This window comes from Bradyrhizobium sp. HKCCYLS20291 (genome assembly GCF_051167715.1).
Taxonomy (GTDB): Bacteria; Pseudomonadota; Alphaproteobacteria; order Rhizobiales; family Xanthobacteraceae; genus Bradyrhizobium.
Map to the genome: position 1 here is coordinate 675017 of NZ_JBNPTO010000001.1, position 202039 is coordinate 877055.

A 202039-nucleotide genomic window follows, 5' to 3' on the forward strand; every position below is an offset into this window, starting at 1 on the left:
GCGGGCCGTTCTCCAGCCTGGAAAACCGCTGGAGCTTCGAGCCGCGCAACGAAGGCGCCTGCGAGGTGACGTTCTTCATCGCCTATGAGTTCAAGAGCCGCATGCTGGCGATGCTGATGGGCTCGATGTTCGACACGGTGTTCGCACGGATGTCGGCGGCGTTCGAAAAGCGCGCGGACGCGATCTACGGGCGGAAGCCGGTGGTGTCGTCGACGTAGGCCGGTAGCTTCTGCCGATGATGGACCGCAGTCGGTGCCCAGACCTCAGCTGTCGTCCCGGCGAACGCCGGGACCCATAACCACAGGGTGCCGTGTGGCGGCACGTCCGTAGTTCCGATCTCGTCTCACCACGTCTGCCGCGGAGTATGGGTCCCGGGTCGGCGCCTCCACGGCGCGTTGCGCCGCTCCGGCTTGCCCGGGACGACGGCGGTGGGTGGAGCAGGCCGTGTGCCAACTCACAGCGAGCAAGAAACCTCGAGGCCGCAGCAACCCGGCGGTGTCGTCGACGTAAGGCTTGTTGTTCGCTGCCAGCGATCGACCTCCGGCGGCGCCCCACCCTCCGTCGTCATCCCCGCGAAAGCGGGGATCCATAACCACAGGGTGCCATGTGGCGGCACGCCTGCAACTCCGATCTCGTCTCACCACGTCCGCCGCGGAGTAGGGATCCCGGGTCGGCGCCTCCGCGGCGCTTTGCGCCGCTCCGGCTTGCCCGGGAAGACAGCGGTGGGTGGAGCAGGCCGTGTGCCAACTCACAGCAAGCGGGCACCTCATAAGCGTGCCGCTCCAAAATTCCTATCCACGTCTCAAACAGCTGCTCCGCGACGATGTCGCGGAGCCGGTCTGATCGCGGACATGTTCGCCTGCGATCGTTCCCTACGCCGCCTGCACGGCGGTCAAAAAGTCTCTCACCTTGCCGCGCAGCTCGTCGGCGTGCCTGGCGAGCTGCCCGGCTGCGCCGAGCATCTGCCGGGCGGCGCCGCCGGCCGACTCCACCGTCTGGCTGACCGAGCCGATGTTGGTCGCGACCTCGCGGGTGCCGCTGGCGGCCTGGCTGACGGAGCGGGCGATCTCCTGCGTCGCGTGGCCCTGCTGGTCGACGGCGGTGGCGATCGTCTTGGCGATCTCGCTGATCTGGCCGATGGTGCCGCCGATGCCCTGGATCGCGGCGACCGTGTCGCTGGTGGCGCGCTGCATGGCGCTGATGTGGGCCGAGATCTCGTCGGTCGCCTTGGCGGTCTGGCTCGACAGGCTCTTCACCTCCGAGGCGACGACGGCAAAGCCGCGGCCGGCATCGCCGGCACGCGCCGCCTCGATGGTCGCGTTCAGCGCCAGCAGGTTGGTCTGGCTCGCGATCGCGTTGATCATGTCGGTCACGGCGCCGATCTTGGCGGCGGCGTCGGCCAGGCTGTTGACGAGATCGTTGGTGCGCGAGGACGCCTCGACGGCTTCGGCCGCGATCGTCGAGGAGGTCGCGACCTGGCGGTTGATCTCGCTGACCGAGCTCGACAGCTCCTCGGTCGCGCCGGCCACCGACTGCACGTTGGACGAGGCCGAGCTCGACGCCGAGGCGACCAGCGCCACGCGCTGCGCTGCCTGGTCCGCGGTGGTCGTCAACGAGGCCGCTGTCGTCTCGACATCGCGCGAGGCGCCGGAGATCGCATTGGCAATGGCGCCGACGGAGGTCTCGAAATCCTTGGCGATCTTGTCGAGCGCGCGCTTCTTCTCCTCGCGGGCGGCAATGAGGTCGGCGAGATCGCGGCGGAAGCTGATGACGTAGGTCTGTCCCTCGACCTGGGTCGGGACCAGGGTGATCTGCACCAGCGCCGGGCTGCCGTCGGCGCGCTTGGTGGTCCACTCGAAGCTGGCGTGCCCCTCGCGCCTGGCCTTGGCGTCCATCTCCTTGACCATGTCGGCGGAGCGCTTGCCGTTGGGCTGGATCTCCGGCGCCATCGTTGCCGGCGAGCGCGACAGCAGGTCCTGCTTGCTGCGGAAGCCGCCGAACCGGACCGCGGTCTCGTTGCAGGCGATGATCTTGCCTTCGGACATCACCAGGATGGCGTCGCGATGGCGCTCGAACAGCTCGGCCATCAGGAGGTTGTGCGTGCGATCAGCCGACTTGCCGGAGAAAAAGGCCATGGGGTCCCGAATCCACTGTCAGAGAGGAATGCACCAGAGCTAGCAGGACAAAATTAACCAAAACCTTTCGGGGAGAGCGGCGCGGACGATAATCGTCGGGGAGCGATCCGGACGGGTGACGGCAGGCGTGCAGCCGCGGCTTCCGCGACGCAATCGCGTCCGGGCTATGCCTATCGTTCGACCCTCTGACATCACGAGGGCGCAGGGAATGCCGGGTGCTGGCCGCAACCCATGGCCCGCCTGCAAACAAAAAGCAGGCGGCAGTCACCACAGGTCCAGCCGACAACCGGCATTCCCTGCGCGATGGTCTTCACGCTTATACGCAGTCTCCCCGGGGACCGGCTGTCTTGCCCCCGTGACCGGCGGATCATCATCACCACCGGCGTGACACCAGCTTCGGGGTGTCAGGACGCTGCGACTTCACGTCCGCCAGGAGCCGTCCGTCCGCACGTCCAAGACGCGCTACGGCTCCTCGGCGGCCATCGCCTCCCCACCTCACGTCTCGTGACGATCGCGATGCGTCCCTCGTGTCGAGGTGGGATGACGGGAGGGAACCATTGATTTCGGGAAAATGGAAGAAGGATATTTTTACGGAAAGGACTGGACAGTGAGTCGGGCGTTGAAAGGGCTGACGAAATTCGTGTTTCGGCGCAGGCGGCGGATTGGACCTGATGGCAACGCCGGTGCCACGATCGACGGTCCTGTCAAAGTCATCTTCGTGAACCTGATTTGCCCGGCGGGCGCGCCGGCCGGCGCCGCGGCCTGCGGCGGCTAATGCGGCATGACGCCAAGCCATAGCTTGGATCTCGGCAAGATGCGGATCATGGATCGAGGCTCGAGCCGAGCTCGCGGACGCAATGCAGGCAGAACGCCTCCCGGCCCTCCAGGCGATCACAGGCGGCTTCGTACAACTGCCAACGCTCATCATCGATCGCCTTCTCGACAGGCATCTCCGCCAGATCGGCGAAGCGGTCGAAGCCAGGCTGATCGAAGCAGGTGTCGCAGACGAAGAGGTGACCAAGCAGAGCGAGGTCATGGCCGGCTGGCACTTTGCCTTGCTCGATCTCCCGCCCGGCGTGCTGGCAGGTCTCGACGAATGAACTTCGACCATGCTTGGGGCAAATCGTGATACCCATTGTGCATCCCACCGGTTTGCGCTGCTCGATTGCCGCCAACGGGACGATATCCCGGCGCTTCACAACAAGCGAGGTGCTTCTGTCAGCCTGTCAAATCGTGCGGCTTGGACAGTCCTGTAGGGTGGGCAAAGGCGCGCCCGTATTGTCGCTTGGTCGCCGACTATGTGAGCGCGCCGTGCCCACCACCTTGCCATGACTTCGGTGGGCACGCGTCCGCCTGCGGCGGCCGCTTTGCCCACCCTACCAAGTTGTCAGTCGATCCAGCTTGCCTGAACGTAGACGGTCGCGTCGCTGCGGCATTGGGTCACGACGATGTCGTCCCAGCGACGCACCTTTTTAGCGATGAAGACAATGCGGTCCGCGCAATGCTGCGCCGTCCACCAGTCCGGCAACACGATGTTTCCCGGCAGCGGCACGAGATCGGCGGCCTTGAGGGTCTCTGCTCGTTCGAACCGCAGAGTCTCGAGCTTATCGCGAAGCTTAGTCTGCGTGACGTCCGGCCTCAACACGGCGGCTTCCTGTCGATCCAAACGGGCCTCATCAGCATCACAGAAGTTTTTGATCTGAAGCACTAAGAATCTGATTTGAAGGCGCTGGCCCACCCACCGCCGTCGTCCCGGGCAAGCCGGAGCGGCGCAAAGCGCCGCGCAGGCGCCGACCCGGGATCCATACTCGGCGGCGGACGTGGTGAGACGAGGTCGGAGCCACCGGCGTGCCGCCACACCACGCCCCGGGGTTATGGATCCCGGCGTTCGCCGGGATGACGGCGGAGGGTGGGGCGAGGGCGTCGCCTCTATCTGGAAGGACTCGAGCTGGAAGGACTGGATCGCGTCGCAGCGCTCGCGATGACGGCGCGGCGAGAGCAGGGCGCAGCGTTCGCAACTACGTCCTTGGCCGCCTCGGCGGCCGCTTCACCGGATGCAGCCGCGGCGCCCGCGCGACGCGGGGACGTAATCGGGTCGCCGCGGCGCGCTTCGGCTTGGCGGGGACTTGCGGCCTCGCCAGCTCCATCAGCATGCGCAGCGCCTCGATCACCGAGCGCGTGCGGACCGTGCTCCGGCCGATGGCGCCGAAGCGGTGTTCGCGGTGGGTGATGCGGCCGTCGCGGGCGGCGACGGCGAAATGCACCAGACCGACGGGCTTGCCGGGGGTGGCGCCGCCGGGGCCGGCGATGCCGGTGATGGCGACCGCGAGGTCGACGTCGGCGCGTTCGAGGGCGCCGACCGCCATCTGGATCGCGGTCTCCTTGGAGACGGCGCCGAAGGTCTGCAAGGTCGAGGCCTCGACGCCGAGCATCGCGCGCTTGGCCTCGTTGGAGTAGGTGACGAAGCCGCGGTCGATGACGTCGGAGGAGCCGGGGATCTCGGTCAGCGCCGCGGCGACCAGGCCGCCGGTGCAGGACTCGGCGGTGGCGATCATCAGCTTGCGCGACCGGCACAGGTCGAGCAGCGAGCGGGCCAGCGCGCTGGTGGAGCCGATTTGACGTTCGCTCGCCATGTGTCCCGCTCGTCCCTCGACGCGATAGCTACCCCAACATGACCTTGCCGAGGATGGATGGCCTCGATGGAGTCGAGACGCGTCCACGGGCTCGGTTTCACCTCGCCACGCCAGGGCGAAGCGAAGCTTCGCGAGGGCGGGGAGAGGTTGGATTGCATCGATGGATGCAATCCGGGTGAGGGGGCAAGTCTATCCGCACGCACCACCCGTGCGGCTGCCCCTCACCCCAACCCTCTCCCCGTGAAGAACGGGGCGAGGGAGCGCACCGCGATCGCGGTGAAGAACTCGACTTTCAACTCACACTCGGCGGCCAGAGCCTGGGGCCAAGTCACCGAGCTCTGTTAGTTCGACGCAAACGGATGACATCCCCGTCGAAAAGATGGAGCTCCACTACACACCCCACGGCAGCCTGATCGTCGCGCTTGCCGTCGCGGCGATGCCTTCTTCGCGGCCGGTGAAGCCGAGGCGCTCGCTGGTGGTCGCTTTCACGGCGATGCGCGAGATGTCGACGCCGGAGATCTCGGCGATACGGGAGCGCATCTGGTCGCGCAGCGGGCCGATCTTCGGGCGCTCGCAGATCATGGTGACCTCGAGATTGGCGACGCGGCCGCCGCGCGCGGCGACGCGTTCGATGGCGTATTTCAGGAACTGGTCGGAGGAGGCGCCCTTCCACTTCATGTCGGACGGCGGGAAGTGCGAACCGATGTCGCCGTCAGCGAGGGCGCCTAAAATTGCGTCAACCAGAGCGTGCAGGCCGACGTCACCGTCGGAGTGGGCCAGGAAGCCCTTGCTATGCGGCACGCGCAGGCCGCACAGCCAGACATGGTCGCCTTCGCCGAAGGCGTGCACGTCGTAGCCGGTGCCGGTTCGGATGTCGCCGAGCGATGCTGCGAGGCGCGCTTCCTCGCGCACGAAATCTTCCGGAGTGGTGAGCTTCATGTTGGCAACATCGCCCTCAAAGGTCGCGACGGTCAATCCCGCCCATTCGGCGATCGCCGCGTCATCGGTGAACTCGGTGAGGCCGTCGCGCGCCGCGCGGCGATGCGCCTCGAGGATGGTGTCGAACTTGAAGGTCTGCGGCGTCTGCGCGATGCGCAGGCGCGCGCGCTCCGGCGTCGCGGTGATGTCGCCGCCGGCGCCGACTTCCTTGATGGTGTCGGTGACGGGCACCACGGGAATCGCGGCACCGGTCTTGTTGGCCGCGACAATCGCGCGCGAGATCACCGCCGGCGTCACGAAGGCGCGCGCCGCATCGTGGATCAGCACGATGTCCGGTTTGTGCGGCACCAATGCTTCGAGGCCCGCAAGCACCGAGGCCTGGCGTGTCGCGCCGCCATGGGCCGGCACCTCGTGGCGGAGGCCTGCCACGGCTGCATTGAAGACGGCGATGTCATCGGGGTTCACGACCGGCTGCACCACGGTCACCTCGGGATGCTCGGCGAATGCCGCGAGCGCGCGATGGATGACGGTGCGGCCGCCGATGCTGCGATATTGCTTCGGACCGCCGGCGCCGGCGCGCAAGCCGCGTCCGGCCGCGACGAGAATGGCTGCAGTCCGCTGAGAAGTCGTCATGGGAACAGGGTATCGATGCTGATGTGGGGGATGAGGAGGTTTGCCGGCTTCTTACATCTGCGGATCATGTTAAGCGAGCAGGATCACACATCGGATGAGTTGCGCTGCGACCCCGACGCATGTGCAAGCAGCCGCAGGGGGAAAGCTGGAGCGCCGCCGGCGTCCGCACCGTCATGCGCACCCGAGGAGCCATGCAAAATCAAGGCAGCTCAAGGGTTTACCATGACTGCCGAACAAGCATATTTTGCTGCACTGCACTTGAAATGCTGATTGTCTTGGCTAAAGTGTAGGCATGACGCTTGACTGCCCAAGAATTGTGCTTGAGAGTGCTGCGCAGACGCAATGATGCGTTGGATGAGCTTGAAGAGTCGTTTGTGACCGGCCCGGCCAATACACCCCCCAATGCCTTGAAGATAGGCGACGTTTCGCTCGCCAACCGGGCCATCCTCGCGCCGATGTCGGGCATCACCGACGCGCCGTTTCGCCGACTCGCGGCCGAGCTCGGCGCCGGTCTGGTGGTGTCCGAGATGACCGCGAGCGACGATCTGGTCAGAGGTCGGTGGATATCCCGGCTGCGCTGCGAAGCGAGCGGCATCGGCCCGCATGTCGTCCAGCTGGCCGGCTGCGAGGCGCACTGGATGGCCGAGGGCGCCAAGGTCGCCGAGGAAGGCGGCGCCGATATCATCGACATCAACATGGGCTGCCCGGCCCGCCACGTCACCGGCGGCCAGTCCGGCTCGGCCTTGATGCGCGATCTCGACCATGCGCTGACACTGATCGAGGCGACAGTCGAGGCCGTCGACGTGCCGGTGACCCTGAAGATGCGGCTCGGCTGGGACGAGCGCAGCCTGAATGCACCGGAGCTGGCGCGGCGCGCCGAAGCGGCCGGCGTGCAACTGATCACCGTACATGGCCGCACCCGGCAGCAGTTCTACAAGGGCGAGGCCGACTGGAGCGCGGTGCGCGCGGTGAAGGACGCCGTCGACCTGCCGGTCGTCGTCAATGGCGACATCACGAGCTATGCCGAGGCACGCGAGGCGCTCGATGCCTCCGGCGCCGATGCGGTCATGATCGGCCGCGGCGCGCAGGGGCAGCCCTGGCTGCCCGGCCAGATCGGTCGTCGTCTCGATGGCGGCCTTGAAGAGGGCGCGCCGGAGCTGGCGCAGCAGCTCCTGTATCTCACCGCGCTCTACGACGAGATCTGCCGCCACTATGGCGAGCGGGTCGGCCTGCGCCACGCCCGCAAGCATCTCAGCTGGGGGCTCGACGTCGCCGCCGAGCGTGCCAATACGCCGGCCGAAAAACTGAAGGCGTGGCGCGATCGTATCCTGACGTCCGAGCAGCCGTCTCAGGTGCATCGGGCGCTTCGTGACGCCTTCGACGATTTTGCCTGGAGTGCAGCCGCATGAGCTCAGCCGCAGAACAGCGCAAGCGACTTCCCTCGGATGGCGATGCCATCCTCAACGCCCTGCCGAATCCGGTCCTGGTGATCGGCCCGGACGGCATGATCATGGACGCCAACATGGCGGCGGAATCGTTCTTCGATTCCTCGACGCAGTTTTTGCAGCGACAGTCGCTGAAGAAGCTGGTGCCGTTCGGCTCACCGCTGCTGGCGCTGATCGATCAGGTGCGCACCACCAGCGCGCCGGTCAACGAGTACAAGGTCGACCTGGGCACGCCGCGCACCGGCGCCGACCGGCTGGTCGATCTGCACGTCGCGCCGCTGCCGGAGCGGCCCGGCCATATCGTTGTCATGCTGCAGGAGCGCACCATCGCCGACAAGATGGACCGCCAGCTTACCCATCGCAGCGCCGCGCGCTCGGTCATCGCGCTGGCCGCGATGCTGGCGCATGAGATCAAGAACCCGCTGTCGGGAATTCGCGGCGCCGCGCAGCTCCTCGAGCAGCAGGCCTCCTCCGAGGACCGCATGCTGACCCGGCTGATCTGCGACGAGGCCGACCGCATCGTCACGCTGGTCGACCGCATGGAGGTGTTCGGCGACGATCGCCCGGTCGCGCGCGGGCCGGTCAACATCCATTCGGTGCTCGATCACGTGAAGCGGCTGGCGCAGTCGGGCTTCGCCCGCAACATCCGCTTCATCGAGGATTACGATCCGTCGCTGCCGCCGGTGCTCGCCAACCAGGATCAACTGATCCAGGTGTTTCTCAACCTGGTCAAGAATGCCGCGGAGGCCGTCGTCGACCTCGGCGCCGATGCCGAGATCCAGCTCACCACCGCCTTCCGCCCGGGCGTGCGGCTGTCGGTGCCCGGCAAGAAGTCGCGGGTGTCGCTGCCGCTGGAGTTCTGCGTCAAGGACAACGGCCCCGGCGTACCGGAAGACCTGATGCCAAACCTGTTCGATCCGTTCGTGACCACCAAGCCGACCGGAAGCGGCCTCGGTCTTGCATTGGTTGCGAAGATCATCGGCGACCATGGCGGGATCATCGAGTGCGAGTCGCAACCGCGCAAGACGACCTTCCGGGTGCTGATGCCGATGTACAGCGCCAGCAAACAACACGACCAGGGCCATCGCGACGACGTTTCGGGGACGTCGCTGCATGCCTCTCAGGGATCAAATTGAGGACCACCTATGCCTGCAGGTAGCATTCTCGTTGCCGACGACGATACGGCCATCCGCACGGTCCTGAACCAGGCGCTGTCACGCGCCGGCTACGAGGTGCGGCTGACCGGCAACGCCGCCACGCTGTGGCGCTGGGTGAGCCAGGGGGAGGGCGATCTCGTCATCACCGACGTGGTGATGCCCGACGAGAACGCGTTCGACCTGCTGCCGCGGATCAAGAAGATGCGGCCGAACCTGCCGGTCATCGTGATGAGCGCGCAGAACACCTTCATGACCGCGATCAAGGCCTCGGAGCGCGGCGCCTATGAGTATCTGCCGAAGCCGTTCGACCTGAAGGAGCTGATCGCGATCGTCGGCCGCGCCTTGGCCGAGCCGAAGGAGCGGGCGGCGAGCCAGCCCGACGACGGCGAGTTCGAATCGATCCCGCTGGTCGGCCGCTCGCCGGCGATGCAGGACATCTACCGCGTGCTCGCGCGTCTGATGCAGACTGACCTCACGGTGATGATCTCCGGCGAGAGCGGCACCGGCAAGGAGCTGGTGGCGCGCGCGCTGCACGATTACGGCAAGCGCCGCAACGGCCCGTTCGTCGCGGTCAACATGGCGGCGATCCCGCGCGACCTGATCGAATCGGAATTGTTCGGCCACGAGCGCGGGGCCTTCACCGGCGCCAACACCCGCGCCTCCGGCCGCTTCGAGCAGGCTGAGGGCGGCACCTTGTTCCTCGACGAGATCGGCGACATGCCGATGGAGGCGCAGACGCGGCTTTTGCGCGTGCTGCAGCAGGGCGAGTACACCACGGTCGGCGGCCGCACCCCGATCAAGACCGACGTCCGCATCGTCGCGGCGTCGAACAAGGACCTGCGCATCCTGATCCAGCAGGGTCTTTTCCGCGAAGATTTGTTCTTCCGTCTCAACGTCGTGCCGCTGCGGCTGCCGCCGCTGCGCGAGCGCATCGAGGACCTGCCGGATTTGATCCGGCATTTCTTCGCGCTGGCCGAGAAGGACGGGCTGCCGCCGAAGAAGCTCGATGTCGCAGCACTGGAGCGGCTCAAGCAGCACCGCTGGCCGGGCAACGTCCGCGAGCTGGAAAACCTCGCCCGCCGCCTCGCTGCGTTGTATCCGCAGGACGTCATCACGGCGTCGGTGATCGACGGCGAGCTGGCGCCGCCGGCGGTGACGACCGGCTCCAACGCGCCGAGCTCGATCGACAATCTCGGCGGCGCCGTGGAAGCGTACCTCTCCTCGCACTTCCAGGGCTTCCCGAACGGCGTGCCGCCGCCGGGCCTGTATCACCGCATCCTCAAGGAGATCGAGATCCCGCTGCTGACCGCTGCGCTCGCTGCGACGCGCGGAAATCAGATCCGCGCGGCCGATCTGCTCGGCCTCAACCGCAACACGCTGCGCAAGAAGATCCGCGATCTCGACATCCAGGTCTACCGCAGCGGCGGCTAGCTGTCCGATCGTTCCCCCGGCGCAGGCCGGGGGAGACTGCTCTCAAGCCGCGCGATGGCGGCAGATCGCGTCATGTCAGGCTTCCTTTGCAACGGCCAGAAGCGCCGTCTCGGCGCTGCGCGACCTGCTGATGAACAGCACCAGCCCGGCGCCGGTCACGGTCACGACCGCGATTGGCAGCAGCGCCAAGCCGTAGTTGCCGGTCGCCTCCAGGAGGCTGCCGTAGATGTTCACCATGAGGCCGCCGCCGATCAGGTTGGATATGGCGCCGATCATCGCGAGACCGGCTGCGGCCGATCCAGTGCCGAGCCAGCCCGACGTCAGCGCCCAGAACGGCCCTTTGAACGCGTAGGCGCCGACGAGCACGAGGCTGAGCAGAATGACCGTTCCCATCAAGGAATGAATGACGAAGACCCCGAGAAACCCAAGCGCAATCAAAAGCAGGGTCACCGCCGTGTGCCAGCGCCGTTCTCCGGATCTGTCGGAGTGACGGCCCCACAGAACCATCAGGACGCAGGCGATACCATAAGGGATCGAGTTGATCAGTCCGGTTTCAAGGTTCGTCAGCCCGAAGGATTTCAGGAATTGGGGCTGCCAAACGCTCAGCACGGACCCGGCTGCCGACGCGCCGGAGCAGGCGAGCGCCATCGCCCAGACATGGGGATTGCGCAGCAGCCGCACGAAGGAGCCCCATCCGGATTGTTGAACCGTCGCCGGGCGGCTCGCCGTCTCGCGCTGGAGCTCGGCGCATAGCCATGCCCGCTCCTCATCGCGCAACCAGCGCGCCTGCTCCGGCCTGTCGGTCAGCACAGACAGGCAGATCAGGCCGAGCAGCACAGTCGGGAGGCCCTCGACGATGAACAGCCATTGCCAGCCGCGCAGACCAAGCAGGCCGTCGAGACCCAGCAGCAATCCGCCAAGCGGAGAGCCGATGAAGGTGGCCGCCGGAATGGAGATGGCGAACAACGCGATCAGGCGCCCTCGATAGTTCGCAGGCAGCCAATACGTCAGGTAGAGCAGCACGCCTGGAAAGAAACCGGCTTCTGCCGCGCCCAGGATGAATCGCATCGCATAGAACGAGTTCTGGCCCTGTACGAAGGCCATGCTGGTGGAGATGATGCCCCAGGTGATCATGATCCGGGCGATCCAGCGCCGCGCGCCGAAACGCTGCATGGCCAGGTTGCTCGGCACTTCCATCAGGAAGTAGGAGAAGAAGAACAGGCTGGCGCCGAAGCCGAACGCCGCCTTCGACATTCCCAGATCCTGCACCATCTGCAGCGATGCCATGCCGACATTGCTGCGATCCAGGATGGCGAACAGATAGCAGATCATCACGAACGGCATGATGCGCCAGGAAACCCGGCGCATGGTCGACCGTTCGAGCGCGCTTGGCGCCGTCGCGGCTATAACCATCGTATCCTCCCAAGTTGTTATGCGCGCCGCTCAGGCGACGTCGAGCTGCTTCTTGTTGACCATCGCACGCCGGTCGAGCGTCTTGCCTTCCAGAACGTCCATGATGTGGTTGACCGCAAGGACCCCCATCGCGTCACGCGCGGCCTGCGTGCTGGCGCCCGCGTGAGGCGTGACCACGACGTTGGGCAGAGTGAGCAGCGGCAGGTCTGGCCTCGCCGGCTCCTCGGCAAACGAGTCGAGGCCGGCCCCCGCGATGACCCCGTCGCGCAACGCATCGAACAGGGCCGTCTCGTCGATGAGCCCGCCGCGCGCGGTGTTGATCAGGATCGCATCGCGGCGCATGCGGGCGAACTGGTCGCGGCCGATCATGTTGCGGGTCTGCGGGGTCAGCGGGCAGTGCAGGCTGATGACGTCGCTGGCCGTGAGGATTTCGTCGAGGCTGCCGACGCGTTCGGCGACGGCAATCTCGGTATCATCGGGCATGTAGGGATCGAAGATGCGCACCTTCATCTGCAGCGGCTGCACCAGACCGACCAGGATGCGACCGATCTCGCCGAAGCCGACGACGCCCAGACTGCGGCCGAACAGCTGCGCGCCCCTGGTCGTCGCCTTGTCCCAATGACCGGTCTTGATACGGGCGTCGAGGCGCGGGATCTCCCGCGCCACCGCGAACATCAGGGCGAAGGCAAGCTCGGCGACCGATTGCGAATTGGCGCCACGCGCGACGAACACGGGGATGCTGCGGCGGTCGGCGGCGTCGACGTCGATGTTGTCGTAGCCAACCCCATGCTTGGCGATCGCCTTGAGCTTCGCAGAGGCGCCGATCACCTGATCGTCGATCTTGCCTTGCCGCACGATGATGCCGTCCGGCTGCTCCCGGGCGGCGATCTCCGCCAGCTCCTGAGGGCTCGCATGATGCGCGTTGGCAATCAGCGCCGCACCGCGCCGGGCCGCGATGGCGGTCGCTTCCGCCGTGAGAGCCGGTCCGGTGACGAGTAGCTTGTAGCGCATGTCGCTGCCTCTTGCTGGCGGCAACGCCCTGACCGCGCCGTATGGCGCTCGGCCGATCCTGCGGCATTGGCGCCGCCGACCCGTCCTGGACGAGGCGCTGACCGTTCCCCCCTTGCGCCATTTTCAAATTGAAACGGCGTTGCATTTTTTATACGTATCACCGCAACGGCTCGTTTTGTCAACCGCCGATCGGCAGAGCTGCAGGAAAGATCGCACCAGGAGCGCACCAATGACCGCAGGTTTCCGCATTTATCCGAATCCGAAGCAGAAGGTCTCCAAAGACCTCGTCGAGCGATATCGATCGCTGCCGGTCGCCAATGTGAGCGACAGCATGTCGCGAATGAACGCAGCAGGTTCGCGCCTGCGTCCGATGCATGGCGGCGGCATCCTGGCGGGATCCGCGATCACCGTGAAATCGCGTCCGGGCGACAACCTCATGCTCCACAAGGCGCTCGACATGGCCGAGCCGGGCGACATCGTCGTGGTGGATGCCGGCGGGGATTTGTCGAACGCCCTGATCGGAGAGATGATGATCGCGCATGCGGAGCGTCGTGGCCTCGGAGGCGTCGTGATCAACGGCGCCGTCCGTGACGCCGCGGCGATCCGCGCCGGCCGGTTTCCGATCTTCGCCGCCGGCGTCACCCATCGCGGTCCCTACAAGGACGGTCCTGGCGAGATCAACGTCGCGATCGCGATCGACGGCATGGTCATCGAGCCTGGCGATCTCGTGCTCGGGGACGAGGACGGGCTCGTCTGCGTCCCGCTTGCCGATGCCGAGGCCGTTTTCGCCGCGGCGAAGAAGAAGCATGATTCCGAGACGGCGCAGCTCGAGGCCATCGCAGCCGGTCGCAACGACCGTTCGTGGGTGGACGAGGAACTGAGGAAGCGCGGCGTCGAATATATCGGCTGAGCTTCGCCGGGTGGCGTGAACTTCGCTGCGACGCTGTGTATACCCGTGCTGAAAGCGGCCGCCCGATCGGCGGTCGGCTCGGGAAGCAGGACGTGGCGAAGACATCCAGCAAATCCAAGAAGACCGTGAAGCCCGCGGCGCCGCCGGGCCTGAAGGGCGTCTCGGCCGTCGACCGCGCGCTGAGCGTCTTGACGGCGTTTCAACGCGGTGACGGCGAGGTGAGCCTTGCCGAGCTGACCAGGCGGACCGGGCTGATCAAGACCACCGTGATGCGCGTGGCGCTGTCATTGGAAAGCTACGGCCTGATCAGGCGGGTCGATGGCGGCGGCTACCGGCTCGATGCCGAGGTGATGCGGCTTGCGGCCTGCTACCAGCATGCTTTCGGTCTTGCCGATCACGTCACGCCCGTGCTGGAAAAGCTGGCGCGTTCGACCGGCGAGACCGCGTCCTTCTACACCCGTCGGGGCGAGCAGCGCCTTTGCCTGTTTCGCGTCGAAAGCGCGAATCAGATCCGGATGCACGTCCAGCCCGGTGACCTGCGCCCGATGGACAAGTCGGCCATCGCCCAGGTGCTGCGGCACTTCGATCGGGGACGTGCCACGGCGGCGATCGATACGCCACTCTTCACCAGCGGCGTCACGGATCCTCATTCTGCGGCGCTGGCCACGCCGGTGTTCGGGCCGGGCGGTGCGCTGCTCGGCGCTCTCGCGTTGTCCGGTCCGGTCACCCGGCTGACCCCTGCGCGCGCCGAGGAGATCCGCCTGGAGCTCAGGACCGCTGGCATCGACCTGAGCACGGCGTGCGGTGGATAGACACCGCCGCTCACGCGCGGCATCGCCGGGCTGAGCCCGGGAAGACCGGTTTCGCTGCCCGGAATGCCGTTTTCCGGCAGCAAATCGCTGCCCCAGATGAGAAATATTGTAGACAAATCAGCGACGCGGTTCTGCGCCGTTGATTTGTCGCAATTTGGCAACAGCGTGGTAGGAATGCATCAGTCCGATTCTTCCGGACTGCCGCTTTCATCATCACAGCCTTGCCGGAATGACCAGCGCAGAGACCACCTCGGCCACCCCTTTGGATGCCCCGCCCGCTGACGGGCGGCGCTGGACATGGCGTACCTGGCTTGCGCCGGTGGCGGTGGCCGTCGCGCTGTCGTCGGGCTTCCTGACCTTCATCGTGCTGGTCGGCTTGAGCCCGATCGAGCCGACTACGGAGGTCGTCAAGACCTTCTACCTGATCGACGCCGGCACGATCCTGATCCTGGTCGGCATCATCATCCGCGAGGTCTGGCAGGTCGTACAGGCGCGGCGCCGCGGCCGGGCGGCCGCGCGGCTGCACGTGCAGATCGTCAGCCTGTTCTCGGTGATCGCGGTGCTGCCGGCGGTGCTGGTCGCGGTGGTCGCCAACGTCACCATCGACCGCGGCCTCGACCGGCTGTTCTCGGGGCCCGCCAAGGTCGCGATCCAGAATTCGCTGACCATCGCGCGCGCCTACATGCAGGAGCATGCGCAGTTCATCCGCGGCGACATTCTCGGCATGGCCAACGACATCGCGCGGACCCGGCCGCTGTTCGATCAGGATCGCGCCAGCTTCCGCGAACTGCTGACCGCCAGCGCCGCCTCGCGCAACCTGCCGGGCGCGATGATCATCGACAAGAACACCAATCCGATCGTGTGGGCCGAGACCGGCGGCGTCCAGCTGGCCTATTCGCCGCCGGCGCCGGATTTCCTCAACAATGTCGGCGAGCAGGAACCGGAGATCGCGGTCCTGCCGGAGTCGAACTACGTTGCCGCCGTGATCCGGCTACGCGCCTTCAACGACACCTTCCTCTACGTCGCGCGTCCGCTCGATCCGCAGGTCGTCGACCAGCTCAAGCAGACCGAGCTGTCGGTCGCCGAATATGCCCAGGTCGAGGCGCGGCGCTTCGGCATCCAGGTCGCCTTCGCGCTGATGTTCGCGGTGATCGCGCTGACCATCCTGATGGCTTCGGTGCTGATCGGGTTGAACTTCGCCAACTGGCTGGTGGCTCCGATCCGCCAGCTCATGAACGCCGCCAACGTGATCTCGACCGGCGACCTCAACGTCCAGGTTCCCGTGCACCGCTCGGAAGGCGATCTCGCCCAGCTCGGCCAGACCTTCAACAAGATGACGCAGGAGCTGCGCACGCAGCGCGACGAGCTGGTCAGCGCCAGCGACCTGATCGACAGCCGGCGGCGCTTCATCGAGGCGGTGCTGTCGTCGGCCTCCGCCGGCATCATCGGCGTCGATGCCTCCGGCAGCGTCGGCATCCTCAACCGCTCGGCCGAAAAGCTGATCGGACATTCGGAGCAGGAGGTGCTCGATCATCCGCTGACCGATGTGCTGCCCGAGCTCGACGACATGATGAAGACGGCGCGCGAAGGCAAGCAGCGGCTGGTCCAGGGACAGATCACGATCCAGCGCGACGGACACGAGCGCAACCTCTCTGTGCGCGTCACCGCCGAGCAGACCAATCAGGCGCGCGACAGCTACATCATCACGCTCGACGACATCACCGAGCTGGTATCAGCGCAGCGCACCTCGGCCTGGGGCGACGTCGCGCGCCGCATCGCGCACGAGATCAAGAATCCGCTGACGCCGATTCAGCTGTCCGCCGAGCGGATTCGCCGCAAATTCGGCAAGGTCATCACCGAGGACAAGGCTGTATTTGAGCAGTGTACCGACACGATCGTGCGGCAGGTTGATGACATCAGGCGAATGGTCGACGAGTTCTCGCGTTTCGCGCGGATGCCGAAGCCCGTAATGGAAGGCGAGGACGTTGCCGACGCGGTGCGCCAGGCCGTGTTCCTGATGAAGGTCGCGCATCCCGAGATCGACATCGAGACCGACATCAAGCAGGACCCGTTGCGCGCGCAGTTCGACCGCCGGCTGATCTCGCAGGCGCTGACCAACATCATCAAGAACGCGACCGAGGCGATCGAGGTGGTGCCGGAGGAGGAGCTCGGCAAGGGCCGCATCGATGTCGTTGCCGCGCGCGAGGGCGACGACGTGCTGATCGACGTGATCGACAACGGCATCGGCCTGCCCAAGGTGGCGCGGCAGCGGCTGCTCGAGCCCTACGTCACGACGCGCGCGAAGGGCACCGGGCTCGGGCTCGCGATCGTCGGGCGCGTGCTCGAGGATCATGGCGGCAAGCTCGAGCTGAAGGACGCCTCCGACTTCCGCGCCGGTCAGCGCGGCGCCTGGATGCGGCTGCGTTTCGCCGTGTCGGGCCAGGCCGCCAAGAGCAAGGACCAGCCGCAGCCGGGCGCCGCGGCGTCCGGCGCAACGGCAACAAATGAGTCCGCGGGGGAAACCGCGGGCCCGGTTGAAACGACCAATGACGAACCAAAAATCCAAGCCGCAACAGGCAGCTGACGAGACAGGCGTGACCCCATGGCGAGTGATATTCTGATTGTCGACGATGAAGCCGATATCCGGGAGCTGGTAGCCGGCATCCTGGATGACGAGGGCTTCACGACGCGAACCGCTCGCGACAGCGATTCGGCGCTTGCGGAGATTACGAATCGCCGCCCCAACCTCGTGTTCCTCGACATCTGGCTGCAGGGCTCCAAGCTCGACGGCCTGCAACTGCTGGAGCAGATCAAGAAGGATCATCCTGATCTGCCGGTCGTGATGATCTCCGGCCACGGCAATATCGAAACCGCCGTCGCCGCGATCAAGCGCGGCGCCTATGACTTCATCGAGAAGCCGTTCAAGTCCGACCGCCTCATCCTGGTGGCGACACGCGCGCTGGAGAACTCGCGCCTCAAGCGCGAGGTGCGCGAGCTGAAGCAGCTGGCGCCGACCGCGAGCACCATGACCGGCCGCTCGCCGTCGATGAACCAGTTGCGCCAGACCATCGAGCGCGCTGCCAAGGCCAACAGCCGCATCCTGATCGTCGGACCTCCCGGCTCGGGCAAGGAGCTCGCGGCGCGCACGCTGCACACCCAGTCGCCGCGCGCCGAGGGACCGTTCGTCGTCATCAACGCCGCGGCCATCACGCCGGAGCGGATGGAGGAGGAGCTGTTCGGCATCGAGCAGTCCAACGGCGAGCAGTCGCGCAAGACCGGTGCGCTCGAAGAGGCCCATGGCGGCACGCTGTTCGTCGACGAGATCGCCGACATGCCGCGCGAGACGCAGAACAAGATCCTGCGCGTTCTGGTCGACCAGACGTTCCAGCGCTCGGGCGGCACCACCAAGGTGCACGTCGACGTGCGCATCATCTCGTCGACCGCGCGAAACCTGGAAGAGGAGATTGCCGCGGGCCGGTTCCGCGAGGATCTCTATCACCGCCTTTCGGTGGTTCCGATTCGGGTTCCACCGCTGTCGGAACGGCGCGAGGACATTCCCGAGCTCATCGACTACTTCATGGACCAGATTTCGGTCACCACCGGCCTGCCGAAGCGGCAGATCGGCCAGGACGCGATGGCCGTGCTGCAGTCGCATGTCTGGCCGGGTAACGTCCGCCAACTGCGCAACAACGTCGAGCGCGTGATGATTCTCGCGGCAGGTGGTCCAGAGGTGATCATCACCGCCGACATGCTGCCGCCGGACGTCGGCTCGATGGTGCCGGCGATGCCGACCAGCAACAATGGCGAGCACATCATGGGCCTGCCGCTGCGTGAGGCGCGCGAGGTGTTCGAGCGTGACTATCTGATCGCCCAGATCAGCCGCTTTTCGGGCAACATCTCGCGCACGGCCGAGTTCGTGGGCATGGAGCGGTCGGCCCTGCATCGCAAGCTGAAGGCACTCGGGGTCGGCTGAGCGCCCCAACTCGGCCAACTTTGCCGACCTGGACGAATTTACATTGGAAAATTCGTCTCGCCCCGAAGTTTTACGGACGAATCCGGCTGTTTTGGAACCGGCTTCCCCGTAATCGGCTTGCCTAATATGCTCGCCTGTCTTCTAATCCGGCGTCCCATGATCCCTCGAGGGGGATCTCAATGGATCATGGGCAACCGTGGCAGTTCCGAAAGCTGGAATCGGATGGCCGTGGGTCCAATAAGAAAAAGCACAAGACTGCGAGATAACAACGATGGCGGCAGACCGCGCACAAAACCTCCAAGACACCTTTCTCAACCACGTCCGCAAAACCAAGACGCCGCTCACGATTTTTCTGGTCAATGGCGTGAAGCTGCAGGGGATTGTCACCTGGTTCGACAATTTCTGCCTGCTGCTCCGGCGCGACGGTCACTCGCAGCTCGTCTACAAGCATGCGATCTCCACCATCATGCCGGGCGCCCCGATCCAGCTGTTCGAGGGCGGCGAGGACGCGTCTGCGTGAGAGTGACCTGACGTGAGAGTGACCTGATTGGAACCCCGCAATCGCGAAGGGGCACCCGGCCTTCAGAGGCCGGATGACGTCAAGACAACGGGCCTGGTCATCGTGGTCGGCCCGTATCTGCGGGCGCGCCGCGGTGACGACGCGCAGCCCGGCCAATCCGACATGCGTGATTTCGAGGCGCGGATCGACGAGGCCGCCGGCCTCGCGCGCGCCATCGATCTCACCGTGACGGATTCTATACTCGCGCCGATCGCGCAGATCCGTCCGGCGACCTATCTCGGCAAGGGCAAGGTCGACGAGATCGCGGGCGTGATCGCCGCGCAAGGCGCCGAGCTCGTGGTGATGGATTGTGCGCTGTCGCCGATCCAGCAGCGCAACCTCGAGAAGGCGTGGAGCACCAAGGTGCTCGATCGCACCGGGCTGATTCTGGAAATCTTCGGCCGGCGCGCCAAGACCAAGGAAGGCGCGCTGCAGGTCGAGCTCGCGCATCTCAACTACCAGCGCAGCCGTCTGGTGCGCTCCTGGACGCATCTCGAGCGCCAGCGCGGCGGCTTCGGCTTCATGGGCGGCCCGGGAGAGACGCAGATCGAGGCTGACCGCCGGCTGATCGGCGATCGCATCACCCGCCTCGAAACCGAGCTGAAGAAGGTCCAGGCGACGCGGCGGCTGCATCGCGCCGGGCGCCAGCGCGTGCCGTATCGCGTCGTCGCGCTGGTCGGCTACACCAATGCCGGCAAGTCGACGCTGTTCAATCGGCTGACCCGCGCCGACGTCCAGGCCGCCGACATGCTGTTTGCGACGCTCGATCCGACCTTGCGCGCGATCAGCCTGCCTCATGGCGGCAAGGCGATGCTGTCGGACACCGTGGGCTTCATCTCGAACCTGCCGACGCAACTGGTCGCCGCGTTCCGCGCCACGCTCGAGGAGGTGCTGGAAGCCGACGTGATCCTGCACGTCCGCGACATGTCGCACGAGGACGCCGAGGCGCAACAGCACGACGTCGAGCTGGTGCTCAGCCAGCTCGGCATCGATCCCGAAGCCACCGACAGCATCATCGAGATCTGGAACAAGATCGATCGGCTGGACGAAGCGGCGCGCGAAAACCTCGTCAACATCGCCGCGCGTCGGCCGCCGGAGCGGCCATGCCTGCTGGTCTCCGCCGAGACCGGCGAGGGGGTCGAAGCGCTGCTGCAGGCGATCGAGGACCGGCTCGCCGCCGCGCGCACGACGCTCGACCTCACCATCGACGCCGCCGACGGCGCCGGCATCTCCTGGCTGCACCGCAACGCCGAGGTGCTGAGCAAGGAGCTGCATGAGGGCCATTACGACATGACGGTGCGCGTCGATGCGACGAAGCGCGACATCGTCGTCGAGCGCTATCACGGCGTGCCCAGGGTGGCGTGAGCGGCGCATCCCTGGCGATCGATCAGACCTTAGTTTCCGAGTCCTGGCAGATCATGTAGGCCCAGCCGTCATCGTCCGCGAAGGCGGACGATCCAGTACGCCGAAACACCTCGGTTCAATATCGTCTGCTGCAGAGTACTGGATGCTCCGCCTTCGCGGAGCATGACAGCCGTGGGGAAGGCGAAAGCTCAGCCCGGAAGCGATCTCCGTTTCAAGGAAACGCGCTCTGGAGAAGTTTCGTCTGATGCGCAGCGCTACAGCGGCGTGATGTCGACGTGCAGCACCGCCGACCGGCCGGCGTCGACAGCCGCGAGGCAGCGTTCGATCGCCTCATCGAGCGCGTCGGGATCGTCGACGCGCTCGCCATGGGCGCCGAACGCGCAGGCGACGTCGGCGAGGCGGCGCTGCTCGCCTTGACGTCCGGTGCGGAGCCTGGACAGGAACGCGTCCGAGCGCTGCGCAGCTCCGTCCGGATAGACGCGCTGCACCGATGCCTTCACCGCCTGCCAGCCGTGATTGTCGAGGATCACGGTGAAGATCGGCAGCCGATACTGCTGCGCCACCGCGTAGACGGAATCGGGGGCAGCGAAATGGTAGGCGCCGTCACCTGTGATCTGCACCACGCGACGCGCGGGATGGGCCAGCTTGAGCCCGAGCGCCATGCCGCCGCTGAAGCCGAGACCGCCGCCGGCCAGGCCCACATAAGTCCCCGGCCGGGTTCGGCGTAGCTGCTGTTGCAGGACCGGCGCATTGCGGACGGCCTCGTTGAGCACGATGTCGTGCTCCGACAACTGCGCCTGCAGCCGTGCGAACAGGAAGGCCGGGTTGATCGCGCCGATGCTGCCCTTGTGTGCGGCCGCAGCCGCCCGCTTCGCCGCCGCAGCCTCGCGTGCAGGCTGCCAGCTCGCGATCCGGCCAAGCACCTTCCTCTGGTAGGACACATCGGCGCGGGCGACGACGATCTCCAGCACCTGGCGAAGAATGACCGCTGAATCACCCTGAATGCGCAGGTCGGTCGCGAACCCCCACATCGGGATGTCGGCTTTCAACGCATCGACGTCGATCTGGATCCAGCGCAGCCGATTGGCGTCTTTCAGCATCTGTGGAATGAACGGAACGTCGATGTCGATCAGCAGTCCGAGGTCGGCGCCTGCGATGACTGCCGCCGGATCTGACCCGGCGAAACAGGGCGAGTCGTGGCAGATGTTCATCGTGACGGGAATGAACTCGGCGACCCGGATGCCGCAGACGACCGCCAATCGTTCGAGCAGCGACACGGCTTCGGGGTTGCGTCCGAGATAGGCCGTCAATGCGATCGGATTGTCCGCTGCCATCAGCGCATCTGCCACCGCCTGCGCCCGCGGCGGGTCGATGCCGCCTGCTTTCACGCTGCCATAGCGCGCGGGCAGGTAGGCCGGCATCGCAGTCTCATCCCAGGTCTCGGCGAGGGTTTCGCGCGGCAGCATCATGTAGACGGGACCGGGCGGATCGCTGTGCATGAACGCGGCCGCGCGGGCCAGTGCTTCCTTGACGACCACGCCCGACGGCAGCGTGTAGTCCCATTTGACGTAGGGGCGCACGACGCTGGCCTGATCGAAACTGTCCTGCACGAAGTGCACGTAGGTGTCGCGTCCGCCCGGCAGCTCGCCGTGCAGCGCGAACGGAGCCTTGCCCGCGATCAGCAGAACCGGCAGCCGGTAGCGGAACGCGTTCTGAATGGCCATTGCCGCGTTCGCCGTGCCGGCATCCACATGGACGAGCACGGCCTGGCCGCGGCCGGTCGCGCTGGCATAGCCAGCGGCCATGTGCACCGCTACGACTTCATGCGGGCACAAGATCACCTCGGGGTGCGCACGCCCCTCGCTGTCCCAGCGCGCAATCTCCTCGATCAGCGACACATGATCGGTGCCGAGATTGGCGAAGATATATTCGACCTGGAGGTCGACGAGCGCCTCGAGAAAGTAGTGCGCGGTGCTGTGGCTGGCCATGGGCGGCAACGCGGATCAGGCAACGACGGAGGCGTCGCGGCGCACGGTCTCCGGGTGCGTGGCCATGCCTCGCAGCCGCTCGAACAGTTTGCCCGGGTCGCGCGGTGCGACCATGCCGCGCCACGCGATGTGCGTGTCGGGCCGCACCACGAGCAGACGTTCCGCAAAGCGATAGCCGGCCGTGCCCGGTTCGACGTCCACCAGCGTCAAGGGAACACCGTGCCGGGCCGCGGTCTCCACCAGCGGCGCGACATCGATGGCCGGATCGAACCGCAGCAGCGTATAGGCCGAGCCGAGCGCGTCGAGAAGCGAGCGTCCGTCGGACAGCCAGACATGCGGCGCGCGGGCGCCGGGCACAGTCGACGCAGTGAAATGGCCCATGCCGTAGGGCGGCGGCGTCTCGCCATCGTAGGAGATCACCGGGGACTGGTCGTAGTAGTAGCCGAAGTTCAGGCCGGCGCAGCAATATTGCTGCACGTTGAGGTCGTAGGCGGCCTTGCCGACCCTGCTGCGGGCCGCATCGCCTTCGGGACCATCGAACTCCACCTCGGCAGGCACGGAGCGGCGCTGGCTCATCACGGCAAGCGCATGGTTCATCGCGAAGTGCGAGACCTGCTCGGTGATCGGCTGGCGCTCCGCTTCATAGGCGTCGAGCAGGGCAGGGGCGGCCCATCCTGCGATGACGCCGGCGAGCATCCAGCACAGGTCGACCGCATCGGCGATGCCGGCGTTCATGCCGTAGCCCGCATAGGGAATCCACAGATGCGCGGCATCGCCGCAGATGAAGGCGCGGCGATCCCGGAAGCGATCGGCCACCAGGCGACGGCCGATCCAATCCTCCTTGCTGAGGATCTCGTAGGTGAAGCGATCGTCGACGCCGAGGATGGTGCGCAGCGCCCAATCGCGATCGACGCTGTCGAACTCGACCTCGGAAGCCGCAAGGTGGTTGTGGATCAGCCAATTGTCGCGGCCATCGATCGCGACTGTCGTGCCGCAGCGGCGCGGATTGAGCGACATCGTCATCCATGCCGGCTTCTGCTGGATCAGGTCCTTCAGCGCAGGCGCGTGGATGTAGGTGGACTGCACCCGCTGCACCACGTCGGTTCCGCCAAGCCGCGATCCGATCAGCCGCCGCACGGTGGAACGGCCGCCATCGCAGCCGATCAGATATTCGGCGGCGATGGTGATCTCCTGGTCGGCGTCGAGGTCGCGCGCCCGCGCGATCACGCCGTTGTCGTCCTGCTCGAACGCCTCGACCTGGATGCGGTTGAGGATCGTCACGCGCCGCTGTGATCTGGCGCAGTCGAACAGGATCGGCTCCAGATAGATCTGGTTGATGCGATGCGGCGGCTCCGGCGTCGGCCAATTGGTGTCCGGCCCTCCGGTGGCGGTGTAGCGGTCGCGGCGGGATGGGATTGGAATACGCGTCAGCTCGCGGCCGACGACCGCAGTCCGATAGGCGCAGTCGTTGGGAAAATCCGCGGGCAGGCCGCCCTCACGCACGTCGCTAACGATGCCGAGGCGGCGAAAGACTTCCATGGAACGCGCCGAGACGTGGTTGCACTTCACGTTCGGCGGCTCGCCGGCGCGCCTGATCTCCGCGACGACAACGTCGATGCCGCGCGAGGCAAGGTCCATGGCGGCAGTCAGCCCGACCGGGCCGGCGCCCACGATGAGCACCTGGGTGTGAATCGTCTTCATGTCGGTTCTCTTGTCGATCGACGCTTAAGCGCGCTCGGGCGCGGAGAGGGCAGCCGGGCGCGGCTCTTCGGAGGTCGGCAGGTTGCCGCGCATGGCGAGCAAAGCGAGTCCCAGGATCACCAGGGCGGAGAACAGCTGCGGCAGCGCGCTCGCCTGGAACAGCGAGGAAACGTTCCATTGCGCCGCGAGCATCAGGCCGCCGAGCGTGACGCCGAGGATCGAGCCGAAGCGGCCGATGCCGAGCGCCCAGCCGATGCCGGTGCCGCGGATGTAGGTCGGATAGATCCGCGCCGCATAGGCGTTGCATCCGATCTGCCCGCCGATCACGGCAACGCCCGCGATGAACACCGCCGGCACCAGGATCGGCAGCGATGCGCCGGCCATGCCGATGGTGATGATCGAGAGGAAGCCGGCGACGTAGGTCGTGAACAGGACGCGATCGAAGCCGAACCGTTCGATCAGCAGGCCGAGCCCGATCGTGCCGAGCATGCCGCCGATCTGGAACGCGATGCCGACCGCGATCGCCGCCTGGACGTCGAGACCGACTCCGTGGGTGAGCGTCGGCAGCCAGCTGTTGAGGAAGTAGATGTCCATCATGTTCATGAAGAACATCACCCACAGCAGCAGCGTCGGCAGCAGGCGCCGGTTGGTGAACAGCTGCGGCAGCAGGAAGCCCTTGCCGCTCTCCTCGACGACCGTGAAGCGCGCATCGGCGGGGAGCTGGGCCGAAGGATCGATCCGCGTCAGCAGCGCGCGAACGCGGTCGCTCTTGCGCGGATCGAGCGCCAGCAGCGAAAGCGATTCCGGCAGCCAGATGACGAGGACCGGACACAGGATGAGCGGCAGAACGCCGCCGATCAGGAAGATGACCTGCCAGCCATAGGCGGTGATGAGCTTGGCCGCGACCGCTCCGCCGATCGCGGAGCCAAGCGACACGGTCATGAACATCAGCATGATGAGCAGCGTCCGGCGACGCTGCGGCGCGTATTCGCCGGTGAGGGCGATGGTGTTGGGCAGCACGCCGCCGAGGCCGAGACCGGTCGCGAAGCGGATGATGACGAGGTCGGACACGCTGGTGGCCTGGGTGGTCACCAGCGATCCCAGCGCAAACACCAGCACGCCGGCGACCACCAGCCATTTGCGGCCGAGATAGTCGGCCAGCGCTCCGAACACCAGCGAGCCGATCATCACCCCGAACAGGGAGGCGCCGAACACCGGCCCGAGCGCGCCCGGCGCGAGGTGCAGGTCCTTGCTCAGCGCGGGCGCGACGAAGCCGAGCGCCTGGGCATCGAAGCCGTCCAGGCCGACCACCAGCGCACACAGGCAGATGACCCGGATCTGAAACGCCGATAGCGGCCGCTCGTCGACGTAACGGCCGAGATTGATCGCTTGCGTCAAATGTCCCTCCCCGGTGCTTGTCGTTGCAAGGCCGGTCGGTCCGCGCCCCCGGCTACTTGCAAATATGTTGCATGATCAAACTCTTTCGATTAGCCACAAAATTCTCATTCATTCATGAGGAAAGCTTATGTCTCCGACGTTGCGACAATTGGAGGCGCTGGTGCTGGTGTATCGGCTCGGCAGCATCACCAAGGCAGCCGCGGAGCTGCGCGTCACGCAATCGGCGATCAGCCTGCTGATCCGGCAGATCGAGGAGAACTTTCAGCTCAGGCTGTTCGAACGGACGACGCGCGCCCTGCATCCGACCGCCGCGTGCCGGGAGGCGATCGCGGCTGCGGAACGCATCCTCGCCGGTGCGCAAGGACTGTCGCAGCGGATGCGCGACCTCGCCGAGATCAAAGCCGGCCAGATTTCCATCGCCGTCTCAGCCGGCTTTGCGTCGGCGCTGTTGCCACGCGTGTTCGCGGTGTTCCGATCGCAGCATCCCGACGTGCGCATCGATCTGCGCGACGTCGCACCCGACGAGCTTCTCGAGGTCGTGATGACAGGGGAGGCGGAGTTCGGCCTCGGCAGCGTGGAGAATGACGGCATCCCGGAGTTCAAGATCGAGACGCTGATGCAGAGTCCGCTCTCGGCCATCGGCATCAAGGATGGCCGGTTCGACAAGCAGCGCCGTCTCACCTGGGACGGCATCATGAGATCGAACCTGATCACGATGCGCCATGGCACCCGCATTCGGCGTCAGATCGACGAGGCGCTGGCGCAGTCGGGGCGCACGTTGAATCCCGCCATCGAGGTGAATTTGATCACGACCGCGCTGTCGCTCACCGCCGAAGGGGCCGGCCTCAGCATCCTGCCCGGACACATGCTGCCGAAGGCGCAATTCCCGACGCTTGCCGCCGTCCCGCTGTCGCAGCCGACGATCTACCGGCACGTGTCGCTGCTGAGCCGCGCCGATTTCGGCCTGTCGCCCGCCGCGCAGCGCTTCGTCGAGATCGCGAAGGCGGTTCTGTCGCCCGGACGCCGCTGACGGCGGCGGAGGAAACGCCGAGTTACTTCTCCAGCCCCTTCGCCTCGTTCCACAGCTCGTCCATCTCGTCGAGCGAGGCTTCCTCCAGCGTGCGGCCCTGCGCGGTGAGGGCCCGTTCGATATAGGCGAACCGGCGTTCGAACTTGGCGTTGGTGCCGCGCAGGGCGGTCTCGGGATCGACCTCGGCGTGGCGGGCGAGGTTGACGAGGGCGAACAGCAGGTCGCCGGTCTCGGCGCTGAGCTCGGTCGCATCCTTCTTGTCGAGCGCCGCTTCGATCTCGTCGGCCTCCTCGCGGATCTTCTGCAGCACGGCGCGCGGATCGTTCCAGTCGAAGCCGACGGTCGCCGCCTTCTTCTGCAGCTCCATGGCGCGCACCAGGGCCGGCTGTCCGGCCTTGATCCCCGACAGCAGCGACGGCCGGTTGGTGGGCTCCTCGGGCGGCCGTCGCGCGGCGCGCTCGGCCTTCTCCTCGGCCTTGATGCGATCCCAGGTGCCTTTGGTGGGTTTGGTGACGTTGCCGTCCTTGTCCGGAAAGACGTGCGGATGACGGCGGATCATCTTCCTGGTGATGCCTTCGACCACGTCAGCGAACGCGAAGGCGCCTTGCTCCTCGGCGATGCGGGCGTGATAGACCACCTGCAGCAGGAGATCACCGAGCTCCTCGCGCAGATCGTCGAGATCCTCGCGCATGATCGCGTCCGCAACCTCATAGGCTTCCTCGATGGTGTAGGGCGCGATGGTCTGAAACGTCTGCTCGACGTCCCACGGACAGCCGGTCACCGGCGTGCGCAACGCCGCCATGATCTCGATCAGGCGTGAGATGTCGCGAGAAGGGGTCATTGCAGGTCCTGAGGCAGCTTGATTTCGGCTCCTGTATGCCTCAAGCGGCCGGCGGCTCCCAGCGAAAACGGAATGCCGCGACGCCGCCGGTTGGCCATGTGGAACGATGGTGCTAAGCGGATGGCATGACCGACACGCAGGATATGACCGCTCTCGTGCTGTTCTCCGGCGGGCAGGATTCGACGACCTGCCTGGCCTGGGCGCTCGACCGCTTCCAGCGCGTGGAGACGCTCGGCTTCGCCTACGGCCAGCGCCACGCGATCGAGCTCGACTGCCGGGCGCGTTTGCTCGACGGCATCATGCAGCTGCGCCCGGAGTGGGCCGACAAGCTCGGCGAGGGCCATACGCTCGACATTCCGACGCTGGCTGCCATCTCCGAGACCGCGCTGACGCGCGACGTCGCCATCGAGATGGGCGCCGACGGCCTGCCCAACACCTTCGTGCCTGGCCGCAACCTGGTGTTCCTGACCTTCGCGGCGGCGCTGGCCTATCGCCGCGGCATCCGCCACATCGTCGGCGGAATGTGCGAGACGGATTATTCCGGCTACCCGGATTGTCGCGACGAGACCATCAGGGCGCTGCAGACGGCGCTCAGCCTCGGCATGGCGCGCGGCTTCGAGCTGCACACGCCGCTGATGTGGCTATCGAAGGCGGCGACCTGGCAGCTGGCCCATGATCTCGGCGGCAGGGGCCTGGTCGATCTCATCCGCGACCAGTCGCACACCTGCTATCTGGGTGAGCGCGGCGCCCGCCACGACTGGGGGCATGGCTGCGGTCAGTGTCCCGCGTGTGAGCTGCGTGCCAAGGGGTGGCACGAATACATCGCGGTCGGTGGACAGTCCTGAATCGAAACGGGGCCCCGAGGGCCCCGCCAGATGGCATGCTGTCTGTTGCGTGCTCGCTCGAAGATCAGGCCGCCTCGTGATCCGACGGCTCGCGCTGGCTGACGACCACGAGATCGTGGTCCGCAGTGTCGTGCCCCTCATCGGTGTCTGCGATCGCAGCGGAGGCCGCCTTTGCGGCGAGACGCGCGGTGATGTCGTGGCTGGCGTCGGCGCCGCTCTTGTCCCAGGCCGGCGCGTTGAGCACCACGATGTCGTCATCGTGCGCCGCATCGGCGTCGTGACCGGCGGGGACGATCGACGGCGATTGCGCCGGCGCTTCCACGATGCGCAGCGTCGGCGCCTCGGCTTGCACCGGCTCGGCCGTCTCCTCCGCGACCTCGGCCTCTGCGGGCTCGTCGTCGCTCTCGGGTTCGGCCGGCTCGGCGGCGGTCTCTGTGGAATCCGTTTCTGCCGCTGCTACCGGCTCAGCGCCATCGGCCGCGACCGGCTCAGGTGCTTCATGATGCGCGACGATGGCGGTCTGCGGAGCGGCATCATCCTTCGCGAGACCGAGATGCTGCGAGATCTCCTTGATCACCTTGTCGATCGCGGTGAGCACGCGATACTCCGGGATCGAGGCCATGTGCTGCTCGAACCGGGTGCGCGCATATTGCAGCGAGTCGATCACATCGGCGGCGATCGACGACGAGCTGGCTTCGGTGCCGTGCAGAGCTCCAGCCGCCTTCTCGGTCGAACTCTCGATCAGCAGGTAGGCCTCGTATTGCGGAATCGACTTCAGCTTCTCGTGATAGTCGCGACGCGCGGCGGCGAGCGTGTCGACGATCGAAGCAAAAGATTCAAGCCCGGGCATTTCGACGTCCCTTCAACTTCATCTCGGAAGATGCGCGACGCTACGGACACACTGATGAATGTTCAATTTCGAACAAACACGGCTCTTCGCATCATGCATACCTCACCGTTAAGGCGGGCGCGTCAAATGCGCTGCAAGCCGGTCACCGGCGCTTAACGATACGGCGGGGCACTCAGCCGACGAAATCGTCGGGGCACAGCTCGATCGGCTTGCCGTGCGGGGTGCGGTCGGCGGCATGATCCCAGGCGTCGCGGTAGCGGGCGAGGGTGGCGGACGTGGTCAAGCCCTTCTCGGCCACCAGCCGCTCCAGCGTGGCGAGCCAGTGCCGATAGTAGGTGTCGCCGCAATCCGCATCGCCCGCCGCCTGCGCGCGCAAAATCTCCTCGGCGAGCGCGGCCGCCCATTCGGGCCAAGTGAAGAGCCCGCGGGCGTGCAGCGTCACCGCCATGGCGAAGGCGTGCGCCTCCCACGGCTCGCGAAACACCGGTCCATCCGCATCGACGGGAATGCCGGGGAGGGCGCGCGTCGCCGCCAGCGCGGCGTGGCGATCGACGGCGGTCATGCGCGCTCCAGATACGGCTCGAAGGCGTCGACCGTGACCTCCAGCAGTGGATCCGGCGCATCGGCCCACAACTCGGCGCCGTTGAACGACACCGTGTAGAGCCATTGCGGGTCTTCGCCCTTGCCATGGGCGTTGCTGTCCGGAAACACATGCGCGCCCCTGATGGCGTCGATGCGGCCGACATGGCCGCGCACATAGCGCGGCAGCCGCGTATGCGTCGGAGGATGCATCGCCTTGGCGCGAACGCGATCGCCGACGGCGAACAGTGCCGGCGCGCTTGCCGCGCGTTCTGTGGGACCGCCCCGGCGCAGCACGGCCGCGACCTCGTCGGCCGTCAGGATCTTCGCGACGGGCTTCGGCGGATGCAGCGTCTTGCCGGCGGCAAGCTCATCGGCTTCGACCAGGTGACGGTCCTGCATCAGCCGTTCGAGACCGGCCATCCAGATCTGATAGTAATTCATGCCGAGATAGTCGTCCGGTGGACGGTTCTCGCGCGCAAAGCGCGACATGTCGATGTTCCAGCCGCCCGGCAGGGCCATGGCCAGAGTGATCGCCAGCGCGCGGCGCTCCCACGCCGCGTGGAACACCGGCTCGTCGGTTTCGGGGCGCACCGGGCCAAAGCCGGGCGCGCCGCCCATGTCATGTGCGCCATCCATCAGCGTTGCACCTCGGAGCCCTGCAGCTCGCCGGGGCGCTTCGGCAGGCCGGTGCCGATCATGCTGTCGCGCGTCACCAGGTCGGCGAGCTGATCCTCGTTCCAGCCCTCGGTGCCCTCGGGCCGCATCGGCAGCACGAAATAGCGGATCTCCGCAGTCGAATCCCAAACCCGGATCTTGGTCGTCGGCGCAAGTGCGAAGCCGAAATCCTGCAGCACGCCGCGCGGATCCTTCACCGCCTTGGCGCGATAGGGCGCCGACTTGTACCAGACCGGCGGCAGGCCGAGCACGGGCCACGGATAGCAGGAGCACAGCGTGCACACGACCATGTTGTGCAGCTCCGGCGTATTCTCGACCGCGACGATGTGCTCGCCCTGCCGGCCGGCATAGCCGAGCTCGCCGATCGCCGGCGTCGCATCGGCCAACAGCCGCGTCCGGAAGGCCGGATCGGTCCAGGCACGCGCGACGACCCGGGCGCCGTTGCGAGGCCCGACCTTGGTCTCATAGGTTTCGATCAGCACATCGAGCGCCGCGGGGTCGATATACCCCTTCTCGGTGAGGATGCTTTCGAGCGCGCGGACGCGCAGCTCGGTCTCGGACAATTCCGAGTGATCGTGATGATGGTCGTGCGGGTGATCAATCATAGCTCAACCATAGGCGTAATCCGCCACCGCTGTCGAGCGGTGGCAGCGCAGCAATGGCTCCCGTTTGAATGTCGGACGCAGGTCTCGTTTTCCAGCGGTTCAAATTGGCGCCCGGATGTGGTTCCTAATCGGGCCACCTGCCGGGCAGGGGGGCGAAACGACCAGAGCTTTGAGGTTCATCAATGCCGACCGACGTCTCCCGCCGTGATCTTGCGAAGCTGGCCGGACTGGCTGCCCTGGGGGCCGCCAATGCGCCTGCGCAAGCGGAGGAGGCCGCCATGAGGGATGATGTGGGGCGCCGTTTCCCCAACGATTTCGTCTGGGGCACGGCCACCTCGTCCTACCAGATCGAGGGCGCAGCAACGGCAGACGGCCGTGGCCCATCGATCTGGGATGTGTTCACGCGTCTGAAGGGAAGCATCGAAGACGGCAGCACCGGCGATGTCGCCTGCGATCACTACCACCGCTACAAGGAGGATGTGCGGCTGATCAAGGAGCTCGGCTGCCGCGCCTACCGCTTTTCGATCGCCTGGCCGCGGCTGTTTCCCGACGGCGGGCTGACGCCAAATCCGAAGGGGCTCGACTTCTACAATCGTCTCGTCGACGAGCTCCTGGCACAAGGCATCGAGCCCTATGCCACGCTCTATCACTGGGACCTGCCGCAGGCCCTGCAGGACCGCGTCGGCGGTTGGCGCTCGGCGGAGACGGCGAGAGCCTTCGCGCATTATGCCGGCTACGTCGCGCAACATCTGAGCGACCGGGCGAAGACCATCTTCACCATCAACGAATGCGGCCGCTTCGTCCCGTTCGGCTATGGGCTCGGCATCGATGCGCCCGGACTGAAGCTGCCGCAACAGGAGGTCAACCAGGCGCGCCATCACGTGGCGCTCGCGCATGGTCTTGCGGTGCAGGCGATCCGCGCCAGTGGACGGGCAGGCACCCGCGTCGGCATGGCCGAGAACATCACCGCCTGCCTGCCGGCGATCGACACGGCGGAGAACATCCGTGCCGCGGAGATCGCGATGCGCGAGCTGAATGCGGGCTTCCTCAACGTCATCCTCGAGGGCCGCTACACCGACGGCTTCCTGGCCTGGTCGGGCAAGGATGCGCCGACATTCACGGCCGACGAGTTGAAGACGATCTCGGCGCCGGTCGATTTCGTCGGCCTCAACATCTACGCGCCACAGGCCTACGTGGTGGCGTCGGAGCGCCCGTCCGGATTCGACGTGCTGCCGATGCCGGCGTCGTTTCCGCACATGAGCTCGCCATGGCTGCTGGTCGGGCCGGAGACCGCCTATTGGGTGCCGAAGCTCGCAGCCAAGATCTGGAACCTGAAGACCATCTACATCACCGAGAATGGCACATCAGCAGAAGACAAGGTCACCGCCGACGGCAAGGTTCACGACGTCGATCGCGTGATGTATCTGCGCAACTATCTCGCGCAGCTGCAGCGTGCGACCTCCGAAGGTGTGCCGGTCAAGGGCTACTTCCTGTGGAGCCTGCTGGACAATTTTGAGTGGGTGTTCGGCTACAAGCAGCGCTTCGGCGTGTATCACGTCGATTTCGACACCCAGCTGCGCACGCCGAAGCTGAGCGCGTCCTACTATCGCGACGTCATCACGCGAAACGCGGCCAGTGCGTGAATCGCTGCCGGCATCGATTGTTCAAGCGCGGGCTCTCACGCGGCGATTGCAAAATCACGATGGAGAAAGCACATCGCGTGCGACTTTTTTGCCTGCAGACAGTTTTGATGGAGCAAGCCGGCGGGATATGACGTAGACCCGCTTTCAGGCTTCCTCCATCGAGACCTCCCGCATGCCCATGTCCATTGTTCGCCCGCCCGTCGCCGCGCTGTGCGCCGGCATGCTGTTCTGCGCCCTCGCGAGCGCTGGCGCCTTGGCGCAGAGCTCCGCGAGCGATCCGGCCAAGCCGGCTGCCGAGCAGTCTGCCACTGAAACCAAGCCGGCAGAGCCTATCGCTGACAGCGCCAACAAGCCGGCAGCCGAGCCGGAAAAGACCGCGGCCGACAAGCCAGCCGAACCGACGGCTCTCCCGACCGCTGCAGCGGAGCAGGCCAAGCCGGTCGACGCGGAAGCGAAGCCGCAGGCGCCGGAGACGCCGGCAGCCGCAGAGAAGGCGGCGGCAACCGCTGCAGACAGTAAACCGGACGAACCGAAGGAAGAGCCGAAAGCCGAAGCCAAGAGCGAGGCCACGGCCGAGACCAAGCCTGCTCCAACGCCCGCAGCGCAGGCGGTCGAGACACCTGCGGCAACCGAAACCAAGCCGGCCGAGCCGGCGGTTGCTGCGCCCGTTGCTGCAAAGGACGCGGTGGCGGAGAAGATCGAAGAGAAGCCTGTGGAGGCCAAGCCCGCCGCCGCGCCTGCCGACAAGCCTGCCGCCGCGGAGATCAAGCCGACGACAGTCCCCACAGAGACCAAGACAGCCGTGCAGCCGGCTGCGGTCGCCGAGCCTGCCGCCGTGCCCAACACGCCGGCAGTCAAGCAGGACGCGGCGCGCGGTTCCGCCAAATCCGCCCATCAGGGCCAGGCGCATCCAGCTCATGCTCATGACGACGATAGGACCGCCAAGCGCAAGCCGCGCGTCACGCGTCGGAGCGGGACCAAGCCTGCGGCAGGCAACATCTGCAAAAGCTTCCGCACCTACGACGCCGGGAAGGGCACCTATCGCGGCTATGACGGTCGCGTTCACACCTGCTCATAAGCAAAACGCGCCGGGCGGTGAGCCCGGCCGTCAAATGCTTCCGCTGCTGATCGATGGGGATCAGCGCGGCATCGGCGACTGGATGCCTGACGTGTTGCGGGTCAGGAAGGTCCCGATGGTCGACCCCTGTTGCTGCGGCGGCTGATTGCGGGCGAGCCCTGTGGTCGTCCGCGGCTGCGGCGTCACCAGCAACTGCTGCGGCGGAGGCGGCACCGCCGTGCCGCGCGCCTGCGCGGCCTGGTTCGACATCCGCGACACCAGCCGCATCAGCTGGTCCTGCCCGGCCTGCAACTGCTCGATGGCGCGGGTCTGATCCCGGGTCGCTTGGTCCTGCGTCGACTTGATCTGCTCGATGCCCTGTTGCAGCTCGGCGATCTCCCGCGCCATCCGCTGCATCAGCGTGCCCGGAGCTCCCGTGCCGTCCTCGGTGCCTCTCAAGGAGGCATTGGACATCATAGCGTCTTCATTGCCCTGGGCCGACGCCTCGTCCTGGGCTCCCTCGGTCGACGAGGGCATCCAGCGGTCCATCAGCGAGCTGCCGGCCTCGCGCTGCGACCATGCCACCGAGCCGCCGACCAGGACGACCAGCAAAGCGAGTCCCACCGCGTTGCGTCCGCGCAGCTTGCCAAGTGGCGACTTGACGCGCGCCCAGCGGCCACCGCCAGCTGCCATGTCGCTCGTGCTCGCGGCCGCCGCCGCATCTGCCGCCACGGACGGCTTTTCCATGGCCGACAATCGGGTATCGATCCGGGTCAACACCTCGCGCAGCACCCTGCGATACAGCTGGTCATAGCTCGCCTTCTCCGGCTTTTCCGGAGCGAGACCGACTTCGCTCGGATCGATCTGATGCACATTGTGTGTGGCCTGCATTGGTGATCCCCAAACCCTTGCGCCCGCGCCGACGCTGCTTTCCGTCCTCAAATATCTCAAACCTGACTCGACCCGCCGCTTTGGCCAAAAGCAAGACAGCGTCGTGACGAGGAGGGGGTCTTTTCGGACAAACCTCTCTTGACTGCTGCAACTGCAGCTCATTCGCGGGGCTTGGAAACGCCGGGTTCCTTGCACGGCGCCGAGCAAACGAGGTACCATTCGACCAGCGAGTCTGGCGAGGGGACAGGGGCAATGCGGAGCTTGATCGTCGTTGCGCGCGCAGCATTTTGCGCAGCATTGTTCGCACTGGCGGCCCCGATGCCATCCGAGGTCCGGGCACAAGGCGCAGATCAGGCTGCGCTCAAGGCGGAATTGGCGGCGGCTTGGCAGGCCGCGAGCAATGCCGGCACCGACGGACCGAGCGAGATCGCGCTGATCGACCAGGGCACGTTGAAGCTTCCGGCGGACTTCTTCTACATCCCGAAGAGCGAAGGCATGCGGGTCCTGCGTGCGCTGGGCAATGTCGTCAACGACGCGACCTTCGTCGGGCTCGTCGTCGGCAAGCGCCAGAACGACGACTGGATGGTGGTGATCAAGCACATCAAGGACGGCTACATCAAGGACGACGACGCCAAGAACTGGAATGCGGACGAGCTACTCGGCAGTCTGCGCGCCGGCGCAGAGGAGGCGAACCGTGACCGCGCGGCGCGCGGATTTCCCGAGATGGTCGTCATCGGCTGGGTCGAGCCGCCGGCCTATGATGCCCCGACCCATCGCCTGGTCTGGTCGCTGCTCGCCAAGGACAAGAACCAGTCCGACGATGCTCCGAAGAACGTGAACTACAACACCTTCGCGCTCGGACGCGACGGCTATTTCAGCCTCAATCTGCTGTCCGGCTCCGAGCGCATCGCCGGCGACAAGGCCGTCGCGCACGAGCTGCTGTCCGATCTTTCCTATCGTTCCGGCAAGCGCTACGAGGATTTCAGCGCGGGCACGGATCGGATCGCCGAATATGGCTTGCTGGCGCTGGTCGGCGGCGTCGCGGCAAAGAAGCTCGGGCTGCTGGCGCTGGCCGGCGCGTTCGTGCTGAAGTTCGCCAAGATCATCATCCTCGCGGTGCTCGGGTTCGGGGCTGCCCTGATGAAGTTCTTCCGCCGCAAGCCGCGTACCGACAACGCAGGCGGGCCTGCGTGAAGGCGCTGCTGCTCATTCTCTTCTCCGGCCTGAAATGGGGCAAGCTCGCCACGAGCGGCGGCACGATGCTGCTGTCACTGATCGTCTATGCCGGCATCTGGGGCTGGCGTTATGCAGCCGGCTTCATCGCGCTGCTGTTCGCACATGAGATGGGGCACTACATCGCGGCACGGCAGCGTGGTCTGAACGTCGGCGCGCCTGCCTTCATTCCGTTCGTGGGTGCGTGGATCGCGCTGAAGGAGCAGCCGGTCGACGTCGAGACGGAGGCCTACGTGGCGCTCGCAGGTCCCCTGGTCGGTACCGCAGCTTCACTCGCGGTCTATCTGTGGGCGAGGTCGGAGGGCAGCAACCTGCTGCTCGCGATCGCCTATTCCGGTCTGTTTCTCAATCTGTTCAACCTGCTGCCGATCTCGCCGCTCGACGGTGGGCGGGTGACGAGCGTGCTCAGTCCGCGGATCTGGCTGCTCGGCGTGCCCATGCTGCTGGCATTGATGCTGTACCGGCCGAGTCCGATGCTCATCATGATTGCCATTCTGGCAGCGCCGCAACTGATGAAGGCGTGGCGCTACGATCCGGCGGCACCCGAGAACGTCACCTATTACGGCACGACGCTGCAGACCAAAGTCGAATATGCCGGAACTTACCTGGCGCTCGCGGCGCTGCTCGCCGTCATGACCTTCGACGTTCACGAGATGCTTGGTCACTGACAACGTCGAAATCGCGCAGTATTCATCACGCTCCTTGTTCGGCTCTTCCGGGTTTGCGCTGCGTCCGCCGGATCACGTCGAGGCCGAGGCGGCAGCGAACGATTTATGAGCTTTGACCGGAGAGCTTGGGAGAGGGCGATCCAAATGAAGGAGCAGGACCAAGAGCCAACGGCCGATGTCGCGGCCTATCGCGCCGTCGAGTTGATCTATCACGCCTACCTCACCGGCCTCATCCTGATGTTGTCGTCGCGGGCAGGGCCGCAGCGTGCTGCGGAGATCGTGTTCCGGACGTTTCGGCGGCAGCAGCTGGCCCGCTTCCTGCCGGGGCTGAAGAAGCTCGGTCTCGACGGTCTGCCGCACGCGGTGGCGTGCGCGCAGTACCACTACCTGTCCAACCAGGTCGGTGGCGTGAAGGTCGAATACGTCTACGAGAACGATCGCAAGGCGTGGGTGCGCTATCCGCCGCCGCGCTGGATCTGGTCGGGGACGGCGATCTGCGGCATTCCGTCAGAGGTGTCACGCGCGATGCTGCGCGGATGGCACGCCAACAACGGTGTCGTGCTCGGCAACCCCCGGCTTGGCTTCGTTTGCACCGGCCAGACCGTCGACGGCCAGCCTGGCCTGGAAGGCTACTACAAGGAATGGGACCACGATCTTGCGCCGGACGAACGTCTTCGCTTCTCGCCGGGCGAGCGCTGTTCGGCTTTCGATCCAGCCCGCGCTCCCAAGCTGCCGGAGAATGCCTGGCCGGAAGCACGGCTCCGGAAGGTGCTACGCAGCTATGCGATGGAGTACATCACCTCGATCCTGCCGGAGACGGTGGCGGTGCTCGGCCCAGAGGAGGGTGGCCATCTGGCCGGCGCCGCGGCGAGATTGATCGGCATGCAGATCTTTGACGACGTCGCGGCGGTTCTCGGCGGCATCGAGCCTGGCGCCGCTGGCTTCGCCACGGCGTTCGCGCGGCTGGCCCGAGGCCAAGGCGATGACGCAGAGCTGCGGATGGATGGCGGTTCGATCCTCGTGCGCCAGACGTCCTGGCGCCTGATGTCGGAGCAGGACAATCTCTCGCCAACCGTGTTCGACGCCTGGAACCAACTCTGGGCCGGCGCAGCGCTCGCGCACGACCGCTTCATGCCCATCGACTTGGTCGAGCGGCGCGACCGAGGCGACTCGCACTGGGCTTGGCGATTTCGCTGATCGGCCAGACCTGGTCAGGCGACCATCAGAAGTTCGGAAATCGAGGAGGGCGCGGCTGTGGCTGCGCCGGCCTGGGCGCAACGCGCGGCGCTGCACCGACCGTGGTGGCCTCGGTCTTGGCCGCGCGGACTGCGCGCGCGAGCTGGTCCTGGCCGGCCTGCAGCTGCTCGATCGCCTTGGCATGATCGCGGCCGGCCTGTTCCTGGCTGGCCTTCAGATCCTGCAACCCGGTCTGCAGCTCGGCGACGTCACGAGCGATCTTTTCGAGCAGCGGCGCGATGTCGCGATCCGGAGCGGGCGGCATGTCGTGCTCCGGCCGGGCCTCCGCCATCGCGGAGGACGGGTCGCTCGAGCGCCCGACCGTCGTCGCGTCCGGTGACGGCATCGCGTCCGGCAGTGACGGCGTCGAACGTGGCGGTGAAGCAGAGTCGGCCTCCGCACGATCGCTGCTGTTTGATCCACCCATTCCATTGTCCGGCGCGCCGGTCCAAGCCGTCTTGGGCAGGCTTTCCCGCACCGACTGAATGGCCGCATCGATACGATCGGTGACCGGCGTGATGGACTCGGTATTGTCACGCGCCAAGGTAACGACGGCGCCCACCAGCCCAGCCGACGCCATCAACGTGACGGCGGCGCGCAGCAGCGGCCGACGACGGGCGCGAGCGGGCGGCTCCACAGGCTCGCCAACAGCCGGTTCGCCAGCGACCACGGCATCGGCGGCAGCCTGAGCCTCGATCGCCGCAATCCGCTGATCGATGCGCGCGCGCACCTCGGCCAGAACGCGCTGATAGATGTCCTCGCAGATATCCTTCTCGGGCGACAGCGCGACATCGCCCGGATCAACTTCCTTCGGCGTCGACTGATCTGGCATGTCCTCGGGTCCTGTACGCAAAATGTGCCCGTGCCCAATCCCGTCAGCGATTTGGCCAAGGGCTTTGACCAAACGAAGACTGTGAGGTGACCAGTGAGGGGCGATTTCAAACAGTACCGATGTGCGGCTTGCGACCGCCGAAATGTCCCGGAGCGGGCCCGGATCCGCCTATAGCCAATTCGCATAAGGTATATTATGGAATATTTATATGTTCAGGGAATTCAAGGCGTTGCCTCCAAAAGCTCGGACACCACGCCAGCCGCGCGGCTTTGGCGAGCTCTCGGCATCGGTTCTGCCGGCGCCCCGTCGTGCCTGCAACGAACGCCGATATTGCTGCTGCGGCCCATCGCTGCAATAAGCGCTGATGACGCCGACGATGTTGCGGGATTCGGACCGCGCGATCATCATCAGGCTGAGCAATGCAACAAGAAGAAGCATCTCCAGGGAGAACGAGAATGAGCCTGTCACGACGCGCGCTGCTGAAGGCCTCTGCAGCGTCAGCCGTACTGGGTGGACTGGCAGCGCCGCATGTGGCGCGCGCGCAGAGCGCCGAATTCACCTACAAATATGCCAACAATCTGCCAGACACGCATCCGCTGAACGTCCGCGCCAAGGAGATGGCGGCGGCGATCAAGGCCGAGACGAATGGCAAGTTCGAGCTGCAGATCTTCCCGAACAACCAGCTCGGCTCGGACACGGACATGCTGAGCCAGATCCGCTCGGGCGGCGTCGAGTTCTTCACGCTGTCGGGCCTGATCCTCGCAACCCTGGTTCCGGCGGCGTCGATCAATGGCATCGGCTTCGCGTTCCCGGACTACGACACGGTCTGGAAGGCAATGGACGGCGATCTCGGCGCCTATGTACGCGGCCAGATCACGAAATCCGGCCTGATGGTGATGGACAAGATCTGGGACAACGGCTTCCGCCAGACGACGTCGTCGACCAAGCCGATCAACTCGCCTGACGACCTCAAGGGCTTCAAGATCCGCGTGCCGGTGTCGCCGCTGTGGACCTCGATGTTCAAGGCATTCGAGGCAGCGCCCGCCTCGATCAATTTCAGCGAGGTCTATTCTGCGCTGCAGACCAAGGTGGTCGAGGGTCAGGAAAATCCGCTGGCGATCATCTCGACGGCTAAGCTCTACGAGGTTCAGAAGTACTGCTCGCTCACCAATCACATGTGGGACGGCTTCTGGTTCCTGGCCAACCGCCGCGCCTGGGAGGCCGTGCCGGCGGACATGCGTGCCATCGTCGCCAAGCACATCAACGCCTCTGCGGTGAAGGAGCGTGAGGACGTTGCCAAGTTGAACGCAGGCCTGCAGGCGGATCTCGCGACCAAGGGCCTGACCTTCAACCAGCCCAACGTGACGCCATTCCGCGACAAGCTGCGCAGCGCCGGCTTCTACGCCGAGTGGAAGGGCAAGTATGGCGACGAGGCCTGGGCGCTGCTCGAGAAGGCTGTCGGCAAGCTGTCGTAAGGTGCAGGGGCGTCCTGGACGCGTTCGGGTGACGTCATGGCGCATGCCGAGTTCACGGAGATTTCGATCAGCGAGGTGGTCGTCGAGACCTCTCGCCGGCGGTCCTGGCTGGACGGCCTGGAGGCCCTGCTCGGCCTCCTGGTCGAGATCCCCGCTGCGCTGCTCGTCGTGGCCGAAATCGTCATCCTGTTCGCCGGCGTCGTCGCGCGCTACGGCCTGCACCGGCCGCTGATCTGGTCGGACGAACTCGCCTCGATCCTGTTCCTGTGGCTCGCGATGCTCGGCGCCGCGGTGGCGTTCCGCCGCGGCGAGCACATGCGGATGACGGCGATGGTGGCGCGCGCAAGCCCGGGCCTGCGCGCCTATCTCGACCTGGTGGCGACCGCAGCGGCGCTGGCGTTCCTGGTGATGATCGCCTGGCCATCCTGGGAATACGCCTACGAGGAAAGCTTCATCACGACCCCGGCGCTGCAGATCGAAAACATCTGGCGCGCCGCGGCGCTGCCGGTCGGCATCGGACTGATGGCGTTGTTCGCTCTCATCCGCCTCGCCCGCGCGGCCGACGTCAGGACGATGCTGCTGGCCGTGGTCTCCATCGCAGCCCTCGTCGGGTTGTTCTGGCTGGCGCAGCCGGTGCTGAAGCCGCTCGGCAATCTCAACCTCGTGATCTTCTTCGTCGGCGTCGTCGGCTTCTGCGTGTTCGCCGGCGTGCCGATCGCGTTTGCCTTCGGGCTTGCGATCTTCGGCTATCTGGCGCTGACGACACGCACGCCGCTGATGGTGCTGGTCGGGCGCATGGACGAGGGCATGAGCCACCTCATCCTGCTGTCGGTGCCGCTGTTCGTCTTTCTCGGCCTCTTGATCGAGATGACCGGCATGGCGCGGGCGATGGTCGCGTTTCTCGCGAGCCTCCTGGGCCATGTCCGCGGCGGTCTGCACTACGTGCTGGTCGGCGCGATGTATCTCGTCTCGGGCATCTCCGGCGCCAAGGCGGCGGACATGGCCGCGGTCGCGCCGGTGCTGTTTCCGGAGATGAAGGCGCGCGGCGCCAAGCCCGGCGATCTCGTCGCCCTGCTCGCGGCGACCGGCGCGCAGACCGAGACCATTCCGCCGAGCCTGGTGCTGATCACCATCGGCTCGGTCACCGGCGTCTCGATCGCGGCGCTGTTCACCGGCGGCCTGCTGCCGGGCGTGGTGCTGGCGTTCACGCTGTGCGCGCTGGTGTGGTGGCGCTATCGGGGCGAGGACATGAGCGGCGTTCGCCGCGCGACCGGCGCCGAGATCGGCAAGGCGTTCGTGGTCTCGGTCCCTGCCCTGGCCCTTCCCTTCGTGATCCGCGCCGCCGTGGTCGAGGGCATCGCGACGGCAACGGAGGTCTCCACCATCGGCATCGTCTATGGCGTGCTGGCGGGCCTCCTGGTCTATCGCAAATTCGACTGGCGCCGGCTGATGCCGATGCTGATCGAGACCGCGGCGCTGTCCGGCGCCATCCTGCTGATCATCGGCACCGCGACCGGCATGGCCTGGGGCCTGACGCAATCCGGCTTCTCGCGGTCGCTGGCGGCCGCCATGACCGGGCTGCCGGGGGGGCCGGCGACCTTCATCGCCGTCTCGATCGTCGCCTTCACGATCCTCGGCAGCGTGCTCGAGGGCATCCCGGCGATCGTGCTGTTCGGGCCGTTGCTGTTTCCGATCGCGCGGGCCGTCGGCGTGCACGAGGTGCACTATGCCATGGTCGTCATCCTGTCGATGGGAATTGGCCTGTTCGCGCCGCCATTTGGCGTCGGATATTACGCCGCCTGCGCCATCGGACGGGTCGATCCCGCCGAAGGCATCCGCCCGATCTGGGGCTACATGCTGGCGCTTCTCATCGGCCTGATCATCGTCGCGATTTTTCCGTGGATTTCGATCGGCTTCCTGTAAACTCTTCAGATAACGAGGGAGGGTGGTGATGAGCACGAACCAGTATCAGATCGGCCTGGACAAGACGCCGGCGAACTATGTGCCCCTGACCCCGCTCAGCTTCCTGGCGCGCAGCGCGGCGGTCTATCCCGACCATGTCAGCACGGTCTATGAGGGCCGCAGCTTCACCTGGCGCCAGACCCATGAGCGCTGCCGGCGCTTCGCGTCGTATCTCGCGGGCCGTGGTATCGGCGAGGGCGATACGGTCGCAGCGATGCTGCCGAACATTCCGGCGATGAACGAGGCGCATTTCGCGGTGCCGATGAGCGGCGCCGTGCTCAACACGCTCAACATCCGCCTCGATGCCTCGTCGATCGCGTTCCAACTCGATCACGGCCAGGCCAAGATCATCCTGGTCGACCCGGAATTCTCCGGCGTGATCAGCGAGGCGCTGAAGCTGATGAGCGGTCCGAAGCCGTTCGTGATCGATGTCGATGATGCCTCCTACACCGGCGGCAGCCGCATCGGCGAGATCGAGTACGAGGCCGCCGTCGCTTCGGGTGACCCGAGTTTCGAGCCGCGCCGTCCCGCTGATGAATGGGATGCGATCGCGATGAGCTACACCTCGGGCACGACGGGGAATCCCAAGGGCGTTGTCACCCATCATCGCGGCGCGTATCTCAACGCCGTCAGCAACATTCTCGCGGGCGGCCTCGGCCAGCATCCGGTCTATCTCTGGACGCTGCCGATGTTCCACTGCAACGGCTGGTGCTTCCCCTGGACCATGGCGGCGGCGGCCGGCGTCAATGTCTGCCTGCGCAAGGTCGAGCCGAGCAGGATCTTCGAGCTGATCAAGAGCCACGGCGTCACCCACATGTGCGGCGCGCCGATCGTCTACAACGTGCTGATCAATGCCCCCGACGCGCCCAAGGGCAAGCGCGAGAAGCCGGTGGTCGGCCTGATCGCCGGCGCCGCGCCGCCGGTTGCGGTGCTCGAGGGCGCCGAGAGCATCGGCATCAAGCTGACCCATGTCTACGGCCTCACCGAGGTCTACGGCCCCGCCTCCGTCTGCGCCGAGCAGCCCGGCTGGGACGACCTGCCCGCGCCCGAGCGCGCGAGGCTGAAGCGCCGCCAGGGCGTGCCGTATCCGCTGCAGGAGGCCGTCACCGTGCTCGATCCGGAGACGATGCAGGAGGTGCCGCGCGACGGCGAGACCATCGGCGAGGTCATGTTCCGCGGCAACATCGTCATGAAAGGCTATCTCAAGAACGAGAAGGCAACGAGCGAGGCATTCGCCGGCGGCTGGTTCCACACCGGCGATCTCGGCGTGCTCGACGAGCACGGCTACGTCATCATCAAGGACCGCTCCAAGGACATCATCATCTCCGGCGGCGAGAACATCTCCTCGGTCGAGGTCGAGGACATCCTCTACAAGCACCCCGCCGTGCTGTTCGCCGCCGTCGTCGCCAAGCCCGACCCGAAATGGGGCGAAGTGCCCTGCGCCTTTGTCGAGCTCAAGGACGGCGCACAGGCGACCGAGGCCGAGATCATCGCCTATTGCCGCAGCCACATGTCCGGCTTCAAGACACCGAAGGTCGTGGTGTTCGGCCCGATCCCGAAGACGTCGACCGGCAAGATCCAGAAATTCCTGCTGCGCAACGAGGTCAATTCGGCGAAGGCCATCTCGGCGTGATCGGATCGGCAACAGCGCCATGACGGGCGCTGCTGCCCATCACGCCCGCACTGCGCTCGGTACAATGAGATCGTCGGTTTCGCCGCGATACTCAAGGATGTCGCCGGGCTGGCAGTTCAGCACCTCGCAGATCCGCGCCAGCGTATCGAAGCGCACGCCCTTCACTTTGCCGGATTTCAACAACGAGACGTTCTGCTCGGTGATGCCGATGCGTTCGGCAAGCTCCTTCGAGCGCATCTTGCGGCGCGCAAGCATGACGTCGAGACTGACGATAATCGGCATGTCGCCTCACACGATGCTGGCGTTCTCGTCGGCGATGCGGGTCGCCTCGGCCATCACCCAGGCGACGGCGAGCAATACACCGCCGACGATCAACGCGATGTAGTCGTTGATCGAGAGCGCGATGCCGATCTGCCGGCTCCCGGGGGGATTGCCGATCGTGAAGGCGATCAGCAGTGCGGTGGAGGACAGCGGGCCCAGCACAGTCTGCGCCAGCACGGCGGCAGCGAAATCGCGCAAGCGCCGCGCAGTTGCCGGCGTGAACACGCGGCCCTCGGCGAAATCCAGGAACAGCGCCCGCACCTGCCACATTCCATAGAGTATCACGCCCATCGGGACCGCGGTCACCGCAGCGCCGGCAAGGATCCGATCCGGCGTGATCTGCAATCCGACGCCGGCCATGCCGAGCCGCGCCAACAGCAGACTTCGCGTCCATTCCGGAATCACGAAGACGAGGACCATCGCGACGCTGATGAGCAGGATGCCAAGTCCAGTGAGCTGCGCCATGGCGCGGGAGAAACGGCGCAGGCGGTACGAATGGTCGACGAGATCGGTCATGGCAAGTCCTCTTGACGTGCGAATAAATTATCGTAATACAATAATTTATAACTGTCAAACTGAGGTCACTCTCATGCCGCCGCGAACTCTTCCCCGGCTCCTTCTGATAGCCGGTCTGACCCTTCCCGCCGCCGGCTGCGGGCACATGCCGGTGACCTCGATGGTGAAGCTGTCGCGAATCGATTTCCAGACCAGCGATCCCGCGCAACTGCGTGCCGCAGTGAAGCTGCCGGCGGCGTTGCGCCCCCTGCCCGGCGGCGTGGTGTTGCGGATCACGGTCGGGCGCAGTCACGGCTCGGAGGAGCAGCGCGACTTCGTGCTGCAGGAACTGCCGGAGCCGCCTGCCCTGGCACAGGAGGCCGGGGTCAACACCCGCATCTACGCCTATCGTCTCGGCGAGGCCGACGCGGCGCGTCTCCAAGCGTTCCGAAGCGAGCTGATGGCACAGAAGAGCTCTGGCGGCGGTTCGGTCGCCATCTCGGTCGCGCCGAAGGCCTGCAAGACGCTCGAACTGCCGGAGGGGCCGGTCACATTCACGACCTATCTGCGGACCTCGGAGACGGTCGACTATGTCACCCTCGCCCGTGACGTCGATCTGCGCTCCGTCGCATCCGACCGGGCGGTCGTCGATGCCATCCCGCGCTGTCAGATCTGATAGACTAGAAATTCCGCGTCTTCGATGGATAGTACTGCGGCGCCTCGCTGCGGTCGTACATGCCGTAGTCGCGGGAGACTTCGACGACGCGGATGTTGTCGGCGCCGGGTTCGGCGAGCAGTCGCGTGCTCAGCTCGACGCCGGCCAGTTCGTCCGGCAATTCGATCAGATGCGCAAAGCGCCCTTCGCGATAGACGCTGGAGAAGCTTGCGACCGGCAGGTCCGTCACGTTGCTCAATCGCGGCCCAGCGGTCTCGACGGCCAGCACATAAGTCGGCGCACGCCGCTTCGGATCATTGTAGGTGCTGCGCCGCTCCGGTTGCCATGCCGCCTGCCCCGGTCTCACCTCGTGCACCAGCTCGGCCACGCGCAGGCGATAGTCCGAGAACACCTTGTCGCGGCCGAGGGTCTGGATGTCGTGGTGATGGGCGTGGACGCGCCAAGCGGTCATGGCGCCCTCGTCCTGCCAGATCTGGTAGGACAGGATCAGGTTGTCGCGCGACAGGCTCTTGAAGCGGTCGAGGAACAGGCAGCCGCCGACCGCGTCGAGCTCGGGCCGCAAGGCGGCGGCGAGCTGCAGGTACTGGTCGAGCCGGCCCGGCTTGACCTCGACTTCGAAGAACAGCGACAGCATGGCAAGGCTGCTCCTATTAGTTCGCCTCATTCAAAGTTGCTGCGTAGGGTGGGCAAAGCGGCGCCGTCAGGCGACGCGTGCCCGCCGTCGGGCCCCATCCTCTGCAGCAAGATGGTGGGCACGGCGCCATGGCGATCGCCTCTGAGGAGATAGCCCGGACGCGCCTTTGCCCACCCTACGCAGTCAGCTCCAGCCGCATCCCGTCATATGCCGGCACCACGCCTTCAGGCAGGCTCTGGCGCAGCACCTCGTAGTCGAGATCGGCGGTCATGTTGGTGATCACGGCGCGCCTCGGCTTGAAGCGCTCGATCCAGGCGAGCGCGTCGTTGACCGAGAAATGGCTGGGATGCGAGGCCGGGCGCAGGCCGTCGACGATCCAGAGGTCGAGGTCTTCCAGCGCGCTCCAGCTCTCCTCGGGAATGTCGTTGAGGTCCGGCGTGTAGGCTGATTTGCCGATGCGATAGCCGAGCGCGGGGATGTTGCCGTGCTGGACCAGGAACGCCGTCAGCTTCAGTTCGCCGCCCTTGCCCTCCACAGCCTGGGTCTCGCCGGCCTCGATCGAATGCTGCGTCAGGATCGGCGGATAGTCGCTTCCCGCCGGCGACACGAAGCAGTACGAGAACCGGTGCATGATGTCCTTGGCGGTGGACTGGTTCAGATAGACCGGGATGCGCCGGCGCTGATGCATCACCACCGAGCGGAGGTCGTCGATGCCATGGGTCTGGTCGGCATGCTCATGTGTGAAAAACACCGCGTCGAGGTGATCGACATCAGCGTCGATCAGCTGCTCGCGCAGGTCGGGCGAGGTGTCGATCACGACGCGCGTGACGCCGTGGACGCCGCGGCGTTCGACGAGCAGCGAGCAGCGGCGGCGGCGGTTTTTCGGGTTGTTCGAATCGCAGGCGCCCCACCCCAGCGCCGGACGCGGCACGCCCGCCGAGGAGCCGCAGCCGAGGACGGTGAGCGTCAGGGTCATGCCATCACCTCGGGTCGCGGCACCTTGGAGAACAGCTTGAAAAAGGTGTCGGTGGTCTGGCGCGAGAAGTCCTCGAACGAGACGCCGCGCGTTTCCGCCAGCACCTTTGCGGTCTCGACCACATAGGCAGGCTCGTTGCGCTTGCCGCGGAACTTGCCGGGCGCCAGATACGGCGCGTCGGTCTCGACCATGATGCGGTCGGCCGGCACCTCGGCGGCGAGTTCGCGAAGGGCCTCCGACTTCTTGAACGTCACGATGCCCGTGAACGAGATGTGCAGTCCGAGATCGATTGCCTTCATCGCCAGCTCACGTCCGCCGGTGTAGCAATGCAGTACGGCCTTGAAAGGTCCGCGCGCCATCTCCTCCTCGAGGATGCGTCCGCACCGCTCGTCCGCCTCGCGGGTGTGGATCACCAGCGGCAGGCCGGTCTCGCGCGCGGCCGCGATATGCGCGCGGAACCCGCGCTCCTGGGCGTCCTTGGAGCCATGATCGTAGAAATTGTCGAGCCCGGCCTCGCCGAGCGCGACCACCTTAGGATGCTTCGTCAGCGCGATCAGCTCCTCGGCCGGGATGCCATCCTCCTCGTCCGCATTGTGAGGATGCGTGCCGACCGAGCAATAGACATTCTCGAACCGCTCGGCGATCGCGAGCAGCTCGGGCAGCCTGCGCACCCGGGTCGAGATCGTGACCAGGCGGCCGACGCCGGCGGCGGCGGCGCGCGCGACGATGGCATCCAGATCTTCGGCGAAGTCCGGAAAATCCAGATGGCAGTGACTGTCGACCAGCATCACGCCGCCGTCGGCTCGATGTAGCGCGGGAACACCGCCTGCGGCGGCGGCAGCTGCGTCCCGGCAGCAATGCGCACCTCACCGCCGAGCCGCGCGAACGTCCGCTCGTCCTCGGGGATCCCCAGGCTGTCGAGCAGCTTCGCCGACGCCGCGGGCATCACCGGCTGGGTCAGGATCGCGACCTGCCGGATCACCTCGGCGGTGACGTAGAGCACGGTGTGCTGGCGCTTCGGATCGGTCTTGGCCAGCGCCCACGGCGCCTCGCCGGCGAAATAGCGGTTGGCCTCCGCCACGACCGACCACACGGCGTTCAGCCATTGGTGGATCTGCTGCGTCGCCATCGCCTTGCGCGCCGCGCCGATCATTGCGTCGGCCTCGGCCAGGATTGCCTGATCGTTGGCCGAGAACTCGCCGGGCTCCGGCAGCACGCCGCCGAGCTGCTTTGATATCATCGACAGCGAGCGCTGCGCGAGGTTGCCGAGATCGTTGGCGAGGTCGGCGTTGATGCGCGCGACGATCGCCTCGTGATTGTAGTTGCCGTCCTGGCCGAACGGCACCTCGCGCAGGAAGAAATAGCGCAGCTGGTCGACGCCGTACTGATCGGCGAGATTGAACGGGTCGACGACGTTGCCGACCGATTTCGACATCTTCTCGCCCCTGTTGAACAGGAAGCCGTGCGCATAGACGCGCTTCGGCACGGGCACGCCGGCCGACATCAGGAACGCCGGCCAGTACACCGCGTGGAAGCGAATGATGTCCTTGCCGATGACATGCACGTCGGCCGGCCAATACTTCCAGTTCGGATCGCGCTCATCGGGGAAGCCCACGCCGGTGATGTAGTTGGTCAGCGCGTCGACCCAGACATACATCACGTGCTCGTCGTCGTGCGGCACGCGGACGCCCCAGTCGAACGTCGTGCGCGAGATCGAGAGATCTTTCAGACCGCCCCTGACGAAGCTCGTGATCTCGTTGCGGCGCGCATCTGGCCCGATGAAGTCGGGCTGGCTCTCATAGAGCGCCAGCAGCCTGTCCTGATAGGCCGACAGGCGGAAGAAATAGCTCTTCTCCTCGACCCACTCGACCGGCGTGCCCTGCGGCCCACGGCGGACGTTGTCTTCGCCGACGACGGTTTCGTCCTCGGCGTAATAGGCCTCGTCGCGAACCGAGTACCAGCCGGCATAGGTGTCGGCGTAGATGTCGTCATTGGCGAGCATGCGCGTCCACACCGCTTGCACCGACTTGTGGTGCGCGGGCTCGGTGGTGCGGATGAAGCGGTCGAACGAGACGTTCAGCCGCTCGTCCATCTCGCGGAAGCGGCCGGCGTTGCGGGCCGCGAGCTCCGACGGCGTCAGGCCCTCGTTCTGGGCGGTCTGCACCATCTTCAGGCCGTGCTCGTCGGTGCCGGTGAGGAAGAACACGTCCTTGCCGTCGAGCCGCGCGAAACGGGCGATGGCATCGGTCGCGATCGCCTCGTAGGCGTGGCCGATATGCGGCTGGCCGTTGGGATAGGCGATCGCGGTCGTCACGTAGAAGGTGTTGGTGTCGGCCGGCGCGGCCGCGGCAGGCGCTGCAGCTTCCGCGCTCTCGGTCACCTCGGCGCCTGTCACTTCGACTTCGACAATCTCGATCTCGACAATGTCGACCTCGGCGATCTCGACCTCGGGAGCTGCGGCCGCATCGACCTTCGGCTTGCGCGCCGCCTTGGGCTTCGCGGCCCGCGGCGGCTTCGGCGTTTCGACAACCGCGGGAGTGGCGGACTTTTTCGGCGCAGCCGACGGTTTCGCTGCGGGTTTCTTCGCCGCGGCGGGCTTGCTGGCCGGCTTCTTGGCCGGCGGCGCCGCAGGCTTGGCTGCTACCTTCTTGGCAGGCGCCTTCGCGGCCTTCTTCGGGGCGCTCTTGTTCTGAGCGCCTTTGGCCGCCTTGGACTTCGGTGCCTTGCTCTTCGCCTTCGCAGCCGATGCCTTTGCAGAAGCAGCCCCGGCAGCCTTCGCCTTGGCCTTCTTCGCGGCGTCGTCCTTGGCGGTCTTTGTCTTCTTGGCGGCCTTGCCCTTGGCGGCAGCCTTCTTCGCGGCGCTCTTGGCCACGGGCTTGCCCTTCTTCACGGTTGTCTTGCTGGCCTTGGCCACGGCAGATTCCTCTTTGACGACGTCGGTCGACGGATTGATCCTGATGATCCCCGGGATGATGGTCGGCGCGTTACCGTGTGGCTTCGGCGAGCATCCCGAACACCGAGAAAACCAGCGGTTTTCGCTCCAGATTATAGGATTCGGTGTCGCGCGCGGCGCGGACGATCTTTTCCCATACCTCTGCCAGCCGTGCAAGGCGCGGCAGTTCCGCGTTCGGATCGGCGGCCCGCAGCCGTTCCGCCACCCAGCGCTCGATGCTGTCGAGGAAGCTCGCCAGCGCGACGCGGTCGCTGGTGCCGAGCGCGTCGCCCAGGGCATGCAACTCGCCGAAATCGACCCGCGGCAGGCTCGCCAGCAGCGCCGCTGTCCGGGTCTGCAACTGCAGCCCATCGCCGCCCATCAGCATCAGGGTGCGCGCGACGCTGCCCTCGGAGGCCTTGGCCGCCTCGCGCAGCGCCGGCTCGCCGGCCTCCATGCCGGTGGCCTCGGCCGCGGCGCTGATGACGTCCTCGGGCGACAGCGCCCGCAGCGCCAGCCGGCGGCAGCGCGACTTGATGGTGGCGAGCACCCGGGCCGGCGCGTGGCTGACCAGCAGGAACAGCGACTGCTGCGGCGGCTCCTCCAGGATCTTGAGCAGCGCGTTCGCCGCGTTCGGATTGAGCTCATCCACGGTGTCGACGATGCAAACGCGCCAGCCCTCGACGGCCGCCGTCGAGCCAAAGAACGAGATCGTCTCGCGGGTCTCGTCGACGGTGATGACGGTGCGCAGCACGCCCTTGTCGTTGGCCGAGCGCTCCAGCGTCAGCAGCCCGCCATGCGCTTCCGAGGCAATCAGGCGGGCGACATGATCGTCCGGATCGACATGGAGCGATTCGGCTGCACGCACCTCTGGTGCCAGGGGATCGCGATGCGTCAGCACGAAACGCGCCATGCGATAGGCCAGCGTCGCCTTGCCGATGCCCTGTGGCCCGCCGATCAGCCAGGCATGCGCCATGCGGCCGCTGCGGTAGGCCGACAGCAGCGCCGCCTCCGCCTCACGATGGCCGAACAGCGCCGTGGTCTCGCGTGGATGACGGACCGTGACCTCCGGCTCGACCTTGCGCGCGCTCATGAGACGGCCGCGACGGTTGCGGCAAGCAGCCGCTCGCGCACGGCGTCCCACACGACATGCGAGACATGGTCGGCGCTCGCCGTCGCATCGAGCAGGACGCATCGCTTGGGATCATCTGCCGCGATCTTGCGGAACGCTTCGCGCAGGCCCTGGTGGAACTTGACGTCCTCGCCCTCGAAGCGGTCCGGGGCGCCGCTGCCGCGGCGCTCGGCGGCGCGCTTCATCCCGACCTCCGCCGGAACGTCCAGGATCACGGTCAGGTCCGGCTTGAGGTCGCCGATCGTCACCCGCTGCATCGCATTAAGCACGTCGGGCGCGACCTTGCCCTGGCTGCCCTGATAGGCCCTGGTCGAATCGAAGAACCGGTCACACAGCACCCAGCTGCCCTGGTTCAACGCCGGCAGAATCACGTTGCGCACGTGGTCGTCGCGCGCGGCGGCGAACAGCAGCGTCTCGGCCTCGGGGCCGAGCAGCTTCCCCATGCCCGACAGCACGAGGTGACGCATGATCTCGGCGCCCGGTGACCCGCCGGGCTCCCGGGTCAGGACGACGCGCACACCCTCTTTCTCCAGATGGTCCGCCAACATCTTGATCTGCGTGGATTTTCCGGTGCCCTCGCCGCCCTCGAAGGTGACGAATCGGCCGCGGCCCGGACCACGTTTCAAAGCTGCATCCGCCATGTCTCTAGAGCTTCTCGGCCCCGGCGCGGAACATCCCGATCACCAGCTCGCTGGCCCCGTCGATCGCGCGCCGCATCGTGGACCCCCTGCCCACGGCCTCCGCAGCATAGACGGGGGCCTCCATGGCGATATTGGGGCCACGCCAGACCCTGACAACCCCGACCTTCTGGCCCGGCTCGACCGGGGCCCTGACCGGGCCACTATAGACGATGCGCGCGATCAGTTTCTCGCCGCCGTTCTTCTGCACCATGACCTTGACCGGCACCGGGCTCGACAGCTTCACCGAACGGCTCTCGCCGCCGAACACCTTGGCATAGCCGAGCGTCTGATCGGCCGCGAACAGGGTGCGGGTCTCGAAATTGCGAAACCCCCATTCCAGCATCTTTTTGGCTTCGGTGGCGCGATCCTCCGCATCCTCCAGGCCGTTGACGACGACGATCAGCCGCGTGCCGTTCTGCACCGCGGAGCCGACCATGCCGTAGCCGCCCTCCTTGGTGAACCCGGTCTTGAGCCCGTCGGCGCCTTCCATCGCATTGAGCAGCGGATTGCGGTTCTGCTGGCGGATCTTGTTCCAGGTGAACTCCTTGTCGCCGAAGATCTTATAGAACTCCGGGAAGTCGAGGATGATGTGCCGGGCCAGCATCGACAGCTCGCGCACCGTCATCTTGTTGCCGGGGTCCGGCAGGCCGTTGGAATTGCCGAAGGTCGACTTGTTGAGGCCGAGTTCGCGTGCCCGCTTGGTCATGTAGTCGGCGGCAAAGATCTTCTCGTTGCCGGCCATGCCTTCGGCCAAAGCGATACAGGCGTCGTTGCCGCTCTGGATGATCGCGCCGTGCAGGAGGTCGTTGACCGAGACCTTGCTGTTGAGCGCCGCGAACATCGTCGAGCCGCCCGAGGGCGCCCCGCCCCGTCGCCAGGCGTTCTCGCTGATGCGGTATTCGTCGGTGAGCTTGATCGTGCCTTCTTTGACGGCGTTGAAGACGACCTCGGCCGTCATCAGCTTCATCATGCTCGAGGGTGCGCGCAACTCGTCGGCATTCTTTTCGAACAGCACACTGCCGCTGGTCGCTTCGACCAGGATGGCCGTCGGCGCATCGCCGTCGAAGCCGCCATCCTCCTTCTTCGCGCCCTGGACGCTCTGGTTGGCAGCGTAGAGCACCCCGCTCCAGCCGATCGCCACGACCGCCGTCAATGCAAGGAGCGCGCGCGTCGTCCGTCCGGTGATGAAACCGGAGCGGTGGAACAGTGAAGTCATGAAATCCATCGGCCAAGCCCTGGAGCGCGCAATCGTTTTACCAGCTGGCTGCAGCGCAAACAACTCGACAGTGGTGCGGTGGTGGCGCTGTCCCGTGGTTTGCGCTGCTCCGCGCGTGGTGCGATACCGTTGGACCAAGAACAAAATCGACCGAGGAGGGCGCGGTGTCATCGACGCGGATCGTCAAAGCCAACGGGATCGAGCTGTTCGTGCGTGAACAGGGCGAAGGCCCGCTCGTGCTGCTGTGCCATGGCTGGCCCGAGCTGTCCTATTCGTGGCGGCACCAGATCCCTGCCCTGGCCGCCGCGGGCTATCACGTCGTGGCGCCTGACATGCGCGGCTTCGGCCGCTCGCAGGCGCCAGCCGACATCGGCGCCTACACGGTCTTTGATACGGTTGGCGACATGGTGGGACTGGTCAACGCACTCGGCGCGGATAAGGCCGTGATCATCGGCCATGATTGGGGCGCGCCGGTGGCCTGGCACGCTGCGATGTTCCGGCCCGACATGTTCACCGCCGTCGCGGGCTTGAGTGTCCCGCCGCCGTTCCGCGGCCGCGGGCGGCCGCTCGACACGCTCCGCGCCGGCGGCATCGCGAATTTCTATTGGCAGTATTTCCAGACGCCGGGAGTCGCTGAAGCGGAGCTCGAGCGCGACGTGGCGCTGACCATGCGCACGATGCTGGCGCGTGGCTTCTCCGATCCGGACTCGCTGTTCGTCACGACGGGCCGTGGCTTTCTTGGGGATGCCGCGCCCGACCGGTCGCTGCCTGACTGGCTGAGTGAGGCCGACCTCGCCGAGTTCGTCACGGCCTACCGCGCTTCGGGTTTCCGCGGCGGCCTCAACTGGTACCGCAACATCGATCGCAACTGGGAGCTCACCGCGCCGTGGCAGGATGCGCAGATCCGCCAGCCGTCGCTGTTCATCGCCGGGAGTGACGACGCCGTCATCAAGGGTATCATCGGCGCCAAGCGCGTCCAGGACATGGAGCGCGTGCTGCCGGATCTCCGGCGCAAGCTCATCATCGACGGTGCCGGCCACTGGATCCAGCAGGAATGCGCCGACGAGGTGAACGCGGCGCTGATCGCGTTCCTGCGCGAAGTCGCCCCAGATCGTTAGCGCGCGAGCAGAAGCTCCATCCTGCGATGCGACGCCGTCGCCGCATCGGCAACGTCGTGGAAGCCCAGCCGGGCATAGAAGCGCATCGCATCCTCATTTGTCGTCGCAACCGCGAGCGAGAGCATCTCGGCCCCCTGCTCCCGTGCTGCGCCGGCGACGGCCTGCATGATCTCGCGCCCGACCCCGGAATTGCGCGCACCCGGCAGTAGCGCGAGATCAACGACGTGCCACCGCGAGGCCGCGCGGTCGAGCAGCAGCCGCCCCACCGGACCCCCGTCCCGCAGAATGATCAGCGACTGCGCCTCCGGGCATTGCGCCGCATAGCCCGCGACCTGCGCGCGATATTGCTGCGCGAGCACGAGGTCGAGCATCGCGGGCGGCAGGCCGGCCAGACCGAGCTGGGCGCCTTTGATGGATTTGAACAGGTCGCTCAGGAACGGCTCGTCCGCGCTCTCGGACAGCCGCAGCCGCAAGCGTGCGTCACGTGAGACGATCTCCGTCTCGATCGTCGTCACCGCCACCGCGTCCAGCTTCAGGAATTGTTGAACGATGGGAACACGCCTGCATAGCAGATGCACCAGATCAGCGCCTGGGTCGGCTGCATGTTGTCATGCGGAAGACTCTGGCCGTTCGGCGTCACGGCATTGACGGCGAGCGTGACGTTGGCCGGCGGCGCCACGAAACCGTTGAAGATCGGGTCGACCGCCACGATGCCGACTCCCGTGCCCGGCCCGGGCGTGGCATTCGTGGCCGCCTTGCTACCAAGCTGCAGCGTGTGGGTATGCGCAGGCATCTCGGCGGACGTGAGAAAGGCCGTGCTGGTGCCCATCGCCTCGCCGATGATCCGGGGCTGCAGCCCGGGTCCGTCGCCCTGCCCGTTGGTGATGGCGCCGCTCAGATTGGGCAGCGCGAAATTGGTCGTGCCATTGCCGCCGAAATAGGTGCCGATGAGCGCGAACAGCGGCGTATATCGCTGAATGGGAAGAAGCTGGCCGAAGCACGGCAGCCAGGCGTTGTTGAAGCCGTCCGCCGCGAACGTGAAGGGAAAAGCCTGGATCTCACCAACGTATGGGTCTGACAAATCGTCTCTCCTCGAGAATGCGCGATGATGCCGATCGAGCCACGAAGCTTCAGCCCGGCGAGGGGAAAATCCCGCTGATGCAGATGCAGTAGTTGCCGACCACGGTCGGCATGATGTTGTTGTGCGGCACGCTCTGCCCCGCCGTCATGAGGCAGGGCGCCATCACCTCGTAGGTTCCGGCGTCGACGCTCGGCGCGTACAGATTGCCGGTCGTGGCGGTCCCGAGGAGAGCGGATGGACCCGGCGTCGGCGTATTGGCGACGGTGGTCGACGCCAGCAGGGCATGGCTGTGCGTGGGCATCTCGGTCGAGATCAGGGTGTGCTCGTCCTCGCCGGCGAGCTGACCGAGCACATAGCTCGCGCCGCCGGGCGGCGTGCCCTGCCCGACCGGAACGCGGCCGCGCAGATCGGGCAGGTTGAAGGTCTGCACGCCATCGCCGCCGAAGGTCGTTCCGATGACCGCGTAGAGCGCGTCATTGTTGGAGATCGACAGCGCGCTTCCGTCGCAGGCCAGCCAGCCGTCAGGGATGCGCGGGAAGCCAAATAGTCTGATCTCGCCGAGAAACGGGTCTGACATCCCGACATCCTTTCAGGTGCAATGGGGCGCCGCGACAGCGGGCGCGACGCGGAAAATTCCAGTCATGGTGGGCAGCGAGAGCGCCGGGCTCGCCGAGCGGCGTCAGGTGCGCGAGGGGTACACCCCATTGAGTGCGATCAGGTAGTTGATCACGAGATAGGGCTGCATGTTGTTGTGCGGCTGCCCGCCGCCGGTGTCGACGATGTTGGTGCTGAGCGACAGCGGCACCTGGCTCGTCCCCGCGGTTGTGAAGATCTGCGTGGGATTGTCCGGGGGAAGCGTATTGGTCGCGAACAGATTGCCGGTCGCCGATGCACCGCGTCCCGCCCCGTTGGTGCTGGACGCCTGGATCTGGTGATTGTGCGTCGGCATCTGCGCCGTCGTCAGCGTCACCGTGGTCTCGCCGCTGACCATGCCCGCAGGATACTGGCCGCTGCTTCCGGTCGAGCCGAGAATCGCGCGCCCGCGAAGATCCGGAAGTGCAAAGGTCGTGACGCCGTTGCCGCCGTAATAAGTCCCGAGAAGAGAGAACAACGCCTGGTTCGTCTGGATCGCCAGCAGCGCACCGTTGCAGAATGCCCACCCCCTCGGTGGTTGGCTGCCAGCAAATGGCATGATCTGCCCGAGAACAGGCGTTAACGGCATGCGTTGCCTCCAAAGGATTTTCTGCAATCGATTGAGATAACAATCAGCGACACGTCGATCGGCCAACAACCGAGCGGATCGATGACCGTCTTATGCAATTCCAAAGTGTCATCGATCCCGCGAGAACAGTCAAGGGTGAACCCGCATAGGCTGTGACGGCGGCGCAACTCGACTTCATTCTGCGAGGTCAATGCGCGGAATAGTCACAGTGTTGCGATGCTGCAACTGATCGCAGCAAAGGGCCATGGTGCAGCTATTGGGCGAATTGTTCGCTTGCCGGACGCGATTAACAAAGCTTAATCGATGGCAGGTTTGCGGCGAATCTTATTTTGCAATCACAGGTTTTTTGGGGGGCCGTGGTCATCGTCGGCTGCGACCCCGGGGAAGCGCAGGGGTACGGTGCAGTTCTTTTCCCTCATCATTTGGGCGATGGGTGCGACGTTCGGGCAGCTGCGGATGGCTGCAGCGTCGCTGGCGGGCGGCTGGCGAACGCGGGCGGCCACGATGATCCTGGCGCTCGCAGCCATGGGAGCAACGGTCTCGTCGGCCCAGGCGGTCTGCGATCAGACCGTCAACTCGACCAGCGGCGCCACGATCACCTTCACATCGGTGAGCCAAACCTACCGCCTGTGTCTCACCGTCGTCTCCACGGCCAACACAGGAGACGACGCGGCCGTCTACGGTCTGTACTCGGTGTCCGGCACCAATGCGGCGGTCAATTTCCCGATCGCGGGCACCAGTGCGAGCTCCTTCACCAACTACACGGCGAACACCGCCAAGGGCAACTATACCCTGGTCCCGAGCAGCGCGAACGACAACGGTCAGAATGCCAATACCGGCAATGCGCAGATCAACATCACGCTGAACAGCCTGAGCGGCAGCGGTCAGGATACGATCACGCTGTATTATGCGTCCGACTGTAGCGACCGTCTCGCGGCCTGCTCGGGCGCGGGATCCGCGACGACGCCATGGGTCCTGACGATCAACCTGCCCGGCCCGACGGCGACTCAGGCCATCGCGTCGAAGGGGCTGACCGTCAACACCGCGGCGACCTCCTTCACGCCGGTCACCGGCTCCGGCGGCACGGGCTCGCTGAGCTACGGTATCGCGCCGACACTGCCCACCGGCCTGAGCTTCAACACCTCGACCGGCGCCATCACCGGCACACCCACCGCCACCAGCGGCGCGACCACCTATACGGTCACGGTGACCGACGCCAACAGCGCCACGGCCAGCAACACGTTCAGCCTCACGGTGAACGGCGCCGTGACGGCGACGCAGGCGGTCGCCTCCAAGACGCTGACCCAGAATCAACCGTCCGCCAACTTCACGCCGGTCACCGGCGGCGGCGGCACGCCATCCTACACCTATGGCGTATCGCCGTCCCTGCCCGCCGGTCTCTCGCTCAATAGCTCGACCGGCGCGATCACCGGCACGCCAACGGGCACCCTCGGCTCGACGACCTATACGGTGACCGTGACGGACGCCAACAGCGCCACCGCCTCAAATACGTTCAGCCTCGCCATCAACGCGGCGGTGACCGCGACCCAGGCGGTCGCCTCGACGACCCTGACGCAGAATGCGGCGGCGACGTCGTTCACGCCGGTCACCGGAGCGAACGGCACCTCGCCGCTCAGCTATAGCGTCGCACCGTCGCTGCCGGCCGGCCTCTCGCTCAGCTCGAGCACCGGTGCCATCACGGGCACGCCGACCGCAAGCATCGGCGCGACCACCTTCACGGTCACCGTCACCGATACTAATAATGCCACCGCCAGCAACACATTCAGCCTGACCGTGAACACCGCGGTGACGGCGACGCAATCCGTGAGCTCGGCCACCGTGACCGTGAACACGGCCATCACGACCTTCACGCCGGTGACGGGCGGTGGCGGCACGACGCCGCGCACCTATGCGATCTCGCCAACCTTGCCGACCGGCCTCAGCTTCAACACTTCCACCGGGCAGGTCAGCGGCACGCCGACGGTGAGCAGCAGCACCACGACCTACACGGTGACGGTGACGGACGCCAACAACGGCACGGCGAGCAACACCTTCCAACTGACGGTCAACGGCCCATTGAGCGCGACGCAGGCGATCGCCTCCAAGGCGCTGACGCAGAATGCGGCGGCGACGTCGTTCACGCCGGTCACTGCATCGGGCGGCACGCCCTCCTACACCTACGCTATTTCACCGGCGCTGCCGACCGGTCTTTCGCTCAACACCAGCTCCGGCGCGATTACGGGCACGCCGACGGTGACCAGCAGCGCGACCACCTACACGGTGACGATCACCGACGCCAACAGCGCCACCGCCAACAACACGTTCAGCCTGACGGTGAACGGCGCGGTGACCGCGACGCAGGCGATCGCATCAAAGGTCGTGACGGCGAACCAGGCGGTCACCTCGTTCACGCCGGTGACCGGCGGTGGCGGCACCACGCCGTACACCTACAGCGTATCCCCTGCGTTGCCGGCAGGTCTTTCGATAAGCACCTCGACCGGCGCGATCACCGGCACGCCGACCTCCGCGAGCGGAGCCACCACCTACACCGTCACCGTGACCGATGCAGCCAACGGGACCGCCACGAACACGTTCAGCCTGACCGTCAACGGTGCGGTCGCAGCGACGACGGCCGTGCCCTCCACCACGCTGCCGTTCAATCAGGCAGTGACGGCATTCACGCCGGTGACCGGCTCCGGCGGCACCGGCACGCTGACCTACGCGGTTTCGCCGACACTGCCGACAGGCCTGAGCTTCAACACCACCAACGGCCAGATCACGGGGACGCCGACGGTGCCCACCGCGGCCACGACGTTCACGGTCACCGTGACCGACACCAACAGCGCAACCGCGACTGCAACTTTCAGCCTGACCGTCAACGGTCCGGTCGCGGCGACGACGGCCGTGCCCTCCAGCACGCTGCCGATCAACCAGGCGGTCACGCCGTTCGCGCCGGTGACCGGCTCCGGCGGCACTGGCGCGCTGACCTACGCGGTCTCCCCCGGCCTGCCGACCGGGCTCAGCTTCAATACGTCGAACGGCCAGATCAGCGGCACGCCGACGGCCACAACGGCGGCGGCAACCTACACGGTGACGGTGACTGACACTGTCAGCGCGTCCGCCAGTGCCACGTTCAGCCTCGCGGTCGGGCAGCTCGGCACCACGGTGACGCTGACCTCGTCGCAGAACCCGAGCCAGTTCGGCCAGGCCGTGACCTTCACCGCGTCCGTGGCGCCACAAGGCGGCGGCGGCGGCACGCCAACCGGCACGGTCACCTTCAACGACAACGGCTCGCCGATCGGCACGGCCACGCTCGCCGGCGGCGCGGCAACGCTTACGATCACCACGCTGACAGTCGGCAGCCACACCATCACCGCGACCTATGGCGGCAGCGCACTCTTTACGGCAAGCTCCTCGCTCGGCCTCGCACAGACCGTCAACGTGCCCGTCGACAGCGTGCGGCTGCGCTCGCTGCAGCAGACCGTCAGCAAGCTGGTGGCGCAGAACTCGGGCCAGGCCATCTCGGGCGCGATCGATGACGCGATCGCTGACGGTTTCAGCGATGGCGGCACGTTCCTGACTCCCGGCAGTGGGCGCATGCGCTTCAACTTCTCGGCCGAGTCCCGCGATGATGATCCGCCGTCTATTGCGGCAGACCGCGCGGGCACCAGCGACAGCAACGCCTATTCCTCGGTGCTGCCCGGCCGGGAGCCGCCGCGCAGCCGTGGCCGCAACCGGGTCGACGATGCCTTCGCGGCGATCGACCGCGGCGACAAGAAGCAGGCCGCGCCGAAATTGCACGAGCAGAAGGAGTGGCTGCTGTGGGCCGACGTGCGCGGCACCGGCGTCGATCGCTGGGGCACGACCACGGCGGGGGGGATCACGCAGGGGAACCAAGCTTCGCTCTATGGCCAGCAACTGAACGCCACCATGGGCCTGACCTATCGGGCGACGCCGAGCTTCCTGGTCGGCGTGCTCGGAGGCTACGAGACGTTCAGCTATACCCAGCAGGACATCAACGGCAGGCTGAAGGGCGACGGCTGGACCACCGGCGCCTATCTCGGCTGGAAGATCGTGCCGACGCTGCGCTTCGATGCCGCCGTCGCCTATTCCGGCATCGGCTATGACGGCTCCGCAGGAACGGCGCAAGGCAGCTTCACCGGTCAGCGCTGGATGCTGTCGTCCGGCCTCACCGGCATCTACAAGACGGCTGGGTTTGTGATCGAGCCCTCGGCCAAGGTCTACGCGTTGTGGGAGCACCAGAACGCGTACACGGATTCGCTGGGCACGCGGCAGGGCTCCTATGACTTCGCCAGCGGCCGCGCGTCAGGCGGTCTGCGCGCCGCCTACCCCGTCGCCTGGCTCGACAGCGGCCTGCTGCTGACGCCGTTCCTCGGTCTGTACGGCGACTACTATTTCAACAAGGAGGATGCCAACGCGCTCGCCGCCAATGCGCTGGCCTCGACACCGCTGCTACAGGGCTGGTCGGCCCGCGCCACCGGCGGCCTCGGCATTCAGACCCAGAGCGGTGTCGGTGTCGGACTGGGGGCCGAGTACGGTGGTCTCGGCAGCAACACCCACATCTGGACTTTCTCGGCCAAGGCACGGGTGCCGTTCACCGCGCAGTAGCAGTAGCGCCGCTGGAATCGAAAACCGCCCCGACAGGGGGCGGTTCATTGTGCCGAAGGCCAGTGCGGCGCGTCAGTACAGTCCGCGACCGCCCATGATGTCGCGGGCCTCATCGGCGCCGTCGGATGCGGAAGCCGGTGAGCGCACGTTCTGGTCATAGGACACGGCACGGGGGTTATCGAGGCTGCGTCCCCGCGTGCGGCTGGAGGCCGACATCTCCGAGGTCGCGCCGATCGCGGCCAAGTCGGCGGAGGTGTTGCCCAACGTGTAGGGCCGTCCCTCCGGCATCGGAATCTCGCCGCGAATCGGACGGCCGGTGCCGACCTCCGGCACGAACGGCTTGGCCGAGGCGACGCGCACCAGGGACGGTGCCGGCGCTGGGATGCCGGTGCGCAAGGTCGCCATCAACTGGGTGTCATCGGAGCCTTCGAGCGGCGCCCGGCCGACATATTCGACCCGCACCCGCGCAACGCCGCTGCTCTTGAACTCGAGCAGGTCCGCCGCCTTGTTGGAGACGTCGATCAGGCGATTGGCGTGGTAAGGACCACGATCGTTGATCCGGACGATCAGCGACTTGCCGTTGGAGAGATTGGTGACGCGGGCGTAGCTCGGCATCGGCAGCGTCGGATGCGCCGCCGTCAACGAGGTCATGTCGAACACCTCGCCATTGGCGGTCTGACGGCCATGAAAATCGTCGCCATACCAGGACGCCATGCCCTCGGCGCGATAATTGGTGTCCTCTTCCGGAACGTATGTCTTTCCGGCAACAGTATAGGGCTTGCCAATGCGGTAGACGCCGCCGCCCTTCGGCACCGGTTCGCCCAGACCGACGACGCGGGGGCTCGACGACACGCCGTATTTCGGATCGACCTTGCTGGCGAGCTTGTTCGACGAGGCGCAATTCGCGACCGTCAGGCAGGCGAGGACGGCAACAGCGCCGCGCACCGCTCTATCGACCGGATTTGTCAGACCAATCCCCATCGACCCCAAATACCACTCTGCTCGTCACCGTAGGCCGGCATTAGCAGGTGCCTACGGTCCGGCTCGTCCCCGTGAGTCGCATCCCCGCAACCCAATGCACAAGGATAACGCAACCCGAACGCGGCGGAAATGGGGTGGGCCGTGCCGTGGTTAACCGGAGCTTTCCGCCTGCCACCATCGGGCGAAGCGTCGTTCGGTCGCTACTCTGCTTTGGCGATCTTGTTTCGAGTGCACCATTTCAGACACATATGTTGCTCGAAAACATCATCTAGAGCGGATCTCGATTTCCGCGATCTGAATCGTTTTGACTGTGCAGGGCTGCACGTCGTTTCCTTCACACGGGGCGCAACAAGGGTGTGTTCGCGATGATCGAAGCAATGACAGCGGTGATGGGCTTGGTTGGCGCCGGTATCTTCCTCGCTCATGCGTTTGAAGGTGTCCGTTCGCGGGCCTGATACGGAACGGTCGGACAGCCGGCATCACGGCCGGCTTTCGTCCGCTCATCGACAACGACACTTCAGGACTGGCCTGAAGCCGATATTTCCACGATCTGCGTTCTAGCAAGATTTTTCGAGCCCTCTGATCGAGTTCGGACCGGCATTTAAGCCGACTCCGGTGGGCCTACCATCCATTCGACCTTTACGACACTGCACGTTCGCTGATGGGCTGAAGGGCAATCGATGGCCCTGAAGCGATCGGCACAGCAGCCCGAGCACCGATGATTCGTGCGCGCGCACGGCGAGATTCCGTCGCTGCGCCCGCGCAAGCCGTGACGCAGCTGAACCAGGAGCTCGACGGGGCCTCTTGGCAGGTGCGGCTGAGGCATCCGACCTAAGCCAGGTCGGCCTGCACGACATCAGGCCGTGGGAGATTCCCGTGGCCGGCTTCGGTCGCACGCGCAGGCTCCGGACTGCTGCGGCTGGCCGAGCGGAGACACATCCTGGCGGAAGGGGTGGGATTCGAACCCACGGTACCCTTGCGGGCACGCCGGTTTTCAAGACCGGTGCCTTAAACCACTCGGCCACCCTTCCATCTCAGGAGTTTGAATCGCTTAGCGAATGGGGGGATTGAACGCAAGGCGAACAATGCTGCCCGTCTGCGGATCTCGCGACGATCGCGGCCGCCCTGTCATCGGCAGCTGAATTTCTTTCACCTTCATGACCGGCGGGCGGCTCAGCGCCAACGGCCTCGCGCACGCGAGACCGATCTCGAACGAGCGGTGCTTGCTGCGTCGGGTGGCGACCAGAAAGTCGCCTCGATTCGAGTCGCTGTCGTGCGCGAACCGACGCGAAGACGTCGAATCCTCCCGCGGCTATAGGCGAGCAGTGCCGGCACTGCTAAGACATCGGAGCTGAAACATCAGGACATCCGGCGTCACCATGAGAGACGAATCTGCCTCGATTTGGCCGTTGCTCGCGGGCTTGCGCTTCGCCTTCTCGTTCTGGGTCCTCTGCGCTCACACCTACAGCTTTGCCATTCACCCGCTGCCGGTGTTGAGCTTGAGCGGCCTGATGCCGGTGCTGTGCTTCTTCGCCATCTCCGGGTTCAGCATCCACCATTCGATCGCAACCGAGCCCGCGGGATACCTGCGGCGGCGCTTCTGGCGGGTCTACCCGACCAATTTCGCCTGCGTCTCGATCGCGCTCATCGGCTATCTGATTCTCGGTCCCGAACTGAAAACGGCCGTGGGCCATGCCGGAGGTGAGGTGATTCCCGCCTTCACCTGGATCGGCTCTTATCTGCTGTTGCAGACGATCCTTCCGATCATGGTGCCGCTGCTGTTCCCGGCCTGGTCGCTCTCGATCGAAGTCCTGTACTACGCCATGGCACCATTGCTTCGGCGCCTGAGTCTGCGGGCGCTTCTCACCGTCTCGGGCCTGTCTTTGCTGGCCTTCTTCGGGCTGCATCTCCTGAGGGGGACGGTCCTGGAAACTCTCGTCTTTCAAAAGATCGCCTTTGTCCATGCGCTCGCGGTCTTCTGGGCGTTCGCGTGCGGGTGGATCGCCTACACGAATGCGCACAACATCCGGCTCATGCTGGCTTTTGCAATGGGCGGGCCGCTGGCGGTGGCGTCCTATCCGCCGTTCTTCGCAATCATTCGCGGGTCGGTGCTCATCCCCACACTCGCCGCATGGTTCCTGGTCGTTGCCATCCTGTTCATGCGGCCGAAGGTGACGCTGCGGCCTTCGACCGCCGCCGCGCTCAACTACCTCGGCGATATCGGATACCCACTTTACTTGTCGCATTATCCGGTGATGTTCATTGCGGCGAGCACGCTGTTTTGGGACCGTCGGGTCCCCTGGGACGGCGCCCTCTATGCCGTCTGCGCCATCGCGGTGGCGGCAGCGATCTATCACCTCGTCGACAAACCGCTTCGCAAGTTCGGCAGATCGAACACGTCGCTCTTCCCGGGCCGCTTGCGGACCGTCGAAGCAAGCGCGGCAGGCGGGCGCGACGTGACTCAGCCTTAGCGTCTGCTCGGACACATCCGCAACGTTGCCCCGTCAAGTTTGAGAGCGCTCGACCCCAGCCGATGAGGACTGGGCAGCCCGTATTCGCGCGTCTCACCGCTATGCATGCTCTGGTCCGTGATGTTAATGTGGAAACATCCATCAACAGAGTAGCTTCAATGCGAAACGAAAGTGCCGGCATTTGGCCGTTGCTTGCCATGGCCGTCGCAGTGGCGATCTATCACACCATCGACCGTTCGCTCCGCAGGTTCGGCAGAGCTGCGGCGTTCTCTCCGCGACTCCGGCTGCAAGGCGCTGAAGTTTGGCCCGCGCGACGGTTGTCCGATGACGGTCATCTCGAACCACGTCCATAAGGCCGGACGGACGACCAAACCGATTGCGGGCGCACTCCTTTGTGCGCGCACGGGCCACTATTGGCCGTTCACGCGAGGCGCCGCGTCCGAATCGACGCCCACCCGCTCCATCAGTTCGCGAACGTCGTCGAGACGCTGGTTGAGAAGGCGGTGGGTCTCGCTCAGCGTCCAGCGCAACTCGTCCAGCGCGCCCGGTGCCTGATCTGGAAAATGCGCGAGGTGATAGATCAGCTCGTTCAGGATCTCCCGCACGCCGTAGAGATCGTCGTGGCCGAGCTTATGGAAGTCGAGCTGGCCGAGCAGACGCTGCACGAAGCTGCGCCGGTCGGGCGGCACGTGGCGCAGATCGACGAAACGATTGACATGGAAGGCCCGCGGCGCCTCGGTGCTGCCGGCCGCACGCGCCAGCGCGGCGCGCACGCTGTCCGCGGCGAGATCCTCCATGTCGACCGCGAGCGTGTTCGGGAACAGGCTCGTGTAGTTCTCGATCAGCGAATGGGTCTTGTCATAGTACCAGCCGAACTTGTCGGTCAGCGACAGCTCCATCCATTGCTGCTTCGACATCTCTGCGAAATGGAAAGCGGTCGGACGCTTGCGCCGCGCGTTCGGCGAATCGGCATAGTAGACGTGGTTTTCCGGCGCGAGCACGGCATTCTCGGCGAGGCTTGCGATGCACGCCGCCCGGTCGCGCCGGCGCAGATGCACCAGCGTGATCTGATCACCGACGAGTTCGGCAATGATCGGAAGGACGGCCGCGTAACCATTGCCGACAACGCATGCATGCGGACAATCGAGGATGATCCGCCTGATCTGATTCTCGATACCGCGGTCGTTGGTTTCCTGGAGCTGACAGAACAGCTCGTTCAGTTCGCTCGACCCCCATTCGTGCACGGCCCGGTCGCCGTTGTCCTGGTGGTCGAACGCATCCTGCATCATCCGTGCGAGCGAGGTCGTTCCATCGCGTCCCGTCCCGACGCACAGCACTCGCAAGGCCGACGACGATGGTCTCGACGCCGGTCCGCGATGATCGTTGCTGGCGGAGCGTGCGGCTCGGTTGCCTGAGGACACTGCGGCGCGCGGCCGCGTCAGCCGGCGAAGCTCGGCGGAAGCAGCCTCGCACTCGAGCTTGAAGCCGTTGCGCTCATCGCGCAGACGGCCCATGATCACGCCCATCTCCTCGGTGACGCGCTTGTAGCGTTGCGCATCATCCTGCGCAGCCTTGAGCTCCTCGACGAGGCGTTGGGTCTCGGCCTCGAGCCGGGCATCAAATCCCAGCTGGGCTTCGATCCACCGGCGCGCGCGCACTCTCGACAACAAGATCCCTCCACACGTTTCAGCTCGGCCGCCCGTCGGCCCGCGTTCGGGCAACGATGCATCCACAAGACACCCGACGCTGCGCACATCCATACATGCGCGTAAGTCCCTATGCACGTCGAAATGTATTTCGGATCAAGTCCAGCAATAACTTCCCGCGGCGGGCTCACCGCTTCCCTGCCCAGTGCGTTCTGAGCCGCCGGCCAAGCCGGACCGGGTCCTGCTGGCCGAACGCGCGAGGATACCGCGGCGCTGTTCGCTGCGAGTATCACGGCGCCACGGCGCGGCGCTGAGGTGACGCCGGCATAAGCCGCTGCGCGGCCAATCAGTCCAGCCCGCGCTCGCGGCTGAGCCGGACCATCTCGTCGATGAAGATCTGCTTCTGCTTGTCGTCGAGGCTGCTGAACAGCGGCTCCGATGCATCGGCGACCGCGCGCTGGTCGGCGGCACGATCGACCAGGAACTGAACCTCGTTGCGCATCTGTTCGACGATGTCGTCGGGCGGGTCGCGCTTCGCCCGGGCGATGCGCAAGGTGAGTCGATCCGCGCCGTTGCGCCCGAGAGCGTGCATTGCGGCAGCAAATGGTCTTCAGTTCTTCGCCTGCTCTTCGGTCAGGTTGAGGCCAGCTTTCAGGCGCTCGCTATTGGCGTCGATGTTGGCGACGATCTGCTCCGGCGTGAGCTCCGGCACGCCTGGCTGCGTCAGCGTCGGAGCGGCCTTTGCGACCTTGACGGACTTTGCTTTCGAGGACCTGGTCTTCTTGCTCTCTGCCGCTGGCGACGGCGATGGCGCCGCGGGCTGCGCGCCCTGCTGCTGGCCGGCATTTCCGGTGAACGCCCCGGTCACACCGGTCACCACACCGACGCCGCCGCCGATGGCGCCGCCCAGCACGCCCCCGACAGGGCCCGCGGCCTTGTTGCCTTCGCGCGCGCCCTGCTCGACACCCTTGAACAGGCCCTGCGCGGCAACCTGACGCGGCATCGCGGCTGCGATACCAAGCATCGAAAGCACACCTGCTGCGCTGCAGAGAAGATAGTGCACCGCCGCCCCATGTCGGCTGATCCTCATCAGCTTTATCTCCCTCGCCAAACGCTGCGGGTCGCGCCACGCGACCGACGGTGAGTCGGCCGAAATTCTAACGTTGGCGCAACGCGCAAGTCCATCTCGCGCGAGGCGCGACAAAGCGCTCCGGCCATGACGATTTCCTACCTCGCCTTGCATCGCAGCGTCGGGGCGCTGCAATGCAATCAGTGGCAGGCCTTACGACAAGGTGTGTCCGCCATTAGTTCTAAGTTCCGCCTTACCTGCTTTCTCGACAGCCGTGCGCAATTCTGCTCTGATTGCGCCTGAGCGAAATCCAAGCGCGCATGACGCGACGCAACAACTAACAACTGGATTCGCCCCAACAACGCTTGGCTCACCAGGGAGGGAACGCCATGTCACGGAGGAAGCTGAACCGCCGACAATTCGTTGCTGCGACTGCTGCCACCTCGGCAGTCATGATCGCCGCACCCTATGTGCGCGGAGCCTATGCTGCCGGAAAGCTCTCGATCGGATTCTGGGACCATTGGGTGCCGGACGCCAACAAAGCCTCCACGGAACTCTGCAAGGAATGGGCGGACAAAGAGAAGGTCGACCTCCAGGTCGACTACATCACCAGCCAGGGCAATAAGAACCTCATCACGATCGCCGCGGAGGCGCAGGCCAAGTCGGGCCATGACATTTTCCAGATGCCGACCTGGTGGTGCCACTCCAACTCCGATCTGCTCGAGCCCGTGAACGACATTATGGAGCCAATCATCCAGGAGAACGGCACCGTCAACGATACCGTCAAGTATCTCGGCGTTCTCGACGGCAAGTGGATGGGCGTGCCGGCCTGTGTCGGAAGTCAGATCAAGGGCCCCTGCTCGCGCATCGACTTGATGAAGAAGCACGCTGGCATCGATGTCCAGGAGCTGTATCCGGCCGGCGGACCGCCGAAGGCGGAGAACTGGACCACGGACACCTTCCTCAAGGCTGCGGAGGCCTGCCACAAGGCCGGCGTTCCATTTGGAATCGGGCTGGGCGAGACATCCGACAATGTCGATACCGCCGGCGCCTTCTTCAGGGCGTTCGGCGCCGAACTCGTCGACGCCAAGGGCAATCTCACCGTCAAGACCGATGCGGTCCGCCAGGTGCTCGAGTTCTACAAGAAGCTGATCGCCTTCCTGCCGCCGGACGCCGGCGCCTGGGACGATGCCTCGAACAACAAATGGCTGATTGCCGGCAAGGGCGCGCTGATCATGAACCCGCCGAGCGCCTGGGCGGTGGCCAAGCGCGACGCCCCGCAGGTGGCGGAGCAGTGCTGGACCCACGGCTTCCCGGCCGGTCCGAAGGGCCGTTTCGCCCCGTTCCTCCCCTTCTTCTGGTCGATCTGGAGCTTCTCCAAGAACAAGCCGGCCGCCAAGAGCCTGCTCGTGCATCTCTCCAAGCCGTCGTCGATCGAGAAGATGGTCGAAGCCAGCGGCGGCTACGATCTGCCAGCTTTCAGCAAGCTCACCAAGCTGAAGGTCTGGGCTGAGCAGGGACCGCCGAAGGGGACGCTCTTCCACTATCCCGATCCCTATCAGCAGCAGGTGCTGTCCATCGCGGCCTCGCCTGCGCCGCCCAAGGTCGCGCAGCAGATCTATTTCCAGGCCACGCAGACAAAGATGGCCCTGCGCTATGCCCAAGGCGAAAGCATGGAGAAGACGCTCGCCTGGGCCGAAGGCGAGTGCGAAGGATTCCTACGCAGCTGAGCCGACCGCAGGTCGCACGATGGCGGCTATTCCAGCCGCCATCGTGCGCCGCCGCCCGCCTCCCCCGCCCCGTGAACGCCGGCGTCGGCCGGCCAAGCCAAGGAGCTTGTCGTCATGGTCGATGCTGCATTCGGCGAAAACGCGGTGGCGCGTCCCCGCCCCGCGGTCGGCCGCAGCGGTCTACGCAAGACCCTTAAGCGGAAATCAACCGTCGCCTTTCTGATGACGCTCCCGCTGATCCTGCTGATCGCGCTGCTCGTCGTCTATCCGGCGTTCTATTCGGTACACTTGGCGACGCTGAACAAGTCGATGCAGCGCTTCGTCGGCTTCGGCAATTTCGAGTTCCTGTTCAAGCGCGATACGTTCTGGCTGGTCGTCAAACAGTCCTGCATCTTCGCGATCTCGGCCGTGCTGTTCAAGGCGCTGATCGGCTTCATCGTCGCGCATTTCGTCCACAACATTCCCGCCAAGGGGCAGCGCAAATGGCGCGGCATGCTGCTGGTGCCCTGGGTGATCCCGCCGGCGATGAGCACGCTGGCCTGGCTGTGGCTGTTCGACCCGTCCTACAGCGCCTTCAACTATGCGCTGTCGTTCTTCGGCATCGGCCCGATCCCGTGGACCGGCGACGCCGCCTGGGCGCGGTTCTCGGTGATCCTCGTCAACGTCTGGTACGGCGCGCCGTTCTTCATGATCATGTATCTGGCGTCGCTGAAATCGGTGCCGGACCAGCTCTACGAGGCGGCCGCGATCGACGGCGCCAATTGGTGGCAGCGCATCTGGTACGTGACCCTGCCGATGATGCGCAACATCATCGCGATCACCACGCTGTTCTCGCTGATCGTCACCTTTGCCAATTTCGACATCGTCCGCATCCTCACCGCCGGCGGCCCGCTCGACAAGACGCACATCTTCGCGACCTGGGCGTTCCGCGTCGGCATCGAGGGCAGCGACATTCCGCTCGGCGCCAGCGTCTCTCTGTTCATGGTACCGATCCTGGCGGTCGCCGCGATCTTCATCCTGCGCGACGTCAACAAGCGGGGGAACGAGTCCTGATGAGCACCCTGACAGTCGACAAGGCCGGCCCGACCCGCAACGTCAAATACGGCTCGATGAGCCGCGACCGTGCATGGGCGCTGCGCTGGTCGTATTTCTTCCTGACGCTGTTCGCGATCTTCTCGCTGGTGCCGCCGCTCTACATGCTGATCACGTCGCTGAAGGGCAGCGCCGAAATATCGGCCGCGACCAATCCGTGGTGGGTGTTCCATCCCACCCTGGAGAACTACATCGGGCTGCTGACCTCGAACCAGTTCCTGCGCTTCTTCTTCAACTCCGCCATGGTCTCGATCATCGTCGTGATCATCACCATGCTGATCAGCATTCCCGCCGCCTTCGCACTGTCGCGGATGAAGTTCTGGGGCTCGGCGACGCTCGCAACCGGCGTGTTCCTGACCTATCTGATCCCGGACAGCCTGCTGTTCCTGCCGCTGTTCAAGATGTTCGCGCTGATCGGCGACGTCACCGGCATCCAACTCGTCAACCGCTGGTACGTGCTGCTCTTCATCTATCCGACACTGACGGTGCCGTTCTGCACCTGGATCATGATCGGCTACTTCGCCTCGATCCCCAAGGAGCTCGACGAGGCCGCCATCATCGATGGCGCGTCCTGGCTGCAGACCCTGACGCGGATCTTCATTCCGGTTGCCCTCCCCGGCCTGATCGCGGCGACGATCTTCGCCTTCACCGTCTCCTGGGCACAATTCCTGTATCCCCTGGTGTTCACGACCTCGACCGACCAATTGGTGCTGCCGGTCGGAATCGTCACCACCCTGATCAAGGGCGACGTCTTCAACTGGGGACAGATCATGACCGGTGCGCTGCTCGGCGCGGCGCCGCCTCTGATCATCTACGCGTTCCTGATGGACTATTACATCGCCGGTCTGACGGCCGGCGCGACCAAGGGCTGAAGACGGGGGTTGATCCGATATGGCTGAAGTGAGCTTGCGCAAGGTCGTGAAGCGTTACGATGACGTCGAGGCGGTAAGGGGCATCGATCTCGACATCGCCGACCACGAGTTCGTGGTGCTGGTCGGCCCGTCCGGCTGCGGCAAGTCGACGACGTTGCGGATGATCGCGGGGCTCGAGGACATCTCCGACGGCGACATCACGATCGGCGGCGACGTCGTCAACGACGTGCCGCCGAAGGATCGTGACATCGCCATGGTGTTCCAGAACTACGCGCTCTACCCGCACATGACGGTCGCGGAGAACATGTCGTTCGGCCTGCGCCTGAAGCACTATCCGAAGGCCGAGATCAAGAGCCGCGTCACCGAGGCGGCGCGCATGCTCGACATCACCGATCTCATAGATCGCAAGCCGAAGCAGCTGTCCGGCGGCCAGCGCCAGCGCGTCGCGATGGGCCGCGCCATCGTGCGCAATCCCAAGGTGTTCCTGTTTGACGAGCCGCTGTCGAACCTCGACGCCAAGCTGCGCGTGCAGATGCGCATCGAGATCAAGAAGGTGCACCAGAAGGTCCGCACCACGACGGTCTACGTGACCCACGATCAGGTCGAGGCCATGACGCTCGCCGACCGCGTCGTCGTCATGAACAAGGGCCGCATCGAGCAGATCGGCACGCCGACCGAGCTGTACCATCATCCGGCGACACGCTTCGTCGCCGGCTTCATCGGCTCGCCCGCGATGAACTTCGTGCCATGCCGGCTCGAGGACATGGATGGCCGGCTGCATCTCCGTCTCACCGACAGGATCGCCTTCCCGCTGCCGCCGGCGCGCGCAGCGCGTTATCAATCCGTGTCACGGAATGAGTCGCTGCTGCTCGGCATCCGCCCGGAGCACATCACCGAGACCAGGCCGCATGCGGAGCCTGGAATCGAGCCGTTCGAGGCGATGCTCGACGTCACCGAGCCGATGGGCATGGAGACGCTGGTCTACTTCGCGCTCAACGAAACACCGGTGTGCGGGCGGGTCAGCCCCAATGCCGGCGCGCGGGATGGCAGCCCCCTGCGGATGGCAATGGACCTCAACAACATGCACCTGCTAAATGAAGCGACCGGGCTCGTGATCTGACGAGCACAAGAAGCTTCAAGGGCAGGATATGACCACCAGGACGGCAACCAACAAGAACAAGATCCTCGTCACGGAATCGTTCTCGGCCAAGGGGCGCGCGCTACTCGCGGCGCGCGACGACGTCGAGATGATCGAATTCCCCAACATGATCTCGGCAGCCGATTTCTCGGCTCTGCTGTCGTCGCTCGCGCCGGTGCACGGCGTTGCGCTCGGCGCCACCCGCTTCGGCGAGCCCGAGCTCATTGCCGCTGGCGACATGAAGGTCGTCACCCGGATCGGCGTCGGCTTCGACGCGGTCGACGTGCCGGCGCTCTCGAAGCACAAGGTACCGCTGATGGTGGCGGGCACCGCGAACTCGCCCTCGGTCGCCGAGCAGGCGCTGTTCATGATGCTGACGCTCGCCAAGCGCGCCAACGAGATGCATGCGATGGTCAGGGACGGCACCTGGGCGACGCGGCTCGGCGTGCTGCCGTTCGATCTCTACGGCAAGACCGTGCTCGTCATCGGCTTCGGCCGCATCGGCAGCCGCACCGCCAAGCGCTGCCTGGCGATGGAGATGCAGGTGCTGGTCTACGACCCCTACAAGCCCGCGGCCGACATCACCGCCGCCGGCTGCGAGGCAGTCGCCGATCTCGATGCCGCGCTGCCGCGCGCCGACTTCGTCAGCATCCACTGCCCCAAGACGCCCGAGACCATCGGCCTGTTCAACGCCGCGCGTCTTAGGCTGATGAAGCCCACGGCGTACCTGATCAACACCGCGCGCGGCGGCCTGATCGATGAGGCCGCGCTGTACGACGCGCTGTCGTCGGGCCGTCTCGCCGGCGCCGGACTCGACGTGTTCGAGCAAGAGCCGCCGCCGGTCGGCCATGCGCTGCATGCGCTGCCAAACGTGATCATGGCGCCGCACGTCGCCGGCGTCACCCGCGAGGCGGTTGACCGCATGAGCGAGCAGACCGCGCGCAACATCCTCAGCGTCCTCGATGGCGAGCCGATCCGGCAGAACGTGATCAATCAGGACGTGCTGTAAGCCGCGCCGAGCCGGTGGCGGGATCGTCCCGCCACCGGCAAGGTCCGACGTCCACTCGCCCGCCTCCTGCGTCGAGCACAGCGGGGATCGGCTCCCGTCCACCGCTTTGTTGCCCAATTTTGAACGCATTGTTGCATCCAGCCCGAATCTCGCTACAACTGTGATGATTGGCGCCAGAATCTACGCGCGCCAGGACGGGACAGGCGGCGATGAGTGTTGCGACGGAGCATGCGCTCGCAACAATAGCGAGCATTCTGGATCAGCCGGAAGCTGCCAAGGAAGCCACCAGGGCGGCCGTCAAGGCGGCTGCGCCGAAGAAGGACGCCGGCACGGTCGTCACTTTCGATCAAGCTGACGGCTACGCCAAGGTCGGTCCTGGCCCGATTTCCGCGATTCGTTTCCGCTGGGCGGCCCGTCGTGGCGAGGATGGATACTACGTCGACGAGACGGTTGGCCCCACCTCGATTGCCGTCAGCAGCGGTCCGATGAGTGCCGAGGCCGCCATCAAGCTGGTCGACGCCCGCGCCCGCGAGGCGATCGAGCGCTTCGAGGCGCTGAAGAACGAGATGACCGGCAAAGGCCCGTCAGCCTCGACGGGACCCGGCGGAAGATAGCCGCGCGTCTCCCGGCATCGCTGCTTTCACGTCAAAGCCGCCGCGAGCGACAGCCTGCCTCCTAACCGAGCCGACCTCGGTCGATCACCAGCGATGGCTCGACCTGCTGGCCAGACGTGGCGGCCGCACGGTGCCGCCGCCACGCTGATCTCTGCGCCTACTTCTTGACGGCGAACACCCAGACCACGCCGCCCTGCGGGACGTTGTCCTCGAGTCCGATGTTGCCCTTGGACAGGGCGTCCTGGATGCGCTGCGCATCGACGCCCCAACCCGACTGCACCGCGATGTATTGTGTGCCGTCGACCTCATAGGCCACGGGCATGCCCATGATCCCCGAGTTGGTCTTCTGCTCCCACAGCAGCTCGCCCGTCTTGGCGTGGAACGCCCGGAACATACGGTCGTTGGTGCCGCCGACCAGAACGAGATCGCCTGCGGTCGCGGTCACCGAGCCGAACAGCTGCGACTTCGGGAAGTTGTGCGCCCAGACCTTCTTGCCGGTGGCCGGATCCCAGGCCTGCAGCTCGCCGAAATGGTCGGCGCCGGGCCGTACCGTCAAGCCGATATCCTCAGGCTTGGTGCCGAGCCAGAGCTGTCCGGGAACCAGAGGCACCTTTTCGCCGGTGAAGCCGCCGCAGAAGTTCTCGTTCGCCGGGACATAGACGAACCGGGTCTTCTGGCTGTAGGCGGCCGAGGGCCAATCCTTGCCGCCCCACAGCGACGGGCAGAAGTCGACGCGCTTGCCGAGTGTCGGCTTGTGCGCGGGATCGACGATCGGCCGTCCCGTTTCCGGCTCGATACCCTTCCAGACGTCGGTGTGAACGAAGTTCCAGCCGCTGACGTAGTTGATGCGCTCCGGCGTGCGTTCGAGCACCCAGAAGATCGCGTCGCGGCCGGGATGGATCAGGCTCTTGAAGCTGCGGCCCTCGCGCTGCAGATCGACCAGCATCGGCGCGTCGACCTCGTCCCAGTCCCAGGAATCGTTCTGGTGATACTGGAAGTGCGTCTTGATCTTGCCGGTCGCAGGATCCAGCGCGATCACCGAGCTGGTGTAGAGATTGTCGCCGGGATGCAACCCGCCCGGCCATGGCGCCGCGTTGCCGACGCCCCAGTACACGGTCTTGGTATCCTTGTCGTAGGTGCCGGTCATCCAGGCCGAGCCGCCGCCGGACTTCCAATCGTCGCCGCTCCAAGTGTCGTGCCCCGGTTCGCCTTCGCCAGGGATCGTGAAGGTGCGCCACAGCTCCTTGCCATCCTCGGCATCGTACGCCACAACGTAACCGCGCACGCCGAACTCGCCGCCGGAGCCGCCGACAAGAACCTTGCCATCGACGATGAGCGGCATCAGCGTGAGATACTGCCCCTTCTTGTAGTCCTGCACCTTCTTGTCCCACAGCACCTTGCCGGTCTTGGCGTCGAGCGCGACGAGATGATCATCCGTGGTGGCGAGGTAGAGCTTGTCCTGCCACAAGCCGACGCCGCGATTGGTCGGATGCAGCTGGAACAGATCGTCGGGGAGCTCGCGCTTGTAGCGCCAGTACTGATCGCCGGTCTTGGCATTCAGCGCGATCACCTGCCCCATTGGCGTGGTAATGAACATGACGCCGTTGTTGACCAGCGGCGGCGACTCGTGGCCCTCGATCACGCCGGTGGCGAAAGTCCAGACCGGCACCATGCTCTTCACGTTCGTGGTGTTGATCTGGTCGAGCGGGCTGTAGCCCTGGCCATCATAGGTGCGGCGATAGAGCATCCAGTTGGCGGGCTCCGGATTTTCGAGCCGCGCGGGCGTGACCGCACTGTAGTTCTCGATCGGGCCGGCGATGGCAGCGGGTGCTGCGAGACAGGTAAACGCGACGGTGCTCGAGAGCAGCCATTGCTTGATGATCTTCGACGTGATGGTCATGGACAAACCTCCCCTGCTTCGTTTTCGCTTCGATTGTTGTTGTGACGCGTGTCGAGACGATGCGAGTTCCGATAGGCACACGAGATCTCATCAGCCCTGCTGGCCACCTACCTTTCCGATGAAGGGTGCGGCGATCACCAGCGCGCCATCCTTGATGACGAGCGGCAGCGCCGCGAGCCGCCGCGGCGCGGGACCGAACACGACCTGCGCCCCTCGCCTCGGGTCGTACTCCGAGTTGTGGCACATGCATTTGAAGACGTCGTCGTTGCCCTCGCTCGCCTTGATCCAGGCCGTGACCGGGCAGCCCGCATGCGAGCAGATCGCCGAATAGGCCACGATCCCCTCTACCGCGCGCGGCCGCGTATCGTCATCGAGCTCGTTCGGGTCCAGCCTGACGAGGAGCACCTCGTTCAACCGCGATCCGTCGCGCACGACGGCGTTCGCCGGATCCTTCGGCCATGCATGAAGCGGCGGATCGCCGACCTTCATGTCGTCGAGCGTGATCGTCTGTCCTTCGCGGTTGCCTTCCGAGAAGACGAGGAGATCGCCTTTTTGCGGCCGCTTCTCCTTGCGAGGATCATCATCGTCAGCCGCCGCGCTCGTGACCGAAGCGCAGGCAGCGAGCGTGCCGAGAACCACCGAGCGACGTGTCGGATGATCGTTCATCGTTGCTCTTTGCGTGTGATGTGACGTGCAAATCTGGGTTTGCTGCTACTCAGCCCCGCGCTCCCGCAACGCACCCTGACATAGAACAATTAGAGCAACACAACCTGACGAAATCAAGGCGCGCAGCGCGATTTCGCCGCGATCTTTTCAAAATACGTCGCTGCTGCGCGTCATTGCGGGTGCAACAGACGTGCAACCAAGCGACGGATCGCCTCCGTGCTATCGGGGCGTCCTGACGCCGGAGGCGGAACCACATGCACTTCCTGGTGGTGCCTCCAGCACGACTCTTCCCGTCACAAGCGCAATGGCCAATGACGACAGTTAAGGAGCGGCTGCACGCGGCGTTCCAGCTTCACCTGAAATTACAGACGTCGTCTGCGTTTGACTTGAGAGAGCGCTCCACGACTGTTACCGAGTTGTTCCACTCTGTTGCCAGGCGGATGAGGCGTGCCGATGACCAATGCAAACGGGCTGTCTCGCCGACGCCTCGTACAGGGCGTGGCGCTGATGGGCGCAATGGGCGCCGGATGGCCGCGAGCCGTTGCAGACACCGCGCCGTCCGGTTACGCCATGACGCAGGACACGGGCGTGATGGTTGGAATGCGCGACGGCGTGCATCTGGCCACGGACATTTACTTCCCGACGATCGATGGCAAGCGCTTGGACGGGCGGCTGCCGGTGATCATGAACCGCACCCCCTATGGCCGCAGCAAGACAGCCGCGCGCGAGATGACCGCCGACGGTCGCCGCCGCACGCGCGCCGAGGTCGCCGAGTACTACGTACGGCACGGCTATGTGTTCATCTATCAGGATACGCGCGGCCGAGGCGGCAGCGAGGGCCAGTTCGTCAAGTATCTCGACGATGGCCATGACGGCTACGACATGTGCCAGTGGATCGCCGCCCAACCCTGGAGCGACGGACGCATCGGCATGCTCGGGACGTCTTACGACGCGCATACCCAGGCCGCGGCCGCCTGCGCCGGCGCGCCTGGCCTGAAGGCCGTCTTCCTCGACTTCGGCGGCTTCTCCAACGCCTATCAGAGCGGCATACGGCAGGGCGGCGCGTTCGAGCTCAAGCAGGTCACCTGGGCCTACAATCTCGGACTGGACAGTCCGGATCTGGCGCGCGATCCGCAACGCCTCGCGGCCCTCAAGGCTGTCGATCTCAAGGCCTGGTTCGCTTCGATGCCGTGGAAGCGCGGCCATACGCCGATCAGCCTGATCCCGGACTACGAGGATTACGTCTTCGACCAGTGGCAGCACGGCAAGTTCGACGGCTACTGGAAGCGGCTAGGCATCTACGCCGCCGGCTTCTATCCACAGCTGGCGCAGAGCGCCACCGTGCATCTCTCCGGCTGGTACGATCCCTATTCGCGCACGGCGACCGACAACTTCGTGGGCACGCGGCAACAGCGATCGCAGCCGGCGCGCCTCATCATGGGACCGTGGACCCACGGCGCCCGATCGACACCATTCGCAGGCGACGTCGATTTCGGGCTCGATGCGACCTTCGAGCACGCCACCGGCCAGGACTATTTCGCCTATCGCCTCGCCTATTTCGACCGGCATCTGCGCGGCATCGCCGGCGCTGACGACGCGCAGCCACCGGTGCGCGTGTTCGTGATGGGCGGCGGCAGCGGCCGGCGGAATGCCGAGGGGCGGCTCGACCATGGCGGCCGTTGGCGCAGCGAGACGGATTGGCCGATCCCGCGGACGCAATGGACGCGCTACTACTGCCACGGGTCGGGCGCGCTGTCCGAAGCCCTGCCGGCCGCCGACGCCGATGCGCTGAGCTATGATTTCGATCCACGCGATCCCGTGCCCACGATCGGCGGCGCCGTCACATCGGGCGAGCCGCTGATGCGTGGCGGAGCGTTCGACCAGCGCGAGACCGCTTCCGTCTACGGCGCCAAGCCGCCGTTCCTGCCACTGTCAGCGCGGCCCGACGTCCTGGTGTTCGAAACGCCGCCGCTCGACCGTGACATCGAGATCACCGGTCCGATCGAGGCGTTGCTGTGGATCGCGTCCAACTGTCCGGATACGGATTTCACGGTCAAGCTGATCGACGTTCATCCGCCGAGCCAGGACTATCCGGAAGGATTCGAGATGAACCTGACGTCCGGCATCCTGCGCTGCCGCTATCGCGACAGCTGGGAAGAGCCCAGCCTGCTGGCGCCAGGCCAGGCCTATCCGATCAAGGTCACGGCCTTGCCAACCTCCAACCTGTTCAAGGCGGGCCACCGCATTCGCCTGGACATCTCATCGAGCAACTTCCCGCATTTCGACGTGAACCCGAACACCGGAGCCCCGGAAGGACGGGGGTTATCGACGCGCATCGCCACCAACACTCTGTTCGTGGATTCGTCCCGTCCGTCTCACATCCTTCTCCCGGTCATTCCTTGACGTAAGCACGCGCTGGACGTCTGGATCGTCAACCGGGGATAGAACTCGGCAGAAGCGTCCGATGTGATCCGATCTACGGCCGCGCGACTCGCGCCAGCAGGCGGGATTGATCAGCGAATCGACGAGCAATCGGCGGGAGGCCGAACCCGTGACGAGAGTGGTTGCCTCAGCGACGGAATGCCTATATTGCTCCGCGCACAGGGGCCACGTGGCGGAGTGGTTACGCAGCGGTCTGCAAAACCGTTTACACCAGTTCAATTCTGGTCGTGGCCTCCACTCAATCAAATCAAGCGGTTGAACCAACCCCTGGACCGGCTTCGTCCGGTCTAGATCGGCAGATCGTCGATGCCGCCGGGGTAGACGGCTTGGCTGCGCGGCCAAGTCAGGATGGCACCGCGTTCCGTCCCGGAACAACCGCCCGACAGCTTGACGCCAGGGCTATTCACGCTCCTTGGGGCATAATCGCGGAACTGCACTACATTTGACTTCTCTGCGTCCTGCATCGCCTGGCTCCTCTCGCCATGCTGCAATGCAAGAAGCGTACCCCCGGTTCCTAAGGCCGGCGTTTTCGTCGCCGCCAATCCTGCTTGGCCCTTGGCTTCGGCCGCGGCGTCAGCTCGGGATGCACCTCTTCCACCTCCCGATACCGCGCGAGCATCCGCTCGAAGCTGGCATCGAGGGTGGCGGCGATCTCCGGGCGGCGCTCCAAGGCGGCCAGCAGCATGCCTGCCGCCTCGATCGTCGACAGCCCGTCCCGGCGCGGCTCCCGCCGCAACTGGCCGTAGCGTGAGGGACGGCGCGGGCCGAGGATCACGCGCTGGCACTTCAGCATCCACGGATTACGCCACCACAGCGCCTTGGCCTGGCTCCAGGTGCCGTCGAGCAGGATCACCCCCTCGATCGATTTGAGGATGGCGCGCTGGTTGTCGGCCACCTCGCCCTTGCGTGTCAGCGCCACGACCTCGCTCTCGGGATCGAGATCGGCGGCCTTGGCCGAGCCGAGATAGAGGATCGCCCAGCGCGCGGGATCGTCGATCGGCCGTCCCAGCGCCTTGGCGAGGCTCGGCCAGGACAGCCCGACCTTCACCACCGCGTCCTCGAAATGCTGCGCGGCGAGCCGTGCCGTGCCGAGCGCGCGATCCTGCTCCTGCGGGTGCTGCAGGATCAGCAGTCCCAGGCGGCTCTGCAGCGGCGTGACGCTGTCGCAGATGCACAGCGGCAACGGCTTCTGGCAGCGCGGGCAGTCGGGCGGCGTTTCCGCGAGCGGCGAATGGTGATGGGGCTGATCGGACATGGCGCGCCTATACGCGTGGCGGAGCCGCGCGACAACGCCTCATTCTGCCGGAGCGGCGAACGGCTCCGGCGCCGGGCGGCGGCGCAGCCGGTCGATCAGGAGATAGATCACCGGCGTCGTGTAGAGGGTGAGGACCTGCGACACCAGAAGACCGCCGATGATGGTGATACCGAGCGGGCGGCGCAGCTCGGTGCCGGGCCCCGTCGCCAGCACCAGCGGCAGGCCGGCGAACAGCGCCGCCAAGGTCGTCATCAGGATCGGGCGGAAGCGCACCCGGCAGGCTTCGAAGATGGCGTCGGCCGAGGACATGCCGCGCTGGCGCTCGGCCTCGAGCGCGAAGTCGACCAGCATGATGCCGTTCTTCTTGACGATGCCGATCAGCAGGATGATGCCGACGAAGGCGATCACGGTCAGCGGCGTATTGGTGACCTGCAGCGCCAGCAGCGCGCCGAGCCCGGCCGACGGCAAGGTCGAGATGATCGTCAGCGGATGCACCAGGCTCTCATAGAGCACGCCGAGCACGATATACATCGCGACCAGCGCCGACAGGATCAGCAGCGGCTGCCGGCCGCTGCCCTTGTTGAAGTCGCCGGCATTGCCGTCGAAGCCGCCGCGGATCCCCTCGGGCATGTGCAGCTCGTCGACCGCGCGCTGGATGTTCGTGGTCGCCACCTGCAGCGGCACGTCGGGCAGCAGGTTGAACGAGACCGTCGTCGACGGGAACGACTGCGAGTGATAGACCGCGAGCGGCGACAGGCCGCGTTCGGCCTTCACCAGCACGGACAGCGGGATCTGCGCATCCCCTGCCCCGGCCACGTAGATGCGATCGAGATTCGACGGATCGGTCTGGAACTTGGGATCGATCTCCAGCACGACCATGTACTGGTTGCGCTGGCTGTAGACCATCGAGATCTGGCGCTGGGCGAACGCATTGTTGAGCGCGTTGTCGATGTCCTGGACGCGGACGCCGAGGCTCGCGGCCTTCTGCCGGTCGATCCTGAGCGAAAGCTGCAGCCCGCCGGGATCGCGATCGCTGGAAATGTCGGCGATGCCCTCGACGCTCTCCATCCTCTTGGCGACGATCGGCGCCCATTTCTGCAGCAGATCGAGATCGGGACTGCTCAGCGTATACTGGTAGTCGGAATCGCTCTGCCGGCCGCCGGCGCGCACGTCCTGCGCGGCAAACATGAACAGACGGATGCCGGGCACCATGGCGAGGTTCCGCCTGAGCCGGTTGATCACGATCTCGGTCGTGACACCCTCGCGCTCCTCCGGCGGCTTCAGATTGATGAACATCGTGCCGCGGTTCGAGGTCGCGCCGCCCGGCCCGCCGCCGCCTCCGATGGTCGAACCGATGCCCGCCACCGCCGGATCAGCCATCACGATGTCGGCGAGCCGCTGCTGCAGGCTCAGCATCGCCTGAAATGAGATGTCCGCCGGGGCGCGCGTGGCGCCGATGACGAAGCCGGAATCGTCGGTCGGGAAATAGCCCTTCGGCACCTTGATGTAGAGCGTCACCGTGAGCGCGATCGTCGCGAAGAACACCAGCAAAGTGAGGAAGGGATAGAGCAGCACGCCGCGCAGCGTCCAGGTGTAGAAGCGCACCATGCCCGACAGCGTGCCTTCGACCATACGATCGAACCAGGTGGCGCGGTCGGACGGTGCCTCCCTGATGTAGTGCGCGCAGATCATCGGCGTGACCGTCAGCGACACGAGGGTCGAGACGACGATCGCGAACGTCAGCGTCAGCGAGAATTCGCGCAGCAGGCGGCCGACGATGCCGTCCATGAAGATCAGCGGCACGAACGCCGCGACCAGCGACAGGCTGATCGACAGCACGGTGAAGCCGATCTGCCGCGCGCCGTCGAGCGCGGCACGCAGCGGCGACAGGCCATGCTCGAGATTGCGGTACATGTTCTCGATCATGACGATCGCATCGTCGACGACGAAGCCGACCGAGATCGTGAGCGCCATCAGCGACAGATTGTCGATCGAGTAGCCCGCCAGCCACATCGCGGCGCAGGTGCCGGCCAGTGCCAGTGGCACGGACACGCCCGCCGCCACCGTCGGCACGAGGCGCCGCAGGAACAGGAAGACGACGAGCATGACGAGCACCGCCGTCGCCAGCAGCGTCAATTGCATGTCCTCGACCGAGGCGCGGATCGTGCCGGTGCGGTCGACCAGTGTCGAGATCTCGATGCTCGCGGGAATCCACTGCTTCAGCTCGGGGATCAGCGCCTTCACGCGGTCGACGGTCTCGATCACGTTGGCGTCGCCCTGCTTGGCGATCTGGATCAGCACCGCAGGCTGCTTGTTGAACCATGCGATCGAGCGCACGTTGCGGACGGAATCCTCGACGTCTGCCACATCCGACAGCCTGACGAAGCTGCCATTGCTGCTCTTGACCAGGATGTCGCGAAACTCGGCCGCCGTCCGCATCTGCCGGTTGACGGCGATGGTCTCACTCTGCCGTCCGCCCTCGAAGATGCCGACGGGGCCGATCGGATTCGCGTTGACGATCGCCGTGCGCACGTCATCGGTCGAAATGCCCGCATTGGCCAGCGACACCGGGTTGAGCGCAATCCGCACCGCCGGCTGGTCGGCGCCGCTGACGATGACATTGCCGACGCCCGGCACCTGGAACAGGCGCTGGGCCAGCACGGTATCGGCGACATCGTACATCGCGCTCGGCGTCAGCGTCTTCGACGTCAGCGCCAGCACGAACACCGGAGCTGCCGCCGTGTTGGCTTTGCGGAAACGCGGCAGCGTCGGCAGGTCGCTCGGCAGATCGGACAGCGCAGCATTGATGGCGGCCTGCACGTCGCGCGCGGCCTTGTCGATGTCGCGACCGATCGAGAACTGGATCTGGATGATCGTGTTGCCGAGCGAACTCGTCGAGGTGATCTGGTCGACACCGGCGATCTCGCCCAGCCGCCGCTCCAGGGGCGCAGCAACCGTCGCCGCCATGACCGAGGGATCGGCGCCGGGACGCGCGGCCGACACGAAGATCGACGGAAAGTCGACATTGGGCACCGGTGCCACCGGCAGGTCGATGTAGGCGACGATCCCGAGCAGGAACAGGCCGATCGAGAGCAGCGTGGTGCCGACCGGTCTGCGGATGAACGGCTCGGAGATCGAGGCCATCACTGGATGCCTTCGGTCGCGCCAGCGATCGGCGGCGCGGGCAGATCTGGTGCCGGCGGCAGCGCGCGCTCGAAGCGGCGGTTGATGCGGTCGAGCGCGAGATAGATCACCGGCGTGGTGTACAGCGTCAGCAACTGGCTGAGCAGCAGGCCGCCGATGATCGAGATGCCCAGCGGGAAGCGCAGCTCCGAGCCGGTGCCGCTCTCGATCGCCAGCGGTAGCGCGCCGAACAGCGCGGCCAGCGTCGTCATCATGATCGGACGAAAACGCAGCAGGCACGCCTGCACGATCGCGTCGTACGGCGTGCGGCTCTCATGCCGCTCGGCCTCGAGCGCGAAGTCGATCATCATGATCGCGTTCTTCTTGACGATGCCCATCAGCAGGATGATGCCGATCAGCCCGATCACCGAGAGATCCTGGCCGAACAAGATCAGTGCGACGATCGCGCCGACGCCGGCCGAGGGCAGCGTCGACAGGATCGTGATCGGGTGGATGTAGCTCTCGTAGAGCACGCCGAGCACGATGTAGATGGTGATGACGGCCGCGAGCAGCAGCCAGGGCTGGCCAGCCAGCGACTTGGCGAATTCGGCGGCATCGCCCGAATAGACACCGGTGATGCTCTTGGGCATGCCGATGCGGCTCTCGGCGGCGTGCAGCGCGTCGACGGCCTCGCCCAGCGCGGCGCCGGGCGCGAGATTGAAGCTCAGCGAGACCGCCGGGAATTGCGCCTGGTGCGAGATCGCCAGCGGCGCCGTCGTGCGCTTCAGGCTCGCGACTGCCGACAGTGGCACCTGGCCGCCGGCGCCGGGCAGATACAGCTTCGACAGGATCGAGGGATCGCGCTGATACATCGGCAGCGCCTCCAGCACCACGCGGTACTGGTTGGCCTGGCCGTAGATGGTCGAAATCTGACGCTGAGCGAAGGCATCGTTGAGGGTGTCGGTGACGCCCTGCAGGCTGACGCCGAGTTGGCCGGCGCGCTGGCGGTCGATGGTGAGCTCGGCGCGCAGCCCGCCCTCCTGCGCCTCGGAGGAGACGTCGCGGAACAGCGGATCGCGCCGCATCTCGGCAACCAGCTGTGTCGCCCATTTCGACACCTCGCCGGCATCGGCCCCCGTCAGCGTGTACTGATATTGCGAGCGGCTCGCCTGGGTCGAGATCTGCACGTCCTGGACCGGCTGGAAGTACACGGTCATCCCGGGCACGGTCGCGGTCTTCTGCTTCAGCCGTTCGATGACGTCAGTGACGCCATCCTTGCGCTCGCCGAGCGGCTTCAAGGTCATGACGAGGCGCCCGACATTGGTGGTCGGATTGACCGATCCGGCGCCGATCACCGAGACGACGCCGGTCACGTCGGGGTCGGCCTGGATCGCAGCGGCCACCTCCGCCTGACGCCTCGTCATTTCCGCGAACGACACGTCGGGGCCGGCCTCGGTCACCGCCGTGATCGAGCCGGTGTCCTGCAGCGGCAGAAAGCCCTTCGGCGCGACGATGTAGAGCGCCAGCGTCGCGGCGAGAGTGGCGAAGGTGACGACCAACGTCTCGGTCTGGCGGTCCAGCACCCAGAGCAGGCTGCGATGATAGACGGCGACGGTGCGGTCGATGAAACGGCTGATCGCATTCAGCCCCGGCAGCACCCATTCCTCGCTGGCATGCTTCAGGAGCCGCGAGCACATCATTGGCGTCAAGGTCAGCGACACCACCGCCGACGTCACGACGGCGATGGTCAAGGTCAGCGCGAACTCACGGAACATGCGGCCGACGAGGCCCGACATGAACAGCAGCGGGATGAACACCGCGATCAGCGACACCGTCAGCGAGATCACCGTGAAGCCGATCTCGCGCGCGCCGCGCAGCGAGGCGTTCATCGCGCTTTCGCCATCCTCCATGTGGCGCACGATGTTCTCGATCATCACGATGGCGTCGTCGACGACGAAGCCGGTGCCGATGGTCAGCGCCATCAGCGACAGATTGTCGAGGCTGAACCCGGCGAAATACATCACGCCGAAGCTCGTGATCAGCGACAGCGGCAACGCCACGCCGGCAATGATCGTGGCGCGCAGCGAGCGCAGGAACAGCAGCACCACGAGCGTCACCAGCACGACGCTGAGCACCAGCGTGAACTGCACGTCGCGCACGGAAGCGCGGATCGTCACGGTGCGGTCGCTGACGATGGCGAGCTTCACGCCGGCCGGAATCGTGCGCTGAAGCTTGGGGATTTCGTCCCGGATCTGCCGGACGACGTCGATGACGTTGGCGCCGGGCTGGCGCTGGATGTCGAGGATCACGGCCGGGACGCCCTGGTACCAGCCGCCGGTGCGCTCGTTCTCCAGCCCGTCCACGATCGTGGCGACGTCGCCGATCGTCACCGGGGAGCCGTTGCGATAGGCGATGATGATCGGCTTGTAGGCGTCGGCGGCGGCAATCTGGTCGTTGGCCGTGATCAGATAGGCCTGGTGCGCGCCGTCGAGCGAACCCTTGGGTCCCGAGACGTTGGCGCCGGCAATGGCCGCGCGCAGATCCTCCATCGAGATGCCGTAGGCGGCGAGTCGCGCCAGATCGGCCTGCACGCGCACGGCGGGCTTCAATCCACCGAGCACCGAGACACGGCCGACGCCGGACACCTGGCTCAGCCGCTGCGCCAGGATGGTGTCGGCCATGTCGCTCATCGCCCGCAGCGAGACCGTGTCCGAGGTCAGCGCGAGCGTCATGACCGGCGCATCGGCCGGATTGACCTTGGCGTAGGTCGGCGGATAGGGCAGCGATCTCGGCAAAACGCCGGCCGCGGCGTTGATCGCAGCCTGGACGTCCTGGGTGGCGCCGTCGATGTCCCGGCCGAGGTCGAACTGCAGCGAGATCTGACTGACGCCGAACGAGCTCGTCGAGTTCATCGCCGAGAGCGAGGGGATCTGGCCGAGCTGCCGCTCCAGCGGCGCCGTGATCAGCGAGGCGATCACGTCGGGGCTGGCGCCCGGCAGTTGGGTCGTCACCTGAACGGTCGGGAAATCGACCTGCGGCAGCGCCGAGACGGGCAGCGCGAGATAGCCGAGCAACCCGCCGATCAACAGCGCGACGCCGAGCAGCGACGTTGCGATGGGACGGCGGATGAAGGGGTCTGAGACGCTCATCGCGGGCTCGTCACTCTCTCGGGCGCATCATGGGGGCGGCCTCGCCGCGCGCCCCGACTCTCCGCTTCCCTGCGCCGGCGCACCGCCCGCATCGCTCTGGCCCTCTGCCTGTGGCCGGCGCCGCCGCTCGCCATCCTTCGGCGCGCCCTCAGGCGACGCAGCGCCCTCCTTCGCTGGGTCCTTCGCCTGGTCCTTGCCTTGCGGATTACGGCCGCGCTTGCGCGGCGCGAGATCGACCTGCGGCGGCTGGTCGGCGCGCCCCACCACCACCTTCGCGCCATCGGCGAGATTGGTGAAGCCGGTCGTCACCACGCGGTCGGAGGGGCTCAACCCGCTCGCGACCACGGCCTCGTTCTCGTTCTGCTGCACGACGCTCACCGGGCGCGCCGTGACGATGTCGCCCTCGCCGATCACGTAGCTGAACGTGCCGGCCGGCCCGCGCTGCACCGCTGAGGTCGGCACCGTGATGGCCTGCGACAACGTCTCGACCTTGAGGCGGACGTTGACGAACTGGCCGGGCCACAGCTGGAATTTACCGTTGGGAAATTCCGCCTTCAGCTTCAAGGTGCCGGTGGTCTGATCGACCTGGTTGTCGATGCCGCGCAGCGTGCCGGTGTCGATCACCGTCACGCCGTCATTGCCGAACACGTCGACAGCGAGCGCTCCCTTGGCCGCCGCGGCATTGACACGCATGATCTGCTGCTGTGGCAGGCTGAACTGCACGGCGATGGGCTGCAATTGCGTGATCACGACCAGACCGGTCGTATCCGACGCGTGGATGATGTTGCCCTTGTCGACCTGGCGCAATCCGGCCCGCCCCGACAGCGGGGCCACGATCTTGGTGTAGCTCAACGTCGCCGCGGCATTGTCGATCGCAGCCTGATCGGCCTTGATCAGCGCCTGCTGCTGCGCCACGACGGCGCGTTGCGTGTCGGCCTGCTGCTTCGAGCCCGCACTGCTGGCCGCGAGCTGCTCGTAGCGGGCCAGGTCGAGCTTCTGATTGGCCAGCTGCGCCTCGTCCTGCGCCTTCTTGGCGACGGCCTGGTCGTACTGGGCCTGATAGATCGCAGGATCGATCTCGGCGAGCACGTCGCCCTGCTTGACGTCCTGGCCCTCGACGAAATTGACCGCGATCAGCTTGCCGTCGACCTGCGAGCGCACCGTCACCGTGTTCAGCGCGCGGACCGCGCCGACACCGTCGAGATAGACCGGCACGTCCTTGACGACAGGAGATGCCGCCAGCACCGGGACCGGAAGATCGGGCCGCGCGAAGCGGTTGTTGGCCTGTTGCTTCTGCTGCATGGCCGACCAGCCGATATAGCCGAGGCCGCCCAGGATCAGCAGCGTGATGGTGATCGAGACCAACCGCCGGGCGACGCTCGACCGCGCCCGTTTCACGGCCCCTGCTCCCTTCTCGTCAGGCTTAAAGAGCATCGGCCGACTTCTCCATGCGCGGCTCCCAGCCGCCGCCGAGCGCCTGATACAGGCTCACGAACGCCTGCAGGCGGGCCAGCTGCGCCTGCCATAGCGCGTCCTCGGCCTGGAACAGCGTCAATTGCGTGTTCAAGACGGTCACGATGTCGGCAGTTCCTGCGCGCAGCTGCTGCTCGGACAATTCGAAAGCTCGCCGGGAAGCGGCGACGACCTGGCGCTGCAGCTGCAGCCGGATCGTGGTCTGCTTGATCGAGAACAGCGCATTGTTGACGTCGGTGAAGGACTGGATGACGGTCTTGCGATAGGTCTGCAGCAGCTCGTCCTGGCGCGCTTTGGCATTTTCGAAATTGCCCAGAATCCTTCCGCCGTCGAAGATCGGCTGGGTCAGGCTGCCAGCCAGGCTGAAGAACGCCGCATGCGGCTGAAACAGCGACACGAGCGCCGCGCTCTGGTAGCCGCCATTCCCGGTCAACTGGATGCTCGGAAAGAACTGCGCCCGCGCACTGCCGACATTGGCCGTGGCCGACGCCAGCTGCGCCTCCTGCCGGCGGATGTCCGGCCGTTGCGTCAGGAGCTCGGACGGCAGTCCCGGCGTCACCCGCGGCGTCCTGATCTGGTCGAGCGAACCGCCAGCGATGCGGATGCCTTCCGGCGAACGCGCCACCAGCACGGCCAGCGCATTGACGTTCTGGTCGAGCGTCTGGCGCAGCGGCGGCACCGCCGCCTTCTGGTTGGCGAGCACGCTCTCCTGCTGGGCGACGTCGAGATCGTTGCCGGTGCCGGCCTTCTGGCGTTCACGGATGGCATCGAGCACGCGCGTGGCGCTGGCGATGTTGCGCTCGGCGGTGCGGATCCGGTCCTGCGCCGCCAGTACCTGGAAATAGGCATTGGCGACGGTAGCCAGCGTCGTCAGCTGGGTAACGTCGCGGTCGAAACGGTTGGCGACCGCCGTCTCCTCGGCAGCCTGAAGCGCGTCGCGGTTCTGGCCGAAGAAGTCGAGCTGGTAGCTCGCGGAGAGCGAGGCCTGATAATTGACGACCTCGCGGCCGCCGTTGGTCAGTCCGCTGGAGCTCGAGCCTGACGTGCGCGAATAGGTCTCCTGCCCCGTGGTCGACAGGCTCGGCAGCAGCGCCGCGCCGGCCTGACGTGCCAGCGCGTCGGCCTGCCTGAACCGCGCCACCGCTGCGGCGATATCGAGGTTGACGCTCTGCGCCTCCTCCATCAGCTGGGTCAGCTCGCGCGAGCCGAAGCCACGCCACCAGTCGAGCGGCGGCGGCGCCGCCAGATCGGCGCCGGAAGCGGACTTGTAGCGCCGGGGCATGTCGAGCGCCGGATCGGGAATGTCCTGCGTCAGCAGGCAGCCTGCCGAGCTGGCCGCCAATCCGGCCACGGTAAGCCAGCGGACGAAATGTCGCAGGCCAATAAAGGCGCGACGCTTCCGCCGTTCGACGGCGGCCCGCGTGTCAGCGGACGCGCGGCAAGGCTCGTCGACGGCGATTCCCACTGGTGACACTGGCGTGATGCTTCCCTGTCGTATTGGGAATCATTCTACCCGCCCCCCATCGCCGCGGACAGCCCTGCAGCTTCCCTGTCCCGCTGCAGCAAGCCGCCATCATCACTCCCCGGAATCCACGAATCTCCCGTAATTCAGCGGGTTTTGGTGCCAGAAGGGCCACAGGTCTCCCGGAATAGCCTTACCAAGATTTCATCTGTCGACGACCATTTTGGGCGGGGTGTGACGCGCGGAACGCGCTCTGAAACCGTTTGGCGGCTGCTCCGTAACTTGCGCGTGAACTTTGGGGGACAATCGATGAGAATTGCGGTGATCGGGACGGGTATCGCGGGCAATGCCGCGGCCTGGTCCCTGGCGAAGCGTTACCCGATCACCGTCTATGAGCGCGATGTCCGACCCGGTGGCCACAGCCACACCGTCACCATCGACTACGATGGCGCCCCGGTTGCGGTCGACATCGGCTTCATCGTCTACAACGTGCTGAATTACCCGGAATTGACGGCGCTGTTCGATCATCTCGGGGTCGAGACGGTCGAGAGCAGCATGAGCTTCGCCGTCACCGCAGACGCCGGCCGCTTCGAATGGAAGGGCGGCGGCAACAATTGGCTCGACACGGCCAAGGGGCTGTTCGCCCAGCCGAGCAACCTGCTATCGACATCCTATCTGTGGATGCTAAGGGACATTCTCACCTTCAACGAGCAGAGCACCGCCGATTTCAAGGCCGGCCGCCTCGAGGGGCTCACGCTTGGCGACTATTTCCGCCGTAACCATTTCGCCCCGCGTCTGCTGACCGACTACCTCGCGCCGATGGGCGCCGCGATCTGGTCGGCGCCGGCGTCGGAGATGCTGGACTTTCCGGCCGAGAACTTCGTCGCCTTCTTCAGCAACCACCGGTTGCTGCAATATGACCGTCCGATCTGGCGCACGGTGAAGGGCGGCAGCCAGCGCTATGTCGAGAAGCTGACCTCCAGCTTTCGCGACCAGGTCCGGCTCGGCAGCGCCGTCACCGGCATCCAGCGCACGGCCCACGGGGTGGTCGTCGAAGACAGCAGCGGCCATCGCGACACCTACGATCATGTCGTAATCGCCGCCCACAGCGACCAGGCGCTCGCCATGCTCACCGACGCCGATGAAAACGAGCGCAGCGTGCTCGGCGCGATCAAGTACTCGCCCAACACGATCTATCTGCACCGCGACAGCCGGTTGATGCCGAAGAGGCGCCGCGCCTGGGCATCGTGGAATTTCCTGCGCTGGCAGCGCGAGGGCGTTCCGATGAACGACGTCGCGGTGACCTACTGGATGAACAACCTGCAGGGTATCGATCATGACAAGCCGGTGTTCGTCAGCCTCAACCCGCCTTTCGCTCCGGCTCCCGAGTTGACCTTCGGCAAGTATGTCTGTGAACATCCGCAATACACAGCTGCCGCCTTTGCGGCGCAGAAGCGTCTGGCGACGATTCAGGGGCAGCGCCACACCTGGTTCTGCGGGGCCTGGACAGGCTATGGTTTCCATGAGGACGGCTTGCGCTCGGGTCTCGCCGTCGCAGAGGCGCTCGGCGCCAGCGTACCATGGCGTGGGCTTCCGACCGAACTCGCCGAGGCGGCGGAATAGGCACGAGATGGACATGACACTTCACCAGCGGAGCGAGGATGGCCGAGACGCCGCGGCGACGCTCTATGTGGGCGAGGTCATGCACGCCCGCATGCGACCGGCCACGCACCGCTTCCAGTATCGGGTGATGAGCCTGCTGGTGGATGTCGGTCGGCTGAAGGAGGCCGACCGGCAGTCGGCATTGTTCGGAATCAACCGCCGCGCGCTCTACAGCTTTCACGAGCGCGATCACGGCCGGCGCGACGGCTCGTCCCTGCTCGCCTACGCAAGAGATTGTGCGGCCGAGCATGGCATCGATCTCGACGGTGGCCGCGTGCTCCTGCTGTGCTATCCGCGGCTGCTGGGCTACGTGTTCAATCCCCTCTCGGTGTATTTCTGCTACCGCAGCGACGGCGCCCTGGCGCTGATGATCTACGAGGTCCGCAATACGTTCGGCGAGATCAATGCCTACGTGCTGCCGGTCAAGCCGAACGAGATGTCCGCGGCCGGGTTGCGCCAGTCCCAGGACAAGACCTTCTACGTGTCGCCCTTCATCGACATGGCGATGCGCTATCATTTCCGGGTGACGCCCCCGGGCGACAATGTGAAGTTGCGGATTCTCGAAACGTCGGCCGACGGTCCGCTGCTCGCTGCCACGTTCTTCGGCTGCCGGCGGTCGCTGACGTCACGGTCACTGCTTGCCGCCTTCCTCTCCCTCCCGCTCGTGACCCTGAAGATCTTCGCTGCCATCCACTGGGAGGCGCTACGGTTGTGGGCCAAGGGCGTCCGCCTCGTCCCGCGCGGCGAAATCGCCGCAAGTGCTGGAACCATTACCGGCTTGGCGAGAAACGACAGTCACGCTTATATATCTCGGCGCTGACCTGGAAACGGGCAGCGCGCTCTGCTCCACCTCCGGCCCCGGACAGGCGCCTCAGCGGCTGCTGCAAAGGGAGAGGTGGACGCGGGGTAGTTGCGTAAATGGACCTGCCATGCCGGACGTCATCACCATCACCCCCGACAACATCAACAAGGTGCTTGCCGATCTGCCTCGCCTGCCCCGCCTCGCGCTGGGCTTCGGCTCGCGCCTGAGGAAGGGCACGCTCGACGTCACCCTGCCCGACGGCCGGGTCGTCCGTCTCGGCGGCGTCGAGCCCGGGCCTGCGGCGGCGATGATCCTGGCTAACTACGGCTTCGCCGCGGGCATCATCAACGGCGGCGACATCGGCATTGCGGAGGCCTATCTCAACGGTGACTGGGACACGCCCGACCTGACGCAATTTCTCTACCTGTTCTGCGTCAACCAGCATCTGCTGCAATCGATGCTTGAGGACAAGCCGCTGATCCGGTTTGCCCAGCTGGTGCGGCACTGGTTCAACCGCAACACCAAGCGGCAGGCGAAGCGAAACATCTACGCCCATTACGACATCGGCAACGCGTTCTACTCGCGATGGCTCGATCCCAGCATGACCTATTCCTCGGCGCTGTTCGAGGAGCACACCACCGACCTCACCGCGGCGCAGACCAACAAGTACAAGCGGCTCGCCGAGGCGATCGATCTGAAGCCCGGCCAGACGCTGCTCGAGATCGGCTGCGGCTGGGGCGGATTTGCCGAATATGCCGCCAAGACGTTCGGCACCAAGGTCGTGGGCCTGACGATCAGCGAGCAGCAGCGCGAGTTCGCGCAGCGCCGCATATTTGAGGCGGGGCTCGCCGACAAGGTGGAGATCCGGCTGCAGGATTACCGCGACGAACGCGATCGCTACGATCGCATCGCCTCGATCGAGATGATCGAGGCGGTCGGCGAGCAGTTCTGGCCGAGATATTTTTCGCAGCTGCGAGACCGGCTGCGGCCCGGCGGGCTGGCGGGCGTCCAGGCGATTACCATCCAGGACAGCCTGTTCCAGCACTATCGCCGCGAGGTCGATTTCATCCAGCGCTACGTTTTTCCGGGTGGAATGCTGCCGACGCCGCAGATCCTCAAGTCGTTCGGCGAGCGCTTTGGCATGCCCGTCATTCGCGAGCGCATCTTCGGGCAAGATTATGCCAAGACGCTCGCGATCTGGCGAAGCAATTTCCGCAGCGCCTGGCCGGACCTGACGCCTGCGGGATTCGACGAGCGCTTCCGCCGGCTGTGGGAATACTATCTGTCGTACTGCGAAGCCGGTTTCCTGTCGGGGAACATCGACGTCAGACAAGTCGTTTTCGCCAAATCAGGCGCCTGACACCGGCCGCTTACGCAGCACTGGAGACTAGGCTAGGGTCTTCCTAGATCTGGTCTCAGGAAAGCTGCCCAAGGTATTTGCGACATGTCCATAAGAAACGACGTCATCGAGGCGATCGGCAACACGCCCCTGATCAAGCTGAAGCGCGCCTCGGAAGCGACGGGCTGCACGATTCTCGGCAAGGCCGAATTCATGAATCCCGGCCAGTCGGTCAAGGACCGCGCCGGCAAGTGGATGATCCTCGAGGCCGAGAAACGCGGCGAGCTCAGGCCGGGCGGATTGGTGGTGGAATCGACCGCCGGCAACACCGGCATCGGGCTGGCCGTCGTCGCGAATGCGCGCGGCTATCGCACCTTGATCGTGATCCCGGAAACGCAGAGCCAGGAAAAGAAGGACATGCTGCGGCTGTGCGGCGCCGACCTGGTGGAAGTCCCCGCGCTGCCGTTCAACAACCCCAACAACTACCAGCATGTCGGCCGCCGGCTCGCAGACGAACTGCGCAAGACCGAGCCGAATGGCGTGCTGTTCGCCGACCAGTGGAACAACCTCGACAATGCCAAGGCGCATTATGAGTCGACTGGGCCCGAGATCTGGGAGCAGACCGGCGGCAAGGTCGACGGGTTCATCTGCGCCATGGGCACCGGCGGCACGCTGTCCGGCACCAGCCGCTATCTCAAGGAGAAGAACCCGGGCATCGTCACCGCCTGCGCCGACCCGCACGGCTTTGCGATGTACAACTGGTTCAAGAACGGCGAAGTCAAATCCACGCCCGGCGATTCCATCACAGAGGGCATCGGCATCGGTCGTGTCACCCCGGTGATCGAGACCGCAAAGGTCGACACGGCGTTCCTGGTGTCGGACGAAGACGCCGTCAACACCATCTATGATCTGCTGCAGCACGAGGGCCTCTGCCTTGGCGGCTCGACCGGCGTCAACGTCGCCGGCGCGATGCAACTCGCGAAGCAGCTGGGTCCAGGCCACACCATCGTGACCATCCTGTGCGACTCCGGCAACCGCTATCAGTCGAAGCTGTACAACCCCGACTTCATGCGTTCGAAGAACCTGCCGGTGCCGGCCTGGCTCGAGCGCCGCAGCGAGATCAAGCCGCCGTTTGTCTAGACGCTCCGTCTAGACGGATGATTCGATCGGACCCGAGGTCCCACGCGCTGGCCCAGCGATCGAGTGGCGCAGGCGTGGGGCGCCAGGGCGCCACACGCGAGTGCCTGCATGCAACCGGATACCGCAGGACACGACAAACACCTCGCGATGCCGCGTCGCATTGCGCACCGCGGTACATTGGTTAGCAAGTTATTTAGCCTGCCCCGTTATGACTGCTCAAATCACGCATAACGGATATAGCCATGAAGAACTTTTTGACCGGCCGCTCGGGACGTGATCCAGCGAGTGAGTTGTGGCGGGCCGCCTGGGAGCATGGCTGCGACGCCATCATGGTGTTCGTGGATCACAAGCTGGTCGATTGCAACCCGGCCGCCGTGGCGCTCGCCGGCTTCAAGACCAAGCAGCAGATGCTCGCCGCGCCGCCGCAGAGCCTGATTCCGGAGTTTCAGCCGGACGGGCGGCGCTCGATGGAGGTCGCGCGCGAATACGGCATGCTGGCGATGAAGCAGGGCCATTCCAGCTTCGAATGGCTGTCGCTGCGCGGCGATGGCAAGACCATCCCCGTGATGATGACGCTGGTCCCGGTCATGATCGAGGGCAAGCCGGCCTTGCTGAGCTACCGCCGTGACATCTCCGATCTCGTCGCCGCGCGCGAGGAGAAGAAGCGCGTGCTGTCGCAACTCGCCAGCGGCTTCGAGCAGACCGTCGGCGCCATCGCCGGTTCGGTCTCGGCCGCGTCGAAGGACATGCAGGCGACGGCGGCGTCGCTGACCCATACCGCCGAAGAGGCTACGCAGCGCGTCGTCGCGGTCGCCAACGCATCGCAATCCGCCTCCGCCAACGTGCAGTCAGTTGCGGGGGCGACCGAGGAGCTGTCGAGCTCGGTCTCGGAGATCAACCGTCAGGTCATGACCTCGTCGTCGATCGCCGCCGAAGCCGTCGAGGCATCCGCGCGCACCAACACGCTGGTCAACAGCCTGGCGGACGCGGCCGCCAAGATCGGCGCGGTAACCGACATGATCAACGCGATCGCGAGCCAGACCAACCTGCTGGCGCTGAACGCCACGATCGAGGCCGCGCGCGCCGGCGATGCCGGGCGCGGCTTTGCTGTCGTCGCCTCCGAGGTCAAGAGCCTGTCGAGCCAGACGGCGAAAGCCACCGAGGAGATCTCGGCCCATATCAGCGCGATGCAGCGCGCAACCGGGGACACCGTGGCCGCGATCCAGGGCATCGGCGGCACCATCGGCCAGATCAGCGAGATCGCCAAGTCTATCGCGCTCGCGGTTGAGCAACAGGGTCTCGCCACCCAGGAAATCGCCCGCTCGGTCGGCCAGGCCGCCAGCGGTACCACGGAGGTGGCCAGCAACATCAATGCGGTCAGCGGGACAATCGATCGCACTGGAAGCGCCGCCAAGGCGATGCTCAACGCCGCCGGCCAGCTCTCCAGCCAGGCGGACGAACTGCGCGACAAGGTCAGCGGCTTCCTGTCGGCGGTCCAGGCCGCATGAGGCGACCGCCGCCGCCGAGGCGGCGGGTGGTCTCGCTCAGTGCCTGAGGATCTGGCTCAGGAACAGCTTGCTGCGCGCATGCTGCGGATTGGCGAAGAACTCGTCCGGCGTGTTGGACTCGATGATCTGGCCGGCGTCCATGAACACGACGCGGTTGGCGACCTCGCGGGCGAAGCCCATCTCGTGGGTCACGACCAGCATGGTCATGCCTTCCTTGGCGAGGTCGACCATGGTGTCGAGCACCTCCTTGACCATTTCCGGGTCGAGCGCCGAGGTCGGCTCGTCGAACAGCATGACCTTCGGGTTCATCGTCAGCGCGCGAGCGATCGCCACGCGCTGCTGCTGACCACCGGACATCTGCCCGGGATATTTGTGCGCCTGGTGCGGGATCTTGACCCGCTCCAGGAACTTCATCGCGGTGGCCTCGGCTTCCTTCTGCGGAACGTTGCGTACCCAGATCGGCGCCAGCGTGCAGTTCTCCAGCACGGTCAAATGCGGAAACAGGTTGAAGCTCTGGAACACCATGCCGACCTCGCGGCGCACCTCGTCGACGCGCTTGAGGTTCGGACCGAGATCGATGCCGTCGACGTTGATCTCACCCTCCTGGAACTCCTCGAGCGCGTTGATGCAGCGGATCAGGGTCGATTTGCCGGAGCCAGACGGTCCACAGATGACGATGCGCTCGCCCTTGGCGACGGACAGGTTGACGTCGCGCAGGACGTGGAATTCACCGTACCATTTGTTCAGCGCGGCAATGCTGACGATCGAATTTGCGGTCATGGATCTCTCGATGATCTCTGGCTCAATTGCGCCGGTGCGCGTTCAGGCGGCGCTCGACCAGCAGGGAGTAGCGTGACATGCCGAAGCAGAAGGCGAAGTAGATCAATCCGGTGAAGGCGAAGCCGGTGAAGGCGGTGGTCGGCGTCGCCCAGACCGGGTCGGCGAACGAGGCCTTGAGGCTGCCGAGCAGGTCGAACAGCGCGACGATCGATACCAGCGAGGTGTCCTTGAACAGCGAGATGAAGCTGTTGACGATACCGGGAATGACGTGGCGGAGCGCCTGCGGCAGCACGATGAAGCTCGTGGTCTTCCACCAGGACAGGCCAAGCGCGCTCGCCGCCTCCGCCTGGCCGCGCGGAATCGCCTGCAGGCCGCCGCGGATCACCTCGGCCATGTAGGCGCCGGAGAAGAGCGCGACGCCGATCAGCGCCCGCACCAGGCCGTCGACACGCACATTGCCGGGAAGGAACAGCGGCAGCATGTAGGTCGCGAAGAACAGCACCGTGATCAGCGGCACGCCGCGCACCAGCTCGATGAAGGCGATCGAGAAGATGCGGATCAGCGGAATCGTCGAGCGCCGGCCGAGTGCCAGCGCGATGCCGATCGGCATCGAGGCGACGATGCCGATCACCGACACGACCAGGGTGATGAGCAGGCCGCCCCACAGCCGGGTGTCGACGATCGGAAGGCCGTTGCGGTCGAGCCCCATGATCGCAATGACGATGGCGATGCCGACGAAGGTGGCGGCCGTCGCGATCACGCTGCGCATCGCCCTGCTCCCGCCGCCGAGCACGAACACCAGCGCGGTCACGACGATCGCCGTGAGCGCGAGATCGTTCCACACCGGCTGGTGGGACTGCTGCAGCTCGTTGCGGATCCAGACCAGCGGCCAGATGATCAGCGACGCGAGCGTTCCGATCAGCACGACCAGCTTGCCGAGCAGCCACAACAGCAGGCCGAGCACCGGGAGATTGTCACCGGCGCGGACCAGCGCGTTGCCCGCCGTATCGACGCTCTCCACGAACAGCTGCAAAGCGCCCGTCGTCCAGCTCACGCCGAAGCCCGACAGCCCGCCGCCATAGAGCAGGAAGAATGCGACCACCGGCAGCGCGAAGAAAAACAGACCGGCGTTCAGGCCCTTGGCTGGTACACGCTGGATCAGCAGCGGCACCAGCAGCACGACCGCCAGCAGATAGGTCAGGTTGACCCGCCAACGATCGGCCTCTGGGTAGAAGCCGTACATGAACTGACTGAACTTCGCGGTGATGTAAGGCCAGCAGGCCCCGACCGCATGACCGGCATTCTGCGCCAGGCACGCTTCGCGATCCTTACCGACCCAGACGGCGTCGACCAGCAGGAACTGCAAGGCCGGGATCACCGTGAACCAGATCAGCAAGGCGCTCACCAAGGTGAGCAGGATGTTGGTCGGCGAATTCAAGAGCCGGGTGCGGACGAAGCCGACGAAGCCCGTGGTCTTGATCGGCGCCGGACGCTCCCCGGCCATGTCCTGGCGAATGAAGCTCGAAGCGGTGATGTCGGTCATGCGCCCAATCTCTTGCCAAGTCGCCAGCTGTAGAAGCTCATCGCAGCGCTCGTGATCAGCGACATCGCGAGATAGACGCCCATGGTGATGCCGATGATCTCGATCGCCTGGCCGGTCTGGCTCATCGTGGTGCCGGCAAACACCGACACCAGGTCGGGATAGCCGATGGCGACCGCCAGCGACGAGTTCTTGGTCAGGTTCAGATACTGGTTGGTCAGCGGCGGCATGATCACGCGCAGCGCCTGCGGCACGACGATCAGGCGCAGGACGGTGCCGCGGCTCAGTCCGAGCGACAGGCCCGCCTCCATCTGGCCCTTGTGGACCGACAGAATGCCTGCGCGGACGACCTCGGCGATGAACGAGGCCGTGTACATGGTCAGCGCCAAGGTCAGCGCGACGAGCTCAGGGATGATGCGGGAGCCGCCGGCGAAGTTGAAGCCCTTCAGCACGGGAACTTCGAACGCAACGGGCGCGCCGAACACGATGATCGCAATGAACGGCAATCCGATCAGCATGCCCAGCACGTAAGGCCAGATCCGCATCGCGTGACCGCGCACGAACAGCTCGCGGCGCGCGTAGGAGCGCAGGCCGAGCGAGGCGATGATCGCGACACCGAGCGCGGCCAGGAACGGCATCAGTCCGGGCTCTTCGATCGGGCTGGGAACGATGAAGCCGCGGTTGTTGAGGAAGAACATCGAGAACAGCGAAATGCTCTGGCGCGGTCCAGGCAGCGCCGCGAGCACCGCGAGGTACCAGAACAGGATCTGGAACAAGAGCGGCAGGTTGCGGATCAGCTCGACATAGGCGCCGGAGACGCGCGAGAGCAACGCGTTCGGCGACAGCCGGCCGAGCGCGACCATGAAGCCCAGAATCGTCGCCAGAAAGATGCCGATCACCGACACCAGCAGCGTATTCAGGATGCCGACCAGCAGCACGCGGCTGTAGCTGTCGGAGCCGCTATAGCTGATCAGCGTCTGGTTGACGTCGAAAGCGGCCGTATTGTTCAGAAACCCGAAGCCCGTCGTGATGCGCTGGGCGGCGAGGTTGGTGCGGGCGTTGGCTACGATCTCGTAGCCAACCCAGACCAGGACTGCGACGAACAGGATCTGCAGGATGATGCCGTTCCATCCTGCCTTGCCCCCGAGCATGCGCTTCAGACGAAGCCCATATTGCGGAGGCGGTAACCTCGCTTCGATGCTCATTCGCCGCAGCCCCGATATCGTACAGCGATCAGCGGATCGGCGGTGCGTACTGCAGGCCGCCCTTGTTCCAGAGCTGATTCAGACCGCGTGCGATCTGCAGCTTGGAGCCGGCGCCGACGTTACGTTCGTACATCTCGCCGTAATTGCCGACCGCCTTGACGATCCGCGAGAACCAGTCCTTGGTCAGACCGAGTTGCTCGCCGAGATTGCCGTCGGTGCCGAAGGCGCGCTTGAAATCCGGCTTGTCAGACTTGGCCATCTCGTCGACGTTCGCCTGGGTGACGCCCATTTCCTCGGCCGTGACCAGCCCGAAAAGCGTCCACTTCACGACGTCGAACCACTGGTCGTCGCCGTGGCGCACCATCGGGCCGAGCGGCTCCTTCGAGATCACCTCGGGGAGCACGACGTGATCGGCCGGATTGGCGAGCTTGAGGCGCTCGGCATAAAGGCCCGAGACGTCGGTGGTGAACACGTCGCAACGGCCTGACTCGTAGGCCTTGATGGTCTCGTCGGCGCCGGCGAACGCGATGACCTCGTACTTCATCTTGTTCGCCTTGAAGTAGTCGGCGAGGTTCTGCTCGGTCGTGGTGCCGGTCTGCACGCAGACCGAGGCGCTGTTCAGCTCGAGCGCTGAATTCACCTTCAAGGCCTTCTTCACCATGAAGCCCTGGCCGTCATAATAGGTGATGCCGGCGAAGTTGGCGCCGAGCGAGGTGTCGCGCGACAGGGTCCAGGTCGTGTTGCGGGACAGCACGTCGATTTCACCGGATTGCAGCGCGGTGAAGCGGTCCTTGGCGGACAGCGGGACGTACTTCACCTTGGTCGGATCGTTGAAGATCGCAGCGGCAATGGCGCGGCAGACGTCGACGTCGAGCCCGGTCCAGTTGCCCTTGTCGTCCGGGTTCGAGAAACCGGGCAGGCCCTGACTGACGCCGCAGGCAACCATGCCGCGATCCTTGACGGTCTTGAGCGTTTCGGCCTGGGCGCCGACGCTCGCCATGACCGGGGCGAGAGCAAGAGTGAGAGCCAGAGTGACGCGTTTCATAAATACAGCCTTTCGCAGTCGTCCTTGGGGAGCGATGAAATCTCAGCGCGTCGATGGGCCCGACCTGAATCCGCCTTTGCAAACGCCATACCAACAATATGGCGCGCCCATGCACGGCAGAGCCATGCAGGACTGATGGAGCGGAAATCGCGGCAAGCCCCTCAACGTGCAGCGATCGAATTGCGCCGGCATCACAGAACGACTGGCGGTCCGGGTCAAGGGGTTGACGGCCCTGTTCTGCATTCTGTTATTAACGATCGCCCGTGCCCGAATTTCGCGATTCCGGCAGCCTCACACGAAAGCAGACACGCGAATGGCCTCGAACAACGACCCCGCTGCGGCGGTGCGACAAAATGTCGGAACACGGCTGGTCACGGCGGGCAGGGATACGAAGGCGCAGCACGGATTCGTGAATCCCCCAGTCGTTCACGGTTCGACCGTCCTCTACCCCACGGCCGACGATCTGCACGCGCACCGCGGCGAATTCCAGTACGGCCGCCATGGGACACCCACCACGAAGGCGCTGCAGCAGGTGCTGATGGCGCTGGAGGGACCGCAATGCGCCGGCGTCGGCATTGCGCCGTCCGGCCTCGGGGCGATCTCGACGACCCTGCTGTCGGTGCTCAAGGCGGGGGACCACGTGCTGGTCTGCGACAGCATCTATCGTCCGACCCGCAATTTCTGCAACGGCATGCTGGCGCGCTACGGCGTCGAGACGACCTATTTCGACCCGCTGATCGGCATAGGAATTGAGCAATTGCTCAAGCCCAATACACGCGCGGTGGTTGTCGAGGCGCCCGGCTCGCAGTCGTTCGAGATGCCGGACATCCCGGCCATCGCCGCCGTCGCACACGCCCATGGCGCGCTGGTCATCGACGACAACACCTGGGCCACGCCGCTGTACCACCGTTCGCTCGAACAGGGCGTCGACATCAGCATGCAGGCGGCCACCAAATATATCGGCGGCCATTCCGACATCATGTTCGGCACGATTTCGGCGAACGAGAAAGCCTGGCCGCTGATTGCCGAGGGCATCCGCCTGCTCGGCGTTTGCGCCGGCCCGGACGACGTGTTCCTCGCTCTGCGCGGCGTGCGCACGCTCGGGGTGCGGCTGGCGCAGCACCACCGCTCTGGCCTGGAGATGGCGCGCTGGCTCGCTGCGCGTCCCGAAGTGATCGAGGTGCTGCATCCCGCCCTGGAGAGCCATCCGGGGCATGCGATCTGGAAACGCGACTTCACTGGCGCCTCGGGCCTGTTCAGCATCGTGCTGCAGCCCAAGCCACAGGCCGCCGTCGACGCCATGCTCGATACGCTGACGCTGTTTGGCATGGGCTATTCCTGGGGCGGCTTCGAAAGCCTCGCGATCCCGTTCGACTGCACCAGCTACCGCAGTGCCACGAAATGGGCGCCGGGCGGCCCGACGTTGCGCCTGCACATCGGCCTGGAGGATGTCGAGGATCTCAAGGCGGATCTCGACCGCGGCTTCGCCGCCTTCAACGCGGCCTGATCACGCCCGCCGACGTCAAACGGGACGCCCCGCGATCAGGCAGGCGGGGCTGACAAAATAGCGTTGATCCGCTGCCGATTGGGCGTAGCCTCGGCATTGACGGAAGCGGATACGAACGGAAATCATGGTTCTTCTCGATCTGATGGGCGGTGTGGCGTTGCTGCTGTGGGGCCTCCACATGGTCCACAGCGGCATTCTGCGCGCCTTCGGTCCGGATCTCCGCCTGCTGCTGTCGCGGGCGCTGCGCAATCGCTTCAGCGCGCTGGCTGCGGGCCTTGGTCTCACCGCTTTGCTGCAGAGCAGCACCGCGACCGCCCTCATCACCACCTCGTTCGCGCCCGAAGGCCTGGTCGGTCTGATCCCGGCGCTCGCGATCATGCTCGGCGCCAATATCGGCACGACGCTGATCGTCCAGGTGCTGTCGTTCAATGTCGCGGCGGTGGCGCCGGTGCTGTTCATCCTGGGGCTGGTTGCGTTCCGCAGCGGGCCGCGCTCGCGCATCAAGGACATCGGCCGGGTGTCGATCGGCCTCGGCCTGATGCTGCTGTCGCTGCACATCCTGATCGACACGCTCGCGCCCGCCGAGCAGGCGCCGGCGATGCGCGTGTTCATGCAGGCAATCACCGCCGACGTCACGCTGTGCATCATCTTCGGCGCAGCCGTCACCTGGATCGTCCACTCCAGCGTCGCCAGCGTGCTGCTGGTGATGTCGCTCGCCTACGCACATTTCATCACGCCTGATGCGGCGCTGGCGCTGGTGCTCGGTGCCAATCTCGGCAGCGCGGTCAATCCTGTGTTCGAGGGCGCCCGCCGCGACAATCCGGCGAGCTATCGCCTGCCCGTCGGCAATCTCCTCAACCGAATCATCGGCGTCGCGCTGATCGCGCCGTTCCTGCATCCGCTCGCGGAGCAGTTGCAGCTGTGGCAGCCCGATTTGTCGAAGCTGACCGCGCAGTTCCACATGGCATTCAATCTCGGCACGGCGGTGATCTTCATCGGCCTGCTCGGCGGCATGGAAAAGCTGCTGGTCAGGCTGTTCCCGGACCGTCCGGCCGAGGTCGATCCGGCCAAGCCGCGCTATCTCGACGAGACGGCGCTCGAGACGCCATCGCTCGCGCTCGCCGACGCCGCGCGCGAGGCACTGCGGATGGGCGATCTGGTCGAGACCATGCTGCGCAACGTCATGACGGCGATGATGACCAACGACCGTGGCCTGGTCGACCAGGTCTCGCGCACCGACAACATCGTCGACCGGCTCGACGAAGCGATCAAGCTCTACATCACCAAGCTGACGCGCGGCAGCCTCGACGAGCGCGAGGGCAAGCGCGCGATGGAGATCATCTCCTTCGCGATCAACCTTGAGCATATCGGCGACATCATCGACAAGAACCTGAGCGAGCTCGCGACCAAGAAGATCAAGCGCCGTTTCCAGTTCTCGATCGAAGGCGCCGACGAACTGCAGGCGTTCCACCGCCAGATCATGGAAGCGCTGCGCATCGCCTTTGGCATCTTCATGTCGGGCAACGCGCAGCAGGCGCACCAGCTGCTGGACCAGAAGAGCGAGCTGCGCAACGCCGAGCTCGCGGCCACCGAACGGCATCTCGAGCGTTTGCGCGAGGGCCGATCTGAGACGCTCGAAACCACCTCACTGCATCTCGACGTGCTGCGCGATCTCCGGCGCATCCACTCGCACATCTGCTCGGTCGCCTATCCGGTGCTGGACGCGGCGGGAGAAGTGGCGACCCGCCGGAATGAACTGGCGGACAGCACTGCGCCGATCGCCCTGCCCTCGTCCTCAGCTCAGCCGCTGCCGCGCTGAAGGCCCCGGCGCGCTATAGATTATTTTGCTCCGTCATGGCCGGCTTGTCCCGGCCATCCACGTCTAGCAACGAGGAAGGACGTGGATGCCCGGGCCTTCGCCGCGCCGAAGCGGCTTCGGCCGCGCAGGCGGGACAAGCCCGGGCATGACGGCGTGGAGAGAGTTGCACCCAACCGATGTCAGAGACTGGTGCGGACCTGCGGCCAATCACATCCAGCAAGTCGTCACCGCCCCCTCAATTGCTCAGCGTCTGCGATTCCCGCTGGCGGTTCTTGAAGATCAGCATGACGTTGCGGACGTAGATGATGTTCGAGAGCAGCTGGCCGAAGATGATGACCGGCTCGCGCTTCACCAAGCCATAGACCAGCGTCATCAGCCCGCCGCCGATCGAGAAGAACCAGAACGCGAGCGGCACGACGCTCTTGCCGGCGCGTTCGCTCGCGATCCACTGCACCAGGAAGCGCGCGGCGAAAGCGAGCTGGGCGGCGAGGCCGAACACCAGCCAGAAATCGAACTTGGCGATGAAGATGTCGTAGAGATAGTTGCTGAACGCCTGCCCGAATTGAATCAGCATCATGTCACCTCGATCGCGACCGGCGTCGGCTTCTTGCGGCGGATCAGCCACCACACGCCGGCGAGATCCATGATTCCGATCCACAGCCGGTCGAAGAAGCCGTAGTTCGACACGCCCGAATGCCGCGGACGATCGATCACGTCGATATAGGCGATGTCGTAGCCCTCGCGCCGCACCAGCGCGGGCAGGAAGCGGTGCAGACCATCGAAATACGGCATCATCAGGAACACGTCGCGGCGGACGGCCTTCAGGCCGCAGCCGGTGTCGCGCGTGCCGTCATGAAGGACGGCGTTGCGGATCTTGTTGGCGATCCGCGACTGCAGCTTCTTGAAGCCGGTGTCCTTGCGACCGACACGCTGGCCGGCGACGAGGCCGACACCAGCGCCGCCCTTCTCGAGCGCGCCGATGAGGTCGGGAAGAAAGGCTGGATTGTTCTGCCCGTCGCCGTCGAGCGTTGCGACCATCGCGCCATGCGCGGCGCGGATGCCGCTGCGGACGGCGGCGGATTGCCCGCTCGACTTCTCGTGGCGCAGGACGCGCAGGTTCGGCCGGCGCGCCATCTCCTCGGCAAGGCGTTGCGCGGTGTCGTCGGTCGAGCCGTCATTGACGTAGATGATCTCGTAGGGCCAGCGACCATCGAGCGCGGCCGCGATCTCGGTGATCAGCGGCGTGATGTTGCCGGACTCGTTGCGCACGGGAACGACGATGGAGACGGCAACGGGGGTTTCGGTCGACAAGATGGGGACTCGTGATGACGTGATCGGACCGGTTCCTGCCCCGGGCGCTGCGGCGGAGGCTTATTATGGGGCTTGGGCCCCGCTCGCAACCCCCTAGCGCGGTACGATTCGACCGTCCTTCGACAGTCGAAAGCCGAGCCGCCGTGCTGCGAACCAGTAGCGGACCAGCATGGCGCAGGCGAGGCCGACGACGGCGCCAGCGACCACATCGCTCGGATGGTGAGCCAGCAGCACCAGCCGGCTGAGCGCGATGATGGCGGCATAGATGACCATCGGAATCCGCAGCCGCGGCCAGACCGCTGAAATCGCGAAGGCCAGTGCGACCGCCGTCACCGCGTGCGCCGAGGGCATGCTGAAATAGGCCGGCGTGCCGTTGAACGGCTCGAAGTTGAAGGCGTTCGCCTTGCCGCCGACGAAGGGCCGGCCGCGACCGATGATGTATTTCAGCACCTGAGCGGCGAGCAATGAGGTCAGCAACGCGAAGAACAAGTACTGGACATGGGTGGCGAAGTTGAGCAGGCGGCTGCGCGTCGCTTCGGGCCACAGCGGCACGATCAGGATCGTCGCGACGACGGCGACCGCCAGCAGACCCAGGACATATTCATCCTTCCCGAAATCGGTGATCATGCGCCAAGGCCACAGGCTCGGCGTGCCGCGCGCGGGCATCAAGCCGATCTCATAGGCGTCGAAGGCGAGCATCAGCACCACGATCGCGCCGACGCCGATGCCGCCAAGCAGCAGCAGCTGACGCGACAGGCGCTGCCAGGCGGCGGCGTCAGGCGCCGACTGCGGCCGGCGCACCAGGCGGCCGAGCGAGAATTTGCCGACCAGCGCGAGCTGCGAAACATACGACGATGACGAGGGTGTTTCGGCCGGCATCTACTCGGTGCCTTCCGAACGGTAGATCGCGATCGAGACTGCGCGGCCCTGCGAGATGTTGTAGCCGTCGATGCGATTGGCGACGTTGTAGCGCAGCCCGATCGCCTCGGCGCGTTGCACGAAGGCGCGCTCGGTGCGCTGCTCGACCAGGGCGAAGCGGCAGGTGCCCTGGCTGAGGAAGTCGGCCGCGCCGGAGCCATCGGTCAATTGCGTCGAGGTTCCGGTCATGAACACGAGGCTCGGCTCGTGGAAACCGGCCGCGGCCGCCTTGGGCCCGACGCAGACCACGTTGCGCAGGGCGCGTGCGATCTCGGCGCTCGGGAACAGCGGCGTCAGCGCCGGCAGCACAGTGCCGTAGACCACGAACGCAAGGAACATCGCCGCCACGCCGGCATTCAGCAGCGAGCGCTCGGCGCGGCTGTCGTCATACAGCCACCATGCGAACAGGCCGAAGATCAGCGAGGCCGCCACGAACGGCCAGGCCAGGAACACCGGCTGGTGCGTGACGATGATGGCGCCGATCACGGCCACCACCGAGGTGATCGCGGGAATCGCGAACCACCACGCCGCGCCACGGCGCAGCCAGGAGCGCGACAGCACGCGCCGCTCGAGCGCGCCGACGGTCAGGATCGCGATCGCAGGATAGAGCGGGAGCACGTAATGCGGCAGCTTGGTCAGCGCGGCCTCGAACACGATCCAGGACGGCACCAGCCACGCCAGCAGGAATTGCGCGCCCGGTTCGCGGCGCGCGCGCCACACGGCGGGCGCGGCCATGATCGCCAGCGGCGCCCCGGGCCAGAACGTAATGAAGAACAGCAGCAGATAGAGGCCGGGCGGAGCCCCATGCGACTCCTGGGCCGAGATCTTGGCGAGCATGTCGCCACCCACGGAGTCCGCGAAGAAGGCGTCGCCGGAGCGCAGGAAGATCAGCACGAACCAGGGCAGCACCAGCACCAGCATCCACATCAGGCCCCACACGGGGCGCAGACGCCACAGCCAGCTCGCGCCGCGATCCATGATCGCGAGCGAAACGATCGCCAACCCGACCGGCATCAGGATCAGCGGGCCCTTGACCAGGATGCTGACGGCGATCGCAGTCCAGAAGATTGCCGGCGGTCCCCACGGCGGACGCTCCGGATCGTCGCCGCGCTGCCAGGACAGATAGATACGCGCCAGCGCGCCCATCGCGGCGACCACCGTGAACAGCAGCATCGCATCGGTCTTGGCGAGCCGCGCCTCGACGCCGAGCAGCACCGAGCAGCACATCAGCAGCGCCGCGAACACCGCGCCGCGCCGCGTCACGAAGGCTAGCGCCGTCCAGTAGGTCAGAAGCACCGCACCGATGGCGCCGACCAGCGAGGGGATTCGATAGACCCAGATGCGCAGCTGCGCCCGCGGCAGGCCGATCGCCGAGGCGGTCTCGACCGCAGCGGATTGCAACCAGTAGATGCCGGCCGGTTTCTTGTAGCGCACGTCGTCCTGGAAGCGGATGTCGACGTAATCGCCGCTCTCGACCATCTGCTTGGTGGCTTGCGCAAAGCGTGCCTCGTCGCGGTCGATGGGCGGGATCGTGAAGAAGCCGGGCAGAAACAACAGCAGGCCGCAGACGAGCAGGAACGCGATCGCCCTGGTGTGGCTCACGGTGACGGCATCGATCATCCGCACCAGCCGACTGCCCGGATTCACCAGGTTCTTCGGCTCGCGCGGCTCTCCAAAACGGGGGCGGGCATAGGTCTCGACCATGGGGTTCCGAATACGCTGAAACCGCCATGCCGACAACCGCTTAGCGAACGGTCACTGGATTCTGACCACAACTGTGTCCGCAGCGCCCGTGGCGTCGATCACGGTCAGGCGTGCAAAGCCCGGCCCGGGCGGATCGATCAGGCGCTGGCGCCGGCTGTCGATCTCGCCGACCGGCAGGCCGTTGACCAGCATCGTCAGCGGCAGCACGCCGCCGGACACTTTCACCGGCATCACCGACGCCTCTTGCCCGGCGGAGCGGTCGACATCGATGCGCGAGCCGTTCAGCGGGAACTGGATGTGTGGCGCCTGCTCCGCGCCGGTGCGCACAAGCTCGCCGATCGGGCGGAACCGGCGCAGCGGCAACGGCAACTTTGAATTGTTGGCGACCAGCGCCCCCTTGGGCGGTTTGGGCAACGCCGCAGGCAGCTTGCCGCTGCGGGCGAAGGCGTCGAACAGGATCGGCGCCGCTGACACGCGGCCGATCAGGCCGGGCACCGGCGCTCCATCGGGGCGACCGACCCAAACGCCGATCGTGATCCGGCCGTCGAAGCCGACCGACCAGGCGTCGCGATAGCCGTAGCTGGTGCCGGTCTTGAACGCGATCCGGTTCCGCGCCGCGTTTTCCGGCGGCGGCGTTCCCAACAGCACGTTGCCGACCTGCCAGGCGGCCGCAGGGTCCATCAGCCGCATCGGCTCGCGTGGGTCGGTCTCGTCGGCCGTGATGATCTCGCGCAGCGGCTTGGTGGTGCCGAGCCGCGGGAACCCTGCATAGAGCTGGGCGAGGTCCTGCAGGGTCACGCCGACACCGCCGAGGCCCATGGCGAGGCCCGGCGCTTCGTCCTTCGGCAGCACCAGATTGCCGCCCGCCTGCTTCAGCCGCGACGACAGCCGGCTGGCGCCGACGCGGTCGAGCAGCACGATCGCCGGCACGTTCAGCGACAGCTGCAGCGCCTTGCGCACGGGTACCGTGCCCTGGAACGTCATGTCGAAATTCTCCGGCGCGTAGGAGCCGAAGCGCACCGGGCGATCCTCGATCAGGCTCTCCGGATGCACGAAGCCATCCTCGAAGGCGAGGCCGTAGATGAATGGCTTGAGCGTCGAGCCGGGCGAGCGCACCGCGCGCGTCATGTCGACCTGCCCTGCCCGCCGCTGGTCGAAATAGTCCGCCGAGCCGACATGGGCGAGCACGTCGCCGCTGTCATTGTCGACCACGATGATGCCGACCGAGACGTTCGGTCCCAGCGCCACGGCGCGGTCGCGCGCCAATGGCTCCAGCACCTTCTGCAGCGAGGCATCCAGCGTCAGCCGGATGATCGGCTGATCTTTCACGACAGCGGTTGCCTGGTCGGCCGCATGCGGCGCCAGGATCGGCATCGGGTTGCGGAACGCCGGCACGGCTTGCGCCTTCGCCTGCGCGGCGTCCTCGGCGGAGATCACGTTTTCCGAGACCATGCGGTCGAGCACACGATCGCGGCCGCGCCGCGCGGCCTCCGGATGGCGGTCGAGCCTTCGCGTCTCCGGCGACTGCGGCAGCGCCACCAGCAGCGCGGCTTCCGCCAGCGACAGCCGCTTCGGCTCCTTGCCGAAATAAGCGATCGAGGCGGCGCGGATGCCTTCGAGATTGCCGCCATAAGGCGCGAGCGTGAGATAGAGATCGAGGATCTCGTCCTTACTCATCTCATGGTCGAGCTCGAGCGCGCGGACGATCTGCCTGAGCTTGGCGTGCAGCGAGCGCTGCCGCCTGGGCTCGAGCAGCCGCGCCAGCTGCATCGTGATGGTCGAGCCACCGGAGACGATGTGGCCGTGCGATCCCAGCTGGATCGCCGCGCGCGCCAGGGCGCGGGGATCGACGCCGTGATGCTCGAAGAAGCGCTGGTCCTCATAGGCCAGCAGCAGTTTCAGATAGGTCGGATCGACGTCCTTCTTCGCACTGACCGGCAGCCGCCAGCGCCCGTCGGCCATCGCGTAGGCGCGGAGGAGCTTGCCATGGCGGTCGACCACGGTGGTGGAGACGGCTTTCGCGTCTTGCAGGGGAAGTGGGCCGAGAGAGATGGCGTAGGCGGTGAGGGCGAGCACGAACGACACGACCAGCGCAGCCGCAATCGTGAGCAGCCGTTTGACGCCCCGCCCCCTCCTCCCGTCATGGCCGGGCTTGTCCCGGCCATCCACGTCGTTCGGCGCGCGCGGAGCCAGCGTGGATGCCCGGGTCAAGCCCGGGCATGACGGAGTGTGTGGCTCCGTCTGGCCATCCAACTCATCACCGCTCGTTCCACCTTCGCTCATTTCGCCGCGCGGACCTCCACGGAGCCCGTCCCGGTCCGACCATAGCGCGAGGGATTGTACATGTCCTCGACATAGGCCTGCGGCAGCACGTATTTGCCGGGCGACACCACGCGCACGACATAGGCGACGGTGAACACCGCCTTGGAGTCGGCAGCACGGTCGAGAGCGGCGGTGAAGCGGTCGTCGCGGAACTCGGTGTTGACCGGTTCCTGGCCGTCCTCGATCCAATCCAGCGTACCGCTGTCACCCGACGACACCAGGCGCGGATTGTCGATCTCGAGCCCGGCCGGCAGATAGTCCGACACCATGATGTGCCCATATTCCGGCTTGGCCTCGGTCACCTTCAGCACCACGGCGAAGCGGTCGTTCTGCTTCACCGTCTTGATGTCGGCAGGCTTGCCGTCGAGCGTGTAGTAGCCGCGCTCGATCTTGAAGCCGTTCGACGCCGCCGGCTCCGGCGTCAGCGGCGAGCCGGACACCGAGACCACCGCCTGCACCGGTGCGTCGCCGGTGTTGGTGATCTTCAGCGGTTGGCCTGACAGCTCCGCGGCCTTGTAGCTGCGGTACAGCGCCTGCTTCACCGCCTGGCCGTTGACATCGAGCACCAGCGTCTCCTTGGCGAGCGCGCGCGCCGCCAGCACCATCCACGCATTCTCCTGCGTCGAGGTGTACGGCGTCAGCCCGCGCGCGGCCTCGACGCGGGCCACTGCCTGCGTCAGCGTCGCACGCGGCGCATTGCCCTCGCCCGCCAGCGACACCAGCGCCGCCGCATCGCGCAGGTCCGAGCCGTAGTCGGTGCGGCCGAACACCAGCACCGGCTTTGGCGCGAGGCTGTCGGCTGCGGCGCCATAGACCCGCTCGGCACGGGCGCGGTCGCCGACCAGCGCCAGCGCCGCTGCGAGCTGCGCCTTGGCGATCGGCGTTGCGAGATTGCCGAGCTTGGTGTCGGCGAGATAACGCAGGTCGCCGATCGGCGCCGCACCATTGCGCGCCAGCACGTAGAGGCCATAAGCGAGATCGCGGCCTCCCGACTTCTCCGGCTCCTCGGCATTGACCACCGAGTTCCTGACACGGTCGAGCGCGGTCTTGAACAGCACGTCCGGCACCGCAAAGCCCTTTTCGCGGGCGCGCGTGAGGAAGTCCGTCACATAGGCGTCGAGCCAGGGATCGTCGCCGCCGGCCGACCACAGCCCGAACGAACCGTTCGAGCCCTGCCGCGCCAGCAGGCGATCGATGGAGTCGCGGATGCGCTGGTCGACCTCGGTGTCCATCGCGAGATGGGCGCCGGCCGCGAGCTCGTTGACATAGAGCAGCGGCATCGCGCGGCTGGTGATCTGTTCGGAGCAGCCATGCGGATAGCGGTCGAGTGCCTTGAGGATCGTCGCCGCGTCGAGCGCGGTCGACAGTCCCGCCGACAGCGACACCGTGCCGGTGCCCGCCACGAGATCAGAGAACATGTCCGAGGTCAGCGTCAGGCTCTCGCCCTTCGCCAAGGTCCTGATCGAGCGCCGCGCCAGCACCTGCGTCGCTGGCTTGACGTCGAGCTGATAGTGCCTGTTCAGGCTCAGCCCGTTCGGTCCCTTGATCTCGACGTCGAGCTGCGCCGTGCCGGTGCCCGAGGCATCCAGCGGCAAGGTCGACGACGCCCGCTGCTTGGCCGCGAGCTTCAAGGTCACATTGGCATTGCCGGAGACCTTGACCGGCCCGCCCGCCTTGACGCTGACGACGTAATCGCCCGCCGCGCCCTCGACGTTGTCGACGTCGAACGACAGCGTGCCGCGGTCACCTGAAAGCAGGAAGCGCGGCAAGGTCGCCGTCAGCACCACGGGATCGCGCACGGTCACGTCGACATTGGCACGGCCGACCTTGGTCGCGCTCCACGCCACCGCCATCACGCGCGCGGTGCCTGCGAACTCCGGAATGTCGAAGCTGACCTCGGCGGTGCCGTCGGGCCCGACGGTGACGATGCCCGAATACAGCGCCAGCGGCTTCTGCGTCGGCGGCGAGCCCTGCAGCTCGGCGCCGCCGGAGTCACCGCCGGAGCGGATCTGGCCGCGCGTGCCCTGCATGCCGTCGATCAGCTGGCCATAGAGATCGCGGATCTCGGCCGAGAGCTGGCGCTGGCCGAGATAATAATCGTCCGGCGCCGGCGGCTTGTAGTTGGTGAGGTTGAGGATGCCGACATCGACCGCCGCGATCACGATCTTAGCGTCCTCGCCAGGATTGAGCCCGCCGACCTTGACCGGGATCTTCAGCGCCGAGCCCGGCCGCACCAATGCGGGCGGTGTCAGCGCGACATTCAACGTGCGTGCTGATTTGTCGATGCCGAACCAGGCCAGCCCAAGCGCGCGGCCCGGCATGCGCTGCGCGGCCGCATCGAGCGGACGGCGCAAGGTCGTCACGACATAGGCGCCCGTACCCCAGTCCTTGCCGACCGCGAGCTTGACCTGGTTGGTGCCTTCCTTGACCTCGGTGGTCTGCGTCGTCAGCAGCCGGTCGCCGAGCACGTTGACCGTGAGCTTGCCGGCGGTGCGCGCATTGACGGTCACCACCATGGTGTCGCCCGACTGGTATTGCGGCTTGTCGAGCGAGGTCTCCAGCAGGTCCGGCGTATCGGCGCTGCCATCGGTGTACCAGCCGACGTCGAACTGCAGCGACGTCACCGGGCCATCCGCATCCGCCGACTTGACGTCGAGGCGATAGCGCCCGGCCTCCGGCTGGAAGCTCAGCCGCGCCGGCTTGTTGGCGGCAATGGTGACATCGCCGTCGCCGACGCGCTTGGTGGACTTCACCGGCTCGTATTCCCAATACGAGTTCTGCCGGTACCACTGATAGCGCGACTCGATCTTCAAGAGCTCATAGCGCAGCCCGTTGCGCGCCAGGGTCTTACCATCAGGCGAGACGAACACGATGTCGAACTCGGCCTTGTCGCCCTCGCCGACGCTCTTGCCGGTGAACGACGGCTTGATGCCGATCTGCGCCGCCTTCGGCGCGACCGGCAGCACGAGCTTGCGCTCGACGGCGCGGCCGCCGGTCTCGGCCAGGCGCACATAGATCTGCGCCTCCTGCGGCCGGCTCGAAGACGGCGGCTTGGCGAGGCTCACGGGGAACGTCGCAGCGCCCTTGGCGTCGGTCTCCGGCATGCCCTCGATCGGCGTACGCTCGTTGGAGGCACTCTCCTCGTCGGCGACGCCGAACTGATAGCCGGGAAAACCCGGCCGCTCGGCGGCGGTGGTGACCAGCAGGTCGCCCTCGAGCTGCAGGCCGGAGGCCGGCGCGCCATAGAGGAAATGGCCGTCGACCTTCACTTCCACTGGAGCCTCAGCCTTGATCTGCTTGTCCTTGGACGAAAGGTCGAATTCCAGCCGCTCGGGGATGTAGTCCTCGACCATGAAGGTGGTCTCGCCGACCGCCGCGCCCTTCGGATCGGTGAAGGCGCGCACGCGATAGGTGCCGGTCGGCACCGCCGAGTTCAGCGCCACGCTGAACGAGCGGCCGCCGGCGCCCTGGTCGGGCAGCACGGCGCGGCGGAACTCGACGCCGTCGGGACGCTCGACGACCAGCGTCAGCGGCGTGCCGGTCATGGCGTTGCCCTTGCCGTCGCGCAGCAGCGCGGTGAGGTAGACGGTCTCGCTGGAGCGGTAGACGCCGCGCTCGGAATACACGAACGCATCCGGCCCCGTGGGGGCCTCGCGCCCGGCGACGCCGCGATCCGAGAGGTCGAACGCCGACGTCTTCAGGCTGAGAAAGGCATAGTCGGCCTTGTCGCCCGACACCGTCAGCATTGCCGGCGACAGCCCGCCCTCGCCGCGGGCCAGCCCCGCCTCGAACAGCACATGGCCGGCCTCGTCGGTCTTGCGCGTCGCCAGGATCTCGTTGTTGCGGGCGACCAGCCGCACTTCGGCGCGCGCCACCGGATCGGTCGAGGCGAGCGAGTTGACGAACACGTGGATGCCGTCATTGCCGGAGAACGCGGCGACGCCGAGATCGGAGACGATGAACCATTGCGTGGCGAGCTGGCCGCCGCTGTCATCGTCATTGCCACTCGCCGGGCCCTTCGGCGCGGCCGTCATCACATAGACGCCCGGCTGCATGTCGCTGAGCGCCTGGTCGACCGGGAACGCCGTCGTGACGTCCTGGTTCAGCGTCATCTGAGTGGAGAGCTCGCCGTTCCACACCTTCATGCCGCGCTCGTTGCCGAGATCGCTGAGCTGGTAGCTCGACAGCGGCCGCTGGAAATCGCTGTCGATGACGGTGTTGATCAGGTTGCGGTCGCCGATCCGGAACACCTTGATGTTGACCGCGGGCGTGTTGACGCTGACCAGCGGAATGCCCTTCTGCCCGGTGCGCGGCAGCACATAGGCCTTGCCGGTGAAGCGCACGAACGGCTTGCGGTCGCGGACATAGATGTTGAACTCGGCCGATTTCGGCAGGCTCTCCTTGACGCCCGACGGAAGGCCAGCGCGCAGATTGATGTTGTAGCGCTCGCCGTGCTTGAGGCCCTCGACGCAGAGCTGCTTGTCCTCCGAGGTCAGCGCCGGCTTGTCATTGCCAGCCTGCGCCACGAACGGCGAGAAGTCGGTGCGCTTGGCGAGATCCTCGGAGAACTGGAAGCAGGCGCGCGGGCTCGCCGAGTCGGAATCCACGGTGTAGTCGAGCAGCTTGAAGCCGTGCTCGTCGCGCATCCGCTCGTATTGTCCACGGACATCGGCGACCTCGCGCAGCTCCAGCGACATCCTGAGCGTATCCAGCGCCGGCCGCCACAGCTTGCGCTCGGCCATGGTCTTGCCGAGCAGCGCCAGCGCGTCGGCCTCCTCGCCGGCATTGCCGGCGCGCTGATAGGCGATGTAGGCCGCGGTCGAGGCGCGCTCCAGGAGGAAGGTCTGCTCCGAGGCATTGAACGGCCGGATCTGGGTGAGCACGGTGCGCGCCAGCCGCAGCCAGTTGCCGGAATCCTCCGGCGCCGCTGTCGCAATCTGCCCGAGGATCTGCAGTCCGGTGCGCAGATCGTTGCGCCGGAGCGCGGCATCGGCATCGGTGCGGAGCGTCGCGACCGGTTTGTTGACCGCCCCCGCCTCGCTCTTGATCTGCGCCTCCAGCTTGATCGCGGCATCCGCCAGATCGTCGCGCTTGAACGCCTTGTCGGCGGCGAGAGCGGCAGACCCGCCGGAGACGAGGCCGAGCGCCATGATGGCGCAGACGGCGACGGCGCGAACCAGACCGATCATGGGACAGCTCCTTGGACGGCGATGGGGGCGGATCGTCGGGACAGCCCGAACGATGCCCGTGTTTGGCCGATTCGTGGCGAGAATGGACGCGAAATGGTGACGGGTTGATGGCACAGGTTGCAGGCGCCATGGCGGCCGTCCGCCGCCGCGGTGATCGTCGGGCGCACAGGACCGGAAAATCTGTTCATCAACGGCAATTCACAGCACATGGCATACCGGCAAAGGCCGCGGCACCCCGTCGGGGGCCGGTGGCCACGCGGACGAGGCGACCAGACCCCTCCCCCGCCTCCGCTTGGTCGCCGCCACCCCGTTCCCGGTTCGCTCACTCTTGGCGAAACCAGAGATTTTTCATATGACCCGTGCTATGGAAGCCGCGTCGCCGGGCCCCGCCCGCCGGCGCGTATCGCGTGAACCGCCCCTCGCGGCCGTTCACCTTGCGACGACGGTCCCATAGCTCAACTGGATAGAGTAGCGGATTTCTACTCCGCGGGTTGCAGGTTCGAGTCCTGCTGGGATCGCCAGCGTCTTAAAGTCACTGTATCCGGACCGAATGCCAACCTCACTTGAGGTGGGAACGCCTTCCAGACCCTAGCCCTAGCGGCTCCACTTTAGGCAGCGGCACTGGAATCAACAAGCCATGACCTTGCTTACCCGCCGCCGAAATCTGCTAGCTAGCCCCCAGCTGCAGCTGGGACGTCTACTTCGGTGATATCAAGGCTGGGACGATCACGGGAAGCACGGAGGCGCTTTCTCGACCTCGGGTCTGACGATGGTTTTGCGGATTCTACCCTGGAAGCCATCCCGGCGAGCAGAAGGTCGGCACGGCCAAGTCGTTCGAGAAAACTCGAGCCGCATTTCAGGTGGCTTGGGACGCCTTCGGGAATGGCAGCCCGTCACTCACCGCCGCCGACGCCGGCGACGCTCCAGAGGCCCCGCTGCAGGCTGTGCGGGCGCTCCGTCGAGTTTAGTCGTCAGCCCGTGCCGTCATCTGCATCGGGTCGAAACTAACCAGCACCAAACGCTGTTGTCTCGTCCCCGGAGCCTTGGAAACAGGCTGCCCCCCTGAGGATCGCCCCGGGCACACGCACTTCGTCGTCAGTGATCGAAACTACAGCCTTTGAACTCAAATAGAACGTCCCCTTAATAACAATCGTCTTCCTATTTAGGTAGGTAACGTTCAAAGCTTCCCTACCCTTATAGTCGTAGACTACAAGATTGTTCGGGCTCACCATTCGCCCTCGACCAAACTCTTCAACTTTGAATTTGCTAGATGATATCTGAGCAGTGACTTGCCCTCTGTCATCATAGAGAATTAACGGAGATATTCTTAGCCCTTGTTCCGATATTTCAGCACCGATGATAGGGACATTCCGTATCCGGAAAATTGTCACTTTCGCTCCTCTGACCCATGCAACGCTTCTTCCAAAGAATACTGCGACAGCGTCATCAGGGATTGCGCAGCTACTCGCTGGCCGGGGAAGATCTCCAGGATAAATAATGCCCTGTCGAATAGTGAGCGAGTTTTCTTCGGCCATCCGTTGAATAGCGACTGCGCTTTCTTCAGCGATCCTGTATTTGTAGAAAGAAAGCGAGCCGAAGATTATCCAAGTTCCCAGGATCAGGGTCAGTTTGTGTACGAGACTGATTCGCGCTTGAAAGCTCAGGGCTAGCGTCGCAATGCACGCGCTCACCACGAAACAGACTATCCAAATCCATGGATCATCCGACCTCATCCCCGGAACGGCGACTGACAGCGTGAAAACTAGCGCAATCCAGTCACTGACTTGCAGCGAGGAGCCGAATGACGAGGCGGCTCTTGAATCTTGAGCATATGCAGCTGTTGCAGCCCGCTGCGCCGCCTTCCGCTCTTCGCGCGCAATCAAGCGCTTTTGTCTTCGGGTGAGCTGCTTCGGATCGGTCATTCGACAGTCTCGCCTCTGATTTCTACTCCGCGGTTGCAGATTCGAGTCCTGCTGGATTGCCATTTTCCTACAAGGCCTGGGGGGGGGTAAAACCCGTCGGCTTGTAGGCCGATTCGGAGATCTGTCGCGCTGATCGCGGCAGCGCAGACCGATGCTCAATTTGAAAATCGCTCAAAGCCCCACATGGTCGGCGAAGTAACCGTTAATCTTTTGCCGGATCAAAGCAAGACGAGCCTCATACGCCTCGCGTTCGACTCGGATGCTCCTGATTTCGTTCTCAAGTTCATCTATTGCCGAACTAAACTTTTGGCGAGATTGGTTGAACAATTCGCGCACCTTGTCGAGGGCAACGCGTTTCTCCTTCAGAGCTTCAGGATCCCACTCCTCAGGGTTCCAAGTGTGCTTGTCTCCCTCTCTTATAGCTTCGAAAGACTTTTGCGCATGCCACGCCCAACGGTAGAGTGGGTACAGCTTACTTTCAATTCGGCGCCGCGTAGCTCCGTCGGTGTTGGGGAGTGCCTTTTCAACGTCCTTCTGGAAGTTGGCGCCCGAAAGACCCTCACCCTTGAGAGCCTCAACCATACCGTAGTACGTCTTGGCTACACGATAATGAAGAAAACCACTTGCGTAAAACTCCGCATCTCGGAGACCTGGGAGTATTCTTTCGATCCGATCTTCCTCTCGAAAAAGAACGCCCAACAAATTCGCGTCCCGCTGCGTTCCAATTTGTGCTTGTACTGCGCGCCAAGCGACATAAGCAGCAATGAGCGTGACGAGAGCGCTCAAAATATTGCCGGCAAATCCCAGCCAATCCTTGAGCTCAAGGGTCGTTCGAGAAGCAGCAACGGGCGCACCGACGGTCACGAGAACCGTCAAGGCGAGCGCCAGACCGATCAGTCCAAGTGCCCCCAGCCCCTGGTCTTTCATGCCCTAAGATTGTCCGCCGAAGGGCCACTTGTCGAGTCTTGCACGTGAACTGAAATCGCAAGATTCTCGTCGCTGCCCCTCGTATGCTGCCGCTGCTCCTTGAGAGATTTCGCCCACTAGCCGCCCCGCGGACTGAAACCAACCAGCCCGCGTCGAAACCATTTCGCCGCCGCCACGAAAACATCCTGAAACAGAGCGCCGGCATCTTTCACCCGTCAAACCGGTGGGGGTTTCCCAAATGTCCGCGCTGCTGAATTTCATCTTCGAATCGTACTGCCTGAGCTGCCAGGCGATGTTTCCCGAGCTCGATCCCAACGGCCGGGCCGGCGAGGTGGAATGACGGGGCGGGATGCCGGCCCGTTAAGCTTTCCTCTTCAGCTTAACGGCGGCTTCCGTTTGACGCCTGGGACTCCATCCGCCACTGACGGGGCATGGAGTCGGACATGTTCGAATTTGCCATTTTGATCGCAATTTGTTGCATCGCCACTGCCGCCAGCATCGCCGTCTACCTGCGGCGCCAGGACGTCCTGTATGGCTCCTTCATCGAGGACGCAGCCGGCAGATCGACTAGGCGCCATGATGGTGTTGATGCCGGGCCGGCTTGACCATTGCGGTTCAAACCAACGGTGACGGTTCACGCCTGTCGCTGAAAGCGCTGAGTCCCAGCCGTCCAGATCAATCCGGCATGGACACCGGCACGCGGCCGCGCTCGCGGCTCAGCAGCGCATCGAGCCTGTCGGCGCTCATGATCTCGCCGCTCGGCGTGCGGATGCTGACGAGGGCAGCACCGAGGCGCAGATAGGCATTGGCCGTCGACAGCGCATCCTGCGCGCTGCGGCAGCGGAGCGTCGCAACGGCGTTGGCGCTCTCCGCCCTGACGGTGAATGGCATGACGCCCATCGATGGGATCCGACGCGACTGAAAATCGTTCGCCGGAACCTAGGCGAACGCGCCGGTGAGCCACATTGAGCTGGATCAAATCGTGCGCCGCAGAGGGTCCCGATCACGGACCAGCGCGCGCCGCGTGGTCGATGACGTCAGCCAGGCATCAGAAGCCCGCATTCGCGTCGCAGGGACGCCTGCTTGGCTCCCTCACATGCGGTTCAAGGACAGGCTGATCCGGGTGACGATGCCGTCCCAGTCGCGTTCCCAGGCCTTGGGATAGTTGATCAGCACGCAATGGACGTAGCCGCCAACGAAGTTGCAGCGGTTGTACCAGACGTAGTCGCCCCTGATGCTGGAGACCGCGAAGAACCGCGACGTGATCCGCTTGTACTGGATGTTGGAGGGCGGATTTTTCTTGGCCAGGAAGCGCGCCGGCGAGTCGCCGGCGTCGTTTTCGGACGACTGCACCGTCAGGTTGGCGCGGCCGTCCGATGTCTGGAAGCGCTGGCCGTAGCCGTCCGGCCGTCCCGCCGTTTCGCTGAAGATCGACGTGGGAATCTCGACCGAGGTGCCGGTCTCCGGGATCCGGTATGTGCTCCAGCGCACCGGCTCGGCCGATACGCCGGCGCTCCAGCAGATCAGGCAGGCCGGAAGGGCGAGGGTCTTGACGATCGCATGCATGTCTTGAGTCCCGACGTGTCCAGGGGAAGGCGCAACACTACCCCGCCTTCGCGTCCCGACGAAGGCAGGTCGACAGAGGACTGGAACGCGCGGCATCGAAGAGAGGTCCACAGCCACACGCCTCGCGTCCGCCCCCTGCCGTTTCCGCCGCAGCGTGGATCGCGACGACAACGGCCGGAGGGCCTGGCGACTCACCCGCGCGGCGCGCGCGCCGATGCGCCGTTTTCGCAAGCCGGATCAGCGGCCTGCCCTGTGTCACCTCCACGTGCCAAATTTTCCGCTTGCATTAATTCCGAAAATCAGAAATAACTTGCGTATCCCGTCCTCGTGAGAGGGACGCTTCGCGATCGTCACGATGTGGAGGGCGGAGATGCGGTGGCCGCGATCTGTCGCAGCGTGCTCTCGTGGCGCGCGGACGAACGGCAGGTTGCGGACGTGAAATCGCGTGGTCCTGGCGCCCCGATGCTGGCGCCAAGTCCGGGGGTGATGATGATCCCTCGGGCGACGGTGGCTACCAAGCCGGACACCGGGGAGATCGCGTATAAGCGTTAAGCCCATCGCGCAGGGAATGCCGGTTGATCGGCTTGACCTGTGGTGACTGCCGCCTGCTTTTTGTTTGCAGGCGGGCCATGGGTGAGGCCTTCACCCGGCATTCCCTGCGCCCTCTCGTTTCATTGAGGGCTTTGATCAGGCATCCCTCGGGCGCATGGGCGCGGCGAGATCGATCAATCATGCTTACGCATGACTCGGCAGACAACAGGCGCGGCGCAGAACTCCGCTGTCGTCCCGGCCTCCGAGCCGGGACCCATAGCCACAGGGAGTAGTTCGAGGCAAAGGCGGCAATGACCAGCGCGTCCTCACAACATCTGCTGCGGCGTATGGATCCCGGATCGGCGCTTCGCCGACGCGAAACGTCGTCGAAGCTTGTCCGGGACGACGGCAGAGTTTGGGGCAGCTACCGGATCGTCGCCGGGCCATGGTCCGGCACGGCGACATCGAGCACGCGCAGTTGCACGCGCTCGACGCCCTGGTAGCGGTCGACGGTGAGGGTGCCGGCGACATGCAGCAGTTGGCCGCGATGCTGGACCAGGGCATTGCCGAGTTTTTGGCCGACCGAGCGGAATGCGATCGCGTTGACCGTGGCGCCGTCGCCGGACTTGAAGCGCAGCTTGAGATGCGCCTGGCCGACCTCGTCGGCATACACCAGTTGATGCGACGGCAATGCCACGACCGGCTCGGGATTGCCGCTGCCGAACGGACCGGCGCGGTCGAGCGTCGCCACCAGCTCGGGCGTCGCGGCGCGCGCGCTGATCGCACCATCGATCAGGATCTCGTTGACGTGGCGGGCCTCGGCCACATCGGGGGCGAGCGCGCTTTCGAGATAGGCGCGGAATTCGGCCAGCCGCTCCTTGCGCAAGGTGACGCCGGCCGCCATCGCATGGCCGCCGCCCTTCATCAGGATGCCCTGCTCCACCGCGTGGCGCACCGCGCGGCCGAGATCGACGCCGGGAATCGAGCGGCCCGACCCGGTGCCGATGCCGCCGGGTTCGAGCGCGATCGCAAACGCCGGCCGCGCAAACTTTTCCTTCAGCCTGGAGGCGACGAGCCCGACCACGCCGGGATGCCAGCCTTCGGATGCGGTGACGATGACCGCGCCCTTGTCCTCCAGCCCGAGCGAGGCCAGCGCCTCCGCCTCGGCCTGGGCTTCGGCCTGCTGCTCGATGACGCGTCGTTCGCTGTTGAGCCGGTCGAGCTCGGCGGCGATGCGCGCCGCCTCGGAGACGTCGCTCTCCAGCAAGAGCCGCACGCCGAGATCGGCACGGCCGATGCGGCCGCCGGCATTGATGCGCGGTCCCAGCATGAAGCCAAGATGCCACGCCTCCGGCGGGCCGTTGAGCCTGGAAACGTCCATCAGCGCGGTGTGGCCGACGTGATCGCGCCGGCGCATCGCGATCAGGCCCTTGGCGACGAAGGCGCGGTTCAGCGCGATCAGCGGCGCGACGTCGGCGACGGTGCCGAGCGCGACGTGATGCAGCATGCCGAGCAGATCGGGCTCCGGCCGCGTGCTGCTCCAGAAGCCGCGGCTGCGCAGCTCGCGATTGACGGCGACGAGCGTCACCAGGGTCAACCCGACGGCGGCGAGATAACCGAGCCCGGAGAGGTCATCGGGCCGGTTCGGATTCACCAGCGCTTCGACATCGGGCAGCTCTTCGCCGCATTGATGGTGATCGATCACGACCACGGACATGCCGAGCCGGCGCGCTTCCGCCAGCGGCTCCAGGCTCGTCGTGCCGCAGTCGACCGTCACCAGCAGGGTCGCGCCCTTGTTGGCGAGCGCGCGAATGGCGTCGACGTTCGGCCCGTAGCCTTCGAAGATGCGGTCGGGAATGTGGATCAGCGGATCGAGCCCGCAATGGCGCAGGTGCCAGGCGAGCAGCGCCGCGGAGGTCGCGCCGTCGACGTCGTAATCGCCGAAGATCGCGACCTTCTCGCCCCTCACGGCGGCGTCGGCGATGCGCTGGGCCGCCGCCTCCATCTGCGTCACCGTGAACGGATCCGGCATCAGCTTGCGGATGGTGGGATCGAGGAAGTCATTGACGGCGTCGAGCTCGACGTCGCGCCCGGCAATCACGCGCGCCAGCATCTCCGGCAGCTGATAGCGCTGCACGATGGCGAGCGCCCGCGCCGCGCCGCGCGCGTCGAGCCGGTCGCGCCAGAGCTTGTTGGTCAGCGACAGCCGCACGCCGAGGAACGCCGGCGGGGCGCTGATCGGCAGAACGGTGGCGGACAGTGGCATCGGTCGCAGAGCCTCACAGGCGGCAGGGTGATTCGCAAGCAGGGCAGAAATCTACCGCAAGCCTCTCCGGGGATCCGGTTTGTGCAAGGGAACCCCACCGTTTTCTCAGCTCATCCACGGAACTCGGGCCATTTGACGGTACCAACGAACAGTTGCCTAAAATTCGCGCTATGTCGAAGGACGTGCATTAAACAGCCGTTAGGCGAACTCCTTTCAATTTCAATCAAAAGAACCGTTTGTTTGCTGAGGCTCCGCAACGCCGCGGGAGCCGCGCAGCAATTTGGAGTGCACGCCGATGCTGACTGCTGCGCCTGACCTGAAGTCCTCGCCCTCGATCATTCCGTCGCCGGCCCAGCACCTCGAGGACGAGACCGACGTCTCGGCGCTGATCGCGCGGCTGACCGGCGAGGTCAATCAGATCGCCTGCGAGAAGACCAGGTCGATCCAGCAGATCACCAACCAGATGAAGATGCTGGCGCTCAACGCGCTGATCGAAAGCTCGCGCGTCGGCGCGCAGGGCGCCGGCTTCGCCGTGGTGGCGCAGGAGGTCCGCGCGGTCGGCCAGCAGGTCGAGACCATCGCACGCGAGCTCGAGGGCCAACTGACGACGCGCACCGGCAATCTCAAGACCTCGATCGAGCGCATGACCGAGCGGGCGCGCGGCGAACGTATGGTCGACCTGGCGCTGAACGCGATCGAGCTGATCGACCGCAACCTGTATGAGCGGACCTGCGACGTGCGCTGGTGGGCGACGGACTCCGCGGTGGTCGATTGCGCCGCTTCGCCCGATGCGAACAGCGTCGCCCATGTCTCCGAACGGCTCGCGGTGATCCTGTCGGCCTACACGGTCTATCTCGATCTCTGGCTGTGCGATCCCTCGGGCAAGGTGATCGCCAACGGCCGCGCCGACCGCTACAACGTGGTCGGTCAGAGCGTTGCCGACACCAAATGGTTTCGCGAGGCGCGCGGCTTGCGCTCGGGCGACGACTACGTCGCCGGCGACGTCGAGTGCCAGCCGCTGCTCGGCAATGCGCAGGTCGCGACCTATTGCGCCTCGGTGCGCGAGAACGGCAAGGCGCATGGCAAGCCGCTCGGCGTGCTCGCGATTCATTTCGATTGGGAGGCGCAGGCCCGCGCGATCGTGCAAGGCGTGCGCGTCGGCGAAAGCGACAAGGCCCGCGCACTGCTGGTCGATTCCAGCCATCGCGTGATCGCCTCGTCGGACGGCCAGGGCATTCTCAGCGAGAGGGTATCGCTCAAGCTCGACGGCAAGCGCAGCGGCTTCTATCAGGATGCGTCGGGCCGCATGGTCGCCTTCCACGCCACCCCGGGCTACGAGACCTACAAGGGCCTCGGCTGGTACGGCGTGATCGTGTCGGGCGCCTGAGGCAGGAGGATCAGCAGCCGAGCCGGTCGGCGATGCCGTTGAAATCGTCGGCTGTGATGTCCCAGGCGCCGGTGGCCTCGAAGTCGCGGTTCTGCAGCGGGCCGTATTCCGTGGGCCGCGCGACGAAGGCGGTCTTCAGACCGTAGCGCTGGGCGGCTTCGAGATCGTTGTTGTGCGCGGCGACCATCATGACCTCGCCGGGCGCAAGACCAAGGAGGCGCGCGGCGCCGAGATAGGTTTCGGGGTCGGGCTTGTAGTGCGCGAACAGCTCGGCGGAGAGGATCAGGTCCCACGGAAGGCCTGCAAACTTCGCCATGTTGGTCAGAAGAGCGACGTTGCCGTTGGAGAGCGGCGCGATGATGTATTTGGATTTCAGCCGGGTCAGCCCGGCGACACTATCAGCCCACGGATTCAGCCGGTGCCAGCCGCGGGTCAGATAGTCGAGATCGGCCTCCGTCAGGCCGGCGATGCCGAGCTTCGCGACGAGCGTTTCCAGCGAACGCCGGTGCAGCACGTCGAGGATCAGGTAGCCGCGCTCCGGATGCTTGCGGACCTCGTCCATCGAACCGACATAGAGCCCGCGCCAGCCATCGACCAGCGCGGTCCAGTCGCCCTGGACGCCGCGGCTCTTCGACCAGGCGGTGAAGTCGTTGATGAGACTCGTACGCCAATCGACGACGGTGCCGAACACGTCGAAGACCAGCGCCTTGACCATGGACAGATCGGACATCGCGGCGCTCCGCCGTCAGTCGAGGTGGAACTTCTCCAGCTGGCGGTGCTCGGCGCGGATGTAGCGCACGGTGCCGGTGACGGAGCGCATCACGACGGTCTCGGTCTCGATGACGCCGTCCTTGCGGAACTTGACGCCGGAGAGCAGCGAGCCGGTGGTGACGCCGGTGGCCGCGAACAGGCAGTCGCCGCGGGCCATGTCCTCGATGCCGTAGATCATCTTGGGGTCGCCAACGCCCATCTTGTGGGCGCGCTCGCGCTTCTCTTCGGTATCGAGGATCAGCCGGCACTGCATCTGGCCGCCGATGCAGCGCAGCGCCACGGCCGCCAGCACGCCTTCCGGCGCGCCGCCGGTGCCAAGATACATGTCGACGCCGGTGTTGTCGGGATCGGCGCAGTGGATCACGCCGGCAACGTCGCCATCGGTGATCAGCCGCACGGCGGCGCCGGTCGAGCGCACTCCCTGGATGATGTCGGCGTGGCGCGGCCGGTCGAGCACCAGCACGGTGATCGCAGCGGGCTCGACGCCCTTGGCCTTGGCGAGCCGGCGGACGTTGTCAGCCGGGGTAGCGTCGAGATCGACCACGCCCTTGGCGTAGCCCGGACCGATCGCGAGCTTCTGCATGTAGACGTCCGGGGCGTGCAGCAGCGTGCCTTCATCGGCCATCGCCATGGTGGCGATCGAGCCGGGCATGTTCTTGGCGCACAGCGTGGTGCCCTCGAGCGGGTCGACGGCGATGTCGACCTTCGGGCCGGCGTTCAGGCCGACCTTCTCACCGATGTAGAGCATCGGCGCCTCGTCGCGCTCGCCCTCGCCGATCACGACCGTGCCCTCGATCGGCAGCTTGTTGAGCTCGCGGCGCATGGCGTCGACCGCCGCCTGGTCGGCCGGCTTCTCCTGGCCGTGGCCGCGCAGCCGCGCCGCCGACACCGCCGCCCGCTCGGTCACACGCACCAGCTCCAAGGTCAGGATGCGCTCGAGCAGCAGCTGTTGCGGGACGGAAATCTGCGTCGACATCGGTCAACTCCTCAAGACGTCATGGCGGACACCCGCCCTCAAAATCTACCGCTCGCACGGCGCCCCCAACGGCAGCCTGCGGGTCGGGCGATCGGCCCGAATGGCCGGTTCTCGCCCCTCGACTCTCCCGGTTTGAGCATGAACCTAACCCAAACGCCACGCGTTTGTTTGAGCAGGGACAACCGGTTCCCTGGGCATCACAGGCTAGTTCTTTTCGATCCGGATGACCTGGGGCTTGCCGCTGATGACCTTGTCGCGCTGCACGGCCTGCAGCGCGCGATACACCGCATCCTCGTGGGTCGCATAGGTGATCAGGATCACCGGCACCGGCCCGCCCTTGGCGCCGGATTTGCCAGGCTCGCTGCCGTTGGGATGGCGCTGGACGATCGATTCGATCGAGATCTTCTGCTCGGCCAGCCGCGTCGCGATGGTCGCGGCAGTGCCGGCGTGGTCGCGCGCCATCAGGCGGATGTAATAGCCACCCTCGTGCCGCTCCATCGGCGCCTTCTCGGTCGCCTGCAGCTTCTCGACCGACCGCCCGAACGGCGCCGCGCGGATGCCGCGGGCCACGTCGGCGATGTCGGCGACGACGGCGGAGGCCGTGGCGGCGCCCCCTGCTCCCGGACCGACCAGCGTGAGCGGCGGAATGCCGTCGCCATCGATCGTGACGGCGTTGGTCACGCCCATCACCTGCGCGATCGAGGAGGATTTCGGCACCATCGTCGGATGCACCCGCTGCTCGATGCCCTTGGCGGTGCGCACGGCGACGCCGAGCAGCTTGACGCGGTAGCCGAGCTCGGCGGCCGCCTTCAGGTCCTCCGGCGCGATCGAGGAGATGCCTTCCACATAGATCGATTTCTCGGCGACCTGGGTGCCGAAGGCAAGGCTGGCCAGGATCGCCAGCTTCTGCGCGGTATCGTGGCCATGGATGTCGAACGACGGGTCGGCCTCGGCATAGCCGAGACGCTGGGCGTCCTTCAGGCACTCGTCGAACGACAGCCCCTCCTGCTCCATGCGGGTCAGGATGTAGTTGCAGGTGCCGTTGAGGATGCCGTAGACGCGGCTGATTCCGGTACCGGCGAGGCCCTCGCGCAGCGTCTTGATCACCGGGATGGCGGCGCCGACGGCAGCCTCGAAGTTCAGCGCGCCGCCATGCTTCTCGGCCGCCTTGGCGAGCTTGAGGCCGTGCTTGGCGATCAGCGCCTTGTTCGCGGTCACGACCGACTTGCCGGCCTTCAGCGCGGTCTCGATCGCCGACAGCGCAGGATCTCCGGCGCCGCCCATCAGTTCGACCAGGCAGTCGACCTCGGGGTCAGCGGCCAGCGCCAGCGGATCCTTGGCCCACTTGATTCCCGTGAGATCGACGGCACGCTTTTTCTTCGACCGCGCTGTCACCGCAACCACCTGCACGGGACGTCCCGTCCGCTCGGTGAGCACGCGTCCCTGCTGCTCGATCAGACGAACGACCTCGACACCCACGGTGCCGAGGCCCGCGATGCCCACTCTCAGGGGTGCGACCATGGAATCAAAGAACCTGCAGCAAGAAAAACGGGAGACTCAGCGCCGATTGGCGAGAGGAACCACGTTGTGCAACGTTTCGATGCCGCTTTCAAGAAAGCGGCGGACGCCGCGCGCGGCCTGACGGATGCGCTGCTCGTTCTCGACCATGGCGATGCGGACGAAGCCCTCGCCGTGTTCGCCGAAGCCGACGCCGGGCGACACCGCGACGCCGCACTTCTCGACCATCAGGGTCGCGAACTGCATGCTGCCGAGGCTCTTGAACTTCTCGGGCAGCGGCGTCCAGGCGAACATCGACGCCTCCGGCGACGGGATGTCCCAGCCGGCGCGGCCGAACGACTCGACCAGCGTGTCGCGGCGCTTGCGATAGACGTCACGCATCTCGCGGATGCAGTCGTCGGGCCCGTTCAGCGCCGCGGTGGCCGCGACCTGCACCGGCGTGAACGCGCCGTAGTCGAGATACGACTTCACCCGCGCGAGCGCTGCGATGATACGCTCGTTGCCGACGGCAAAGCCCATGCGCCAGCCGGCCATCGAATAGGTCTTCGACATCGAAGTGAACTCGACCGCGACATCCATCGCGCCCGGCACCTGCAGCACCGACGGCGGCGGGTTCTTGTCGTCGAAATAAACCTCCGCATAAGCGAGGTCCGACAGGATCAGGATCTCGTGCTTCTTCGCGAATGCGACGAGGTCGCGATAGAAGTCGAGGCTCGCGACATAGGCGGTCGGATTGCTCGGATAGCAGACGATCAGCGCCAGCGGCTTCGGGATTGAGTGGATGATCGCCCGCTCGGCCGCCTCGAAGAATTGCGGCGTCGGCTCGGCCGGCACCGAGCGGATCACGCCGCCCGCCATCAGGAAGCCGAAGGCGTGGATCGGGTAGCTCGGATTGGGACAGAGAATGACGTCACCCGGCGCCGTGATCGCCTGCGCGACGTTGGCAAACCCTTCCTTGGAACCAAGCGTCGCCACGATCTGGGTATCGGGGTTGAGCTTCACCCCGAAACGGCGATCGTAATACGCCGCCTGCGCCCGGCGCAGGCCGACGATGCCGCGCGAGGCGGAGTAACGGTCGGTGCGCGGCTTGCCCAAGGTCTCCTTGAGCTTCTCGAGCACATGCGCCGGTGCCGGCAGGTCCGGATTGCCCATGCCGAGATCGATGATGTCGGCGCCGGCGTTCCGCGCGGCCGCCTTGGCCCGGTTGACCTGCTCGAACACGTAAGGCGGCAGACGGCGGATGCGGTAGAAATCTTCCATGGGTCTCTCGGCTCCGACAACCGGCGGCGGATTCACCGGCAGCGCTGGCGCCGTGGCGCCCCTGCCCTGAAATCCACGCTAAAACATGAACTTAGCACGGCCTTACGGCCTGGTTGGCGACGACACTCTGCGGTGCGGTTGATTCCGGTGTTTTATCATGGACACCGCGCCGCGCCAGACAATTACGTCCAGTCCGGCCCTTACCGCTGTCTCGTGGCGGGTCCCGCCGAGGCCTGGCGGTCGCGGGCGGCTTTCAGCTCGGTCTCGATCCTGGCGCGTTCCTCCGGCGAGATGACCGGCCTGTCCCGGTCGCGCGGCACGTCGTTCACGGGAAGATATTCGCCCGGCTCTTTGGGCCGGACGACCGCCTCTACATCCTGGGACTGCATGTCAGCAATCGGCAGCGAGCAGCCGGACAGCACGAGCGAGCTGCCAAGCACGACGCCCGCCGCCGCAAGGGCGCGCGCACGCGTCTTCCAGACTCGGCTCACCGACGTCACGCGAAAGTCCCCACCCCACCAGCCCGATCAATCGCAACGCGACGCATTTTGCCGCAGCACAACCATTTGTCACCCGAAACGTTATTGGGGTGAACAAGAATCTCGCCTGGATCCGGGGGGCGCGTGCATTATGTCCGACGTGAGAGGCTTTTCCGCAACGCAGCACGGCGGATGTCGAATTAACCGCGAACGCGCGGATTGTTGATCTCGCGCGGTGACGAAACGGTTTCGACAAGATAGTGTAAGAAGGCCATGACCGACGTTTCGAACAACACCACCCAATCAACAAAATCATTCGACGCCGAAGCCTTCGCGACGAACATCGCGAGAGCGATGGAAACCAGCGGCAAGGCTCTCGCGGCCTATCTGAAGCCCCGGGAGACCGGCGAGGTTCAGGATCGGCCGCCGGCCGAGCTCAGCGAGGTCGTCAAATCCTTCACAGCTGTCGCCGACTATTGGCTGTCGGACAAGGACCGCGCCAGCGACATCCAGAACAAGATCGCCAAGGGCTATCTCGACCTGTGGGGCTCGGCCGCGCGACGTCTCGCGGGCGAGGAGGCGCCGCCGGCGATCTCGCCGTCGCCGCGCGACAAGCGCTTCGCCGATCCGGAATGGAAGTCGAACCAGTTCTTCGATTTCGTCATGCAGGCCTACCTGCTGACGACGCAGTGGGCGCAGGACCTCGTCCACAACGCCGAAGGACTCGATCCGCAAACGCGCAAGAAAGCCGAGTTCTACGTCAACCAGATCACCAACGCGCTGTCGCCGTCCAACTTCGTCCTGACCAATCCCGAGGTGTTGCGCCACACTGTCGCGTCGAGCGGCGGCAACCTCGTGCGCGGCATGCAGATGCTCGCGGAGGACATCGAGGCCGGCAAGGGCAACCTGAAGATCCGCCAGTCCGATCCGGCCAATCTGGAGGTCGGCGTCAACATGGCGATGACGCCGGGCAAGGTGATCTTCCAGAACGACATGATGCAGCTGATCCAGTACGCGCCGTCGACGGAGAACGTGCTGCGCACGCCGCTCCTGATCGTGCCGCCCTGGATCAACAAGTTCTACATTCTCGATCTGCGCCCGGAAAAATCCTTCATCAAATGGTGCGTCGATCAGGGCCTCACGGTGTTCGTGATCTCCTGGGTCAATCCCGACAAGTCGCTGGGGACCAAGACCTGGGAAGACTACATGAAGGAAGGCCCGCTCACCGCGATGGACGTCATCGAGAAGGTGACGGGCGAGATGAAGGTGCACACGATGGGCTATTGCGTCGGCGGCACCATGCTGGCGACGACGCTGGCCTGGCTCGCCGACAAGCGCCGCCAGCGCGTGACCTCGGCCACCTTCCTCGCGGCGCAGGTCGATTTCACCCACGCCGGCGACCTGCTGGTGTTCGTCGACGAGACGCAGATCTCGGCGCTCGAGCGCGACATGCAGGCTGCCGGGGTGCTCGAAGGCAGCAAGATGGCGATGGCTTTCAACATGCTGCGCTCCAACGACCTGATCTGGTCCTATGTCGTCAACAACTACCTGAAGGGCCAGCCGCCCTCCGCATTCGACCTGCTGCACTGGAATTCGGACGCGACGCGGATGTCGGCGGCCAACCACTCCTATTACCTGCGCAACTGCTATCTCGAGAACCGGCTGTCGACCGGCACGATGGTGCTCGACAATACGCTGCTCGACCTCTCCAAGGTGAAGGTGCCGGTCTACAATCTGGCCACGCGCGAGGACCACATCGCTCCGCCCGACTCCGTGCTGTACGGCTCGCAGTTCTTCGGCGGTCCGGTGAAGTATGTGCTCTCCGGCTCGGGTCACATTGCCGGCGTCGTCAACCCGCCCTCGTCAGGCAAATACCAGTACTGGCTCAACGACCAGATCCACGACATCTCACTGAAGGACTGGATCAAGGGCGCCCAGGAGCACAAGGGCTCGTGGTGGCCCGACTGGCGCGCTTGGCTCGGCGAGCTCGATCCGGAAGAGGTTCCCGCCCGCAGCGTCGGAAGCGATGCCTATCCACCGCTCGAGGATGCTCCGGGGTCCTATGTGCGCGTCCGCGCGTAGCATGATCTGCCGCGATTGATTATAACCGCTCCGTCCCGCCGGGACGGGACGGACATCAGTTGAGGGGATCTCGATGACGCGCGAATTGTTCTGGCTGACGCTGACGGTCATTCTGACCGGGCTGCTGTGGGTTCCCTACATCCTGAACCGCTGCCAGGTCCGCGGCCTCTCCGGCGCCATGGCCAACCCGTCGCGCAACGACAAGCCGCACGCGGCCTGGGCGAGCCGGCTGATGTTCGCGCACGACAACGCGGTCGAGAACCTCGTCATCTTCGCGCCCCTGGTCCTGATCCTGAACGCGATCGACTACTCGACCAAATGGACCGTGCTCGCCTGCGCCGTGTACTTCTGGTCGCGCGTCGCCCACGTCATCGTCTATGCGATCGGCCTGCCCGTGTTCCGGACGCTGGCCTTCGTGGTCGGCTTCATCGCCCAGGCAGTGCTGGCGCTCGCGATCTTCGGCTGGCTGTAGCCAGCTCCTAGGGCAGGTTATCGCGCAGGAAGATGTCGATGCGAATGCGCTCCTGATCGGGGCTGATCGGCTCGCCCGAGCAGTGCGCGAGCAGGACGCGCGCCGCGGACCGCGCCTCGTGGCCGGGATCCTGGTTGATGATGGCATCGAGCGTGCCGCGCACCAGGAAGCGCCGCGTGTACTGGGTCAGCTCGTGGGTGATCCACACCACCTCGCGCGCGCGGCCGGAGGCCTCCAGGGCGTCGGCGATGCCCCGGTTGCCGGCGCCGCAGCAATAGATGCCGCGCAGATCGGCCTGGCGCGCGAGCAGCGCAGCGGTGAGTTCGCGCGTCAGCTCGCTGTCGTCACGGCCCTCGATCACCGGCAACGCGCGCAGGCCCGGATACTCGCTCGACAGGATCTGGTTGAAGCCGAACTGCCGCTCTGCGTGGTCGCGCAGCGACAGCGATCCCGCGATGACGGCGACGGTGCCATCACGCCCGCCAAGATAGCGTCCCATCAGCGTGGCCGCCGTCCGCCCGGCGGCCAGATTGTCGATCCCGACGTAATGCAGGCGGCGCGAGCTCGGGGCGTCGGATACCAGCGTCACCACGGCGACGCCGCGTGCGACAAGCTCGTCGATCGCGGCCCGCACCAGGGGATGATCCAGCGCGATCACGGCGACGCCCTGATAGGCTGGCGACAGCGTCTCCAGCGTGCCGGCCAGGACGGCCGGATCGAACACGTCGACATGAAGGATGTCGATGAAGCCGCGCTGGCCGGCCAACCACTCCGCCGTGCGCTGGACCTGCTCGGTCAGATTGGTCATGAAGCTGTTGCCGCCGGTCGGCAGCACGAAGGCGAAGCGAAAGCTCTGCCCGCGCGCAAGACGCGCGGCCGCCACGTCGGCCCGGTAGCCCAGCTTGGCGACGGCCGCCTCGACGCGCGCGACGGTCTTGGCGCGCACGCCTTCGCGCCGGTTGATGACGCGGTCGACGGTGGCCAGCGACACGCCCGCCGTCCGCGCCACATCCTCGAGCGTGGCGCGCACGGGCAGCGGTGTCTCTCCGCCCGTCACTCCCGCGCGGCCCATAGCATGCCGCGGGTCATCAGGGTGCGGATCTCCGGAACGTCGAGCTCGTAGGCGCGATGGCCGAGCGAGGAATAGAACACCCGGCCCTCACCGTAGCGCTTCTTCCACACCACCGGCATCACGACACCTTCGATCCAGGGTGCGTGCTCGCCGCTGAAGGTCGTGGTCGCCAACACCTCGTTGGCCGGGTCGACATGCATGTAGTACTGCTCGGACCGATGCTCGAAACTCTTCAGGCCCTTCATGATGGGATCGTCCGGCTTGGTCAAGTCGACCTTGTAGTCGATGATGTTGCCGGGATGCGCGACCCACTGGCCGCCGCAAAGGAATTGATAGTCCACCGAATCCCGGAAGGCGTCGCACATGCCGCCATGGTGGCCGGCAAGCCCAACGCCGGCGCGCACCGCCGCGCACAGATTGAGCGCTTCCGCTTTCTCAATCTTGGACATCGTATAGATCGGGATGATCAGCGACAGATCATGAATCGCGGGATCGGCGAACGCGGCCGTCGTGGTCTCGATCCGCACGTCGAAGCCTTCGGCCTTCAGCCAGCCTCGGATCATCGAGGCACAAAGATCGGGATCGTGTCCTGGCCAGCCGCCCCATACAATCATTGCCTTGCGCATGTCCCTGTCCTCAGTCGATCTGTCCGGTGTCGCGTCCGACCGGCAGCATCGCTGGCCGTTCGACGCGGCTCTCGATGTTGATGCGCCGGCCTTCGTTGGCGGAGGTCTGGAACGCCTCCATCACCTCCAGTACGTGGAAGGCGAGCGCGCCGCTGGCGCGATGCGGCCGGTCGTTCAGGATGGCGGTTGCCATGTCGGCGACGCCGATGGAGCGGAATTCACCGTCGACATGGCCATGCGTCAGCGGCACCGTTTCCCACTCGCCGCCGGTCTTGGCGACCTGCACCTCGCCGCCGAACCGGTTGGGATCAGGCACCAGCATGCTGCCCTTGTCGCCGTAGATCTCGATCGGCGCGTGCCGGTGCTTTGGCACGTCGAAGCTCATCGTGACCGACACGACCGCCCCGCTTTCGAACTCGAGTGTCCCCGACACGTGAGTGGCAACCTCGACCGGAATCAGCGTGCCGTTCATCGGCTCGCTGGTGACGAGGCGCTCGGAGCGCGGGCGCGCCGTCGAGCCCATCACGCTGGCGACGGGACCGAGCAATTGCACGAGATCGGTGATGTAATACGGCCCCATGTCCAGCATCGGCCCGCCGCCGCGCAGATAATAGAACCCGGGCGCCGGATGCCAGCGCTCATGGCCGGGACAGCCGAAGAAGACGCTGCCCGCGACAGGGGCGCCGATCGCGCCGTCGTCGATCAGCTTGCGCGCGGTCTGGTGGCCACCGCCGAGGAAGGTGTCGGGCGCACAGCCGACGCGGAGGTTCTTCTGCGCGGCCAGCTCGATCACCTTGCGCGCCTCGGCGACGTCGATGCCGAGCGGTTTCTCGGAATGGACGTGCTTGCCGGCATTCAGCACGGCCAGGCTGACGTCGGTGTGGGCGAGCGGCACGGTGAGATTGACGACGATCTCGACGTCATCGCGCTTGAGGAGCTGATCGACCCGCATGCCAGGCAGGCCAAACGCCGCGCCCTGGCGCTCGGCGGCGTCGCTGCGCATGTCGGCAAGTGCCTTAACCTCGAGCACCGGGAAGCGCTGCGCCGCCTTCAGATAAGCCGTGCTGATGACGCCGCAGCCGATGATGCCTATGCCTACTCGTCTCATTGTGGTCTCCGTGATGTCCAGGTCATCCCTTGACCGCGCCCGACGTGAGGCCGGCGACGATGTGCTTCTGCGCAAGCAGGAAGAGGATGATGGTGGGCAGGATGGTCAGGGTGATGAAGGCGAGGATCAGGTGCCACTCGGACGAATACTCGCCCTGATAGACCATGATGCCGAGCGGCCATGGATACAGCGCATCGGTGTTGAGCATGACCAGCGGCAGCAGATAGGCGTTCCAGCTGTTGACGAAGGTGATGGTGCCGACGGTCGCCAGGATCGGGCGCGACAGCGGCAAGGTCACGTAGCGGAAGAACTTCACGTAGCTGCAGCCGTCGACCAGCGCCGCCTCGAGCAGCTCGTAGGGAATGTCCTTGAAGAACCGCCGCAACAGCAGCACGCTCATGGCAAGGCTGAAGGCGACTTGAGGCAGCGCGACGCCGAAATAGGTGTCGAGCAGCCCGAGATCGCGCACCTTGATGAACAGCGGCAGCACGGCGGTGGCCGCCGGGAACAGCAGGCCGAGGGTCAGATAGCTCAGCAGCATCGAGCTGCCGAAGAACCGGACATGGGCGAAGGTGAACGCCGCCATCGAGGCGACGATCAGCGTCAAGACGACCGTCAGTGTCGAGATGATCAGCGAGTTGCGCAGCAGCTGCCAATAGCGGCCGGAGAACAGGATGTCGGCATAGTTCTGCCAGTCCCAATGCCGCGGCAGGCCGAACGGGTTGACCCGCAACTCGCCAAGCGACTTGAATCCGCCGAGCAGGGTCGCCAGCAACGGCACCAGCACGAAGACAGCGACGATGAACAGGAATGCCGCCTTGAACAGCACGGCGGGATCGAATGGCGCCCTGGCGGTCTCGGCCCTATTCATCGCGCATGAACCATCGCTTGTAGGTGAACGCAAAGGTCACGCAGATCACGAACAGGATGACGCCGATGGCGCTGCCGTAGCCCACCCGCATGCGCGAGATTCCGTTGTTGTAGAGGAAGCTCACCATGGTGTTCGAGGAATCGGCCGGGCCGCCCCGCGTCAGCGGCATCACCAGGTCGAACAGCTGCAGCGAGCCGATGATGGCGAAGAACACCGAGAGCCGGATGGTCGGATAGAGCAAGGGGATGACGATATGACGCAGGCTCTGCGTCCGCGTCGCGCCATCGATCCGCGCCGCCTCGATCAGGCTCCTGTCGATGCTCTGCAGCGCAGCAATGAACAGCATCATGTGGAAGCCGAAATACTTCCAGACGATCACGATCAGCACCGCGAGCATCGCCGTGTCGGTCGAGGCCAGCAGGTGCGGCGGCTCGGCGCCGAAGCTGCGCCAGATCGAAGCGACCAGGCCGTAGTCGCCGTCATAGACGAAGCTGAAGATCAGCCCGGTCGCGATCTCGGCGAGGATATACGGCATGAAGAACAGCATCCGCAGCGCCACGGCGCCGCGAAACCGTTCCGCGAGCATCAAGGCCAGGGTCAACGCCAACGGCAGCTGCACGCACAGCGAGACCGCGATGATCAGCCCATTGTTGCGCAGCGCCAGCCAGAACGCGCGGGTCTCCAGCACGAAACGGTAGTTGTCGAACCCGATCCAGTTGGTCGGCCTGCCAAAACCGTTCCAGTTGAAGCCGGAATACCAGGCGGCCTCGCCGATCGGCAGCACCACGAACAGCGTGAACAGCAGCAGCGCCGGCGGCAGGAACAGGACCAGGACGGTGAAACGGCCGTCCCAGCTCGGCCCGCGACCCGCGCGCGCGGCAACCGGCGGCCGCGCGACCTGCATCGCCGGCGAACTCGCGAACGGACGCGCCACGTCAGTTGCCCTGCTTGCGCGCCGCCTCGATCGCCTTGGCTGCGTCCTGCGCACCCATGCTGCCGCCTGCGATCTCCGCGCTCACGTCGTTGACGACGCGCCCGACAGACGGACCGAGGCTCTGATCATAGAAGTTCTGATGATAGTTCGACTTCGCCAGGTTGGACGCGATCTGCTTCATGAAGGAGTTGTTGAGGCCGGCCTCCGCGCCCTGCACCACCGGGACGATGAAGCTTCCCTCCGCCAGCCGCGTCTGCACGTCCTTCGAGATGAAGTACTTCAGGAAGTCGGCCGCCTCCTTCGGCGAGCCTTTGGTAACCAGCCAGCCGGTGATGCCACCGAGCGTGTCCGCAGGTTCGCCCTTGCCGCCGGCCACCGTCGGGAAATCGAACCAGCAGATCTTCTCGTCGCTCAAGCCGGCCTTGTCGGCGGCCAGCGCGCGTTGCAGCTTGTACACGGAACTGATCGCAAGGGTCATCGCCGCCTTGCCGTCGGCAAAATATCCGACCGCCTGCGGATTCTTGAAGCCGAGGAACCCGTTCTGGAACGGCTGCAGATCGACGAGCTGCTTGAACAGTTCGCCTGACTTGACGAAGGTATCGCCGGCGAAGCCGCCATTCTCTCCGCGCAACGCCGCATCGAAGGCCGCCTTGCCGCCGACGCGGACGGCCAGATGCGTCCAGTAGAAGTGCAGCGGCCATTTGTCGGCGCCGCCGACGACGATCGGCGTCACGCCCGCCGCCTTCAACGTCTTCACCGCACCCAGCAGGTCGTCCCAGCTCTTGATCGCGGCCGGATCAACCTTGGCCTTGGCCATCAGCTCCTTGTTGCAGACGAATCCGACCTGCGACAGCGCGATCGGCAGGCCGTAGACGTGGCCGTTGTCCGTAAAGGCGGCCAGCGCGGCCGGCGTGATGCTGTCGCTGTAACCCTTCACCTGGTCGGTGATGTCTTCCAGGACGCCGGCCTCGATCTGCGCCTTCAGCACGCCTCCGGCCCAGCTGTAGATGATGTTCGGCCGGTCCTTGGATTGCAGGATGGTCGGCAGCTTGGCCTTGTAGGCCTCGTTCTCGAGGAACTGCATCTCGACCTTCACGCCGGGATGCGAGGCCTCATAGGCGCGAGCGACCTCCTCCCAGATCTTCACCTGGGCGGGATTGACCTCGATGTGCAGCCATTTGACCGTGGTGTCGGCACTGGCGGCATTGGCCCAGAACAGGCATGCGGCCGCGGCGAGGCCCAGCTTCGCGAGCAGTCTCATCACAATCCTCCCGATGATCTTCTTTTGTTGCGGTAATCTTGTCCTCAAATTCTGAGGTACGCAACTAAAATTCCGACCTATACACCTCAGGTTGGAGCGGCTAGGGTTTAAGAGCGCGTTGGGCGGCGCGTCGCGGCCCACAAAAACAAAACTGGGGGAGATGCTCATGGCCGCCACCTATTCCGACCTCGCTGGCAAGGTCGTCCTCGTCACCGGCGGCGCCTCGGGGATCGGCGCCGCGATCGTGCGGCGCTTTGCGCTGCAAAAATCCAACGTCGTCTTCTTCGATATCAAGGACGAGGAGGGCCGAGCGCTGCAACGCGAGCTGTCCGATCAGGGTCTCAGCGCGCATTTCCAGAATGTCGACCTCACCGACACTGCAGCGCTACGGGCTGGCGTCGTCGATGCGCGCAGCAGGCACGGCGCGATCAGCATCCTGGTCAACAATGCGGCCAATGACGAGCGCCACAGCACCGAAGAAATGACGCCGGAATACTGGGACGACCGCATTGCGGTGAACCTGAAGCACCAGTTCTTCGCAGCGCAAGCCGTGCTGCCGGACATGAAGGCCGCGAACGCCGGCGTGATCATCAATTACGGTTCGATCTCATGGATGGCCGGACAAGGCGGCATGGCCGCCTACACCGCCAGCAAGTCCGGCGTGATCGGCCTCACCCGCTCGCTGGCGCGCGATTTCGGCCCCTACAACATCCGCGTGAACGCGATCGCGCCGGGATGGATCATGACGCAGCGCCAGCTCGACAAATGGATGACGCCGGAGGGCGAGGCGGAGCTGATGCGGCGGCAATGCCTGAAGCGAAAGCTCGTGCCCGACGAGCTGGCGAAGTTCACCGTCTTCCTCGCCTCCGACGAGGCCTCGGCCTGCACCTCGCAGCACTACGTCGTGGACGGCGGCTGGGTGTAGGACGCGCGAGGCGTGCTGCACCTCAGGTGCAGCGCGCCTTGAAATCGGCTGCGACCAGCTTCGCCATGACCTCGTTGAGGTGCGCCTGGTCGCGGGTCTCGATCACCAGCTCCAACAGGGTCGCCTTCGCCGGCAGCGCGGAGAAGGTGCGCTGGTGCGACACCTCGATGATGTTGGCGCCGGCCTCGGCCAGCAGGGCCGAGACCGCGGCAAGTTGCCCGGGACGATCGACGATATCGATCGACAATTGTGTCAGTCGCCCCTCACGCGCGAGCTCGCGCGTCAGCACCGAGGCGATAAGCCTTGTGTCGATGTTGCCGCCGCTCAGCACCAGCCCGACATTGCGCCCGGCGAATTCTGCGGGATGCGCGAGCACGGCGGCCAGACCGACCGCGCCGGCGCCTTCGACCACGGTTTTCTCGATCGAGATCAGGGTGGCCAGCGCGCGCTCGATCTGCGGCTCGCTCACGAGCAGAATGCGGTCGACGAGGTGGCGGATGATCTCGGTGGTGATGCGGCCCGGCGATTTCACCGCGATGCCCTCGGCCAGCGTATCGCCGCGCATCGGCAGCTGCGTATCGCGGACAGCGTTGTACATCGACGGATAGAGCTCGGCCTGCACGCCGACGATCCGCAAGCCGGGCTTCAGCGCGCGCGCCGCGACGGCAATGCCGGAGATCAGCCCGCCGCCGCCGATCGGCACCACCAGCGTGTCGAGCTCCGGGACGACCGCCAGCATCTCCAGCGCGACCGTGCCCTGCCCCGCGATGATCAGCGGATCGTCATAAGGGTGGATCAAGGTCATGGCATGGGCAGCGCCGTGCTGCCGCGCGAAGGCGCCAGCCTCCTCCAAGGTCGCGCCCGACATGATGACCTCGGCGCCGTGCCGGCGGGTGTTCTCCACCTTCACCATCGGCGTGCCCACGGGCATCACGATGGTCGCGGGAATGCCGAGGCGCCGGGCGTTATAGGCCACGCCCTGCGCGTGGTTGCCGGCGGACATCGCGATCACACCGCGTTCGCGCTGCTCAGACGAGAGCGCATTCAGCCGGTTGAGCGCGCCGCGCTCCTTGAACGAGGACGTGAACTGCAGGTTCTCGAACTTCAGCCAGATGTTGCAGCCGCAGATCTCGCCGAGCGTCCGGCTCTGATTGCAGGCCGTCGCGAGCACCGCGCCGCCGATGGTCTCGGCGGCCGCACGCACGTCGTTCACGGTCACGGGCAGCGCATTCAGGTCATAAGTGGTCATGGCTGTGCCCATCTTCGGCATGCATCACGGCGTGGCGACGCCGGCGGAGTGCCGGCCGCGGCTGCGGCCGGAGGATTCGGTCTCAGCTGCCGAGATCTGGCAGCCCGAGCATCAGCCGCATGTTCTGCACCGCCGCACCCGAGGCGCCCTTGCCGAGATTGTCGAGCCGCGCCACCAGCACCGCCTGATGATGCTTGTCGCTTGCGAACACGTGGAGCTCGAGCTGGTTGGTCTCGTTCAGCGCCTCCGGCTCCAGCCGGCCGCTCTTGGCCACGGCGCCGTCGAGCGGCATCACCGACACATACTTGCTGCCGGCATAGTGCTTCGCCAGCGCCGCCTGCAGATCCGCACCCGAGGGCTTGCCCGGCAGCGTATCGAGCTGCAGCGGCACCGACACCAGCATGCCCTGCCGGTAATTGCCGACCGAGGGAATGAAGATCGGCCGCCGCGTCAGCCGCGAATACAGCTGCAGCTCCGGCAGGTGCTTGTGCTCGAGGCCGAGACCATAGAGCTCGAAGTTCGGCGCGGTGCCGTTCTCATAGGCCGCGATCATCGTCTTGCCGCCGCCGGAGTAGCCGCTCACCGCATTCACGGTGACGGGATAATCCTGCGGCATCAAACCGGCATCGACCAGCGGCCGCAGCAGCGCGATGCCGCCGGTCGGATAGCAGCCGGGATTGGAGACCTTGCGCGCGTTGCGGATCTTGTCCGCCTGGTCGGCGGCCAGCTCCGGGAAGCCATAGGCCCAGTCCGGCGCGACGCGATACGCGGTCGACGCGTCCAGCACCTTCGGCGCCGACGCGCCCATGCTGTCGACCAGCGCGACCGTCTCCTTGGCGGCCTCGTCCGGCAGGCAGAGGATGACGAGATCGACCTCGGCCATCAGTGCCCGCTTGGCGGCGGGATCCTTGCGCTTGTCCTCGGCGATCGTCTTCACGACGATGTCGCTCTGGTGCGCGAGCCGCTCGGCAATGCCGAGTCCGGTCGTGCCCGAGCCGCCGTCGACGAACACGGAGCGGGTCACAGCGCCGGCTGCAGCGTGAGCCTTCGGCGGGTTGCTATCGATCACTGACATGACACGCTCCTTCAGGTCTGGGTTTCGCCGGCAAAGGCCTGGGGCCGCGCCTGGCGCATGAGAGAGGAAATCTGTTGCGAGCCGATGTCTGGCCGCTCGCCGAGCCGGTTGGCGACGGCCGCGTAGTCGGCCTCCGACTTATGCTGGTTCAGCTTGAAGCTGCCCTCGACCTCATCGATGGCCATGACGATGCCGACGATCGCCTTGCGCATCGCCTCCAGACGGCCGGCAGTCATCTTGTCCGAGGTCCACGGCGTCTTCGGCAGCAGCCATTGCTCGAACTTGGCGCTGAGCGCGTCGGCCTGCGCCGACAGCTCGGCCTCCGACAACAGCCGCGCCGGGCCCGTCAGGTGCACCGCCTGGTACAGCCAGGTCGGAACCTGCTCAGGCGAAACGTACCAGTCGGCCGACACATAAGCGTCGGGACCGTTCACGGCGAGCAGCCACGGCGTCGCGCCGTCGGCGAGCTTCGCCAACGGATTGTTGCGGGCGACATGGAAGAACGCCTGCGGCGTGCCGTCGGCCAGCGCCCCCAGATGGAATGGCAGCGAGGATGCGATCGGCCTGGCGCCGTCCCACGCGCAGACCGTGCCGAAGCCGCGCGCGTCCGCGAAGCCGAGGCTCGCGGCACGGTCGGGCTTGAAGGGCGGTGGCGTGTACATCGCAAACTCCTGCTTGACGAAGGAGCCGCCTGATCAATCGCGCTGCAAGGAGAAAGTTTGCCGCGGGACCGGATCCGGCGGCAAGGGCTGTGATCTCAAACGCAGATCATCGCCCGTACCGCGGGGGTACGACGGCGCATTTCGGCGATCATGTTGGTCGCTGCGTTGATCATGGGCGCAGGCCTATAAGGCCGCGGAGTTCCTGCGTCAAGATTGCATCCAGCCGGCGCGGGTCACACCGTGCGCCACAGCCATTCGATGATCCGGCCGATGATGTCGCCGAACAGCAACAGCACGGCCGACCACACCAGCGCCGAGACGAAATTGGCGACCTGGAACAACATATACGGCATCTCGAAGATACCCGCCGCCAGCGGCACCGAGGCGCGCAGCGGGCCGAAGAAGCGACCGATGAAGATGCTCGGCACACCCCAGTCGCGCACGAACGCTTCGCCGCGCGGCAGCAGTTCCGGGTAGCGCGACAGCGGCCACATCTGGGCGACGCGGTCCTTGTAACGGTAACCGAACCAGTAGGACACCCAGTCGCCCAGCGCCGCGCCGATGCCACCAGCCAGCCACACCGGCCAGAAGCTGATCCCGGTGGCGCCGATTAGGGCACCGATGGCGACCAGGGCGCCCCAGGCGGGAATCAGCAGCGAGATGAAGGCCAGCGACTCGCCGAAGGCCAGCAGCAGGACGATCGGAGCAGCCCAGGCCTGATGGTCGCGCACGAAATCGGCAATCGCGCGGCCAAAATCTTCCATCTGCTCGACGCCTTTCTGCTCCGCTCCGCTTAAGTGCTTGAAGGCTTTCGCGGTTCCCTGCCCCAATCTGGTACGCCACCGAGCCTGCCGACTTCAAGTCACAACAACCGGCTGTTGCGCGTGAACGACGGCCAGAGACGGCGGTCGGGGGCGGCCCCCGGAAAACTCCGCTCGGCCCTGGGTCATTGTTTTATGCCGGGGCATGGCATAGTCAGGCGCAACGATTCGTTCCATCTTGCGCAAGCGCAACATCCGATTCCATGGGTAAACCGTTGAAATCAGCTGCAAAAGCCAAGGCCAAGGGGATCGCCGACCCGCTGGCGGCGTTCGCCGCCAAGGGCAAGGCCCAGACCAAGCCCACTGCCAAGCCAGCCGCCCGCGCGGGCGGCGCGGAGGGCGATTACACCGCACGTGACATCGAGGTCCTCGAGGGCCTGGAGCCGGTGCGGCGCCGTCCCGGCATGTATATCGGCGGCACCGACGAGAAGGCGCTGCATCATCTGTTCGCCGAGGTCATCGACAACTCGATGGACGAGGCGCTGGCTGGACACGCCACCTTCATCGAGGTCGAGCTCGATGCCGAAGGCTTCCTGACGGTGACCGACAACGGCCGCGGCATTCCGATCGATCCGCACCCGAAGTTCCCGAAGAAGTCGGCGCTTGAGATCATCATGTGCACGCTGCACGCCGGCGGCAAGTTCGACTCCAAGGTCTACGAGACCTCGGGCGGTCTGCACGGTGTCGGCATCTCCGTGGTGAACGCGCTGTCGACCCGGCTCGAGGTCGAGGTCGCGCGCAACCAGAAGCTCTACCGCATGATCTTCGAGCGCGGCCATCCCAAGGGCAAGCTCGAGGAGGTCGGCAAGGCCCCGAACCGCCGCGGCACCAGGGTGCGCTTCCAGCCTGACCCGACCATCTTCGGCGCCAAAGTGACGTTCAAGCCGCAGCGCCTGTTCAAGATGGCGCGCTCCAAGGCCTATCTGTTCGGCGGCGTCGAGATCCGTTGGAAGTGCGATCCTTCGCTGCTGAAGGGCATCGAGGATGTCCAGCCCGAGGCGACGTTCCACTTCCCGGGCGGCCTGAAAGATTATCTGGCCGCGGCGATCCACGCCGACACGCTGGTCCATCCGGACATCTTCGCCGGCAAGTCCGGCCGCACCGGCGGCCATGGCGGCTGCGAATGGGCTGTGGCCTGGACCGCCGACGCCGACGGCTTCCTGTCGTCCTACTGCAACACGATTCCGACGCCCGACGGCGGCACGCACGAATCCGGTATTCGCAGCGCCCTGCTCCGCGGCTTGAAGGATCACGCCGAGCGTGTCGGCCAGGGCAAGCGCTCGGCCAACATCACCTCCGAGGACATCATGGCGGGCGCCGCCATCATGCTCTCGGTGTTCGTGCGCGAGCCGGAATTCCAGGGCCAGACCAAGGACCGCCTTGCGACAGCGGAAGCCCAGCGCATCGTCGAGCAGGCCGTCAAGGACCCGTTCGATCATTGGCTGTCCGGCAATCCGGTGCAGGCGAACCGGCTGCTCGACTTCGTCGTCGAGCGCGCCGAGGAGCGCATCCGCCGCCGCCAGGAGAAGGAGACGGCGCGCAAGACCGCGACCAAGAAGCTGCGCCTGCCAGGCAAGCTCGCCGACTGCACCGACGCCGGCACCGAAGGCTCCGAATTGTTCATCGTCGAGGGCGATTCTGCCGGCGGAAGCGCCAAGCAGGCGCGCGACCGCAAGAGGCAGGCGGTGCTGCCGCTGCGCGGCAAGATCCTCAACGTCGCCTCCGCCGGCAAGGACAAGCTGACCGCCAACGCCCAGCTTGCCGACCTCGTGATGGCGATCGGCGCCGGCACCAGCGCATCTTATCGCGAAGAGGATCTGCGCTATCAGCGCATCATCATCATGACCGACGCCGACGTCGACGGCGCCCATATCGCCTCGCTCTTGATCACCTTCTTCTATCGGCAGATGCCGCGGCTGATCGACGAGGGACATTTGTACCTCGCCGTGCCGCCGCTGTACCGGCTGACCCACGGCAGCAAGACCTTCTACGCCCGCGACGACGCCCATCGCGACGAACTGCTGAAGCGCGAGTTCAACGCCAACGCCAAGGTCGAGATCGGCCGCTTCAAAGGCCTGGGCGAAATGATGCCGGCGCAGCTGAAGGAGACCACCATGGACCCGGCCAAGCGGACCCTGCTCCGGGTCGTGCTGCTGGCGGACGACCGTGACGGCACCGCCGACTCGGTCGAGCGGCTGATGGGCACCAAGGCCGAGGCGCGGTTCTCGTTCATCTCGGAAAAGGCGGAATTCGCGAGTGACGAGTTGCTCGACGTCTAGCGTCTGATACCGGTTTCAAGCGTCGATTGCAGGTTCCACGCTTTCGCGCGGGCCTGCATTTTTCTTTTATTAACAATTGTTTAGCCGCAAAATCGGCGTCCCGCACCGCACTTTCCCCTCCACTGTGGTGAACCTGCAACAGCTTTTGGGCGCCATTCGGCTATAGTTCGGGCACAACTGGCGAGGGAATCGCCGCCGCATTCTGGCATTTGCGACCACGTCGATCCTGGGGAATTGAATATGAAAAAGCTTTTGCTTGCTACGACCGCGGTGGTCGCGATGACGGGCGCAGCGTCGGCTGCCGATCTTGCTGCTCGCCCCTACGCCAAGGCTCCGATGATGGCGCCGGTCGCGCCGAGCTGGACCGGCTTCTACATCTTCGGCGGCGGCGGCGGTGGCCTCTGGAACGCCGACACGACGGTCGTCAACACCGTGGGCGGCGCGCCGATCCTCGGCGTCAACCAGAAGCAGGGTGGCGATGGCTGGTTTGGCACCGTCGGTGCTGGTTATGACTGGCAGGTGACTCCGAGCTGGGTAGTCGGCATTCTGGCCGATGGTCAGTTCGGCAGCATCAAGGGCACGATCCAGGATCAGGGCCCTCCCGGAATCGCGGGATCGATCAAGAACGACTACTCGTGGGCCGTCGGCGGCCGTGTCGGCTATCTCGTTGCTCCGAACGTGCTGTCCTACGTGAACGCCGGATATACCAGCTCGCACTGGACCGGGACGACGCTGGTCAACACGGCAACCGGCCTCGCGTCGGGCGTTCATACCAACGGCTTCGACCGCGGCGGCTGGTTCATCGGCGGAGGCGTCGAGAACAACCTGAACATCTTCGGCATTTCTGCGCCGGGCTGGTTCATGAAGACCGAATACCGTTCGGCCTATTACGACCGCCGCAACATCTCCGAGCTCAGCGACGTCGGCAACATCCCCAACGGCCGCGACATCACCTTCAAGCCGTGGGTGCAGACCATCAGCACCTCGCTGGTCTACCGCTTCAACTGGACCGGCCCGGTGGTTGCCAAGTACTGAGCAACTCCATTCGGCATTCCAATCTGATCGAGAAAAGCCCCGGTTGATCCGGGGCTTTTTGTTTTGGCCGCGCGATCCGCTGGTCATTGATCCCATCCGAGGCTAGCTTCCGTCCTCACGAACTCACAAAAATGACGGCAGCTGCGTCTCTGATGCGGGCAAGCCGATCGTCGAGGGGAGGAATTGGCCATGCGGAAGTTCTTGATGATCGGCGGCTTGCTGCTGCTGGCCGTGGGCCTGCTCTGGGTCGGCCAGGGCACCGGCGTCGTGGCCTGGCCGCGGGCGAGCTTCATGATCAACCAGCTGCAATGGGCCGGCTATGGCGTCGGCATGGGTGCACTGGGCCTGGTGATGATCTGGCAGGGCACCTGCTAATCCCTCACGTCGATTTAGAGAACGACACATGGCAGGCCATTTCGACCTGAGGGGCAAGGTTGCGATCGTCACCGGCGGCAATGGCGGCATCGGGCTCGGCATGGCGCGCGGCCTCGCCGATGCCGGCGCCGATATCGTCGTCGTGGGCCGCAACGAGGCGAAGTCACAGACTGCCGTCGCGGATCTCGCGGCCCGCGGCGTCCGGGCCATCACGGTCAGGGCCGACGTCAGCAACAAGGACGATGTCGCCGCGATGATCGCGCGCGTGACCGAATCGTTCGGGCGCATCGACATTCTGATCAACAATGCCGGCACGAACATCCGCAAGCCGCCGGATGTGGTGGAGCTCGAGGAATGGCGCGAGGTGATCGACACCAATCTCACCAGCGCCTTCCTGTGCTCGAAGGCCGCCTACCCGGTCCTCAAGGCGAACGGCGGCGGCAAGATCATCAACATCGGTTCGATGCTGTCGATCTTCGGCGCCAGCTTCGCGCCGGCCTACGCAGCCAGCAAAGGCGGCATCGTGCAGTACACACGCGCCTGCGCGTGCGCCTGGGCGCCGGACAACATCCAGGTCAACGCGATCCTGCCGGGCTGGATCGACACCGACCTAACCCGCGCGGCGCGCAAGCAGATCGACGGCCTGCACGACCGGGTGCTGGCCCGCACGCCTTCGGGCCGCTGGGGCAATAGCGACGACTTCGGCGGCATTGCCACGTTTCTCAGCTCGCCCGCGTCGGACTTCGTCACCGGCACTGCGATTCCCGTCGATGGCGGCTATTCGATCATGGCTTGAACGACGCCGACACTGCGTTGCAAGCCTGGCCCGCCACAGTGCGACAAATTTCGACCTCACCTTAAGAAGCGGCGGCGCCTGGCCGCGCGTTGCCACTCCTGCTCCCGCCCCGATGCGGGCCCAGCAAGCAGCCCCATCGCCGCTTCGATCCTCGACGCGACATGCGGCTTCGGCGAGCAGGATGCTTTGGAAAAACGACCCTGCGAGCTTCGGGCACCTCAAGGCTGCCATTTCTTGAGGAGATCGCCTCCCTCGCCCTACCGCTATCGCCGAGCAAAAAGAGAAGCCCCAGCGCGGATGCGCCGGGGCTTCTGATGTCAGCCTTCTTCGACCGCGCGAATCGCCGCGATCACTACTTCGCCATCACCGGTCCACCGAACTTGTAGTTCAAGCGTACGACCACCGATTGGACGTCGCGCGGCTTGGCGTCAAACGTATAGACGCCCGGCGAGGCGCCAGCGAGCTGATAGCTCTTGGTCTCGAACGCTGCGTAGTCGTATTCGACGCCGACGATCCAGTTCTGGGTGATTCCGTATTCCCAGCCCGCGCCGACCGTCCAGCCATTGTGCCAGTTGGTCTGGGCGCCTGAACCTGCGATCCCAACCGTATCGGACACGGCCAAGCTGTTGTTGACGCCGGCATAGCCGCCCTTCGCGTAGAAGAGGTTGTTGTTCCAGGCAATGCCGGCGCGCCCGACGATTGTGGCCATCCAGTCCGTGCGCCAGCTGAACACATCGTCCCCGGCGCCGAAGACGGTGTTGAGTCCGCTCGCCTTGTTGCCCATCGCCGACACGGTGCCCTCGAGGCCGAAGACGAACCGTCCAGTTTGCCAATTATAACCGGCTTGGCCGCCACCGAAAAACGCCGAGTTACGCTGACGGAAGCCTTGGCCGGGAGCGAGGTCACCGAAGCCAGTGGTATTCGCGGTGTTGATCCATTCCTGATTGACCCATGAGCCGCCGACGTGGCCACCAACATAGAAGCCGGACCAATTATAGATTGCGGCGACCGAAGGAGGTGCCTTGGTAAAGGTACGCGCAGCAAGATCCGCAGCGTTCGCCGAGCCCCCTGCAATCTGAGAGATGCCCGCGACCAGAATCGCCAGAAAGCTGACGTCATGACTACGCTTCTCCCTCGACTTGAAAATTGACCGGAGCGTAGCCGTAGAAGGACGGAAGCGCGACCGGTTCGAGTCAGAAACGGAGCGACTTTTTGGCGAGTGCCGTAAACTTACAACTGTTTAATGGTATTTAAATACCTTTATCCCCACTCCGGACTACCACCGATAGATCGATGATCCAGACGAACCGGGTTTGAGACGCATCATCCTCGCCGTTATGCCGTGACGCGCGATACACGCTCCCCCTTACCGGTGCCCGTCAGCGCAACAGGCGGACGCAGGTCGCGCCGCCTCCCCGGCGGCTCAGCGCCGGAAGCTCTTGATCTCCGAAACGCTGCCATCGCGATAGGTCAGCTCGACCGAGACGAACTTCGTTGTCGGCGGCAGCTTGAGATAGGGCATGGCGTTGGACGGGATCGCGCTGGGGTCGCGCATGTCGCAGCCTGGCATGTTCAGCACCTTGTCGGGCACGGCGCTGTCGATGCCGATGCGGACTTCGCGGATCGCGCAGCGATACGACATCAGATGCGTGTAGTAGACCAGGAGGCCGTTGAAGTCGCGGAACGACAGCCAGCTGGTCGCGGTCATGTCGAGGATCTTGCGCTGGTCGCGCACCAGCGCCGCCTCCGGCTCGAAGCGGATCGGAAACGGACCCTGCATCTCGCCTGCTGCATCGACATAGCGCAGCTGGATCGTGCCCGCCGGCTCGTCGGCCGGCAGCTGGATCGAGGGATTGGGCATGCGCTTGCGCGTGCGCGGATCCAGCACGTCCATGAAGCCGGTCTCGCGGAACTCTCCGCTTTCGCCCATGCGCCAGGAAATGCCGAGCGTCGGGTCGGCGATCGAGAAGGTGACAGTCCAGCCACCATTGTGGCGCGAGAACATCGCGATCGGCGCATTCAGGATCTCGTTCGCCGGCGGGATTTTCGGCGCCGAGACGGGAGGCAAGGCGGCCAGCTTCTGCTGCGGCTCGGCCGGCTTATCGGCCGCGGGCCCCTTCGCCATGCCGTTCAGGAAAACGTCATCGACCATCTGGTCGAAATAGACCGGGATCTGCTTGTGGCGCACCGTCTCGGCAAGTTCGCTGACCGCGCGCCGCGTACGTTGCGCAACCTGCACCAGGTTAGCGCCCGGCTGCGTCAACTCCCTGGCGAAGGTGCGCGTGAACACCGAGTTCGGATTGGCGTCATCGTTCGACAGCCTGTCGAGCGCCGTCTGCCGCGGCCCTGCCGAGAACACCGAGAACACGCCTTCCGGCAACTGCGTCAGCGGCGCGAGCCCGCCGCCGCCGGCCACGGCGCGCGTGCCCGAACGCTCGAACGGGTTGTTGCGGCAGGCATCGAACACCAGAATCGAGGTGCGCGCCTTCTTGTTCTGCAATCGCTCGATGATGCGATCGGCGAGGATCGAGGCATCGCGCACCAGCTCCTCCTGCCCTTCGGTCGCGGCCGGCACGTCGGTCGGCAACAGGAAGTTCTGCCCTGCGATCTCGAAGCCGTGGCCGGCATAGAAGAAGAACGCGGTATCGCCGGGCTCGACGGCATTGTCGAACGCAAGCAGCGTCTGGCTGAATTGCTGACGGTTGAGGTTCTCTGCGACCATGACGTTGAAGCCGAGCTGCTTCAGCGTGTCGCCCATCGTGCGCGCGTCATTGACGGCCTTCTGCAGCTTCGGAACGTAGCGGTAGTCGTTGTTGCCGACCACGAGCGCGACGCGCTTCTCGGCATGTGCCGCCGACGCCAGTCCGATTCCGAGCACGGCCAGTCCGCAAGCCAACCACATCCGTATCGAAATCATCGTTCGTCCCCTGCTCTGCCGCCGGCGCGGCCACTGCCGCCGCTCGCGCAGCCGATCCTGCGATAGTCGGCCGCGCGGCACAGCGGGTTCACCCGGGATGGCCAGTCGATTCAGTCGCCCGCCACGTGACGGCGACAAGAAGCCGGAATTCCGACCGCAATGCGACAGCCGGGTCCCCGACCGATCAGGCCGGGCGTCGGCCGCGCGCCGAGGTGGCGGAGATACGACGGAATGCCCGCAAATAATGCAAAAACGTTAAGCTTTTTCGATACTTCGCGGTCCGCTTGCATTGACTTTGCGGGAATTGACCCTATGTTTCGCTCAGCGCGGCCGGGATCAGATCCGATTCCCGTGATATTGTCCGCCGGTCAGCGTCAGTCAGAGAACCCCCAGCTTTCAAGAGCACGCCGTTTCGGGGTTGAACGCGACCACAGCCTTTTACCCCTCGATTCCTAACGGCGGCGTCGAATAGAGGCCCCGTCGCCTGTCGGCGCGTGACACAGAGGCTCGATGTCCTTTTCCCATCTCGGCTTGTCCGACAAGGTGTTGGCTGCAGTTGCTGCCACCGGTTACACCACCCCGACCCCTATTCAGGAACAGGCGATCCCTCATGTGCTGGCGCGCCGTGACGTGCTCGGCATCGCCCAGACCGGCACCGGTAAGACGGCCGCGTTCGTCCTGCCGATGCTTACCATCCTCGAGAAGGGACGCGCCCGCGCGCGAATGCCCCGGACCCTGATCCTCGAGCCGACTCGTGAGCTCGCCGCCCAGGTCAAGGAGAACTTCGACCGCTACGGCGCCGGCCAGAAGCTCAACGTCGCCCTCCTGATCGGCGGCGTTTCCTTCGGCGACCAGGACGCCAAGCTGACCCGCGGCGTCGACGTTCTGATCGCAACGCCCGGCCGGCTGCTCGATCATACCGAGCGCGGCGGATTGCTGCTCACCGGCGTAGAGCTCCTGGTCATCGACGAAGCCGATCGCATGCTCGACATGGGCTTCATCCCGGACATCGAGCGCATCTGCAAGCTCGTCCCGTTCACTCGTCAGACGCTGTTCTTCACCGCGACCATGCCGCCGGAAATCCGGCGCATCACCGAAGCCTTCCTGCACAATCCGCAGAAGGTCGAGGTCTCCAAGCCGGCCACGACCGCCGTCACCGTGACCCAGTTGCAGGTGCCGTCGGGACGCGAGGCGCATCAGAAGCGCGACGTTCTGCGCAGGCTGCTGCGGGACGCCAAGGACCTCAACAACGCGATCATCTTCTGCAATCGCAAGCGCGACGTCGCCATCGTTCACAAGTCGCTGCAGAAGCACGGCTTCAGCGTCGGCGCCCTGCACGGCGACATGGACCAGTCGGCCCGCACCGCCGCACTCGATCAGTTCCGCAAGGGCGAGCTGCCGTTGCTGGTCGCCTCCGACGTCGCTGCGCGCGGCCTCGACATTCCCGAGGTCAGCCACGTCTTCAATTTCGATGTCCCGCATCATTCGGATGACTACGTTCACCGCATCGGCCGCACCGGCCGCGCAGGGCGGACCGGCACCGCCATTTCGATCGTGTGCCCCGCCGACCAGAAGTCGATGGTCGCGATCGAGAAGCTGATCGGACAGAGCATCCCGGCCATCGAAGGCGACTACGACGTCCAGGAAGCCTCGCGCGACGACGATGCGCGCGAGCGCCGTCCGCGCGACAGCTCGCGCCGCAGCCGCGGCAAAACGCCTCGCGAGCGCGAGCCACGTGAACCGCGTGAGCGTGAAACGCGTGAACGCGAGCCGCGTGAGGTGCGCGAGCGTGAGCCTCGTGAGCGTGAGCCGCGTCCGACCGCGGCAGCCCCGCGCCCAGCCCAGCCCTCCTCGCCGCGGTCTGCGCCGAGCCCCCGTAACGAGCAGCCGCGCCACGAACAGCCGCGCAACGAGTCTCGGCGGCCGCGCCGTGAGGACAACGAGCCGGCCGATCACTCACATCTGCCGGCCTTCCTGCTGCGCCCGGTGCGCGCGCCGCTGCCGTAAGCCCCCGGCGGATCAGCGCACCGCTCGTCATATTGCGGCGATCGCAGGCCTCATCCGCCCAAGCGTGCAATGGTGACCGCAGTTCGACATCGAGCGCGGTCGCTGGATGCACTCACCCTCCGTCGGTGATGTCTGCACGACGATGAGCACTGCTGCATCGTCGCCGCGTCTTATGTAGCTCAACAAGCATATGAAATGACGACCGTCCTGTGAGCGTCGCTTGACGCGACCCGGAACTTTACGGCCGTATTTACCCCTGGTTCACACACGTCCTTTAGCTTGGCCGTCATTGTTTATTCATTGCTGTGGCGACGGCGACGCGGGCGATTGGGGGGAACCTGTTGTGGTCAATGCGCTTGACGAACACGAACGCACGATGGGCTTTGCCGATATCGCGCTCAGCCAGATCAAAGCCCTGCGTCACTCGGCTACGCCGCGCAACTACGAGATCTGGTACGTCTATGCGACCGGCTACAACGCCGCGCTGAACGAGATCATCAACGAGACACTGTCGCGCACCGGCGGGCTCTCGCAATCCGAGCTGGACCAGCTCTACGAATCCTACCTCACCCACCTGAAGACGTCCGACCGGATCGACAAGGTGGGCGCGCGCGTGGTCGGCGAGATCGACGATCTGATGGCCATGATCACCGACGCCCTCGGCCGGACGGCGAGCTACGATGCGAGCCTCGCCGGCGCCGATCAACAACTCGCCACAGCAACGAGCCGCGAGCAGTTCGTCGACATCATCGAAGCGCTCGCGCATTCGACCAGGCAGATGCGGGAGACCAACCGGACCCTCGAAGAGCGCCTGACGCTGTCCAAGGACGAGATCAGCGGACTGCAGCATAGCCTCGAGGTGATCCGCGCCGAGAGCCTGACCGATCCGCTCACCGGCCTGGGCAACCGCAAATATTTCGATCGCATGATCGAGACAACGGTGCAGACCGGTCTTGCGACCAGCCAGCCGCTGTCGCTCCTGATGTTCGACATCGACCACTTCAAGTCGTTCAACGATTCCTACGGCCATCTGACCGGCGACCAGGTGCTGCGCCTGGTCGGGCAGTCGCTGAAGAACGCCATCAAGGGCCAGGACATCGCGGCACGCTATGGCGGCGAGGAGTTCGCCGTCGTGCTTCCGAACACGCCGCTGCGGCAGGCGCTGACCGTCGCCGACCAGATCCGGCGCGTGGTGACGGCGCGGGAGTTGAAGAAGAAGTCGACCGGCGAGATCCTCGGCCGGGTGACGATCTCGGTCGGCGTCTCCATGCTCAGAACGGGCGACGACACCGATACGCTGATCGAGCGAGCGGATGCCTGCCTCTATGCCGCCAAGCGCAACGGCCGCAACCGCGTCGTCTGCGAGAGCGATCCGGAGTATACCGCGCAAACGCGCGGCCAGGTGGCCTGACAGCGACTCGAAGAGATCAGCGCTGTGCTCGGCTCTTGGCGGCGCGCGGCGCGGCCTTGCGGCTGCGCTTCGGCGCGGAAGCAGGCTTCGCGGCTGGCTTGGTGGCTTTCGACGCCTTCGCCTTCTTGGCTGCCGCCTTGACCGTCTTGCGCGGCGCGCTGCCTCGTCCGGCCGCGGCAGCTTCGCTTCGGGAACTCGCGCGCTTCCTGGTCCGCTTGACCATGGCCGCGGTTTGCGCGGCGACGAAGGCCTGCCGCGCCCACAGCGTGAACTCGTCGGTGTCGTCGAATAGATGGGCCGGCACCTGCCAATACGACCGCACGGTCATCGTGCGCGCCCGCGTCTCGTAGGAGAACGGCTTCGATCCCGCGGCTTCGAACCGGTCGAAGCTGGCTTCGTCAGCGCGCAGGTACAGCCCGCTGCGCAGCGCCAGCGCGAAGTTGATGCCGTCGGCGGAGATGCCGAAGCCGGAGAACATCCGGCGGATGGTGACCGGACCGAAGCCGGCAAACAGGTCGCTCAGGAATTCGCGGTCCATCCGTCGCTCTCCGCCCGGCACCGACTGGGCCTGACGGGACTTGTCGGACTTGAGATGGTCGCGTGTCAATGTCCGGAACGCGACAAGGCTGTTTTGCCGGCGATGTCGTCGATCACACCTCGGCGGGCTTCAGCTGCACCGATTCGCCGCAACCGCAGGCGCTGATCTGGTTCGGGTTGTTGAAGACGAACTGGGCCTGCATCTTGTCGGTCTGGTAGTCCATCTCGGTGCCGAGCAGGAACAGCACGGCCTTCGGGTCGACCAGGATCTTGACGCCCTTGTCCTCGACGACCTCGTCGGTCGGGCGGATGTCGTGGGCGTATTCCACTGTGTAGGACTGGCCGGCGCAGCCGCCATTCTTGACGCCGACGCGCAGGCCGATGATCTCGGATTCCGCGCGACCGGTCAGCTCGCGGATGCGCGTGGCGGCGGCATCGGTCAGCCGCATCACCTGCGGACGGGGCCGCGGCTTGGGCTTGCTGGCGACTGGCGTGTTGGTCATATCGGTCATCTGGTCAATCCCGGCGGTCGATCAATCCCACTCGCCATTCAAACTTCGTGCCTCACCACATGTTGAGAACGAGACGGGCCTCGTCGCTCATCCGGTCCGGCGTCCATTGCGGCTCCCAGACGATGCTGACGCTGACCACGCCGACGCCCGGAACGCTGGCGATGGCGTTCTCGACCATGGTCGGCAACTCGCCGGCCGCCGGGCAGTTCGGCGTCGTCAGGGTCATCAACACGTCGACGCTGCGGTCGTCCTTGATGTCGACCTTGTAGATCAGGCCGAGCTCGTAGATGTCGGCCGGAATCTCCGGATCGAACACCGTCTTCAGCGCCGCGATGATCTCGGCGGAGAGCCGCTCGGTCTCCTCCGGCGGCAAAGCCGATTGCGTTTCGACGGTCTGGTTTTTGACTTCGGCCGTGTCGGTCATGCAAACAAATCCCGCGCCTTGATCAATGCCTGTGCCAGCTGATCGACCTCTTCCCTCGTATTGTACATGCCAAACGAGGCCCGGCAGGTCGCTGTGACGTTGAATCTCTCCAAAAGCGGCATCACGCAGTGCGTGCCCGCGCGCACCGCGATACCCTGCCGGTCGATCACGGTCGCGACGTCGTGCGCATGCGCGCCCTTCATCTCGAACGAAATCACCGGGCCCTTGCCCTTGGCGGTGCCGATCAGACGAAGCGCGTTGATCTCGCGCAGCCGCTCCTGGGCGTAGGTCACCAGATCGTGCTCGTGCGCGGCGATGCGCTCCTTGCCCACTGAATTGACGTAGTCGATCGCGGCACCCAACCCAACGGCTTCGACGATCATCGGCGTGCCCGCCTCGAAGCGGTGCGGCGGATCGCCATAGGTGACGACATCGCGCGAAACCTCGCGGATCATCTCGCCGCCGCCATTGAAGGGACGCATCGCGGCCAGCAGATCGTACTTGCCGTAGAGCACGCCGATGCCGGTCGGCCCATACAGCTTGTGGCCGGTGAAGACGTAGAAGTCGCAGTCGATGTCCTGGACATCGATGGCGAGATGCACAGCGGCCTGGCTGCCGTCGACCAGCACCGGAATGCCACGGGCGTGCGCCAGACGAACGACATCCTTCACCGGCACCAGGGTGCCGAGCATGTTCGACATCTGCGTGATGGCGACCAGCTTCGTCCTCGGCGTCAGCAGCTTCTCGAACTCGTCGATCAGGAAGTTGCCGTCATCATCGACCGGAGCCCACTTGATCACCGCGCCCTGGCGCTCCCGGAGGAAATGCCACGGCACGATGTTGGAGTGGTGCTCCATGATCGAGAGCACGATCTCGTCGCCCTCGCCGATGTTCGGACCACCCCAAGATGACGCCACCAGGTTGATCGCCTCGGTGGCGTTGCGCGTGAAGATGATCTCCTCGCTGCGCCTTGCATTGAGGAAGCGCGTGACGCGCTCGCGGCCGCCCTCATAGGCTTCCGTTGCGGCGTTGGCGAGAAAATGCAGGCCGCGATGCACGTTGGCGTATTCGCTGGTGTAGGCCTGCGTCATGCGGTCGAGCACCGCGCGCGGCTTCTGCGCCGAGGCGGCGTTGTCGAGATAGACGAGCGGCTTGCCGTAGACCTTCAGCGCCAGCGCCGGAAAATCCTCGCGAATGCGCGCGACGTCATAGGATCCGTTGGCGACAGCCGGATGCGTGCTCATGCGCGCGCCTCCAGCCAGTCCTGCGCCGCGGCAATGACCCGCTCGCGCAAACCGTCGTCCTCGATGGCCTCGATCGCCTCACCGACGAAGGCCTGGATCAGCAGCGCCTGGGCCTGCTTCTCGGGCAGGCCCCGCGCACGCAGATAGAACAGCAGGCTGTCGTCGAGCGCGCCGGCGGTGGCGCCGTGGCCGCAGGAGACGTCGTCGGCGAAGATCTCGAGCTCCGGCTTCGCGTCGGCCTCGGCCTCGTCGGACAACAGCAGCGCGCGCGTCATCATCTTGCCGTCGGTCTGCTGCGCGTCGGGGCGGACGATGATGCGGCCCTGGAACACGGAGTGGGCGCGATCGTCGAGCACGGCGCGAAAATTCTCGCGGCTGGTGCAGCCAGGGACGGCGTGATCGACCACCAGCGTCATGTCGCCATGCTGCCTGTCGCGCAGCAGGTTGACGCCGTTGACGATCAGCTCGCTGTCCTCGCCGGCGAGCGTGAAGAACGCCTGCAGCCGGCTGACGGCGCCGCCGCTGGTCATGTTGAAGAGACTGAGCTTCGACTTGGCACCGACGGTGAACAGTTCGGAAGCGATGTTCACGGCGTCGGCGGCATCGCGCATTAGGCGGATGTGCGACAGCTGAGCCTCGTCGCCGACCCAGATCACCGCCGTATCATTCGCCTGATAGGCAGCCGCGCCGTCCGCAGCGATGCTGGTCTCGACCAGCGTCGCGCGGGCGCCCTGCCCTATCAGCACATGCGAGCGGCTGTAGCGCGCCGCCTTGGAGGCCGTGGCGATGTGGATGAGCTGCAGCGGCGATGTCAGCTGCGTGCCGTCGGCCACCGTGACGACGACGCCGTCGGTCGCGAGCGCCGCGTTCAGCGACAGCATCGGATCGCTGGCCTTGGTCAGCAGCAGATCGCCACGTGCTTCATTGGACTGTTCGTCGAGCACCGCGCGCAACGTCCGCACGGAGACACCTGACGGCAGCGCCGCCAGATCCGACAGATCTGCGGCGACGACGCCATCGACCAGCACCAGCTTGGCCGCACCCTCGATCGCGACCGCAGCGATGGCGGCCTTGGCACGTGCCAGTGCCGCCGCGTCGGGCGAGCCGGCGAGCGGCAGCACCTCGCGCACCAGCGCGCGCAGGTCGGTGTATTTCCATTCCTCGATCCGGCGATGCGGCAGGCCGGTGCGCTCGAAGGCCGCAAAGGCCTCGCGCCGGATCTCCGCCACCTTGCCGGTGCCGGGCAGCCGTCCCTGGGCTGCAGCAAACACGCTGCTCGCCGCCGGACCGCTGTCGTTCTTGACCAGAGCTACGTTCATCACAGATCCATTCACGACGAGCGCGATCAGGCCGCGTCTTCGAACTGGGCGTAGCCGGACGCCTCCAGCTCGAGCGCGAGCTCCTTGCCGCCGCTCTTCACGACGCGGCCCTTCGACATCACGTGAACGACGTCGGGCACGATGTAGTTCAGAAGCCGCTGATAATGGGTGATCACGATCATCGAGCGCTCGGGCGAACGCAGCGCGTTGACGCCGTCGGCGGCAATACGCAGCGCGTCGATGTCGAGGCCGGAATCCATCTCGTCGAGGATGCACAGCGACGGCTGGAACAGAGCCATCTGCAGCACCTCGTTGCGCTTCTTCTCACCGCCGGAGAAGCCGACATTGACGCCGCGCTTGAGCATGTCCTGCGGGATGCTGAGCTGCTTGGAGATCTCGCGCACCTTCTTGAGGAAGTCGGGCGTCGAATACTCCTCCTCGCCGCGCGCCTTGCGCTGCGCGTTCAGCGCAGTGCGCAGGAACGTCATGGTGGCGACGCCGGGGATCTCGACCGGGTATTGGAACGCCAGGAACACGCCCTTGGCGGCGCGCTCGTCCGGCGCCATCGCCAGCAGGTCCTCGCCCTTGAACAGGATCTCGCCGCCGGTCACCTCATAGCCCGGCTTGCCGGCGATGACGTGGGACAAGGTCGACTTGCCGGAGCCGTTCGGCCCCATGATCGCGTGCACCTTGCCGGCGTCGATCGTCAGCGTCAGCCCGTGAAGGATCTCGCGCTCCTCGACGCGGACCTGCAGGTTCTTGATTTCGAGTAGTGCCATCGGTCAGTCCTGATCCTGGTCAATCAGCTCCAGACGCTTTTCGATGCGATCGAGCCGAACTTTGATTGCTGCGATGTCCTGGTGATCGTGATCCTGGATGGTCACGACACCCGCGAGGTGCTGGCGGATCGCCGTCATTTCGACGCTGAGGGTCTGCATCCAATCCGCCATCTTGCTCATGTCCGAGCGAATGGCCCGGAGATGTTCGAGAACAAGATTGTCGGGTTCGACCATCAGCCCACGCTCCCCTCCAGGGAAATCGAGATCAGCTTCTGCGCCTCGACCGCGAACTCCATCGGCAGCTGCTGCAGCACGTCCTTGACGAAGCCGTTGACGACGAGCCCGACCGCCTCCTCCTGCGAAAGACCGCGCTGGATGCAGTAGAACAGCACGTCCTCGGAGATCTTGGACGTGGTCGCCTCGTGCTCGAAGGTCGCCGAGGAGTTCTTGGCCTCGATGTACGGCACGGTGTGCGCGCCGCATTTGTCGCCGATCAGCAGCGAATCGCAGGCGGTGAAGTTGCGCGCGCCGGTGGCTTTCCGATGCGCCGTCACCAGGCCGCGATAGGTGTTCTGCGAGCGGCCGGCGGCGATGCCCTTGGAGATGATGCGGCTCGACGTGTTCTTGCCGAGATGGATCATCTTGGTGCCGCTATCGACCTGCTGATAGCCGTTCGAGATCGCGATCGAGTAGAACTCGCCCCGCGAATTGTCGCCCCGCAGGATGCAGCTCGGATATTTCCAGGTAATCGCAGACCCGGTCTCGACCTGCGTCCAGGAGATCTTGGAATTGTTGCCGCGGCAGTCGCCACGCTTGGTGACGAAATTGTAGATGCCGCCGACACCTTCCGAGTTGCCCGGGTACCAGTTCTGCACCGTCGAGTACTTGATCTCGGCATCATCGTGCGCGACCAGCTCGACCACCGCCGCATGCAGCTGGTTCTCGTCGCGCTGCGGCGCCGTGCAGCCTTCGAGGTAGGACACGTAGGCGCCCTTGTCGGCGATGATCAGCGTGCGCTCGAACTGGCCGGTGTTGCGCTCGTTGATGCGGAAATAGGTCGACAGCTCCATCGGGCAGCGCACACCCGGCGGCACGTAGACGAACGAGCCGTCGGAGAACACCGCGGAGTTCAAGGTGGCGTAAAAATTGTCCGAGGTCGGCACCACGCTGCCGAGATATTTCTGCACCAGCTCGGGATATTCGCGGATCGCTTCCGAGATCGGCATGAAGATCACGCCGGCCTTCTTCAGCTCCTCCTTGAAGGTGGTCGCCACCGACACCGAATCGAACACGGCATCGACCGCGATCTTGCGCGTCTCGGGGCTGCCGGCGCCCGGCCGGGGCTCGACGCCTTCGAGGATCGCGACCTCGCGCAAGGGAATGCCGAGCTTTTCATAGGTCTTCAGGATCTCCGGATCGATCTCGTCGATCGAGGAGAGCTGCTTCTTCGGCTTCGGCGCCGAATAGTAATACAGATCCTGGAAGTCGATCTTCGGATAGTCGACGCGCGCCCAGACAGGCTCCTGCATGGTCAGCCAGCGGCGATAGGCCTCCAGGCGCCATTCGAGCATCCAGGCGGGCTCGTTCTTCTTGCCCGAGATGAAGCGGATCGTGTCTTCGGAAAGCCCCTTCGGGGCCTTCTCGGATTCGATGACGGTCTCGAATCCATAACGATATTGGTCGACGTCGATCCGCCTGACGCGGTCGACCGTCTCTTGTACGGCTGGCATTCCATCCTCCGCTCGCGGTTTCAAGGACCGCGGTGGACACGTTCTGGAACCGTCTTACGACGTTTCGTGGACGAAATCACGCCCTTAGAATCGCTCAAGCGCTGTTTCGTCGCGTCCTTTAAGTAGGGTCATCGACAGCCTTCGCCAAGCCTCCAGGGCCCGATCGACCTCCGCCGAGGTCGTGGACCAGCCCAGACTGAGGCGCACCGCTCCCTGGGCGGCGGCGGAACCGACGCCCATGGCCTCCAGCACGTGCGACGGCTGAACCTTGCCGGACGAGCAGGCGGAGCCGGACGATACCGCAATACCCGCGAGATCGAAGCCGATCACGGCCGTTTCGGCCTTCATGCCCGGTGCGGTGAACAGCGTGGTATTGGGCAGCCGGGCGGCCTCGGCGGAGAACACCGTCAGCTCCGGCGTACCGCGAAGGCCGGCCTCCAGGCGATCGCGGAGGCCCGAGATCCGCGCCAGATCGACTTGGAGCGTGGCCAAGGCCGACGCGGCGGCGGCTCCAAATCCGGCAATTCCGGCCACGTTCTCGGTACCAGCCCGACGCCCGCGCTCCTGGCCACCGCCGCGCAGAACCGGGATGGCGTCCTCGATCCCGGTGCCCAGCACCATCGCGCCAACGCCCTTGGGACCGCCGATCTTGTGCGCAGAGAGAGTGACAAGATCGGCACCCATCTGATTGATATCAAGCGGGATTTTACCGAACGCCTGGATCGCATCGACGTGCAGCAGGCCGCCCGCCTGGCGCACGATGTCAGCCACCTGAGAGACCGGTTGAAGCACTCCGGTCTCGTTGTTCGCGGCCATCACCGACACCAGAGCCGGGGGCCCGCCGACCAGCAGCTCGTCCAGCCGGCGCAGATCAACCACCCCGGAGGAATCGACCGGGATCGTCTGCACGGCATCAGGCGCGAACCGGCCGCCTGCGAGCACCGACGCATGCTCGATCGCCGAGACCAGGAGGCGTGCGACCGCACCGGCGGGCGCCTTCAGTCCCGGGCTCAAAGCCAGCACATTGGCCTCGGTTCCGCCGGAGGTGAACACGACGCGGCGGGCGACGGCGCCGAGCCCGCGGGCGATCACCTCGCGCGCATCCTCCATCAGCCGCCGCGCCTTGCGGCCCTCGGCGTGCACCGATGACGGATTGCCGACCAGGTCCATGGCGGCGATCAGCGCCTGCCGCGCCTCGGGGCGCAGCGGCGTCGTCGCATTCCAGTCGAGATAGATCCTGTCGGCCATCGCTCGCTCTTAGCAAGTTGCGCCCCGACCGGCCACGCTCGTCCGCGCCATGATGATGCTGGAGGCGCGGCGTGGTATCATCGGGCGCAAGCGTGAGATTGAGATAGCGGGTCCGGTGCCATGAACAAGCTCGTCGGCTCGAGGCTGCGTCCGGGTGACCGGACTTTCTACGCGGTCATGGCCGGGCTCTCGATCGGTATCGGGCTCGTCAACGCCCTCTCCGCAGCCCACGACGCCGTCAGACGCGGCGCGGCCTACGATCTCGACAAGCAGCTGGTGTGGGAGATGACGAGCATCGTCGTCATCATCCTGCTGGTGCCGCTGCTGGCCGTCACCGTTCGATCGATCCGGCGCGGTCCGCCTGCCACAACCCGTCACCTCGCGCTCGCCGTTGCCGCCGTCGTGGCCTTCTCTGCGCTTCACATCATCGGCATGGTGACGCTGCGCAAGCTTCTGATGTGGAGTGCGGGCGGCGCCTACGACTTCCAGCTCTCACTCGCCACCGTCGTGTACGAGTTCCGCAAGGACCTCATGACGGCGCTGCTCATCGGCGCCACGCTCTGGCTGTATGACGGCTATCGCACCAGCGCCACCCCGGAGCCCGCGCCCCAACCTCAACCTCCTGCTCCCGCTACGCTCTGGCTGCGTGACGGCACGAGCCGCATCCGCGTCGCACCCTCCGACATCCTGTGGGTCGCCTCCGCTGGCAACTACGTCGAATACGGCATGGCCGACGGCAAGCAGCATCTGATCCGCGGGACGCTGGCAGCCGCCGAGCGCGAGCTCGAGCGCTTCGCGCTGGTGCGAATCCATCGAGGACGGCTGGTCAACCTGGCCAGGGTGACCGCGGTGTCGCCGCTGCCATCCGGCGATTTCGGCCTGACCTTCGATACTGGGCACACCGTCCAGGGCAGCCGCCGCCATCGCAGCGCCGTTCAGCAGCTTGAGCAGGCCCCGCACTGAACAAGGGGGTCAGAAAAACTCCAGTATTTTCATTGGATTGCAGGAGTATCCGGGTCCCGCCCCGTGATCCCTTCACGGCGCATCAGACGCGGAATCGCGTGCTCCCCGCCCGCCGCAGCCCTGTCGCCGGGCGTTGAAAATCCTTGCTTTTTGCCCTGCGCTCCATGTTAGAAGGCCAACTTCCAGTCACGCCCGCGCCGCTCCGTCCAAGCGAACGGATGGCGCTCGATCACCACTTTTCCTGATGACATCGTCGGCGAGCGCCAGATGAGGCAAGGACGAAGTCGGTCGATGCCCTGCCAAGGATTCTCTGATGCCTGAAGTCATCTTCAACGGTCCGGCCGGCCGCCTCGAGGGCCGTTACCATCCGGCGAAGCAGAAGAACGCGCCGATCGCGATGATCCTGCATCCGCATCCGCAGTTCCACGGCACGATGAACCATCAGATCGTGTACCAGTGCTACTACGCGTTCGCGCATCGCGGCTTCTCGGTGCTGCGCTTCAACTTCCGCGGCGTCGGCCGCAGCCAGGGCTCGTTCGATCACGGCACCGGTGAGCTTTCAGACGCTGCCTCGGCGCTCGACTGGGCGCAGACCATCAACCCCGAGGCCCGCGCCTGCTGGGTCGCCGGCTTCTCGTTCGGCGCCTGGATCGGCATGCAGCTTTTGATGCGCCGTCCCGAGGTCGAGGGCTTCATCTCGATCGCCCCGCCCGCCAACCTCTACGACTTCTCGTTCCTGGCGCCCTGCCCATCGTCGGGCCTGATCGTGCACGGCGAGAAGGACGCGGTGGTGCCGCCGAAGGACGTCAACACGCTGGTCGAGAAGCTGAAGACGCAGAAGGGCATCGTGATCGACCAGCAGGTCATCCCCGGCGCCAACCACTTCTTCGACGGCAAGCTCGAGCCGCTGATGGAGACGATCACGGCCTATCTGGACATGCGCCTCGCCAATGTGAGGTGAGGCGGCGCGCGTCATGCCTGGATTGGCTTGAACCTGAAGCCGCGGATCTTTTCCGCCCGCAACGCGTCGACGACTATATCGTCGACGATGAGTCTGGTTTCTGCGTAGATCAGGCGAAATGCGTGAGCTGACCTTACGACCTCCGGCCGCATCTTGACATCGACCAGCCCCAGATAATTTTTGATACCCGGAACATCGTCCTGGTAGCGAATCACTGAGCGTTCTTCGTCGACGCAGTCGAGCATCCGCATGATGTAGACGAACCAGTATGCGGGTCCCGGCTCAGGAAATTTGCTGTAGTCGACGATCACTTTCTGGAATGCGAAGGCCTCCGGGTCGAGCCGCTCCAGCAATTGTTTGAGTCGGTCCGAAATCAGCCAGATGCACAACGTGACCGGCTCCGCGTCCCGCAAGGCGCTCAATTTGCGCGAACGCGCGAATGTGATCCGTGGTGGTTCGGTGAAGTTCACTCCGTAAAAGGGCTGTTCAGTGGCCGGACAGAACCCCTCCATCTGCTCGGACTCGTTCACCCATTGATGGATCGCAGTCTTGCCAGCGCCAGCAAAGTCGATCTCGAGAGAATAGTAGGTTCGCCGCCGTCCCGTGCCCTCTCTCGTTTTGTCGTCGCCAGGCATCCCGAACTCTCCGTTGCGATCGCCATTGTTGGCCATCCGGCTCAGGCTTTCAATGGTCGCTGCTGAGAGCGAGCGAACAGACGCACAACTGTCCGCTGAAGCTCCTCTGACCATGAAGCGTCGCATGTCCGGTTTACCCAAACCGACGTGCCTTAAGGCACCGCTGTCATCACCCGCGAAGGCGGGTGATCCAGTACGCCGCGGCCTATCGGCTGATCATCGGCGTCTCGGAATACTGGATCGTCCGGTCAAGCCGGGCGATGACACTGAGTGGGCGTGAGCGCTCGGTAAGACAACAACCTTCCTACGCCGCCTGCTTCAATAAATAAGCATCGTGCCGCATCAGGAACGTGCGGAGCAGTTGCGGATAGTCGTTGCTGACGGCCGTGATCACGCTCGGCCGCTGTGCGAGCCGATCACGCCAGGCTCGCACCTTCGGCGTTGATACAAAGATGCCGAGATCGCCGTACGTGTCGAATACATCGAAGTAGCGGAAGATCGGCGCGAACACGGCGTCGACCAGACTGAAGCTGCGGCCCGCAAAATACGGTCCCTCGCCCAACGCCGCTTCGACACGGGCGAACTTCGCCGCCAGCGCCTCGCGTTTGGCTGCGAACACCGCGGCATCCTGCGTCGTCTCCAGTCCCCAGAGATCGCCCAGGATCGCCGAGCCGAACTCCATCCAGGCGCGATGCTGCGCACGCGCCAGCGCGTCCTCGGGATGCAGCCTGGCGCCACCTTGCGTGTCCTCGATGTACTCGCAGATCACGTTGCTCTCGAACAGCGCCACCTCGCCTTGCGGCGTTGGCACCAGCAGCACTGGCACCTTGCCGAGCGGCGAGAGCTTCAGGAACCATTCTGGCTTGTTGGCGAGATCGATGTCGATCCGCTCGAACGCGACGCCCTTCTCGGTGAGCGCGATGACCGCGCGTTGCACATAGGGGCAGAGCGTGTGGCTGATCAGCTTCAGGGAGGGCGACATGACATCCTCGGCAGTTTGATGCAGATGCATCAAAATAGATGCATTCGCATCCATCTGTCAAGGTTCATGCAAATGCATGCATCAGGGCCGCGCGATCACCCCGCCCGTCATCGGCATCGGGACGCCCGTCGTGGTCGGATAGCTCAGCGGCAGCCCCTTCATGCCGCGCACCGCGAGGAAGCCGAAAGCCTGGGCCTCCATGGCATCGGCCGACCAGCCGAGCGCGTCAGCCGATTCGACGCTCGCCGGCGCGAGGCGCTCCCTGAGCATCCGCATCATGGTGTGGTTGCGGGCGCCGCCGCCGCAGACGATCCAGCTCGCCGGCGGCTTCGGCAGCAGCGGGATGATGCGGGCGATGGCGGCGGCCGTGAATGCGCTCAGGGTCGCCGCGCCGTCGGCAGGCGACACGTCGCCGAGCCGAAGGGCGGCGAAATCATTGCGGTCGAGCGATTTCGGCGGCGGCAGGCTGAAGAACGGCAGAGCCAGCGCGCTCGCGATCCAGGCCTCATCCGCAGCGCCCTGCTCCGCGACGCGGCCGTCCTGATCGAACGCCTGCCCGGTGGTCCGGAGCATGAAGTCGTCGAGCAGCGCATTGCCGGGACCGGTGTCGCAGGCGATCAGCACGTCGTCGCCGTCGATATAGGTGATGTTGGAGACGCCGCCGATATTGACCACGGCGATCGGCCCCGGGCGTGACAGCGACTGCGCCAGCGCGCGGTGATAGACCGGCACCAGCGGCGCGCCCTGCCCGCCGAAATCGACGTCGGCGGCGCGGAAATCGTGCATCACCGGAATGTGGATGGCCTTGGCCAGCGCGGCGGCGTCGCCGATCTGCACGGTGAGGCGCCGCTCGGGGCGATGCAGCACGGTCTGCCCGTGGAAGCCGATGATATCGATGTCTTCCGGCATCAGCCGGTGCTGCGAGAGAAAAGCGGCGATCGCCTCCGCGTGCGCGGCCGTGACCGCCAGCTCGGCGTCCCGGACCGGCCCGGGCCTTGCTTCGCGACGCTCGATCTGCACCGCGGCCGCCAGCGCCTCGCGCAACAGGCTGCGCTCGGCAGCGCTGTAGGGCCGGTAGCCGGAGGGGCCGAGGCTCTTGACCTGCCGACCGTCGGTCTCGATCAGGGCCACGTCCACCCCGTCGAGCGAGGTGCCACTCATGAGGCCAAGTGCGGTCAGAATCATTGCGATCGAACCCGAAAACCCTGCCCTGATAGCCAAGTACGGCCGATTTGAGGTCCCGCCCGAGCCGTCCACATGCTTGTACAAGCCCGGCGCATCTTATAATGCCACAACGCCCGTAGCCGTGGCATGTGCGCCAGCACCTTGCCCCGACAAGCGGTCAATACCGTAAACAAAAGCTCAGAGCGGCCCGACAATGACTGGCTTCAAGTCTGATTTCCTGAACGTGCTGCAGAGCCGCGGCTTCATTCATCAGTGCTCGGATTTCGAGGGCCTGGATGCGCTCGCCGCCAAGGGCCAGGCGACCGCGTATGTCGGCTATGACTGCACCGCACGCTCGCTGCACATCGGCAACTTCCTGACCATGATGATGCTGTACTGGCTGCAGCAGACCGGGAACAAGCCGATCACGCTGATGGGCGGCGGCACCACGATGGTCGGCGATCCCTCCGGCAAGGACGAGACCCGCGCGATGCGCACGGTCGAGGAGATCGAGGCCAACAAGGCCTCGATCCGCGGCGTGTTCGCAAAAGTGCTGCACTATGGCGACGGCGCCAGCGATGCGATCATGCTCGACAATGCCGAGTGGCTGACCCAGCTGAAGTGGATCGAGATGCTGCGCGACATTGGCCGGCACTTCTCGGTCAACCGCATGCTGACGATGGATTCAGTGAAGCTCCGGCTCGAGCGCGAGCAGGAGATGAGCTTCATCGAGTTCAACTACATGGTCTGCCAGGCCTACGACTTCGTGGAGCTTGCGCGGCGCACCGGCTGCCGGCTGCAGATGGGCGGCTCCGACCAGTGGGGCAACATCGTCAACGGCGTCGAGCTCGGCCGCCGCATGGGCACCGAGCAGCTGTTCGCGCTGACTACGCCGCTCCTGACCACCGCTTCCGGCGCCAAGATGGGCAAGACCGCGCAGGGCGCGATCTGGCTCAATGCCGACCAGTGCAGCCCGTATGATTTCTGGCAGTACTGGCGCAACACTGAGGACGCCGACGTCGTCAAGTTCTTAAAACTGTTCACGACGCTGCCGCTGTCCGAGATCGAGAAGCTCGGCGCGCTGCAAGGCGCCGAGATCAACGAGGCCAAGAAGGCGCTGGCGGATGCGGCGACCACGCTGCTGCATGGCGAGGAAGCTGCGCGCACCGCCGCCGAGACCGCACGCCGCACCTTCGAGGAAGGCGCGATCGCCGAGAACCTGCCGACGGTCGAGGTCATCAGGTCCGAGCTCGATGCCGGCCTCGGCGTGCTCAACGCCTTCGTCAAGGCCGGCCTCGTCGCCTCCAACGGCGAGGCGCGGCGGCAGATCAAGGGCGGCGGCCTGCGCGTCAACGACGTCGCCGTTACCGACGAGAAGATGGCGCTGACGGCTGCACAATTGACCAGCGAGGGCGTGATCAAGCTGTCGCTCGGCAAGAAGCGGCACGTGCTGGTCAAGCCTGCATAGCCGCATTCGTTTTTGGCTGCTTGTCAGGGCGCGCTGGAGAGCGCTCCCTGACGGCCATGACGATCAGCGCGCCGCAAGAGCCAGCGCCAGCCGAGGAAACATCAAGCCCGCCACGTGCACGCATGGCGTTCGCCGTGCTGGGCCTGTGCTTCGCATTGTCGGTACTCGGCCGCGGCCTCGGCGAAAGCTTCACCGTCTTTCTCAAGCCGATCTCCGACAGCTTTGGCTGGGACCGCGCGGAGGTGGTCTCGATCTATTCGCTGACGGCGCTGGCGGGCGGCCTCGCCGCGCCCGTCATCGGCCGGCTGTTCGACCATTCCGGACCGCGAACGGTCTACGCGCTGGGGCTCCTCCTGCTCGGCTCGGCGTTCACGGCGGCCGCGCATGCGGAGGCGCTGTGGCAATTCCAGCTCAGCATCGGGCTGTGTGTCGGCATCGGCATCGCGCTGATCGGCAACGTGCCGAATTCGATCCTGCTCGGACGCTGGTTCGGCCAGAAGCTGCCGACCGCGATGGCGGTGATCTATTCGGCGACCGGCGCCGGCGTGCTGCTGCTGCTGCCGGGCTCGCAGCTCCTGATCGACGCCATCGGCTGGCGCAGCGCCTATCAGCTGTTCGGCGCCGCCGCCTTCATCCTGCTGGTGCCGCTGGCGCTGCTGCCGTGGCGGCTGTTTGCCGCCGGCGCGCCTGATATCATCAGGCCGATTGCCGACGAACTCGCTGACGATGCCTGGACGTTGTCGCGGGCGCTGCGCCATCACGCCTTCTGGGCGCTGTTCTCGACCTTCTTCTTCACCGCCGTCGGCATGTATGCGATCGCGCCGCAGGTCGTCGCCTATCTGATCGATTCAGGCTTCGCGCCGCTGCAGGCCGCCACCGCCTGGGGCTTTTCGGGCGTCGTGCTGCTGTTCGGCATGCTCGGCGTGTCCTGGCTCGACGGGCTGATCGGGCGCAGGCCCTCGGTGCTGTTGTCCTACGCGGTGTCGATCGCCGGCATCATCATGCTGTGGGCGCTGCAATTCGCGCCCAACATGGTCCTGCTCACCGGCTTCGTGATCTGCTTCGGCAGCATGATCGGCTCGCGCGGGCCGCTCTTGTCGGCCACTGCGATGAAGATCTTCCGCGGCAAGCGGGTCGGCACGATCTACGGCGCGATCACGATCGGCAGCGGACTCGGCTCGGCACTGGGCTCGTGGAGCGGCGGCGTCATCCACGATCTCACCCACGGCTACGACGCCGTGATCGCGCTCGCGCTGGTCAGCGTCGTCATCGGCATGATCCCGTTCCTGGTGGTGCCGGCGCTGCGGCGCTGATGCGCGAGCTCAGTTGTTCGGCGCGGTTTCCGGGGGCGGATAAGGCTGCTGGCCGGTATTGAATCTGAAGATGTTGCGGAACACGCCGGGCATGATCGCGGAGACCGGATTGAGGTTCACCACCGGCTTGCCGGGCGTGCCGACCACTTCGAAGGTCACGCCGAACACGCCTTCGCGATTGCCGTTGCCCAGCAGCAGGCCGATCAGGGGAATCTGGCCGGGAATGTTGTTCAGCCCGCAAGCCGGGATCATGGTTCCGCTCATGCGGACCTGGCTCACATTGTAGTCGATGTTGCCTTCGATCGTCAGGCAGATCGCCGGCCCCTGCACCGAACCGTCGCGGACCGACAGGAAGCCGGGTTGCCGGGTGAACTCGGCGCGCGCCGTATTGAAGCCTACGGCTTGTCTGCCGGCGCCACCTCCACCGGCGAGGGCACGATCGAGCGCTGGCTCATCCTTGACGCTGAAGTTGCGCATGTTGACCAGGCCCTCCTTTGGCGAGGAGTCCGCCGTCGGCGGCTCCACGGCAAGCTCGAGCTGGCCTCCAATCACCTTGGCGTAAGTGTCGGTGAATTTGAGAAGGGCACCGGCATCGTCGGTCAGGAGATAGATCACTTCGCGGCCCTGGCGCCGTCCGCTGCGCTGGTCCGCGGCAGGCGCATCGCGGCCGACGCGCAGATCGGCGGTGACCGGCGTGTCGCGACCGATCTTGCCGGCGAGGTTGAAGCTCTTGAACGCGCCGCCGCGCCGCGACAGCTTCACGTCGACGCCGCGCATCGTCTCGCCGTTGAAGCCGGTGACCACGCCGAGCTTGACCTCGGCATCGAAGTCGACATTCGAGCGCGACTTGTTCTTGTCGGCATCCTTGTTGGTGCCGGAGATCGCCGACTTCAGGAAGCCCTTGCCGTCGAACAGGTCGCCGCGCATCGACAGCTTGAGCACGCCGTCCTGGCCGCGCTCGGCCTTGATCTGCGTCTTGTCGCCATCCGACGGCGCGTAGGTCGGGAAGTTGGCGTTCATCAGGTCGCCGTTCTGGTCGACCTCGAGCGAGCCCTTGATGGAGACGCCGCCGCCCTCGATGTTGATGTCCTCGAAGCGCGTCGACTGCGGCTTCGACACCACGTTGAAGGTCGCCTTGCCGGACCTGCCCGGATTCTTCACCCAGCCCGGCAGCAAATTGTCGAGCTTCAGCTTGGTGAGATCAGCCTCGACGCCGATCCGGCTGTCGCGATCGGGGCCCGACGCGATCTTGCCATTGAGCTTCAACGGCACGTCGCCTGCCATCGCGGTGCCTAGATCCAGGCCGAGTCGGGCCCGGCTGGCGTCGTCGAGCGTCGCCTGCATCCGGATGTCGGCGTCGCCGTCGGTCGGCTTGCGATAGTCGAGCGTGGCCGGCTGGCCGTTGATCTTGACGTCGCCCTTGACCTGGTAGCCGGCGGTGTTGGCCACGATCTTGAGCGTGTTGGCCTCGAGCTTCTGCCCCATCACCAGCTTGTCGGCGGCAAAGCCGTTGAGATCCGCCGTGACCGCGTAGCTGGTGTCGGCCTTGGTCAGCTCGCCCTTGACCGGCATCGCCAGGTTGACGGTGGCCTGGAACGTTCCCTTGGTCTGGTTCGGATCGATCGGGATCGCCGTGGTGTCGCTGAGCCGGTCGGACGAAAGGATCTCCGCGGCGGCCGCGACCGGGCCGTCGACGCGCATGCGCACCTTCGACGGCGACGGCTTCGGCGCCATGTCCGGCACTTCGAACACGGCATCGGAGACGTTGAGCTTGCGCCCTGCCGGCGTATCCGCGACGCCCTGCCCGAGCGTCACGGTGGCGGTGCGGCCAGTCACATGCGCCTTCAGATCCGCATCGCGTATCGACGGCAGGCCGTCCACGGGATGGACGGTGACGTTGCTGGCGACGACGTTGACGTCGAGGCCGTCGTCGGGAATCGGCGGTCCCTTGCGCGGCAGGTTGCGTGTCGGCGAGTTGACCGCGACGTCCATCCGCTGCACCGAGCCTTTCTCGATGCGCTCGATCATCCAGGCGCGCACCTCCGGCACGATCAGCGCCGGCCAGATCCGCTTCATCGCGAGCGCCGGCATCGGCGTCGCGGCGAAGCCGAGCTTGAGCCTGGGCTCGCCGGCATAGTCGATGCTGCCGGTGCCGGCGATGCCGATCTCGCCGTTGGACACCTCGGCCTGCGTCAGCAGCACGCGCTTGCCTTCGGTGTCGAAGCGCACGTTGATGGAGATGCGGCTGAAGATCAGCGGCGGGTCGTTGGCGATCGCGCCGAGCAGGATCGTGCCGCTGCTCAGATTGAGCCGCCAGTCGTTGTTGACGTCGTTCGGCGGCTCGAGATGGGCGTTCAGCGTGATGCGGTTGGCGCCCGAGATCACCCGGAACGGCGCGACCAGCACGCGGCGGCCGGCGTCCCACTCCATGTTGATCTCGGCCTGATCGATCGCCATCGGATAGTCGGGCGTGTCGGTGTCGATGACGTTGCCGGCGCCGATGTTGATCTTGCCGCGCAGATAGGTCGGCAGCCCGTCGCGGCCGAGCTCGCCCTTGATCTCTCCGGTCAGCGGCAGGTCCGCAAAGTAGGTGAGATCCTTCAGCCGCAACGCCAGCAGGATGTTGCTGGTCGAGACCTTGTCGGCCTTGATGTCGATGCTGCGCACGCCGTTGGCCGGCGGGCCGACCAGCACCCGCAACTGCCAAGGCTTGGCGCCCTCCTCGCCGAGGCTGAGCGCCACGCCGCCGCCGGACGGACGGCGCAGGCTGAGGCTGATGTTCTCGAACGTCCACTTGTTGCCGCGCTGCTGATCGTCGACCACCAGCACGCCGTTCTTCAGTCCGATCTCATTGAGGTTCTGGCCGTCAAGCCCGGTCAAGCTGAGGCTGTCGAGCCAGTCGAGCCCGGCGAGCAGGCCGTTCTGGGCGGCCGCGGGCGGATTTGCCGGGGCGGCCTGCGGCGCACTGGCCTGAGGCGCGGCCGCGGTCGGAGCCGGGCCCTGCTGACCCGGCCGCGGAAAGGTCGGCGGCAGGCCGGCATCGCGCTTGCTTGCGACGCCGGTGGCCAGCGGCTTGGCGGTATCGCCGGTGGAGACGGTGACGGTGCCGTCGGAGGTGATCCGGATCGAAAGCTCGGCGTCGACGAGCTTCAAACTCTCGGCGCGCAGCTGACCCATCAGCAGCGCCGGGCCGGACAGCCGCACCTCGGCCTTGGGCGCGCTGGCGACCACGGCACGATCCTGATCGCGCACGACGATGTCGCGGATCCGGACCGCGACGCGGATCCGGCCGGCGCGTTCGATCTGGGTGCCGCCAACTTCGACCGTGTTGCCGTGACCGATATTGTCCGCGATCGCCGCCGCCAGCCAAGGCGTTGCGATGTCGAGGCTGATCGGACCGACGCCGAGCCGCAGCCACAATCCGGCGAAGCCGACGCCCAGGATCAGAACCAGCAGCACCAGCGAGACCAAAGAGCGCCGCAGCAGCCGGCCCTTGCGCCGCTCGATCCGTTCCGCCCCGACCGCGCTGGAACGCGACAACAGGCGGCGCGCGCGCGTGCCAGCGGCCTCGTCGTGCTCGGCTGCGTCCTCAGGCAGGTCAGCGACGTCCCAGTCGGCGTCATCCCACTGTTGGCCCTGGGTGTCCGCTTGCAGATGGGGCCGGTGGGGTGATGTCTGTCTTGCCATTGCCTCTCGGTGCTGGCCCCTGGTGTCCAAAATGGTGGTGACAATCTGGCCTCGGCCAGATTGGTCGCCGATGTGGCCCCGACCGTTCACGGGGCGCGCCCTTCGCTCGCCGGCATCGCCCGCTTCCCGTCGACCCCCGTCACGCTGCAACGGGCGCTCTCAAATCGCCTGCCGCCGTCACGTCCGCAACGCGGCACGGACGAAGCGCAAAATCCCCATCACTATATCCTGCCGCCGGCGGCTTTGCCCACCCGCTCGTGCCGGCGAACCGGCGCCTCCCCCCGTCCCTGCTCATTTTGGTGCGGGGACGTCTGATCCGGAGATGGTACGAGAGTCGTCATGGCTTTGGTACTCACGCGTGCTGGGTACCCATGATTGTCCGGCCATCGCAAGAGGCATGGCCTCCGGCGCGCCGGACCACGGATGCAGGATCGATCCCGGGACACCGGACAAGAACCGAGATGGTTTCATTTTTGAGCCGCTGAAAGCGACGAAAGGAAGGCGTATGTCAAAGGAATCACGGAAGAAATCCTCCAACCCGGCGTCCTACGGAGCAGCCGCCGGGAACCGCCTCGCCATGGCGGCCAGCAAGGCGGCCAAGAAGACCAGCAAGCCGACAACGGCGAAGCCGGCCAAGAAGACCACCACCAAGGCCGCAAAGTCCGTGACCACCAAGGCTGCAGTTGCAAAGCCGGCCACTGGCAAACCCACGGCAAAAGCGGCGAAGACCGCTCCGGCCGCGCCGGGAACCGGACTTGCCGACGGCGCCAAGGCGCCGGCCTTCAAGCTGCCGCGCGATGGCGGCGGAACCGTTTCGCTCGCCGACTATGCCGGCAAGAAGCTCGTGCTGTTCTTCTATCCCAAGGCCAACACCCCCGGCTGCACCAAGGAGGCGATCGACTTCACCCGGCTGTCGAAGGACTTCGCGGCCACGGGCACGGCGGTGCTCGGCGTGTCAGCCGATTCGGTCAAGGCGCAGGACAATTTCCGCGACAAGCACGATCTCGCCGTGCCGCTGATCTCCGACGAGACCCACGGCATGCTCGAGGCGTATGGCGCGTGGGGCGAGAAGTCGCTCTATGGCCGCAAGTTTCTCGGCATCATCAGGAGCACGGTCCTGATCGGCGCCGACGGCCGCGTCGCCAAGGTCTGGCGCAACGTCAAGGTCGATGGTCATGCCGATACGGTGCTGGCGGCCGCGCGCGACCTGTAGAAACACGCGGCGGGGTGTTGGGGAAAAATTAACCATGCAGGGGTCAAATCCCTCCCGTAAATGACGCCGCTGGACGTAACGAGCTCCAGCCGGCGCGGGAGTGCCGATGTCGCATCGTTCCGGCCATCACGCCGACTATCCCCAGCACCATTCTCATGACCGCGGGCATGGCCATCATCATCGGCGCGCGCCCGCGCCTCATCCGGCCCCTGCTCCGGCCGCCGCCGCGTCGCAGAGCGACTACACGCTGGTGCATGCCGGCAAGCAGGTGCGCATCGGCCCGGTCGTGTTCTGGATCGTGGTCGGCACGGTCAGCCTGCTCGGCGCGTGGTCGGCGGCGACCGCGACCTATTTCGCGTTCCGCGACGACGTGCTGACCCGGCTGATCGCGCGCCAGGCCGAGATGCAATACGCCTATGAGGACCGCATCGCCGAGTTGCGCGCCAAGGTCGACCGCGCCACCAGCCGCCAGCTCCTCGACCAGGAGCAGTTCGATCAGAAGCTCGACCAGATCCTGAAGCGGCAGACCGCGCTCGAAGGCCGCGCCACCGCGCTCGGCAGCATGCCCGACATCACCGGCTCGATCCGCGCGCCGGCCCGTGGCCCGGCGATCGAGCCACCCTCGGCGCCATCAACGCCGAAACCGTCGCCGATCAGCGACACCGTGATCTTCACCGCGCCGCCGGACCGCGAGGCCCGGCTCGAATCGCGCAGCCCCGTCATGGCCAATGTGCAGCCGAGCCAGTCCACCAAGCTCGCCGGCGTCGACAACGTGCTGACGCGGCTGACGCGCTCGCTCGATCAGGTCGAGGCGCGGCAGGTCGCGATGCTGGCCTCGGCCGAGGAGACGCTGGAATCGAAGCTGCGGCGAATGCGCGGCGTGATCACCGATCTCGGCCTCGACATGGGCCAGCTCGAAGCCGCGACGCCGAAGGGGGCCATGGGCGGCCCGTTCGTGCCGGTCAAGCTCGGCGCCGAATCCGGCCCGTTCGAGCGCCAGCTCTACCGCATCAACATCACCCGCGCCCAGGTCGACAAGATGAACCGGACGCTGTCGCTGGTGCCGTATCGCAAGCCTGTCATCGGCGAGGTCGAGTTCACCTCGGGCTTCGGCGTGCGCTCGGATCCGTTCCTCGGCCGCCCGGCCATGCATACCGGCCTCGATTTCCGCGCCGCCACCGGCGATCCCGTCCGTGTCACCGCCAATGGCAAGGTGGTCAATGCCGGCTGGTCCGGCGGCTATGGCCGCATGGTCGAGGTCGATCACGGCAACGGCCTGTCGACGCGCTACGGCCATCTCTCGGAGATCAACGTCAAGATCGGCCAGCAGGTGAAGATCGGCGACATCATCGGCGAGGTCGGCTCGACCGGACGCTCGACCGGCCCGCATCTGCACTACGAGACCCGCATCGACGGCGAAGCCGTCGACCCGCAGAAATTCCTCCGCGCCGGCGTAAGGCTGAGTGCGGGTTAGCTATCAGCTGCAGTCCTGCTGAAGCCGGGCCATCACGCGACGAATAAGCTTCGTTTGAGCCCGACTTTCTCCAACCGTCATTCCGGGGCGCGCGCAGCGCGAGCCCGGAATCCATAACCACGAACGGGTGTGAGGGAGCTCGATCGATGTTCCGCCATCTCGCTCTCCCCACTACGGCCTGTGAGTATGGATTCCGGGCTCGCGCTACGCGCGCCCCGGAATGACAGCGAGGAGAGAGGTTCGGCCTCGAAGTGCTACCTCGCTGAGTGCTCTAAGCCACCAGCGCATCCAGGAACCGCGACAGGTCCTCCCACAGCTCGCCCGGCTCTTCCAGGCCGATGCTGAGCCGCACCAATCCTTCCGCCGCATTCCATGGCCGCACCGTGCGGTCGGTCATGACGTCCATCGGCACGATCAGGCTGTGGGTGCCGCCCCAGGAAGCGCCGATCGCGAAAAGGCTGAGATGCCCGAGCGCGGAATAGATTCGCGCGGAAAACTCCGGCCGGATGACGACGCTGAACACCGCGCTCGCGCCGGAGAAGTCGCGTGCAAACACCTCGTGCCCCCCACAGGACGGCAGCGCCGGGTGCAGCACCCGCGCGACCGCCGGCGCAGCTTGCAGCCGCTCGGCAAACTCGCGCGCGACGCGGCCGCTATGCGCCATCCGCACGCCCATCGTCTCGATACCGCGTAGCGCCAACGCCGCCTCGTCGGGCGACACGCCGATGCCGAGCACGCCCAGCACATCCTTCAGCGCCTTGCGCAACGCGAGATCCTTGACGGTGATGGAGCCGAGCAGCAGGTCGGAATGCCCGCCGACATATTTCGTCAGCGCCTCCACCGCGAAGTCGACGCCGTGCGCCAGCGGCTTGAACAGCAGCGGACTGGCCCAGGTGTTGTCGCAGCCGGTAAGCACGCCTCGCGCCTTGGCCGCCCTGATGATGGCGGGCACGTCCTGCACCTCCATCGTTCCCGATCCCGGCGATTCCAGCCAGATCAGCTTCGTGCTCGCGTCGATGAGATCGGCGATACCGCCGCCGATCAGCGGATCATAGACCGCATGCGCAATGCCGCGCGAGGCGAGATAGTCGGCGCAGAGCTCACGCACCGGCGGATAGACGTGATCGGGAATCAGCACCTTGTCGCCCGGCTTGAGCACGGCGAGCATCGTGATCGCGACCGCAGCCTGTCCTGATGGAACCAGCACGGTGCGCTCGCCGCCATGCAGCGCTGTGATCTGCGCCTCCAGGGTCCGCGTCGTCGGCGTGCCGTGCAGGCCATAGGTGTAGCCGTCGAACCCGCGTTCGGCGCGCCGTGCAAAATCCTGCGGATCGTCATAGACGATCGTCGAGGCGCGATGGGTCGGCACCGCCAGCGACTTGAAGCCATCTTGGGACACGACAGGATGCTGAACGCAGCGGGTGAGATCGTGCATGGAAACCTCGTGAGTGACATTTGAGATGATCGTATCGCAATCGCGGCGGGTCAGGCGATCGGTTTGGAGGACCAGAACGTGATCGCTCCGGCTGAGACGGAAGGTTCATCTTGAGACACCGTCATTGCGAGGAGCAAAGCGACGAAGCAATCCAGAGTCGCGAGCGCAGCCCTGGATTGCTTCGCTTCGCCGCTTCGCTCGCAATGACGGATGATGGACTGCCGTGATCAACTGCCTGCGGCTGAGCTGCAGCCATGACTGGGATGCGCGGATCGAGCGCAGCGTCGAGCGGCTGGGAGAGCTAGCTTGCGAATTGCTGAGTTAGCTTTGCAGTGCGAACGTCTCGGCCATTTGTCATAGTGGGCAAATCGTGGCGAGGCAAAGTTGGATCAATGACGAGGATTTCAGAAACGCACACGTCCCTGAGGTTTTCCGGCGATGATCTCAACCCCGGCGCGTTGACTGCCCTTCTCGGCGGGACGCCTTCAACATGCGCCAGCAAGGGCGATGTGATCCGCGGCGGACGGATCGCCAAAACCGGCAGTTGGATCGTGCGTGCGGAGCGTCGCGCGCCTGGAGATCTTGACGCACAGGTCGAGGAAATCCTTTCGCCGCTGAGTCAGGACCTGTCGATCTGGCGCAGCCTCGGAAAATATCGACCGTACCTGTTCGTCAGTTTGGTCTTGCAGGAAACCAACGAAGGTCTCGAGATCAGTCCTGACTGCCTTTCCTTGCTCACAGAGCGCGGAATCTTGCTGGGGCTCGATATTTATGGCGCGCGTTCAGAATGGAGAAACATTCAGATCATCGACGGCGCTGACAACGCCACGTTCAGTGTGTTTCAGGCCACCGAGGACGAATTTTATCAGATATTTCCACCCGGTGATCATGACATGGAAATCGCGGAGGACTTCGTTCAGCGCGTGGGCGAAGCCCATGCGGACTTCGTTCTCGGCGCGATCTGGCAGCGCCCGATCCTCAAGCGCGACGTCAATGGGATTCATGGTACGCTCTACTTCAACTACCAATCGAGACGCCAGGATCTGCCGTCCTCGAAGCGTGAGGTCGATCTGGCCGAGAGTTCGATCAACGCCGCTCAGCGAGTGCTGTTCGCAAAACACCGATAAGCGCGAGACTCCGCAGTCGTCATCTCGACAGAGAGCTTCAAGCCCACCGCCTACCGCTTCGCCGGCAGCACGAACACCTGGCCAGGATAGATCAGATCGGGCCGGCGGATCTGCTCGCGGTTGGCGCGGTAGATGACCGCATAGCGGGTGCCTTCGCCGAGCAGGCGCTGGCTGATGTGCCACAAGCTGTCGCCGCGCGAGACCGTGATCGTCCTGACGCCGCGCCGGGCGGGTGACGCCGCCACGTCCTTGAGGTCGCCTGGCGACGCCGATGCAAGCTGCGTGCGCGCGCCGGCAGCGCCACTGCCTTGGGCCGCGGCCGCAGGCAGCGAGGCCGTGGTCAGGGCCTCCGGCACGTTCAACGGCACCTCGGCGCGGGCCTGAACGGTGCCCGTCTTGGCGTCCACCTCGTCGAGCCGCAGCCGGTCCTTGCCCGCCCAGGCGGCATCCTTGATGGTCGCGGTGACGCGCCCGTCGGTGCCGGCCAAAGCCGAGCTGACGAGGCGGTCGTTGACGTAGATCCTGACGGTCGCGCCAGGCTTGGCGCGGCCGCTGACGCGCAGATGGCCGTTGGGCTCGAAATCGACGGCCTCCACCGCGACCGCCAGCGGCGCGGATGACGCCGGCTTCGACAGCACGCGCGTCGGCTGGTCGGGCGCGATGACAGCGACGGTGGCCGGCCGCTTGCCGGCCTCGACCACGACGGCCACGCTCTGCTTGGACGACAGCTCGCGGCCATCCGGCTGCCGCGCCCGCAGGGTCAGCTCGAACGTGCCGGCGGGCAGCGGCGATGGCACCATCGAGAACTGGCCTGCGCGATCGGCCACCACCCGCGCATGCGGCTCGCCGTTGCGCAGCAGCTCGACGGTGGCGCCGGGAGCCGCACGGCCCGCGACGACGGTCTCGCCCGTCGGCTCAACGCTGACCACATCGAACGACGGCTCGTCGCCGGAAGCCGCCGGCGGGGTCACCGGCGCCAGCAGCGCAGCCAAGCCGCTGGCCTGTTGCTGTGCCGTCGCGAGCGCAGCCGCAGCCTGGCTCGCGCCGCCCTTGTCTGCCGCCCCCTGCTCCGCCGTCGCGGCGCGCTGCGGAGCCGCAGGCGTCGGCGCCGCGCTCCCGGCAGCCGCCGGCGCCGCAGCCCCGTCCTGGCGCGCAGCCGTCTGCTCACGCTTGAAGAAAGAGAGGTCGAGACCCATGGTCGAGGCCAAGGCGATGACCAGGCCCGCCGCGACGAACGCCGCAACGGCGCCGCCCATCCAGATCCATCGTCTGCCGTTTCCGGTGCTCATGCGTTGATCCGTCCCTGTTCACGGCGAACACGGAGACGACGGCTCCGTCAGCAGGATTCTCGGCCGGTTTTTAGCATCATGCGGGCAGGAAAGCCATCGTAGGCGGGGGCGCGCATTGAACCGCGCAGCGTTCCCACAGTCGGGCCCTGCGACGCTGACAGGCAGTCTCTCGCCCAAGGCCTGATCGCGCGGGACTGCCGCGAACTTTTCTCTTTCGCTTTTCCAGAATTCGTGTATGATCCGCCCATCCCGCCTCGTTGCGAGGGGCGTACGCGTCGTCACGGACGTTGGGGTGGGATGCGGTGGACGCGGCGGCTGTGCTCGACGGGCATGGCTGCGCGGACGGCGAAGTCGCGTGGTCCTGACCTCCCGACGCTGAGGTTAAGTCCGAGCCGGTGCTGACGCACGGCGCTGATGACGGGGGCAAGAAAGCCCGGTCCCCGGGGAGATCGCGTATAAGCCGTTAAAACCAGCCGCGCGGGGAATGCCGGGTCGATCGGCTGAACCTGTGGTGACTGCCGCCTGCTTTCTTGTCTGCAGGCGGGCCATGGGTGAGGCCCTCACCCGGCATTCCCTGCGCCCTCGTGTCGCGGGCGCGCTGCGATCAACCCGGGTGCTTGCGCGCCGCGGGAGGTTTTTCCGTACGCATTGTCAAGAGCTTAGGTCCGGCGAGCACCTGTCGGCGAGGCGCCAACCGCCTGCCCGATACGTAATCATACGTGCCCAGATTTTACGCAACCTTTAACGGGAGACGGCCCTCCTAGCACTAAAATGACCGCCTGCATCCGCCCTTCGCGTGCAAGCAGGGACAAATGGAGTTTCATCCCGTGCGCCAGAATCTGCCCGTCACCCGAAACGAATACCCGATCACCGACGAGACGCTGATCGTCTCGCGCACCGATCTCAAGGGCAAGCTGACCTACTTCAACGACCAGTTCGTCGATGCTGCCGGCTTTACCTCCGACGAACTGATGGGCCAGCCGCACAACATCATCCGCCATCCCGACATGCCCGCCGCGGCGTTCGAAAATCTCTGGGACACGCTGAAGCAGGGCAAACCGTGGGCCGGCGCGGTCAAGAACCGCCGCAAGAACGGCGACTTCTATTGGGTTCTTGCCACGGCGTCAGCGACCCGCGAGAACGGCGAGATCACCGGCTACACCTCGATCCGCACCAAGCTGCCGGCCGACCAGCGCGCCGAGGCCGAGAAGGTCTATGGGCTGCTCAACCAGAACAAGGCGCAGGACTACGCGATCAGCGCCGGCATCATCCGCCGCCGCTCGATGTTCGATCGCCTGTCGTTCTTCACCGGCACGCTGAAAGCCCGCCTGACGACACTGGCCGCGGTGCTGGGCGTTTTCATGCTGATCATCGGCGCCGCCGGCCTGCTGTCGACGCGATCGTCCGACGCAAGCATGAGGTCGCTGTACGAGGACCGCACGATTCCGCTGGCGCAATTGTTCGAGATCAACGATCGCACCCTGCAGAACATGTCGTCGCAACAATCAGCAGCGGCGAACGGCAAGGCGGGAAAATCGATCGCCGGCATCAGGGCGTTCGTGGACGGAAACAGTGAAAGGATTTCCAAGGTCTGGGCCGACTACATGGCGAGCTACCTGACGCCGGAGGAGAAGGCCGTCGCCGATGCGTACGCGATCAGGCGCAAGGCCTATCTCGAGGAAGGCATCAGGCCGGGCCTGGTCCTGCTCGAGCAAGGCAAGTTCGACGAGGCCAGCCAACACATCGCCACCAAGGGCCACGATCTGTTCGAGGCCGCCAAGCACGAGCTCGACAAGCTCGTTGCCATCCAGGTGAAGGAAGGCAAGGCACTCTACGAGGCAGCCGAAAGCCAGTACCACGCCGTGCTTGCGGTCGTCGCATTGATGATCCTGGCCGGTCTCGCAATCGGCGCCCTGTTCAGCGTGCAGACCATTCGCGCAGTGTTGCGACCGCTCAAGGTGCTCAATGACTCGATGCAGAACATCACCGAGGGCAAGCTCGACAACCGCATCCCGGTGGAGCGCGACGACGAGCTCGGCGAGGCGCTGCGCAACCTCCGGACCGTGCAGGCGATCATCCGTTTCAACAGCGAGGAAGTGAAGGCGATCCAGCGTGCCGGCGAGGTCAAGCGCAAGGCCGAGATGAGCAAGCTCGCCAGCGAGTTCGAAGGCGCGATCGGCGGCATCGTGCAGACGGTGTCGACGGCCTCGTCGCAGCTCGAGACCTCCGCCGGCACGCTCTCCTCCACGGCATCGCGCTCTCAGGAGCTGGCCACCACCGTGGCCGCGGCGTCCGAACAGGCCTCGACGAACGTGCAGTCGGTCGCCTCGGCGACCGAGGAGCTGACCTCGTCGGTCACCGAGATCAGCCGTCAGGTGCAGGAATCGGCGCGGATCGCCTCCGGCGCCGTCGACCAGGCTCGCGTCACCAACGACCGCGTCAACGAGCTGTCCAAGGCGGCGGCGCGGATCGGCGACGTCGTCGAGCTGATCAATACGATCGCCGGACAGACCAATCTGCTGGCGCTGAACGCCACGATCGAGGCGGCGCGTGCCGGCGATGCCGGCCGCGGCTTCGCGGTGGTGGCGTCCGAGGTCAAGGCGCTGGCGGAGCAAACGTCCAAAGCGACCGGCGAGATCGCACAGCAGATCTCCGGCATTCAGGCGGCCACCCAGGAATCGGTCGTGGCCATCAAGGACATCAGCACGACCATCGAGCGGCTGTCGGAGATATCCTCGACGATCGCCGCCGCTGTCGAGCAGCAGGGGGCAGCGACGCAGGAGATTTCGCGCAACATCCAGGAGGCGTCGCGCGGCACCTCCGAGGTCAACACCAATATCGTCGACGTCCAGCGCGGCGCCTCGCAAACCGGCTCCGCCTCCGGCGGGGTGCTGTCGGCGGCGCAGTCGCTGTCGCAGGAGAGCGACCGGCTGCGCCAGGAAGTCGGCAAGTTCCTCGACAATGTGCGGGCGGCCTGAGGCCGGCCGCGCGTTCAGCGCCCGGTCAGGCGGATCGGGCGGCCCTGGCTGATGAAGGCATAGTGGCCGGCGCCGATGCCGCCGACCATCAGCGCCTCGACGACGGGCTCGGCGATCTCGCCGGTCGCCGCCCAGTCGACGACGAAATTGGCGCCGGTGCCGCCACGCGTATCCTTCGTCGGCACGAAGATCTCGACGGTGGCGAACGGCTTCAGCGCCACCGGCTCGCGCAGATGGGCTTCGACCAGCGCGCCGGCCGTGTCGAAATAGTTGATCCGCCGGACGATCAGCGGCCGCTGCTCGGAGGCATTGTGGATGCTCAAGGTGACCGAGAAATCGGCCTGCACCTTGCCCGGATTCATGGCGACGCTGGAATAGACCGGGACGTAGACCGCGCCGCTCACGATCGCAACCTCCGCCGGAACCGCGGTCAGCGAGCTCGCAAACGTCGTGGTCAGGCTGTCGGCCGCCCGCCCCTCGCTCCCTGCGAGCAGCAGCGCCAGCACCGCGATCCCGATGTGACAGATTGCGGGTTTCCTTGCGCCGCGGCGCGACATAAGTTGCCGCCCCGGGGGTTGCTTCATGCATGAACTGATCGGCGACATCACGCTCTGCATCCTGTTTGCGTGGGTGCTTGGACTGGCGGCGCACCGCTGGCGCCAGCCCTCGATTCTCGCTTATCTGGTCGCGGGCTTCGCCATTGGCCCCTTCGGCACCGGCTGGGTCAAGTCCCAGGAATCGATCTCGGTGATCTCGGAGCTCGGCCTGATCTTCATGCTGTTCATGATCGGGCTGGAAATCGACCTGAAGAAGATCATCCGCGCCGGCCCGGTGATTCTGATCGCCGGCGGCGTCCAGCTGCTCGGCGGCGCCGCGCTCGGCATCCTGTTCTTCGTCGCGATCGGCATGCGGATGGGCGCGGAGAGCTACGACGCGCTCTATCTTTGCGTCGCCTGCGCGCTGTCCTCGACCGTCATCATCGTCAAGGTGCTGTACGAGAAGCGCGAGCTCGACACCCTGCCCGGCCGCATCACGCTCGGCGTGCTGGTGCTGCAGGACGTGTTCGCGATCCTGTTCCTGGCGGTGCAGCCGAGCCTCGACGACCTGCATTTCAGCGTCATCCTGCTGTCGTTCGCCCGCGCCGGCGCGCTGGTCGCGATCGCGCTGCTGCTCAGCCGCTACGTGCTGCCGCCGGTGTTCCACCGCATCGCGCGCACCCCGGAGCTGATCCTGCTCGGCGCGCTCGCCTGGTGCTTCCTGATCGGCGAGATCGCCGAACGGCTGCATCTGTCGCGTGAGATGGGCTCGCTGATCGCCGGCGTATCGCTCTCGACCTTCCCTTACGCGCTCGACGTCACCGCCAAGGTCACGACGTTGCGCGATTTCTTCATCACGCTGTTCTTCGTCGCGCTCGGCATGACCATCCCGATCCCGACCATGTCCGTGGTCGGGCTGGCGCTGGTGATCGCGCTGTTCACGATCGCGAGCCGGCTCGTCACCACCTTCACGCCGCTCTACATGATGCGGCAGGGCCTGCGCGCGAGCCTGTTGCCGGCGCTCAACCTCGCCCAGATCAGCGAGTTCTCACTGGTGGTGATCCAGACCGGCGCGGCCGCCGGACATCTCAAGAACGGCACCTCGGCGGCGGCATCTTTCGCTTTCGTGCTGCTCGCGGTGCTCTCGACCTTCGTGATCGTGCGCTCCGATCCGATCGTGCGCCGGAGCATCCCGCTGCTGAAGCGCGTCGCCCTGCGCGACCTGGACACCGCCAAGGACGGCGAGGCCGGCCACGAGGGCGGCCACGCGGCCGGACGGCCGATCGTGCTGCTCGGCTTCTTCCGGACCGCGAGCGCCCTGCTCAGCGAGATCGAGCGCAACCAGCCAGGGCTGCTGGAGCAGATCGGCGTGGTCGATTTCAATCCGGTGGTGTTCCGGACCCTGTCCGATCGCGGCATCCAGGTGACCTATGGCGACATCAGCAATGTCGACACGCTGGTGCATGCCGGGGTCGGCCAGGCCGAGCTGATCATCCTGAGCATTCCGGACTCGCTGCTCAAGGGCGCCAACAACGAGAAGCTGGTGCGGCACGTCCGCAGCATCAACGCGTCAGCCAAGATCGTCGCGACCGCCGACCTGCTCGCCGATGTCCGCGACCTCTACGACGCCGGGGCGGACTACGTGACCGTGCCGCGGCTCAGCGATGCGCAGGTGCTGCTGAACCTGATCCAGGACGCCGGCGCCGGCCTCCTGTTGGAGCGGCGAAGCCAGGCCGAGGCGATGTTGGCCGATCGCCGCGAGGTGCTGCCGTGATGCACATCAACCCCGATCCATCACCCGAAATCCTGCCAGACCCGAGATCATGACAAACAGCCAAGTCCACGTCGTCGACCACCCGCTGGTGCAGCACAAGCTCTCCCTGATGCGCGAGCGCGACCGCTCCACCAAGGGTTTTCGCGAGCTCCTGAACGAGATCGGGATGCTGCTGGCCTACGAGGTCACCCGCGATTTGCCGCTCGAGCTGGTCGACATCGAGACGCCGATCGCGCCGATGAAGGCGCCCAAGATCGCCGGCAAGAAGCTCACCCTGGCGCCGATCCTGCGCGCCGGCGTGGGCTTTCTCGACGGCATGCTGGCCTTGATGCCGTCGGCGCGCATCGCCCATATCGGGCTCTACCGGGATCCGAAGACGCTGCAGGCGGTCGAGTACTACTTCAAGGCGCCGCAGGACCTGACCGACCGCACCGTGATCCTGATGGACCCGATGCTCGCAACCGGCAATTCGGCCTGCGCCGCGGCCGAGCTCTTGAAGGCACGCGGCGCGCGCGACATCCGCTTCGTCTGCCTGCTGGCCGCGCCGGAGGGCATCGCGCAGTTCGAGAAGGAGCATCCGGATATCCCGATCTGGACCGCGGCGATCGACGAGAGACTGAACGACCACGCCTATATCGTGCCGGGCCTCGGCGATGCCGGCGACCGGATGTTCGGGACCAAGTAGCAGGAGTGGTCAGGACGGGCGCGGCGCGAGGCGCAGCAGGTTGAAGATGCGTCCGTCGATCACCAGCAACGCGCTCCCGATCACGAGCGCACCAGCGAGCGCCCGCAGCGAAATGGTCTCGTCGAGGATCAAGGATCCAAGCAGGATCGTCGTCACGGGAATCAGCAGCGTCACCAAGGTCACATTGGTGGCACCGGAGCGACGCATGACCTGAAAGAACACGATGTAGGCGAAGGCCGTCGACAGCGTCGCGAGCGCAGCTATCGCGAGCCAGGTCTGCGGCCCGGGCATCGGCAAGGACCACGGCCGGTCGACCAACCCGGCGATCACGAGCATCATCACGCTCGAGGCGGACAGTTGAAAGGTGGCGGTGGCAAGCGGCGGCGAGTTGGCGAGATGACGCCGCACCAGCAGCGCGGCGATGCCATAGCTGAAGCACGCACCGAGACCGAACAGAATGCCGATGCCGCCACCGGAGGCATCAAGTCCCGCTCCGCCCCTCAGGACTGCGACGCCCACCAGGCCCACGATCAGGCCGGCGATCCGGCGTGCCGAGAGCCTCTCCTCGCCGGCCACGGCCATCACCACGATCGTGAACAGCGGCGTGGTGGCATTCAGAACCGCTGCAAGACCCGACGTGATGTAGGTCTGGCCGATGACGATCAGACAGAACGGCACGACATTGTTGAACAGCGCGACCGCGACATAGGGCCACCAGCCGGCAATGCCCTTGGGAAGGCCGAGCCCGCGCCAGCGCAAGATCGGCAGCAGGATCGCGGCCGCCAAGACGATCCGCAGGAGCACGAGCGTCAGCGGCGGCAGTTCCTTCAAGGCTAGGCCGTTGAAGATGAAGGAGCCGCTCCACAACAGCGACAGCAGACCGAGCAGCGACCAATCCCGCGCATCCATGCCGTCGTTCGGAGAGGTCATTATCGCAACCGCCTGTTCATCTGCGGAGGAACGTTGCAGGCGATACAAGGAGCCGTCCACCCGTTTTGCGCCATCGGAGTGCGACGGCTAGGGCGAGCCTCTCGGCCGCGAGACCAGTTCGATCATGCGGCCCTCGTCGTCGTCGGGCATCGCGGCCTTCGCCCGCGCATAGGCATCGACGGCGGCCTGGGCCATGACGGGACGATCGCCGAGCAGCTCTTCCGCCAGCCGCAATGCGTAGGCCGCATCCTTGTGGCGCAGCGCGGCGGTGAAGCTCGCATCGGCGAAGTTGCGCGCGATCATGCGCGGCGCATGCCGCAGCACTTGCGGACTGGCCGCAACGCCGCCTTGGATCGCTTCCAGCACGAGGTTCATATCGAGGCCGGCCTGCTCGGCGATCGCGAGCCCCTCGGCGAGGCCGGCGATCTGCATCGCGCCGAGCAGATTGTTGATCAGCTTGTAGACCGTGCCCGCGCCGACCGGCCCGAAATGACGAATGGTCGAACCGATCGGCGTCAGATACGGCCGCGCGCGCTCGAGATCGGCGGCATCGGCGCCGACCAGCAGCGTGAGCTTGCCGCTCGCCGCCGCATCGGGCAGTCCGGTTACCGGACAGTCGAGATAGATCACGCCACGCGCGTTCAAGTCGCGCGACAGCCGCAGCGCATGGTCGCGCGACACGGTCGAGCATTCGATCGCAATGATGCCGACTCGCATGGTCGCCGCAGCGCCGTCCGGCCCGAGCCAGACCGCGCGCGACGCCTCGTCATCGGCGACCATGGTGACGACCGCATCAGCATCGATCGCCGCATCGGCCGGAGAGGTCGACCAGCGTGCGCCACGGGCGATCAGATCGTCGGCCTTCGCCTGGCTGCGATTCCACACCGCGACGGAATAGCCGGCGTCGAGGTAACGACCAGCCATGCCATGGCCCATGCGTCCGAGCCCGATGAAGGCGACGCGCGCCACCGCTCAGTCCACGTCGTCGATCACGGCCCCCGGCGTGGTGCCGAAGGCACGCTGCGCCAAGGTGGCGGCCATGAACTCGTCGAGATCGCCGTCGAGCACGCCCGAGGTATCGGACGTCTGCACGCCCGTGCGCAGGTCCTTCACCATCTGATACGGCTGCAGGACGTAGGAGCGAATCTGGTGGCCCCAGCCGATCTCGGTCTTCGCAGCCTGGTCGGCGGCCGCCTTCTCCTCGCGCTTCTTCAACTCGATCTCGTACAGCCGCGCACGCAGCATGTCCCACGCCTGCGCGCGGTTCTTGTGCTGGGAGCGGCCGGCCTGACAGACCACCGCAACACCGGTCGGAATATGCGTCAGCCGCACCGCCGATTCGGTCTTGTTGACGTGCTGGCCGCCGGCGCCGCCGGAGCGCATGGTATCGACGCGGACGTCGGACTCCTTGATGTCGATCTTGATCGAGTCGTCGATGACCGGGAAAATCTGCACCGACGAGAACGAAGTGTGGCGGCGCGCATTCGAATCGAACGGCGAGATGCGGACCAGCCGATGCACGCCGGCTTCCGTCTTCAGCCAGCCATAGGCGTTGTGGCCGGAGATCTGGATGGTCGCCGACTTGATGCCGGCCTCTTCACCCAGCGATTCTTCGAGATACTCGACCTTGAAGCCGTGGGTCTCGGCCCAGCGCGTGTACATGCGCAGCAGCATCTGCGCCCAGTCCTGGCTTTCGGTGCCGCCAGCGCCGGCATGAACCTCGAGATAGGTGTCGAACTTGTCGGCCTCGCCGGACAGCAGCGCTTCGAGCTCGCGCCGGGCGACGTCCTTCTTGAGTTCCTTGAGCGCGTTCTCGGCTTCCTTGACGACGCCAGCGTCGTTCTCGGCTTCGCCGAGCTCAATCATCTCGATGTTGTCGCTGAGCTCACGCTCGACCTTGCCAATGCCAGTCAGCGAATCCTCCAGCGAGGTTCGCTCCTGCATCAGCCGTTGAGCCTTTTGGGGGTCGTTCCAGAGGTTGGGATCCTCGGCGAGCTTGTTCAGCTCGGCGAGCCTTGCCGTCGATGTCTCGACGCCAAAGATGCCTCCTCAGCAGCCCGACAGACTGCTTGATCTCTTCTACGATTTTTTCGATCTCGGCGCGCATATCGCTCTCTTCGGGCCGCAGCCGAACATGCCACGGCGATCATCTCTGGCTGGGGATGTAACGGCGCGCGGTGCAAAGCGCAATCGCCATGCACCGCATCAACCCGAGTTTCACGCGGCCTAATACAGGCTTCCCGTTCCCGGACGGATGATGAAGCTGCCCGCATCCGGCTGGCCCCCGGCCGACGGCGGCATCATGCGGCCGTCGGCGTCGGCGACGCCGATGACCGAGTAGTTGTCCGGCGGCGCCGTACCCGGCTTGAACGCCTCCATGATGGTGCGGCCGCCGTCGCCAGGGCTCGCGCGCAGGCCGGTCTTGGAATCGACGCGCACCAGCTTGATGCCGGCTGGAATCTTGAACGGGGTTGCGGGCTTGTCGGCCAAAGCGAGCTTCATGAAGTCCTTGGCGATCGGCGCGGCCAGATGTCCGCCGGTCGCGGCATTACCTTTGCCGAGCGGACGCGGTTTGTCGTAGCCCATGTAGATCGCGACCGCGAGATCCGGCGAGAAGCCGACGAACCAGGCGTCCTTGGCCTCGTTGGTGGTTCCGGTCTTGCCGGCGATCGGCTTGCCGACCTCCCTGAGCACGGTCGCCGTACCCGCCTGCACCACGCCCTCGAGCATCGAGGTGACCTGGTAGGCGGTCATCGTATCCAGCACCTGCTCGCGGCGGTCGACCAGTTGCGGCTCGGTCTGGTTCTTCCAGCCGTCCGGCGCGTCGCAGCCGCGGCATTCGCGGGCATCGTGCTTGAAGATGGTGTGTCCGTAGCGGTCCTGGATGCGGTCGATCAGGGTCGGCTTCACCCGGCGGCCACCATTGGCGATCATCGAATAGGCCGTGACCATGCGCATCGCCGTGGTCTCGCCGGCACCGAGTGCGTAGGACAGATAATTCGGCAGCTCGTCATAGACGCCGAAGCGGCGCGCATATTCCGAGATCAAGGGCATGCCGACGTCCTGCGCGAGCCGCACCGTCACCGTGTTCAAGGACAGACGCAGCGCGTTGCGCAGGGTCGTGGGACCGAGATACTTGCCGTTCGAGAAGTTGTCGGGACGCCAGACCTGTCCGCCCTGCCCCTGGTCGATCTCGATCGGGGCGTCGACGACCTGGGTCGACGGCGTGTAGCCGTTGTCGAGAGCCGACGAATAGACGATCGGCTTGAACGACGATCCCGGCTGCCGATAGGCCTGCGTGGCGCGGTTGAACTGGCTCTGGTCGAACGAGAAGCCGCCGACCATGGCGAGAACGCGCCCGGTGTTTGGATCCATCGCGACCATGGCGCCGGAGACTTCGGGCAATTGCTCGAGCCGATACTGGCCTTCGACCGGATTGCCCTCCTTGAACAGCGGATCGGCGTAGATCACGTCGCCCGGCTGCAGCACCTGCGCAACCGATGTCGGCACCTTGCCGCGGCCATTGCCGGTCGCAGCACGTGCCCATTTCACGCCGTCGAGCGTGATCAGGCCGGTCTGCCGTTCCTTGCTGACTGCACCGCCGAGCTCGCGCGGCGGCTGGAAGCCGATGCGGGCGGACTGGTCACTGGTCTCGAGCACCACGGCCATCCGCCATGGCGAGATGTCGGAGAGCGACTTGACGTCGGCGAGCTTGACGCCCCAATCGCCAGAAATGTCGAGCTTGGAGACGGCGCCGCGATAGCCCTGCTCCTGGTCGTAACGCACGAGGCCGGCGACCATGGCCTTGCGGGCCATCACCTGAACCTTCGGATCGAGCGTCGTGCGGACCGACAGTCCGCCCTCATAGAGCTTCTTCTCGCCATAACGCTCGAAAATGTCGCGGCGGACTTCCTCGGCGAAATACTCACCCGCAAAGATGTGCGCGCCGGTGTTGCGGCTGGCGATCGTCAGCGGGTCCTTGCGCGCCTTCTCGGCATCGGCCTGCTTGATCCAGCCGTTCTCCAGCAGGCGGTCGACGACGTAGTTGCGGCGCTCGATGGCGCGGTCACGGTTGCGGATCGGATGCAGGCTGCCCGGCATCTTCGGCAGCGCCGCCAGATACGACGCTTCCGCGACCGTGAGCTCGTTGACCGACTTGTCGAAATAGACCAGCGACGCCGCGGCAATGCCGTAGGCGCCGGAGCCGAGATAGATCTCGTTCAGATACAGCTCGAGGATCTTGTCCTTCGAATAGGTGCGCTCGATGCGCATCGCCAGCAGCGCTTCCTTGATCTTGCGCGCGAACGACACCTCGTTGGTGAGCAGGAAGTTCTTGGCAACCTGCTGGGTGATCGTCGAGGCGCCCTGCGGGCGCCTGTTCGAGCCGAAGTTCTGGGCATAGACCACCGCGGCACGCGCCATGCCGGTGAAATCGATGCCGCCGTGCTCGTAGAAGTTCTTGTCCTCGGCCGCGAGGAAGGCGTTGATCACGAGCTTGGGAACCGCCTGGATCGGCAGGTACAGCCGACGCTCCCTGGCATATTCACCGACCAGCGAGCCGTCGACCGCGTGCACGCGGGTCATCACCGGGGGCTCGTAATCCTGCAGCTGGGAATAGTCGGGCAGGTCCTTGGAGAAATGCCAGATCAGGCCGGCCGCAGCCGCCACGCCCACCAGGAAAACAACGGTACCGGCCGCGAACAGGAAGCCCAAAAACCGCACCAGAAAGCGCATCGGCAATTATCCGTTCCAACTCTTGTTCATCTCTTGGCTTGGGGCGCGCGGTGCGTCCCAAAAGCGCTGCCGCGAAAATCACGCGGTCGGCCGCAATGCCGCCTAACCCATGCCAGAAAACCGCACGGTCAAGCCCATCGACGGTGAAGCCTACCACAAGTCTGCAGATAAGGAATCCTCATGTGATTCCTGGTGCCTCGCAGCACGGTTATACGGACCTCGCTGTGGCCAAACTAGGGCTTTGGCCGTGCCGGGGCCGGCTTGTCCGACCGATCTCCACCGGCATTGGCGACGCGCTTGGACAGAAAGGCATCGATGGCGCGCGCCATGGCATCCGCCGTGCGCGAACGCCAGACATCGGAGACCAGATTACCCATGTCGCCCTTGTTCGAGACGTAGCCGAGCTCGACGAGCACCGACGGCACGTCCGGCGCCTTGAGAACCCGGAACCCGGCCGATTTCAGCGGCCGCTTATGCATATGCACCGAGCTCTTCATGTCGTTCATCAGGATACGGGCGAACCGGTTGGAAAACGTACGCGTTTCGCGCCGGGCCAGATCGATCAGGATGTCGGCGACGTCCGCCGGCTCCTCGGTGAGGTTCACGCCGGCGATCATGTCAGCGCGGTTTTCGGCCTCCGCCAGCCGCTCCGCTTCGACGTCGGAGGCCTTGTCGGACAAGGTGTAAATTGTGGCACCTTGGGCATCACCCTCGCCGCGCGGCAACGCGTCGGCATGGATAGAGACGAACAAGGCCGCCGACTGCTTCTGGGCGATTCGGACCCGGTCACCGAGCGGAATGAACGTGTCGTCGTCGCGCGTCATGATCACCCGGTACTTGCCCGCCCGCTCCAGGCGATCGCGCAACGCCTGCCCGAACGACAGCACTAGGTTCTTCTCGGGAATCTCGCCGCCCTGGGTGCCGTAGTCGACGCCGCCGTGCCCCGGATCGATCACGACCACGGGTCGCGGATCGGGCGGCGCAGCGGGGCCTGCGGGCGCGGCGGCGACGGTCGTCGGCGGCCTCACGGCGGGCGGGAACCCAGCCGTCGCGGCGAAAGCCGCGGATGGGCTCGTCTCGGCCAGGCTTGGCTTCAGCTGGGAACCTCTGTCGCCGCTGCCGATCGCCCGCGCAAAGGTCGCCTCATCGATCTCTTCCAGCTCCAGCACCAGCCGGGGCGGCTGCCCATTGGCGGCATCCAGCACCAGGGAGTTCGCGATTCGCACCGGCCCCGTCAGATCGAACACGATGCGGGACCCACCGGGCATGACCAGACCATAGCGGAACGCCTTGACCAGCCCCCGGCCGCTGGTGCCGGCCCCGGCCGGCAAGTGAAAGCTGACCTGCGGGAGGTCGACCACGACGCGGTACGGATCGCTCAACAGGAAGGCCCGAAAGGGAACCGCCTTGTCCAGGTCGAGCACGAATCGTGTCTGCCGGGAATCGCCCGCCAACCGCGCGTCGGAGGCAATCGGGAAGCCCGGCCCCACCGCGGCAGGCGGCACCTGCCCGACCGGCCCCGTCTGAGCCTGCGCCGAAAGCGTTCCAGTCCATAACAATTGCGTGACGCACAGCGACGCGCATCCCAGCAAAGAAAGGTAATTCGCCCGGCCAACTGCCAAATCAGTGCCTCCGCGGGACCGTCTTACCCCAACCAATCCACGGGGTTAATCGCGAAATTTTGGCATTTTCGTTAAACCTTACCGATTGTTGCGGTTCCGCGACGCTTCCCTTGCACGGCCACCGCAATCCTCGTATGTACGAAGGGCTGAAGGCTATTACTTACTGCCGGTTGTGTCGCGTTCAACCTCCGGTGAAACGCCGGAAGCTTCGTGGTCGAGGTTCTCGACGTCAGCGGAGATTCCTGCGCCTTTCCGACGCTCTTTCAGGCCTGCGCGCTTCCCGCGCGGCCGAAACGGAGCGCCGGTGACGAGCCGAGTGGCCCGGTTTCCAGGGCGCCTCCTTGGCTGAGGCCACCTGGGCACCAAGTCACACACGGCGTAGCCTGATACCACATCCGTGATGGGTGGGGTATTGATCCCAGGGCAAGCGCCTCGGCGCTATCTGGCCTTCAGCAACAGACAAAGGCGGCCCTCAGCCGCCAACGTGTTCCAGACGGGCCGACGCTTGATGCGCCATAGAAGACTGCCAACCTTGACCAGCGGACGATCCGCACCGATGCGGGGCCAGACCCCCGCTCGGCTGATCGCCTCGCGGGGATCACGGCGGGCACGGCGCGACCAGCTGCGTTTAGGCCTTCCCCTCACCCCCGAATCAGGTGGACCGTCGCGGCGTCCCACAGCGCGTTACGCGCTCGCGGCCAATCGCGTCCGTCGCCTCCAAGAGTTCCAATATGCCCAACAAGATGTTGATCGATGCTACCCACCCGGAAGAGACCCGGGTCGTTGTCGTCCGCGGCAACCGCGTCGAGGAATTTGATTTCGAAACTGCCCAGCGCAAACAACTCCGCGGCAATATCTACCTCGCCAAGGTCACGCGCGTAGAGCCGTCGCTGCAGGCGGCGTTCGTCGAATATGGCGGCAACCGCCACGGCTTCCTGGCGTTCAGCGAAATCCACCCCGACTACTATCAGATCCCGGTCGCCGACCGTCAGGCGCTGATCGAGGCCGAGGAGCGCGCCCACCGCGAAGCCGAAGAAGAGAGCGAGAACCGCTCCAACCGCCGGCGCAACCGCCACCGCAGCTCGCGTCGTCGCGGCAGCGGCGAGCGTGTGCAGAGCGAGATCGTTCAGGCCGCCGACGGCAGCCAGACGGCGCAGCCCGATCACGAGGCGCATGAGCATCACGCCTATGCGCATGAAGACCATTCCGAGCAGCCGCATGTCGAAGACGCCGGCCTTGCCGGGGCGCTCGACCATACGGCCACGAACGAGGCCGATCAGGGCATCCCGAGCGAATCGGACGGCCCCGCGCACGAGCCTCACGACGCGGTCGCCGCACACGGGCACGACGATGTCGAGCCCGTAAAGGCCGCGGAAGCGCATGTCGAGGAGACGGAAGCAGCAGCGGTCGCTCCGGCCAGCGACGTTTCCTCTGCCGATGCGCATGACGACGACGAGCATGGTGACGATGATGATCATCATCATGAGGCGCATGACCACGCCGGCCACGATCACCATGACCATGATGAGCATGATCATGACGAGCATGACGATCACGAGCACGACCACGAGATCGCGCCGGTCGCCGAGCATGACGACGGCGACGTCACCATCGTTCCGAGCGACGAGAACGGCGTAGAGGCCGCAGCCGCCGACCACGAGGACGACGAGGACGACGGCGAGGAGATCGAGGAAGAGGTCGTCGAATCCGTCGGCGGCGACGACGTGCTCGAGGAAGTGCCGGAGCGGACCTTCCGTCCGCGCCGCCAGTACAAGATCCAGGAGGTCATCAAGCGCCGCCAGGTGATGCTGGTGCAGGTGGTCAAGGAAGAGCGCGGCAACAAGGGTGCGGCGCTGACGACCTATCTGTCGCTGGCCGGTCGCTATGCCGTGCTGATGCCGAACACCGCGCGTGGCGGCGGCATCAGCCGCAAGATCACCTCGGCGCAGGACCGCTCGCGGCTGAAGGAAGTGGTGCAGGACCTCGACGTGCCCGAGGGCATGGGCGTCATCCTGCGCACCGCCGGCGCCAACCGCACCAAGCCCGAGATCAAGCGCGACTTCGAATATCTGCTGCGGCTGTGGGAGACGGTCCGCGACATGACCTTGAAGTCGCAGGCCCCCACCCTCGTGTACGAGGAAGGCTCGCTGATCAAGCGCTCGCTGCGCGACCTCTACAACAAGGAGATCGACGAGATCCTGGTGGCCGGCGAAGCCGGCTACCGCGAGGCGCATGACTTCATGAAGATGCTGATGCCGACCAACGTCCGGGCGGTGAAGCAGTATCGCGACGGCCAGCCGCTGTTCTCGCGCATGGGCGTCGAGAGCCAGCTCGACGCGATGTTCTCGCCGACCGTGCAGTTGCGCTCGGGCGGCTACATCGTGCTCAACCAGACCGAGGCGCTGGTCTCGATCGACGTGAACTCCGGCCGCGCCACGCGTGAGCACCACATCGAGGACACCGCGCTCAAGACCAACATGGAGGCCGCCGAGGAAGTGGCGCGCCAGCTCCGCCTGCGCGACCTCGCCGGACTGATCGTCATCGACTTCATCGACATGGACGAGAAGCGCAACAACCGCTCCGTCGAACGCAAGCTGTCGGACTGCCTGCGGCAGGATCGCGCGCGCATCCAGGTCGGCCGCATCTCGCATTTCGGCCTCCTGGAAATGTCGCGCCAACGCATCCGCGCCAGCGTGCTGGAGAGCTCGACCGAGCCGTGCGCGCATTGCGGCGGCACCGGCCACGTCCGCTCGGTGTCCTCGGTGGCGCTGCAGCTGCTGCGCAGCCTCGAAGAGACGCTGATGAAGGGCGCGACCCACAACCTCGTGGTCCGCACCCGCACCGAGGTGGCGCTCTACGTGCTCAACCACAAGCGCGGCCACCTGCGCGACCTCGAGAACAGCTTCAAGGTGTCGCTGGCGGTCATCGCCGATCCGAATGTGAGCGGCCAGCAGTCTTTCATCATCGATCGCGGTGAGCAGGTGCACACGCTCGAAGCCGCCAAGGCGCTGCTCGTGGCGCAGGCTTCCGCGCCGCCGCTGGTGGCCGAGGAGGTCTACGACGAGGACGAGCCGTTCGATATCGAGACGGAATCCGAGGTCGAGACCGAGGAGACCGAAGGCCTGTCCGAGGACGCTGCCGAGGCCACTGAGGGCGAACGCGACGGCTCCCGCCGCAAGCGCCGCCGCCGCCGCCGCGGTCGTGGCGGCAACGAGGCGCGCGAGGCGTCGCCGGACGGCGGCGTCGGAGCGCAGCCCAGCGAAGCCGGCATTGCGGCCGACCTGCCCGCCGAGGAGGCCGAGGCCGACGAGGAGGAAGGCGAAGAGCAGCAGGCATCGGCGCAGGGCGACCAGGCCGGCGATCATGCCAATGGCGAGCGGCGTCCGCGTCGCCGTGGCCGCCGTGGCGGTCGTCGCCGGCGCGGCGGGATCGAAGACGGTCTCCCGGCCTCGATCAGCGACGAACTCGCGCCGGCATCAGCTTCGGAAGCCGAGGCGGCGGTCGCCGATTTCGACGGCAATGGTGGATCCGAGCACGATGAACCGGCCGCGCCGGTCGCCGCTTCTGCGACCCCGATCGAGAGCGTCGAACCGGTTGCGACCGCTGTGCCTGCAGCACCAGCGCAGCCCGAGGCCACGGAGGCGGAGAGCGCGAAGGTCGAGACCGAGAAGGCCCCGCGTCGCTCAACGGTTCGTGAAAAGGTCAGCTTCGTCACCGAGCCCAAATCGGATGCCACGGCTGCGCCGGTCAGCATGGCCGAGAGCACGCCGGCCGCTGTGACGGCCGAGCCCGCGGCGACAGAGCCGGTCGCCACCGAGTCCAGTGTAGATGCGGCGTCCGCTGCTCCCCGCAAGGCCGGCTGGTGGTCGCGCCGCTTCGGCGGCGGGCAATAGCGGAGCCCCCTCGCGGCGTGCGCCCACATCGATCTTCAATGCAAAACGCCCGGCCTGACGGCCGGGCGTTTTCGCATTCCGCCCCCTGCTGCTGACGGCCTAGCCGAGCCAGCGTGCGATCCGCGCCACCGCCTCGCGCATGTCCTCGGCGGAACGCGCATAGGAGAACCGTACGAAATTGCGGCCATGGATCGGATCGAAGTCGACGCCGGGCGTCGCCGCGACATGGGTCTCCTCCAGCATGCGCTTGGCGAAATCGAAGCTGTCCTTGGTGAAGTCGGAGACGTCGGCATAAAGATAGAACGCGCCGTCGGCGGGCAGGAACCGGGTCAGGCCGGCCTTGGGAAATCCCTCGATCAGGATGCGTCGGTTCTCCTGGTAGCCGTGCTTGATCGCCTCCATGTCGGCACGACCATCGAAGGCCGCTTCGGCTGCGATCTGCGACAGGGTCGGCACGGAGATCGCGAGGTTCTGCTGCAGGCGCTCGATCGGACGGACCAGCGCGTCCGGCACCACCATCCAGCCGATGCGCCAGCCGGTCATGCAGAAGTACTTCGAGAACGAATTGATGATCAGCGCGTCGGCCGACAGCTCCGCCGCGGTCACCGCAGGGAAGGCATAGTCGAGCCCGTGATAGATCTCGTCAGAGATGAAGCGGATGCCGGCATCGCGGGCGGCGGCGATGACGCCGCCAAGCGCCTCGCGGGACATCATCGTTCCCGTCGGGTTGGCGGGGCTCGCAACCAGCACGCCCTTCAGTGGCGTCTTGCGGTGGGCCGCGAGCAGCGCTTCGCCGGTCAGGGCATGGCGGTTTTCGGCGGTGGTCTCGATCAGGACCGGCTCGCATCCCAGCGCCGTGAGGATGTGGCGATACGGCGGATAGCCGGGCACGGTGACGGCGACGCGGTCGCCGGGCTCGAACATCGCCAGGAATGCCAGGATGAACCCGGCCGAGGATCCCGTGGTGATCACGATCCGCGCGGGATCGATCTCGCAAGCGTGCGTCTCGCGATAATGCCGCGCGATTCGCTGACGCAGCGACGAGAGCCCGAGCGCGGACGTATAGTCGATCCGCGCCTGGTCGAGTGCCGCATGGGCTGCCGCGATCGCGGTGCGCGGCGCCGGCGCGGCGGGCTGGCCGACCTCCATGTGAATGACGTGGCCGCCCCCCGCCTCGATCCGCTCGGCGGCCGCCATCACGTCCATCACCATGAACGGCGGAACATTGCTGCGGGCGGACGGTACGGTCAGGGCCGCGATCCGCTGTTCCAACGTCGGTATCACTGTCGCGTCCACCATCGATATCTGCTATTGACCCCGGCTGTTCGGACCCGCTCTCCGGACGGCGAATGCCCCGTGGGCCTGGTTCGCCGCAGATGAGCCGCATTCCGCAGTTTGGTGGGCAATAGCCCGTATCGAGCCTCGCGCCAATTGCAAAGATCGCCTGATGTTGCTCCGTCACGTGCTTGGAAAGAAACTGTCAGGCGGGATTGCCGCGCTGGTTGCCGCCGCCATGGCGCTGGCGCCGCTCGCGCCGGCTTCGGCACAGCAGGCCAAGGGGCCGCCGATCCTGCGTGACACCGAGGTCGAAGCGCTGCTGCGCGAATATACCAGGCCGATCCTGCGCGCCGCCGGCCTCGAGAAGCAGAACATCCAGATGGTCATCATCAACGACGCGACGTTCAACGCGTTCGTCGCCGATGGCCGGCGCATCTTCGTCAACTATGGCGCGATCATGCAGTCGGAAAATCCGAATCAACTGATCGGCGTGCTCGCCCACGAGACCGGCCATCTCGCCGGCGGCCACCTCGCCAAGTTGCGCCAGCAGCTCGCCACCGCGCAGACGCAGTTGATCATCGCCACCATTCTCGGTGCCGGCGCGCTTGCCGTGGGCGCCTCCCGCGGCGGCGGCGGCAATAACGGCCTCACCAATGCGGGCGCCGCCGCGTTGTCGGCGCCGGGCGAGGTCATCCGCCGCTCGCTGCTGTCCTATCAGCGGCAGCAGGAGGAGAACGCCGACCGCGCCGGCGTGAAATTCCTCAGCGCCACCGGCCAGTCGCCGAAAGGCATGTACGAGACGTTCAAGCGCTTCACCAATGACAGCCTGTTCGCGGCCCGCGGCGCCGACCCCTATCTGCAGTCGCATCCGATGCCGGCCGACCGTGTCGAGGCCCTCGAAGGTCTGGCGCGGCAATCGCCGTATTGGGACAAGAAGGACGACGCCGCGCTGCAGTTGCGCCACGACATGGCGAGGGCCAAGATCTCCGCCTTCATGGAGCGGCCCGACACCGTCGCGCGGCGCTATCCGTCGTCCGACAACGGCCTGCCCGCGCGCTACGCCAGGGCGATCTCGACCTATCTCCACGGCGACCTGCGCAGTGCCCTGAGCCAGATCGACGCCCTGATCCAGGCGCAGCCGAACAACCCCTATTTCTACGAGGTCCGCGGCCAGGCGCTGCTCGAAGGCGGCCGCCCAGTGGAAGCGATCGCGCCGCTGCGCAAGGCGGTCCAGCTGTCCCATAACGCCGCGCTCATCGAGATGTTACTTGGCCAGGCCTTGGTAGCGAGCGAGAACAAAGCTTACACTGAGGAGGCGATTTCGATCCTGCGCGCGGCGGTCGCGCGTGAATCGGAGGCGCCGCTCGGCTATTCCCAGCTCGCGATGGCCTATGGCCGCAAGGGCGACTACGCCGAAGCGGATCTCGCCTCGGCCCAGGCGGCCTTCCTGCGCGGTGACAACAAGACCGCGCGCGAGCTTGCATCGCGGGCAAAAACACGCTTTGCCGTCGGGTCACCCGGATGGGTGAAGGCCGACGACATCGTCGCGTCGAAGCCGCTGCAGAACCAGTAGAACGGACGGAATACCGCTATCATTCACCGGAGATCACCCAGATACCGATCGCCGCCATCGACCAGGACCCGATCCATTTGACCCAGAGGACCTCCTTCATGCCGTCATTCCGCACGCTTCTTCCCGCGGCGTTGCTCGCGCTCTCGCTCTGCGGCGCCCCGCAGGTGGTGTCGGCGGAGAGCATCTCCGACAGCCAGCGGAGCGAGATCGAGACCATCGTCAGGAACTACCTGATCTCGCATCCCGAGGTGCTCGAGGAGGCGATGGCCGAGTTGCAGAAGCGGCAGACCGCGGCCGAGGCGGCCAAGCACGAGGCCGGGATCGCCAAGAACGCCGAGACCATCTTCAACTCGCCGCGCGGTGTCGTGCTCGGCAACAAGGATGGCGACGTCACCTTCGTCGAGTTCTTCGACTACAATTGCGGCTACTGCAAGCGCGCCATGGCCGACATGATGGACCTGATGAAGAGCGACCCGAAGCTCAAGGTCGTGCTGAAGGAATTTCCGGTGCTGAGCCAGGGCTCGGTCGAGGCCGCGCAGGTCGCGGTCGCCGTCCGCATGCAGGCGCCGCAGAAATATCTCGACTTCCATCAGAAGCTGCTGGGCGGCCGCGGCCAGGCCGACAAGGCGCACGCGATCGCCGTCGCCAAGGAGCTCGGGCTCGACGTCGCACGCATCGAGAAGGATATGGCGAGCCCCGAAGCCAAGGCGACGATCGAGGAGAACTTCAAGCTCGCCGAGGAGATGGGCATGAACGGCACGCCGAGCTACGTGATCGGCAAGCAGGTCGTGATCGGTGCCGTCGGCGTCGAGGGCCTGCGCGAGAAGATCAGCACCGCACGCTGCGGCAAGGCGACCTGCTGAGCGCGCTCGCGGACGACGCCTGATATCACGGACATCAAACGAAAGGCCGGCTGGTTCAGCCGGCCTTTTGCGTGGGAAGGGCCAGCCGAGCAGGACAAGCCGCCCCCTCGCCCATTCCGCATTCGGCATTCGGCATTTTTGCGCTCCCCTGCCTCCACGTCGTCATGCCCGGGTTAAGTCCCGGCCATCCACGTCGTTCGGCATCAGCGGCTAGACGTGGATGCCCGAGCCTTCGCCGCACCGAAGCGGCTTCCGCCGCGCGGGCAGGACGGAGCGCGTAAATTACAAATTACGGTGACGGTGCTGGACTGCCCCCCTCAAGTGAGACACGATAATCTCGGTGACAGTGCGGTTGCCACGACGTGTTATCGCGCCTTGTCTTGCGCGAACGCGGCTTCGAACTCAAGAGGCGATCGGTAGCCGAGCGCCGAGTGGAGCCGTTCTTTATTGTAGACGTCCGCAATGAAGCTGTCGATCCGGCGACGCGCATCTCTGATGTCGGAGAAGGCCTTGCCGTTGACCTCTTCGGCCTTGAGCGTCTTCATGAAGCTTTCAGCCTTAGCGTTGTCGAACGGGTTGCCCGGCCTGCTCATGCTGATCGTGATGTCACGATCCGCCAAGATCTGGCGATAAGCGATGGAGGCGTATTGCACGCCGCGATCGGAGTGATGGATCAGGCTGCCGCGCTTCGGCTTGCGAGCCTTGATCGCACGGTCCAATGCTGCAATCGCCAGTGACGCATCGAGCGTGTTGTCGAAGGCCCAGCCAACTCTGCCTTGCGCGAGAACGCGTCGAGGATGACGGCGAGATAAGCGAACGTCGTAGCGAGATGGACGTAGGTGATGTCCGCGACCCAAATCTGGTCGGGAGCGGACGGCACCAACCCACGCACGAGATTGGGCACGACGACAATGTCCTTTGGCCGCTCTGCAGGCGGCTTCAGGAACGGCGCCTTGCGCTGTGCGAGAAGATTGTCCTCGCGCATCAGTCTGAGCACTTTCTTGGCATTGACCACCATGCCCTTACGTCGGATGGTGGCGGTCACGCGCCGATAGCCGTAGAATGGATGCTTGAGACAAATGCGTTGGATCTGGTCGCGCAGCTCGCAATCGACCGTCTCGCGACTGCGTCTGTTGAGGTGCCGGTAGTAGGTCGCTCGCGGCAGACCGGCCAGGCTGCAGAGCCGTTGCACATCGGCAAGGGACTCCGTTGCCTCAGATGTCATGGCTTGGATGACTTCGATGATGCGGGTGCGGGTTTGCCTTGCGCTGCCGGCCGCTCCAATGCGCGCAAGGCTTGCCGAAAAAAATCGAGGTCCATCTGCTGGCGGCCGACCAGGCGCTCGAGTTCGGCGATGCGAGCATTCGCCCGCGTCAATGCGGACAGCTTGTCGTCATAGGTCGCTGTAGCTTTGAGCTTCCGGGGGCCGGGCTTCGGTCCCGGCTTGCGGTTCAATCCGTCGGGCCCTTGCGCCCTCCAGGCCTTGATCCAGTCGTGTAGGATCTTGCGCGATATCCCAAGCTCGCGGGCAACAGGCAGAACGCCGTCGCCTCGCTCAACACGCTTGATCGCCTTCAGTTTGTAAGCCGTCGGAAACTGACGGTTCTTCCCTCTTGCTGCCACAGGTCATCCTCGGAATGCCTGTCACCGAGATCATCGCGTCTCACTTGAGGGGTGCAGTCCAGTGCTGGACCGTAATTGCCCCGTTGTCAAACATCTACATTAGCGCCTCGGTCCAAACGGAAACGATCACGTTGCTGGGCGCGTTCGTCGATACGCTGTACCAAAACTTGCGTGGCACTAGAAACGTAATCGAGGAATTGTGAGTGGGAGCAGCGAACGATGCTGCTGCAACCGTTGCGGCATCAGATCTCGGATCGACACCGCCCTTCTCATCGGAGACCGCTGCAAACATGGTGAACCCGGCTTCAGGAGTCCTTTGTGCCGAGACGGTTACGAGCATAGTGCGATCTGTGTTATTCTGAAATGCTCTCCCAAGGGCACGCTCTCTCGTAACTATTGTAAAGTTTGCCTCCCTCGTAAGAGGGAACAATCCAGCGTCGTACAGGTAGATGAGAAATAGGCTTAGTATTGCAGAGAACAGAGCGCCCCAGCCTGAGACTCTCATCCGCTGTTGACCTCGGTCGCGGAGTCCGGTTCGATCCAAAAATTCAACTATCTGCCGACTGGATGACACCCCCGACAACAAGACGATCGACATTAGTACAACCGCGGTGATTGCTGTGAGGACAGATGCCGCCCATGCTGTCGGCATGGACCTATACAGTGCATAGTATTCTAAGCCCAGTAGCAGGGGCATCGCGAATAGCACAATCACGCCGAATTTAAACTGAGCATTTGATGGCGATGCCGGCGACGGAGGCGAGACCTCTCGTTTCTCGGGCGGAAGATGTCGGTCTGGCTTCTCCTCCGGCGTTTTCACCTCGGCGGATTTCGCCAGAGCTACTCTTATAGCAGCATATGCGGTGATCGCTTGACAGACGATAGACCCCAAGACGGTTACAGCCGTACCTGCGAGCTGACTATCCATTACAGGACACCATCCATCCTTCGTCAAATCTCTACCTAAAATGAGGCGTGTGGCAAAGTACTGACGCAGACCGATAGGCTACGACACCAATGCCAAGGGGTAAAGATGGTCACCATCAAGCGACCTCAAGCAAATGCAAACCGCCGGGCAAAATCGAATTTCTCACCCGATCCATTAAGTCGAAATGTGACGATATTATCGATTCGTCGCAAGCTACCGCCGCTCTGGCCAACGGGTCGGAAGACGTATCGGCTGGCAGCCGATTCAACGCCGTCACTTGCACTCGGGTAACTGTCGGTCCGATATCGCTGAGCGTTCAATACCGTCTTTTTCTCAACCGCACACAGCCACGGCCTTTCTCCGGCTTGATCGCGCCGGTTCGCACGCAGGCAAGCCGTCGGCTCCATGATGCAAGCGCCCCATAGGGGGCGCTCCTCCACTGCGTTGCGGTCGCCCGCGATGCTTCCGCCTCCGCCGGAGGTGCTGATTGCGTGCCAGGAACTACGGCCACCACGAATTTCGGTGACAGTGCATTCGGAATTTCGCCGTGGAAGCCGTTGGACACAGGATCTCGGACGTCTTCAACATCGCGTCCGTCTGCGACGCCGTGCCGTTGCCGACGATCTGCTCGGTGCGATGATCCTTCCAGTCGATGCGGATCATCTTCCTTCCCTCGCTCGCCCCGGGCGCGCCCGCGCTAGCGAATTGCCGAGTCGCCCGTCGGGCACGCCTCGTCCGCACGGATGGCTTCGGCCGCCCGGTTCGAGCATCAAATGGCGTGCGCCAAAAAACTGATTTCGTCCGCGCGTTCAAGCCGATGCCCCCTGTCCAGTCCCTCAGCAAAAAATATTCACGTTTCGCCTTATCGGAATTCATGATTGTCTGTGGCCGTCCCGTCTCGATCAGAGCAACTGTGCTTTGAGGTAGGCCGGCGATCGGCCGGCCTCAAGGCTGGCGCGAGACGCGCCCCCGCCTTCGGCG

The 202039-nt window shown here is 65.6% G+C and carries 162 protein-coding genes, 3 tRNA genes and 1 pseudogene (1 of these 166 only partly in view); 65 read left to right on the forward strand and 101 right to left on the reverse strand.

All coding sequences use genetic code 11. The features are described from left to right. Positions 1-218, forward strand: the 3' portion of a protein-coding gene (locus tag ACQR07_RS03200) for a type II toxin-antitoxin system RatA family toxin (RefSeq protein ID WP_434900889.1). It extends 256 nt beyond the left edge of the window; 218 of the gene's 474 nt are visible here — the last part of the coding sequence; its start codon lies off the left edge, out of view; it ends in the stop codon at positions 216-218. 654 nt (positions 219-872) lie between these two features. On the opposite strand, the gene ACQR07_RS03205 is transcribed toward ACQR07_RS03200, so the two are convergent. Continuing rightward, positions 873-2135 carry a methyl-accepting chemotaxis protein gene (locus tag ACQR07_RS03205; protein WP_434867326.1) on the reverse strand — a complete coding sequence of 421 codons (1263 nt, stop codon included), beginning with the start codon at positions 2133-2135 and terminating at the stop codon, positions 873-875. Positions 2136-2706: 571 nt separating this feature from the next. Between ACQR07_RS03205 and ACQR07_RS03210 the strand changes: the two genes are divergently transcribed. Continuing rightward, complete coding sequence (locus ACQR07_RS03210; protein ID WP_434900890.1) at positions 2707-2910, forward strand: hypothetical protein; 204 nt, start codon at positions 2707-2709, stop codon at positions 2908-2910. Between the two features lie 46 nt (positions 2911-2956). On the opposite strand, the gene ACQR07_RS03215 is transcribed toward ACQR07_RS03210, so the two are convergent. From ACQR07_RS03215 to ACQR07_RS03230, 4 genes are all read right to left on the reverse strand, one after another. Further along, a complete protein-coding gene (locus ACQR07_RS03215) occupies positions 2957-3310 on the reverse strand; it encodes a hypothetical protein (protein WP_434900891.1) in 354 nt (117 codons plus the stop codon). 212 nt (positions 3311-3522) lie between these two features. Next, complete coding sequence (locus tag ACQR07_RS03220) at positions 3523-3843, reverse strand: hypothetical protein (protein WP_434900892.1); 321 nt, start codon at positions 3841-3843, stop codon at positions 3523-3525. A 310-nt stretch (positions 3844-4153) separates the two neighbouring features. After that, positions 4154-4768, reverse strand: coding sequence for a CinA family protein (locus tag ACQR07_RS03225; RefSeq protein WP_315799941.1), 615 nt, complete (start codon positions 4766-4768; stop codon positions 4154-4156). Between the two features lie 390 nt (positions 4769-5158). Continuing rightward, on the reverse strand, positions 5159-6340 hold the full coding sequence (locus ACQR07_RS03230) for a bifunctional 2-C-methyl-D-erythritol 4-phosphate cytidylyltransferase/2-C-methyl-D-erythritol 2,4-cyclodiphosphate synthase (RefSeq protein WP_434900893.1): 1182 nt from the start codon (positions 6338-6340) through the stop codon (positions 5159-5161). Positions 6341-6795: 455 nt separating this feature from the next. Between ACQR07_RS03230 and dusB the strand changes: the two genes are divergently transcribed. Genes dusB through ntrC form a run of 3 tightly spaced genes read left to right on the forward strand, consistent with a single transcriptional unit; the run spans position 6796 to position 10373 of the window. Beyond that, positions 6796-7749: a tRNA dihydrouridine synthase DusB gene (gene dusB, locus ACQR07_RS03235; protein ID WP_434901056.1), complete on the forward strand. Its 954-nt coding sequence runs from the start codon at positions 6796-6798 to the stop codon at positions 7747-7749. Beyond that, the gene (locus tag ACQR07_RS03240; RefSeq protein ID WP_434867331.1) at positions 7746-8921 is read left to right on the forward strand and encodes a two-component system sensor histidine kinase NtrB; all 1176 of its coding nucleotides are present in this window, start codon (positions 7746-7748) and stop codon (positions 8919-8921) included. Before dusB ends, ACQR07_RS03240 begins: the two co-directional genes overlap by 4 nt. A 9-nt stretch (positions 8922-8930) precedes the next feature. Continuing rightward, positions 8931-10373 (forward strand): nitrogen regulation protein NR(I), encoded by a 1443-nt coding sequence (ntrC, locus tag ACQR07_RS03245; protein ID WP_434867332.1) that lies wholly within the window; start codon positions 8931-8933, stop codon positions 10371-10373. A 75-nt stretch (positions 10374-10448) separates the two neighbouring features. Here the strand turns inward: ntrC and ACQR07_RS03250 are convergent, their stop codons facing one another. Continuing rightward, positions 10449-11786, reverse strand: a complete 1338-nt coding sequence (locus tag ACQR07_RS03250) for an MFS transporter (RefSeq protein WP_434900894.1) — start codon at positions 11784-11786, stop codon at positions 10449-10451. Positions 11787-11816: 30 nt separating this feature from the next. Further along, positions 11817-12797 (reverse strand): hydroxyacid dehydrogenase, encoded by a 981-nt coding sequence (locus tag ACQR07_RS03255; protein ID WP_434900895.1) that lies wholly within the window; start codon positions 12795-12797, stop codon positions 11817-11819. Positions 12798-13026: 229 nt separating this feature from the next. Here ACQR07_RS03255 and ACQR07_RS03260 point away from each other — a divergent pair, with 229 nt between their 5' ends. The 6 genes from ACQR07_RS03260 (at position 13027) to hflX (ending at position 20416) form a co-directional block, all read left to right on the forward strand. After that, positions 13027-13707: an RraA family protein gene (locus ACQR07_RS03260; RefSeq protein WP_434901057.1), complete on the forward strand. Its 681-nt coding sequence runs from the start codon at positions 13027-13029 to the stop codon at positions 13705-13707. A 92-nt stretch (positions 13708-13799) separates the two neighbouring features. Continuing rightward, entirely contained in the window at positions 13800-14519 is a 720-nt protein-coding gene (locus ACQR07_RS03265; protein ID WP_434900896.1) for an IclR family transcriptional regulator, read from the forward strand. Between the two features lie 229 nt (positions 14520-14748). Next, complete coding sequence (locus ACQR07_RS03270; protein WP_434900897.1) at positions 14749-17103, forward strand: ATP-binding protein; 2355 nt, start codon at positions 14749-14751, stop codon at positions 17101-17103. Positions 17104-17121: 18 nt separating this feature from the next. Then, positions 17122-18492 (forward strand): sigma-54-dependent transcriptional regulator, encoded by a 1371-nt coding sequence (locus tag ACQR07_RS03275; RefSeq protein ID WP_434900898.1) that lies wholly within the window; start codon positions 17122-17124, stop codon positions 18490-18492. A 271-nt stretch (positions 18493-18763) separates the two neighbouring features. After that, complete coding sequence (gene hfq / locus ACQR07_RS03280; protein WP_006613906.1) at positions 18764-19012, forward strand: RNA chaperone Hfq; 249 nt, start codon at positions 18764-18766, stop codon at positions 19010-19012. Between the two features lie 27 nt (positions 19013-19039). Continuing rightward, positions 19040-20416: a GTPase HflX gene (hflX, locus tag ACQR07_RS03285; RefSeq protein ID WP_434900899.1), complete on the forward strand. Its 1377-nt coding sequence runs from the start codon at positions 19040-19042 to the stop codon at positions 20414-20416. A gap of 254 nt (positions 20417-20670) precedes the next feature. On the opposite strand, the gene ACQR07_RS03290 is transcribed toward hflX, so the two are convergent. Genes ACQR07_RS03290 through ACQR07_RS03300 form a run of 3 tightly spaced genes read right to left on the reverse strand, consistent with a single transcriptional unit; the run spans position 20671 to position 25503 of the window. Then, complete coding sequence (locus tag ACQR07_RS03290) at positions 20671-22404, reverse strand: thiamine pyrophosphate-requiring protein (protein WP_434900900.1); 1734 nt, start codon at positions 22402-22404, stop codon at positions 20671-20673. 15 nt (positions 22405-22419) lie between these two features. Beyond that, the gene (locus ACQR07_RS03295) at positions 22420-24105 is read right to left on the reverse strand and encodes an FAD-dependent oxidoreductase (RefSeq protein ID WP_434900901.1); all 1686 of its coding nucleotides are present in this window, start codon (positions 24103-24105) and stop codon (positions 22420-22422) included. Positions 24106-24129: 24 nt separating this feature from the next. Continuing rightward, positions 24130-25503 carry an MFS transporter gene (locus ACQR07_RS03300; RefSeq protein ID WP_434900902.1) on the reverse strand — a complete coding sequence of 458 codons (1374 nt, stop codon included), beginning with the start codon at positions 25501-25503 and terminating at the stop codon, positions 24130-24132. Between the two features lie 127 nt (positions 25504-25630). On the opposite strand from ACQR07_RS03300, the gene ACQR07_RS03305 reads away from it, so the two are divergent. Then, positions 25631-26533 carry a LysR family transcriptional regulator gene (locus ACQR07_RS03305; RefSeq protein ID WP_434900903.1) on the forward strand — a complete coding sequence of 301 codons (903 nt, stop codon included), beginning with the start codon at positions 25631-25633 and terminating at the stop codon, positions 26531-26533. A gap of 22 nt (positions 26534-26555) precedes the next feature. Here the strand turns inward: ACQR07_RS03305 and mazG are convergent, their stop codons facing one another. Beyond that, positions 26556-27374 carry a nucleoside triphosphate pyrophosphohydrolase gene (gene mazG / locus ACQR07_RS03310; RefSeq protein ID WP_434900904.1) on the reverse strand — a complete coding sequence of 273 codons (819 nt, stop codon included), beginning with the start codon at positions 27372-27374 and terminating at the stop codon, positions 26556-26558. Between the two features lie 125 nt (positions 27375-27499). On the opposite strand from mazG, the gene queC reads away from it, so the two are divergent. Further along, positions 27500-28219, forward strand: a complete 720-nt coding sequence (gene queC, locus ACQR07_RS03315; RefSeq protein ID WP_434900905.1) for a 7-cyano-7-deazaguanine synthase QueC — start codon at positions 27500-27502, stop codon at positions 28217-28219. A 64-nt stretch (positions 28220-28283) separates the two neighbouring features. Here the strand turns inward: queC and ACQR07_RS03320 are convergent, their stop codons facing one another. From ACQR07_RS03320 to nthA, 4 genes are all read right to left on the reverse strand, one after another. After that, positions 28284-29069, reverse strand: a complete 786-nt coding sequence (locus ACQR07_RS03320) for a hypothetical protein (protein WP_434900906.1) — start codon at positions 29067-29069, stop codon at positions 28284-28286. A gap of 172 nt (positions 29070-29241) precedes the next feature. Continuing rightward, complete coding sequence (locus tag ACQR07_RS03325) at positions 29242-29631, reverse strand: nitrile hydratase accessory protein (protein ID WP_434900907.1); 390 nt, start codon at positions 29629-29631, stop codon at positions 29242-29244. After that, positions 29628-30287 carry a nitrile hydratase subunit beta gene (nthB, locus tag ACQR07_RS03330; protein WP_434900908.1) on the reverse strand — a complete coding sequence of 220 codons (660 nt, stop codon included), beginning with the start codon at positions 30285-30287 and terminating at the stop codon, positions 29628-29630. Before nthB ends, ACQR07_RS03325 begins: the two co-directional genes overlap by 4 nt. Continuing rightward, positions 30287-30931 (reverse strand): nitrile hydratase subunit alpha, encoded by a 645-nt coding sequence (nthA, locus tag ACQR07_RS03335; protein ID WP_434900909.1) that lies wholly within the window; start codon positions 30929-30931, stop codon positions 30287-30289. Before nthA ends, nthB begins: the two co-directional genes overlap by 1 nt. Before the next feature lie 182 nt (positions 30932-31113). Here nthA and ACQR07_RS03340 point away from each other — a divergent pair, with 182 nt between their 5' ends. Then, positions 31114-32574, forward strand: a complete 1461-nt coding sequence (locus ACQR07_RS03340) for a GH1 family beta-glucosidase (RefSeq protein ID WP_434900910.1) — start codon at positions 31114-31116, stop codon at positions 32572-32574. 172 nt (positions 32575-32746) lie between these two features. Then, on the forward strand, positions 32747-33652 hold the full coding sequence (locus ACQR07_RS03345; RefSeq protein ID WP_434900911.1) for a hypothetical protein: 906 nt from the start codon (positions 32747-32749) through the stop codon (positions 33650-33652). 60 nt (positions 33653-33712) lie between these two features. Here ACQR07_RS03345 and ACQR07_RS03350 read toward each other — a convergent pair whose 3' ends face one another. Then, entirely contained in the window at positions 33713-34522 is an 810-nt protein-coding gene (locus ACQR07_RS03350) for a hypothetical protein (protein WP_434900912.1), read from the reverse strand. Positions 34523-34840: 318 nt separating this feature from the next. Here ACQR07_RS03350 and ACQR07_RS03355 point away from each other — a divergent pair, with 318 nt between their 5' ends. The 3 genes from ACQR07_RS03355 to ACQR07_RS03365 all read left to right on the forward strand — a co-directional run bounded on the left by ACQR07_RS03355 (position 34841) and on the right by ACQR07_RS03365 (position 37620). Beyond that, a complete protein-coding gene (locus tag ACQR07_RS03355) occupies positions 34841-35716 on the forward strand; it encodes a DUF2167 domain-containing protein (RefSeq protein WP_434900913.1) in 876 nt (291 codons plus the stop codon). Continuing rightward, a complete protein-coding gene (locus tag ACQR07_RS03360) occupies positions 35713-36423 on the forward strand; it encodes a site-2 protease family protein (RefSeq protein WP_434900914.1) in 711 nt (236 codons plus the stop codon). The genes ACQR07_RS03355 and ACQR07_RS03360 overlap by 4 nt, the downstream gene beginning before the upstream one ends. 144 nt (positions 36424-36567) lie before the next feature. Further along, a complete protein-coding gene (locus ACQR07_RS03365) occupies positions 36568-37620 on the forward strand; it encodes a hypothetical protein (RefSeq protein ID WP_434900915.1) in 1053 nt (350 codons plus the stop codon). A 25-nt stretch (positions 37621-37645) separates the two neighbouring features. Here the strand turns inward: ACQR07_RS03365 and ACQR07_RS03370 are convergent, their stop codons facing one another. Together ACQR07_RS03370 and ACQR07_RS03375 are read right to left on the reverse strand one after the other, a co-directional pair. Next, positions 37646-38491: a hypothetical protein gene (locus ACQR07_RS03370; RefSeq protein WP_434900916.1), complete on the reverse strand. Its 846-nt coding sequence runs from the start codon at positions 38489-38491 to the stop codon at positions 37646-37648. Between the two features lie 204 nt (positions 38492-38695). Then, a complete protein-coding gene (locus tag ACQR07_RS03375; protein ID WP_434900917.1) occupies positions 38696-38959 on the reverse strand; it encodes a hypothetical protein in 264 nt (87 codons plus the stop codon). Here ACQR07_RS03375 and ACQR07_RS03380 point away from each other — a divergent pair. Genes ACQR07_RS03380 through ACQR07_RS03390 form a run of 3 tightly spaced genes read left to right on the forward strand, consistent with a single transcriptional unit; the run spans position 38947 to position 43561 of the window. Next, positions 38947-39966: a TRAP transporter substrate-binding protein gene (locus tag ACQR07_RS03380; RefSeq protein ID WP_434900918.1), complete on the forward strand. Its 1020-nt coding sequence runs from the start codon at positions 38947-38949 to the stop codon at positions 39964-39966. The genes ACQR07_RS03375 and ACQR07_RS03380 overlap by 13 nt on opposite strands. Before the next feature lie 36 nt (positions 39967-40002). Then, the gene (locus ACQR07_RS03385) at positions 40003-41889 is read left to right on the forward strand and encodes a TRAP transporter large permease (protein WP_434900919.1); all 1887 of its coding nucleotides are present in this window, start codon (positions 40003-40005) and stop codon (positions 41887-41889) included. 28 nt (positions 41890-41917) lie between these two features. Then, positions 41918-43561 (forward strand): acyl-CoA synthetase, encoded by a 1644-nt coding sequence (locus ACQR07_RS03390; protein WP_434900920.1) that lies wholly within the window; start codon positions 41918-41920, stop codon positions 43559-43561. Between the two features lie 39 nt (positions 43562-43600). Here the strand turns inward: ACQR07_RS03390 and ACQR07_RS03395 are convergent, their stop codons facing one another. Both ACQR07_RS03395 and ACQR07_RS03400 read right to left on the reverse strand, forming a co-directional pair. Next, the gene (locus tag ACQR07_RS03395) at positions 43601-43843 is read right to left on the reverse strand and encodes a helix-turn-helix domain-containing protein (protein WP_434900921.1); all 243 of its coding nucleotides are present in this window, start codon (positions 43841-43843) and stop codon (positions 43601-43603) included. A 6-nt stretch (positions 43844-43849) separates the two neighbouring features. Then, positions 43850-44398 carry a DUF2975 domain-containing protein gene (locus ACQR07_RS03400; RefSeq protein ID WP_434900922.1) on the reverse strand — a complete coding sequence of 183 codons (549 nt, stop codon included), beginning with the start codon at positions 44396-44398 and terminating at the stop codon, positions 43850-43852. A 145-nt stretch (positions 44399-44543) separates the two neighbouring features. On the opposite strand from ACQR07_RS03400, the gene ACQR07_RS03405 reads away from it, so the two are divergent. Then, positions 44544-45053, forward strand: coding sequence for a hypothetical protein (locus tag ACQR07_RS03405; protein ID WP_434900923.1), 510 nt, complete (start codon positions 44544-44546; stop codon positions 45051-45053). 4 nt (positions 45054-45057) lie between these two features. Here ACQR07_RS03405 and ACQR07_RS03410 read toward each other — a convergent pair whose 3' ends face one another. From ACQR07_RS03410 to ACQR07_RS03440, 7 genes are all read right to left on the reverse strand, one after another. Further along, the gene (locus ACQR07_RS03410; RefSeq protein WP_434900924.1) at positions 45058-45687 is read right to left on the reverse strand and encodes an antibiotic biosynthesis monooxygenase family protein; all 630 of its coding nucleotides are present in this window, start codon (positions 45685-45687) and stop codon (positions 45058-45060) included. 175 nt (positions 45688-45862) lie between these two features. Further along, positions 45863-46663, reverse strand: a complete 801-nt coding sequence (locus tag ACQR07_RS03415; RefSeq protein WP_434900925.1) for an MBL fold metallo-hydrolase — start codon at positions 46661-46663, stop codon at positions 45863-45865. Beyond that, positions 46660-47451, reverse strand: a complete 792-nt coding sequence (locus tag ACQR07_RS03420; protein ID WP_434900926.1) for a TatD family hydrolase — start codon at positions 47449-47451, stop codon at positions 46660-46662. The genes ACQR07_RS03415 and ACQR07_RS03420 overlap by 4 nt, the downstream gene beginning before the upstream one ends. Further along, positions 47451-49577 carry a methionine--tRNA ligase gene (metG, locus tag ACQR07_RS03425; protein WP_434900927.1) on the reverse strand — a complete coding sequence of 709 codons (2127 nt, stop codon included), beginning with the start codon at positions 49575-49577 and terminating at the stop codon, positions 47451-47453. Before metG ends, ACQR07_RS03420 begins: the two co-directional genes overlap by 1 nt. A 70-nt stretch (positions 49578-49647) precedes the next feature. After that, the gene (locus tag ACQR07_RS03430; protein WP_434900928.1) at positions 49648-50688 is read right to left on the reverse strand and encodes a DNA polymerase III subunit delta'; all 1041 of its coding nucleotides are present in this window, start codon (positions 50686-50688) and stop codon (positions 49648-49650) included. After that, complete coding sequence (tmk, locus tag ACQR07_RS03435) at positions 50685-51368, reverse strand: dTMP kinase (RefSeq protein WP_434900929.1); 684 nt, start codon at positions 51366-51368, stop codon at positions 50685-50687. Before tmk ends, ACQR07_RS03430 begins: the two co-directional genes overlap by 4 nt. Before the next feature lie 4 nt (positions 51369-51372). Further along, the gene (locus ACQR07_RS03440; protein WP_434900930.1) at positions 51373-52632 is read right to left on the reverse strand and encodes a D-alanyl-D-alanine carboxypeptidase family protein; all 1260 of its coding nucleotides are present in this window, start codon (positions 52630-52632) and stop codon (positions 51373-51375) included. A 155-nt stretch (positions 52633-52787) separates the two neighbouring features. Between ACQR07_RS03440 and ACQR07_RS03445 the strand changes: the two genes are divergently transcribed. Beyond that, positions 52788-53741 carry an alpha/beta fold hydrolase gene (locus ACQR07_RS03445; protein ID WP_434900931.1) on the forward strand — a complete coding sequence of 318 codons (954 nt, stop codon included), beginning with the start codon at positions 52788-52790 and terminating at the stop codon, positions 53739-53741. Here ACQR07_RS03445 and ACQR07_RS03450 read toward each other — a convergent pair. The 4 genes from ACQR07_RS03450 to ACQR07_RS03465 form a co-directional block, all read right to left on the reverse strand. Further along, a complete protein-coding gene (locus ACQR07_RS03450; RefSeq protein ID WP_434900932.1) occupies positions 53738-54256 on the reverse strand; it encodes a GNAT family N-acetyltransferase in 519 nt (172 codons plus the stop codon). The two genes, ACQR07_RS03445 and ACQR07_RS03450, sit on opposite strands and share 4 nt — an antisense overlap. Before the next feature lie 17 nt (positions 54257-54273). Next, on the reverse strand, positions 54274-54822 hold the full coding sequence (locus tag ACQR07_RS03455) for a phage tail protein (RefSeq protein WP_434900933.1): 549 nt from the start codon (positions 54820-54822) through the stop codon (positions 54274-54276). 49 nt (positions 54823-54871) lie between these two features. Next, a complete protein-coding gene (locus ACQR07_RS03460) occupies positions 54872-55399 on the reverse strand; it encodes a phage tail protein (protein WP_434900934.1) in 528 nt (175 codons plus the stop codon). Between the two features lie 102 nt (positions 55400-55501). Next, a complete protein-coding gene (locus tag ACQR07_RS03465) occupies positions 55502-56044 on the reverse strand; it encodes a phage tail protein (protein WP_434900935.1) in 543 nt (180 codons plus the stop codon). Positions 56045-56500: 456 nt separating this feature from the next. On the opposite strand from ACQR07_RS03465, the gene ACQR07_RS03470 reads away from it, so the two are divergent. After that, positions 56501-60673, forward strand: coding sequence for a beta strand repeat-containing protein (locus tag ACQR07_RS03470; RefSeq protein WP_434900936.1), 4173 nt, complete (start codon positions 56501-56503; stop codon positions 60671-60673). 72 nt (positions 60674-60745) lie between these two features. Here ACQR07_RS03470 and ACQR07_RS03475 read toward each other — a convergent pair whose 3' ends face one another. Next, the gene (locus tag ACQR07_RS03475; protein WP_434900937.1) at positions 60746-61654 is read right to left on the reverse strand and encodes a septal ring lytic transglycosylase RlpA family protein; all 909 of its coding nucleotides are present in this window, start codon (positions 61652-61654) and stop codon (positions 60746-60748) included. 941 nt (positions 61655-62595) lie between these two features. Beyond that, a tRNA-Ser gene (locus tag ACQR07_RS03480) sits at positions 62596-62685 on the reverse strand. Between the two features lie 348 nt (positions 62686-63033). On the opposite strand from ACQR07_RS03480, the gene ACQR07_RS03485 reads away from it, so the two are divergent. Beyond that, positions 63034-64125, forward strand: a complete 1092-nt coding sequence (locus ACQR07_RS03485) for an acyltransferase family protein (protein WP_434900938.1) — start codon at positions 63034-63036, stop codon at positions 64123-64125. Between the two features lie 410 nt (positions 64126-64535). Here the strand turns inward: ACQR07_RS03485 and ACQR07_RS03490 are convergent, their stop codons facing one another. Next, positions 64536-65783, reverse strand: a complete 1248-nt coding sequence (locus ACQR07_RS03490; RefSeq protein WP_434901058.1) for a hypothetical protein — start codon at positions 65781-65783, stop codon at positions 64536-64538. Between the two features lie 334 nt (positions 65784-66117). Next, positions 66118-66774: pseudogene (locus ACQR07_RS03495) on the reverse strand (Spy/CpxP family protein refolding chaperone). 455 nt (positions 66775-67229) lie between these two features. Here ACQR07_RS03495 and ACQR07_RS03500 point away from each other — a divergent pair. The 6 genes from ACQR07_RS03500 (at position 67230) to ACQR07_RS03525 (ending at position 73295) form a co-directional block, all read left to right on the forward strand. Next, positions 67230-68570, forward strand: a complete 1341-nt coding sequence (locus tag ACQR07_RS03500) for an ABC transporter substrate-binding protein (protein ID WP_434900939.1) — start codon at positions 67230-67232, stop codon at positions 68568-68570. Between the two features lie 114 nt (positions 68571-68684). Next, positions 68685-69623 carry a carbohydrate ABC transporter permease gene (locus tag ACQR07_RS03505; RefSeq protein WP_434867380.1) on the forward strand — a complete coding sequence of 313 codons (939 nt, stop codon included), beginning with the start codon at positions 68685-68687 and terminating at the stop codon, positions 69621-69623. Beyond that, on the forward strand, positions 69623-70534 hold the full coding sequence (locus ACQR07_RS03510) for a carbohydrate ABC transporter permease (RefSeq protein ID WP_434867381.1): 912 nt from the start codon (positions 69623-69625) through the stop codon (positions 70532-70534). Before ACQR07_RS03505 ends, ACQR07_RS03510 begins: the two co-directional genes overlap by 1 nt. Positions 70535-70553: 19 nt before the next feature. Next, entirely contained in the window at positions 70554-71654 is a 1101-nt protein-coding gene (locus ACQR07_RS03515) for an ABC transporter ATP-binding protein (protein ID WP_434900940.1), read from the forward strand. Between the two features lie 28 nt (positions 71655-71682). Continuing rightward, complete coding sequence (locus ACQR07_RS03520; protein ID WP_434900941.1) at positions 71683-72681, forward strand: hydroxyacid dehydrogenase; 999 nt, start codon at positions 71683-71685, stop codon at positions 72679-72681. A gap of 209 nt (positions 72682-72890) precedes the next feature. Continuing rightward, a complete protein-coding gene (locus ACQR07_RS03525) occupies positions 72891-73295 on the forward strand; it encodes a hypothetical protein (protein ID WP_434900942.1) in 405 nt (134 codons plus the stop codon). Between the two features lie 157 nt (positions 73296-73452). On the opposite strand, the gene ACQR07_RS03530 is transcribed toward ACQR07_RS03525, so the two are convergent. Both ACQR07_RS03530 and ACQR07_RS03535 read right to left on the reverse strand, forming a co-directional pair. Beyond that, positions 73453-75195, reverse strand: coding sequence for a methanol/ethanol family PQQ-dependent dehydrogenase (locus ACQR07_RS03530; RefSeq protein WP_434900943.1), 1743 nt, complete (start codon positions 75193-75195; stop codon positions 73453-73455). 90 nt (positions 75196-75285) lie between these two features. Beyond that, positions 75286-75861: a ubiquinol-cytochrome c reductase iron-sulfur subunit gene (locus tag ACQR07_RS03535; protein WP_434900944.1), complete on the reverse strand. Its 576-nt coding sequence runs from the start codon at positions 75859-75861 to the stop codon at positions 75286-75288. A gap of 453 nt (positions 75862-76314) precedes the next feature. Here ACQR07_RS03535 and ACQR07_RS03540 point away from each other — a divergent pair, with 453 nt between their 5' ends. Beyond that, positions 76315-78264: a CocE/NonD family hydrolase gene (locus tag ACQR07_RS03540; RefSeq protein WP_434900945.1), complete on the forward strand. Its 1950-nt coding sequence runs from the start codon at positions 76315-76317 to the stop codon at positions 78262-78264. A 202-nt stretch (positions 78265-78466) separates the two neighbouring features. After that, positions 78467-78540: transfer RNA gene (locus tag ACQR07_RS03545), tRNA-Cys, on the forward strand. Between the two features lie 50 nt (positions 78541-78590). On the opposite strand, the gene ACQR07_RS03550 is transcribed toward ACQR07_RS03545, so the two are convergent. From ACQR07_RS03550 to ACQR07_RS03575, 6 genes are read right to left on the reverse strand one after another with little or no spacing between them, the layout of a single operon-like run. After that, positions 78591-78767, reverse strand: a complete 177-nt coding sequence (locus tag ACQR07_RS03550) for a hypothetical protein (RefSeq protein ID WP_434900946.1) — start codon at positions 78765-78767, stop codon at positions 78591-78593. 50 nt (positions 78768-78817) lie between these two features. Beyond that, positions 78818-79558 (reverse strand): tRNA-uridine aminocarboxypropyltransferase, encoded by a 741-nt coding sequence (locus ACQR07_RS03555; protein WP_434900947.1) that lies wholly within the window; start codon positions 79556-79558, stop codon positions 78818-78820. A 39-nt stretch (positions 79559-79597) separates the two neighbouring features. After that, entirely contained in the window at positions 79598-82702 is a 3105-nt protein-coding gene (locus ACQR07_RS03560) for an efflux RND transporter permease subunit (RefSeq protein ID WP_434900948.1), read from the reverse strand. After that, positions 82702-85830: an efflux RND transporter permease subunit gene (locus tag ACQR07_RS03565; RefSeq protein ID WP_434900949.1), complete on the reverse strand. Its 3129-nt coding sequence runs from the start codon at positions 85828-85830 to the stop codon at positions 82702-82704. The genes ACQR07_RS03560 and ACQR07_RS03565 overlap by 1 nt, the downstream gene beginning before the upstream one ends. Positions 85831-85857: 27 nt before the next feature. Then, positions 85858-87264, reverse strand: a complete 1407-nt coding sequence (locus ACQR07_RS03570) for an efflux RND transporter periplasmic adaptor subunit (protein ID WP_434900950.1) — start codon at positions 87262-87264, stop codon at positions 85858-85860. Further along, positions 87254-88777, reverse strand: coding sequence for an efflux transporter outer membrane subunit (locus tag ACQR07_RS03575; protein WP_434900951.1), 1524 nt, complete (start codon positions 88775-88777; stop codon positions 87254-87256). Before ACQR07_RS03575 ends, ACQR07_RS03570 begins: the two co-directional genes overlap by 11 nt. Before the next feature lie 297 nt (positions 88778-89074). Here ACQR07_RS03575 and ACQR07_RS03580 point away from each other — a divergent pair, with 297 nt between their 5' ends. The 5 genes from ACQR07_RS03580 to ACQR07_RS03600 all read left to right on the forward strand — a co-directional run bounded on the left by ACQR07_RS03580 (position 89075) and on the right by ACQR07_RS03600 (position 95216). Then, the gene (locus tag ACQR07_RS03580; protein ID WP_434900952.1) at positions 89075-90388 is read left to right on the forward strand and encodes an NAD(P)/FAD-dependent oxidoreductase; all 1314 of its coding nucleotides are present in this window, start codon (positions 89075-89077) and stop codon (positions 90386-90388) included. A gap of 13 nt (positions 90389-90401) precedes the next feature. Next, positions 90402-91247: a DUF1365 domain-containing protein gene (locus tag ACQR07_RS03585; protein WP_434900953.1), complete on the forward strand. Its 846-nt coding sequence runs from the start codon at positions 90402-90404 to the stop codon at positions 91245-91247. A gap of 109 nt (positions 91248-91356) precedes the next feature. Further along, positions 91357-92589, forward strand: coding sequence for a class I SAM-dependent methyltransferase (locus ACQR07_RS03590; protein ID WP_434900954.1), 1233 nt, complete (start codon positions 91357-91359; stop codon positions 92587-92589). Between the two features lie 84 nt (positions 92590-92673). Then, on the forward strand, positions 92674-93708 hold the full coding sequence (locus tag ACQR07_RS03595) for a cysteine synthase A (RefSeq protein ID WP_434900955.1): 1035 nt from the start codon (positions 92674-92676) through the stop codon (positions 93706-93708). A gap of 242 nt (positions 93709-93950) precedes the next feature. Then, positions 93951-95216, forward strand: a complete 1266-nt coding sequence (locus ACQR07_RS03600; protein ID WP_434900956.1) for a methyl-accepting chemotaxis protein — start codon at positions 93951-93953, stop codon at positions 95214-95216. Positions 95217-95252: 36 nt separating this feature from the next. Here ACQR07_RS03600 and ACQR07_RS03605 read toward each other — a convergent pair whose 3' ends face one another. The 4 genes from ACQR07_RS03605 to ACQR07_RS03620 are packed head-to-tail and all read right to left on the reverse strand — an operon-like array spanning position 95253 to position 99786. Then, complete coding sequence (locus ACQR07_RS03605; RefSeq protein WP_434900957.1) at positions 95253-95996, reverse strand: amino acid ABC transporter ATP-binding protein; 744 nt, start codon at positions 95994-95996, stop codon at positions 95253-95255. Positions 95997-96018: 22 nt separating this feature from the next. Beyond that, on the reverse strand, positions 96019-97539 hold the full coding sequence (locus ACQR07_RS03610) for an amino acid ABC transporter permease (protein WP_434900958.1): 1521 nt from the start codon (positions 97537-97539) through the stop codon (positions 96019-96021). Further along, positions 97536-98741, reverse strand: a complete 1206-nt coding sequence (locus ACQR07_RS03615) for an amino acid ABC transporter permease (RefSeq protein WP_434900959.1) — start codon at positions 98739-98741, stop codon at positions 97536-97538. The genes ACQR07_RS03610 and ACQR07_RS03615 overlap by 4 nt, the downstream gene beginning before the upstream one ends. Before the next feature lie 28 nt (positions 98742-98769). Continuing rightward, on the reverse strand, positions 98770-99786 hold the full coding sequence (locus ACQR07_RS03620; RefSeq protein ID WP_434900960.1) for an amino acid ABC transporter substrate-binding protein: 1017 nt from the start codon (positions 99784-99786) through the stop codon (positions 98770-98772). A 313-nt stretch (positions 99787-100099) separates the two neighbouring features. Here ACQR07_RS03620 and metC (ACQR07_RS03625) point away from each other — a divergent pair, with 313 nt between their 5' ends. Further along, positions 100100-101293, forward strand: coding sequence for a cystathionine beta-lyase (gene metC / locus ACQR07_RS03625; RefSeq protein WP_434901059.1), 1194 nt, complete (start codon positions 100100-100102; stop codon positions 101291-101293). Positions 101294-101417: 124 nt separating this feature from the next. Next, positions 101418-103112 (forward strand): Na/Pi cotransporter family protein, encoded by a 1695-nt coding sequence (locus tag ACQR07_RS03630; protein WP_434900961.1) that lies wholly within the window; start codon positions 101418-101420, stop codon positions 103110-103112. Between the two features lie 235 nt (positions 103113-103347). On the opposite strand, the gene ACQR07_RS03635 is transcribed toward ACQR07_RS03630, so the two are convergent. The 6 genes from ACQR07_RS03635 to ACQR07_RS03660 all read right to left on the reverse strand — a co-directional run bounded on the left by ACQR07_RS03635 (position 103348) and on the right by ACQR07_RS03660 (position 114556). Continuing rightward, entirely contained in the window at positions 103348-103686 is a 339-nt protein-coding gene (locus tag ACQR07_RS03635) for a lipid-A-disaccharide synthase N-terminal domain-containing protein (protein ID WP_434835449.1), read from the reverse strand. Further along, positions 103686-104423, reverse strand: coding sequence for a glycosyltransferase family 2 protein (locus ACQR07_RS03640; protein WP_434900962.1), 738 nt, complete (start codon positions 104421-104423; stop codon positions 103686-103688). The genes ACQR07_RS03635 and ACQR07_RS03640 overlap by 1 nt, the downstream gene beginning before the upstream one ends. 93 nt (positions 104424-104516) lie before the next feature. Further along, a complete protein-coding gene (locus ACQR07_RS03645; RefSeq protein WP_434900963.1) occupies positions 104517-105302 on the reverse strand; it encodes a phosphatase PAP2 family protein in 786 nt (261 codons plus the stop codon). Further along, complete coding sequence (locus tag ACQR07_RS03650; RefSeq protein ID WP_434900964.1) at positions 105303-107045, reverse strand: ArnT family glycosyltransferase; 1743 nt, start codon at positions 107043-107045, stop codon at positions 105303-105305. A gap of 51 nt (positions 107046-107096) precedes the next feature. Beyond that, positions 107097-109328 (reverse strand): penicillin-binding protein 1C, encoded by a 2232-nt coding sequence (gene pbpC, locus ACQR07_RS03655; RefSeq protein WP_434900965.1) that lies wholly within the window; start codon positions 109326-109328, stop codon positions 107097-107099. Further along, a complete protein-coding gene (locus tag ACQR07_RS03660) occupies positions 109325-114556 on the reverse strand; it encodes an alpha-2-macroglobulin family protein (RefSeq protein ID WP_434900966.1) in 5232 nt (1743 codons plus the stop codon). Before ACQR07_RS03660 ends, pbpC begins: the two co-directional genes overlap by 4 nt. Before the next feature lie 444 nt (positions 114557-115000). Here ACQR07_RS03660 and ACQR07_RS03665 point away from each other — a divergent pair. Continuing rightward, positions 115001-115077 (forward strand) — tRNA-Arg (locus tag ACQR07_RS03665). 483 nt (positions 115078-115560) lie between these two features. Here the strand turns inward: ACQR07_RS03665 and ACQR07_RS03670 are convergent. Both ACQR07_RS03670 and ACQR07_RS03675 read right to left on the reverse strand, forming a co-directional pair. Continuing rightward, positions 115561-116478 (reverse strand): hypothetical protein, encoded by a 918-nt coding sequence (locus tag ACQR07_RS03670; RefSeq protein ID WP_434900967.1) that lies wholly within the window; start codon positions 116476-116478, stop codon positions 115561-115563. A gap of 171 nt (positions 116479-116649) precedes the next feature. Further along, on the reverse strand, positions 116650-117405 hold the full coding sequence (locus ACQR07_RS03675) for a hypothetical protein (protein ID WP_434900968.1): 756 nt from the start codon (positions 117403-117405) through the stop codon (positions 116650-116652). Positions 117406-117848: 443 nt separating this feature from the next. Here ACQR07_RS03675 and ACQR07_RS03680 point away from each other — a divergent pair, with 443 nt between their 5' ends. Beyond that, the gene (locus ACQR07_RS03680) at positions 117849-118010 is read left to right on the forward strand and encodes a hypothetical protein (protein WP_434900969.1); all 162 of its coding nucleotides are present in this window, start codon (positions 117849-117851) and stop codon (positions 118008-118010) included. Positions 118011-118080: 70 nt separating this feature from the next. Here the strand turns inward: ACQR07_RS03680 and ACQR07_RS03685 are convergent, their stop codons facing one another. The 3 genes from ACQR07_RS03685 to recJ form a co-directional block, all read right to left on the reverse strand. After that, on the reverse strand, positions 118081-118305 hold the full coding sequence (locus ACQR07_RS03685; RefSeq protein WP_434900970.1) for a hypothetical protein: 225 nt from the start codon (positions 118303-118305) through the stop codon (positions 118081-118083). Positions 118306-118497: 192 nt separating this feature from the next. Further along, positions 118498-118971 carry a hypothetical protein gene (locus ACQR07_RS03690; RefSeq protein ID WP_434900971.1) on the reverse strand — a complete coding sequence of 158 codons (474 nt, stop codon included), beginning with the start codon at positions 118969-118971 and terminating at the stop codon, positions 118498-118500. Positions 118972-119926: 955 nt separating this feature from the next. Continuing rightward, positions 119927-121768, reverse strand: coding sequence for a single-stranded-DNA-specific exonuclease RecJ (gene recJ, locus ACQR07_RS03695; protein WP_434900972.1), 1842 nt, complete (start codon positions 121766-121768; stop codon positions 119927-119929). Positions 121769-122066: 298 nt separating this feature from the next. On the opposite strand from recJ, the gene ACQR07_RS03700 reads away from it, so the two are divergent. After that, the gene (locus ACQR07_RS03700; RefSeq protein ID WP_434901060.1) at positions 122067-123155 is read left to right on the forward strand and encodes a methyl-accepting chemotaxis protein; all 1089 of its coding nucleotides are present in this window, start codon (positions 122067-122069) and stop codon (positions 123153-123155) included. Between the two features lie 10 nt (positions 123156-123165). Here the strand turns inward: ACQR07_RS03700 and ACQR07_RS03705 are convergent, their stop codons facing one another. From ACQR07_RS03705 to ACQR07_RS03725, 5 genes are all read right to left on the reverse strand, one after another. Then, on the reverse strand, positions 123166-123885 hold the full coding sequence (locus ACQR07_RS03705; RefSeq protein ID WP_434900973.1) for a haloacid dehalogenase type II: 720 nt from the start codon (positions 123883-123885) through the stop codon (positions 123166-123168). A gap of 15 nt (positions 123886-123900) precedes the next feature. After that, complete coding sequence (gene glpX, locus ACQR07_RS03710) at positions 123901-124902, reverse strand: class II fructose-bisphosphatase (RefSeq protein WP_434900974.1); 1002 nt, start codon at positions 124900-124902, stop codon at positions 123901-123903. Positions 124903-125106: 204 nt separating this feature from the next. Further along, positions 125107-126423 (reverse strand): homoserine dehydrogenase, encoded by a 1317-nt coding sequence (locus ACQR07_RS03715; protein WP_434900975.1) that lies wholly within the window; start codon positions 126421-126423, stop codon positions 125107-125109. 36 nt (positions 126424-126459) lie between these two features. Beyond that, a complete protein-coding gene (locus ACQR07_RS03720; RefSeq protein WP_434900976.1) occupies positions 126460-127680 on the reverse strand; it encodes an LL-diaminopimelate aminotransferase in 1221 nt (406 codons plus the stop codon). Positions 127681-127880: 200 nt separating this feature from the next. Next, positions 127881-128180: a hypothetical protein gene (locus ACQR07_RS03725; protein WP_434900977.1), complete on the reverse strand. Its 300-nt coding sequence runs from the start codon at positions 128178-128180 to the stop codon at positions 127881-127883. Between the two features lie 252 nt (positions 128181-128432). Between ACQR07_RS03725 and ACQR07_RS03730 the strand changes: the two genes are divergently transcribed. Together ACQR07_RS03730 and ACQR07_RS03735 are read left to right on the forward strand one after the other, a co-directional pair. Next, positions 128433-130241, forward strand: coding sequence for a PHA/PHB synthase family protein (locus tag ACQR07_RS03730; RefSeq protein WP_434900978.1), 1809 nt, complete (start codon positions 128433-128435; stop codon positions 130239-130241). A 73-nt stretch (positions 130242-130314) separates the two neighbouring features. After that, positions 130315-130713 carry an MAPEG family protein gene (locus ACQR07_RS03735; RefSeq protein WP_434900979.1) on the forward strand — a complete coding sequence of 133 codons (399 nt, stop codon included), beginning with the start codon at positions 130315-130317 and terminating at the stop codon, positions 130711-130713. Positions 130714-130720: 7 nt separating this feature from the next. Here the strand turns inward: ACQR07_RS03735 and ACQR07_RS03740 are convergent, their stop codons facing one another. From ACQR07_RS03740 to ACQR07_RS03765, 6 genes are read right to left on the reverse strand one after another with little or no spacing between them, the layout of a single operon-like run. Further along, complete coding sequence (locus ACQR07_RS03740) at positions 130721-131770, reverse strand: LacI family DNA-binding transcriptional regulator (RefSeq protein ID WP_434900980.1); 1050 nt, start codon at positions 131768-131770, stop codon at positions 130721-130723. Beyond that, positions 131767-132411: a ThuA domain-containing protein gene (locus ACQR07_RS03745; protein WP_434900981.1), complete on the reverse strand. Its 645-nt coding sequence runs from the start codon at positions 132409-132411 to the stop codon at positions 131767-131769. The genes ACQR07_RS03740 and ACQR07_RS03745 overlap by 4 nt, the downstream gene beginning before the upstream one ends. 10 nt (positions 132412-132421) lie before the next feature. Next, positions 132422-133519 (reverse strand): Gfo/Idh/MocA family protein, encoded by a 1098-nt coding sequence (locus tag ACQR07_RS03750; RefSeq protein ID WP_434900982.1) that lies wholly within the window; start codon positions 133517-133519, stop codon positions 132422-132424. A 22-nt stretch (positions 133520-133541) separates the two neighbouring features. Continuing rightward, positions 133542-134390 carry a carbohydrate ABC transporter permease gene (locus tag ACQR07_RS03755; protein ID WP_434900983.1) on the reverse strand — a complete coding sequence of 283 codons (849 nt, stop codon included), beginning with the start codon at positions 134388-134390 and terminating at the stop codon, positions 133542-133544. Further along, positions 134383-135324: a carbohydrate ABC transporter permease gene (locus ACQR07_RS03760; protein ID WP_434900984.1), complete on the reverse strand. Its 942-nt coding sequence runs from the start codon at positions 135322-135324 to the stop codon at positions 134383-134385. Before ACQR07_RS03760 ends, ACQR07_RS03755 begins: the two co-directional genes overlap by 8 nt. Position 135325: 1 nt before the next feature. Next, a complete protein-coding gene (locus tag ACQR07_RS03765) occupies positions 135326-136585 on the reverse strand; it encodes an extracellular solute-binding protein (protein ID WP_434900985.1) in 1260 nt (419 codons plus the stop codon). 166 nt (positions 136586-136751) lie between these two features. On the opposite strand from ACQR07_RS03765, the gene ACQR07_RS03770 reads away from it, so the two are divergent. Next, positions 136752-137510, forward strand: a complete 759-nt coding sequence (locus ACQR07_RS03770) for an SDR family NAD(P)-dependent oxidoreductase (RefSeq protein ID WP_434900986.1) — start codon at positions 136752-136754, stop codon at positions 137508-137510. A 22-nt stretch (positions 137511-137532) separates the two neighbouring features. Here ACQR07_RS03770 and ACQR07_RS03775 read toward each other — a convergent pair whose 3' ends face one another. From ACQR07_RS03775 to ACQR07_RS03790, 4 genes are all read right to left on the reverse strand, one after another. After that, complete coding sequence (locus tag ACQR07_RS03775) at positions 137533-138759, reverse strand: threonine ammonia-lyase (RefSeq protein ID WP_434900987.1); 1227 nt, start codon at positions 138757-138759, stop codon at positions 137533-137535. 82 nt (positions 138760-138841) lie between these two features. Further along, the gene (argC, locus tag ACQR07_RS03780) at positions 138842-139834 is read right to left on the reverse strand and encodes an N-acetyl-gamma-glutamyl-phosphate reductase (protein ID WP_434900988.1); all 993 of its coding nucleotides are present in this window, start codon (positions 139832-139834) and stop codon (positions 138842-138844) included. A gap of 11 nt (positions 139835-139845) precedes the next feature. Further along, positions 139846-140496 (reverse strand): FMN-binding negative transcriptional regulator, encoded by a 651-nt coding sequence (locus ACQR07_RS03785; protein ID WP_434900989.1) that lies wholly within the window; start codon positions 140494-140496, stop codon positions 139846-139848. 233 nt (positions 140497-140729) lie between these two features. Further along, the gene (locus tag ACQR07_RS03790; protein WP_434900990.1) at positions 140730-141260 is read right to left on the reverse strand and encodes a DedA family protein; all 531 of its coding nucleotides are present in this window, start codon (positions 141258-141260) and stop codon (positions 140730-140732) included. Between the two features lie 260 nt (positions 141261-141520). On the opposite strand from ACQR07_RS03790, the gene parE reads away from it, so the two are divergent. The 4 genes from parE to ACQR07_RS03810 all read left to right on the forward strand — a co-directional run bounded on the left by parE (position 141521) and on the right by ACQR07_RS03810 (position 145802). Further along, positions 141521-143596: a DNA topoisomerase IV subunit B gene (parE, locus tag ACQR07_RS03795; RefSeq protein ID WP_434900991.1), complete on the forward strand. Its 2076-nt coding sequence runs from the start codon at positions 141521-141523 to the stop codon at positions 143594-143596. A gap of 240 nt (positions 143597-143836) precedes the next feature. Further along, positions 143837-144631: an outer membrane protein gene (locus ACQR07_RS03800; protein WP_434900992.1), complete on the forward strand. Its 795-nt coding sequence runs from the start codon at positions 143837-143839 to the stop codon at positions 144629-144631. 189 nt (positions 144632-144820) lie between these two features. Continuing rightward, entirely contained in the window at positions 144821-145006 is a 186-nt protein-coding gene (locus ACQR07_RS03805) for a hypothetical protein (protein WP_434900993.1), read from the forward strand. Positions 145007-145034: 28 nt separating this feature from the next. Beyond that, positions 145035-145802 (forward strand): SDR family NAD(P)-dependent oxidoreductase, encoded by a 768-nt coding sequence (locus tag ACQR07_RS03810; protein ID WP_434900994.1) that lies wholly within the window; start codon positions 145035-145037, stop codon positions 145800-145802. A gap of 352 nt (positions 145803-146154) precedes the next feature. Here ACQR07_RS03810 and ACQR07_RS03815 read toward each other — a convergent pair whose 3' ends face one another. Next, positions 146155-146949, reverse strand: coding sequence for an outer membrane protein (locus tag ACQR07_RS03815; protein WP_434901061.1), 795 nt, complete (start codon positions 146947-146949; stop codon positions 146155-146157). A gap of 276 nt (positions 146950-147225) precedes the next feature. Continuing rightward, positions 147226-148704 carry a caspase family protein gene (locus tag ACQR07_RS03820; RefSeq protein WP_434901062.1) on the reverse strand — a complete coding sequence of 493 codons (1479 nt, stop codon included), beginning with the start codon at positions 148702-148704 and terminating at the stop codon, positions 147226-147228. A 525-nt stretch (positions 148705-149229) separates the two neighbouring features. On the opposite strand from ACQR07_RS03820, the gene ACQR07_RS03825 reads away from it, so the two are divergent. Further along, positions 149230-150726: a DEAD/DEAH box helicase gene (locus tag ACQR07_RS03825; RefSeq protein ID WP_434900995.1), complete on the forward strand. Its 1497-nt coding sequence runs from the start codon at positions 149230-149232 to the stop codon at positions 150724-150726. A gap of 343 nt (positions 150727-151069) precedes the next feature. Next, a complete protein-coding gene (locus ACQR07_RS03830) occupies positions 151070-152137 on the forward strand; it encodes a GGDEF domain-containing protein (protein ID WP_434900996.1) in 1068 nt (355 codons plus the stop codon). A gap of 16 nt (positions 152138-152153) precedes the next feature. Here ACQR07_RS03830 and ACQR07_RS03835 read toward each other — a convergent pair whose 3' ends face one another. From ACQR07_RS03835 to ACQR07_RS03875, 9 genes are all read right to left on the reverse strand, one after another. Then, positions 152154-152675, reverse strand: coding sequence for a TfoX/Sxy family protein (locus ACQR07_RS03835; RefSeq protein ID WP_434900997.1), 522 nt, complete (start codon positions 152673-152675; stop codon positions 152154-152156). Positions 152676-152787: 112 nt separating this feature from the next. Next, a complete protein-coding gene (locus tag ACQR07_RS03840; RefSeq protein ID WP_434901063.1) occupies positions 152788-153177 on the reverse strand; it encodes a HesB/IscA family protein in 390 nt (129 codons plus the stop codon). Positions 153178-153238: 61 nt separating this feature from the next. Then, positions 153239-153610 (reverse strand): SUF system Fe-S cluster assembly protein, encoded by a 372-nt coding sequence (locus tag ACQR07_RS03845; protein ID WP_434870883.1) that lies wholly within the window; start codon positions 153608-153610, stop codon positions 153239-153241. Then, the gene (locus ACQR07_RS03850; protein WP_434900998.1) at positions 153607-154854 is read right to left on the reverse strand and encodes a cysteine desulfurase; all 1248 of its coding nucleotides are present in this window, start codon (positions 154852-154854) and stop codon (positions 153607-153609) included. The genes ACQR07_RS03845 and ACQR07_RS03850 overlap by 4 nt, the downstream gene beginning before the upstream one ends. After that, on the reverse strand, positions 154851-156173 hold the full coding sequence (sufD, locus tag ACQR07_RS03855) for a Fe-S cluster assembly protein SufD (RefSeq protein WP_434900999.1): 1323 nt from the start codon (positions 156171-156173) through the stop codon (positions 154851-154853). Before sufD ends, ACQR07_RS03850 begins: the two co-directional genes overlap by 4 nt. A gap of 26 nt (positions 156174-156199) precedes the next feature. Continuing rightward, positions 156200-156952 carry a Fe-S cluster assembly ATPase SufC gene (gene sufC / locus ACQR07_RS03860; protein WP_257170788.1) on the reverse strand — a complete coding sequence of 251 codons (753 nt, stop codon included), beginning with the start codon at positions 156950-156952 and terminating at the stop codon, positions 156200-156202. A gap of 3 nt (positions 156953-156955) precedes the next feature. Next, positions 156956-157186 carry a hypothetical protein gene (locus tag ACQR07_RS03865; RefSeq protein WP_011926466.1) on the reverse strand — a complete coding sequence of 77 codons (231 nt, stop codon included), beginning with the start codon at positions 157184-157186 and terminating at the stop codon, positions 156956-156958. After that, positions 157186-158682, reverse strand: a complete 1497-nt coding sequence (gene sufB / locus ACQR07_RS03870) for a Fe-S cluster assembly protein SufB (RefSeq protein WP_434901000.1) — start codon at positions 158680-158682, stop codon at positions 157186-157188. Before sufB ends, ACQR07_RS03865 begins: the two co-directional genes overlap by 1 nt. An 84-nt stretch (positions 158683-158766) precedes the next feature. Further along, the gene (locus ACQR07_RS03875) at positions 158767-159930 is read right to left on the reverse strand and encodes a cysteine desulfurase family protein (protein WP_434901001.1); all 1164 of its coding nucleotides are present in this window, start codon (positions 159928-159930) and stop codon (positions 158767-158769) included. Positions 159931-160050: 120 nt separating this feature from the next. Between ACQR07_RS03875 and ACQR07_RS03880 the strand changes: the two genes are divergently transcribed. Continuing rightward, positions 160051-160893: a LytTR family DNA-binding domain-containing protein gene (locus ACQR07_RS03880; RefSeq protein ID WP_434901002.1), complete on the forward strand. Its 843-nt coding sequence runs from the start codon at positions 160051-160053 to the stop codon at positions 160891-160893. A gap of 313 nt (positions 160894-161206) precedes the next feature. Beyond that, a complete protein-coding gene (locus ACQR07_RS03885; protein ID WP_006614822.1) occupies positions 161207-161854 on the forward strand; it encodes an alpha/beta hydrolase in 648 nt (215 codons plus the stop codon). Positions 161855-161865: 11 nt separating this feature from the next. On the opposite strand, the gene ACQR07_RS03890 is transcribed toward ACQR07_RS03885, so the two are convergent. From ACQR07_RS03890 to ACQR07_RS03900, 3 genes are all read right to left on the reverse strand, one after another. Continuing rightward, entirely contained in the window at positions 161866-162615 is a 750-nt protein-coding gene (locus ACQR07_RS03890) for an imm11 family protein (RefSeq protein ID WP_434901003.1), read from the reverse strand. A gap of 178 nt (positions 162616-162793) precedes the next feature. After that, positions 162794-163471, reverse strand: a complete 678-nt coding sequence (locus tag ACQR07_RS03895) for a glutathione S-transferase family protein (RefSeq protein WP_434901004.1) — start codon at positions 163469-163471, stop codon at positions 162794-162796. 81 nt (positions 163472-163552) lie between these two features. Next, positions 163553-164656 carry an anhydro-N-acetylmuramic acid kinase gene (locus ACQR07_RS03900; RefSeq protein WP_434901005.1) on the reverse strand — a complete coding sequence of 368 codons (1104 nt, stop codon included), beginning with the start codon at positions 164654-164656 and terminating at the stop codon, positions 163553-163555. Positions 164657-164849: 193 nt separating this feature from the next. Between ACQR07_RS03900 and tyrS the strand changes: the two genes are divergently transcribed. Beyond that, positions 164850-166103 (forward strand): tyrosine--tRNA ligase, encoded by a 1254-nt coding sequence (tyrS, locus tag ACQR07_RS03905; protein ID WP_434901006.1) that lies wholly within the window; start codon positions 164850-164852, stop codon positions 166101-166103. Positions 166104-166159: 56 nt separating this feature from the next. Next, positions 166160-167416: an MFS transporter gene (locus ACQR07_RS03910; protein ID WP_434901007.1), complete on the forward strand. Its 1257-nt coding sequence runs from the start codon at positions 166160-166162 to the stop codon at positions 167414-167416. 9 nt (positions 167417-167425) lie between these two features. Here ACQR07_RS03910 and ACQR07_RS03915 read toward each other — a convergent pair whose 3' ends face one another. Next, on the reverse strand, positions 167426-171103 hold the full coding sequence (locus tag ACQR07_RS03915; protein ID WP_434901008.1) for a YhdP family protein: 3678 nt from the start codon (positions 171101-171103) through the stop codon (positions 167426-167428). A 505-nt stretch (positions 171104-171608) separates the two neighbouring features. Here ACQR07_RS03915 and ACQR07_RS03920 point away from each other — a divergent pair. Further along, on the forward strand, positions 171609-172316 hold the full coding sequence (locus ACQR07_RS03920) for a peroxiredoxin (protein WP_434901009.1): 708 nt from the start codon (positions 171609-171611) through the stop codon (positions 172314-172316). A gap of 106 nt (positions 172317-172422) precedes the next feature. Beyond that, entirely contained in the window at positions 172423-173790 is a 1368-nt protein-coding gene (locus tag ACQR07_RS03925) for a peptidoglycan DD-metalloendopeptidase family protein (protein WP_434901010.1), read from the forward strand. Positions 173791-174061: 271 nt separating this feature from the next. Here the strand turns inward: ACQR07_RS03925 and metC (ACQR07_RS03930) are convergent, their stop codons facing one another. Continuing rightward, positions 174062-175225, reverse strand: a complete 1164-nt coding sequence (metC, locus tag ACQR07_RS03930; RefSeq protein WP_434901011.1) for a cystathionine beta-lyase — start codon at positions 175223-175225, stop codon at positions 174062-174064. A gap of 392 nt (positions 175226-175617) precedes the next feature. On the opposite strand from metC (ACQR07_RS03930), the gene ACQR07_RS03935 reads away from it, so the two are divergent. Beyond that, positions 175618-176352 (forward strand): DUF4279 domain-containing protein, encoded by a 735-nt coding sequence (locus ACQR07_RS03935; RefSeq protein WP_434901012.1) that lies wholly within the window; start codon positions 175618-175620, stop codon positions 176350-176352. 50 nt (positions 176353-176402) lie between these two features. Here ACQR07_RS03935 and ACQR07_RS03940 read toward each other — a convergent pair whose 3' ends face one another. Beyond that, positions 176403-177641: a LysM peptidoglycan-binding domain-containing protein gene (locus tag ACQR07_RS03940; RefSeq protein WP_434901013.1), complete on the reverse strand. Its 1239-nt coding sequence runs from the start codon at positions 177639-177641 to the stop codon at positions 176403-176405. Positions 177642-178468: 827 nt separating this feature from the next. Here ACQR07_RS03940 and ACQR07_RS03945 point away from each other — a divergent pair. After that, on the forward strand, positions 178469-180619 hold the full coding sequence (locus tag ACQR07_RS03945) for a methyl-accepting chemotaxis protein (protein ID WP_434901014.1): 2151 nt from the start codon (positions 178469-178471) through the stop codon (positions 180617-180619). Positions 180620-180633: 14 nt separating this feature from the next. Here the strand turns inward: ACQR07_RS03945 and ACQR07_RS03950 are convergent, their stop codons facing one another. Next, on the reverse strand, positions 180634-181176 hold the full coding sequence (locus tag ACQR07_RS03950; RefSeq protein ID WP_434901064.1) for a DUF3124 domain-containing protein: 543 nt from the start codon (positions 181174-181176) through the stop codon (positions 180634-180636). A 25-nt stretch (positions 181177-181201) separates the two neighbouring features. On the opposite strand from ACQR07_RS03950, the gene ACQR07_RS03955 reads away from it, so the two are divergent. Together ACQR07_RS03955 and upp are read left to right on the forward strand one after the other, a co-directional pair. Next, a complete protein-coding gene (locus ACQR07_RS03955; RefSeq protein ID WP_434901015.1) occupies positions 181202-182929 on the forward strand; it encodes a cation:proton antiporter in 1728 nt (575 codons plus the stop codon). A gap of 49 nt (positions 182930-182978) precedes the next feature. Then, positions 182979-183614 carry a uracil phosphoribosyltransferase gene (gene upp / locus ACQR07_RS03960; protein ID WP_015666779.1) on the forward strand — a complete coding sequence of 212 codons (636 nt, stop codon included), beginning with the start codon at positions 182979-182981 and terminating at the stop codon, positions 183612-183614. A gap of 9 nt (positions 183615-183623) precedes the next feature. On the opposite strand, the gene ACQR07_RS03965 is transcribed toward upp, so the two are convergent. From ACQR07_RS03965 to ACQR07_RS03985, 5 genes are all read right to left on the reverse strand, one after another. Continuing rightward, on the reverse strand, positions 183624-184544 hold the full coding sequence (locus ACQR07_RS03965; RefSeq protein WP_434901016.1) for a DMT family transporter: 921 nt from the start codon (positions 184542-184544) through the stop codon (positions 183624-183626). Between the two features lie 87 nt (positions 184545-184631). Next, positions 184632-185513 (reverse strand): NAD(P)-dependent oxidoreductase, encoded by an 882-nt coding sequence (locus ACQR07_RS03970; RefSeq protein WP_434901017.1) that lies wholly within the window; start codon positions 185511-185513, stop codon positions 184632-184634. Positions 185514-185516: 3 nt separating this feature from the next. Continuing rightward, positions 185517-186651, reverse strand: a protein-coding gene (gene prfB, locus ACQR07_RS03975; protein ID WP_434901018.1) for a peptide chain release factor 2 whose coding sequence is annotated in 2 segments (ribosomal slippage) — positions 185517-186581 and positions 186583-186651 — 1134 coding nt in all. Because the reading frame shifts where the segments join, the coding sequence is not laid out codon by codon here. 119 nt (positions 186652-186770) lie between these two features. Then, entirely contained in the window at positions 186771-189278 is a 2508-nt protein-coding gene (locus ACQR07_RS03980) for a penicillin-binding protein 1A (RefSeq protein ID WP_434901019.1), read from the reverse strand. Positions 189279-189511: 233 nt separating this feature from the next. Further along, positions 189512-190768, reverse strand: coding sequence for an N-acetylmuramoyl-L-alanine amidase (locus tag ACQR07_RS03985; protein ID WP_434901065.1), 1257 nt, complete (start codon positions 190766-190768; stop codon positions 189512-189514). Positions 190769-191631: 863 nt separating this feature from the next. Between ACQR07_RS03985 and ACQR07_RS03990 the strand changes: the two genes are divergently transcribed. Next, a complete protein-coding gene (locus ACQR07_RS03990) occupies positions 191632-194793 on the forward strand; it encodes an Rne/Rng family ribonuclease (RefSeq protein WP_434901020.1) in 3162 nt (1053 codons plus the stop codon). Between the two features lie 99 nt (positions 194794-194892). Here the strand turns inward: ACQR07_RS03990 and ACQR07_RS03995 are convergent, their stop codons facing one another. Beyond that, positions 194893-196092: a pyridoxal phosphate-dependent aminotransferase gene (locus ACQR07_RS03995; RefSeq protein ID WP_434901021.1), complete on the reverse strand. Its 1200-nt coding sequence runs from the start codon at positions 196090-196092 to the stop codon at positions 194893-194895. Between the two features lie 148 nt (positions 196093-196240). Between ACQR07_RS03995 and ACQR07_RS04000 the strand changes: the two genes are divergently transcribed. Next, a complete protein-coding gene (locus ACQR07_RS04000; protein ID WP_434901022.1) occupies positions 196241-197644 on the forward strand; it encodes a M48 family metalloprotease in 1404 nt (467 codons plus the stop codon). 98 nt (positions 197645-197742) lie between these two features. After that, on the forward strand, positions 197743-198507 hold the full coding sequence (locus ACQR07_RS04005) for a DsbA family protein (protein WP_434901023.1): 765 nt from the start codon (positions 197743-197745) through the stop codon (positions 198505-198507). A gap of 365 nt (positions 198508-198872) precedes the next feature. Here ACQR07_RS04005 and ACQR07_RS04010 read toward each other — a convergent pair whose 3' ends face one another. From ACQR07_RS04010 to ACQR07_RS04025, 4 genes are all read right to left on the reverse strand, one after another. Beyond that, the gene (locus ACQR07_RS04010) at positions 198873-199226 is read right to left on the reverse strand and encodes a transposase (RefSeq protein ID WP_434901024.1); all 354 of its coding nucleotides are present in this window, start codon (positions 199224-199226) and stop codon (positions 198873-198875) included. Further along, entirely contained in the window at positions 199181-199732 is a 552-nt protein-coding gene (locus tag ACQR07_RS04015) for an IS3 family transposase (protein WP_434901025.1), read from the reverse strand. Before ACQR07_RS04015 ends, ACQR07_RS04010 begins: the two co-directional genes overlap by 46 nt. Further along, on the reverse strand, positions 199729-200130 hold the full coding sequence (locus ACQR07_RS04020; RefSeq protein WP_434901026.1) for a transposase: 402 nt from the start codon (positions 200128-200130) through the stop codon (positions 199729-199731). The genes ACQR07_RS04015 and ACQR07_RS04020 overlap by 4 nt, the downstream gene beginning before the upstream one ends. Before the next feature lie 94 nt (positions 200131-200224). Further along, positions 200225-201058 carry a hypothetical protein gene (locus tag ACQR07_RS04025; protein ID WP_434901027.1) on the reverse strand — a complete coding sequence of 278 codons (834 nt, stop codon included), beginning with the start codon at positions 201056-201058 and terminating at the stop codon, positions 200225-200227. Positions 201059-202039 lie beyond the last annotated feature (981 nt).

Excerpts from the sequence above, each read along its gene's own strand:
- ACQR07_RS04015 (WP_434901025.1), bottom strand. The coding sequence starts at position 199,732 with ATGACATCTGAGGCAACGGAGTCCCTTGCCGATGTGCAACGGCTCTGC.
- ACQR07_RS03515 (WP_434900940.1), top strand. The coding sequence starts at position 70,554 with ATGGCTGAAGTGAGCTTGCGCAAGGTCGTGAAGCGTTACGATGACGTC.
- ACQR07_RS03730 (WP_434900978.1), top strand. The coding sequence starts at position 128,433 with ATGACCGACGTTTCGAACAACACCACCCAATCAACAAAATCATTCGAC.
- ACQR07_RS03775 (WP_434900987.1), bottom strand. The coding sequence starts at position 138,759 with ATGACCACTTATGACCTGAATGCGCTGCCCGTGACCGTGAACGACGTG.
- ACQR07_RS04025 (WP_434901027.1), bottom strand. The coding sequence starts at position 201,058 with ATGGATAGTCAGCTCGCAGGTACGGCTGTAACCGTCTTGGGGTCTATC.
- ACQR07_RS03835 (WP_434900997.1), bottom strand. The coding sequence starts at position 152,675 with ATGGACCGCGAATTCCTGAGCGACCTGTTTGCCGGCTTCGGTCCGGTC.
- ACQR07_RS03620 (WP_434900960.1), bottom strand. The coding sequence starts at position 99,786 with ATGAAACGCGTCACTCTGGCTCTCACTCTTGCTCTCGCCCCGGTCATG.
- ACQR07_RS03755 (WP_434900983.1), bottom strand. The coding sequence starts at position 134,390 with ATGAATAGGGCCGAGACCGCCAGGGCGCCATTCGATCCCGCCGTGCTG.
- ACQR07_RS03365 (WP_434900915.1), top strand. The coding sequence starts at position 36,568 with ATGAAGGAGCAGGACCAAGAGCCAACGGCCGATGTCGCGGCCTATCGC.
- ACQR07_RS03565 (WP_434900949.1), bottom strand. The coding sequence starts at position 85,830 with ATGAGCGTCTCAGACCCCTTCATCCGCCGTCCCATCGCAACGTCGCTG.
- ACQR07_RS03380 (WP_434900918.1), top strand. The coding sequence starts at position 38,947 with ATGAGCCTGTCACGACGCGCGCTGCTGAAGGCCTCTGCAGCGTCAGCC.
- ACQR07_RS03650 (WP_434900964.1), bottom strand. The coding sequence starts at position 107,045 with ATGGTCGAGACCTATGCCCGCCCCCGTTTTGGAGAGCCGCGCGAGCCG.
- pbpC (WP_434900965.1), bottom strand. The coding sequence starts at position 109,328 with ATGAGCGAAGGTGGAACGAGCGGTGATGAGTTGGATGGCCAGACGGAG.
- ACQR07_RS03840 (WP_434901063.1), bottom strand. The coding sequence starts at position 153,177 with ATGACCAACACGCCAGTCGCCAGCAAGCCCAAGCCGCGGCCCCGTCCG.
- ACQR07_RS03395 (WP_434900921.1), bottom strand. The coding sequence starts at position 43,843 with ATGCCGATTATCGTCAGTCTCGACGTCATGCTTGCGCGCCGCAAGATG.
- ACQR07_RS03935 (WP_434901012.1), top strand. The coding sequence starts at position 175,618 with ATGACGAGGATTTCAGAAACGCACACGTCCCTGAGGTTTTCCGGCGAT.
- metC (WP_434901059.1), top strand. The coding sequence starts at position 100,100 with ATGGCCTCGAACAACGACCCCGCTGCGGCGGTGCGACAAAATGTCGGA.
- ACQR07_RS03440 (WP_434900930.1), bottom strand. The coding sequence starts at position 52,632 with ATGGATTTCATGACTTCACTGTTCCACCGCTCCGGTTTCATCACCGGA.
- ntrC (WP_434867332.1), top strand. The coding sequence starts at position 8,931 with ATGCCTGCAGGTAGCATTCTCGTTGCCGACGACGATACGGCCATCCGC.
- ACQR07_RS03505 (WP_434867380.1), top strand. The coding sequence starts at position 68,685 with ATGGTCGATGCTGCATTCGGCGAAAACGCGGTGGCGCGTCCCCGCCCC.
- ACQR07_RS03305 (WP_434900903.1), top strand. The coding sequence starts at position 25,631 with ATGTCTCCGACGTTGCGACAATTGGAGGCGCTGGTGCTGGTGTATCGG.
- ACQR07_RS03965 (WP_434901016.1), bottom strand. The coding sequence starts at position 184,544 with ATGACCTCTCCGAACGACGGCATGGATGCGCGGGATTGGTCGCTGCTC.
- ACQR07_RS03940 (WP_434901013.1), bottom strand. The coding sequence starts at position 177,641 with ATGAGCACCGGAAACGGCAGACGATGGATCTGGATGGGCGGCGCCGTT.
- ACQR07_RS03765 (WP_434900985.1), bottom strand. The coding sequence starts at position 136,585 with ATGAGACTGCTCGCGAAGCTGGGCCTCGCCGCGGCCGCATGCCTGTTC.
- ACQR07_RS03400 (WP_434900922.1), bottom strand. The coding sequence starts at position 44,398 with ATGACCGATCTCGTCGACCATTCGTACCGCCTGCGCCGTTTCTCCCGC.
- ACQR07_RS03385 (WP_434900919.1), top strand. The coding sequence starts at position 40,003 with ATGGCGCATGCCGAGTTCACGGAGATTTCGATCAGCGAGGTGGTCGTC.
- ACQR07_RS03915 (WP_434901008.1), bottom strand. The coding sequence starts at position 171,103 with ATGGCAAGACAGACATCACCCCACCGGCCCCATCTGCAAGCGGACACC.
- parE (WP_434900991.1), top strand. The coding sequence starts at position 141,521 with ATGGGTAAACCGTTGAAATCAGCTGCAAAAGCCAAGGCCAAGGGGATC.
- ACQR07_RS03955 (WP_434901015.1), top strand. The coding sequence starts at position 181,202 with ATGCATGAACTGATCGGCGACATCACGCTCTGCATCCTGTTTGCGTGG.
- ACQR07_RS03225 (WP_315799941.1), bottom strand. The coding sequence starts at position 4,768 with ATGGCGAGCGAACGTCAAATCGGCTCCACCAGCGCGCTGGCCCGCTCG.
- ACQR07_RS03670 (WP_434900967.1), bottom strand. The coding sequence starts at position 116,478 with ATGACCGATCCGAAGCAGCTCACCCGAAGACAAAAGCGCTTGATTGCG.
- ACQR07_RS03270 (WP_434900897.1), top strand. The coding sequence starts at position 14,749 with ATGACCAGCGCAGAGACCACCTCGGCCACCCCTTTGGATGCCCCGCCC.
- ACQR07_RS03850 (WP_434900998.1), bottom strand. The coding sequence starts at position 154,854 with ATGAGCACGCATCCGGCTGTCGCCAACGGATCCTATGACGTCGCGCGC.
- nthA (WP_434900909.1), bottom strand. The coding sequence starts at position 30,931 with ATGATTGATCACCCGCACGACCATCATCACGATCACTCGGAATTGTCC.
- ACQR07_RS03370 (WP_434900916.1), bottom strand. The coding sequence starts at position 38,491 with ATGCCAGATCAGTCGACGCCGAAGGAAGTTGATCCGGGCGATGTCGCG.
- ACQR07_RS03290 (WP_434900900.1), bottom strand. The coding sequence starts at position 22,404 with ATGGCCAGCCACAGCACCGCGCACTACTTTCTCGAGGCGCTCGTCGAC.
- ACQR07_RS03735 (WP_434900979.1), top strand. The coding sequence starts at position 130,315 with ATGACGCGCGAATTGTTCTGGCTGACGCTGACGGTCATTCTGACCGGG.
- ACQR07_RS03895 (WP_434901004.1), bottom strand. The coding sequence starts at position 163,471 with ATGTCGCCCTCCCTGAAGCTGATCAGCCACACGCTCTGCCCCTATGTG.
- ACQR07_RS03590 (WP_434900954.1), top strand. The coding sequence starts at position 91,357 with ATGCCGGACGTCATCACCATCACCCCCGACAACATCAACAAGGTGCTT.
- ACQR07_RS03350 (WP_434900912.1), bottom strand. The coding sequence starts at position 34,522 with ATGCAGGCCACACACAATGTGCATCAGATCGATCCGAGCGAAGTCGGT.
- ACQR07_RS03615 (WP_434900959.1), bottom strand. The coding sequence starts at position 98,741 with ATGAGCATCGAAGCGAGGTTACCGCCTCCGCAATATGGGCTTCGTCTG.
- ACQR07_RS03990 (WP_434901020.1), top strand. The coding sequence starts at position 191,632 with ATGCCCAACAAGATGTTGATCGATGCTACCCACCCGGAAGAGACCCGG.
- ACQR07_RS03555 (WP_434900947.1), bottom strand. The coding sequence starts at position 79,558 with ATGTCCGATCAGCCCCATCACCATTCGCCGCTCGCGGAAACGCCGCCC.
- ACQR07_RS03630 (WP_434900961.1), top strand. The coding sequence starts at position 101,418 with ATGGTTCTTCTCGATCTGATGGGCGGTGTGGCGTTGCTGCTGTGGGGC.
- ACQR07_RS03610 (WP_434900958.1), bottom strand. The coding sequence starts at position 97,539 with ATGACCGACATCACCGCTTCGAGCTTCATTCGCCAGGACATGGCCGGG.
- tmk (WP_434900929.1), bottom strand. The coding sequence starts at position 51,368 with ATGGCGGATGCAGCTTTGAAACGTGGTCCGGGCCGCGGCCGATTCGTC.
- ACQR07_RS03525 (WP_434900942.1), top strand. The coding sequence starts at position 72,891 with ATGAGTGTTGCGACGGAGCATGCGCTCGCAACAATAGCGAGCATTCTG.
- ACQR07_RS03645 (WP_434900963.1), bottom strand. The coding sequence starts at position 105,302 with ATGCCGGCCGAAACACCCTCGTCATCGTCGTATGTTTCGCAGCTCGCG.
- nthB (WP_434900908.1), bottom strand. The coding sequence starts at position 30,287 with ATGGATGGCGCACATGACATGGGCGGCGCGCCCGGCTTTGGCCCGGTG.
- ACQR07_RS03560 (WP_434900948.1), bottom strand. The coding sequence starts at position 82,702 with ATGGCCTCGATCTCCGAGCCGTTCATCCGCAGACCGGTCGGCACCACG.
- ACQR07_RS03540 (WP_434900945.1), top strand. The coding sequence starts at position 76,315 with ATGACCAATGCAAACGGGCTGTCTCGCCGACGCCTCGTACAGGGCGTG.
- ACQR07_RS03205 (WP_434867326.1), bottom strand. The coding sequence starts at position 2,135 with ATGGCCTTTTTCTCCGGCAAGTCGGCTGATCGCACGCACAACCTCCTG.
- ACQR07_RS03510 (WP_434867381.1), top strand. The coding sequence starts at position 69,623 with ATGAGCACCCTGACAGTCGACAAGGCCGGCCCGACCCGCAACGTCAAA.
- ACQR07_RS03875 (WP_434901001.1), bottom strand. The coding sequence starts at position 159,930 with ATGGCCGACAGGATCTATCTCGACTGGAATGCGACGACGCCGCTGCGC.
- hfq (WP_006613906.1), top strand. The coding sequence starts at position 18,764 with ATGGCGGCAGACCGCGCACAAAACCTCCAAGACACCTTTCTCAACCAC.
- ACQR07_RS03470 (WP_434900936.1), top strand. The coding sequence starts at position 56,501 with ATGGCTGCAGCGTCGCTGGCGGGCGGCTGGCGAACGCGGGCGGCCACG.
- ACQR07_RS03340 (WP_434900910.1), top strand. The coding sequence starts at position 31,114 with ATGCCGACCGACGTCTCCCGCCGTGATCTTGCGAAGCTGGCCGGACTG.
- ACQR07_RS04000 (WP_434901022.1), top strand. The coding sequence starts at position 196,241 with ATGTTGCTCCGTCACGTGCTTGGAAAGAAACTGTCAGGCGGGATTGCC.
- ACQR07_RS03430 (WP_434900928.1), bottom strand. The coding sequence starts at position 50,688 with ATGAGCGCGCGCAAGGTCGAGCCGGAGGTCACGGTCCGTCATCCACGC.
- ACQR07_RS03295 (WP_434900901.1), bottom strand. The coding sequence starts at position 24,105 with ATGAAGACGATTCACACCCAGGTGCTCATCGTGGGCGCCGGCCCGGTC.
- ACQR07_RS03995 (WP_434901021.1), bottom strand. The coding sequence starts at position 196,092 with ATGGTGGACGCGACAGTGATACCGACGTTGGAACAGCGGATCGCGGCC.
- ACQR07_RS03880 (WP_434901002.1), top strand. The coding sequence starts at position 160,051 with ATGAACAAGCTCGTCGGCTCGAGGCTGCGTCCGGGTGACCGGACTTTC.
- ACQR07_RS03790 (WP_434900990.1), bottom strand. The coding sequence starts at position 141,260 with ATGGAAGATTTTGGCCGCGCGATTGCCGATTTCGTGCGCGACCATCAG.
- ACQR07_RS03800 (WP_434900992.1), top strand. The coding sequence starts at position 143,837 with ATGAAAAAGCTTTTGCTTGCTACGACCGCGGTGGTCGCGATGACGGGC.
- ACQR07_RS03810 (WP_434900994.1), top strand. The coding sequence starts at position 145,035 with ATGGCAGGCCATTTCGACCTGAGGGGCAAGGTTGCGATCGTCACCGGC.
- ACQR07_RS03535 (WP_434900944.1), bottom strand. The coding sequence starts at position 75,861 with ATGAACGATCATCCGACACGTCGCTCGGTGGTTCTCGGCACGCTCGCT.
- ACQR07_RS03580 (WP_434900952.1), top strand. The coding sequence starts at position 89,075 with ATGAGAATTGCGGTGATCGGGACGGGTATCGCGGGCAATGCCGCGGCC.
- ACQR07_RS03475 (WP_434900937.1), bottom strand. The coding sequence starts at position 61,654 with ATGGGGATTGGTCTGACAAATCCGGTCGATAGAGCGGTGCGCGGCGCT.
- ACQR07_RS03570 (WP_434900950.1), bottom strand. The coding sequence starts at position 87,264 with ATGCTCTTTAAGCCTGACGAGAAGGGAGCAGGGGCCGTGAAACGGGCG.
- ACQR07_RS03750 (WP_434900982.1), bottom strand. The coding sequence starts at position 133,519 with ATGAGACGAGTAGGCATAGGCATCATCGGCTGCGGCGTCATCAGCACG.
- ACQR07_RS03865 (WP_011926466.1), bottom strand. The coding sequence starts at position 157,186 with ATGGTCGAACCCGACAATCTTGTTCTCGAACATCTCCGGGCCATTCGC.
- ACQR07_RS03910 (WP_434901007.1), top strand. The coding sequence starts at position 166,160 with ATGACGATCAGCGCGCCGCAAGAGCCAGCGCCAGCCGAGGAAACATCA.
- ACQR07_RS03745 (WP_434900981.1), bottom strand. The coding sequence starts at position 132,411 with ATGCGCAAGGCAATGATTGTATGGGGCGGCTGGCCAGGACACGATCCC.
- ACQR07_RS03275 (WP_434900898.1), top strand. The coding sequence starts at position 17,122 with ATGGCGAGTGATATTCTGATTGTCGACGATGAAGCCGATATCCGGGAG.
- glpX (WP_434900974.1), bottom strand. The coding sequence starts at position 124,902 with ATGTCGACGCAGATTTCCGTCCCGCAACAGCTGCTGCTCGAGCGCATC.
- ACQR07_RS03690 (WP_434900971.1), bottom strand. The coding sequence starts at position 118,971 with ATGCATGCGATCGTCAAGACCCTCGCCCTTCCGGCCTGCCTGATCTGC.
- ACQR07_RS03585 (WP_434900953.1), top strand. The coding sequence starts at position 90,402 with ATGACACTTCACCAGCGGAGCGAGGATGGCCGAGACGCCGCGGCGACG.
- argC (WP_434900988.1), bottom strand. The coding sequence starts at position 139,834 with ATGTCAGTGATCGATAGCAACCCGCCGAAGGCTCACGCTGCAGCCGGC.
- upp (WP_015666779.1), top strand. The coding sequence starts at position 182,979 with ATGACAAACAGCCAAGTCCACGTCGTCGACCACCCGCTGGTGCAGCAC.
- ACQR07_RS03415 (WP_434900925.1), bottom strand. The coding sequence starts at position 46,663 with ATGACCCTGACGCTCACCGTCCTCGGCTGCGGCTCCTCGGCGGGCGTG.
- ACQR07_RS03320 (WP_434900906.1), bottom strand. The coding sequence starts at position 29,069 with ATGCCCGGGCTTGAATCTTTTGCTTCGATCGTCGACACGCTCGCCGCC.
- ACQR07_RS03595 (WP_434900955.1), top strand. The coding sequence starts at position 92,674 with ATGTCCATAAGAAACGACGTCATCGAGGCGATCGGCAACACGCCCCTG.
- ACQR07_RS03685 (WP_434900970.1), bottom strand. The coding sequence starts at position 118,305 with ATGGGCGTCATGCCATTCACCGTCAGGGCGGAGAGCGCCAACGCCGTT.
- ACQR07_RS03605 (WP_434900957.1), bottom strand. The coding sequence starts at position 95,996 with ATGACCGCAAATTCGATCGTCAGCATTGCCGCGCTGAACAAATGGTAC.
- ACQR07_RS03660 (WP_434900966.1), bottom strand. The coding sequence starts at position 114,556 with ATGATCGGTCTGGTTCGCGCCGTCGCCGTCTGCGCCATCATGGCGCTC.
- ACQR07_RS03635 (WP_434835449.1), bottom strand. The coding sequence starts at position 103,686 with ATGCTGATTCAATTCGGGCAGGCGTTCAGCAACTATCTCTACGACATC.
- ACQR07_RS03485 (WP_434900938.1), top strand. The coding sequence starts at position 63,034 with ATGAGAGACGAATCTGCCTCGATTTGGCCGTTGCTCGCGGGCTTGCGC.
- ACQR07_RS03240 (WP_434867331.1), top strand. The coding sequence starts at position 7,746 with ATGAGCTCAGCCGCAGAACAGCGCAAGCGACTTCCCTCGGATGGCGAT.
- sufC (WP_257170788.1), bottom strand. The coding sequence starts at position 156,952 with ATGGCACTACTCGAAATCAAGAACCTGCAGGTCCGCGTCGAGGAGCGC.
- recJ (WP_434900972.1), bottom strand. The coding sequence starts at position 121,768 with ATGCCACTGTCCGCCACCGTTCTGCCGATCAGCGCCCCGCCGGCGTTC.
- ACQR07_RS03845 (WP_434870883.1), bottom strand. The coding sequence starts at position 153,610 with ATGACCGACACGGCCGAAGTCAAAAACCAGACCGTCGAAACGCAATCG.
- ACQR07_RS03825 (WP_434900995.1), top strand. The coding sequence starts at position 149,230 with ATGTCCTTTTCCCATCTCGGCTTGTCCGACAAGGTGTTGGCTGCAGTT.
- tyrS (WP_434901006.1), top strand. The coding sequence starts at position 164,850 with ATGACTGGCTTCAAGTCTGATTTCCTGAACGTGCTGCAGAGCCGCGGC.
- ACQR07_RS03460 (WP_434900934.1), bottom strand. The coding sequence starts at position 55,399 with ATGTCAGACCCGTTTCTCGGCGAGATCAGACTATTTGGCTTCCCGCGC.
- metC (WP_434901011.1), bottom strand. The coding sequence starts at position 175,225 with ATGCACGATCTCACCCGCTGCGTTCAGCATCCTGTCGTGTCCCAAGAT.
- ACQR07_RS03720 (WP_434900976.1), bottom strand. The coding sequence starts at position 127,680 with ATGGAAGATTTCTACCGCATCCGCCGTCTGCCGCCTTACGTGTTCGAG.
- ACQR07_RS04005 (WP_434901023.1), top strand. The coding sequence starts at position 197,743 with ATGCCGTCATTCCGCACGCTTCTTCCCGCGGCGTTGCTCGCGCTCTCG.
- ACQR07_RS03345 (WP_434900911.1), top strand. The coding sequence starts at position 32,747 with ATGCCCATGTCCATTGTTCGCCCGCCCGTCGCCGCGCTGTGCGCCGGC.
- ACQR07_RS03715 (WP_434900975.1), bottom strand. The coding sequence starts at position 126,423 with ATGGTCGCACCCCTGAGAGTGGGCATCGCGGGCCTCGGCACCGTGGGT.
- ACQR07_RS03950 (WP_434901064.1), bottom strand. The coding sequence starts at position 181,176 with ATGTCGCGCCGCGGCGCAAGGAAACCCGCAATCTGTCACATCGGGATC.
- ACQR07_RS03925 (WP_434901010.1), top strand. The coding sequence starts at position 172,423 with ATGTCGCATCGTTCCGGCCATCACGCCGACTATCCCCAGCACCATTCT.
- ACQR07_RS03390 (WP_434900920.1), top strand. The coding sequence starts at position 41,918 with ATGAGCACGAACCAGTATCAGATCGGCCTGGACAAGACGCCGGCGAAC.
- ACQR07_RS03675 (WP_434900968.1), bottom strand. The coding sequence starts at position 117,405 with ATGAAAGACCAGGGGCTGGGGGCACTTGGACTGATCGGTCTGGCGCTC.
- queC (WP_434900905.1), top strand. The coding sequence starts at position 27,500 with ATGACCGACACGCAGGATATGACCGCTCTCGTGCTGTTCTCCGGCGGG.
- ACQR07_RS03980 (WP_434901019.1), bottom strand. The coding sequence starts at position 189,278 with ATGCGCTTTCTGGTGCGGTTTTTGGGCTTCCTGTTCGCGGCCGGTACC.
- ACQR07_RS03805 (WP_434900993.1), top strand. The coding sequence starts at position 144,821 with ATGCGGAAGTTCTTGATGATCGGCGGCTTGCTGCTGCTGGCCGTGGGC.
- ACQR07_RS03520 (WP_434900941.1), top strand. The coding sequence starts at position 71,683 with ATGACCACCAGGACGGCAACCAACAAGAACAAGATCCTCGTCACGGAA.
- sufD (WP_434900999.1), bottom strand. The coding sequence starts at position 156,173 with ATGAACGTAGCTCTGGTCAAGAACGACAGCGGTCCGGCGGCGAGCAGC.
- ACQR07_RS03405 (WP_434900923.1), top strand. The coding sequence starts at position 44,544 with ATGCCGGTGACCTCGATGGTGAAGCTGTCGCGAATCGATTTCCAGACC.
- ACQR07_RS03820 (WP_434901062.1), bottom strand. The coding sequence starts at position 148,704 with ATGTGGTTGGCTTGCGGACTGGCCGTGCTCGGAATCGGACTGGCGTCG.
- ACQR07_RS03550 (WP_434900946.1), bottom strand. The coding sequence starts at position 78,767 with ATGCAGGACGCAGAGAAGTCAAATGTAGTGCAGTTCCGCGATTATGCC.
- ACQR07_RS03900 (WP_434901005.1), bottom strand. The coding sequence starts at position 164,656 with ATGATTCTGACCGCACTTGGCCTCATGAGTGGCACCTCGCTCGACGGG.
- sufB (WP_434901000.1), bottom strand. The coding sequence starts at position 158,682 with ATGCCAGCCGTACAAGAGACGGTCGACCGCGTCAGGCGGATCGACGTC.
- ACQR07_RS03325 (WP_434900907.1), bottom strand. The coding sequence starts at position 29,631 with ATGACCGCCGTCGATCGCCACGCCGCGCTGGCGGCGACGCGCGCCCTC.
- ACQR07_RS03885 (WP_006614822.1), top strand. The coding sequence starts at position 161,207 with ATGCCTGAAGTCATCTTCAACGGTCCGGCCGGCCGCCTCGAGGGCCGT.
- ACQR07_RS03600 (WP_434900956.1), top strand. The coding sequence starts at position 93,951 with ATGAAGAACTTTTTGACCGGCCGCTCGGGACGTGATCCAGCGAGTGAG.
- ACQR07_RS03530 (WP_434900943.1), bottom strand. The coding sequence starts at position 75,195 with ATGACCATCACGTCGAAGATCATCAAGCAATGGCTGCTCTCGAGCACC.
- ACQR07_RS03255 (WP_434900895.1), bottom strand. The coding sequence starts at position 12,797 with ATGCGCTACAAGCTACTCGTCACCGGACCGGCTCTCACGGCGGAAGCG.
- ACQR07_RS03420 (WP_434900926.1), bottom strand. The coding sequence starts at position 47,451 with ATGCTGGTCGACAGTCACTGCCATCTGGATTTTCCGGACTTCGCCGAA.
- ACQR07_RS03920 (WP_434901009.1), top strand. The coding sequence starts at position 171,609 with ATGTCAAAGGAATCACGGAAGAAATCCTCCAACCCGGCGTCCTACGGA.
- ACQR07_RS03250 (WP_434900894.1), bottom strand. The coding sequence starts at position 11,786 with ATGGTTATAGCCGCGACGGCGCCAAGCGCGCTCGAACGGTCGACCATG.
- ACQR07_RS03230 (WP_434900893.1), bottom strand. The coding sequence starts at position 6,340 with ATGACGACTTCTCAGCGGACTGCAGCCATTCTCGTCGCGGCCGGACGC.
- mazG (WP_434900904.1), bottom strand. The coding sequence starts at position 27,374 with ATGACCCCTTCTCGCGACATCTCACGCCTGATCGAGATCATGGCGGCG.
- ACQR07_RS03210 (WP_434900890.1), top strand. The coding sequence starts at position 2,707 with ATGGAAGAAGGATATTTTTACGGAAAGGACTGGACAGTGAGTCGGGCG.
- ACQR07_RS03890 (WP_434901003.1), bottom strand. The coding sequence starts at position 162,615 with ATGCGACGCTTCATGGTCAGAGGAGCTTCAGCGGACAGTTGTGCGTCT.
- ACQR07_RS03355 (WP_434900913.1), top strand. The coding sequence starts at position 34,841 with ATGCCATCCGAGGTCCGGGCACAAGGCGCAGATCAGGCTGCGCTCAAG.
- ACQR07_RS03465 (WP_434900935.1), bottom strand. The coding sequence starts at position 56,044 with ATGCCGTTAACGCCTGTTCTCGGGCAGATCATGCCATTTGCTGGCAGC.
- ACQR07_RS03770 (WP_434900986.1), top strand. The coding sequence starts at position 136,752 with ATGGCCGCCACCTATTCCGACCTCGCTGGCAAGGTCGTCCTCGTCACC.
- ACQR07_RS03705 (WP_434900973.1), bottom strand. The coding sequence starts at position 123,885 with ATGTCCGATCTGTCCATGGTCAAGGCGCTGGTCTTCGACGTGTTCGGC.
- dusB (WP_434901056.1), top strand. The coding sequence starts at position 6,796 with ATGTCGGGCATCACCGACGCGCCGTTTCGCCGACTCGCGGCCGAGCTC.
- ACQR07_RS03680 (WP_434900969.1), top strand. The coding sequence starts at position 117,849 with ATGTTCGAATTTGCCATTTTGATCGCAATTTGTTGCATCGCCACTGCC.
- ACQR07_RS03785 (WP_434900989.1), bottom strand. The coding sequence starts at position 140,496 with ATGTACACGCCACCGCCCTTCAAGCCCGACCGTGCCGCGAGCCTCGGC.
- ACQR07_RS03500 (WP_434900939.1), top strand. The coding sequence starts at position 67,230 with ATGTCACGGAGGAAGCTGAACCGCCGACAATTCGTTGCTGCGACTGCT.
- ACQR07_RS03260 (WP_434901057.1), top strand. The coding sequence starts at position 13,027 with ATGACCGCAGGTTTCCGCATTTATCCGAATCCGAAGCAGAAGGTCTCC.
- ACQR07_RS03410 (WP_434900924.1), bottom strand. The coding sequence starts at position 45,687 with ATGCTGTCGCTGTTCTTCGAAGTCGAGGTCAAGCCGGGCCGGCTCGAC.